This window comes from Pseudarthrobacter sp. S6 (genome assembly GCF_050156575.1).
In the GTDB taxonomy this organism is placed as follows: domain Bacteria; phylum Actinomycetota; class Actinomycetes; order Actinomycetales; family Micrococcaceae; genus Arthrobacter.
The window spans coordinates 1,811,185-2,041,870 of record NZ_CP189581.1; the positions used below are offsets into that span (position 1 = coordinate 1,811,185).

General features: G+C 64.9%; 198 protein-coding genes, 8 tRNA genes, 1 pseudogene and 1 riboswitch (2 of these 208 running past the window's edge). Of the genes and pseudogenes, 137 read left to right on the plus strand and 70 right to left on the minus strand.

Going from position 1 to position 230,686, the window contains the following annotated elements:
• The 7 genes from ACQCS0_RS08790 to ACQCS0_RS08820 all read left to right on the plus strand — a co-directional run.
• Positions 1-700, plus strand: partial view of a TlyA family RNA methyltransferase gene (locus ACQCS0_RS08790; protein WP_354154408.1) — the 3' portion only. 113 nt of this gene lie to the left of the window's left edge; 700 of the gene's 813 nt are visible here — the last part of the coding sequence; its start codon lies off the left edge, out of view; its stop codon occupies positions 698-700.
• A 13-nt stretch (positions 701-713) separates the two neighbouring features.
• Positions 714-1,739, plus strand: a complete 1,026-nt coding sequence (locus ACQCS0_RS08795; protein WP_354154407.1) for an NAD kinase — start codon at positions 714-716, stop codon at positions 1,737-1,739.
• Between the two features lie 3 nt (positions 1,740-1,742).
• Complete coding sequence (gene recN / locus ACQCS0_RS08800; RefSeq protein WP_354154406.1) at positions 1,743-3,482, plus strand: DNA repair protein RecN; 1,740 nt, start codon at positions 1,743-1,745, stop codon at positions 3,480-3,482.
• Between the two features lie 88 nt (positions 3,483-3,570).
• Positions 3,571-5,316 (plus strand): CTP synthase, encoded by a 1,746-nt coding sequence (locus ACQCS0_RS08805; protein WP_282330558.1) that lies wholly within the window; start codon positions 3,571-3,573, stop codon positions 5,314-5,316.
• 25 nt (positions 5,317-5,341) lie between these two features.
• Positions 5,342-6,004 (plus strand): NUDIX hydrolase, encoded by a 663-nt coding sequence (locus ACQCS0_RS08810; protein ID WP_354154405.1) that lies wholly within the window; start codon positions 5,342-5,344, stop codon positions 6,002-6,004.
• Entirely contained in the window at positions 6,004-6,987 is a 984-nt protein-coding gene (gene xerD, locus ACQCS0_RS08815; RefSeq protein WP_354154404.1) for a site-specific tyrosine recombinase XerD, read from the plus strand. The genes ACQCS0_RS08810 and xerD overlap by 1 nt, the downstream gene beginning before the upstream one ends.
• A gap of 30 nt (positions 6,988-7,017) precedes the next feature.
• Positions 7,018-7,503 carry an 8-oxo-dGTP diphosphatase gene (locus ACQCS0_RS08820; RefSeq protein ID WP_354154403.1) on the plus strand — a complete coding sequence of 162 codons (486 nt, stop codon included), beginning with the start codon at positions 7,018-7,020 and terminating at the stop codon, positions 7,501-7,503.
• 97 nt (positions 7,504-7,600) lie between these two features.
• Here the strand turns inward: ACQCS0_RS08820 and ACQCS0_RS08825 are convergent, their stop codons facing one another.
• From ACQCS0_RS08825 to ACQCS0_RS08840, 4 genes and pseudogenes are all read right to left on the minus strand, one after another.
• Positions 7,601-8,740, minus strand: coding sequence for a bifunctional 2-methylcitrate synthase/citrate synthase (locus tag ACQCS0_RS08825; RefSeq protein ID WP_354154402.1), 1,140 nt, complete (start codon positions 8,738-8,740; stop codon positions 7,601-7,603).
• Positions 8,741-8,814: 74 nt separating this feature from the next.
• Positions 8,815-9,720 carry a methylisocitrate lyase gene (gene prpB, locus ACQCS0_RS08830; RefSeq protein ID WP_354154401.1) on the minus strand — a complete coding sequence of 302 codons (906 nt, stop codon included), beginning with the start codon at positions 9,718-9,720 and terminating at the stop codon, positions 8,815-8,817.
• A gap of 33 nt (positions 9,721-9,753) precedes the next feature.
• A complete protein-coding gene (locus tag ACQCS0_RS08835) occupies positions 9,754-11,274 on the minus strand; it encodes an MmgE/PrpD family protein (protein ID WP_354154400.1) in 1,521 nt (506 codons plus the stop codon).
• Positions 11,267-11,927 (minus strand): annotated as a pseudogene (locus tag ACQCS0_RS08840) (GntR family transcriptional regulator). The gene ACQCS0_RS08835 and the pseudogene ACQCS0_RS08840 overlap by 8 nt, the downstream one beginning before the upstream one ends.
• 173 nt (positions 11,928-12,100) lie before the next feature.
• Between ACQCS0_RS08840 and ACQCS0_RS08845 the strand changes: the two are divergent.
• Both ACQCS0_RS08845 and ACQCS0_RS08850 read left to right on the plus strand, forming a co-directional pair.
• Complete coding sequence (locus ACQCS0_RS08845) at positions 12,101-13,999, plus strand: AMP-binding protein (RefSeq protein ID WP_354154421.1); 1,899 nt, start codon at positions 12,101-12,103, stop codon at positions 13,997-13,999.
• 128 nt (positions 14,000-14,127) lie between these two features.
• Positions 14,128-15,225: an alanine--glyoxylate aminotransferase family protein gene (locus ACQCS0_RS08850; protein WP_354154399.1), complete on the plus strand. Its 1,098-nt coding sequence runs from the start codon at positions 14,128-14,130 to the stop codon at positions 15,223-15,225.
• Between the two features lie 32 nt (positions 15,226-15,257).
• Here the strand turns inward: ACQCS0_RS08850 and ACQCS0_RS08855 are convergent, their stop codons facing one another.
• Both ACQCS0_RS08855 and ACQCS0_RS08860 read right to left on the minus strand, forming a co-directional pair.
• The gene (locus tag ACQCS0_RS08855; protein WP_354154398.1) at positions 15,258-15,971 is read right to left on the minus strand and encodes a response regulator; all 714 of its coding nucleotides are present in this window, start codon (positions 15,969-15,971) and stop codon (positions 15,258-15,260) included.
• On the minus strand, positions 15,968-17,608 hold the full coding sequence (locus ACQCS0_RS08860) for an ATP-binding protein (RefSeq protein WP_354154397.1): 1,641 nt from the start codon (positions 17,606-17,608) through the stop codon (positions 15,968-15,970). Before ACQCS0_RS08860 ends, ACQCS0_RS08855 begins: the two co-directional genes overlap by 4 nt.
• A gap of 146 nt (positions 17,609-17,754) precedes the next feature.
• Here ACQCS0_RS08860 and ACQCS0_RS08865 point away from each other — a divergent pair, with 146 nt between their 5' ends.
• The 10 genes from ACQCS0_RS08865 to ACQCS0_RS08910 all read left to right on the plus strand — a co-directional run bounded on the left by ACQCS0_RS08865 (position 17,755) and on the right by ACQCS0_RS08910 (position 27,433).
• Positions 17,755-19,098, plus strand: coding sequence for a cation:dicarboxylate symporter family transporter (locus ACQCS0_RS08865; protein WP_354160084.1), 1,344 nt, complete (start codon positions 17,755-17,757; stop codon positions 19,096-19,098).
• A 242-nt stretch (positions 19,099-19,340) separates the two neighbouring features.
• The gene (locus tag ACQCS0_RS08870) at positions 19,341-20,240 is read left to right on the plus strand and encodes an AAA family ATPase (RefSeq protein ID WP_354160082.1); all 900 of its coding nucleotides are present in this window, start codon (positions 19,341-19,343) and stop codon (positions 20,238-20,240) included.
• Positions 20,241-20,247: 7 nt separating this feature from the next.
• A complete protein-coding gene (locus ACQCS0_RS08875) occupies positions 20,248-21,060 on the plus strand; it encodes a ScpA family protein (RefSeq protein ID WP_354166298.1) in 813 nt (270 codons plus the stop codon).
• A complete protein-coding gene (gene scpB, locus ACQCS0_RS08880; RefSeq protein ID WP_354166295.1) occupies positions 21,057-21,707 on the plus strand; it encodes an SMC-Scp complex subunit ScpB in 651 nt (216 codons plus the stop codon). Before ACQCS0_RS08875 ends, scpB begins: the two co-directional genes overlap by 4 nt.
• A gap of 110 nt (positions 21,708-21,817) precedes the next feature.
• Positions 21,818-23,110: a pseudouridine synthase gene (locus ACQCS0_RS08885; protein WP_354160076.1), complete on the plus strand. Its 1,293-nt coding sequence runs from the start codon at positions 21,818-21,820 to the stop codon at positions 23,108-23,110.
• A 3-nt stretch (positions 23,111-23,113) separates the two neighbouring features.
• Positions 23,114-24,223 (plus strand): prephenate dehydrogenase, encoded by a 1,110-nt coding sequence (locus tag ACQCS0_RS08890; protein WP_354160074.1) that lies wholly within the window; start codon positions 23,114-23,116, stop codon positions 24,221-24,223.
• Positions 24,223-24,936 (plus strand): (d)CMP kinase, encoded by a 714-nt coding sequence (gene cmk, locus ACQCS0_RS08895; RefSeq protein WP_282330574.1) that lies wholly within the window; start codon positions 24,223-24,225, stop codon positions 24,934-24,936. Before ACQCS0_RS08890 ends, cmk begins: the two co-directional genes overlap by 1 nt.
• Positions 24,937-24,967: 31 nt before the next feature.
• Entirely contained in the window at positions 24,968-25,648 is a 681-nt protein-coding gene (locus tag ACQCS0_RS08900) for a lysophospholipid acyltransferase family protein (RefSeq protein ID WP_354160109.1), read from the plus strand.
• Positions 25,649-25,658: 10 nt separating this feature from the next.
• Positions 25,659-27,209: a ribosome biogenesis GTPase Der gene (gene der / locus ACQCS0_RS08905; RefSeq protein WP_193340025.1), complete on the plus strand. Its 1,551-nt coding sequence runs from the start codon at positions 25,659-25,661 to the stop codon at positions 27,207-27,209.
• Positions 27,210-27,356: 147 nt separating this feature from the next.
• Positions 27,357-27,433: transfer RNA gene (locus tag ACQCS0_RS08910), tRNA-Pro, on the plus strand.
• 77 nt (positions 27,434-27,510) lie between these two features.
• Here the strand turns inward: ACQCS0_RS08910 and ACQCS0_RS08915 are convergent.
• Together ACQCS0_RS08915 and ACQCS0_RS08920 are read right to left on the minus strand one after the other, a co-directional pair.
• Positions 27,511-28,380, minus strand: a complete 870-nt coding sequence (locus ACQCS0_RS08915; RefSeq protein ID WP_354160072.1) for a DNA-formamidopyrimidine glycosylase family protein — start codon at positions 28,378-28,380, stop codon at positions 27,511-27,513.
• A gap of 4 nt (positions 28,381-28,384) precedes the next feature.
• Positions 28,385-29,002 carry a hypothetical protein gene (locus ACQCS0_RS08920; protein ID WP_426940187.1) on the minus strand — a complete coding sequence of 206 codons (618 nt, stop codon included), beginning with the start codon at positions 29,000-29,002 and terminating at the stop codon, positions 28,385-28,387.
• 118 nt (positions 29,003-29,120) lie between these two features.
• Between ACQCS0_RS08920 and gcvH the strand changes: the two genes are divergently transcribed.
• The 5 genes from gcvH to ACQCS0_RS08945 all read left to right on the plus strand — a co-directional run bounded on the left by gcvH (position 29,121) and on the right by ACQCS0_RS08945 (position 32,208).
• Positions 29,121-29,507 (plus strand): glycine cleavage system protein GcvH, encoded by a 387-nt coding sequence (gene gcvH, locus ACQCS0_RS08925; protein ID WP_354154388.1) that lies wholly within the window; start codon positions 29,121-29,123, stop codon positions 29,505-29,507.
• Positions 29,508-29,652: 145 nt separating this feature from the next.
• On the plus strand, positions 29,653-30,129 hold the full coding sequence (locus tag ACQCS0_RS08930; RefSeq protein WP_354154387.1) for an FHA domain-containing protein: 477 nt from the start codon (positions 29,653-29,655) through the stop codon (positions 30,127-30,129).
• A 23-nt stretch (positions 30,130-30,152) separates the two neighbouring features.
• Positions 30,153-30,869: a MerR family transcriptional regulator gene (locus tag ACQCS0_RS08935; protein ID WP_354154386.1), complete on the plus strand. Its 717-nt coding sequence runs from the start codon at positions 30,153-30,155 to the stop codon at positions 30,867-30,869.
• On the plus strand, positions 30,869-31,372 hold the full coding sequence (locus ACQCS0_RS08940; protein WP_282330579.1) for a bifunctional nuclease family protein: 504 nt from the start codon (positions 30,869-30,871) through the stop codon (positions 31,370-31,372). Before ACQCS0_RS08935 ends, ACQCS0_RS08940 begins: the two co-directional genes overlap by 1 nt.
• A gap of 239 nt (positions 31,373-31,611) precedes the next feature.
• Positions 31,612-32,208 carry a MerR family transcriptional regulator gene (locus ACQCS0_RS08945; RefSeq protein WP_354154385.1) on the plus strand — a complete coding sequence of 199 codons (597 nt, stop codon included), beginning with the start codon at positions 31,612-31,614 and terminating at the stop codon, positions 32,206-32,208.
• A 106-nt stretch (positions 32,209-32,314) separates the two neighbouring features.
• On the opposite strand, the gene ACQCS0_RS08950 is transcribed toward ACQCS0_RS08945, so the two are convergent.
• Positions 32,315-33,136 (minus strand): ParA family protein, encoded by an 822-nt coding sequence (locus tag ACQCS0_RS08950; protein ID WP_354154384.1) that lies wholly within the window; start codon positions 33,134-33,136, stop codon positions 32,315-32,317.
• A 301-nt stretch (positions 33,137-33,437) separates the two neighbouring features.
• Between ACQCS0_RS08950 and ACQCS0_RS08955 the strand changes: the two genes are divergently transcribed.
• Positions 33,438-36,839 (plus strand): pyruvate carboxylase, encoded by a 3,402-nt coding sequence (locus ACQCS0_RS08955; protein WP_354154383.1) that lies wholly within the window; start codon positions 33,438-33,440, stop codon positions 36,837-36,839.
• Positions 36,840-36,921: 82 nt separating this feature from the next.
• Here the strand turns inward: ACQCS0_RS08955 and ACQCS0_RS08960 are convergent, their stop codons facing one another.
• A complete protein-coding gene (locus tag ACQCS0_RS08960) occupies positions 36,922-38,730 on the minus strand; it encodes an AMP-dependent synthetase/ligase (protein ID WP_354154382.1) in 1,809 nt (602 codons plus the stop codon).
• A gap of 179 nt (positions 38,731-38,909) precedes the next feature.
• Here ACQCS0_RS08960 and ACQCS0_RS08965 point away from each other — a divergent pair, with 179 nt between their 5' ends.
• A complete protein-coding gene (locus ACQCS0_RS08965) occupies positions 38,910-39,998 on the plus strand; it encodes an ROK family glucokinase (protein WP_354154381.1) in 1,089 nt (362 codons plus the stop codon).
• Between the two features lie 10 nt (positions 39,999-40,008).
• Here the strand turns inward: ACQCS0_RS08965 and ACQCS0_RS08970 are convergent, their stop codons facing one another.
• From ACQCS0_RS08970 to ACQCS0_RS08980, 3 genes are read right to left on the minus strand one after another with little or no spacing between them, the layout of a single operon-like run.
• On the minus strand, positions 40,009-40,662 hold the full coding sequence (locus ACQCS0_RS08970; protein ID WP_354154380.1) for a hypothetical protein: 654 nt from the start codon (positions 40,660-40,662) through the stop codon (positions 40,009-40,011).
• Positions 40,655-41,449, minus strand: a complete 795-nt coding sequence (locus ACQCS0_RS08975; protein ID WP_354154379.1) for an alpha/beta fold hydrolase — start codon at positions 41,447-41,449, stop codon at positions 40,655-40,657. Before ACQCS0_RS08975 ends, ACQCS0_RS08970 begins: the two co-directional genes overlap by 8 nt.
• A complete protein-coding gene (locus tag ACQCS0_RS08980; protein WP_354154378.1) occupies positions 41,446-42,267 on the minus strand; it encodes an alpha/beta fold hydrolase in 822 nt (273 codons plus the stop codon). The genes ACQCS0_RS08975 and ACQCS0_RS08980 overlap by 4 nt, the downstream gene beginning before the upstream one ends.
• Before the next feature lie 112 nt (positions 42,268-42,379).
• Between ACQCS0_RS08980 and ACQCS0_RS08985 the strand changes: the two genes are divergently transcribed.
• The gene (locus ACQCS0_RS08985; protein ID WP_354154377.1) at positions 42,380-43,159 is read left to right on the plus strand and encodes a lysophospholipid acyltransferase family protein; all 780 of its coding nucleotides are present in this window, start codon (positions 42,380-42,382) and stop codon (positions 43,157-43,159) included.
• 71 nt (positions 43,160-43,230) lie between these two features.
• Positions 43,231-44,622: a class II 3-deoxy-7-phosphoheptulonate synthase gene (locus tag ACQCS0_RS08990; protein ID WP_426939467.1), complete on the plus strand. Its 1,392-nt coding sequence runs from the start codon at positions 43,231-43,233 to the stop codon at positions 44,620-44,622.
• Between the two features lie 52 nt (positions 44,623-44,674).
• Here ACQCS0_RS08990 and pknB read toward each other — a convergent pair whose 3' ends face one another.
• Together pknB and ACQCS0_RS09000 are read right to left on the minus strand one after the other, a co-directional pair.
• Positions 44,675-46,747 (minus strand): Stk1 family PASTA domain-containing Ser/Thr kinase, encoded by a 2,073-nt coding sequence (gene pknB, locus ACQCS0_RS08995; RefSeq protein ID WP_426939468.1) that lies wholly within the window; start codon positions 46,745-46,747, stop codon positions 44,675-44,677.
• Between the two features lie 113 nt (positions 46,748-46,860).
• Positions 46,861-48,255: a LysM peptidoglycan-binding domain-containing protein gene (locus tag ACQCS0_RS09000; protein WP_354154375.1), complete on the minus strand. Its 1,395-nt coding sequence runs from the start codon at positions 48,253-48,255 to the stop codon at positions 46,861-46,863.
• A 240-nt stretch (positions 48,256-48,495) separates the two neighbouring features.
• Between ACQCS0_RS09000 and ACQCS0_RS09005 the strand changes: the two genes are divergently transcribed.
• Positions 48,496-48,849 (plus strand): Rv2175c family DNA-binding protein, encoded by a 354-nt coding sequence (locus ACQCS0_RS09005; RefSeq protein WP_185263214.1) that lies wholly within the window; start codon positions 48,496-48,498, stop codon positions 48,847-48,849.
• Between the two features lie 60 nt (positions 48,850-48,909).
• Here the strand turns inward: ACQCS0_RS09005 and ACQCS0_RS09010 are convergent, their stop codons facing one another.
• Positions 48,910-50,004: a polyprenyl synthetase family protein gene (locus tag ACQCS0_RS09010; protein WP_354154374.1), complete on the minus strand. Its 1,095-nt coding sequence runs from the start codon at positions 50,002-50,004 to the stop codon at positions 48,910-48,912.
• Entirely contained in the window at positions 50,001-50,519 is a 519-nt protein-coding gene (locus tag ACQCS0_RS09015) for a hypothetical protein (protein ID WP_426939546.1), read from the minus strand. Before ACQCS0_RS09015 ends, ACQCS0_RS09010 begins: the two co-directional genes overlap by 4 nt.
• Positions 50,520-50,668: 149 nt before the next feature.
• On the opposite strand from ACQCS0_RS09015, the gene dinB reads away from it, so the two are divergent.
• The 23 genes from dinB (at position 50,669) to dnaE (ending at position 77,649) form a co-directional block, all read left to right on the plus strand.
• Entirely contained in the window at positions 50,669-51,826 is a 1,158-nt protein-coding gene (gene dinB, locus ACQCS0_RS09020; protein ID WP_426939547.1) for a DNA polymerase IV, read from the plus strand.
• 264 nt (positions 51,827-52,090) lie between these two features.
• A complete protein-coding gene (locus ACQCS0_RS09025; protein WP_354154371.1) occupies positions 52,091-52,465 on the plus strand; it encodes a DUF3040 domain-containing protein in 375 nt (124 codons plus the stop codon).
• A 457-nt stretch (positions 52,466-52,922) separates the two neighbouring features.
• Positions 52,923-53,351, plus strand: a complete 429-nt coding sequence (mraZ, locus tag ACQCS0_RS09030) for a division/cell wall cluster transcriptional repressor MraZ (RefSeq protein WP_354154370.1) — start codon at positions 52,923-52,925, stop codon at positions 53,349-53,351.
• 170 nt (positions 53,352-53,521) lie between these two features.
• Complete coding sequence (gene rsmH, locus ACQCS0_RS09035) at positions 53,522-54,514, plus strand: 16S rRNA (cytosine(1402)-N(4))-methyltransferase RsmH (RefSeq protein WP_282330597.1); 993 nt, start codon at positions 53,522-53,524, stop codon at positions 54,512-54,514.
• A complete protein-coding gene (locus ACQCS0_RS09040; RefSeq protein ID WP_354154369.1) occupies positions 54,511-55,164 on the plus strand; it encodes a hypothetical protein in 654 nt (217 codons plus the stop codon). The genes rsmH and ACQCS0_RS09040 overlap by 4 nt, the downstream gene beginning before the upstream one ends.
• Before the next feature lie 70 nt (positions 55,165-55,234).
• Positions 55,235-57,031 (plus strand): penicillin-binding protein 2, encoded by a 1,797-nt coding sequence (locus ACQCS0_RS09045; RefSeq protein ID WP_354154418.1) that lies wholly within the window; start codon positions 55,235-55,237, stop codon positions 57,029-57,031.
• Between the two features lie 89 nt (positions 57,032-57,120).
• A complete protein-coding gene (locus ACQCS0_RS09050; protein WP_354154368.1) occupies positions 57,121-58,761 on the plus strand; it encodes a UDP-N-acetylmuramoyl-L-alanyl-D-glutamate--2,6-diaminopimelate ligase in 1,641 nt (546 codons plus the stop codon).
• Between the two features lie 6 nt (positions 58,762-58,767).
• A complete protein-coding gene (locus ACQCS0_RS09055) occupies positions 58,768-60,234 on the plus strand; it encodes a UDP-N-acetylmuramoyl-tripeptide--D-alanyl-D-alanine ligase (protein WP_354154367.1) in 1,467 nt (488 codons plus the stop codon).
• On the plus strand, positions 60,231-61,340 hold the full coding sequence (gene mraY / locus ACQCS0_RS09060; protein ID WP_354154366.1) for a phospho-N-acetylmuramoyl-pentapeptide-transferase: 1,110 nt from the start codon (positions 60,231-60,233) through the stop codon (positions 61,338-61,340). The genes ACQCS0_RS09055 and mraY overlap by 4 nt, the downstream gene beginning before the upstream one ends.
• The gene (gene murD / locus ACQCS0_RS09065) at positions 61,322-62,899 is read left to right on the plus strand and encodes a UDP-N-acetylmuramoyl-L-alanine--D-glutamate ligase (protein ID WP_354154365.1); all 1,578 of its coding nucleotides are present in this window, start codon (positions 61,322-61,324) and stop codon (positions 62,897-62,899) included. The genes mraY and murD overlap by 19 nt, the downstream gene beginning before the upstream one ends.
• 2 nt (positions 62,900-62,901) lie before the next feature.
• On the plus strand, positions 62,902-64,302 hold the full coding sequence (gene ftsW, locus ACQCS0_RS09070) for a putative lipid II flippase FtsW (RefSeq protein WP_354154364.1): 1,401 nt from the start codon (positions 62,902-62,904) through the stop codon (positions 64,300-64,302).
• Positions 64,299-65,399, plus strand: a complete 1,101-nt coding sequence (gene murG, locus ACQCS0_RS09075; protein WP_354154363.1) for an undecaprenyldiphospho-muramoylpentapeptide beta-N-acetylglucosaminyltransferase — start codon at positions 64,299-64,301, stop codon at positions 65,397-65,399. Before ftsW ends, murG begins: the two co-directional genes overlap by 4 nt.
• A complete protein-coding gene (murC, locus tag ACQCS0_RS09080; protein ID WP_354154362.1) occupies positions 65,396-66,772 on the plus strand; it encodes a UDP-N-acetylmuramate--L-alanine ligase in 1,377 nt (458 codons plus the stop codon). Before murG ends, murC begins: the two co-directional genes overlap by 4 nt.
• A complete protein-coding gene (locus tag ACQCS0_RS09085; RefSeq protein WP_354154361.1) occupies positions 66,765-67,694 on the plus strand; it encodes a cell division protein FtsQ/DivIB in 930 nt (309 codons plus the stop codon). The genes murC and ACQCS0_RS09085 overlap by 8 nt, the downstream gene beginning before the upstream one ends.
• A 186-nt stretch (positions 67,695-67,880) precedes the next feature.
• Positions 67,881-69,113, plus strand: a complete 1,233-nt coding sequence (gene ftsZ, locus ACQCS0_RS09090; protein WP_354154360.1) for a cell division protein FtsZ — start codon at positions 67,881-67,883, stop codon at positions 69,111-69,113.
• An 8-nt stretch (positions 69,114-69,121) separates the two neighbouring features.
• A complete protein-coding gene (locus ACQCS0_RS09095) occupies positions 69,122-69,811 on the plus strand; it encodes a polyphenol oxidase family protein (RefSeq protein ID WP_354154359.1) in 690 nt (229 codons plus the stop codon).
• Positions 69,804-70,544, plus strand: coding sequence for a YggS family pyridoxal phosphate-dependent enzyme (locus tag ACQCS0_RS09100; RefSeq protein ID WP_354154358.1), 741 nt, complete (start codon positions 69,804-69,806; stop codon positions 70,542-70,544). The genes ACQCS0_RS09095 and ACQCS0_RS09100 overlap by 8 nt, the downstream gene beginning before the upstream one ends.
• Before the next feature lie 88 nt (positions 70,545-70,632).
• Positions 70,633-71,163, plus strand: coding sequence for a cell division protein SepF (locus ACQCS0_RS09105; protein ID WP_354154357.1), 531 nt, complete (start codon positions 70,633-70,635; stop codon positions 71,161-71,163).
• 120 nt (positions 71,164-71,283) lie between these two features.
• Positions 71,284-71,571, plus strand: a complete 288-nt coding sequence (locus ACQCS0_RS09110) for a YggT family protein (protein ID WP_426940188.1) — start codon at positions 71,284-71,286, stop codon at positions 71,569-71,571.
• A gap of 177 nt (positions 71,572-71,748) precedes the next feature.
• The gene (locus tag ACQCS0_RS09115) at positions 71,749-72,438 is read left to right on the plus strand and encodes a DivIVA domain-containing protein (protein WP_354154356.1); all 690 of its coding nucleotides are present in this window, start codon (positions 71,749-71,751) and stop codon (positions 72,436-72,438) included.
• A gap of 93 nt (positions 72,439-72,531) precedes the next feature.
• A complete protein-coding gene (gene lspA / locus ACQCS0_RS09120; protein WP_354154355.1) occupies positions 72,532-73,122 on the plus strand; it encodes a signal peptidase II in 591 nt (196 codons plus the stop codon).
• Complete coding sequence (locus tag ACQCS0_RS09125) at positions 73,115-74,041, plus strand: RluA family pseudouridine synthase (RefSeq protein ID WP_354154354.1); 927 nt, start codon at positions 73,115-73,117, stop codon at positions 74,039-74,041. Before lspA ends, ACQCS0_RS09125 begins: the two co-directional genes overlap by 8 nt.
• A 50-nt stretch (positions 74,042-74,091) precedes the next feature.
• A complete protein-coding gene (dnaE, locus tag ACQCS0_RS09130) occupies positions 74,092-77,649 on the plus strand; it encodes a DNA polymerase III subunit alpha (protein WP_354154353.1) in 3,558 nt (1,185 codons plus the stop codon).
• A 14-nt stretch (positions 77,650-77,663) separates the two neighbouring features.
• Here dnaE and ACQCS0_RS09135 read toward each other — a convergent pair whose 3' ends face one another.
• A complete protein-coding gene (locus ACQCS0_RS09135; protein ID WP_354154352.1) occupies positions 77,664-78,161 on the minus strand; it encodes a flavin reductase family protein in 498 nt (165 codons plus the stop codon).
• Positions 78,162-78,319: 158 nt separating this feature from the next.
• Here ACQCS0_RS09135 and ACQCS0_RS09140 point away from each other — a divergent pair, with 158 nt between their 5' ends.
• The 3 genes from ACQCS0_RS09140 to nrdR all read left to right on the plus strand — a co-directional run bounded on the left by ACQCS0_RS09140 (position 78,320) and on the right by nrdR (position 80,897).
• Positions 78,320-78,853, plus strand: coding sequence for a hypothetical protein (locus tag ACQCS0_RS09140; protein WP_354154351.1), 534 nt, complete (start codon positions 78,320-78,322; stop codon positions 78,851-78,853).
• Between the two features lie 9 nt (positions 78,854-78,862).
• A complete protein-coding gene (hisD, locus tag ACQCS0_RS09145; RefSeq protein ID WP_354154350.1) occupies positions 78,863-80,239 on the plus strand; it encodes a histidinol dehydrogenase in 1,377 nt (458 codons plus the stop codon).
• A gap of 151 nt (positions 80,240-80,390) precedes the next feature.
• A complete protein-coding gene (gene nrdR, locus ACQCS0_RS09150; protein WP_354154349.1) occupies positions 80,391-80,897 on the plus strand; it encodes a transcriptional regulator NrdR in 507 nt (168 codons plus the stop codon).
• A gap of 77 nt (positions 80,898-80,974) precedes the next feature.
• On the opposite strand, the gene ppgK is transcribed toward nrdR, so the two are convergent.
• The gene (gene ppgK / locus ACQCS0_RS09155) at positions 80,975-81,778 is read right to left on the minus strand and encodes a polyphosphate--glucose phosphotransferase (protein WP_185263238.1); all 804 of its coding nucleotides are present in this window, start codon (positions 81,776-81,778) and stop codon (positions 80,975-80,977) included.
• A gap of 57 nt (positions 81,779-81,835) precedes the next feature.
• Entirely contained in the window at positions 81,836-82,714 is an 879-nt protein-coding gene (gene map, locus ACQCS0_RS09160) for a type I methionyl aminopeptidase (protein WP_354154348.1), read from the minus strand.
• A 120-nt stretch (positions 82,715-82,834) separates the two neighbouring features.
• Between map and ACQCS0_RS09165 the strand changes: the two genes are divergently transcribed.
• Positions 82,835-82,999 (plus strand): SPOR domain-containing protein, encoded by a 165-nt coding sequence (locus ACQCS0_RS09165; RefSeq protein WP_185263240.1) that lies wholly within the window; start codon positions 82,835-82,837, stop codon positions 82,997-82,999.
• Between the two features lie 63 nt (positions 83,000-83,062).
• Here the strand turns inward: ACQCS0_RS09165 and panB are convergent, their stop codons facing one another.
• Complete coding sequence (gene panB / locus ACQCS0_RS09170; RefSeq protein WP_354154347.1) at positions 83,063-83,968, minus strand: 3-methyl-2-oxobutanoate hydroxymethyltransferase; 906 nt, start codon at positions 83,966-83,968, stop codon at positions 83,063-83,065.
• A 263-nt stretch (positions 83,969-84,231) separates the two neighbouring features.
• Here panB and glnA (ACQCS0_RS09175) point away from each other — a divergent pair, with 263 nt between their 5' ends.
• From glnA (ACQCS0_RS09175) to ACQCS0_RS09190, 4 genes are all read left to right on the plus strand, one after another.
• Complete coding sequence (glnA, locus tag ACQCS0_RS09175; RefSeq protein WP_282330620.1) at positions 84,232-85,572, plus strand: type I glutamate--ammonia ligase; 1,341 nt, start codon at positions 84,232-84,234, stop codon at positions 85,570-85,572.
• A gap of 6 nt (positions 85,573-85,578) precedes the next feature.
• Complete coding sequence (locus ACQCS0_RS09180; protein WP_354154346.1) at positions 85,579-88,590, plus strand: bifunctional [glutamine synthetase] adenylyltransferase/[glutamine synthetase]-adenylyl-L-tyrosine phosphorylase; 3,012 nt, start codon at positions 85,579-85,581, stop codon at positions 88,588-88,590.
• Positions 88,591-88,656: 66 nt separating this feature from the next.
• Positions 88,657-89,100: a VOC family protein gene (locus ACQCS0_RS09185; RefSeq protein ID WP_354154345.1), complete on the plus strand. Its 444-nt coding sequence runs from the start codon at positions 88,657-88,659 to the stop codon at positions 89,098-89,100.
• Positions 89,079-89,624: a GNAT family N-acetyltransferase gene (locus ACQCS0_RS09190; RefSeq protein ID WP_426940219.1), complete on the plus strand. Its 546-nt coding sequence runs from the start codon at positions 89,079-89,081 to the stop codon at positions 89,622-89,624. The genes ACQCS0_RS09185 and ACQCS0_RS09190 overlap by 22 nt, the downstream gene beginning before the upstream one ends.
• A 262-nt stretch (positions 89,625-89,886) precedes the next feature.
• On the opposite strand, the gene glnA (ACQCS0_RS09195) is transcribed toward ACQCS0_RS09190, so the two are convergent.
• Positions 89,887-91,311, minus strand: coding sequence for a type I glutamate--ammonia ligase (glnA, locus tag ACQCS0_RS09195; RefSeq protein WP_354154344.1), 1,425 nt, complete (start codon positions 91,309-91,311; stop codon positions 89,887-89,889).
• A 284-nt stretch (positions 91,312-91,595) separates the two neighbouring features.
• On the opposite strand from glnA (ACQCS0_RS09195), the gene ACQCS0_RS09200 reads away from it, so the two are divergent.
• On the plus strand, positions 91,596-92,033 hold the full coding sequence (locus ACQCS0_RS09200; RefSeq protein WP_354154342.1) for an RDD family protein: 438 nt from the start codon (positions 91,596-91,598) through the stop codon (positions 92,031-92,033).
• Positions 92,034-92,103: 70 nt separating this feature from the next.
• On the opposite strand, the gene ACQCS0_RS09205 is transcribed toward ACQCS0_RS09200, so the two are convergent.
• The 4 genes from ACQCS0_RS09205 to lipB all read right to left on the minus strand — a co-directional run bounded on the left by ACQCS0_RS09205 (position 92,104) and on the right by lipB (position 95,072).
• Positions 92,104-92,454, minus strand: coding sequence for a DUF3817 domain-containing protein (locus ACQCS0_RS09205; protein WP_426939549.1), 351 nt, complete (start codon positions 92,452-92,454; stop codon positions 92,104-92,106).
• A 106-nt stretch (positions 92,455-92,560) separates the two neighbouring features.
• Positions 92,561-93,313, minus strand: coding sequence for a DUF4191 domain-containing protein (locus ACQCS0_RS09210; RefSeq protein WP_354154340.1), 753 nt, complete (start codon positions 93,311-93,313; stop codon positions 92,561-92,563).
• A gap of 86 nt (positions 93,314-93,399) precedes the next feature.
• Positions 93,400-94,407 carry a lipoyl synthase gene (gene lipA / locus ACQCS0_RS09215; protein ID WP_354154339.1) on the minus strand — a complete coding sequence of 336 codons (1,008 nt, stop codon included), beginning with the start codon at positions 94,405-94,407 and terminating at the stop codon, positions 93,400-93,402.
• Entirely contained in the window at positions 94,404-95,072 is a 669-nt protein-coding gene (gene lipB, locus ACQCS0_RS09220) for a lipoyl(octanoyl) transferase LipB (protein ID WP_354154338.1), read from the minus strand. The genes lipA and lipB overlap by 4 nt, the downstream gene beginning before the upstream one ends.
• 148 nt (positions 95,073-95,220) lie before the next feature.
• On the opposite strand from lipB, the gene ACQCS0_RS09225 reads away from it, so the two are divergent.
• The 3 genes from ACQCS0_RS09225 to ACQCS0_RS09235 all read left to right on the plus strand — a co-directional run bounded on the left by ACQCS0_RS09225 (position 95,221) and on the right by ACQCS0_RS09235 (position 99,462).
• A complete protein-coding gene (locus tag ACQCS0_RS09225) occupies positions 95,221-97,092 on the plus strand; it encodes a serine/threonine-protein kinase (protein ID WP_354154337.1) in 1,872 nt (623 codons plus the stop codon).
• Between the two features lie 317 nt (positions 97,093-97,409).
• Positions 97,410-98,786, plus strand: a complete 1,377-nt coding sequence (locus ACQCS0_RS09230) for a histidine kinase (protein WP_354154336.1) — start codon at positions 97,410-97,412, stop codon at positions 98,784-98,786.
• Positions 98,779-99,462 (plus strand): response regulator transcription factor, encoded by a 684-nt coding sequence (locus ACQCS0_RS09235; RefSeq protein ID WP_354159065.1) that lies wholly within the window; start codon positions 98,779-98,781, stop codon positions 99,460-99,462. Before ACQCS0_RS09230 ends, ACQCS0_RS09235 begins: the two co-directional genes overlap by 8 nt.
• Before the next feature lie 222 nt (positions 99,463-99,684).
• On the opposite strand, the gene ACQCS0_RS09240 is transcribed toward ACQCS0_RS09235, so the two are convergent.
• Complete coding sequence (locus ACQCS0_RS09240) at positions 99,685-100,428, minus strand: SDR family NAD(P)-dependent oxidoreductase (RefSeq protein WP_426940189.1); 744 nt, start codon at positions 100,426-100,428, stop codon at positions 99,685-99,687.
• A gap of 57 nt (positions 100,429-100,485) precedes the next feature.
• Entirely contained in the window at positions 100,486-101,430 is a 945-nt protein-coding gene (locus tag ACQCS0_RS09245) for an FUSC family protein (protein ID WP_354222890.1), read from the minus strand.
• Positions 101,431-102,192: 762 nt separating this feature from the next.
• Here ACQCS0_RS09245 and ACQCS0_RS09250 point away from each other — a divergent pair.
• Positions 102,193-102,336 (plus strand): hypothetical protein, encoded by a 144-nt coding sequence (locus tag ACQCS0_RS09250; protein ID WP_354222892.1) that lies wholly within the window; start codon positions 102,193-102,195, stop codon positions 102,334-102,336.
• Between the two features lie 141 nt (positions 102,337-102,477).
• Here ACQCS0_RS09250 and ACQCS0_RS09255 read toward each other — a convergent pair whose 3' ends face one another.
• Positions 102,478-103,371, minus strand: a complete 894-nt coding sequence (locus ACQCS0_RS09255) for a TIGR01777 family oxidoreductase (RefSeq protein ID WP_354222919.1) — start codon at positions 103,369-103,371, stop codon at positions 102,478-102,480.
• 101 nt (positions 103,372-103,472) lie between these two features.
• On the opposite strand from ACQCS0_RS09255, the gene ACQCS0_RS09260 reads away from it, so the two are divergent.
• Positions 103,473-106,967: a S41 family peptidase gene (locus ACQCS0_RS09260; protein ID WP_426939479.1), complete on the plus strand. Its 3,495-nt coding sequence runs from the start codon at positions 103,473-103,475 to the stop codon at positions 106,965-106,967.
• Positions 106,968-107,090: 123 nt separating this feature from the next.
• Here the strand turns inward: ACQCS0_RS09260 and ACQCS0_RS09265 are convergent, their stop codons facing one another.
• The 5 genes from ACQCS0_RS09265 to ACQCS0_RS09285 form a co-directional block, all read right to left on the minus strand.
• Positions 107,091-107,519, minus strand: a complete 429-nt coding sequence (locus ACQCS0_RS09265; RefSeq protein ID WP_282330444.1) for an OsmC family protein — start codon at positions 107,517-107,519, stop codon at positions 107,091-107,093.
• Positions 107,520-107,753: 234 nt separating this feature from the next.
• On the minus strand, positions 107,754-108,104 hold the full coding sequence (locus tag ACQCS0_RS09270) for a hypothetical protein (RefSeq protein ID WP_354154329.1): 351 nt from the start codon (positions 108,102-108,104) through the stop codon (positions 107,754-107,756).
• 166 nt (positions 108,105-108,270) lie between these two features.
• Positions 108,271-110,013, minus strand: a complete 1,743-nt coding sequence (gene sucB, locus ACQCS0_RS09275) for a 2-oxoglutarate dehydrogenase, E2 component, dihydrolipoamide succinyltransferase (RefSeq protein WP_426939480.1) — start codon at positions 110,011-110,013, stop codon at positions 108,271-108,273.
• A gap of 126 nt (positions 110,014-110,139) precedes the next feature.
• Positions 110,140-111,525: a dihydrolipoyl dehydrogenase gene (lpdA, locus tag ACQCS0_RS09280; RefSeq protein ID WP_282330441.1), complete on the minus strand. Its 1,386-nt coding sequence runs from the start codon at positions 111,523-111,525 to the stop codon at positions 110,140-110,142.
• Positions 111,526-111,777: 252 nt separating this feature from the next.
• Entirely contained in the window at positions 111,778-113,304 is a 1,527-nt protein-coding gene (locus ACQCS0_RS09285) for a leucyl aminopeptidase (protein ID WP_354222898.1), read from the minus strand.
• 257 nt (positions 113,305-113,561) lie between these two features.
• Between ACQCS0_RS09285 and ACQCS0_RS09290 the strand changes: the two genes are divergently transcribed.
• From ACQCS0_RS09290 to ACQCS0_RS09305, 4 genes are all read left to right on the plus strand, one after another.
• On the plus strand, positions 113,562-114,500 hold the full coding sequence (locus ACQCS0_RS09290; RefSeq protein ID WP_354154324.1) for a PAC2 family protein: 939 nt from the start codon (positions 113,562-113,564) through the stop codon (positions 114,498-114,500).
• A 68-nt stretch (positions 114,501-114,568) separates the two neighbouring features.
• Entirely contained in the window at positions 114,569-115,918 is a 1,350-nt protein-coding gene (locus tag ACQCS0_RS09295; protein WP_354154323.1) for an MFS transporter, read from the plus strand.
• Positions 115,919-116,002: 84 nt separating this feature from the next.
• Positions 116,003-117,238, plus strand: a complete 1,236-nt coding sequence (locus ACQCS0_RS09300; protein WP_354222900.1) for a DUF4192 domain-containing protein — start codon at positions 116,003-116,005, stop codon at positions 117,236-117,238.
• 271 nt (positions 117,239-117,509) lie between these two features.
• Positions 117,510-118,811, plus strand: a complete 1,302-nt coding sequence (locus ACQCS0_RS09305; RefSeq protein WP_282330436.1) for an RNA polymerase sigma factor — start codon at positions 117,510-117,512, stop codon at positions 118,809-118,811.
• 197 nt (positions 118,812-119,008) lie between these two features.
• On the opposite strand, the gene ACQCS0_RS09310 is transcribed toward ACQCS0_RS09305, so the two are convergent.
• On the minus strand, positions 119,009-119,230 hold the full coding sequence (locus ACQCS0_RS09310; RefSeq protein WP_160670061.1) for a DUF7455 domain-containing protein: 222 nt from the start codon (positions 119,228-119,230) through the stop codon (positions 119,009-119,011).
• A gap of 256 nt (positions 119,231-119,486) precedes the next feature.
• On the opposite strand from ACQCS0_RS09310, the gene ACQCS0_RS09315 reads away from it, so the two are divergent.
• The gene (locus ACQCS0_RS09315) at positions 119,487-121,595 is read left to right on the plus strand and encodes a DNA topoisomerase IV subunit B (protein WP_354154321.1); all 2,109 of its coding nucleotides are present in this window, start codon (positions 119,487-119,489) and stop codon (positions 121,593-121,595) included.
• Between the two features lie 96 nt (positions 121,596-121,691).
• Here the strand turns inward: ACQCS0_RS09315 and ACQCS0_RS09320 are convergent, their stop codons facing one another.
• Both ACQCS0_RS09320 and ACQCS0_RS09325 read right to left on the minus strand, forming a co-directional pair.
• Complete coding sequence (locus tag ACQCS0_RS09320) at positions 121,692-122,705, minus strand: M56 family metallopeptidase (protein WP_354154320.1); 1,014 nt, start codon at positions 122,703-122,705, stop codon at positions 121,692-121,694.
• 6 nt (positions 122,706-122,711) lie between these two features.
• Positions 122,712-123,098 carry a BlaI/MecI/CopY family transcriptional regulator gene (locus ACQCS0_RS09325; RefSeq protein ID WP_354154319.1) on the minus strand — a complete coding sequence of 129 codons (387 nt, stop codon included), beginning with the start codon at positions 123,096-123,098 and terminating at the stop codon, positions 122,712-122,714.
• Positions 123,099-123,359: 261 nt separating this feature from the next.
• Between ACQCS0_RS09325 and ACQCS0_RS09330 the strand changes: the two genes are divergently transcribed.
• Genes ACQCS0_RS09330 through cydD form a run of 3 tightly spaced genes read left to right on the plus strand, consistent with a single transcriptional unit; the run spans position 123,360 to position 129,522 of the window.
• Positions 123,360-124,952, plus strand: a complete 1,593-nt coding sequence (locus ACQCS0_RS09330) for a cytochrome ubiquinol oxidase subunit I (RefSeq protein WP_354154318.1) — start codon at positions 123,360-123,362, stop codon at positions 124,950-124,952.
• 22 nt (positions 124,953-124,974) lie between these two features.
• On the plus strand, positions 124,975-126,024 hold the full coding sequence (cydB, locus tag ACQCS0_RS09335; RefSeq protein ID WP_354154317.1) for a cytochrome d ubiquinol oxidase subunit II: 1,050 nt from the start codon (positions 124,975-124,977) through the stop codon (positions 126,022-126,024).
• Between the two features lie 6 nt (positions 126,025-126,030).
• Entirely contained in the window at positions 126,031-129,522 is a 3,492-nt protein-coding gene (gene cydD, locus ACQCS0_RS09340) for a thiol reductant ABC exporter subunit CydD (protein ID WP_354154316.1), read from the plus strand.
• A 98-nt stretch (positions 129,523-129,620) separates the two neighbouring features.
• Here the strand turns inward: cydD and ACQCS0_RS09345 are convergent, their stop codons facing one another.
• Together ACQCS0_RS09345 and ACQCS0_RS09350 are read right to left on the minus strand one after the other, a co-directional pair.
• Complete coding sequence (locus ACQCS0_RS09345) at positions 129,621-130,139, minus strand: DinB family protein (RefSeq protein ID WP_354154315.1); 519 nt, start codon at positions 130,137-130,139, stop codon at positions 129,621-129,623.
• 9 nt (positions 130,140-130,148) lie between these two features.
• Positions 130,149-132,659 (minus strand): DNA topoisomerase IV subunit A, encoded by a 2,511-nt coding sequence (locus ACQCS0_RS09350; RefSeq protein ID WP_354154314.1) that lies wholly within the window; start codon positions 132,657-132,659, stop codon positions 130,149-130,151.
• Between the two features lie 112 nt (positions 132,660-132,771).
• Between ACQCS0_RS09350 and ACQCS0_RS09355 the strand changes: the two genes are divergently transcribed.
• The 3 genes from ACQCS0_RS09355 to ACQCS0_RS09365 are packed head-to-tail and all read left to right on the plus strand — an operon-like array spanning position 132,772 to position 137,491.
• A complete protein-coding gene (locus ACQCS0_RS09355) occupies positions 132,772-135,456 on the plus strand; it encodes a GNAT family N-acetyltransferase (protein ID WP_354154313.1) in 2,685 nt (894 codons plus the stop codon).
• A gap of 42 nt (positions 135,457-135,498) precedes the next feature.
• The gene (locus ACQCS0_RS09360; RefSeq protein WP_282330427.1) at positions 135,499-136,245 is read left to right on the plus strand and encodes a DUF5998 family protein; all 747 of its coding nucleotides are present in this window, start codon (positions 135,499-135,501) and stop codon (positions 136,243-136,245) included.
• A gap of 1 nt (position 136,246) precedes the next feature.
• Positions 136,247-137,491 (plus strand): nucleotide pyrophosphatase/phosphodiesterase family protein, encoded by a 1,245-nt coding sequence (locus tag ACQCS0_RS09365; RefSeq protein ID WP_354159034.1) that lies wholly within the window; start codon positions 136,247-136,249, stop codon positions 137,489-137,491.
• Positions 137,492-137,495: 4 nt separating this feature from the next.
• Here ACQCS0_RS09365 and sepH read toward each other — a convergent pair whose 3' ends face one another.
• Positions 137,496-138,878, minus strand: coding sequence for a septation protein SepH (gene sepH / locus ACQCS0_RS09370; protein WP_426939481.1), 1,383 nt, complete (start codon positions 138,876-138,878; stop codon positions 137,496-137,498).
• Between the two features lie 253 nt (positions 138,879-139,131).
• Positions 139,132-139,620, minus strand: coding sequence for a DUF3093 domain-containing protein (locus tag ACQCS0_RS09375; protein ID WP_354159030.1), 489 nt, complete (start codon positions 139,618-139,620; stop codon positions 139,132-139,134).
• Positions 139,621-139,733: 113 nt separating this feature from the next.
• On the opposite strand from ACQCS0_RS09375, the gene dut reads away from it, so the two are divergent.
• The 4 genes from dut to ACQCS0_RS09395 all read left to right on the plus strand — a co-directional run bounded on the left by dut (position 139,734) and on the right by ACQCS0_RS09395 (position 142,223).
• A complete protein-coding gene (gene dut, locus ACQCS0_RS09380) occupies positions 139,734-140,276 on the plus strand; it encodes a dUTP diphosphatase (protein ID WP_354159028.1) in 543 nt (180 codons plus the stop codon).
• A gap of 105 nt (positions 140,277-140,381) precedes the next feature.
• On the plus strand, positions 140,382-141,119 hold the full coding sequence (locus ACQCS0_RS09385; protein WP_354154307.1) for a DUF3710 domain-containing protein: 738 nt from the start codon (positions 140,382-140,384) through the stop codon (positions 141,117-141,119).
• A 109-nt stretch (positions 141,120-141,228) separates the two neighbouring features.
• On the plus strand, positions 141,229-141,474 hold the full coding sequence (locus tag ACQCS0_RS09390) for a hypothetical protein (RefSeq protein WP_354154306.1): 246 nt from the start codon (positions 141,229-141,231) through the stop codon (positions 141,472-141,474).
• Complete coding sequence (locus ACQCS0_RS09395; protein ID WP_426939482.1) at positions 141,471-142,223, plus strand: DUF3159 domain-containing protein; 753 nt, start codon at positions 141,471-141,473, stop codon at positions 142,221-142,223. The genes ACQCS0_RS09390 and ACQCS0_RS09395 overlap by 4 nt, the downstream gene beginning before the upstream one ends.
• Here ACQCS0_RS09395 and ACQCS0_RS09400 read toward each other — a convergent pair.
• Together ACQCS0_RS09400 and ACQCS0_RS09405 are read right to left on the minus strand one after the other, a co-directional pair.
• A complete protein-coding gene (locus ACQCS0_RS09400; protein WP_354154304.1) occupies positions 142,190-142,936 on the minus strand; it encodes a TrkA family potassium uptake protein in 747 nt (248 codons plus the stop codon). The genes ACQCS0_RS09395 and ACQCS0_RS09400 overlap by 34 nt on opposite strands.
• Positions 142,936-143,607: a potassium channel family protein gene (locus tag ACQCS0_RS09405; RefSeq protein ID WP_282330419.1), complete on the minus strand. Its 672-nt coding sequence runs from the start codon at positions 143,605-143,607 to the stop codon at positions 142,936-142,938. Before ACQCS0_RS09405 ends, ACQCS0_RS09400 begins: the two co-directional genes overlap by 1 nt.
• Positions 143,608-143,725: 118 nt before the next feature.
• Between ACQCS0_RS09405 and ACQCS0_RS09410 the strand changes: the two genes are divergently transcribed.
• The 8 genes from ACQCS0_RS09410 to ACQCS0_RS09445 all read left to right on the plus strand — a co-directional run bounded on the left by ACQCS0_RS09410 (position 143,726) and on the right by ACQCS0_RS09445 (position 155,377).
• Positions 143,726-145,702, plus strand: coding sequence for an APC family permease (locus ACQCS0_RS09410; protein WP_354154303.1), 1,977 nt, complete (start codon positions 143,726-143,728; stop codon positions 145,700-145,702).
• Positions 145,699-147,114 (plus strand): class I SAM-dependent RNA methyltransferase, encoded by a 1,416-nt coding sequence (locus ACQCS0_RS09415; RefSeq protein ID WP_426939483.1) that lies wholly within the window; start codon positions 145,699-145,701, stop codon positions 147,112-147,114. The genes ACQCS0_RS09410 and ACQCS0_RS09415 overlap by 4 nt, the downstream gene beginning before the upstream one ends.
• A 152-nt stretch (positions 147,115-147,266) precedes the next feature.
• Positions 147,267-150,077: an aconitate hydratase AcnA gene (gene acnA / locus ACQCS0_RS09420; RefSeq protein ID WP_426939484.1), complete on the plus strand. Its 2,811-nt coding sequence runs from the start codon at positions 147,267-147,269 to the stop codon at positions 150,075-150,077.
• Positions 150,078-150,205: 128 nt separating this feature from the next.
• Positions 150,206-152,179 carry a 1-deoxy-D-xylulose-5-phosphate synthase gene (dxs, locus tag ACQCS0_RS09425; protein ID WP_426939485.1) on the plus strand — a complete coding sequence of 658 codons (1,974 nt, stop codon included), beginning with the start codon at positions 150,206-150,208 and terminating at the stop codon, positions 152,177-152,179.
• Positions 152,176-152,793 carry a DUF402 domain-containing protein gene (locus tag ACQCS0_RS09430; protein WP_354154299.1) on the plus strand — a complete coding sequence of 206 codons (618 nt, stop codon included), beginning with the start codon at positions 152,176-152,178 and terminating at the stop codon, positions 152,791-152,793. Before dxs ends, ACQCS0_RS09430 begins: the two co-directional genes overlap by 4 nt.
• Complete coding sequence (locus ACQCS0_RS09435) at positions 152,790-153,350, plus strand: hypothetical protein (RefSeq protein WP_354154298.1); 561 nt, start codon at positions 152,790-152,792, stop codon at positions 153,348-153,350. The genes ACQCS0_RS09430 and ACQCS0_RS09435 overlap by 4 nt, the downstream gene beginning before the upstream one ends.
• Positions 153,351-153,361: 11 nt before the next feature.
• On the plus strand, positions 153,362-154,339 hold the full coding sequence (locus ACQCS0_RS09440) for an aldo/keto reductase (RefSeq protein ID WP_354154297.1): 978 nt from the start codon (positions 153,362-153,364) through the stop codon (positions 154,337-154,339).
• A 12-nt stretch (positions 154,340-154,351) separates the two neighbouring features.
• The gene (locus ACQCS0_RS09445; RefSeq protein ID WP_354154296.1) at positions 154,352-155,377 is read left to right on the plus strand and encodes a nucleoside hydrolase; all 1,026 of its coding nucleotides are present in this window, start codon (positions 154,352-154,354) and stop codon (positions 155,375-155,377) included.
• 9 nt (positions 155,378-155,386) lie between these two features.
• On the opposite strand, the gene ACQCS0_RS09450 is transcribed toward ACQCS0_RS09445, so the two are convergent.
• Positions 155,387-156,811 (minus strand): mycothione reductase, encoded by a 1,425-nt coding sequence (locus ACQCS0_RS09450; RefSeq protein ID WP_426940190.1) that lies wholly within the window; start codon positions 156,809-156,811, stop codon positions 155,387-155,389.
• 459 nt (positions 156,812-157,270) lie between these two features.
• Here ACQCS0_RS09450 and ACQCS0_RS09455 point away from each other — a divergent pair, with 459 nt between their 5' ends.
• Genes ACQCS0_RS09455 through ACQCS0_RS09465 form a run of 3 tightly spaced genes read left to right on the plus strand, consistent with a single transcriptional unit; the run spans position 157,271 to position 160,390 of the window.
• The gene (locus tag ACQCS0_RS09455) at positions 157,271-158,107 is read left to right on the plus strand and encodes an ECF transporter S component (RefSeq protein ID WP_354154294.1); all 837 of its coding nucleotides are present in this window, start codon (positions 157,271-157,273) and stop codon (positions 158,105-158,107) included.
• 10 nt (positions 158,108-158,117) lie between these two features.
• Positions 158,118-158,861, plus strand: a complete 744-nt coding sequence (locus tag ACQCS0_RS09460) for an energy-coupling factor transporter transmembrane component T (protein ID WP_354154293.1) — start codon at positions 158,118-158,120, stop codon at positions 158,859-158,861.
• 2 nt (positions 158,862-158,863) lie between these two features.
• Positions 158,864-160,390, plus strand: coding sequence for an ATP-binding cassette domain-containing protein (locus ACQCS0_RS09465; RefSeq protein ID WP_354154292.1), 1,527 nt, complete (start codon positions 158,864-158,866; stop codon positions 160,388-160,390).
• Between the two features lie 94 nt (positions 160,391-160,484).
• Here the strand turns inward: ACQCS0_RS09465 and ACQCS0_RS09470 are convergent, their stop codons facing one another.
• From ACQCS0_RS09470 to ACQCS0_RS09510, 9 genes are all read right to left on the minus strand, one after another.
• The gene (locus ACQCS0_RS09470) at positions 160,485-162,662 is read right to left on the minus strand and encodes a 3-hydroxyacyl-CoA dehydrogenase NAD-binding domain-containing protein (protein WP_354154291.1); all 2,178 of its coding nucleotides are present in this window, start codon (positions 162,660-162,662) and stop codon (positions 160,485-160,487) included.
• The gene (locus ACQCS0_RS09475; protein ID WP_354154290.1) at positions 162,659-163,945 is read right to left on the minus strand and encodes a thiolase family protein; all 1,287 of its coding nucleotides are present in this window, start codon (positions 163,943-163,945) and stop codon (positions 162,659-162,661) included. The genes ACQCS0_RS09470 and ACQCS0_RS09475 overlap by 4 nt, the downstream gene beginning before the upstream one ends.
• Before the next feature lie 121 nt (positions 163,946-164,066).
• Complete coding sequence (locus ACQCS0_RS09480; RefSeq protein WP_354154289.1) at positions 164,067-165,395, minus strand: HRDC domain-containing protein; 1,329 nt, start codon at positions 165,393-165,395, stop codon at positions 164,067-164,069.
• Between the two features lie 31 nt (positions 165,396-165,426).
• Positions 165,427-166,077 (minus strand): DUF3000 domain-containing protein, encoded by a 651-nt coding sequence (locus ACQCS0_RS09485; RefSeq protein ID WP_354154288.1) that lies wholly within the window; start codon positions 166,075-166,077, stop codon positions 165,427-165,429.
• A gap of 61 nt (positions 166,078-166,138) precedes the next feature.
• Positions 166,139-167,254 carry a low specificity L-threonine aldolase gene (locus ACQCS0_RS09490; RefSeq protein ID WP_354154416.1) on the minus strand — a complete coding sequence of 372 codons (1,116 nt, stop codon included), beginning with the start codon at positions 167,252-167,254 and terminating at the stop codon, positions 166,139-166,141.
• 90 nt (positions 167,255-167,344) lie between these two features.
• Positions 167,345-168,106 (minus strand): SDR family oxidoreductase, encoded by a 762-nt coding sequence (locus ACQCS0_RS09495; protein WP_354154287.1) that lies wholly within the window; start codon positions 168,104-168,106, stop codon positions 167,345-167,347.
• Positions 168,103-169,470: a DUF6421 family protein gene (locus ACQCS0_RS09500; protein WP_354154286.1), complete on the minus strand. Its 1,368-nt coding sequence runs from the start codon at positions 169,468-169,470 to the stop codon at positions 168,103-168,105. Before ACQCS0_RS09500 ends, ACQCS0_RS09495 begins: the two co-directional genes overlap by 4 nt.
• A gap of 153 nt (positions 169,471-169,623) precedes the next feature.
• The gene (gene msrB, locus ACQCS0_RS09505; protein ID WP_354154285.1) at positions 169,624-170,133 is read right to left on the minus strand and encodes a peptide-methionine (R)-S-oxide reductase MsrB; all 510 of its coding nucleotides are present in this window, start codon (positions 170,131-170,133) and stop codon (positions 169,624-169,626) included.
• A 14-nt stretch (positions 170,134-170,147) separates the two neighbouring features.
• A complete protein-coding gene (locus ACQCS0_RS09510; protein WP_354154284.1) occupies positions 170,148-170,639 on the minus strand; it encodes a hypothetical protein in 492 nt (163 codons plus the stop codon).
• A 157-nt stretch (positions 170,640-170,796) separates the two neighbouring features.
• On the opposite strand from ACQCS0_RS09510, the gene ACQCS0_RS09515 reads away from it, so the two are divergent.
• A complete protein-coding gene (locus ACQCS0_RS09515) occupies positions 170,797-172,062 on the plus strand; it encodes an alpha/beta fold hydrolase (RefSeq protein WP_354154283.1) in 1,266 nt (421 codons plus the stop codon).
• Here ACQCS0_RS09515 and ybaK read toward each other — a convergent pair.
• From ybaK to ACQCS0_RS09530, 3 genes are read right to left on the minus strand one after another with little or no spacing between them, the layout of a single operon-like run.
• Positions 172,059-172,556, minus strand: coding sequence for a Cys-tRNA(Pro) deacylase (ybaK, locus tag ACQCS0_RS09520; RefSeq protein ID WP_354154282.1), 498 nt, complete (start codon positions 172,554-172,556; stop codon positions 172,059-172,061). The genes ACQCS0_RS09515 and ybaK overlap by 4 nt on opposite strands.
• 24 nt (positions 172,557-172,580) lie before the next feature.
• Positions 172,581-173,042 (minus strand): SufE family protein, encoded by a 462-nt coding sequence (locus ACQCS0_RS09525; protein WP_354154281.1) that lies wholly within the window; start codon positions 173,040-173,042, stop codon positions 172,581-172,583.
• Positions 173,043-173,052: 10 nt separating this feature from the next.
• Positions 173,053-173,964 (minus strand): sulfurtransferase, encoded by a 912-nt coding sequence (locus ACQCS0_RS09530; RefSeq protein WP_354154280.1) that lies wholly within the window; start codon positions 173,962-173,964, stop codon positions 173,053-173,055.
• Between the two features lie 217 nt (positions 173,965-174,181).
• Here ACQCS0_RS09530 and zapE point away from each other — a divergent pair, with 217 nt between their 5' ends.
• Entirely contained in the window at positions 174,182-175,219 is a 1,038-nt protein-coding gene (gene zapE / locus ACQCS0_RS09535) for a cell division protein ZapE (RefSeq protein ID WP_354154279.1), read from the plus strand.
• 113 nt (positions 175,220-175,332) lie between these two features.
• Here the strand turns inward: zapE and ACQCS0_RS09540 are convergent, their stop codons facing one another.
• From ACQCS0_RS09540 to ACQCS0_RS09565, 6 genes are all read right to left on the minus strand, one after another.
• Complete coding sequence (locus tag ACQCS0_RS09540) at positions 175,333-175,590, minus strand: antitoxin (RefSeq protein WP_354154278.1); 258 nt, start codon at positions 175,588-175,590, stop codon at positions 175,333-175,335.
• Positions 175,591-175,743: 153 nt separating this feature from the next.
• Positions 175,744-175,815, minus strand: a tRNA-Val gene (locus tag ACQCS0_RS09545).
• Between the two features lie 44 nt (positions 175,816-175,859).
• A tRNA-Gly gene (locus ACQCS0_RS09550) sits at positions 175,860-175,932 on the minus strand.
• A gap of 58 nt (positions 175,933-175,990) precedes the next feature.
• Positions 175,991-176,065: transfer RNA gene (locus tag ACQCS0_RS09555), tRNA-Val, on the minus strand.
• 39 nt (positions 176,066-176,104) lie between these two features.
• Positions 176,105-176,175 (minus strand) — tRNA-Cys (locus ACQCS0_RS09560).
• Positions 176,176-176,222: 47 nt separating this feature from the next.
• A tRNA-Gly gene (locus ACQCS0_RS09565) sits at positions 176,223-176,295 on the minus strand.
• A gap of 228 nt (positions 176,296-176,523) precedes the next feature.
• On the opposite strand from ACQCS0_RS09565, the gene ACQCS0_RS09570 reads away from it, so the two are divergent.
• The 14 genes from ACQCS0_RS09570 (at position 176,524) to hisF (ending at position 187,663) form a co-directional block, all read left to right on the plus strand.
• Positions 176,524-176,595, plus strand: a tRNA-Val gene (locus ACQCS0_RS09570).
• A 94-nt stretch (positions 176,596-176,689) separates the two neighbouring features.
• Positions 176,690-177,550, plus strand: coding sequence for a cytochrome (locus tag ACQCS0_RS09575; RefSeq protein ID WP_354154277.1), 861 nt, complete (start codon positions 176,690-176,692; stop codon positions 177,548-177,550).
• A gap of 108 nt (positions 177,551-177,658) precedes the next feature.
• Complete coding sequence (def, locus tag ACQCS0_RS09580) at positions 177,659-178,237, plus strand: peptide deformylase (protein ID WP_354154276.1); 579 nt, start codon at positions 177,659-177,661, stop codon at positions 178,235-178,237.
• Entirely contained in the window at positions 178,234-179,154 is a 921-nt protein-coding gene (fmt, locus tag ACQCS0_RS09585; protein WP_354154275.1) for a methionyl-tRNA formyltransferase, read from the plus strand. The genes def and fmt overlap by 4 nt, the downstream gene beginning before the upstream one ends.
• Positions 179,151-180,716: a transcription antitermination factor NusB gene (locus ACQCS0_RS09590; RefSeq protein WP_354154274.1), complete on the plus strand. Its 1,566-nt coding sequence runs from the start codon at positions 179,151-179,153 to the stop codon at positions 180,714-180,716. Before fmt ends, ACQCS0_RS09590 begins: the two co-directional genes overlap by 4 nt.
• Positions 180,717-180,734: 18 nt before the next feature.
• Complete coding sequence (gene rpe / locus ACQCS0_RS09595) at positions 180,735-181,415, plus strand: ribulose-phosphate 3-epimerase (RefSeq protein ID WP_354154415.1); 681 nt, start codon at positions 180,735-180,737, stop codon at positions 181,413-181,415.
• A gap of 40 nt (positions 181,416-181,455) precedes the next feature.
• Positions 181,456-181,609: riboswitch (FMN riboswitch) on the plus strand.
• Between the two features lie 195 nt (positions 181,610-181,804).
• A complete protein-coding gene (ribD, locus tag ACQCS0_RS09600; protein ID WP_354154414.1) occupies positions 181,805-182,902 on the plus strand; it encodes a bifunctional diaminohydroxyphosphoribosylaminopyrimidine deaminase/5-amino-6-(5-phosphoribosylamino)uracil reductase RibD in 1,098 nt (365 codons plus the stop codon).
• Entirely contained in the window at positions 182,902-183,537 is a 636-nt protein-coding gene (locus ACQCS0_RS09605; RefSeq protein WP_354154273.1) for a riboflavin synthase, read from the plus strand. The genes ribD and ACQCS0_RS09605 overlap by 1 nt, the downstream gene beginning before the upstream one ends.
• The gene (gene ribB, locus ACQCS0_RS09610) at positions 183,534-184,253 is read left to right on the plus strand and encodes a 3,4-dihydroxy-2-butanone-4-phosphate synthase (protein WP_354154272.1); all 720 of its coding nucleotides are present in this window, start codon (positions 183,534-183,536) and stop codon (positions 184,251-184,253) included. Before ACQCS0_RS09605 ends, ribB begins: the two co-directional genes overlap by 4 nt.
• A 10-nt stretch (positions 184,254-184,263) precedes the next feature.
• Positions 184,264-184,995 carry a GTP cyclohydrolase II gene (ribA, locus tag ACQCS0_RS09615; protein WP_354154271.1) on the plus strand — a complete coding sequence of 244 codons (732 nt, stop codon included), beginning with the start codon at positions 184,264-184,266 and terminating at the stop codon, positions 184,993-184,995.
• 17 nt (positions 184,996-185,012) lie between these two features.
• Positions 185,013-185,498 carry a 6,7-dimethyl-8-ribityllumazine synthase gene (gene ribH / locus ACQCS0_RS09620; RefSeq protein WP_354154270.1) on the plus strand — a complete coding sequence of 162 codons (486 nt, stop codon included), beginning with the start codon at positions 185,013-185,015 and terminating at the stop codon, positions 185,496-185,498.
• Positions 185,499-185,611: 113 nt separating this feature from the next.
• Complete coding sequence (locus ACQCS0_RS09625; RefSeq protein ID WP_028270786.1) at positions 185,612-185,875, plus strand: phosphoribosyl-ATP diphosphatase; 264 nt, start codon at positions 185,612-185,614, stop codon at positions 185,873-185,875.
• Between the two features lie 92 nt (positions 185,876-185,967).
• Positions 185,968-186,828, plus strand: coding sequence for an ATP phosphoribosyltransferase (gene hisG / locus ACQCS0_RS09630; RefSeq protein ID WP_104061999.1), 861 nt, complete (start codon positions 185,968-185,970; stop codon positions 186,826-186,828).
• 58 nt (positions 186,829-186,886) lie between these two features.
• A complete protein-coding gene (hisF, locus tag ACQCS0_RS09635) occupies positions 186,887-187,663 on the plus strand; it encodes an imidazole glycerol phosphate synthase subunit HisF (RefSeq protein WP_354154269.1) in 777 nt (258 codons plus the stop codon).
• A 102-nt stretch (positions 187,664-187,765) separates the two neighbouring features.
• Here hisF and ACQCS0_RS09640 read toward each other — a convergent pair whose 3' ends face one another.
• Positions 187,766-188,410, minus strand: a complete 645-nt coding sequence (locus ACQCS0_RS09640) for a TIGR03085 family metal-binding protein (RefSeq protein WP_354154413.1) — start codon at positions 188,408-188,410, stop codon at positions 187,766-187,768.
• A gap of 136 nt (positions 188,411-188,546) precedes the next feature.
• On the opposite strand from ACQCS0_RS09640, the gene hisI reads away from it, so the two are divergent.
• The 11 genes from hisI (at position 188,547) to pyk (ending at position 203,860) form a co-directional block, all read left to right on the plus strand.
• Positions 188,547-188,954: a phosphoribosyl-AMP cyclohydrolase gene (hisI, locus tag ACQCS0_RS09645; protein ID WP_354154268.1), complete on the plus strand. Its 408-nt coding sequence runs from the start codon at positions 188,547-188,549 to the stop codon at positions 188,952-188,954.
• A gap of 148 nt (positions 188,955-189,102) precedes the next feature.
• Positions 189,103-190,707, plus strand: coding sequence for an anthranilate synthase component I (locus ACQCS0_RS09650; protein ID WP_354154267.1), 1,605 nt, complete (start codon positions 189,103-189,105; stop codon positions 190,705-190,707).
• Positions 190,704-191,306 carry a Trp biosynthesis-associated membrane protein gene (locus tag ACQCS0_RS09655; protein ID WP_354154266.1) on the plus strand — a complete coding sequence of 201 codons (603 nt, stop codon included), beginning with the start codon at positions 190,704-190,706 and terminating at the stop codon, positions 191,304-191,306. Before ACQCS0_RS09650 ends, ACQCS0_RS09655 begins: the two co-directional genes overlap by 4 nt.
• 117 nt (positions 191,307-191,423) lie before the next feature.
• Complete coding sequence (locus tag ACQCS0_RS09660) at positions 191,424-191,711, plus strand: HGxxPAAW family protein (protein WP_056345635.1); 288 nt, start codon at positions 191,424-191,426, stop codon at positions 191,709-191,711.
• Positions 191,711-192,532 carry an indole-3-glycerol phosphate synthase TrpC gene (gene trpC / locus ACQCS0_RS09665; protein WP_354154265.1) on the plus strand — a complete coding sequence of 274 codons (822 nt, stop codon included), beginning with the start codon at positions 191,711-191,713 and terminating at the stop codon, positions 192,530-192,532. Before ACQCS0_RS09660 ends, trpC begins: the two co-directional genes overlap by 1 nt.
• A gap of 75 nt (positions 192,533-192,607) precedes the next feature.
• Positions 192,608-194,014: a tryptophan synthase subunit beta gene (gene trpB, locus ACQCS0_RS09670; protein ID WP_354154264.1), complete on the plus strand. Its 1,407-nt coding sequence runs from the start codon at positions 192,608-192,610 to the stop codon at positions 194,012-194,014.
• Positions 194,014-194,820 carry a tryptophan synthase subunit alpha gene (gene trpA / locus ACQCS0_RS09675; RefSeq protein WP_354154263.1) on the plus strand — a complete coding sequence of 269 codons (807 nt, stop codon included), beginning with the start codon at positions 194,014-194,016 and terminating at the stop codon, positions 194,818-194,820. Before trpB ends, trpA begins: the two co-directional genes overlap by 1 nt.
• A 5-nt stretch (positions 194,821-194,825) precedes the next feature.
• Positions 194,826-195,980 carry a prolipoprotein diacylglyceryl transferase gene (lgt, locus tag ACQCS0_RS09680; RefSeq protein ID WP_354154262.1) on the plus strand — a complete coding sequence of 385 codons (1,155 nt, stop codon included), beginning with the start codon at positions 194,826-194,828 and terminating at the stop codon, positions 195,978-195,980.
• A gap of 263 nt (positions 195,981-196,243) precedes the next feature.
• Positions 196,244-200,857 carry a glutamate synthase large subunit gene (gltB, locus tag ACQCS0_RS09685; protein ID WP_426940191.1) on the plus strand — a complete coding sequence of 1,538 codons (4,614 nt, stop codon included), beginning with the start codon at positions 196,244-196,246 and terminating at the stop codon, positions 200,855-200,857.
• Positions 200,850-202,307, plus strand: coding sequence for a glutamate synthase subunit beta (locus ACQCS0_RS09690; RefSeq protein ID WP_354154260.1), 1,458 nt, complete (start codon positions 200,850-200,852; stop codon positions 202,305-202,307). Before gltB ends, ACQCS0_RS09690 begins: the two co-directional genes overlap by 8 nt.
• Positions 202,308-202,378: 71 nt before the next feature.
• Complete coding sequence (gene pyk / locus ACQCS0_RS09695; RefSeq protein ID WP_354154259.1) at positions 202,379-203,860, plus strand: pyruvate kinase; 1,482 nt, start codon at positions 202,379-202,381, stop codon at positions 203,858-203,860.
• 62 nt (positions 203,861-203,922) lie between these two features.
• On the opposite strand, the gene ACQCS0_RS09700 is transcribed toward pyk, so the two are convergent.
• Positions 203,923-204,528, minus strand: coding sequence for a response regulator (locus ACQCS0_RS09700; protein WP_354154258.1), 606 nt, complete (start codon positions 204,526-204,528; stop codon positions 203,923-203,925).
• Positions 204,529-204,732: 204 nt separating this feature from the next.
• Here ACQCS0_RS09700 and ACQCS0_RS09705 point away from each other — a divergent pair.
• Together ACQCS0_RS09705 and ACQCS0_RS09710 are read left to right on the plus strand one after the other, a co-directional pair.
• Positions 204,733-204,814, plus strand: a tRNA-Leu gene (locus ACQCS0_RS09705).
• An 88-nt stretch (positions 204,815-204,902) separates the two neighbouring features.
• Positions 204,903-206,033 (plus strand): tyrosine-type recombinase/integrase, encoded by a 1,131-nt coding sequence (locus ACQCS0_RS09710; protein WP_426940192.1) that lies wholly within the window; start codon positions 204,903-204,905, stop codon positions 206,031-206,033.
• 20 nt (positions 206,034-206,053) lie between these two features.
• On the opposite strand, the gene ACQCS0_RS09715 is transcribed toward ACQCS0_RS09710, so the two are convergent.
• Positions 206,054-206,299: a hypothetical protein gene (locus tag ACQCS0_RS09715; protein WP_426940193.1), complete on the minus strand. Its 246-nt coding sequence runs from the start codon at positions 206,297-206,299 to the stop codon at positions 206,054-206,056.
• Positions 206,300-206,377: 78 nt separating this feature from the next.
• Positions 206,378-206,617 carry a winged helix-turn-helix domain-containing protein gene (locus tag ACQCS0_RS09720; RefSeq protein WP_426940194.1) on the minus strand — a complete coding sequence of 80 codons (240 nt, stop codon included), beginning with the start codon at positions 206,615-206,617 and terminating at the stop codon, positions 206,378-206,380.
• A 267-nt stretch (positions 206,618-206,884) separates the two neighbouring features.
• Here ACQCS0_RS09720 and ACQCS0_RS09725 point away from each other — a divergent pair, with 267 nt between their 5' ends.
• Positions 206,885-207,358, plus strand: coding sequence for a hypothetical protein (locus ACQCS0_RS09725; protein ID WP_426940195.1), 474 nt, complete (start codon positions 206,885-206,887; stop codon positions 207,356-207,358).
• Here ACQCS0_RS09725 and ACQCS0_RS09730 read toward each other — a convergent pair.
• On the minus strand, positions 207,312-207,635 hold the full coding sequence (locus tag ACQCS0_RS09730; protein WP_226758981.1) for an ArsR/SmtB family transcription factor: 324 nt from the start codon (positions 207,633-207,635) through the stop codon (positions 207,312-207,314). The genes ACQCS0_RS09725 and ACQCS0_RS09730 overlap by 47 nt on opposite strands.
• 182 nt (positions 207,636-207,817) lie before the next feature.
• Here ACQCS0_RS09730 and ACQCS0_RS09735 point away from each other — a divergent pair, with 182 nt between their 5' ends.
• The 3 genes from ACQCS0_RS09735 to ACQCS0_RS09745 all read left to right on the plus strand — a co-directional run bounded on the left by ACQCS0_RS09735 (position 207,818) and on the right by ACQCS0_RS09745 (position 210,622).
• Positions 207,818-208,732, plus strand: a complete 915-nt coding sequence (locus tag ACQCS0_RS09735) for a hypothetical protein (protein ID WP_426940196.1) — start codon at positions 207,818-207,820, stop codon at positions 208,730-208,732.
• A 268-nt stretch (positions 208,733-209,000) separates the two neighbouring features.
• Positions 209,001-209,510: a hypothetical protein gene (locus tag ACQCS0_RS09740; RefSeq protein ID WP_426940197.1), complete on the plus strand. Its 510-nt coding sequence runs from the start codon at positions 209,001-209,003 to the stop codon at positions 209,508-209,510.
• Positions 209,510-210,622, plus strand: coding sequence for a C40 family peptidase (locus ACQCS0_RS09745; RefSeq protein ID WP_426940198.1), 1,113 nt, complete (start codon positions 209,510-209,512; stop codon positions 210,620-210,622). The genes ACQCS0_RS09740 and ACQCS0_RS09745 overlap by 1 nt, the downstream gene beginning before the upstream one ends.
• Before the next feature lie 350 nt (positions 210,623-210,972).
• On the opposite strand, the gene ACQCS0_RS09750 is transcribed toward ACQCS0_RS09745, so the two are convergent.
• The 3 genes from ACQCS0_RS09750 to ACQCS0_RS09760 all read right to left on the minus strand — a co-directional run bounded on the left by ACQCS0_RS09750 (position 210,973) and on the right by ACQCS0_RS09760 (position 217,158).
• Entirely contained in the window at positions 210,973-215,229 is a 4,257-nt protein-coding gene (locus ACQCS0_RS09750; protein ID WP_426940199.1) for a sacsin N-terminal ATP-binding-like domain-containing protein, read from the minus strand.
• A gap of 151 nt (positions 215,230-215,380) precedes the next feature.
• The gene (locus ACQCS0_RS09755; RefSeq protein ID WP_426940200.1) at positions 215,381-216,679 is read right to left on the minus strand and encodes a Y-family DNA polymerase; all 1,299 of its coding nucleotides are present in this window, start codon (positions 216,677-216,679) and stop codon (positions 215,381-215,383) included.
• A 47-nt stretch (positions 216,680-216,726) separates the two neighbouring features.
• The gene (locus ACQCS0_RS09760) at positions 216,727-217,158 is read right to left on the minus strand and encodes a LexA family protein (protein WP_426940201.1); all 432 of its coding nucleotides are present in this window, start codon (positions 217,156-217,158) and stop codon (positions 216,727-216,729) included.
• Between the two features lie 218 nt (positions 217,159-217,376).
• Here ACQCS0_RS09760 and ACQCS0_RS09765 point away from each other — a divergent pair, with 218 nt between their 5' ends.
• From ACQCS0_RS09765 to ACQCS0_RS09820, 12 genes are all read left to right on the plus strand, one after another.
• A complete protein-coding gene (locus tag ACQCS0_RS09765) occupies positions 217,377-217,664 on the plus strand; it encodes a hypothetical protein (protein ID WP_282360914.1) in 288 nt (95 codons plus the stop codon).
• A 12-nt stretch (positions 217,665-217,676) separates the two neighbouring features.
• Entirely contained in the window at positions 217,677-219,116 is a 1,440-nt protein-coding gene (locus ACQCS0_RS09770) for a type IV secretion system protein (RefSeq protein ID WP_426940202.1), read from the plus strand.
• Positions 219,109-220,614 carry an SCO6880 family protein gene (locus tag ACQCS0_RS09775; protein WP_426940203.1) on the plus strand — a complete coding sequence of 502 codons (1,506 nt, stop codon included), beginning with the start codon at positions 219,109-219,111 and terminating at the stop codon, positions 220,612-220,614. Before ACQCS0_RS09770 ends, ACQCS0_RS09775 begins: the two co-directional genes overlap by 8 nt.
• A 185-nt stretch (positions 220,615-220,799) precedes the next feature.
• Positions 220,800-222,071, plus strand: a complete 1,272-nt coding sequence (locus ACQCS0_RS09780; RefSeq protein WP_426940204.1) for an ATP-binding protein — start codon at positions 220,800-220,802, stop codon at positions 222,069-222,071.
• Positions 222,072-222,111: 40 nt separating this feature from the next.
• Positions 222,112-223,896, plus strand: coding sequence for a type IV secretory system conjugative DNA transfer family protein (locus tag ACQCS0_RS09785; RefSeq protein ID WP_426940205.1), 1,785 nt, complete (start codon positions 222,112-222,114; stop codon positions 223,894-223,896).
• Positions 223,880-224,389 carry a hypothetical protein gene (locus ACQCS0_RS09790; RefSeq protein ID WP_426940206.1) on the plus strand — a complete coding sequence of 170 codons (510 nt, stop codon included), beginning with the start codon at positions 223,880-223,882 and terminating at the stop codon, positions 224,387-224,389. Before ACQCS0_RS09785 ends, ACQCS0_RS09790 begins: the two co-directional genes overlap by 17 nt.
• 88 nt (positions 224,390-224,477) lie before the next feature.
• The gene (locus ACQCS0_RS09795; protein WP_426940207.1) at positions 224,478-225,641 is read left to right on the plus strand and encodes an ArdC-like ssDNA-binding domain-containing protein; all 1,164 of its coding nucleotides are present in this window, start codon (positions 224,478-224,480) and stop codon (positions 225,639-225,641) included.
• Between the two features lie 63 nt (positions 225,642-225,704).
• On the plus strand, positions 225,705-226,217 hold the full coding sequence (locus ACQCS0_RS09800) for a single-stranded DNA-binding protein (protein WP_426940208.1): 513 nt from the start codon (positions 225,705-225,707) through the stop codon (positions 226,215-226,217).
• Between the two features lie 204 nt (positions 226,218-226,421).
• Complete coding sequence (locus tag ACQCS0_RS09805) at positions 226,422-226,901, plus strand: hypothetical protein (RefSeq protein ID WP_426939739.1); 480 nt, start codon at positions 226,422-226,424, stop codon at positions 226,899-226,901.
• Between the two features lie 130 nt (positions 226,902-227,031).
• Positions 227,032-227,790, plus strand: a complete 759-nt coding sequence (locus tag ACQCS0_RS09810; protein ID WP_426939740.1) for a toll/interleukin-1 receptor domain-containing protein — start codon at positions 227,032-227,034, stop codon at positions 227,788-227,790.
• A gap of 409 nt (positions 227,791-228,199) precedes the next feature.
• Positions 228,200-229,696: a type I restriction-modification system subunit M gene (locus tag ACQCS0_RS09815; protein ID WP_426939741.1), complete on the plus strand. Its 1,497-nt coding sequence runs from the start codon at positions 228,200-228,202 to the stop codon at positions 229,694-229,696.
• A protein-coding gene (locus ACQCS0_RS09820) for a restriction endonuclease subunit S (protein ID WP_426939742.1) crosses the window boundary here: on the plus strand, positions 229,693-230,686 show its 5' portion. Its footprint extends 182 nt past the window's final position; only the first 994 of its 1,176 coding nucleotides appear in the window; its start codon is at positions 229,693-229,695; its stop codon lies off the right edge, out of view. The genes ACQCS0_RS09815 and ACQCS0_RS09820 overlap by 4 nt, the downstream gene beginning before the upstream one ends.

The window sequence follows — 230,686 nt, forward strand, 5'->3', positions numbered from 1 at the left end:
GGCGTCACTCCAGGTCGACGACGGCAAGGACCTGTCGGTCGAGCACACGGAAGCGGACAGCTACGTCAGCCGGGCCGGGCACAAGCTGGCGGGCGCTCTGGACGTCTTCCCGGAGATTACGGTTGCGGGCAAAAGGTGCCTGGACGCCGGGGCCTCCACCGGCGGCTTCACCGAGGTGCTGCTGCGGCGCGGTGCGGCACACGTGGTGGCGGTCGACGTCGGCCATGACCAGCTGGTCGCGCAGCTCCGCGCCGATGACCGGGTAGCCGTTCATGAGGGCCTCAACGTACGGTACATGGCGCCAGCGGACATCGGCGGACAGGCCGAACTCACGGTGGCCGACCTCTCGTTCATCTCGCTGACCCTTGTTGTCCTGCCCCTGGCGCTGTGCACGCAGCCGGGCGGTGACCTGGTGCTGATGGTGAAGCCCCAGTTCGAGATCGGCAAGGACCGGCTGGGCCGCACCGGCGTGGTCACCTCCGAGCGCGAACGCCGGATGGCCGTGGAAAAAGTGGCCAATGCAGCGCTCGACGCCGGACTGGACTTACGCGGCTTAGCGGCCAGCCCCCTGCCGGGCCAGGACGGAAACGTCGAATACTTCCTGTGGATAAAGCGCAGGATGGCCCAAGAACTGCCTAAGATCGAAGAGCGCCCCGCAGCCATTGACGGTTTGCTGGGCCGAATCTGGCCGAACCACTAGAAAGCGGAACCCGATGAGCAGGCGAGTACTTGTCCTTGCCCACACTGGCCGCGAGGAATCACTGAAGGCCGCTTGGGAAGCCTGCGCCCAACTGCATGACTCCGGCATTGTCCCGGTCATGCAGGAGTCTGAACTTCGTGACATGGAAAGATTCTTCGGGCAACTTACCCAGCCGGTGGAGATCCTGCACGACCACGTACAGTTGCCGGACGTTGAGCTGGTAATGGTCCTGGGCGGTGACGGCACCATCCTGCGCGCCGCAGAGCTGGTGCGCGAGGTGGACGTTCCCTTGCTGGGCGTCAACCTTGGCCACGTCGGCTTCCTGGCCGAAAGCGAGCGGGCGGACCTGGCGCAAACGGTGGAATGGATTGCCCGCCGCGACTATACGGTGGAAGAACGCATGACCATCGACGTCCAGGTCTGGGTCCGCGGCCAGAAAATCTGGCACACCTGGGCCCTGAATGAGGCCGCGATCGAAAAAGGCAACCGCGAACGCATGATCGAAGTGGTGACCGAAGTGGACGAGCGTCCGCTGACTTCCTTCGGCTGCGACGGTGTGGTGGTGGCCACCCCCACAGGATCCACCGCGTACGCGTTCTCCGCCGGCGGGCCCGTCGTCTGGCCGGAGGTGGAGGCCCTGGTGATCGTGCCCATCAGCGCCCACGCGCTCTTCGCCAAACCGCTGGTGGTATCGCCTCGGTCCCGGCTGGCCGTGGAAGTCCTCACCCGCACCGGTGCCCAGGGCGTGCTCTGGTGTGATGGCCGGCGTTCCGTGGATTTGCCGCCCGGCGCCCGCATTGAAGTGACCAAGTCCGCCACGCCGGTCCGGCTGGCCAGGACGCACCAGACGCCCTTTTCAGCGCGGCTGGTCCGCAAATTTGAACTTCCCATCCATGGCTGGCGCGGGCCCGTGCCGCAGTCGGAGACCATCCACACCGGACCCATTCCGATCGTCCGGACGCCGCGGCCCATGCCGCCGCTCCAGCTTGCCTCCGGCGACCAGCCGGAGGACGAAACCGATTCCGCGACCGCAAAGTGAACCATGCTTGAAGAACTGAGAATCCGCGATCTGGGCGTCATCACCGATGCCACGCTGCCGCTGGGCCCCGGGCTGAGCGTCGTTACCGGCGAAACCGGTGCCGGCAAAACGATGGTGGTCACCGCCGTCGGCCTCCTGCTCGGGGCGCGGTCCGATGCCGGGGCGGTCCGGAGCGGCGCGAAGAGCGCCACTGCGGAGGCTGTCCTCAAGCTTGACGCCGGGCATCCGGCGATTGCCCGGGCCGTGGAAGCGGGTGCCGACGTGGAGGAGTTCGACGGCGGCGCCGAGCTCATCCTTGCGCGTCGCCTCGGTGCCGACGGGCGCAGCCGGGCCTTCCTGGGCGGGCGGGCAGCCCCGGTGGGCGTCCTGGCGGAGATTGGAGAAACCCTCGTGGTGGTCCACGGCCAGTCGGACCAGATCAGGCTGAAAGGCGCAGCCGCACAGCGCGGCGCGCTGGACAAATTTGCCGGCGATGCGCTGGCGGGCCCAATGACCTCCTACCAGTCGCTCTACAGCCATTGGAAGGCCAGCCAGGCGGAGCTGGAAACTCTGCGCAGCGCCGCCCGCGACAGGCTCCGCGAGGCCGAATCGCTGGAAGTTGCCCTGGCCGAAATCAGCACCGTGGATCCGCAGCCGGGGGAGGACGAGTCCCTCAAAGCCGAGGCCGTGAAACTGGCCAACGTCGAAGAGCTCAGGATTGCCGCGAACACGGCGCACCAGGCGCTTATCGCGGAGGATTACGGTGACTCAGGTGATGCCACCACCCTCGTGGACGTGGCGAAAAGAACCCTGGAGTACGTGGCCGAGCACGACGCCGAGCTGGGGTCCGCCGCAACGCGGTTGGCCGAAGTGGGCTTTCTACTCAACGACATCGCTACGGAGCTGGCCAGCTACCAGGCCGGCCTGGACTCGGAGGGCCCCGAACGCCTGGCCGAGATCGAGGACCGGCGGTCCGCCCTGGCCACCCTGGTCCGCAAGTATGCCCCCAGCATCGACGAAGTCCTGGTGTGGGCGGAAAATGCCCGGGTCCGTTTCGACGAGCTGCAGGACGACTCCACCAGGATCGAAGCCCTGGATGCCGACGTACTCCGGACCGAAGCGGAACTGCAGAAGCAGGCAGCCGCCGTCAGCAAAATCCGGGCCAAAGCTGCCAAGGACCTGTCCGCCCGGGTCAGCGGGGAGCTGAAGGCACTCGCCATGGCCGACGCCACCCTGCTCATCACCCGTGACGCGGCCGGTCAGTTGACACAGCATGGAGCGGACGAGATTACGTTCCTCCTCCAGCCGCACTCCGGAGCCCCGGCCCGTCCGCTGGGCAAGGGCGCCTCCGGCGGCGAACTGTCCCGCGTGATGCTGGCCATCGAAGTGGTGCTGGCCGCAGTGGATCCGGTGCCCACTTTTGTGTTCGATGAGGTGGACGCCGGCGTCGGCGGGCGCGCCGCCGTCGAGATCGGACGCCGGCTGGCCATGCTGGCACAGCACGTTCAGGTCCTGGTGGTCACGCACCTGCCGCAGGTGGCAGCTTTCGCGGACCAGCACATCACCGTCACCAAGACATCCGTCAGAGGGTCCGACGGCGGTACCGCCACCGGCTTCACGTCCAGTGATGTTCGCCTCCTCGACGGTCCCGAGCGCGTGCGGGAACTCGCCCGGATGCTGGCCGGCCAGGAGGATTCAGAATCGGCCCAGGCGCACGCCCAGGAGCTGCTGGACGACGCAAAAATGCTGCCGCAGCGGGCCTGACCGCGGCTGCCCCTTGATCGGAGGGCGCCTTGCCCTGCACACTGGATCATTTGGGGAGACAGTTCCTGATCGGGGAAAGGCTCAATTGATGATAGGCTCGAATTCCGTGGTGCAGCGATCAAATTCCCGTGTAAATTCCCGGTTCCCGGGCTCGTCCAAGACGACCAAACACATCTTCGTAACCGGTGGTGTGGCGTCCTCGCTCGGTAAGGGACTGACGGCTTCGAGCCTCGGTCACCTCCTGCGAGCACGCGGCCTGTCTGTAACTATGCAGAAGCTCGATCCTTACCTGAACGTGGATCCGGGCACGATGAACCCCTTCCAGCACGGCGAGGTCTTCGTCACTGACGACGGCGCCGAGACGGACCTGGACATCGGGCACTACGAGCGGTTCCTCGACGAAAACCTCGAGGGTTCAGCCAACGTGACCACCGGCCAGGTCTACTCCACGGTGATCGCCAAGGAACGCCGCGGCGAATACCTCGGCGACACCGTCCAGGTCATCCCGCACATTACCGATGAGATCAAGCGGCGGATGCGGCTTCCGGCCGAAGGCAAAAACGCGCCGGACGTCATCATCACCGAAATCGGCGGCACCGTCGGCGACATCGAGTCGCAGCCCTTCCTCGAGTCAGCCCGCCAGGTCCGCCAGGACATCGGCCGCGGCAACGTCTTCTTCGTCCACGTCTCCCTGGTGCCCTACATCGGGCCCTCCCAGGAACTGAAGACCAAACCGACGCAGCACTCCGTGGCGGCCCTGCGCTCTATCGGCATCCAGCCTGAGGCAATCGTGATCCGCTCGGACCGCGAAGTACCCGAACCGATGCGCGCCAAGATCGGCCGCATGTGCGATGTCGATATCGAGGCCGTCATCGGATGCCCGGATGCCCCCAGCATCTACGACATCCCCAAGACCCTGCACACCCAGGGACTGGACTCCTACATCGTCCGAGCCCTGGACCTGCCGTTCAAGGACGTTGACTGGACCAGTTGGGACAAGCTGCTCGAAGCAGTCCACAACCCCAAGCACCACGTGGAAATCGCGCTGGTGGGCAAGTACATCGACCTGCCGGACGCTTACCTGTCCGTGACCGAGGCCCTGCGTGCCGGCGGCTTCGCCAACGACACCAAGGTCAAGATCCGCTGGGTACCGTCAGATGAGTGCGAAACCCATGAAGGCGCCGTGGCGTCCCTGGACGGCGTGGACGCCATCTGCGTTCCCGGCGGCTTCGGCATCCGCGGCCTCGAAGGCAAGCTGGGCGCCCTGAAGTACGCCCGTGAAACCAGGCTGCCGGTCCTGGGCCTGTGCCTGGGCCTGCAGTGCATGGTGATCGAATATGCACGCAACGTGGTGGGCCTGGAAGGCGCGTCCTCGAGCGAGTTCGAACCGGATTCGAAGTACCCGGTGATCGCCACCATGGAAGAGCAGCTGGACATCGTGGACGGCAAGGGCGATCTTGGCGGCACCATGCGCCTGGGCCTGTACGAAGCCAAGCTCGACGACGGCTCGGTGATCGCAGAGACCTACGGCAAGACCACGGTCAGCGAACGGCACCGGCACCGCTACGAGGTCAACAACAAGTACCGCGACCAGATCGCCGCCGAGGGCCTCGTGTTCTCCGGAACGTCGCCGGACGGCAAGCTCGTGGAATTCGTTGAGCTGCCCCGCGAGGTCCACCCGTTCTACGTGGCAACCCAGGCGCACCCCGAACTGAGCTCGCGGCCCACGCGGCCGCACCCGCTCTTCGCCGGGCTCATTAAGGCCGCCCTGGACCACCAGAACGCACAGGACGCGCCGGCAGCCAAGCCGTTGCGTACGGTTGCCGCGAAATAGAACCGACTAAGCAGAGGACGGCGCGATGCCCGGCACACCTGAAACCCCCCTAGCTGCATGGCAGGTTTCGGATGCACCGAGCCCGCGCCGTCTTCTGTCTACGGAGAAGGTCTATAAAGGCCGGATCTGGGATGTGGTCAGCGACAGCTTCCAGCTGAGCGAGACGGGGGAGTCCCTGACGCGCGACTACATCGACCATCCTGGCGCCGTGGCCGTCCTGCCCATGAACGACGCTGGTGAGGTTCTGCTGATCAGGCAGTACCGGCACCCCGTGGGTATGGACCTGTGGGAAATTCCTGCCGGCCTTCTGGACGTGGAAGGCGAGGATTTTGTGGCCGGGGCTGCCCGCGAACTCGCCGAGGAGGCGGACCTTGCGGCCGGCGAATGGAATGTCCTGGTGGACTTCTTCAATTCGCCCGGCTCCTCCAGCGAGGCCATCCGCATCTACCTCGCCCGCGGCCTCACTGAGGTGCCTCACCACGAACGCCACGAGCGGACCGATGAGGAAGCCGAAATTGAATTCCACTGGATCGCTTTGGACGACGCCGTGGCCGCGGTCCTGGAAGGCAGGCTGCACAACCCGTCCGCCGTCGTCGGAATCCTGGCAGCCGCCGCGGCGAAGGCTGACGGCTTTGCGGGGCTGCGTCCCGCGGATGCATCCTGGCCTGCGCACCCCAGCCAGCGGTGATGACGCCGACTGCTGAGGCAGAAGCCCCGGCACCGCCCGTGCGGCCACAGACGGCCATCGACGGCGCCATCACCGAGTATCTGCAGCATATGGGCGTGGAACGCGGCCTGGCCGCCAACACACTCTCCGCCTACCGCCGTGACGTGGCGCGGTACTCCCGCTACGTGACCTCGGAGGGTTGCCACAGCCCCGGCCAGATCACCCGCCACCACGTGACGGGGTTCGTCATGGCCCTCAACGACGGATCCGACGGCGGCACAGCCCTGGGCGTCAGGTCTGCCGCCAGGACCGTGGTGGCGGTCCGGGGGCTCCACAAGTTCTGGGCCCTGGAGGGGATCACCACGACGGACCCCGCCAGCGACGTCCACCCGCCGATGCCGGGCAAGCGGCTGCCCAAGGCCATCAGCGTGGACGAAGTCACCCGGATCCTTGAAGCCGCAGGCGAGGACACCGCCACAGGGCTCAGGGACCGCGCCCTGCTCGAATTTCTCTATTCCACCGGGGCACGGATCAGCGAGGCCGTGGGCCTGGACGTAGATGACATTGCCCTGCAGGACGCCGAAGCCGGTCCCGCCGTGGTCCGCCTGTTCGGCAAGGGATCCAAGGAACGGCTGGTGCCGCTGGGATCCTATGGGGCAAGGGCTGTGGACGCCTACCTGGTCCGCGGACGTCCGTTGCTGGCGGCGAAGGGCAAGGGGACTCCCGCCCTGTTCCTGAACGCCCGCGGCGGAAGGATCAGCCGGCAAAGCGCCTGGACCATCCTGAAGGCGGCCGCGGATAAAGCCAACATCACGAAGGATGTCTCCCCGCACACACTGCGGCACTCCTTCGCGACGCACCTGCTCGAAGGCGGCGCGGATGTCCGCGTGGTGCAGGAGCTGCTGGGGCACGCCTCGGTCACCACAACGCAGGTTTACACCCTGGTCACCGCTGACACGCTCAGGGAAATTTACGCAGCAGCCCACCCCCGGGCGCTGGGCTGACGTCTGGGGTCAGGCTATAAGGTTGTGGGCATGACGTTTACCCCTGTCACGTTGTGCTTCCTCACCCGTGAGTCCGCCGGTGTGCCACAGGTCCTGCTTGGCCTGAAGAAGACCGGCTTCGGCCGCGGCAAGGTGGTGGGGCTCGGCGGGCATGTTGAGCCGGGGGAGACGGATGAAGAGGCTGCCTGCCGTGAAGTCCACGAGGAAGCCGGCATTGTGGTCCGGCAGGAGGATCTGCGCGACGCCGGTGTAGTGGCCTTCGATTTCCCGTTCAGCCCGGAATGGAACATGAGCACCCGGCTCTTTGTCGCCGCGCGTTGGACCGGGCAGCCGGCCGAAAGTGCCGAGATCCGGCCGGAATGGTTCGACGTCGGCGCCTTGCCGGTTGACCGGATGTGGCAGGACGCAGCGCACTGGCTGCCGCTGGTCCTTGGCGGCTCCAGGCTGCGCCTCACCATAGTCCTTAATCCGGACAACGAAACCGTCCGCGAAGTGCTGGACTCCTCGAGCCGCTGAGTTTTTGTCCACTTATCGCCGTTTTAGGGCCCGGTTGGGCCCACGCCGGCGAGGGACCCGAGCCGAGCTTGCGAGGTTTGGGAGCCGGTGGGGAGGATCAGGGTACGTGCCGTTCTTCCGGTCCGTTGTACTCGCTCAGCGGGCGGATCAGGGAGTTGCTGGCTGCCTGTTCCATGATGTGGGCGGTCCACCCGGTGATGCGGCTGGCCACAAACAGGGGAGTGAACGTGGCAGTGTCGAAGCCCATCAGGTGGTAGGTGGGGCCGGCCGGGTAGTCGAGGTTCGGTTTGATGGCCTTAGCCTCGTCCATGGCCTGCTCGAGGCCGTTGTACAGCCCCAGCAGTTCAGGGCGGCCGTAGTGGGCGATCATCTTGTCCAGCGCGGCCTTCATGGTGGGGACGCGGGAGTCCCCGTGCTTGTAGACGCGGTGGCCGAAGCCCATGACCTTTTTCTTTTGGGCCAGGGCGTCCTTCATCCAGGCCTTGGCCCGGGTGGCGGCTTCGTCCAGTGATTCCTCGGCCCGGATGCCGATCTCGTCGAAGGTGTGCATCACGGCCTCGTTGGCGCCGCCGTGCAGTGGGCCCTTGAGTGCGCCGATCGCACCGGTCACTGCCGAGTGCAGGTCGGACAGGCTGGAGGTGATGACCCGGGCGGTGAAGGTGGAGGCGTTGAAGGAGTGCTCGGCGTACAGGATCATCGAGACGTTGAAGGCGTCCACAACTTCCGGGACCTGGTCTTCGCCGAACGCCATCCACAGGAAGTTTTCCGAGTAGCCCAGGTCGTCGCGGGGCTCAACGACTTCCTGGCCGCGCCGGCGTCGCTGGTCGTAGGCTACAACGGCGGGCATGGCGGCGAAGAGATCCACGGCCTTGGCCATGTTGGCCTCGGGTGAGGAGTCTTCGGCCAGAGGGTGCCGGGCGCCCATGACAGAGGCCGCGGTCCGGCAGACATCCATCGGGTGGGCGCTGGTGGGAATTGTGTCGACGATCTGCTTTACCACGGGATCAAGGGCTCTGCCGGCGCGCTCGCGGGCAGAGAACGCGGAGAGCTCATCGGGGGTGGGCAGTTCGCCGTTCCACAAGAGGAATGCCACTTCCTCGAAGCTGCATTTGGCGGCGAGCTCCTGGACGGGATAGCCGCGGTACAGTAGCGAATTGGTGTCCGGGTTGACCTTCGAAACCGCGGTGTAGTCCACCACGACGCCGGCCAGGCCCTTCTTGATATCAACAGCTTCCATGCTGTCCTCCTTCGTTCATTGGGCAAGCCCGGGTGTGCCGGAATGCTTGCAGTCTCATCGGTGGCTCCCGGGTCCTAGCGGACGCCGGGAACGTGGAAGTTGAAAACGCCGGTATCGAAGTGGTTGTAGGCCTCATAGTCCACAAGCTCATAAAGCCGCGCACGGGTGAGCATGTTCTCCACCTGTGCTTCCTGCGACCCTGTTGCCTTGATCGATTCCAGAGTACGCTCTGCTGCGCCCATGGCAATGCGTAGCAGCGTGACAGGATAAATGACCATGTTGACGCCGACTCCCTGCAGCTCGTCCACGGTGAACAGGTCGCTCTTGCCGAACTCGGTCATGTTGGCCAGGATGGGCACGTCCACGGCGTCGCGGATGGCCTGGAACTCGGACAGGTCCTTCATCGCTTCCGGGAAGATGGCGTCCGCTCCGGCATCAACCAGGGCCCGTGCCCTGTCCGTGGCGGCTTCGATCCCGTCCATGGCCCTGATGTCGGTCCGGGCCATAATGAGGAAGTTCGGATCCCGGCGGGCATCAGCCGCGGCACGGATGCGCTTGGTTGCCGTTTCCAGGTCCACCACGTTTTTACCGTCCAGGTGCCCGCAGCGTTTGGGGTTGAACTGGTCTTCGATGTGGCAGCCGGCCAGGCCGGCGTTCTCCAGTTCCTGGATGCTGCGGGCTACGTTCATGGGCTCGCCGAAGCCGGTGTCCGCGTCCACCAGCGTGGGTAGATTGGTCATGCGGGCGATCTGACCGGCACGGGTGGCCACCTCGGTGAGGGTGGTCAGCCCGATGTCCGGCAGGCCAAGGTCATTGGCCAGCACGGCACCGGAGACGTAGACACCGGCGAAGCCCTTTTCCTCGATCAGCCGCGCCGAGAGCGGGTTGAACGCGCCCGGGAACTGCTGGATGGTGCCGGACGCGAGCATGTCGCGCAGCGCGATCCTCTTCTGTTCCGGGGTTGTCGTGGAATACAGCATCTGATTCTCCTGTACGGGGTGGGTAGGCAGAGCTTAGAAAAGGCCAGCGGGTGCGTTGCTGAGGTCGATGACGCCCGGGGCGGCCGTGATGTTCAGCTGGTCCAGTTCGCCCGGGCCCAGGTCCGGGAGGCATTCGGCGGCGGCGAGGAAACGCTCTATTTCCGCCTCGGCGACCAGGCCTGCTGCCAGGGTGCGGAACTTATTGATGTACTGCTGGCGGGCGAACGGCCGGGCGCCGAGTGGGTGGGCGTCGGCTACGGCGATCTCATCGGTGATGACGGTGCCATCGTTCAGGGTGATCTCCACGGAACCGCCGAAGGCCTTCTCGGCGATGTCCAGCGAGTGGTAGCGGCGGGTCCATTCGGGGTCTTCCACGGTACTGACCTTGTTCCATAGCTCCACGGTGTCGGCGCGGCCGGCACGTTCGGAGCTGTACGAGTCCGCGTGGTGCCAGGAGCCGTCCTGGAGTGCCACGGTGAAGATGTACGGAATGGAGTGGTCCAGGGTTTCCCGGCTTGCCGTGGGGCTGTACTTCTGGGGATCGTTGGCACCGGAACCGATTACGTAGTGCGTGTGGTGGCTGGTCTTGATCAGGACTGAGGCCACGTTGGCCGGGTCGGTGGCCTCCGGGTGCTCGGTGTGCAGCTTGCGGGCGAGGTCGATCCAGGCCTGGGCCTGGTATTCGGCAGAGTGTTCCTTGGTATACGTGTCCATGATGGCGCGCTTGGCTTCGCCGGCCTCTGGCAGCGGGACCTCGTAGGAGGCGTCCGGACCGTCCAGCATCCAGGCGATCACACCGTCTTCGCCCTCGTAGATCGGCACGGGGGAAGTTTGGCCGCGCATGGAGCGGTCCACGGCTTCGACGGCCATCTTGCCTGCAAACGCGGGTGCGTGGGCCTTCCAGGTGGAGATTTCGCCTTTGCGGGACTGGCGGGTGGCAGTGGTGGTGTGCAGGGCCTGGCCCACCGACTGGAAGATGGTTTCGACGTCGAGTCCCAGGAGTGTGCCGATGCCGGCAGCGGCGGACGGGCCGAGGTGGGCCACGTGGTCGATCTTGTGCTGGTGCAGGCAGATCGCTTTGACCAGATTGACCTGGATCTCGTAGCCGGTGGCGATGCCGCGGATCAGGTCTTTCCCGCTGGATCCAACGTGCTGGGCAACGGCGAGAATCGGCGGGATGTTGTCGCCCGGATGGGAATATTCCGCGGCCAGGAACGTGTCATGGTAATCGAGCTCGCGGACGGCCACGCCGTTCGCCCAGGCTGCCCACTCGGGGGAGACCCGGTCCGTGATGCCGAAGACGCCGGAGCCCTTGCCGTTGGTGGTCGGTGCGTGGGTCAGTGCCTGGGCCCGGGCAGCGACAATCGGTGCACGGTTCAGGGAGGCGATGGCTACGGAAGCATTGTCGATGACACGGTTGATGACCATCTCGGTGACCTCGGGCGTGACCTCGACGGAGTCAGCGGCAACGACGGCGATCTTGTGCGCCAACTGGTCTTCACGGGCGAGGTTCTCTTCGCTCTTGTAGACGCGAACGTGGTTGAGCTTAACCATGGTGCTCCTTCTTAGTGCTGTGGGTGGGTAGCTTTGACGTGGGAAAGGCTGCGGTGCAGGTGCAGGGTGGTGGCTGCTTCGGCGAGCCTGGCGTTGCCTGCGGCGATGGCCTCGGCAATGGCCGCGTGTTCGACGGCGGCCGCGTTCAGTCGCGGTGCGTCATCGGCCGCGAGGCGGCGGACCCGGACCAGATGGACCCGCAGGCTGCGCATCGCCTGCGCGAGGTAGGAGTTTGAGATGGCAGCGTCGATCGCCTCATCCAGCCGGCCCACCAGGGCGTAGTACTCATGGCGGGCAGGATCGGTGTCGCTGATCAGCTCCTGCGCCCGCAGGAGATCGGCGTGGAGCTTCGCAAAGACAGCGCGCTCGCCGCGTTCGGCAGCGAGGGCAGCAGCCTTGCCTTCCAGGGTTTCGCGGAGCTCGAACATCTCATCGATGTCCTCCAGCGAGATATCGGTGACGACGACGCCGCGGCCGCCCGCCGCCGTCGTCAGCCCTTCTGCGCTGAGCCGGCTCAGCGCCTCCCGGACCGGAGTGCGTGAGACGCCCAGCCGCTCTGACTGCTCCACTTCGGCGAGGACCGTTCCGGGCGTCAGGCGCCATTCGATAATGTCTTCGCGAAGCGTTGCATAGGCTTTGTCGCTGGCCCGCACAGTCCCTCCCGTCAATCTGCTCATAGGCCCCAGTGTATACAAAATTTGCTAAATAGCCCAGTAAAAGCCGGTTAGTGGGGGAAATTATCGCACGTATGTATACATAGGTCTTGTATGGGGAGGGTTGCCCGCATAGCATGGTGGCAACACAGCGACGTGAACGGGAGCCCATGATGGTCAGCGGAAATTACCGGGAAGCATATTCGCGCAGCATCGAACAGAAGGACGCCTTCTGGCTCGAGGCAGCAGGCGGCGTGACCTGGTCCAGGACTCCGGAAACGGCGCTTGATGGATCGGCCGCCCCGCTGTTCCGCTGGTTTCCCGATGGCATACTCAATACGAGCTACAACGCCCTGGACCGCCACGTTGAGGCCGGCCGCGGGGACCAGGCTGCCCTCATCTACGATTCCGCGATGCTGGGGATCAAGCGCACGTACAGTTACGCCGAACTGACAGACCTCGTGGCACGGTTCGCGGGTGTGCTGCGCTCGCAGGGAGTCCGCAAAGGGGACAGGGTAGTCATCTACATGCCCATGATTCCCGAGGCCGCCATCGCGATGCTGGCGACGGCCCGGCTCGGGGCCGTGCATTCGGTGGTCTTCGGCGGGTTCGCGCCCAAGGAACTCGCCGCCCGCATCAAGGATGCTGGTCCGGCAGCGATTGTGACGGCATCGGGAGGGATTGAGCCCTCACGAAGGGTGGAGTATCTTCCGGCGGTTGCCGAAGCGCTCGAACTCGCCGGTGCCGGGCAGACGCCCGTCATCGTCAAGGGCCGGGAAGGCTTTGCGCACCACGCCTCCGAGTATCCGGACTGGCTGGACTGGGGCCGGTGCATTAAGGCTGCCGCCCCGGCGGCAGCAGTGGACGTCGCAGCAACCGATCCCCTGTACATCCTGTACACCTCGGGCACCACCGGCACGCCGAAGGGGGTGGTGCGGGACAACGGTGGCCATGCTGTCGCGCTCAGCTGGACCATGGCAAACATCTACGACGTCGGTCCGGGTGACGTGATGTGGACCGCGTCCGACGTCGGCTGGGTGGTGGGGCATTCCTACATTGTCTACGGCCCGCTGTTGTCCGGTGCCACCACTGTCCTCTTCGAGGGCAAGCCCGTGGGGACCCCTGATGCGGGAGCATTCTGGCGCGTCGTGCAGGACCACAAAGTCAACGTCCTGTTCACTGCGCCCACTGCCCTCCGCGCGATCCGTAAGGCAGACCCACATGCTGCGGAACTGGCCCACTACGACATTGAAACCCTTCGATCGCTGTTTGCCGCCGGCGAGCGGCTGGACACGGACACCTACCGCTGGGCAGGTGAGGTCCTGGGTGTTCCGGTGGTGGACCACTGGTGGCAGACCGAAACTGGCTGGGCCATCTGCGCCAACCCGCGCGGGCTGGAGGACCTTCCCTTCAAGCCCGGGTCACCGACAGTGCCCATGCCCGGCTTCGAACTGAAGATTGTGGACGGCTCCGGAGCTGCGGTGCAGCCGGGGGAGGAGGGCAACATTGTCCTGCAGCTTCCCTTGCCTCCCGGCACCCTGACCACCCTCTGGCAGAACGACGACCGTTATGTATCCTCGTACCTTGCGGCCTTTGAAGGCAGCTACGCCACAGGCGACAGCGGCTACCAGGATGCCGACGGCTACGTCTTTGTGATGGGCCGGACCGACGACATCATCAACGTGGCTGGCCACCGGCTGTCCACCGGCGCGATTGAGCAGGTCATTGCCAGCCACCCCGCAGTCGCCGAATGCGCCGTGATCGGTGTGGCGGATCCCCTCAAGGGTCAGCACGCCAGCGGCTACGTGGTACTCAAGGCAGGCGTGACCGCCAACGGGAACGAGGTGGTCCGCGAGCTGATCGCCCTTGTCAGGAAGGACATCGGGCCGGTGGCCGACTTCAAGCACGCCGCGGTGGTCGAAGCACTCCCCAAGACCAGGTCAGGCAAGATCCTGCGCAAGACCATGCGCCAGATTGCCGACGGCGACGACTACATTGTGCCCTCAACGATTGAGGATCCGGAGGTGATCGGGCAGTTGCTGGGCGTGCTCCGGCCGGAAAGCGCCGTCTAATACCCGCTGTAATACCCCAAGACCCAAAGAAGTCTAGGCTGTGAGCCCCCGGCAATGTTCTTCTTCGCCGCCATTGTGGTTGTGATCGGCCCGACAGGGGCAAAGCGTCCCCCAACGAAGGAGTTCCAATGCCACAGGCTTTGACGTCGCGGTTCCTGTTCGGTCCGGGACCGAGCAACTGCTACCCGGAAGTGACCGCCGCGTTGGCGCATCCGGTGATTGGGCACCTGGATCCCGTCTTCATTGAACGGCTCGACAACACCTGCGAGGGCCTCCGCACGGTCTGGGGGACTCGGAATGCCCGCACTCTGCCTTTGAGCGTCACCGGTTCCGGTGGTATGGAAGCGGCTTTTGTGAACACCGTGGATGACGGTGACGTGGCAGTGATCGCCGTCAACGGGCTCTTCGGTGAACGCATGTGTGAGGTGGCCCGCCGCTGCGGCGCGACTGTGGTGCGCGTTGACCACGAATGGGGTACGCCCATCGACGTCGAGCGCGTTCTGACCGTTCACCCACAGCCGAAGGTGATTGCGGCAGTCCACGCCGAAACGTCAACGGGCGTCCTGTCCGACGTCGCTTCGCTCGGGCAGAACAAGGGTGATGCGCTGTTGATTGTTGACGCCGTCACATCCATCGGCGGGCTGGAGCTGCGCGCCGACGACTGGGGAATCGACGTCGGCTATGCCGGCACCCAGAAATGCCTCGGTGTGCCGCCGGGACTCTCGCCCTTCACAATGTCGGGCAGGGCCTTCGAGCGAAGAATCAAGGATCCCCGCTCCTGGTACCTGGACGTCGGCCTGCTGGGCGGTTACGCCGGGGCCGCCACCGGCAGCGGACGAACGTACCATCACACGCCACCGGTGACAATGATCGCCGGATTGGAGGCGGGATTGCAAAGAATTCTGGCCGAGGGACTGGACACGGTCCAGGCGCGCCACCGCGCGGCAGGGGCCGCGTTGCAGGCGGGGCTCCAGGAGATGGGACTTGAGCTGTTCGCGGCCGAGGGCCACCGGCTGCCCAGCCTTACCACTGTCAAGGTCCCGGACGGCGTCAACTCCGCGGCCGTACGCCATTATCTTCTGGAGCATTTCAGCATCGAGATTGGCTCAGGGGCGGGCAAGTACGCTTCCAGCATCTGGCGGATCGGCCTGATGGGCCCCAACGCAAACGCCGCGTCGGTGACCCTGGTGCTGGGGGCTCTGAAGGAAGCCATCTCCGCTGCCTAGCCTGGGGCTCCAGGGAAAACATGCCTGTAGTATCAGGGCCGCTTCCAGGCGTACTCGTTTTCCGGCCGGCCGGGCGTGCCGTAGCGGGGCGCCCGGGAGGCGATGCCGGCGTCGGCGAGGTATTCGAGGTAGCGGCGGGCCGTCACCCGGGACATTCCAAGCGCCACCATGACCTCTGTGGCCGAAACGGATCCCGAGTTGTGTTTCAGGTAGTCCCGGACCGAGCCCAGCGTGGAGACGGAAAGGCCCTTCGGGAGGGGCATTTCAGATGGCGCCCGGAGGCTTGCGAAGGCCTGGTCAACCTCGCTCTGGGATGCGCCGGTCCTCCCGGCTCCGGACCCAGGGGTTGCCAGCTGCTGCCGGAACAACCGGTAGCTCGAGAGTTTGTCTTCGAACGTGGCAAAGGTGAAGGGCTTGATCAGGTACTGCACAACACCGATGGCCACCGCGCTCCGGACAATCGCCACTTCCCGAACCGCGGTGATCGCAATAATGTCCGCGAGGATTCCTGCCGCACGCATCCGCCGGGCGATGTCCAGGCCGTGCAGGTCCGGCAGGTTCATGTCGAGCAGGACCAGTTCCACCGGCTCGCCGGCAGCGGCGAGCTCGCCCAGCAGCCTGAGGGCGGACTGGCCGTCAGGGGCCGTTCCGGCCAGCATAAATCCTGTCATCCTGCCCACGTAGGCTGCGTGCGCGGCCGACGCCACCGGCTCGTCTTCCACAACGAGGACGCGGATATCGGTCACTGGAACTGCTCCTCTTTGTCGGTTCCGGCGGCCATGGCCGGCAGGAAGACCTGGAAGCGTGCGCCATCCGTGCCTGTGATGCTCATGGTACCGTCCAGTCGCTGCACGGCCTGGCGGACGAGGGCCAGGCCAATGCCGCGTCCGAAGGGGCCGGATGCCTTGGTGCTGAAGCCGTGCCGGAAAATATCCTCCACGGCTGCGGGGTCCACGCCCGATCCGGAATCCTCCACGGTGATGTCCAGCCCCTCGGCGTCTGACTCAACGGTCAGTTCCACAGTCCTGGGGGCCGCGCCGTCCGCGGCGGCGTCGATCGCGTTGTCCAGGAGGTTTCCCAGGATGGTGACGAGGTCCTGGACCGCGAGGCCCGCGACGGACGCGGACCCGTCGGTGGAGAGCGTCAGCTTCACCCCGCGCTCGTTCGCTTCCGCAGCTTTGCCCATGATCAGGGCGCTCAGGACGGGTTCGTCCACGGAGCTCACCATCTCGTCAGTCAGTTGCTGGCTCAGTTCGAGATCCTTGGTGGCGAATTCCAGGGCCTCCCGGGTCCGCCCCAGCTCCAGCAGGGAAACCATGGTGTGCAGCCGGTTGGCGTGCTCATGGGTCTGGGCCCGGAGGGCGTCGGACAGCGTCCGCATCGTTTCCAGCTCGCTGCCCAGTGATTCGATCTCTGTCCGGTCGCGGATGGTGGCCACGGTGCCGAACACCGGCGCCCGGCGGAGGCCGCGGGAGTCGGGCCCGACGGCCGGGCCCTGGTTCACCACCACAATCCGCGGGCCTGTCAGGTGAATTTCATCGTGGGCTGCACGGCCGGATTCGAAGAGTTCTTTCAGGCTGGGGGCCAGCGGAAGGTTCGTCAGGAAGGGCGGCCGCGACGGGTCGTCTGCCGAATCGCGGGGCTGCAGTCCCAGCAGCTCGGCTGCCTGGTCGTTGTACATCACCACCCGGCCTTTGGTGTCGATCAGGATCAGACCCTCACGCACGGAATGCAGGACCGATTCGTAGTAGGCGAACAGCTGCGCCAGCTGCTCCGGACCCCACCCCCTGGTCACCCGGCGCAGGTAGTGGCCCAGCAGCCAGGAAGCCAGGGATCCGCCTACCAGCAGGGCCAGGCCGAGACCCAGCAGGGCGGGCAGCCGGCCGGAGAGCGCCACGTCCACAGTCCGGACCGTAACGCCGGCAGCGACGAGTGCCTTGACGTTGCCCGCCGCATCCTTAACCGGAACAACCGTGCGTACCGACGGGCCAAGCGTTCCTGCTGTGACCTCGGTGAACACCTCCCCGCGCAGGGAAGCCTCAATCGAGCCGATGTACGGCCTGCCCAGCTCCTCGTTCCGGGGATGCGTCCAGCGCGTCCTGTCCGGCGCCATGATGGTGAGGAAGTCCACCCCGGACCCGGCCATAACGTCCAGGGCGTAGGGCTGGAGCAACGCTGACGGATCCGTCTGGTCTGCGGCCTGGCGGACCAGCGGATTAGCGGCGACGGCGGCAGCAACACCCGTCATCCGCCGGCCGGCTTCCTCATAGCTCCGGTCCCTGGCATCTACGAACGCAACGGTGCCCGCAATCGCAATGAAGGCCAGCACAATGAGCAGATTCGCCACAAACAGCCGGCGCGCGATACTCCAGCGGTGGATCATTAAGCACCTCCCATGACCAATATGAACGCAACCGTGAGCTAAGTCACGGTATGGCCAATGATGGATATCACACCGGACCGACGCGAAGAGCCCAGAGAATGCGCCGCAGCGTCTACCAGATTATCCATATATCAAGGAGACACATCATGGCTTCTCAACGAGGAGAGTCGCTCGGCACCGTGAAAACGCGTCGCAAGGGCCTGGACAAATCCCATTACCTATACATTGCCGTTATTGCCGCCGTTATCCTGGGCGCCGTCGTCGGCCTGCTGTTTCCCGAGGTTGGCAAATCACTGAAGCCGCTCGGCGACGGCTTTATCAAGCTCATTAAAATGATGATTGCACCGATCATCTTCTGCACCATCGTCCTGGGCATCGGCTCCATCGCCAAAGCCGCGACGGTCGGCAAGGTGGGCGGCCTGGCGCTGGGCTACTTCTTGCTGATGTCCACGTTCGCGCTCGGCATCGGCCTGGTAGTGGGCAATCTGATCCACCCGGGTGAGGGCCTCAAGCTCACGCCCTACGACCCCGCCAAGAAGGCTGCTACGGACAGCACTGTGGACTTCCTGCTGGGAATCATCCCTTCCGACATCCCGGTCCTGCCGACGCTGTTCGCAGCGATCCTGGTCGGCTTTGCGCTCCAGAAGATGGGCGCGCAGGGCGCCCCGATCCTCAAGGCCATCGGCCACGGCCAGGTGCTGGTGTTCCGCATCCTCATCATGATCATGTGGCTCGCCCCCGTGGGTGCCTTCGGCGCCATCGCCGCCGTGGTCGGTGCGACTGGCTTCCAGGCGATCGTCAGCATGTTCACCCTGATGATGGCCTTCTACATCACCTGCGCCCTGTTCATCGTCGTCATCCTCGGCGGACTCCTGCGGCTGGTTGCCGGTGTCAACATCTTCAAGCTCATGAAGTACCTGGCCCGCGAGTATCTGCTGATCTTCTCGACTTCCTCTTCGGAAGCAGCCCTGCCGCGCCTGATCGCCAAGATGGAACACCTGGGCGTCTCCAAGCCCGTTGTCGGCGTCACCGTCCCCACCGGCTACTCGTTCAACCTGGACGGCACGGCCATCTACCTGACCATGGCCGCCCTGTTCGTAGCCAACGCGATGGGCACCCCGCTGGATTTGGGCGCCCAGATTTCCCTGCTGGTCTTTATGATCATCGCCTCCAAGGGCGCTGCCGGCGTCACCGGTGCCGGCCTGGCCACCCTTGCTGCAGGCCTCCAGGCGCACGCGCCGCAGCTGCTGGGCGGCGTCGGCATGATCGTGGGCATCGACAGGTTCATGTCCGAGGCACGTGCGTTGACCAACTTCACCGGCAACGCCGTCGCCACCGTACTGATCGGCACCTGGGTCAAGGAAATCGACAACCAGCAGGTCGGCAAAGTCCTCTCGGGCCAGGCCCCCTTCGACGAGCAGACCATGATCGCAGGACACGGCGAGCCGTTGTCCGATTCCCCCAAGGCGCCGGCGCTGGCCAACGCCTAAGCGGCCTTCGGCACCGAATCATGAACACGCAGGAATGCCCGCACAGCCCCGGCTTGCGCGGGCATTTTCTGCATCCGGCGGCCTAACCTTCGACCTCTAGTAGAAGGTAAAGGCTCAGATTCCCGCTAAAGTCAAGTTCCCTCGAATACCGTGTCGGGGCCTGTAGCCTAGGTTGAAAGCAGGATCAGCGCTGGAGCTCCAGCGGCAGGAAAATCACCGTCATCGAAAGTGTGGATAGATACGTGAGCAGCGAACAGGGTTCGGTAACTCTGGAAGGCACGGAACTCGATCTGGAAGACGCCGTAATGGGCCCCACCGGGCGCCCCCACCGCGAATTTCCGGAACCCGCCCCGCTGTCGTCCCACGGTCCCGCGCGCGTGATCGCAATGGTGAACCAAAAGGGCGGCGTTGGTAAGACCACGTCCACCATCAACCTGGCAGCGGCCCTCGCCGAATACGGCCGCAAGGTACTGCTGGTTGACTTCGATCCGCAGGGTGCGCTGTCCGCGGGCCTCGGCATCAACCCGCACGAACTGGACCTGACGGTGTACAACGTCCTCATGGATCGCAAGGTGGACATCCGCGACGCCATCCACCGGACAGGCGTTGAAAACGTGGACCTGCTGCCGGCCAACATCGACCTTTCCGCCGCAGAAGTGCAGCTGGTCAACGAAGTGGCCCGTGAACAGGTCCTGGACAGGGCGCTGAAAAAAGTCGAAGACGATTATGACGTTGTTCTGATTGACTGCCAGCCCTCCCTCGGCCTGCTGACTGTCAACGCCCTGACCGCCGCCCACGGCGTGATCATTCCGCTGATCTGCGAGTTTTTCGCCCTCCGGGCGGTAGCCCTGCTGGTGGAAACCATCGACAAGGTACAGGACCGGCTGAATCCGGGCCTGCAGGTTGACGGTGTCCTCGCCACGATGTACGACGCCCGTACGCTCCACAGCCGGGAAGTCATCACCCGCCTGGTGGAAGCCTTCGGTGACAAAGTCTTCGAGACTGTCATCAAACGTTCCATCAAGTTCGCGGACGCCACCGTCGCGGCCGAGCCGATCACCAGCTACGCCGGCAGCCACATCGGTGCCGATGCCTACCGCCGCCTGGCCAAAGAGCTGATTTCGCGCGGCGGAGCGCCCTAGCCAGGCCGTGGCCGAGTCCAAACCCGGCTTTGAGGTGCGGCTGGCCAACTTCACCGGCCCGTTCGACCTCTTGCTGGGCCTGATCGCCAAGCACCAGCTGGATATTACCGAGGTGGCCATTGCCACCGTCACTGATGAGTTCATCAAGTACATCAGGAAGCTGCAGAAGCTCGGCGAGGAATGGGCACTGGACGAAGCCAGTGAATTCCTGGTCATCGCCGCCACCCTCCTGGACCTCAAGGCGGCGCGGCTCCTGCCCGCCGGCGAGGTGGAGGACGATGAAGACATCGCACTGCTGGAAGCGCGGGACCTCCTTTTTGCGAGGCTTCTCCAATACAAGGCATTCAAACAGGTGGCGGCCCTGATGGCTGGAACCCTTGAATGGGAAGCCGGCCGGTTCCCGCGTCAGGTGGCCTTGGAGGAGCACTTTGCCGCCATGCTCCCGGAACTGGTGTGGAAGCACTCGCCGGAACAGTTCGCCCGCCTGGCCGAGTCCGCCCTGAAGCCCAAGGCGCCGCGGCCCACCGAGGTGGGCCTTTCCCACCTGCATGGCAGTGCCGTCAGCGTGAAGGAACAGGCCGAGATCCTCGGGCTCCGGCTCCAGCTGGGAAAGCCCCTCTCTTTCCGCGCGCTGATCGCCGACGCCGCTTCCACGATGATAGTGGTGGCCAGGTTCCTGGCCTTGCTGGAGATGTTCCGGGACAGGGCAGTGTCCTTTGTCCAGGTGTCGCCGCTTGGCGATCTCACCGTGCACTGGACAGTGGATGGCCGGGAATGGTCAACAGAAAACCTAAGCGAAGAATACGAGGAACTGCCGTGAGCCAAGAACTTCCGGATCCGGGCGTCGACGTCCGGGATCTTCCCGGCGGCGCCAGGGCTGCACTCGAGGCGGTCCTGATGGTCCTGGACCAGCCGGCCACCGCCATCGAACTGGCCGCCGGCCTGAATCTGACCGTCGCCGTCGTCGAGCAGTTGCTGGCGGAACTGCAGCGGGAGTATAGCGGCTATACTGTTAAAGCCCCGGACATGGACGATGCCAGCGATGCTGGTTTCAGCGCCAGCCCCCGGGGTTTCGAATTGCGGAACATCGCCGGTGGCTGGCGGATTTACTCCCGCGCAGACTTCGCCGAGATCGTCGGACGGTTTGTGCTTGAGGGTCAGACTGCCAGGCTCACACAGGCAGCTTTGGAAACACTGGCCGTCATCGCGTACCGCCAGCCTGTCTCCAGGGCCAGGGTGTCTGCAATTCGAGGAGTCAATGTCGATTCTGTCGTACGGACATTGACCCAGCGCGGGCTGATCGAAGATTCAGGACATGACCCTGAGTCGGGTGCCATCCTCTACCGGACCACGTCGTATTTCCTGGAACGGATGGGAATCGGCTCCGCAGCGGAACTGCCTCAGCTTTCACCCCATCTTCCGGGGCTTGAGGGCATCGCGGAGTTCTACGACGCCGACAGAATGTAGGCGGGAAATCCCGCGTGCGCACACGAATATTCATAAGGGCAGATAATTTCTGCATGGCTGGCTAGGGTTGTTCTTGGACAACCAGCCGGCCAAATAACGAAGGACGGGTCATGACACAGGCGGGACGCCAGGGTTCACCACGTAACAGTTCGGGACGCAACAGTTCAGAACGCAATGCCGGACAGGGCGGCGCGAGCCGCAATCCAGCGGCCAGCCGTAACCCTGCACAGGGCGGCGCCAGCCGTAACCCTGCACAGGGGGGCAGCGGCCGCCCCAGCGCGGCGGGCGGCGGATTCCGCGCCGGCGCCGGCAAGCGCAATGCTGGATTCGGCGGCGGCGGAGACCGCCCGCACAAGGCCCCGAGGCCGCGCGAGGAGCCATTTGTCGATCCCGGCGATGCTCCGGCGTCGCCGCCGGCCGGCCGCGGTGCCTCCGACTGGAAGCCCGCCGGCAGCACATCAGCGCGCAAGCCTGCCGCCCGCAAGCCGGGCGCCAACAAGGCTCCCGGCACTCCGGGCGCACTCAAGCCCAAGCCACGCACCGGCCGGCCCGGAGCCGCGGCCTCCCGCGCCTTTGGCAGCGAACGTTTCGGCCAGAACCTTGGTCCCGTGCGCAAGCCTGCCCGCCAGCGCGGACCCCGCGGCTCGGTTCCGCAGTCTGAAATGCACGACGCCGATGGCACCCGCCTGCAGAAGGTCATGGCACAGGCCGGCGTGGCGTCGCGCCGCGTCTGTGAAGAGATGATCTCCGAAGGCCGGGTGGAAGTCGACGGCCAGGTGGTCACTGAGCTTGGTGTCCGCGTTGACCCCAAGACAGCCGTCATCCACGTTGATGGCCTGCGCATCCAGCTGGATGAAAACCTCGTCTACATGGTCTTCAACAAGCCCAAGGGCGTGGTGTCCACCATGGAGGACCCCGATGGCCGTCCCTGCATCAGCGATTTTGTGCGGAAGACCCACCTGGGCGAACGCCTGTTCCACGTGGGCCGGCTGGACGTTGCCACGGAAGGGCTGCTGCTGCTGACCAACGACGGCGAACTGGCCAACCGGCTGACCCACCCGTCCTATGAGGTCCCCAAGACCTACTTGGTCCAGGTCCGTGGTCCGTTCCCGCAGGGAGTCGGCGCCCAGCTCAGGGAAGGTGTGGAACTTGAGGATGGCTTTGCCTCCGTTGACTCCTTCAAGCTGGTGGACTCCACTCCGGGCCACGTGCTGATCGAAGTGGTCCTGCACTCGGGCAAGAACCGGATTGTCCGGCGTTTGTTCGACGCCGTCGGATTCCCGGTCCTGCGCCTGGTGCGCGTCAAGGTGGGCCCCATCGGCCTGGGTGACCAGCGCCAGGGCAGCATCCGCAACCTTGGCAAGCAGGAAGTCGGCCACCTGCTGGCATCCGTAGGACTCTGAGGCATGTCCGCATTTCGCTCCCACGGGCGGGGACACCTCAACGGACCGGTCGTGGTGATTGGCACCGGCCTGCTCGGTGCCAGCATCGGGCTTGGCCTGCGTGGACGCGGCGTGCCCGTGTTCCTGTCTGACCCGTCGCCCACCAACCAGGCGGTGGCCGTCGATATCGGTGCCGGCCAGCCCCTGGACCAGCTCGGGGACGCGGCGCCGGAGCTTGTGGTGGTGGCGGCACCGCCGGACGTGACCGCCGACGTCGTGGCGCGGGCTCTTGCCGACTACCCGGATTCCGTGGTGGTGGACATCTCCAGCGTCAAAGCCGCCATCCTGGCGGAGCTGGGCGGCCGCGGCGGGGACCTCAGCCGCTATGTGGGCACCCATCCGATGGCCGGGCGCGAAAAGTCCGGTCCGGTTGCGGCCCGCGGCGAGCTCTTCACGTCCATGCCGTGGGTGGTTTGCCCGGGCCCGGAGTCATCCGCAGCGGCCGTGCAGACCGCGCGTTCCCTGGCGACCGACCTGGGCGCTGTGGTTTCCCAGTTCACTGCCGACGAACACGACGAAGCCGTGGCCCTGGTGTCGCACCTGCCCCAGATCATGTCCTCCCTGCTGGCCAGCCGGCTGCAGGGGACGCCGCTGCATGCGCTGTCCCTCGCGGGCAACGGGCTGCGGGACGTCACGCGGATCGCCGCGAGCGATCCCACGCTGTGGGTCCAGATCCTGGGCGGTAACGCGGGGAAGGTCGTGGAGATCCTTTACGGGGTCCGCGCGGACCTGAACCGGCTCATCGGCACGCTCGAGGAACCGTTGGCGCCGGGCGCCAGGCTTGACCTGGCCCAGCTGATCAGCGAAGGCAATGCCGGGCAGGCCCGTATCCCGGGCAAGCACGGTGGCCCGCCGCAGGCCTACTCCTGGCTCACGGTCCTGGTTGATGACCGGCCGGGACAGATCGCGCAGCTCCTCACCGAAATCGGTGAGATCGGCGTGAACGTGGAAGACCTGCGGCTGGACCATTCCTCGGGCCAGAACGTGGGCATGGTGGAACTGTCCGTGCTGCCGAACAAGCATGACCATCTGATCGAAGCACTCAACGACCGCGGATGGCGGGTATTGCAGTAATGACACAAGAACTTCTTGACACCCTTCCGGCCTTGCGCGTCGGCAGACCCCTGGTGGTGGCCATCGACGGGCCGTCAGGCTCCGGCAAGTCCAGCGTGAGCAAGGAAGTGGCCCGCCGGCTGCACCTTGCTTACCTGGACACGGGCGCCATGTACCGGGCCCTGACCTGGTTCTGCGTCACCACCGGAATCGACCTCAGCGACGCCGCTGCCGTGGAGCAGGCTTCCCGGGACCTGGTCCTGGAACTGAGCACCACACCGCGGGAGGACTACGTCCGCGTGGATGGGGCAGATGTTACGGACGCCATCCGCGAACCGGCAATTTCTTCAGCGGTCAGTACGGTGGCCACCACCCTTGGTGCCCGGACCGAACTGATCCGCCGGCAGCGTGGGCTTATTGAAAAGCACCACCGCCGCATCGTGGTGGAGGGCCGGGACATTACCACCGTCGTCGCGCCCGGCGCTGAAGTCCGCATGCTGCTTACGGCCAGTGAGGAAGCCCGGCTTCGCCGCCGCGGCATCCAGCTGGGCGGCACGCAGAATGCGGAGCAGCTCACCGCCCAGGTCACCCAGCGCGACGCCAAGGATTCCACGGTGGTGAACTTCACCCAGGCTGCCGACGGTGTTGTCACCCTTGATTCGTCCGATCTGGACTTCGCCGAGACCGTGGATGCGGCGCTCGTGATCGTCACGAAGGTGCTCAACCGTGACTGACGGCGGCGTGCGTCTTCCCTCCGGCTGGACCATGACCTGGAGCCGGCCCGTCGGCTGGCTGCTTGATCATGTGGTGTACCGGACGTCCGTCACTGGCCGGGACAACGTGCCGACAGGCGGGCCGGTGATTTTTGCCGGCAACCACATCAGTTTCCTGGACGGGCCGGTGATGTTCGGTGCGTCGCCGCGCCCCATGCACATTCTGGTTAAGAAGGAGATGTTCAAGGGAGTGCTGGGACGGGTCCTTCGGGCCTCAGGCCAGCTGCCGGTGGACCGCTCCGGGGACCGGGCAGCGCTGCTGCTGGGCAAAAACATGCTCGACGCCGGCCGTTGCATCGGGATTCTTCCGGAAGGTACCAGGGGGAGCGGCCAGGCAACGGACATCAACAAGGGGGTGGCCTGGCTGGCCCTGAACTCCGGCGCCCCGGTGGTTCCCGTGGCGATCCTCGGCACCCGGACTGGCAACGAACACCTCGACACAGTACCCAGGCCGGGGCGGCGGTTCCACGTCAGCTTCGGCGACGCGCTGACCCTCAGCCGAAACCCCGGCGAAACGGGCCGTGCTTCAATGGACAGGGCGGGAATGGAAATCCGCGCTGCGCTTTCGGGGCACGTCCAGGAGACCATCCAACACAGTGGGCAGCCTTTGCCCCACGCGGATTTCCGCACGAACTTCACAGCAGTAGCCGGGACGCCGGCAGATGACCACTAAGGAAAGTGCAATGAGCGACACGACTCAAACCTCCGGCCACTCCGGCGCCGGCGAAGACGAATACACGCCCACCGGCACGGACCAGGTGGCCGAGCGGCTGGCTGCCCTGGACGACGACGAAGCGGAGCTGCGTGCCGCGTCGCTCCGCGCCGGCCTGGCCGACTACGAACTCGACGACGAAGACGCCGCCCTTCTGAGCGGGGAATTCGACGACGAGGACTTTGACGGACCGGTCAAGCTCGATCCCGTGCTGGCCATCATCGGCCGTCCCAACGTGGGCAAATCCACTCTCGTGAACCGTATCCTGGGCCGACGCGAAGCCGTGGTCGAGGATACTCCCGGGGTGACGCGTGACCGGGTGATGTACTCGGCACACTGGAACGGACGCAACTTCACGGTCGTGGACACCGGCGGCTGGGAGCACGATGCCCGCGGCATCCACGCCCGGGTGGCCGAACAGGCGGAAATGGCCGTGGAAATGGCCGACGCCGTGCTCTTCGTCGTCGACTCTGCGGTGGGCGCCACCGCGACGGACGAGGGCGTCATGAAGATGCTCCGCCGCAGCAAGAAGCCGGTCATCATGGTGGCCAACAAGGTGGACGACTTCGCCCAGGAAGCGGACTCCGCCACCCTGTGGGGCCTCGGCTTCGGCGAGCCTTACCCCGTTTCCGCCCTGCACGGACGCGGCGTCGCCGACCTCCTGGACCACGTGATGGACACCCTGCCGGAGTTCTCCACGATTGAGGGCCTGGAACGCTCGGGCGGCCCGCGCCGCATCGCGCTGATCGGCCGCCCGAACGTGGGCAAGTCATCGCTGCTGAACAAGCTGGCAGGGTCCGAACGTGTAGTCGTGGACAACACCGCCGGTACCACCCGTGATCCGGTGGATGAGTTCATTGAACTCGGCGACCGTACCTGGCGCTTTGTGGACACGGCGGGCATCCGGCGCCGCCAGCACATGGCTCAGGGCGCCGACTACTACGCCTCGCTCCGGACGCAGGCCGCGCTCGAGAAGGCGGAGGTCGCCGTCGTTCTTCTCGCCGTTGACGAGGTGCTCAGCGAGCAGGACGTCCGCATCCTGCAGCTGGCCATCGAGTCGGGCCGTGCCCTGGTGCTGGCCTTCAACAAATGGGACCTGCTCGACGACGAACGCCGCACCTATCTGGAGCGCGAAATCGAGCAGGACCTGGCCCACGTAGCCTGGGCGCCGCGGGTCAATATATCCGCGCTGACCGGCTGGCACAAGGACCGCCTGGTTCCCGCCCTGGACCTGGCGTTGGAGAACTGGGACCGGCGCATCCCCACCGGCAAGCTCAATGCCTTCCTCGGCGAGCTTGTGGCGGCGCACCCGCACCCGGTGCGCGGCGGAAAGCAGCCGCGCATCCTCTACGGCACGCAGGCGTCCAGCCGGCCGCCGAAGTTTGTGCTGTTCACAACCGGGTTCCTGGACCCGGGCTACCGCCGTTTCATCACCCGCAGGCTCCGCGAAACATTCGGTTTCGAGGGCACGCCCATCGAGGTCAACATGCGCGTCCGCGAAAAGCGTGGCAAGAAGCGTTAATTAGGACACGCGGGGGGCGTGCAGGCGGCAAAGTGTCACTTGCACCCTCCGGAATCGTGTAAGCTTTTCAAGGTGGTTCGGCCGGACTGCTGAGTTGAAATCCTGGCTAACATCAGGAGTAAACGCAGCGGAGAACGGCGGAACTAACGGGCTGTAGCGCAGCTTGGTAGCGCACTTGACTGGGGGTCAAGGGGTCGCAGGTTCAAATCCTGTCAGCCCGACCAAAACAGAAGCGTCCCGGAGAATTTTCTCCGGGACGCTTCTGTTTTGTGCCGTCCTTTTGCATGTCTCGTCACCTGGCCTATTTCAGGAACTTCGATGTCCTGCGGTCCGCCAGGAGTTTTCCCTTGGTCTGGCACGTTGGACAGTACTGCAGGGACGTATCGGCGAAAGACACCTCCCGGACTGTGTCACCGCACACCGGGCAAGCCTCGCCGGTCCGGGCATGGACGCGCATATGGCCGCGTTTGAGGTCCTTTAGCTCGCTGGGTGGTTTCCCCTTGGCTTCAGCCAGGGCGGTTCCGAGCACGCTGTGGATGGCGTCGTACAGCGACTGCACCGTGTCGCGGTCCAAAGACTTGGCGGTAGCAAAAGGGGAGATCCTTGCAGCATGCAGGATCTCGTCGCTGTAGGCGTTTCCGATCCCCGCGATCACGCCCTGGCTCCGCAGGACTCCCTTGATCTGCTGGGACGTTGAGCCAAGAATTTCCGCCAGCATGTCGGCGTCGAACGCTGCGCTGAAGGGGTCCGGCCCGAGGGCCGCGATGCCCGGCACATCCTGGGGATCGCGCACCACGTACACGGCCAGGCTCTTTTTGGTCCCCGCCTCCGTGAGATCCATGCCATGGGCACCGTCCGGCCCGCTGAACGCCAGCCGGGCAGCGATGTAGCCCTTTCCCATCCGGAGCTGGGTGCCGGTGGGTGAGTCCGTGAAACGTACCCATCCTGCCCGGGCGAGGTGGAAGACGAACGAAGGTCCGTCGGTGTCAAGGCTGAGAAACTTTCCGAACCGGCGGACGCCGCTGATGGTGCACTCCTCCAACGCGGTGAAGGGCGGATCCGCTGTCTTCAGCACCGCAAAGGATACGATCTGGATCTTCCGCACCACCGCTCCGCGCAAGTGCTTGTCCAGGAAACCGGCCAGGCCTGCAACCTCGGGTAGCTCCGGCACGGCTTTACCTGCGGTCAGCCTGGCTGTTGGTGGCGGCCGGTGCCTCAGGAACAGGTGAGCTGGCCGCGGTGTCATTGGCCGTCTTCGCCGCCATGGAGCGCTCGGCATCTGCCTTCCTGAGCGCCCTCATCTTTTTGCCGCGCTGCCGCCAGACCCTCCACAGGACCAGGCCAAGAACAAAGCTGACAGCGGCGGCGATGGCTGAGATTTGCGTCCACATAGCGAACCAAGTGGCCTCGGTGCCAAGGATCCGCTGTCCGTTGTGGGCGGCCTGCGAGCTGCCGAACATGATTCCGGCGGTCAGCAAATTAGGGGACGCGAGGGCCACAGCGGAGACGAGGATGGTCAGTTTCCAGGGCCAGCTCACCGATTTGCGCGTTGCCTGCCAGGCCACCAGAAGGGGGACGAACGTGAAAACAAACCCGTGAAACATTCCCACCAGGATGCCGGCCCCGAGTTTGCCCTGGACCTGGTTGCGGATAACATTCGCCCACCAGACCGGGAGGATAGCCGCAAAGGCAAAGTAGGCGGCTGTAAGGACCACAAGCGCCACCACAACGAGGATGATCCGCGCAGTCCAGTTCGCCTGTTTCGCGGGCGATTCCTGTGAGTGTGTTCTCATGCGTCTCATCATGTCAGAATCCTCCTCGAACGCCCGTGGAGTTGTGCCTATACTTTCAGCGGCGGCTTGTTTTCCAGGCCCCGTTGACATTGGTGATTGACCCGATGAAAGGCCCCTGATGAGCAACATTCCCGAAGACCTGTCCTACACTGCCGAGCACGAGTGGGTATCCGCACCGAGCGCCGACGGCGTGGTCCGGGTGGGCATCACCGACTTCGCGCAGGACGCACTCGGAGATGTTGTCTACGCCCAGCTGCCGGAAGCGGGTACTAAAGTCACCGCTAACGACGTCGTTGGCGAAGTCGAATCCACCAAGAGTGTCAGCGATATCTATGCTCCGGTGAGCGGCGAAGTCGTCGCACGCAACGAATCCCTCGATACCGATTCGGCTTTGATCAACTCCGATCCGTACGGCGACGGCTGGCTGATCGAAATCCGGCTTGCCGAAGCAGACGCTGTGGAATCCTTGCTCAGTGCATCCGAGTACGAACAGCAGGTAGGCTGAAGCTACCGGGTTCATCCGGTCCGGCCAGCGGGCGTCTTCGCACGTCAGTGGCCGGATCGGTGCCCGGCAACGGATCCGCGAGGCGGGTCCGTCAGGGCAAATATTGATTGCAGGCGTGAGAGCTGCAGCGAAAGAGGAGGAATCCATGGTTGGCCACGAACAGGTCCCTGCCGAAGGCGAGCACGGCACAGGTGCAGCCAGGGCTTCGGAGACCACCTCGATTCATCTCACCCCCGTCACGGACGAGCCCACGATCGCCCCCAAGCTGTCCATGGACGAGCATTCGTCCGTGGAGGCACTGCCGGCCGGTTCCGCGCTTCTGGTTGCCCACAGCGGTCCGAACGCGGGTGCCCGCTTCCTGCTTGATACGGACACCACCACGGCCGGCCGTCATCCTGACGCGGACATCTTCCTGGATGACGTCACCGTATCGCGGCGCCACGTCGAGTTCCGCCGCACAGCGCGGAGCTTTGAAGTGGTGGATACCGGCAGCCTCAACGGCACGTACGTTAACCACGACCGCGTGGACAGTGTTGAGCTGAAGTCCGGGAACGAAGTCCAGATCGGCAAATTCCGTCTCACCTTCTACCTGAGCCCTGCCCGCGCAGCAGGCCGCGCCTGATCCCGGGACACTTGCCTGTGGCAATGGCACAACCGGAACGCCGGGGGCCCCAAGTTCTGAACATCGGGGAAGTCCTCGCGCAGCTGAGCGGCGACTTTCCGGGTATGACCGCGTCGAAAATCAGATTCCTGGAGGAAAAAGGCCTGATTAATCCGCGCCGCACTCCGGCCGGATATCGGCAGTACTCGGACGGCGACGTCGAGCGTCTCCGTTTCGTGCTGGCGCTGCAGCGGGACCAATACCTGCCACTGAAAGTCATTAAGGACTACCTTGATGCGATTGACAGGGGAGAACGGCCGGAGAACCTGCCGCCCGGCGTCGTGGTTTCGCCTCGGATCGTTTCGGATGAACTGGCCGTGGAGCTTCAGAACCGCGGCCGGAAATTCAGCGAGGAACAGCTGCGGACTGAATCCGGTGCCAGCATTCCGTTGCTTCATTCCCTGCTGAGCTTCGGACTGATCAACCACAGCAACGGCAAGTTCGACGAGCACGCCCTCCAGGTTGCCCGTGCCTGCGTGCTACTGGAGAGCCACGGCCTTGAACCGCGCCACCTGCGTCCGTTCCAGGCCGCCGCGGAACGTGAATTCGGGCTCGTGGAGCGGGCAGTTGCACCGCTCGCGTCCCGGCGCGATTCCGCGTCGCAGGCGCGGGCTGCGGAAGCCGCCCGCGAAATCAGCGACCTCTGCCTGGTCCTGCACCGGGCTCTGGTCCAGGACCGCATCTCACGTATGGACATCTGATGATCGAAGTGGAGATAGTCGGCGTTCGCATCGAACTGCCGTCCAACCAGCCGCTCGTCCTGCTGCGCGAGATCCACGGCGAACGCCACGTTCCCATCTGGATCGGGACTCCGGAGGCAAGTGCCATCGCCCTGGCCCAGCAAGGGGTGGTGCCTCCGCGCCCGATGACCCACGACCTCCTGGTGGACGTGGTGGAATCCCTGGGCCACTCGGTTGTCAGCGTCAACATTGTGGCCGTTGAGGACAACATTTTTTATGGCCAGCTCCAGTTCGAGAACGGCACCACCGTCAGCTCACGCGCATCGGACGCCCTCGCGGTCGCGTTGCGGGCCAAGTGCCGAATCTGGTGTGCCGACTCCGTGATGGATGAAGCCGGAGTCCGCATCACCGAGCATGACGAGGGTGAGGACACTGACCCGGGCCCCACGGTCGACGAGGAGCGCGAACTGCGGCGGTTCCGTGAGTTCCTGGACGATGTTGAGCCGGAAGACTTCGACGGCTGAGGTCACGTTAAGGTTAAAGTTGAGCCTGAAACTTCCGACACGCCTGCACAAAGAGGCCTGGATCTTTGACCTTGGGGCGCGGCGGGCCTAACGTCGAAGGTATCAAGCTCCCATTGCTTAGAGCAGCCGCGCAAGTCACACTGTAAAAGTACGACCCCCGCGAAATTACATGCATGGACTTCATGCGTGCACCGGCTGATGCAGTGGTCCCCCGGGAGCTTATATGAAGGAGGATCCAGGTGAGTCCCAAAGGCGAAGCAGGCGGGCTGAAACAGCCCACAACGGCTGGTGTGGCTGTGCCCGCGAGCGGTGCCCAGGGCCTCCTGTTTACCGAAGACCTTCCCGTCCTTGATGAGGACGCCGGATACCGCGGCCCCACCGCCTGCAAGGCGGCCGGGATCACGTACCGCCAGCTGGACTACTGGGCACGGACCGGGCTCGTTGAGCCAGCAGTCCGCGGCGCCGCCGGCTCGGGCTCACAGCGGCTCTACGGTTTCCGGGACATTCTCGTCCTCAAGGTAGTCAAACGGCTCCTGGACACCGGTGTTTCCCTCCAGCAGATCCGCACCGCGGTGGAACACCTGCGCGAACGCGGTGTGGAAGACCTGGCGCAGATCACCCTTATGAGCGATGGTGCGAGCGTCTACGAATGTACATCCGCTGACGAGGTCATCGATCTTGTCCAGGGCGGCCAAGGTGTTTTCGGCATCGCCGTGGGCAGGGTCTGGCGCGAAGTCGAAGGCAGTCTGGCTTCCCTGCCGAGCGAACACGCCGTCGAACAGTCCTTTCCCGACGACGAACTGGTCAAGCGGCGCGCCGCCCGCAAGATCGGCTGACACCACAGGCTGACACATAGCAACGAGAAGAGGCCACCCCGACGGGTGGCCTCTTCTCGTTGTCCGCGGAACCGGTGGGTGCAGCGGGACGCTGCAGCCACCGGAGTTACCGCTGGGTGCGGTTCCGCAGGCCGCTTCCGGTCGCCAGGATGTTGGCAAGGAGCGCGTCGAACAGTGCAGCTGAAGACTTCGCGGATTCGCCGGGCCAGTGGTGCACGGGGTGGGCCGCGCCCTGGATCTGCTGCCAGTTCGCCTGTTCGGGGATGCGCGGGCTCAACAGGAGGTCACCGAACATCGATTCCATTTCCGCGAGCCGGTAGGTGTGTTCGGAGGAGCCCGTGCGCACGCGGTTGGCCACGATGCCGGCGGGGGACAGGTTCGGCGCAAATTCCTGCTTGAACAGCTGGATGGCGCGCATGGTCCGCTCCGTTCCCGCCACGGAGAAAAGTCCGGGCTCGGCCACCAAGGCCACCTTGTCACTCGCGGACCAGGCCATCCGTGTCAGCCCGTTCAGCGACGGCGGGCAGTCTATGAGGACCAGCTCGTAGCGGTCGGCGCCGGCCAGGACTGCGGAAAGCCTGCGGAGGTCGCGGCGGCCAAGGTCGGGACGGTCGTAGATGCCGGTGTAGGCCGAACCCACAGCGACGTCCAGTACGGCCGGTCCGGACACGTTGGCGTGCGCCCGTGCAGTCCAGGAGCTGCCTGCGACGTTGTCTGCCAGTTTGGCGCGGCGGGGGCTCTTGAGCATCCTGCCGATGTCCAGCTGATCGCCGGCCAGGACGCCCAGCGCAGTGGTGGCGTCCGCATGCGGATCGAGGTCCACCACCAGTGTGGGGATTCCTGCGGCAAGCGCCGCAGACGCCAATCCTGTGGTGACGGAAGTCTTCCCGACTCCGCCCTTGAGGCTGCTGATGCTGACTACTTGCACGTGTGAGACCAAAACCTAACGCCGGCTGCCGTGTTGGGGGTAATGTTTGCTCCGGCAGTGCCGAAGCCGGCGGCTTGAGCCGCCTTACTCATCATATGTGGCTGCGCCTGTGAATCCCGCCTTATGGGGACGCGGCATGGCACGGCGATGGTGTGGGTGGCAGGTTCTGCCAGCCTCCGTTGATGTACGCGGGACATGACGGAGGTTTCTGTCACTGTGGCCACAGTGATTTGTATTTCTAAGCGCGGGTCTTAGACACTGTGACCACTTACCGATACACCCGCAAAGATGCAGGAGAATTATGTTTTCCAAGATTCTGGTGGCCAACCGCGGCGAAATCGCGATCCGGGCCTTCCGTGCCAGCTACGAGCTCGGCGCCAAGACCGTTGCTGTCTTCCCCAATGAGGACCGAAACTCGATCCACCGCCAGAAGGCCGATGAGGCATATCTGATCGGCGAAGTGGGGCATCCCGTCCGGGCCTACCTCGATGTTGCCGAAGTGGTACGCGTCGCCAAGGAATCCGGCGCCGACGCGATCTACCCCGGCTACGGCTTCCTCTCGGAAAACCCGGACCTCGCCCGCGCGGCCGAGGAAGCGGGCATCACCTTTGTAGGCCCGCCGGCTGAGGTGCTTGAGCTGGCGGGCAATAAGGTTGCAGCACTGAAGGCTGCCCGTGAGGCCGGTGTGCCGGTCTTGAAATCGAGTGAACCCTCCAAGGACATGGATGAGCTGATCGCCGCGGCCGATGAGATCGGGTTCCCCATCTTCGCGAAGGCCGTCGCCGGCGGCGGGGGACGTGGCATGCGCCGCGTTGACACCCGGGAGGGCCTTCCTGAGGCCCTGCAGGCCGCCATGCGTGAGGCCGATGCCGCCTTCGGTGACCCCACCATGTTCCTCGAGCAGGCAGTGCTCCGCCCGCGCCACATCGAGGTCCAGATCCTGGCCGACGCCGAGGGCAACGTCATCCACCTCTTCGAACGTGACTGCTCCATCCAGCGCCGGCACCAGAAGGTCATCGAAATTGCCCCGGCACCCAACCTGGACGAAGGCATCCGCCAGGCGCTTTACCGTGACGCGGTGAAGTTCGCCAAGGCCCTGAACTACGTCAACGCCGGAACCGTGGAGTTCCTGGTGGACACCGTCGGCGAACGCGCCGGCCAGCACGTCTTCATCGAAATGAATCCCCGCATCCAGGTGGAGCACACCGTTACTGAGGAAGTGACGGACGTTGACCTGGTGCAGGCACAGCTTCGGATCGCCTCCGGCGAGACGCTCGCGGACCTCGGCCTCTCCCAGGAGACGGTCCAGCTCAAGGGTGCAGCGCTGCAGTGCCGCATCACCACCGAGGACCCGGCCAACGGGTTCCGGCCCGACGTCGGGAAGATCACCGGCTACCGCTCCGCCGGCGGTGCGGGTGTAAGGCTCGACGGCGGCACCGTCTACTCGGGTGCCGAGATCAGTCCCCACTTTGACTCAATGCTCGTGAAGCTGAGCTGCCGCGGCCGTGACTACCCTGCCGCCGTGGCCCGCGCCCGCCGGGCCCTCGCAGAGTTCCGCATCCGAGGTGTGTCGACCAACATTTCCTTCCTCCAGGCCGTCCTCGATGATGCCGACTTCATTGCCGGAAACGTTGCCACGAACTTCATCGACGAGCGTCCCCAGCTGCTGCAGGCCCGGGTCTCCGCCGACCGCGGCACCAAGCTCCTGACCTGGCTGGCCGAAGTCACCGTCAACAAGCCCAACGGCGAGCTGAAGGTGCACTCGGATCCGGCTGCCAAACTCCCCGCCGTTGGCGATCGGCAGGCCGCACCCGGATCACGCCAGCGCCTGCTGGAGCTAGGCCCCGAAGGATTCGCCAAGGCCCTGCGTGAGCAGACCGCCGTGGCCGTCACCGACACCACCTTCCGCGACGCCCACCAGTCCCTGCTGGCCACCCGCGTACGTACCCGGGACCTCGTGGCCGCCGGACCCGCGGTCACGGCCCTCCTTCCGGAACTCCTGTCCGTTGAGGCCTGGGGCGGCGCAACCTATGACGTTGCGCTGCGCTTCCTCGGCGAGGACCCCTGGGACCGCCTGGCCGCCCTGCGGAAGGCGCTGCCCAACGTCTGCCTTCAGATGCTGCTGCGCGGCCGGAACACGGTGGGCTACACACCGTACCCGGAGGAGGTTACGGTGGCTTTCGTCAACGAGGCCGCCGCCACCGGTATCGACATTTTCCGCATCTTCGATGCCCTGAACGACGTGAACCAGATGGCACCCGCCATCCGCGCTGTCCGGGCCACCGGCACCGCTGTAGCCGAAGTAGCACTGTGCTACACCGGCGACATGCTGAACCCGGACGAGAAGCTGTACACGCTGGACTACTACCTGGAACTGGCCCAGCGGATTGTGGACGCCGGCGCGCACATCCTTGCCATCAAGGACATGGCCGGGCTGCTCCGCCCGGCAGCGGCCGCCAAACTGGTCGCCGCACTGCGCGAACGCTTCGACCTCCCGGTCCACCTCCACACCCATGACACGGCCGGCGGTCAGCTGGCTACCCTGCTGGCGGCAGTCGACGCCGGCGTCGATGCTGTTGACGTTGCCTCCGCCTCGCTGGCCGGGACCACCAGCCAGCCGTCCGCCTCCGCCCTCGTGGCGGCGCTGGCGCACACCCCGCGGGACACCGGCTTGAGCCTTGACGCAGTCAGCTCCCTTGAGCCGTACTGGGAAGCCGTGCGCCGCGTCTACGCGCCGTTCGAGTCAGGCCTTCCGGGCCCCACCGGCCGTGTCTACCAGCACGAAATACCGGGTGGCCAGCTCTCCAACCTTCGCCAGCAGGCCATGGCTCTGGGTCTGGGGGAGCGCTTCGAAGCGATCGAGGACATGTACACCGCGGCGGACCGGATCCTGGGCCGCCTGGTGAAGGTCACGCCGTCGTCCAAGGTGGTGGGCGACCTCGCCCTGCACCTCGTGGGCCTCAACGCAGATCCGGCGGACTTCAACGAAAATCCGCAGAACTACGACATCCCCGACTCCGTCATCGGCTTCCTGTCCGGCGAACTTGGTGACCCGCCGGGAGGATGGCCGGAGCCCTTCCGTACGAAGGCTCTCAAGGGCCGCAGCATCAAGGTCCGCGATGCCGACCTCAGCCCCGAGGACAGCACCGCGCTCCAGGGTGATTCCAAGACCCGCCAGAACACGCTGAACCGCCTGCTCTTCGAGGGCCCCACCAAGGATTACCTCAAGAGCGTGGAGACCTACGGCAACATTTCCGTCCTCGACACCCGCGATTACCTTTACGGCCTTCAGCGCGGCGCCGAGCACGAGATCCAGTTGGAGAAGGGTGTCCGGCTGATCGCCTCGCTGGAAGCCGTTTCCGAGCCCGACGAGAAGGGCATGCGCACGGTGATGTGCACGCTCAACGGCCAGTCCCGCCCCGTTGTGGTCCGTGACCGCTCCGTGGTGAGCAACGTCAAAGCCGCCGAGAAGGCAGACCCGGCCCAGCCCGGCCACGTTGCCGCGCCGTTCGCCGGCGCCGTCACCGTGACCGTCAAGGCCGGCGACACGGTCAATGCCGGCGACACGGTGGCCACCATCGAAGCGATGAAGATGGAAGCCTCCATTACGACGCCGGTGGCAGGCAAAGTCGCGCGGCTCGCCATCTCCGCCGTGGAGCAGGTCCAGGGCGGGGACCTCCTCCTGGCCGTAGAGCAGGGCTAAGGAATCCAGGCTTAAAGGCAGGGGGCCCTCCCGGCGGAAGTTTCCACTTCCGCCGGGAGGGCCCCTCGTTTTGCAGTGCCGCTTAGACGCGCGGTGCGCCGTACATTTCCTCGATGACCGACTCGAAGTCCTTCATCACCTGCGCCCGCTTCACCTTCATGGACGGTGTCAGATGGCCTGACGCTTCCGTGAAGTCCGAAGCGACGATCCGGAATGACTTGATGGCCTCCGCCTGCGACACCGAGGCGTTGGCCTGCGTGATGAGGTCCTGCACGGCGGCCTTGACCACCGGGCTCTCGACCGCCAAGTCAGGCGTGGTGGTGGCGGGCAGCCCGTGCCGCTGGAGCCAGCCCGGCAGAGCTTCCGGGTCCAGAGTCACCAGGGCGCCGATGAACGGCCGGTTGTCGCCCACCACCAGGACCTGGGAGACCAGCGCATCCGCCCGGATCTGATCCTCCAGCAGGGCCGGAACCACGTTCTTGCCGCCTGCCGTGACTATGATTTCCTTCTTACGGCCGGTGATCCACAGGAAGCCGTTCTCGTCGAGCCTTCCGATGTCGCCGGTGCGGAACCAGTCATCGGCAAACGTATCGGCCATGAGGTCTTCGCGCTGGTAGTAGCCGCGCATCACGCAGACACCCTTGGCCAGGATCTCGCCGTCTTCGGCGATCTTGACTGAGTTGCCCGGCAGCGGCTTGCCGACGGAACCGATCTTGATCAGGGCGGGGGTGTTGACCGAAATGGGGGCGGTGGTCTCGGTAAGGCCATACCCTTCAAGGATCTGCAGGCCGATGCCCTGGAAGAAGTGACCCAGCCGTTCCCCGAGCGGGCCGCCGCCGGAGACGGCATGGGCCACGTTGCCGCCCATGGCCGCGCGCAGCTTGCCGTAGACGAGTTTGTCGAACACCGTGTGCTTGAGTTTCAGCCCCAGGCCAACGTGCCCGGCCTGGCGGGCTTTGGAGAACGCGATGGCGGTCTCCGTGGCTTTGTGGAAGATGGCACCCTTGCCGCCGTCCTCTGCCCTTGTCAGGGCCGAGTTGTAGACCTTCTCGAAGACGCGCGGCACGGCCAGGATGAACGTGGGCTGATAGCTCTGCAGGTCGGCCAGCAGGTTCTTGATGTCCGGGGTGTGCGCCACCGTGGCGCCGGCGGCCACTGCCAGGACCGAAATGAACCGTGCAAAGACATGGGCCAACGGCAGGAACATGATGGTTTTGGCCTGCTCGTTCACCACGTCGCCAAGCAGCGCCAGGGCGTTGTCGGACAGTTCAACGAAGTTGCCGTGGGTCAGCTCGCAGCCCTTCGGCGGGCCGGTGGTGCCCGAGGTGTAGATGAGGGTGGCCACGTCGCTGAGCTGTGCCGTTGAGCGGCGGGCCTCCAGGTCGGCGTCGCTGACGTCCTGGCCCGCCTCACGGACGGCGTCCAGTCCGCTGCCTTCGAGCTGCCAGACGTGCTGCAGGGCGGTGAGGCCTTCGGACGTGGCCGCCTGCCGGATGATGTCCTCATGGTGGGCGGCCTCGCCGAATGCGGCAACCGCCCCGGAGTCACCGAGGTTCCAGGCAACCTGCGAAGGCGATGAGGTCTCATAGATGGGCACCGAGACGGCGCCGGCGAACCAAATGGCGAAGTCGAGGAGCGCCCACTCGTAGCGTGTGCGGGACATGATGCCCACCCGGTCGCCGGCTCCCACGCCACTGGCCATCAGGCCCTTTGCAAGGGCTTGGACGTCCGCCAGGAAATCCGTAGCCGAAACGTCCCGCCAGGCGCCTGCGGAGTCCAGCCGCGAGAAGAGTGCGGGGTTGCTGGGCTTGGCTGCCTGCCGAAGCACAAGATCGGTGATGTTGGTTTCCGGTGGGACAACAACCAGGGGCGGAACACTGAATTCGCGCACTATAGCTCCTTTGATATCCATAGACCCGCACAGGGTATGCCTAAAGACTAATACGCCCTGTAACTTGGCCGTGCAGAAACAAACCTACTGGCCAGTAACATAGGAGTCAAAGAGGAGTGCGAAGGCCACAGGCCCGGCCTCCGGTGCGGCCCGCCCGGGGCGCCCTAGAATGAAGCACTATGTACGCAATGCCCCCCGGCGAGCCCACCGATCAGCTCCGACGTCCAGCCCCCTGGCGGCGGCGGCCGCTGGGATTGAGGGCCCGGCCCAGGCAGGTGGAAACGTTCCGCGAGCACCTGCGTCTCGGGCGCAAGGGACTGGCGATCGGCATCGATATCGGCGGCACCAAGGTCGCCGCCGGCGTGGTGGACGCCGACGGAAGGATTCTGAGCGAGGCCCGGCGGTCCACCCCAGGCAGCGACCCGCGCGCTGTGGAGCAGGTCATCGTCGAGCTCGTGGACGAATTGGGAGCAGGCCACAGGGTCTGGTCGGTGGGCATCGGTGCGGCCGGTTGGATGGATCTGGAGGGCGGAACAGTGCTTTTCAGTCCGCACCTCGCCTGGCGCAACGAGCCGTTGCGTGCCAACCTTGAGCGCCTCCTGCGACGCCCTGTGCTGCTGACGAACGACGCCGACGCCGCGGCCTGGGCGGAATGGCGCTTTGGTGCAGGGCAGGGGGAGGACCGGCTGGTGTGCATCACCCTCGGTACCGGTATCGGCGGCGCCATGGTGATGGACGGGCGGGTGGAGCGCGGCCGGTTTGGTGTAGCGGGCGAATTCGGCCACCAGATCATCATGCCCGGCGGGCAGCGTTGCGAGTGCGGGAACCGGGGCTGCTGGGAGCAGTACGCTTCGGGCAACGCCCTCGGCCGGGAAGCGAGGATCCTGGCGCGTGCCAACTCGCCGGTTGCCCAGGAACTGCTGGCCACCGTCGGCGGTGACGCGGAGCAGATCACCGGGTCGATTGTCACCGAACTGGCACTCGCCGGTGACGCGGCCTGCCGCGAACTCCTTGATGAAGTGGGCGAATGGCTGGGCCTGGGACTGGCGAACCTGGCAGCATCGTTGGATCCCGGACTGTTTGTGATCGGCGGGGGACTCTGCTCGGCGGGCGACCTGCTGGTGGAGCCCGCCCGTAAAGCCTTCGCCCGGAACCTCACCGGCCGAGGCTTCCGTCCGGCGGCCGGCATCGAGCTGGCAGCGCTCGGGCCAAACGCAGGGCTCATCGGAGCGGCCGATCTGTCCCGAGTCAGCAGCCGCATGCGGTGACGGACGCTTCTTAGACGCGCGCGCCGTCGTCGTTCTCGTCTTTTTCCTGGGGCAGCTTCATGATCAGGTAAACAACGGCGAGGATGAACACCGCCACCATGCCCACAATCGCCAGCAGTGGAGCGGACCGCCAGAACATGGCGGACAGGAGCAAGGCAAGGGGCGCACCAATGGCGCCGAGCCAGGCCAGCATGGTCAGGGGATCCGTCCCGGCAAGGCTTGGCGGTTCTTCCGGCACGAAGTCCCCCGCGTCGTCCTCCACGGCATAGTCACGCTGGCCGAAGCCCTCGCTGGCACCCTGGCCGTAACCAGCGGTACCTTCGCCGGCCTTCGCACCGTCACCGGCGCCGGACGTTGCCGCCTGCCGTTCGGCTGCGGACAGTTCGGTAGGGGCTGTGCCCGCCAGGCCCAGGGGATCAAAGTCGCGGAACGTCGCGGACCTGCCAGACCCGGCCGCGGCTTCCGGGCCTGCTAAATCAGGAGTTTTGGTGTCATTACAAGTGGCGTCAGGGCCCGGGGCAATCGGGCCGGGGGTGGTGGCACTCGCAGGGACTGTGCCGGAAGGGGCTCCGGGCTTTTCTTCGAGCCGGGCCACCAGGTCCAGCCACACTGCATCGTCCTGGTTTGCGCTTTGGTCCTGTGAGCCGGAGTCGGGCCTATTCATGGGCGGTACCCTCCTGGACCTGGGCTGCTGCCGTGCCGGCAACCACCGCCCGGACGAAGTCGGCGGATCCTCGGAAAATCTCCTCAGCGTCGTTATCAAGCGTTGCCACGTGGTAGCTGTTCTCCAGCGTGGTCAGTGTCAGTGGTGCGTTTGCCAGGCCGCGGCGCAGCGCTGCCACACTCGTGTCCGATACGACGTGGTCCACGGTGGAGCGGAAGACCCGGACGGGCGCGGTGACGCGAGGGAGCAACCGGATGGTGTCCTTGAACATCTTGTTCAGCTCATGGGCCGCAGCTACGGGCGTCCGGGGGTAGGCGCCCTCGTCCATCCCGGGTTTCAGGATGTCGTTGGCGATGGCCGGAGTACTCTTCAGGACCAGTTTCAGGATGCCGGCCAAGGGCGCTCGGGGATCATCGATAACGAGGCCGGGGTTCACCAAGATCACCCCGGCCACGGGCCGGCTGGCCGCGATTCTCAGGGCCAGGGCGCCGCCCATGCTCAGCCCGGCGACAAAGACGTGGTCGCAGTGCGAGTCAAGCTCCAGGTAGGCGTCGTCCAGTGCGCCGTGCCACTGCGGCCACCGCGTGCGCGCCAGGGCCTGCCAGCTGGTGCCGTGCCCGGGCAGCAGCGGCATGCGTACGGCGAACCCGGCGTCGGCGAACGACTGCGCCCACGCGCGCAGCCCGTGCGGACTGCCCGTAAATCCGTGGGAGAGGACCACCCCGATGCGGGCTCCGTCGCCGTTGAAGGTGCTGCTGAAAGGGCTGTGGTCCGGTGCGCCGGTCATGAGGTCTCCGAGGTGGTGTGAGGTGTGGCCGCGGTTCGGGCTGGCGGGGCAGCGGCGGGTGCATGGGCAAGGAAGAAGGAGCTGGAACGGGCAAATATCTCTGGCGCATCAACATCCAGCGTGGCCACATGTCCGCTGTTGTGCAGGTCCACTACTTCCACCAGCCGTGGGCCCAGACCTTGCCGCAGCGTCAGGAGCGAGGTGGCCGGCACGACGACGTCCGACTGGGACTTGAAGACCTGCACCGGGGCGCTGACCTGGTGCAGCCCCCGCGTGGCTGCGCCGAAAAGCTTCTTGAGCTCATGGACGGCTGCCAACGGCGTCCGCGAATAATCGCCGTTATTGGTGACTCCCGCCGTCGGCTGTTCCTCCTGGATGGGCAAGGTAGTGCGCTGGAAATACTTGAGCACTCCGATGACACGCACGCGGCGGTCATAAAAGCTAAGGCCAGGATTCACCAGAGAGACGCCAGCCGCAGGATGCCTGGCGGCCGTCAGCAACGCAATGGCGCCGCCCATCGAGAGGCCGGCCACAAAACACTGCTCCGTCCGGGCGCTCAGTTCCAGGTACGCCGATTCGAAAGTCCCGTACCAGTCGCGCCAATTTGAGCGCGCAAGCTGACGCCAATCTGTCCCATGGCCGGGAAGAAGCGGTACCGACACCGCGAATCCCTGGGCGGCGAGGTGCTCTGCCCAGGGCAGGACGCTCAGGGGGCTGCCGGTGAAGCCGTGGCAGATGGCAATCCCGGTGGTGGCATTGGGTCCGTGGCCGGGGTAGCTGAAAGCGGCAGGCCGGGGCGCGATGCTGCTTTCTGTCATGACACCATCGTGTCATTGTTCGGGACAAATCTCACTAGAGTAGGGTTGCATTGAAGTGCCCGCCCGGCCCGACGAAGGGGCTGGCCGGCCGGCTTCCGGAGAGGTTCATCACGTGTTCTATTGGGTCATGAAGAGGATCTTCCTGGGGCCGGTGCTACGGCTTCTTTTCCGTCCCTGGGTCAAAGGCCTGGACAATGTTCCGGCGCACGGGGCGGCCATTATCGCCTCGAACCATCTGTCTTTCTCCGATTCCATCTTCATGCCGCTGATGGTTCGAAGGCCGGTGGTTTTCCTGGCCAAGTCCGAGTACTTCACCGGCACGGGCCTCAAGGGCAGGCTGACGGCCCTCTTCTTCAGGCTCACCAACCAGTTGCCCATGGACAGGTCCGGCGGCGCGGCATCGGCCGTATCGCTCAACGCCGGCATGGATGTCCTGACAAGCGGGGGACTGCTGGCCATCTACCCTGAAGGCACCCGCAGCCCCGACGCACGCCTCTACCGGGGCAAAGTGGGCGTCGCCAAGCTGGCGCTGGAAGCTGGTGTGCCAGTGATCCCCGTGGCAATGATCGGCACGGACAAGGTTCAGCCCATCGGCAAGCGGATGCCGAATATCCGGCGGATCGGCATGATTTTCGGTGCCCCGCTGGATTTCAGCCAACACTCCGACCAGGCGGAGGACCGGCTGGTCCAGCGCAAGGTCACCGACGAGATCATGTTCGAGCTGATGCGCCTCTCCGGCCAGGAGTACGTGGACGAGTACGCTGCCGTGGTTAAGCTCCGCCTTGCGGGAGCAGCGGCGGGCGAGGCTGGCGATCCCTCCGCGAAACGGGCTGAATCTGACGGCGGTGCTGAGGGCACTGAGACCGAGGGCAAGGACCCGGCAGCCGGCTGACTGTGACGCCGCACCCGGGACGCGTGACGGACAGGTGTCCTGAAGCCAGCCGCGCACATTAGTCTTAGATAGTGACTGAGCTATCTGCAAAACCTGTCTTTTCGCTGTCCAGCACCGCCCAGAGCGGAGCAGCCAACTATCCCGGACTGGATGTGTGGCGTGACCTTCCCGTTTCCCAGCAGCCCAGCTGGCAGGACAAGGACGTTTTCGACGCATCGGTCGGGGAACTTTCCGTGCTGCCGCCGCTGGTTTTCGCCGGCGAAGTGGACGTTCTCCGTGAACGGCTGGCAGCAGCCGCGGAGGGCAAAGCCTTCCTGCTGCAAGGTGGCGACTGTGCTGAGACCTTTGAAGCGGCAACGGCGGATAAGATCAGCGCCCGCGTTAAGACCATCCTGCAGATGGCAGTGGTGCTTACTTACGGCGCAGCGATGCCGGTCATCAAGATGGGCCGGATGGCCGGCCAGTTCGCCAAGCCCCGCTCGTCCAACGATGAGACCCGCGACGGCGTGACCCTGCCGGCGTACCGAGGCGACATCGTCAACGGCTACGAGTTCACTCCCGAGTCCCGTGGCCATGACGCCGCCCGGATGCTCAAGGCCTACCATACGTCCGCCTCCACGCTGAACCTCATCAGGGCCTTCACGCAGGGCGGCTTCGCGGATCTGCGCTCCGTGCACCAGTGGAACAAGGGTTTTACCGAAAACCCGGCGCACGCCCGTTACGAATCCCTCGCCCGAGACATCGACCGCGCCATCAAGTTCATGGCCTCCTGCGGCGCTGATTTCGAAGCACTCAAGCGGGTGGAATTCTTCGCCAGCCACGAGGCCCTGCTGCTGGACTACGAACGTGCACTGACCCGCATCGATTCGCGGACCGGTTTTCCGTATGACACCTCGGCGCATTTCCTGTGGATCGGGGAGCGTACGCGCGAACTTGACCACGCGCACGTTGACTTCCTCTCACGCGTTCGAAATCCCATTGGCGTGAAGCTGGGCCCGTCGACAACCGGCGACGACGCCCTCCGCCTCATCGACAAGCTGGACCCCGAGCGGGAGCCGGGCAGGCTGACGTTCATCACGCGCATGGGAGCGGGCAATATACGCGAGAAGCTTCCTGCCATTGTGGAGAAGGTCACAGCCTCCGGCGCCAAGGTTCTCTGGGTCACCGATCCGATGCACGGCAACACGGTTACGTCGCCGAACGGCTACAAGACCCGCAACTTCGACGACGTCATTGACGAAGTACGCGGCTTCTTCGAAGTGCACCAGGCCCTGGGCACGGTTCCCGGTGGCCTCCATGTGGAGATGACCGGTGACGACGTCGCGGAATGCCTGGGCGGAGCCGATCCGGTGGACCAGGAATCGTTCCTCGACAAGTACGAGTCGGTCTGCGATCCGCGACTGAACCACATGCAGTCCCTTGAAATGGCGTTCCTGGTGGCCGGAGCACTGGCTAAGCACTGACCGCCCGATGCGGAGTCAGGCTTCCACGGTGGTGTGGCCGGCAGACCGCCGGCTACACCACGGTGAGGGTAACGACGGAGCCTTCAGGCACCTTCTTCTTCACCGGGTCTTGATCACGAACCGTGCCGAAGAAGCCGCCGAGGATATTGTTTACCCGTACCTCGAAGCCCAACGCACGCAGCGCTTCTTCGGCTTCTTTGGCTTGTTTGCCGATGAAGCTGGGGACTTCAACCAGCTTTGGTCCGTCGGAAATGGTCAGCGTCACTGCGCCGCCCTTGGTCAGGGTGCCGGTCGCGGGCGACTGCTCGGCAACTGAGCCCTTGGGCACCTTGGGATCGTTGACTTCGCCCTTCGCGACATCGGCCTTGAGGCCGGCAGCTTCGATGGTGTCGACGGCGGCGTTCTTCGCCAGTCCCACGACTGACGGGACCGGGATCGGCTGCGGCCCCTTGGAGACCAGAAGATTGACGGGGGTGCCGTGGCGCGCGGGAGTCGCGGCGGCCGGCTCCTGGGAGAGCACGACGCCGGCGGCAACGGCGTCGTCAAATTGTTCAGTGACGGTGCCGAGCGCCATGTCGGCCTGGTTCAGTGCATTTTTCGCTTCGTCAAGCGTTCCGCCGGTCAGCTTCGGGAGTTCATAGAGTTGCGGGCCCTTGGAAACAAACAAGGACACCGGCTGGTACTTCCGGGTCTCCGCGCCGGCAGTCGGGTCGGAGCCCACCACAAGGCCGGAAGGAACGTCGTCGTCAAAGACATCGTTGGTCCGTGACTGGAACCCCGCCTCGCTCAGCAATTGCTGCGCCTGTGCCACCGACTTGTTGGCGAGCGCCGGAATGGTGCCCGGGGACCCTGGACCCATGCCGAAGAACCAGCCGGCTCCGGTGGCAAGCAACGCGATGATGACCAGGACCACCACCCAGAGGACGCCGCGGCGCCGCGGGTTGCCCTCCCGGAGGCTCCGGACCGGGGTGGCCGCAGCCCGCGCCCTTGCCTTCTCTTCCTCCCTGTCGAGCCTGCGCCGGGCGCGTTTGCTGATGGGGATCGCTGCCGGGACGGCGTCTTGAGCATCTGGCCTGTAGTGCGCTTCCGGCCGGTACTGTTCGCCTGGCCGGAAGTCGGCGTCGGGCGGATACAGGGCATGCGGAGCGTGCGGTGGGTGCTGTGGCTGGGGCCGGGAGAAGGACGACATTACGGCGGTGGGGTTGTTGGTGCGGGCGATGATCTCGGTCTGGTTCTGCTGGCTTTCTTGGGTCGCGGCAGGCGGCCTGAGGTCCAGTTCGGCATCCGTGAGGTTGGTCCGGATGTGGCGGAGTTCCTGCAGCAGGGCGTTGCCGTCGACGGGGCGGTTCTCTGGATCGTTTGCGGTGCACCACTGGACGAGTTCATCCACCTCGGCGGCGAGGCCGGGCACCAAGGCCGAGGGAGGACCGACCGTTTCATTCACGTGCTTGTACGCAACCTGGATGGGGACCTCGCCGTCGTACGGCTGCTGGCCGGTCAGCATCTCATAGAGCATGATGCCCACCGAGTAGATATCACTCCGGGTGTCAGCCTGTTTTCCGAGCACAAGCTCGGGGGAGAGGTAACCCACGGTACCGATGAGTGTCCCGGTGCTCGTGGACGTCGTTACCGCACGGGCCAGTCCAAAGTCGCCGATCTTAATCCGGCCGTCGTCGGCAATCAGGACGTTCTCCGGTTTCACATCCCGGTGGATCAGCCCCGCCGCGTGGGCCGCGCCGAGGCCCTGCACTACCGGATCAATCAGGGCAAGGGCCAGCCGGGGAGGAAGCGCACCTTTGGATCTGATGACGTCCCGGAGGGTGTGGCCCTTGATGTGTTCCATGACCAGATAAGCGGTCTGGCCGTCGTTGCCCTGGTCCAGCACTCCCACAACGTGGGCGTGGGACAGCTTCGCGGCGGCTTTAGCCTCGCGGCCCAGCCGGTCCAGGAACGTCTCGTCGGTGGCGAGGTGGGGATGGAGGACCTTCAGGGCAACATCGCGTTCCAGCCGAAGGTCCGTTGCCAGATACACGGTCGACATGCCGCCGCGCGCGAGTTTAGAGCGGACGGCGTAGCGGTTGTCCACCAGCGTTCCAACGAGACGGTCTGACACTTGTTCCTGCACCCTACGATACTAATCCTGCATGGAAAAGGGTCCGAACCGACGTGCGGTCCGGACCCTTATCGTTATCCCCGGGCTGGCTTCAGCAAGCACGCGGGGCACTTTTATGCGGGGATTTAGCCGAAGTCCTTTTGGTGCGCCTTGATCGCAGCTACGTAGGCCTTGGTGTCGTCGTACATACCGTATTTGCTGACCGAGTACTGGCCCTGGTAGTACCCCGCTATCGCTGTGTCCTCGTCCTTGCTGGTGGAAATAAGCCGCTTGATGATCGCCACGCCGGCCGTTGCGTTGTCGTAGGGATCCAGCAGGTTGAGCTTCCGCCCTACGAGGTCTGACGCCCACTGCCCGGAGGACGGGATGACCTGCATGGTGCCGATCGCGTTGGCCGGTGACACCGCCCGCTGGTCAAAGCCGGACTCCTGCTGTGCGAAGGCCAGAGCCAGGGTGGGGTCCACCCCCAACTGGCGGGCTGTATCGGCCACAATTGTGCGCATCTCAGCCCGGGACGGTACGGGAGCGGCGTTCAGCAAGGCCTTGTTTTCGTTGGCGGAGCTCACAACGGCCGCGGGGTAGGTGAAGCCCAGGAAGGAGCTCGCTATCAGTGGAGCGGCGGGCGCCGCGGGGGCGGCCGGGGTGGAGGAAGCGGGCTGGATGGAGGCGCCCGGAATGACCAGCTTGTTGCCGGGGTAGATGACAGTAGTCATGCTCAGCTTGTTGGCCGCCAGGATGTCCGCGAGCTTGACGCCGTGCCGGGAGGCGATCGCTGACAGGGTGTCGCCGGCCTTGATCGTGTATGAACCGCCGGGAGCCGGTGCGGGAGCCGGCGCTACGGGAGCCGGCGCTGCGGGAGCGGAAGTAGGCTGGACGGCTGCAGCCGGTGCTGCAGCAGCACCCGCGCCCACGTTGATCTTCTGGCCAGGGTAGATGATGGAGCGCATGTTCAGTCCGTTCCAGCTGAAAACATCGGACAGACTGACGTTGTGCTGGGCCGCGATGGCGCCGAGCGTGTCGCCGGACTTTACCGTGTAGCTGCCTCCGGCATTGGCCGGAGCGGCCGCGGTGGGGGCCGCCGGCGCCGGAGCAGGCGCAGCGGGGGAACCCGAGCCGGACAGCTTGATCTTCTGGCCGGGGTAAATGATGGTGTTCGTCTGGAGGTTGTTGAGCTTGAGGACTTCGTACGTGTCCAGTCCGAATTTGCCGGCAATTCCGCTGATGGTGTCGCCGCGGGCGATGGTGTATTCCGCGGGCGCCGCAGGCTGCATGGGCTGGAAGGCAGCCGGAATGGTAGTGGAGACAGAAGCCGCCGGGATCAGGCCGACTTTCGTTTCAGCCGCTTGGGCCTTCATCGCGGCGGCAAGGGTTGCCGGGATTGCGCGGGCAGGTGCCTCTGCCGCAGCAGGCTGGGCGAGGGCCAATGACGACAAGACAACCGCAGGGAGTGCCGCCGTGGTGACAGCAATCATGGGCAGGCTCTGCCTCGGGGGCTGTTTTGGCGAACGGGACGTCGTCATGGAAAGAATCCTCTTCTTCAACTGCCGTGGGCGGGAGATGCAATGTGACTATTGATACTAATGTTACTTAAGTTATTGCTGTTACAAATGTGATCTATGTGAATCTCTCATGAAATGTCCCGTAGCACAAGAATTCCGACCCCGGCGGCATAAAGAGTTTTGTGGAGTGTTGGATAATTCGTGGCAATGGCAGCCAATGCCGACTAGGCGGCAGGGGTCCGGCCGTGGCAACCTTGATCCGTGAGTAACGTAGAAAGCCTTGTGGGCGAGTGGCTGCCCCTGCCGGATGTCGCGCAGATGTTGGACGTTTCGATTACGAGAGTCCATGGCCTTATTGATGAACGCGCCCTGGCGGCCCTGCGGGTCGGGGAACGGCGAATACGGTCAGTTCCAGCCGCGTTTATCCTGGACGGCCAGGTTGTTGACAGCCTCAAGGGGACCATTGTGGTCCTGGCGGACGCCGGCTACTCCGACGAGGACCTGATCGTCTGGCTGTTTACCCCCGACGAGTCGCTCCGGGGCCGGCCAATTGATGCCTTGCGGGAAGGCCGCAAGACGGAAATCAGGCGCCGGGCCCAAACTCTGGCCTGGTAAACAACATAAGGAGCCCGGTCAACGCCGGGCCTGCAGCTGCTGCAAAGACCAGTACGAATGTCAGGACGCGCGGCTGACCGTGGCTTCCGCCAGCTTCCGCAAGGCGGTCTTGGGCAGTTCGTCCAGCGGCAGCTGTTCCAGCGCGTTATAGGCCGCCGCGCCGAATTCGTTGATCAGCACTTCCGTCGCCTGAAGCGCACCCGACTCTTCGATGATCCGCCGGATCTCGGACACGTCAGCGTCGCCCAGGTCCGGGCTGCCCAGCTTGGCGTCGATAAATTCCGATTCTGCCGTTGACGCCTGGCCCAGCGCGAGGGCAATGAGCACTGTCCGCTTACCTTCGCGAAGATCGTCGCCTGCCGGCTTGCCCGTAGTGACAGGGTCCCCGAAGACCCCCAGGACGTCGTCGCGCAGTTGGAACGCCTCGCCCAGCGGCAGCGCGAAGGCCGAGTAGCCCCGGAGCAGGTCGTCCGGAGCGCCCGCCAAGGCGCCGCCAAGCGCCAGCGGGTGCTCAGTGGAGTATTTGGCGGACTTGAACCTGATGATGGACTGTGCCCTCGTCACCGCTCCGGCCCGGTCCCGGACGGGACCTGCCACTTCCTCCAGGATGTCAAGATACTGACCCGCCATAACCTCGGCACGCATGAGGTTGAAGATCAGACGCGCCCTACTGCCTGCAGCCGCCTGTTCGCCGATGTCCGTGAAGGCCTCCTCGCTGAAGGAGAGGCATAGATCCCCGGTGAGGATCGCGGCTGCCTGCCCAAACCGCTCGCTGTCCAGGGCCCAGCCTTGCGCGTGGTGCAGCTGGCTGAAGCGGCGATGCACGCTGGGCCCGCCACGCCGCGTGTCCGAGCGGTCAATGATGTCGTCATGGATCAGGGCAGCTGCCTGGAAAAGTTCCAAGGCCGATCCCGCCGTCACGATTTCCTCGGCCGCCGGATCGCCGCCCGCGCCGCGCCACCCCCAGTAACACATCAGGGCGCGGAGCCTCTTGCCGCCCGTCACCAGGTTGGAAATGGAACCCATGATGGGATCGATATCGGGTGAAATGGCAGCCATGAGCGATTGCCGCGTGGTGAGGAAGTCTGTGAGCTCACCGGCAACAGCGGCGACGAATGCAGTCTGCTCAATCCTTAACTGCTCCGAAACGCTCACTTGGCGGACTCAGCAGCCACGTTCGCGCCGATGGTGAAAGTAGAAAGGCCGGCCGCTTCGACGGCGGCGATGTTGACCGTCTCGGAATCGTTCCGGACGAAGTCTTTGGAAGCGACAGCGCCCACAGCGTCGCCGGGGACGGCTTTGAATCCCTGTGCTTCGAGGTGCTTTGTGTAGAACTCCACGACGGTGGCGGTCGGGGCGTTGATGCTGGCCACGAGGGCCGCCGTGGCGGGCGTTGATGTCTTATCAAAGCTGCTCGAAATCACCGTGGCGCCGGGCATCAGTGGGAGCAGGGTTTCCGGGAATCCCGCGACGATTGTCCCCACGGTGGCGGAAGTTCCCGGCGACGCCGTCGGGCTCGCGGACGCGGTTACGCTGGCGCTGCCAGTCGCTGGCGAGGATGTAACTGAGGAGGATGATGCCGCTCCGGGCTCCGCGGGGCTGCAGGCAGCGAGAGCCAGAAGGGCGCCCGCGGCCAGTGCCGCTAATCCTATTGGCTTAAGACTTTTCATGACGGTCACGGGGACTGTCCTCCTGGTGTTGATGCCGGATTCAGCCTCCAGTTTAGTCAGTACCAGCCGATACAATTGCCGGTGTGGGACCTGAGCGGAACAACCAGTACACCGAAGCGGGTCTTCGTGAGCTCCGGCGCAACTGCATCATGCACGTGGATATGGACGCATTCTTCGTCGCAGTGGAGCTTCGCACCCGGCCGGAACTCCGCGGCAAACCCGTGATCGTTGGCTTCCCTGCGGACCGCTCGGTAGTACTCTCGGCGTCGTATGAAGCCCGGGCCTTCGGAGTGAAGTCCGCCATGCCCATGGTGGTCGCAGCAAGGATGTGCCCCAAAGCCGTCATCATTGAACCGCGCCACAAGCTGTACTACGACGTTTCCGCCCGGCTGATGGAAATCTTCGCGTCCATCACCGATCTGGTGGAGCCGCTGAGCGTCGACGAAGCTTTCCTGGACGTCGGTGGCGCCATCCGGCGGTTGGGGCCCCCGCGCGAAATAGGTGAACTGATCCGGCGCCGGGTGGCTTCCGAACTGGGCATTACAGCCTCCGTGGGCATCGCAGCCAGTAAGTTCGTAGCCAAGATTGCTTCCACGCGTTGCAAGCCTGACGGGTTGTTGCAGATCGGACCCGACGAGACAGTGCCCTACCTCCACAGCCTGCCCGTCGGGGCGCTGTGGGGCATCGGCGCCAAGACCGCGGACGTCCTGGCCCGGATGGGCATCAGGACGGTGGCGGACGTGGCTGCCACTCCGGTGTCCGCACTGAAGAAAATGCTCGGGGCCACCGGTGAACACGTCTACCGCCTGTCGTGGGGGATCGATCCGCGGCCCGTAACCCCCGTGCGGCCTGAGAAGAGCATCGGCGCTGAAGAGACCTTCGCCGTGGATACCGGCGACAACGCCCTGATCGCACGGGAGCTGCTGCGGCTTTCCCACAGGACGGCAGGACGGCTGCGGAGTTCGGGGATGGTGGCGCGGACGGTGGCGTTGAAACTCCGGTATGCCGATTTTTCCACCATCACCAGGAGCCGCACTGTCCACGCACCTGTAGACAGCGCCCAACTGATTTATGCCGTGGCAATTCAACTCCTGGAATCGTTGGGGAGTCGGCCCATGACCGTGCGCCTTGTTGGCATCCGGGCCGAGCAGTTGGAAGACGCCGCCCACACGTCCCTCCAGCTGAGCTTTGACCGCCGGGATGATAACTGGCGGGCAGCAGAACAGGCACTGGACGAGGTCAGCCGGAAGTTCGGAAACAAATCGATTCTCCCCGCCAGCCTGCTGGATTCCGGAAACGGGTCTTAGCCGGACGCCGGCACGTTGCGTGTTTGGTTCAGGGAGGTGATGGCCGTCTTTCAGAACGGCCCCCGACAAACTATCCTTATATATACATAGTTCTCAGTTATTGCCGGACTTCCTGGACATGCTGCAGTTCCGAAGCCCCGCATGCCGGTGTTCGCTTTCCGCCATCGTCGGCGGGGCGGGAACCTCCCGGCCATGCCGGTCGTTATCGAAGCAGTAGTACGGGATGGGACCAGCCCGTACGTTGGCCTACTTAAGGAGGTCGTGATGCCGCTCTCGGAGCACGAACAGAAGCTGCTGGAGCAGCTGGAGAAGCAGCTGCACGAAGACGATCCGAAATTCGCCAATTCCATGGGTTCGGATCCCGGGCGAACGTGGTCCACCCGCCACATCGTGATTGGTGTGCTCTGCACCCTTGCGGGCATCGCCCTGCTCCTGGTCGGCGTCACAGTCCAGAACATCTTTGTCGGTGTCCTGGGCTTCGTAGTTATGGGCGGCGGTGTGTACTTCGCCACAATGCGCAGCGCTGCCGGCGGCAAGCAGCGCTCCGCACCTGGTACAGGTAAGTCCGGAAAACCAAGAAGTTCATTTATGTCCAGCCTGGAAGAGCGCTGGGACGAGCGCCGCCGCGACGAATCCTAAGGCAGCGCCTGTAAGCCGGGTGCCGTGGCCGTAGGTTCCGGCCTGCCCTCCATTTCGCTCCCCGCGGTCAGGATGACCGCAGCAGAAGACCCGCCACGGCGGGTCTTCTGCGTTTAACCGCAGCAGGTAGTAGCCGGTGCCCTTTTGCGCGCTCAAATCGACCCCTGCTGCGGGCCTGGATGGACGGCCGGACGCCCGCGGATACGCCGGCTGGGCCCGTTTTGAGCCTGACGGTGGCAGGGCGCCGCCGTCGGGCACTTATGATTCCAGCCGAAACGGCGACGGACCCTCCACTTCCATCTCCCACGCCATTTGGGGGACAGTGGCCTGAAAAGGGGGGAATATTGGGCTGATGCGCGTTGACTGTGGTGGAAAGTGGAGTAATGTGGAGGACATAAGAGGGTAGTTGCAACACAGGGGATATTGCAGTTCCTGACGGCAGACAGGCGGTGGGCCAGTGTTTCTGGGCACACACTCGCCACGTCTGGACGAAAAGGGCCGAATTATTCTCCCCGCGAAGTTCCGTGAGGAGCTTGCCAGTGGACTTGTTCTCACCAGGGGACAGGAACGTTGCATTTACGTCTTCAGTGAGCAGGAATTTGCACGTGTCCACGAGCAAATGCGGGAGGCGCCCATTTCCTCCAAGCAGGCCCGGGACTACATCCGCGTCTTTCTCTCTGGAGCCTCTGACGAAGTACCTGACAAGCAGGGGCGCATAACCATTCCGGCCACGCTCCGGGAGTACGCAGGCCTCGGCAGGGAACTGGCCGTCATCGGTGCAGGAACCCGGGCCGAGATCTGGGATGCCCAGGCCTGGAACGAGTACCTCGCGGAGAAGGAAACCGCCTTCTCCGAAACCGACGACGCCATTCCGGGAATCCTGTGATCCCCTGAACGGCCCGGCGGAACCGCTTCTTGAACGAGATCTCCAGCCGCCCATCAGAGAGTCAACCTGGCCTCACTTCCCCGGAGCCAGGCCGGCAGGATGATAGGCGCGGATGGGGATCTGGCTCAAGAAGCAGCACACCAACACTCACGGCAAGAAAGGACGAAGGCATGACCGATGACCCGAAGCCAACGTCCGAACGCCATGTGCCGGTCCTCAAGGACCGGTGCATTAATTTGTTGGCGCCCGGCTTCGAAGCTGGCCGCCGCCGAGGTGAAACCCCGATCGCCATTGATGCGACCCTTGGCATGGGCGGCCACGCCGAAGCCATGCTGGAGCGTTTCCCTGATCTGCACCTGATCGGCATCGATCGTGACGAGGAAGCCCTGGTGCTGGCAGGAGAGCGGCTGGGGCGCTTTGCTTCCCGGACGGATCTGGTCCACGCCGTCTACGACGAAATCGACGACGTCCTCGAAGACCTGGGTGTCGCCCAGGTCCACGGCATCCTGATGGACCTGGGTGTGTCGTCGCTGCAGCTGGACGAGCGCGAGCGTGGCTTCGCCTACTCCTTTGACGCTCCCCTGGACATGCGGATGGACACCAGCCGCGGGCAGACCGCAGCGGATGTGGTGAATAACTACAGCGAAGAGGATCTCGTCAGGATCATCCGGAAGTGGGGCGAGGAGAAGTTCGCTGGCCGGATCGCCAACAGGATTGTCGCGGCGAGGACTGCCAAGCCTTTCGCCACCACGGGGGAACTGGTGGAACAGATCCGCTCCGTGGTTCCGGCCGCAGCCGCCAAATCGGGCGGCCATCCCGCCAAACGGACATTCCAGGCACTGCGCATCGAAGTCAATGAGGAACTGGACGTGCTGGAGCGCGCCGTACCGGCAGCCGTGGAAGCAACGGCACTGGGCGGACGCATCGTGGTCATGTCCTACCACTCCCTCGAAGACAAGATCGTCAAGTCATTTTTCCAGGCCGGGTCCAAGTCCTCCGCGCCGCTCGGATTTCCGGTGGAACTTGAGGAACACAAGGCCTTCCTCAAAACCCTGACCAAGGGCACCGAGGTGCCCACCGCCGTCGAGATTGCAGAAAATCCACGCGCGGCCTCCGCCAGGTTGCGGGCCGTGGAACGTATCAGAGCCAGGAGCGAAGCATGAGCACTGCCGCCGTCAAGAACTTTCCGGTCGTCTCCGGCAGCAGCGCCCCGGCGATCAGGTCGCTTCCGTCTGGCACTGGCCGCCGGGAACGCACACCTCTGTCTGTGGTCCGTTCCGCCCCCAAGAAGCGCCGGGCGCCGTTTGTCGTCATGTGTTTCGCCCTGCTCGCCGTTGCGCTCGTCACCGTGCTGGTCCTGAACATCTCAGTCTCTACCTCCCAGTACCAGCTGGTGGAACTGAGGGGTAAGCAGAGCACGCTGACCAAGCAGAACCAGGACCTGACACAGCAGGTCCAAAGCTTCGAGGCTCCCCAGAACCTGGCAGCCAAGGCCTCAGACCTGGGAATGGTCGCTTCGACGGTTAAAGGCCAGATCGATCTCTCCACCCTTGCCGTTACGGGCAAGGCAACTCCGGCTGTGAAGGGTGGCGCGGCTGGAGCGGTCATCCCCGCCCCGGCCGTCGAGGGAATGCTCATTGTGGTTCCCCCGGCAACGTCCGGGGAGCCGCTGGCGAACCGTAAACCTGCTACCGAAGAACCGGCACCTGCCGCGGCAGCCCCGCCGGTTGAAGCACCCGCTCCGCCGGCACCTGCCGTGGAGCTCCACGGCGGTTCGGTACCGGCGCCCGAACAGAAGGCGCCCGGGCTCTAACCGGTAGCCGCTGAAGGACAGCCAGTCAGGCATTAAACAGGCAATAATGGCGAGCAGCAAGGGAATCACGGTGGCGCAGAGGACCGGCAAGGCAAAAAGCGGTATGGCCCCTAACGCCACAAAACGGCTGCGCCTCGGCCTAGGCATTATGCTGACGCTGCTGTTGGTGGTGGGCGGCAAGCTCTTCTTCGTCCAGGGGCTCGACGTCGGCGGGATGGCCGCCGCTGCGCTCGATTACCGGATGCGCGCGACTTCGCTCCCTGCCGAACGCGGCAGCATCCTGGACGCAGCCGGGACGGTCCTAGCAAACAGCGTGATCCGCTACAACATTGTGGTGGACCAGACCACCAACACAAAGACCGATAAGTTCTGGCGCCTGGAGGAAGGCGCCGACAAGCTGGTTGAAGTCAGCCGGGAGCAGGGCATCAGCGAACTCGCGGCTGTCCTGGGCATGGACACTGAAGACCTCAGGAACGCCGTGACGGGTGAATCTAAATACCACATCGTCGCTAAGGACCTGAAACCGGACGTTGAGCTCAGGGTCTCGGATCTTAGTATTCCCGGCATCGTCACCGAGGGCGTCAGTAAACGCGTATACCCCAACGGTTCCGTGGCCGGTGGCATTATCGGCTTCCTCCAGGACGGAAGTACCGGCCAGGCGGGGATCGAACAGACCCAGGATGGGCTGCTGCGGGGCAAGGACGGCAAGCGGCTTTTCGAGATCGGCGCGGACGGTCTTCGGATTCCCGTCGGCGTCGATGAGCTGACACCCCCGGAAAACGGCAAGGACGTCAAGCTCACCCTCAATTCCGATCTCCAGTATTTCGCCCAGCAAGCCATCCAGAGCCAGTCGGACAAGCTCGGTGCCGAGTGGGGTGTCATCATCGTGATGGATGCCAAGACCGGCAACCTGATCGCGATGGCCGACACCAATGCGCCGGACCCGAACGATCCAGGCCGGGTGGCCGCCAAGGACCGCGGTGTGCGCTCCGTGACTGCTGCGTATGAGCCCGGATCGGTCCAGAAGATGATCACCGCGGCCGCCCTGATTGAGGAAGGAAAATCCAGCCCGCTGGACACCTTCACGCTCGGCCCGTCGTACACCGTGGACGGCCAGACGTTCACGGACTCCTTTACCCATGGCACAGAAGAGCGCACGCTCGCGGGCATCCTGGGCTGGTCCATGAACACCGGCACCGTGGCGGCCGGCTCCCGGCTCACCAAGGACCAAAGGCACGACTGGCTGAAGAAATTCGGTATCGGCGAAGCGCCGGACATCGGGCTGCCCGCCACCGCGGCCGGCATTCTTACCCCGGCCGACCAATGGGACGGCCGCCAGGAGTACACAGTGCTTTTCGGCCAGGGCGTGGCGCAGTCGACGCTGCAGACGGTCCGCGCTTTCCAGACGATCGCCAACAATGGTGTGATGCTCCAGCCGCGCCTGATTGATGCGTATGTGTCCCCGGACGGAACAGAAGAGGCGGTTGCCCCGCAGCCTTCCCGCCAGGTGGTGTCTGACGGCACGGCGCAACAGGTCCAGGACATCCTGGAAAGCGCGGTGACCGAAGGTCAGATCAAGGACGCCGCGATCGACGGGTACCGGGTGGGGGCAAAGACCGGAACGTCTGAATCTCCGTGCGACGACGGGAAGTCAGGGTTCTGCGGCTACACCGCTTCCATCGTGGGGATGGCACCGATGGACGACCCGCGGTTTATTGTTGAGGTGGTACTGCAGCGTCCGAAGGGCAGCATCTACGGCATCACGCAGGGGCCGGTGTTCCGTTCGGTCATGAGCCAGGCCCTGCGCACCTACAACGTCCAGCCGTCCACGGGTGAACCGGCCAGGTTGCCGCAGTACGCCAAGTAGCATCAAGCCAGGCAGCAGTTCCCCGAATGCCCGCAGTGGAAGCAGTTTCCCGCGGGCATGATCCACTAGCACCACCATCGGAGATTCCCTTGTCAGACCAGAACGCATCAGCCAACAACGCGGGGCCGGAAGGGGAACCAGCCCCCGCGCGGTTCAGGCCTACGGCCGTTGCTGCGGTCCGCCTGGACGCGATCGGAGACGCGATCGGTGTGCATGTCCCGGGTGCCTCCGCTGCCGTCAGCGTCATGGGAATTTCACTGAACTCGCGAACCGTGGAACCGGGAGACCTCTATGTGGCGCTGCCCGGTGCCGCCCGCCATGGCGCCGACTTCGTTTCGCAGGCGGTCGGCAGGGGAGCGGTGGCAGTCCTGACCGACGCCGCCGGCGCCCGCCTTCTCGCGCTGTCAGGGGACACTGCCGTTCCCGTCCTCGTGGTGGACGGACCGCGCAACGTGGTGGGGCCGCTGTCCGCCATGATCTACCAGAGCCAGCCAACAGCCGGGCGGACGCCGCGCTTGTACGGTGTGACGGGAACCAACGGCAAGACCACTACCACGTACTTCATTAACGCCCTCCTCCGTGCGCTCGGGCAGCAGACCGGCCTGATCGGAACCATCGAAATCCTGGCCGGCGGAGAGCCGGTTCCCAGCCTCCTGACCACACCCGAGTCACCGGATCTTCACGGCTTGCTCGCCCTCATGCGGGAACGGGGGCTGGACGCCGCCTCCATGGAAGTTTCCTCCCACGCCGTATCCTTCCAGCGGGTGGACGGTGTGCTCTTCGACGTTGCCGGTTTTACGAACCTGACGCAGGACCATCTGGACCTGCACGGCACCATGGAGGACTACTTCGCCACGAAGGCGGAACTGTTCACCCGGGGCCGTGCCCGCAGGGCTGTGGTGACGGTCGACGACGAATGGGGCCGCAGGCTTGCCGCCACGGCACCGATCCCGGTCACCACACTCTCGATGGCACCCGGCGCAGCTCCCACCGACTGGACGGTCACCGCCACTGCCGCGCGGGGGTTGGGTACCGACTTCAGCCTTGAGGGACCCGAGGGCGTCACCCTGAATGTACACACCGGCCTGCCCGGCGCTTTCAACGTCGCGAACGCCGCGCTGGCCACGGTAATGGTCATCGCCAGCGGAATGGACGCCACCACGGTGCAGGCTGGCCTGGACCACCACGACCCTTTCACCGTGGCCGTTCCGGGACGCATGCAGCTCGTCTCCGAGGAACCGGCGGCTGTAGTGGACTTCGCCCACAACACTGATGCCCTGGCACGCGCACTGGAAGCAGTCAGGTCACCGCTTCCCGGCTCCCGGGTGATTGTGGTTTTCGGAGCCACAGGACAGCGCGACCAGGGCAAGCGACCAGCCATGGGCGCCGTCGCCGCGAAGATGGCCGACATCGTCATCGTCACGGATGACGACCCCCACGATGAGGACCCTGCGGCCATCAGGGCAGATGTGCTGGCGGGCGCACGGCCAGCCCGCGAACAGGAATCACCAGGGTGTGTCATCGAAGAGGTTTATCCCCGCGACGCCGCCATCCGACGGGCCGTTGAACTGGCAGGTCCAAGCGACACCATTCTGGTGGCAGGCCGGGGGCACGAGGTCTGGCAGGAAGTCAAGGGCGTCAACCTGGCGCTCGACGACCGGGTGGAACTGCGGAACGCCTTGACAGCCAGGGGATTCACCGTTCTTCGAGACGACCGGATAGAGTCCTAGACCGAGATGATTGCACTTACTGCGGCGGAAATCGCCGAAATCACACACGGCCGCCTGGACGCCGATCCGGGGATTACACCCCTGTCAGTGGTCACTGATTCGCGGGAGGCTGCCCCTGGGTCCTTGTACGTGGCGAAACCCGGCGAGCACGCCGACGGCCACGACTTCGTTGCCGCGGCCGTCAGCCGCGGCGCGGTGCTGGTTCTGGCTGAGCGCCCCGTGACAGGGCCGGATGGCGTTAACTATCCGGCCGTCCTGGTCGATGATGTCGTGCTGGCCATGGGCGCACTGGCATCCGAAGCGGTACGTCGGATCCGGCTGGCCCGGTCTGCTGCAAGCGATGCCCTGACCGTCATTGGGATCACCGGTTCCGCCGGTAAAACCACCACTAAGGACCTCCTCGCCGGCATCCTCACAGAGCAGGGCGCCACCGTTGCCCCGCAAGGGTCCTACAACGGCGAGGTGGGCGTGCCCCTGACGGTCTTCCGGGCCGACACCCAAACGCGGTATCTGGTGATCGAGATGGGCGCCACGGGCATCGGGCACATCCGCTACCTGGCCAACATGGTGAAGCCTGACATCGGCGTCGTCCTAGGCATCGGCACTGCCCACGCCGGAGAGTTCGGCGGCGTGGACAACATTGCCCGGGCCAAGGGCGAGCTGGTGGAGGCCCTCGCGGCCGGCAGCACTGCCATCATCAACCTCGACGACGACCGCGTCGCTGCCATGCGCAGCCGCACCGGCGCCAGCGTGCTGGGCTTCTCGGCCGAAGGGCGCCCTGACGCGACCGTTCGGGCCCTGAATCCGGATACTAACGCCCAGGGCAACCCGGAATTCGAGCTCGTCCTGCCCGGCGGTGAAACAGGCGTGCACGTCAGCAGCCGCCTCATTGGCGCCCACCACACAGGCAACCTCCTCGCCGCAGCAGCTGCCGCGCACGCGGCCGGAGTTCCCGGCAAGGACATCGCCGCATCGCTGAGCGCACAGTCAGCGGCAAGCCGTTGGCGGATGGAACGCACGGAACGTGCTGACGGGGTGACCGTAATCAACGACGCCTACAACGCGAACCCGGAGTCCATGCGGGCGGCCCTGCGCACCCTGGCCGACCTGGGCCGCGGACGCCGCACCTGGGCGGTCCTGGGCGCCATGCTGGAACTGGGACCTGATTCAATCCGTGAACACACCGTTGTGGGCACCCAGGTGGTCCGCCTGAACATTTCCCGGCTGGTCGTCGTCGGCCGCGAAGCCCGCGCACTTTACGTTTCCGCCGTCCAGGAGGGTTCCTGGGGCGACGAATGCGTATTTGCCGAAACCGCCGAGGACGCCTACGCGCTTCTGAACGCTGAGCTTCAACCCGGCGACCTGGTGCTTTTCAAGTCGTCCAACAGCGTTGGACTGCGGCACCTTGGCGATCGGATAGCATTACCCCCACAATCCACCGAACCCACCGATGAAGGGAGCGAACTGCTGTGATTGCACTCTTGATCGGCGCAGGACTTGCCCTGCTGTTTGCCTTGGTGGGAACGCCGCTGTTTATCCGCTTGCTTGTCCGCAAGAGCTACGGCCAATTCATTCGTGATGACGGACCCACCTCCCACCACACTAAACGCGGTACTCCCACCATGGGCGGCACCGTGGTGGTGGGCGCGGTCCTGCTCAGCTATGGCCTGACCCACCTGATTATGTGGATGATTAACCCGGATTCAGGAGGCCCCTCCGCCTCGGCCCTGATCCTGTTGTTCCTGATGGTCGGCATGGGGCTGGTGGGCTTCCTGGACGATTTCATCAAGATCTCGCGGCAGCGGAGCCTTGGCCTCGACGCGAAGGCCAAGCTCATCCTCCAGGCCGCCGTGGGCATAGCCTTCGCTATCCTGGCACTGAACTTTCCCGATCCGGACGGCCTGACGCCGGCCTCGACCAAAATTTCCCTGGTCCGTGACATTCCCTGGCTGGACCTGGCCTTCGCCGGCACGGTAGTCGGTGCAATCCTCTTTGTGTTGTGGTCCAACCTGATTGTCACCGCTGCGACCAACGGCGTGAACCTCACTGACGGACTGGACGGGCTAGCGGCCGGTGCGTCGGTCATGGTATTCGGTGCCTACACGCTGATGGGAATCTGGCAGAACAACCAGGGCTGCGGGTCACCGCGCGAGACCGGCAGCGGCTGCTACTCCGTCCGGGACCCCCTGGACCTGGCGCTCCTGGCCGCTATCCTTAGCGCAGCCTTAGTGGGGTTCCTCTGGTGGAACACGTCCCCGGCGAAGATCTTTATGGGCGACACCGGGTCATTGGCCATCGGCGGCGCGATCGCCGGCTTTGCCATCTTGTCCCGCACGGAACTGTTGCTGGGAATCATCGGCGGCCTGTTCGTCCTGATCACGCTGTCCGTGATTATCCAGGTGGGCTACTTCAAGGCCACCGGCGGGAAACGCGTCTTCAAGATGGCTCCGCTGCAGCACCACTTCGAGCTCAAGGGCTGGGCAGAAGTCACGGTGGTGGTCCGGTTCTGGATCCTGGGCGGGCTCTTTGTGGCCGTGGGCCTGGGTGTCTTCTACGCTGAATGGGTTGTGCTCCTGTGACTGTTTCTCCCCGCCTGCAAAACCTGGTCAGTTGGGATTCGGATTGGGCAGGGCTGCGCGTTGCAGTGACCGGCATCGGAGTGTCCGGGTTCGCTGCTGCAGATACCCTCATCGAACTCGGGGCCCGGGTGGTGGTGGTTGATGCCGCCACCAGCGATACAGCCAGGGCACAGGCCGACACCCTGAAGATCGTCGGTGCCGTGGACGTGCTACTGGGCGAGGAGGCCGTAAACCGGATCCCCAAAATCGATGGAGGCTTCCCCGAACTCATCGTGACCTCCCCGGGCTGGCGTCCCGACCAGGCGCTCCTGGCAGCCGCGGCACGCGCGCACATTCCGGTCTGGGGCGACGTCGAGCTTGCCTGGCGCCTGCGCGTCCGGGCCGGGCACAAAACCGCTGACTGGCTGACCATCACCGGCACCAACGGCAAAACCACCACGGTGGGCCTGACCGCGTCGATGTTGCAGGCTGCCGGACTTAAGGCCATCGCGGTCGGCAACGTGGGCACCCCTATCCTGGATGCCCTTCGCGACCCCGTGGAGTACGACGCCTTCGCCGTTGAACTTTCCAGTTTCCAGCTGCACTGGGCTGAATCGCTGTCGCCGGTGGCCAGCGTCTGCCTGAATGTTGCCGAGGACCACGTTGACTGGCATGGATCCTACAATTCTTACCTCGCGGACAAAGCAAAGGTCTACGCGCGGACCCAGAAGGCGTGCATCTTCAACGCGGAGCAGATCGAGACCGAACGGATGGTTGAAGACGCCGACGTCATCGAGGGCTGCCGTGCGGTCGGGGTCACGACGCTCACCCCGGCCATCAGCATGCTCGGCGTGGTTGAGGGCCTGCTGGTGGACCGTGCGTTTATCGAGGAACGCAAGGACAGCGCAGCCGAGCTGGCCTCGATGAGCGACTTGGGCCAGTTTGCGCCCCGGCACATGGTGGCCAACGCCCTTGCGGCGGCGGCCTTGGTCCGGGCCTACGGTGTGGATGCGAAGGCAGTGCGCCAGGGAATCCAGGACTACGTGCCCGGCAACCATCGCATCCAGCCTGTCGCCAAGCAGAACGGCGTGCTCTGGGTCAACGATTCCAAGGCCACCAACCCACACGCAGCGGCAGCTTCACTGGCCACCTTTGAGAACGTCATCTGGATCGCGGGCGGCCTGTCCAAGGGCGTCAGCTACGACCATCTCGTCCGGGACAATGCGGCCCGGCTCAAGGCCGTGGTGCTCATCGGCACGGATACCGCCGCCCTGGCGGACGCCTTGCAGCGACACGCGCCCGATGTCCCCGTGATCACGACGCCGGCGGGCGACACTGAAAATATGCAGACTGCCGCAACGGGCGGGGCCATCACAGGCAGCTCGCCGGATTCCGGTGCAGCCGTGATGTCCCGGGCCGTTGCGTCAGCGGCGCAGCTGGCTGCATCAGGCGACACCGTGCTGATGGCCCCGGCAGCTGCTTCCATGGATCAGTTCTCTTCCTATGCTCACCGCGGCGACGCCTTTATTGACGCTGTCCGCGAGCTGGTGGAAGGGCAGGCCCAGACCGGCGAGGAGTAACAATGGTCAGCACGCCCACCCGGTCGCCGGACTCCCGGCCGCACTCCGGGAAACCCGCTTCGCCCATAAAGTCCACCATCACCCTGCCGGACCGGATCCGGGGCATGTACCGGGCCTTCTGGTCAATGCTGGAAGGAACCGGTACTTCCAAGAACGGCTCAACGTACTACCTGATCCTCGGTTCCACGCTGGCCCTGACCGCAATCGGCATCATGATGGTGCTGTCGGCCTCAAGCGTCGAATCCATCGCTGCCGGAAAATCGCCGTACGGCGACGCCCTCAAGCAGGGTATGTTCGCGGCCATCGGCATTTTCACCATGTTTGTCCTCTCGCGGATCAACGTGGTCTGGCTGAAGCGCCTGGCTTGGCCCGGCCTGGGCGTGGCCCTTCTCCTCCTGGTCCTGGTGCAGCTGATCGGTGACGAAGTCAACGGAAACAAGAACTGGATCGACCTCGGCGGCATCACCTTCCAGCCGTCCGAGGCGTCCAAGCTGACACTGGCTCTGTGGATGGCCACAGTCCTGGCCAGGAAAGGGAAGCTGCTGCGGCGCTGGCTCCACGTGCTGATCCCGGCCGTGCCGCTGGCGGGTGCGGTGATCGCCCTGGTCCTGCTGGGCAATGACCTGGGGACAGCCATGATCATCATGATGATCACCGCCGCCGCCCTCTTCTTCGCCGGCGTACCGCTGTACCTGTTCGGATTCGCTGCCCTGGCGGCCGCAGCAGGCACAGCTGTCATGGCCATCACCAGTTCAAACCGCATGTGCCGCATCACCTCGTGGTGGACCGGCCAGTCCTGTGCCGACGGCATTGACGCCAATTACCAGGCCACCAACGGGCTCTACGGGCTCGCTTCCGGAGGCTGGTTCGGCGTCGGCCTCGGCCAGAGCCGGCAGAAGTACAGCTGGATCCCGGAAGCCCACAACGACTTCATTTTCGCCATTATCGGCGAGGAACTCGGCCTCGTGGGCACCGTCGTCGTGCTTGTCCTCTTTGCAATCCTCGGGGCTGCCATCTACCGCGTCGTGGTGGCTCAGGAAGATATGTTCCACCGGGTGCTGGCGGGCACCATCATGGTGTGGCTGCTGGGGCAGGCCACGGTCAACATGGCCGTGGTGACAGGGCTGATGCCTGTGATCGGCGTGCCGCTGCCGTTCATTTCCTACGGCGGTTCGGCACTTCTGATGTCGCTCTGCGCCGTGGGAGTGGTGTTGTCGCTCGCCCGCGCTCAGATGGCGCTGGCCCTCCGGCCGAAGAAACTGCTCAATTTCGGCGCCCGGAAGGCCGGCGGAGCCCCTGGCCGAACAGTTGCCGGCCGCAAAACAACTGGCACCAACACGGCCGGCCGCAATAAAACCGCCGGCGCCAAACAACAGCAAGAAAGCGTTCGTAGCTCCAGATGACTTCCCAGAACCTGTCCATTGTCCTGGCGGGCGGCGGAACCGCCGGCCACATCAGCCCACTGCTCGCTATCGCGGCCGCCCTGCGTGCGGCTGCGCCCGGTGTTAGGCTGCTCGCCGTGGGCACACCTGCCGGCATGGAAAACCGGCTGGTGCCCGCCGCCGGCCTGGAACTGGCCACCATCGACCGGGTGCCGTTTCCGCGGAAACCTTCCGTTGATTTGCTCAGGCTGCCTGCACGGCTGGCCGGGGCGGTCAGGCAGTCCGGACGTATCCTCGATGAAGCCTCGGCCGACGTCCTGGTGGGTGTCGGCGGCTACGTCTGCACACCGCTGTACCTCGCTGCCCGGCGCCGGGGAATCCCCATCGTGATCCACGAAGGCAATACCAGGCCAGGCCTGGCCAACCGGGTGGGATCGTTCCTGACACGTCACGTGGCCACCGCGTTCGTCACCACGCGCCTGCGCCACGCCCGCCATGTGGGCATGCCCATGCGGACCGAAATCTCCAGCCTGGACCGGGACGCTGCCCGGGCCGCCGCCCGCGTAGCCCTGGGCCTGGATCCCACCATGCCCACCCTGATTGTGACCGGCGGTTCCTCCGGGGCCCAAAGCATCAACCGTGGGGTGGCCGCCGCCGTCCAGGACCTTGGCGCGGCAGGAATCCAGACCTTCCACATCACCGGCCGCGGCAAGCCGGTTTTGGGGCCGGACGGCGCGCCCCTCGCTGTACCGGGCTACCGGCAGGTGGAATACGTGGACGGCATGGAACAGGTGTACGCCGCCGCGGACGTGCTGCTTGCGCGGTCCGGCGCAGCCACCGTCTGCGAAGTGGCCGCCGTCGGAGTTCCTGCGGTCTTTGTCCCGCTGCCAATCGGCAACGGCGAACAGGCACTCAACGCGGAGGGGCTCGTGAACGCCGGCGGCGCACTTCTGGTCCCGGATAAGGACTTCACCGCGAAGTGGGTGGCGAGCCATCTGATCCCCCTGGTCACCGACCCCGGACGCCTTGCCACCATGGCCGCAAGCTCGCGACGCCTTGGCATCAGAAACGCCGATCAGCGCATGGCTGATCTTGTCCTGGAAGCGGTATCCGCATGAACCCCGCAAGCATCCGCAGCCAGGAGTCCCTGGGCCGCGTCCATTTCATCGGCATCGGCGGGGTGGGAATGTCCGCTGTGGCCCGCATTATGGTCGCCCGCGGGGTCGCCGTCAGCGGATCGGACGCGAAGGACCTTCCGGTCATGGCGGAGCTGGCAGCTGCCGGCGCGAGGATCGCGGTGGGATACGCCGCAGCCAACCTGGGCGATGCCCAGACCGTGGTGGCCGGCTCGGCGATCCGTGCGGACAACCCCGAACTCGTGGCCGCGCGGGCGGCTGGCCTGCCGGTGCTGCACCGTTCGGAGGCGCTGGCGGCCACCATGGGGGACGACCTCGTGGTGACTGTGGCAGGTACTCATGGAAAGTCCACCACCACCTCCATGATCACCGTCCTGCTCCAGGGTGCCGGGGTGGATCCGTCGTTTGCCATTGGCGCCAACGTGCCTGCGCTCGGCGTCAATGCCGCCCACGGCACCTCAGCGGTCTTTGTGGCCGAAGCGGACGAATCCGACGGGTCCTTCCTGAACTACAGGCCCAGGATTGCCGTGGTTACCAATGTCGAGCCCGACCATCTGGACCACTACGGCACTGCCGAGGCCGTCTACGAGTCCTTCGACCGCTTTACGGCGCTGCTCCCGGCCGACGGGGTCCTGATTGCCTGCGCCGATGACGCGGGCGCAGCGGCCCTCGCAGAGCGAACGCTCGCGCGCGGCAATACCCGGGTGGTGTTGTACGGCACCTCGGGCGGGTCGGATCTGGTACTGCACGACGGCGGCCCGGGGGATGTGGCGGTCTCCTCACCCGCCGGACGGTTCGCCCTAAACCTGCAGGTCCCGGGCCGTCACAACGCGCTGAACGCCGCCGCCGCCGTAGCCGTTGCGCTGGAGCTGGGGGTCGACGCCGAAGCTGCCGCAGGTGCCCTGGCGCACTTCTCGGGCGCTTCCCGGCGCTTTGAACTGAAAGGGGAGGTGCGCGGCGTGCGCGTCTATGACGACTATGCCCACCATCCCACCGAGGTCCGGGCCGCCCTGACGGCTGCCCGGTCCGTGGCAGGCGGGCACCGCGTCCATGTCCTGTTCCAGCCGCACCTGTTCTCCCGCACCAGGGCGTTTGCCACGGAGTTCGCGGCAGCGTTGAACCTTGCGGATACCGCTCTGGTCCTGGACATCTACCCCGCGCGCGAAGATCCCATCCCGGGCGTCACCAGCCAGCTCATCGTCGAACATCTGGCCGCCGGCGGACGGCTGGTGGAGTCGGGCAAAGCGGTCGCTGCCCTTACGGACGTGGCCGGTCCCGGCGACATCATCCTGACCGTCGGGGCAGGGGACGTGACGGCTTTCGGGCCGCAGGTAGTGCAGGCACTCGGTGGGTAGTCCGCGCCGGCCCACCTACGCTTCACCGGGCAGGCGGCAGCCACCCGCGCCAGCGGAACCGGAGGTCATCTCGGCGTCCAAAAGCGCCCCGGAAGCGGATACGCCCTCTTCGCCTGGCCGCATAAGAGTGCAGGCCGCTGGCCGCAAGCGGTCAGCGGAAGAGGTGCCAGCGGGCCCTGAGAAGGCACCGGCAGGCGCTGACAATGTGCTGGTATTCCCGGAGCCGCCCGGAAAACGCCGCAAACGGAACATCCTGGTGACGCTGGGCGTTGTCCTGGCGCTGGTCTGCGCGCTGCTGGCCGCCGCAATCTTCTCGCCGGTCCTTGCCGTAGGCACTGTATCGGTGTCCGGGACGCAGCTCGTCACGACGGCGCAGGTCCAGGCCGCACTGGAACCGCTGAAGGGCAAGCCCCTGCCCCAGATCAGCGATGAGGAGGTCAGCCGCCTCCTGGCGCCCCTCGTTCAGATTAAATCCGTCTCAACCCAGGCGCGGCCGCCGTCAGGATTGGTGGTCCGGGTGCTGGAGCGGGTTCCGGTGGCACTTGTCAAGCAGGGGGAGCAGTACCAGCTGGTGGATGTGGACGGCGTGGTGCTGGCCAGCCCCGCGGCCCCGGCCGGGGTTGCCTTGCCCGTGATCGACGGCGGCGCCGGAGCGATCGGCAAGGACCTTTTTCAGGCCACTGCAGCGGTCCTCGGTGCACTCCCCCTGGACGTGCTGTCGAGACTGTCCAACGCGTCCGCGCAGTCGGTGGATGCCGTGGAGCTCAAATTGGTGGACGGCCAGACCATTATTTGGGGGAATGCGGGGGAGAAGGAGCTCAAAGCCAAGGTGCTCGAAGCCCTGCTCAAGGTTCCCGCGGACCCGAAGAACCCCGTCCGTGTGTACGATGTGAGCGCGCCCCGGCATCCGGTGACGCGCTGACCGCTTTATTTACCGGGTATTCGCGCGACACGCGGCTCCGGTTATTGAATGTCTGAACCATAGGAAATAGCGTTCCAGACATGAGTTACTTGACATAACTATAACCTTCAACTCGAAGGTTAAGGTTCGAGCTTCAAGCCCGACTCCACAGTTTTCGCAATAGGACACGAACAAGGGACACGTAACGTGGCAGCTCCGCAGAACTACTTGGCCGTCATCAAGGTCGTCGGCATCGGCGGCGGTGGCGTGAACGCAGTCAACCGCATGATCGAGGTCGGCCTCCGGGGTGTTGAATTCATCGCCATCAATACAGATGCCCAGGCTCTGCTCATGAGCGACGCCGATGTCAAACTCGACGTCGGACGCGAACTGACACGCGGACTCGGTGCAGGCGCCAACCCCGAGGTGGGCAAGCAGGCTGCGGAGGACCACGCCGACGAAATCGAAGAGGTCATCCGCGGCGCGGACATGGTCTTCGTCACCGCCGGTGAAGGCGGTGGTACCGGAACCGGAGGCGCCCCCGTCGTTGCGCGCATCGCGCGCTCCTTGGGTGCGCTGACCATCGGCGTTGTTACCCGTCCGTTCACTTTCGAAGGCCGCCGCCGTGCGGGCTCCGCCGAGGCCGGCATCGACGCCCTGCGCGACGAAGTCGACACCCTGATCGTGATCCCGAACGACCGCCTCCTGTCCATCAGCGACCGCAACGTCTCCGTCCTGGACGCTTTCCGCTCCGCTGACCAGGTGCTCCTCTCCGGTGTCCAGGGCATCACGGACCTCATTACCACTCCCGGCCTGATCAACCTTGACTTCGCGGACGTCAAGTCGGTCATGCAGGGTGCCGGCTCCGCACTCATGGGCATCGGCTCCGCCCGCGGCGAAGACCGCGCGGTGAAGGCCGCGGAACTGGCTATCGCGTCCCCGTTGCTGGAAGCCTCCATCGACGGCGCCCACGGTGTCTTGCTCTCCATCCAGGGCGGTTCCGACCTCGGCTTGTTCGAAATCAACGAAGCTGCCCGCCTGGTCCAGGAAGTGGCCCACCCGGAAGCCAACATCATCTTCGGTGCCGTGATCGACGACGCACTCGGTGACGAGGCCCGCGTCACGGTCATCGCCGCTGGTTTTGACGACGTCAAGGCCACCTCTCCTTCGATGGACCAGTCGCAGCCGCAGGTTGCTCCGCAGCGGCCCGCAGCGGTCCCCGCTCCGGCCCAGGCGCCCACGTCGGGTGGCAGCCACCAGCATAACGTCCAGCCGGTTCACGCAGGCGTTGGTGCGTCAGGCCTCAGCAACTGGGGCCAGCAGCGCCCGTCGGCGGTCCCCGCCGATTCAGGCTTCGACGTCGACCTGCCCTCAGTTGTGGAGCCGGACCTCTCGGGGAACCGCGCCGATGACCTGGATGTCCCCGACTTCCTGAAGTAGGGCCCGGGTTGTTCTATTGGCGGGCCGAAGTCTCTGCTGGCGTAAGCGTGGCGTTTACAGACACCCAGGCCGGCAATCTTGCCCTGCACGTCGGCGACAATGCCGGCCGCGTTCTCCTGCGCCGCGAGGCGTTGGAGAACGCGGCCGGCATAACCCGTGGGTCCCTCCGGTTCATGGAACAGGTCCACGGCACGTCCGTTGAAATGATGGAGCCGGCCACGCCGCCGCCGACCGCCGACGCCATGGTGTCGCGGGGACTGCCGCTGGCGGTCATGGTGGCTGACTGCATCCCCGCGGTGCTGGTGGGTCAGGGGCCGGGCGGTCCGGTGCTCGCCGCCGTTCACGCAGGCCGGCCGGGGATAGAAAACGGAATTCTCCCGGCGGCAGCGACGCGTATGCGCTCAGCCGGGGCCACCGGTATCCGCGCCTGGCTGGGCCCGTCAATCTGCGGACGTTGCTATGAAGTGCCGGCCGACCTGCGCGGCCACGTGGCAGAGCAGGTACCCGCAACGTGGGCCGCCACATCCTGGGGCACACCGGCCCTTGATCTCCCGGCGGGGGCGAAAAGCCAGCTTGAAGCAGCCGGGGTTTTCATTGAATATGCGGGCCCGTGCACGCTCGAGTCCGACGAACTCTTCTCCTACCGCAGGTCCCACAGCACCGGGCGCTTTGCCGGACTGGTGTGGTCGCATGAATGAGGATGTGGTGGATGACAATCCAGCGCGGATGGCTGATCTGGCGGAACGCCTCGGCGCCGTGCAGCGTCGTATTGAAGCCGCCCTCCAGGATTCAGGCCGGGCAGGGGATCGGCCCACGCTGATTGTGGTCACCAAGTTCCACCCGGCCGCGGATATCAGGCTTCTCGCCGCGCTGGGCGTCCGCGACGTCGGCGAGAACCGGGATCAGGAAGCCTCTTCGAAGGCGGTCGAACTGGCGGGCCTCGGCCTCAACTGGCACTTCGTCGGGCAGTTGCAGAGCAAAAAAGCGAAATCCGTGGCCAAATATGCCCACGCGCTCCATTCGGTGGACCGGCTAACCCTGGTGGATGGCCTGGAGCGCGCCATTGCGGCGGAACAGGAGCGGACGGGCCGGGGAGCCCTGGAATGCTTCATCCAAGTCAGCCTCGACGACGACGCCGGCGCCCACCGCGGCGGCGCGGCTGCGGCGGAGGTGCCGCTCTTGGCGGAGCGGTTGGCGGCCGCGGCAGGACTGGAACTGGCGGGTGTTATGGCCGTCGCCCCGTTGGGTACCGGCCCGGCGGCAGCCTTCGAAAAGCTGGCAGCCATCTCGGCGCGCTTGGTGGCCGAGCATCCCGGCGCAACGGCCATCTCGGCCGGCATGAGCCAGGACCTGGAAGCGGCTATCCGTTTCGGTGCGACACACCTGCGGATCGGTTCCGATATTCTCGGATCGCGTCCTGACGTGGGGTAGCGTCGAACCCATAGGAAGTGAGTGGCGGGGGATTCAAGGCTGTCAAGTCATTGGGCGGCCCGCCTACGGACACGATTAGGAGTCGACCATGGCCGGCGCTCTGCGCAAGACAATGATCTATCTTGGGCTCGCCGATGGCGATGAACACTACGAGTCCGAGCACACCACAACACGTAAGGACGAGGACGATCCGATGGAAGTTGACCGCGAGGAGCGCCGTGCACCGGTACCCGTCCGCGATGTCAGCCGCGAGTCATCTCACGCCCCCGAAGAGGAATACCGCGCACCAGTGACCCCCATCAAGCGTGCGGCCTCGAGCCGCGAAGAACCGTCCGGGCTTCGGCAGATCACCACGATCCACCCACGGTCCTACAATGACGCCAAGCTCATCGGTGAGAGTTTCCGGGACGGTATTCCTGTCATCATGAACGTGACCGACATGGGCGAAGCGGACGCGAAGCGACTCGTCGATTTCTCGGCCGGTCTGGTTTTCGGCCTCCGGGGCAGCATCGAACGCGTCACCAACAAGGTTTTCCTGCTGTCGCCGTCCTACATTGAAGTCATTGGCGATGACAAAAAGGTCAGCGAGACTCAGGCCAGCTTCTTCAATCAAAGTTAGCCCTGAGCTTATTCCGGATGCCAGACAGGTACACCTGTCTGGCATCTGTGCTGAAATAGACAAGAAACATTGGCAAGGCGCCGCGGTATCGGGAATGGACATGGAGATATGAGTTAAGTCATGGGAATTATTTTCGGACTTGTCTATATCGCCCTTTTGCTGTTCTTCGTGGCGTTGATCATCCGGCTGGTTTTCGACTGGGTCCAGATGTTTGCCAAGGGATGGCGTCCGCGTGGTATTGCCCTTGTGGTGGCCCACAATGTGTATTCGATCACCGATCCGCCGCTGAAGGGGCTCCGTAGGCTGATCCCGCCGTTGAGGCTCGGAGGGGTGACCTTGGACCTCGGGTTTCTGGTCCTGTTCATCGGCGTGAGCATCGCGATGGCGGTCACCAGGGGTTTCGCGTAATCTTCGACAAGACCTAGCAGAGCAGGCGGAGTTCCTGGAATTGGAACTCCCTCTGAGCTGCGAAGAAATCTCCGGTTTGACACTCAGTGTTGAATTAGAGGAACCAGACAATATTTAGGTACCGTAGTTTTGACGGCCGGAAGGCCTACTGACTAACTAGACCAATGAGGTGACCAGATGGCTTTGACGCCAGAAGACGTTGTCAACAAGCGCTTTCAGCCGACCAAGTTCCGCGAAGGCTACGACCAGGATGAAGTTGATGACTTCCTGGACGAGATCGTTGTGGAACTCAGGCGCCTGAACCAGGAGAACGACGAGCTCCGCAAGAAGCTTGCAGAATCAGGTTCCGGCGTGCCGGCCAGCTCGGCTGCGTCCGCCCCCGTGGTCGAGAAGGTTCCCGCCCCCGTCAAGGCTGACAAAGTTGAGTCTCCGGCGAAGGCTGGAGTTGAGACTAAAACTCCCGACGCTGCCAAGAAGAAGGAAGCCGAGCCGGCCGCACCTGTTGCAGTCGTTCCGGCTGCGGCGCCCGCCGCCGGGAGCTCGGTTTCGGCCGAGTCCGCTGCAGGACTGCTCGCCATGGCGCAGCAGATGCATGACCGTCACGTCGCCGACGGTCAGTCCCAGAAGGACAAGATCATCGCCGAGGCCCAGATCGAGGCCAGCAGCCTTGTCAACGATGCCCAGGAGAAGTCCCGGAAGATCCTCGGCGCCCTTGAGCAGCAGCGCTCCGTCCTGGAACGCAAGGTAGAGCAGCTCCGTGGCTTCGAACGCGACTACCGCTCACGCCTGAAGGCCTACATTGAAGGCCAGCTTCGCGACCTTGACGCCCGCGGTTCCGTAGCGGCCCCGGAGGTTGAAGCGAACTAGTTCGCCAAGCACGTATTCTGAGAACCGGTGGCTGAGGATTCCTCGGCTGTCGGTTTTTGGGATCTAACATCGGTTTCACAAAATGAAAGCACCATGACTGACCACATCGCCGCTGACGCCGCAAACCCTTCTCCCTCATCGGCCCGACCCCGGCGGGCACTCCTGCTCTCGCTCTTCGCTGGCTTTGCGGTCTTTGCGTACGTCCTGGACCAGCTGACAAAACTGTGGGTGACGTCCTCGATGGTGGAGGGTGAACGTATCCCGGTGCTGCCGCCGCTCCTGCACTGGTACTTCATCCGAAATTCCGGAGCCGCATTTTCGATCGGTGAAAATGTCACCTGGGTGTTCTCCATCATCATGGCCGGCGTCGCCATCGCCATCCTGTTCCAGGTGCGTAAGCTGGGCTCGGCCTGGTGGTCGCTGGCACTGGGCCTTCTCCTGGGCGGTGCCCTGGGCAACCTGACGGACAGGCTCTTCCGGGAGCCCTCGTTCGGCATGGGGCATGTGGTGGACTTCATCCAACTGCCGAATTTTGCGATCTTCAACATCGCCGATTCCGCCGTGGTTTCAGCAGTAGTCATCATCTGCATCCTGACGTTGCGGGGGATCGCCCTTGATGGCTCACGGCACGACGCGGCACCACGGAACGAGGCGGCCCAGCCGAAGGACACGGACGGTGTCTGAGCGTGTGGTGGTCGCCGACGAAGTCGGTGGAACACGGGCGGACGCCGGGCTCGCCAAGCTGATGGGGATTTCCCGGTCGATGGCCGCGACCCTCATCGCCGAGGGCAACGTGGTGAGCCGCGGCAAGAAGCTCGGCAAGTCCGCGCGGTTGGTTACCGGCGATGTCCTGGAAGTGACGGTGCCTGAACGACGGGACCCGCTCGAAGTGGTGGAGGAAGTTGTGGAAGGCCTGAATATCCTGCTGGACGACGACGAATTTGTTGTTGTGGACAAGCCAGTGGGCGTTGCCGCCCATCCATCCCCCGGCTGGGTAGGCCCCACCGTGGTTGGCGGGCTCGCCGGAGCCGGATTCCGGATCTCGACGTCGGGTTCCCCCGAGCGGGTGGGGATCGTGCACCGGCTCGACGTCGGCACGTCCGGGGTAATGGTGGTGGCCAAAACGGAGCGCGCCTATACGGCCCTGAAGCGGGCCTTCAAGGAGCGCACCGTGGACAAGGTCTACCACGCGGTGGTCCAGGGGCTACCGGACCCGCTGGAGGGCACCATCGACGCGCCAATCGGGCGCCACCCCGGACACGACTGGCGCTTTGCGGTGATCGAAGACGGCAGGCCGTCGATCACGCACTATGAGGTGTTGGAAGCGTTTGGCAAAGCCACCCTGGTGGAGGTGCACCTTGAGACCGGGCGCACACACCAGATCCGTGTCCACTTTTCGGCGCTGCGGCACCCATGCGCGGGAGATCTTACCTACGGGGCGGATCCTCGGCTCGCCGCCACCCTGGGCCTGACCCGGCAATGGCTCCATGCCCGGCAGCTCGGCTTCGACCACCCGGCAACGGGGGAGCGCGTCATCGTGACCAGCGAATACCCGCAGGATCTGGCCTTTGCCCTCGCAGTCCTGGAGTCGGGGGAAGCCTAGCAGCGGCTTCGCTGGGCCTTGGGCGGCCGGCCAGCGCTTAGAATGGTGCGGTGACTTCCAGCAATGCCTCGTTCGTCCATCTCCATAACCACACCGAATACTCCATGTTGGACGGCGCAGCCCGCTTGGGTGAGCTCTTCAACGAGACTGAACGCCTCGGGATGCCGGCACTGGCCACCACCGACCACGGATACCTGTTCGGGGCTTTCGATTTCTGGAAGCGCGCCACGGACCAAGGGATCAAGCCGATTATCGGTGTGGAAGCCTACGTCACCCCCGGTACTGCGCGCACGGACAAAAGCCGTGTCCGCTGGGGCGAGGAACATCAGCGCAAGGACGACATCTCCGGCGGTGGTTCTTACACCCACATGACGCTGTTGAGCTATAACAACGTCGGTATGCGCAACCTCTTCCGGGCTTCGTCCATCGGCTCGCTGGACGCAGTTTTCGGCAAATGGCCGCGTTTGGACCGTGAGCTCCTCAACACATACTCCGAGGGCCTGATCGCCACCACGGGCTGCCCTTCGGGGGAGGTCCAGACCCGGCTGCGGCTGGGCCAATACCGCGAGGCCTTGGAAGCCGCCTCGGAATTCCGCGACATTTTCGGTGCGGAGAACTATTTCTGCGAACTGATGGACCACGGCCTGGACATCGAACGACGGGTCACGGGAGACCTGCTGAGGCTCGCCAAGGATCTGAACCTGCCGCTGGTGGCCACCAACGACCTTCACTACACGCACGAACATGACGCAAAGGCACACGAGGCACTGCTTGCGATCCAGTCAGGTTCCACGCTGCTGGAGCCGTCCTATGACAACGGCGGCTCCCGCTTTGCTTTCTCGGGCAGCGGCTACTACCTTAAGTCCCCGCAGGAGATGCGGGAGCTGTTCAGGGACCACCCGGATGCTTGCGACAACACCCTGCTGATCGCCGAGCGCTGCGATGTCTCGTTCAACACCGGCGCAAACTACATGCCGCGGTTTCCATGCCCGCCGGGCGAGGACGAGACATCCTGGCTGGTCAAGGAAGTTGCCACGGGACTGGAATACCGGTACCCGGGCGGTGTCCCGGACAAAGTCCGCACCCAGGCGGACTACGAGCTCGAAGTTATCACCTCCATGGGCTTCCCGGGATACTTCCTGGTGGTGGCCGACTTCATCAACTGGGCGAAGAAGAACGGCATCCGCGTCGGTCCCGGCCGCGGCTCCGGCGCCGGCTCCATGGTGGCGTACGCCATGCGCATCACGGACCTTGATCCGCTCCATCACGGCCTGATCTTTGAGCGGTTCCTTAACCCTGACCGGGTGTCCATGCCTGACTTTGACGTTGACTTCGATGACCGGCGCCGGTCCGAGGTCATCGACTATGTGACCCGGAAATACGGCGACGAGCGCGTGGCAATGATTGTCACGTACGGCACCATCAAAACCAAGCAGGCGCTGAAGGACTCCTCCCGTGTGCTGGGCTACCCGTTCAGCATGGGGGAGCAGCTGACCAAGGCGCTCCCGCCGGCAGTGATGGCCAAAGACATCCCGCTCGCCGACATCCAGAACAAGGACTCAAAGCGCTACAGCGAGGCCGGTGACTTCCGGCAGCTGATCGCCACCGATCCCGAGGCCGCGAAGGTCTTTGAGACCGCCCTCGGCATTGAGGGGCTGAAGCGCCAGTGGGGCGTGCACGCCGCTGGCGTCATTATGTCCTCGGACCCCATCATCGACGTCATCCCGGTCATGCGCCGTATCCAGGACGGCCAGGTGATCACGCAGTTCGACTACCCCACATGTGAGGGGCTGGGCCTGATCAAGATGGACTTCCTCGGCCTGCGGAACCTGACGATCATTTCCGACGCCCTGGAGAACATCAAACTTAACCGCGGCCTGGACCTGGACCTGGACAGCCTGGCACTGGATGACGTGGCCTCCTATGAACTGCTGGCCCGGGGCGACACCCTGGGTGTTTTCCAGCTTGATGGCGGTCCCATGCGGTCCCTGCTGAAGCTGATGAAGCCTGACAACTTCGAGGACATCTCCGCCGTGCTGGCTCTATACCGGCCCGGTCCGATGGGCGCGAATGCGCACACCGACTACGCGCTGCGCAAAAACGGGATCCAAGAAGTCATCCCCATCCACCCCGAGCTCAAGGAACCGCTTGCTGAAATCCTTGGCGGGACCTACGGACTGATCGTTTATCAGGAGCAGGTGATGGCCGTAGCCCAGAAACTCGCCGGCTATTCGCTCGGGCAGGCAGACATCCTGCGGCGCGCCATGGGCAAAAAGAAGAAATCCGAGCTGGACAAGCAGTTCGCCGGATTCTCCCAGGGAATGCAGGACAACGGCTACTCCATGGCCGCAGTGAAGACCCTGTGGGACATCCTGCTGCCGTTCTCCGACTACGCCTTCAACAAGGCCCACTCGGCCGCGTATGGCGTGATCTCCTACTGGACCGCGTACCTGAAGGCGCACTTTGCGCCGGAGTACATGGCTGCCCTGCTGACGTCTGTCGGGGACGACAAGGACAAATCGGCAATCTATCTCAACGAATGCCGGCGCATGGGAATCACCGTGTTGCCGCCGGACGTGAACGAATCCGCGCTGAACTTCACTCCGGTAGGCACCGACATCCGATTCGGCATGGGCGCCATCCGCAACGTGGGCGTCAACGCCGTCGAAGCGATGGTGGGCGCGCGCGAGAAGGAAGGCGCCTACACGTCCTTCAAGGACTACCTCATGAAGGTTCCCGCGGTGGTCTGCAACAAGCGGACCATTGAATCCCTGATCAAGGCCGGAGCCTTCGATTCCCTCAACCACCACCGGCGTGCGCTGGCGATGATCCATGAGGAGGCCATCGACTCTGTGATCACGCTCAAGCGAAACGAAGCAATCGGCCAGTTCGATCTCTTCGCCGGTTTCGAGGAGGCAGAATCCGAAGCGTCGCTGAGCATCGAGATCCCCGACCTGCCGGAATGGGAGAAGAAGGACAAGCTCTCCTTTGAGCGCGACATGCTTGGCCTGTATGTGTCAGACCACCCGCTGCAGGGCCTGGAAGGACTCCTCAGCCAGCACGCGGACCAGTCCATCACCTCGATCATCGGCGAAGACGGGCCGCACGACGGCGCCATCATCACCATCTCCGGCATGATCACCTCGCTTAGCCGCAGGATCGCCAAGGCGAGTGGCAACGCCTATGCCCGGGCCGAAATCGAAGACCTCGGCGGTTCGATGGAGGTGATGTTCTTCGGCCAGGTCTATGGCCCCATCGCGTCGGTCCTTGCCGAGGACCTGATCGTAGTGGTCAAAGGCCGCCTGCAGCGGCGGGACGACGGTGCCGTGGCACTGAACTGCATGGAACTGTCCGTTCCGGACCTCAGTGAAGGAACCAACGGCCCCGTGCTCATTTCGATGCCCACGCACAAGGCGACCGAGGCTGTTGTCACCGAACTGGGCGATGTCCTTCGGAACCATCGGGGGAACTCGGAGGTCAGGCTGCACCTGCAGGGCGACACCCGGACGGAAGTCATGGGGCTGCCCGTCCATCTCAGGGTCAACCCCAGTCCGTCACTGTTCGGTGACCTGAAGGTGCTCCTGGGCCCAACCTGCCTGGATAACTAGGTTCCGGTGCGCCATCAGATCTGGTAGTCCAGGGGGACCGGCTGGCCATAGCCGCCGGCGTGGTACAGGAGCGGCGAGCCGTCGTCGCCCACTTCGCCGTCCACAACCTCGACAACCACCACGGCATTGTTCTCGAAGGAGAGCCGCATCTGGATCTTGCCGATCAGCCAGCCGGCGACGTCTTTGAGGATCGGGACCTCGTGCGGGCCAAGTTTCCAGTGGTCCCCGTCGAACCTGTCCTTGGTGCGCGCGAAGCGGTCTGCAAGCGCCTGGTTTTCCAGGCCGAGCATGTGGACACCTAGGTGGGTGGCGTTGGCTACGGCCGGCCAGGAACTTGAACTGCGGGCCATATTGAACGTGAACCGCGGCGGCTGCGCGGAAAGTGACGCCACGGACGTGGCGGTGAAGCCGTAGGGCTCGCCCTGGTAGTTCACGGTGATGATGGCGACCCCGGCCGCATGCCGCCGGAACATTTCCTTGAACGTGCCCTCGAACGGCGTTTTGTCTGTCATCGTAAAATTTGCTCCCTGGAAAGCAGGCTGAAATGGTCTCTTCCTTAAGGGTATTAGTCCCCGCCGGACAGGGAGCAATCCCTTGACCCGGCACGTCATCTGTCAAGACTGCCCACGTCATCTGACCGGACACGCCGAGATTTGTTAAGGTTTGTTTCATGAGAGAACACTTCAGCCGCCGGTCCGCCCGGCTGCCGTGGAAATGCTTTGCCGCTGCTGCTGCCGGTGGTGTTCCTGTCGGCCTGTTGTGGTGGCTGCTTGCCCCAGGTGGCTTGAACCTGATCACGCGCGACCCCGCCCTGGCAGCCGGGACCAACCCGGACGTATGGCTGCCCAGGGACCTCACCCTTGCTGGACTTTGTGTGTTCGCAGGGTGCCTGGTTGCCGTGTTCCTGGCGGATAAGGGCGCCCGCGATGAGCAGGCGGTCTTTCTCCTGGGCCTGGCCGGCGGACTGGGCGGGGCGCTGATCGCGTGGCCGACCGGCGTTCTTGCGGGCCAGCTATGGGGCGGACCCGCAGACACGTCGGTCAACGCAAGCGTCGCGTTCACGCTCCGGTCCCTGCCCGTGCTTATTTTGTGGCCAGCCGCGACTGCCGCGTCCGTGTTTGTCCTAAGCCTGGTGAACCTGCTCAAGAGTGGGCCCGGGAGCACGGGCACGCCGGTAGCCGAAGGCAGCGCGCCCGGCGCGTAAAATGGACCGGTGACCATTTCTCCTGAATTTCCAGCCACACCCACTGCCGCCGCTGTCAGCTTCCGGACAGTCGACCTTCGCGGCAGGGGTCTGACCCTCGCCGGTTTGCGCGCCGCTGTTCCCCGGGCGCGGCAGCACACCGTGGCGGACGCGGAACAAAAGGTAGTGGACATCATCAAGGCCGTCCGCACGGACGGCTTCACCGCCCTCAGCGACCTGGCACTCCGTTTCGACGGAGTCCAGCAGGTCCACCCGCGGGTCCCGGCAGCCTCCCTGGCCCGGGCGCTGGCGGGGCTGGATCCGGCGGTCCGCGGCGCGCTGGAAGAATCCATCAGCCGCGCCCGGCGCTTCGCGGACGGGCAGCGGCCGCGTGATCTTGACGTTGAACTCGGCGACGGCGCGCTGGTGAGCCAGAATTGGGTTCCGGTTTCTCGGGTGGGTTTGTACGTGCCCGGTGGCCTTGCCGTATATCCGTCGTCGGTCATCATGAATGTTGTCCCGGCCCTGGCTGCGGGAGTACAGTCCATCGCCCTGGCATCACCGCCGCAGAAAGATTTCGGCGGCCTCCCGCACCCCACCATCCTTGCGGCAGCGGCCCTGCTCGGTATCGACGAGGTCTACGCCATCGGCGGTGCACAGGCAATCGCTGCCTTCGCCTACGGCGTGGAGGCCAACGACTCCGGGCCCGCTTTGGAACCCGTTGATGTAGTCACGGGTCCGGGAAACATTTTTGTGGCGACGGCGAAGCGCCTGGTCAAGGGTGTGGTGGGAATCGATTCCGAGGCCGGAACCACCGAAATCGCCATCCTGGCTGATGCGACGGCGCAACCTGACCTCGTGGCAGCAGACCTGATCAGCCAGGCGGAGCACGATCCCCAGGCGGCTTCCGTGCTCATCACGGACTCGGAGGACCTTGCCGCGGCAGTCCGCACCGAACTGGACCGGCAGGCGGCCGGCACTAAGCACTCCGCGCGCGTACGTGAGGCACTGTCCGGCCCGCAGTCGGGAGTGGTCCTGGTGGAGGACCTGGAACAAGGCATCGCCGCGTGTGACGCCTACGCTGCTGAACACCTTGAAATCATGACCGCGGATGCGCCGGCGGTAGCTGCCCGGATCCGGAACGCCGGCGCGATCTTTGTGGGGGACTATAGTCCTGTCAGCCTGGGCGACTACTGCGCCGGCTCCAACCACGTCCTGCCCACCAGCGGGACGGCGGCGTTTTCCTCCGGACTGAACGTGACCACCTTCCTGCGTGCCATCCAGGTCATCAACTACAGCCGGGCCGCGCTGCAGGAAGTCAGCGGCCACATTGTGAGCCTGTCCGGTGCCGAGGACCTGCCGGCGCACGGTGAAGCTGTCACGGCACGCTTCCGTCATACCCGCTGATGCAGACGGTCTCCGGCGCAGACTACAGTTACCACTACATGTGGTAATGACAGGATTGTTATTCCGCAACATGTAGTCGTAAACTGAGAGGCGGAGAGGTCTGCCGGGGCCGGAAACATCGGCACCGGAAGACATCGAGGGAGGGGACACCATGTACTGTCCATTTTGCCGCAATCCGGACTCCCGCGTTGTGGACAGCCGGATGGCCGATGACGGCTCGGCCATCCGCCGCCGCCGGCAGTGCCCGGAATGCGGCCGCCGGTTTACGACCGTGGAGACCACCAGCCTTTCGGTGATCAAACGCTCCGGAGTGGGTGAACCGTTCAGTCGCAGCAAGGTTATCAACGGCGTGCGTAAGGCATGCCAGGGCAGGCCGGTCAGCGAAGATGACCTGGCGCTCCTGGCCCAGGAGGTGGAGGAGCAGATCCGCGCTTCTGGCGCGGCCGAGATCGACGCCCATGAAGTTGGCCTGATCATCCTTGGTCCGCTGCAGAAGCTTGACCAGGTGGCCTACCTTCGCTTTGCGAGCGTGTACCAGGCGTTCGAATCCCTCGAGGATTTCGAGACCGCCATTGCACTGCTCCGCCATGAATCAGTGGAAGAAGGCACGCAACGCTCGGCGGCGGCCGCCAAGAGCTCCGAAAAGAGCCCCCTTTAAACTCCGGTGGTGGCCGCGGAGGGGAAGCCGCCGCCACCACCGGCACCGGCTGCCCTCGGGCGCCGGTCATTAGCCGGTTATTTTGTGAGTTTGTGTTTCACGGCAATTTCGACGGCGGCGCCGACGATCCCGGCCTCATTCTTGAGTTCGGCCGGCACAATCGGGGTTCGCAGTTTCATGTGCGGCAGGTATTCGTCGGCGCGCTTGGAGATGCCGCCGCCCACGATGAACAGTTCAGGCGAGAAGAGAAATTCCACGTGGGAGAAGTAGCGTTGCAGCAGCACGCTGTATTCCTCCCAGGTCAGTCCGTCCCGTTCACGGGCCACCGCTGAGGCCTTGCTTTCGGCGTCAAAGCCGTCGATCTCCAGGTGCCCCAGTTCCGCGTTGGGGACGAGACGTCCGTCGAAGATGAATGCCGAGCCGATTCCGGTGCCCAGGGTGATGACTAGGACAGTTCCGTCCACGCCTTTGCCCGCGCCGTAACGGGCTTCCGCCAGGCCGGCGGCGTCGGCGTCGTTGATTACCTCCACCGGGCGGCCAAGCCGTGCGGTGAGCAACGCGTCAATATCGGTGTTGAGCCAGCTCTTGTCAACGTTAGCCGCCGAATGGACCACGCCATGCTGGATGATGCCGGGGAAGGTGACGCCCACGGGCGAGTCCGCGGCCGGAGCCTCCGGGCGGCTTGAAAGCTCGGCAACCACCTGCGCCACAACGTCCGCTACGGCGTCAGGGGTGGCGGGCTGGGGCGTAGGCACGCGGAACCGCTCACCCAGGAGCTTGCCCTTTTTCAGGTCGACGATGCCGCCCTTAATTCCCGTGCCGCCGATGTCAATGCCGATCAGCGGGGCGTTCTTGTGCGACTTCTCGTCCTTCTTGGCCAATGTTGTTCCGTTCGTGGCTGGGCGGGCTGGTCGGCCGGGCGGCTGACCGGGGAAATTTCAGGGGAGCGTGAGGATTTCGGCGCCGGACTCTGTCACCAGCAGGGTGTGCTCAAACTGGGCGGTCCGCTTGTGGTCCCGGGTGACAACTGTCCAGTCGTCTTCCCACATGTCCCATTCGATGGTGCCGAGTGTCAGCATGGGTTCGATGGTGAACACCATGCCGGTCTCGATCACAGTGTTGTAGGCCGGAGCCGCATCATAGTGCGGGATGATCAGGCCCGTATGGAACGCTTCGCCGACGCCGTGGCCGGTGAAGTCCCGCACCACGCCGTAGCCGAAACGCTTGGCGAACGACTGGATGGCGCGGCCGATCACGTTGATCTCCCGGCCGGGGGCCACGGCTTTGACGGCGCGGTTGAGGGATTCCCGGGTGCGCTCCACCAGCAGGCGCGATTCGTCGTCCACCTCACCCACCAGGAAGGTGTGGTTCGTGTCGCCGTGCACCCCGTTTATATATGCCGTGATGTCGATATTGAGGATGTCGCCGTCCTGGACCACGGTGCTGTCCGGGATGCCGTGGCAGATCACTTCATTCAACGACGAGCACAGGGACTTCGGGAACCCGCGGTAGCCCAGTGTGGACGGATAGGCCTTGTGGTCCAGCAGGAATTCGTGACCCACCTTGTCCAGCTGGTCGGTGGTCACACCGGGCTTGATGTGGTTGCCCACCTCAACGATGGCCTGTGCGGCGATCCGGCTGGCGATCCGGATTTTCTCTACGGTCTCGGCGGACTTGATCTCGGAGCCGGTGAACTTGGCCGGGCCGGGCTTGCCCACGTATTCCGGTCGCGTGATGGACGCTGGAACGGCGAGCTGCGGGCTCACGGTTCCCCGGGTAAGGGTGCCGGTGGGTGCAGTCGAGGCTAGGGAAGGCATAGATTGATCATATAAGGCACCGCATTAGGCCAAGTAACTGGAAGCCCTAAGCTGTCCGCGTCGACGTTTAAGTTACGTGGATCACGGCCGGGCCTCCGCCAGCCGGAACTAGGAGCACCGATGACTGAGTACTGGTACAACGTAAACACCCACGAGGTGGAAGAAGACGCACTCTCGGACTGGAGCCAGCTGATCGGCCCCTACAAAACGCGGGAAGAGGCCGAACACGCCCTCGAAAAGGTCCGGGCCAGGAATGAGTCGTGGGAAAAGGGCGATGACGACTGAACTGCACTCATCTGCCGCCCGTGACGTGCCAGCGGCCAGAACGGGCCCGCGACCTGCCGGGGCCTAGAAAGAGTGTTCCGGGCCGGGGAACGCACCTGTTCGGACCTCGTCGCCGTACGCCTTCGCCGCGTCGCTGAGGGTAGTGCGCAGGTCAGCGTACTGTTTGACGAACTTCGCCATCCTGCCACCGCGCAACCCGGCCATGTCCTGCCACACCAGCACTTGCCCCGTGGTGGCATTGCCCGCGCCGATCCCGACAGTCGGCACGCTGACCGCTGCGTCAACGGCGGCTGCTGTGGCCGCCGGAACCATTTCCATCAGGACGGCGAACGCCCCCGCCTCAACCAGCGCCGTTGCGTCGTCAATCAGGCGCTGCGCATCTTCCCCGCGGCCCTGGACCCGGTAACCGCCCAGCGCGTGTTCACTCTGCGGGGTGAAGCCGATATGGGCCATGACCGGGACGCCGGCCTGGACCATGGCGCGGACGGTTTCCGCGTAGTATTTTCCGCCCTCGATCTTCACGGCATGGGCCAGCCCTTCCTTGAGGAACCGGACGCCTGTTTCGACACCCTGCTGCGCCGAAACTTCGTAACTGCCGAACGGCAGGTCTGCCACCACCAGGGCGCGCTTGGCGGACCGCGCCACGGCGCGGCAGAGGGGGAGGAGCTCATCCACCGTGACGGGCAGGCTGGTCTCGTTGCCGAAAACGTTGTTGGATGCCGAATCGCCCACCAGGAGGACCTCGATGCCGGCCTGGTCGAAGATCTCCGCGCTGTACTGCTCATAGGCGGTCAGCATGGCGAAGCGTTTACCGTCCCGCTTGGCCTGCTGCAGGTGGTGGATGCGCACCCTGGGTGCGGGCTTCGCATTAAATTCCGACGACGGTGCCTGCTCCGGTGCAGGTCCGGTTCCGTAGGGTGCGTGTACTTCAGCGGACGCGCTTGACTCAGAGCTATTGGTGGAGTCCATGGCAAGAGCGTAATGCGGCACCGGCAGTCCTAGCCACCGCAGACGGGCCAGCGGACCGTGATCCGTGTCATATTCAGGTGCCCGTCGGGGCATATTTGCCACCCGTGGGCGCGGCCGGCCGTGGTTGCCGTGTTAACGCTGTGTTACGCGCGGTGCGGTCGCCCGCATTGGAGCCGATTGCTTAGTAAAGTAATGGTGAACTGCTGCCGGCCGCCGCTTCCGCGGGCCCGGGGCATGAACGATTGACCGGAGAAGAGGCCATCATGGACCGCCAGCAAGAGTTTGTCCTGCGCACAATCGAGGAACGCGACGTACGGTTCGTACGTTTGTGGTTCACCGACGTCGTAGGTTCACTCAAATCGGTGGCACTTGCCCCGGCCGAGGTCGAAGGGGCCTTTGAGGAGGGACTCGGTTTCGACGGTTCAGCCATCGAAGGCTTGGCGCGCGTGTTCGAATCGGACATGCTGGCACAACCGGATCCGTCCACCTTCCAGATCCTGCCGTGGCGTGGCGAGACGGAACAGACGTCGAGGATGTTCTGCGACATCCTGACTCCGGACGGCGAACCGTCGGCCGCGGATCCCCGCAATGTCCTCAAGCGCACGCTGGCCAAGGCCGCGGACATGGGCTTTACGTGCTACACCCACCCGGAGATCGAGTTCTACCTCCTCAAGTCCCAGCAGCCCGGGCCCGACGGCGCGCCCATACCCGTTGACGAGGGCGGCTATTTCGACCACGTGCCCGGCGGCGTGGCGCAGGACTTCCGCCGCACGGCCGTGACCATGCTGGAATCCGTGGGTATTTCGGTGGAGTTCAGCCACCATGAAGCCGGTCCCGGCCAGAACGAGATCGACCTGCGCTACGCGGACGCCCTGCAGACCGCGGACAACATCATGACCTTCCGCACGGTGATCAAGGAAGTGGCCCTCCAGCAGGGCACTTACGCCACGTTTATGCCCAAGCCCTTCACCGACCACCCCGGCTCCGGGATGCACACGCACTTCTCGCTGTTCGAAGGTGACGCTAACGCTTTTTATGAGGCCGGCGCCGAATTCCAGCTCTCCAAAACCGCCCGCCAATTCATCGCAGGCATCCTGAAGCACGCCCCCGAATTCACCGCTGTGACCAACCAGTTTGTGAACTCCTACAAGCGGCTCTGGGGTGGCGGCGAAGCACCGAGCTACCTCAGCTGGGGGCACAACAACCGTTCGGCCCTGGTCCGGGTCCCGCTGTACAAGCCCGGCAAGGGCCAGTCGGCCCGCATCGAATACCGCGGCATTGATTCAGCAGCGAACCCCTACCTTGCCTATGCTGTCCTGCTGGGGGCCGGACTGAAGGGGATCGAAGAAGGCTACGAGCTGCCCGCCGCAGCAGAGGACGACGTCTGGTCGCTGAGCTCCGCCGAGCGTCGCGCCATGGGCCACGACCCCCTGCCCGCCAGCCTTCACGATGCCATCAGGTCCATGGAGGACTCCGAGCTGATGCCGCAGATCCTCGGTGAGCAGGTCTTCGAGCACTTCCTGCGCAACAAGCGTGCCGAATGGCAGGACTACCGGCTCCAGGTGACGCCTTACGAACTGCAGCGCAACCTCGGCATTCTTTAGGCGGCGGTGAGCCTCGCACGCCGCCTCATCTCAGCCGGCTTCAGTGACCTGGAGAAGGGTGAGCGCTTCCTTGCTGCCCCGGAGCTGATTGGCCTTGACCCGGACAGGATTTTCGCCGGCCTGCAGCTGGCCGCCAACCCCGACACCGCCCTGCAGTCACTAGTGCGGCTGATTGAAAAGCACCCGGGTCTCCGGGAGCTGGCGGCGGCCGATCCGGAGACCAGCGAGCCGCTCTACAGGGTGCTCGGGGCCTCCGAAGCACTCGGGGAATTCCTTATCCGGCACCCGGAACACCTCGATGCCTTCGAAGTCACCGCCAGTCCCGAGCCACTGCAGGCAGATCCGGAGCAACTCCGCTCTGTGCTCCTGAAATCTGTCCGTGCGGAACCCTCGTCAGCCCGGCCCGTGGCAGGAGTGACCGGAACCGAAGCTTATGCGGCGCTGCGGTCGGCGTATCGCCGCGGGGTGGTGGACCTGGCGGTCAAGGACATGTGCGCCGCTGACCCGCTGGACTTTATGCCCGCCGTCGGGGCTGAGCTCGCTGATCTGGCGGGGGCCGCGATCGAAGCTGCGCTGGCAGTTTCCCGTGCCGAGGCTGCTGAGCAGTTCAGCGCCAGGGAAGTGGCCGCCGTCGGTCTGGCCGTCATCGGGATGGGCAAATGCGGAGCGCGGGAACTGAACTATATTTCCGACGTCGACGTCATCTACGTGATCGACGCCGGCGACCTCGATGACGCCCGTGCCAACACCATCGGCACAGCCTTGGCCGCCGGCATTTCCCGGGCCATCTCGTCGGTGGCACGTGAGCCCGGTCTCTGGGAAGTGGACGCCAACCTGCGGCCGGAGGGCAAGTCCGGCCCCCTGGTCCGAACCCTCGCGTCGCACGAAAGTTACTACGCGCGCTGGGCGGAAAGCTGGGAATTCCAGGCACTCCTGAAGGCCCGGACCATCGCCGGCGACAGGGACCTGGGGGAGCGCTACGAAAAGGCCGTGACTCCACTGATCTGGAGCTCCGCGGGCCGTGAAGGGTTTGTGGAGTCCGTGCAGGCGATGCGCCGCAGGGTCACAGAGCATATCCCGGCGGCGGAGGAACAGCGGCAGATCAAGCTTGGCCGGGGCGGCCTCCGGGACGTCGAGTTCACCGTGCAGCTGCTCCAACTGGTGCACGGAAAATCCGACGAAACCCTCCGCCGCAGGGATACCACCGCAGCCATTGCGGCCTTGTCCGCCGGGGGCTACATCGGCAGGACCGACGCCGCCGCTTTCGACCACGCCTACCGATACCTGCGGGTCCTGGAGCACCGCATCCAGCTGTTCCAGCTCCGGCGGACGCACCTGATGCCCGTGGGCGAGGCGGCACAGCGAGCCCTTGCAAAGGCAGTCCTTAGCCCTTTCTCCAATGACAGGCCACCGCCGGCTTCGCTGCTGGCCACCTGGCAGAAGACCAAACGCTCTGTCCGTGAACTGCACGAGCGTATTTTCTACCGGCCGCTGCTGAACACGGCAGCCAAACTCAGCACCGAAGACGCCAGGCTGACGCCTGAGGCCGCCCAGGGCCGCCTTGCCGCACTGGGCTATCGCGATCCGAGGGGAGCCATGCGGCACATTGAGGCGCTGACCGCAGGTGTCAGCCGGCGCGCGGCGTTGCAACGCCAGCTGCTGCCCATCCTGCTGGACTGGCTCGCCAGCGGCGTTGATCCCGACGCCGGGCTGCTCGCGTTCCGGCGCGTCAGTGAGGCCCTTGGCACTACCCACTGGTACCTGGGCATGCTCCGCGATTCCACCGCCGCGGCCGAACGGTTATGCAACGTTCTCGCCAACTCACGGCTGATCGCTGACCTGTTGGAGGTGTCGCCGGAATCGGTGGCATGGCTGGGCACCAACAAGGACCTTGCGCCATTGAACTTCGAAGCCCAGTGGCAGGAAATCACGGCCAAAATGTCGCGGCACTCGGACCCGGAAAACGCCATCAGGCTAATCCGGCTGATCAGGCGCAGGGAGATCCTGCGGATCGCGATCGCCGATTCTGCCGGGCTGCTCAACCAGGACCAGGTGGGCGCGGCGCTGGCGGACACCGACCGGGCAGCGGTGCTGGGCGCCCTGCGTGTGGCCGAAGGAATCATCACCGCTGAGGGACCGCTGAAGACCGCGATGCTGGTGGTGGCCATGGGCCGGCAGGGCGGCCGCGAGATCGGCTACGGCTCCGACGCCGACGTGATGTACGTGCACCGCGCGTTGCCGGGCTATACCGACGAGGAGGCGCAGGATCAGGCGGCCCGGATTGTGGCCAAGGTCTCCAGCCTGCTCACACAGCCACTTAAACCGGCCATTATGGCCGAGCGTGTACTGCAGATGGACGCGGATCTTCGGCCCGAAGGCAAGAACGGCGCCATGGTCCGCTCCCTCGATTCGTTTGCCGAATATTACCGCCGCTGGTCGTTGATCTGGGAAGCGCAGGCGCTGTTGCGGGCCCGGCCCATGGCGGGCGACGACGCCCTGGCCGAGGACTTCCTGTCGCTCATCGACCCGATCCGGTACCCGGCGTCGATTTCGGAGCAGGATGTCCGGGAGGTGCGCAGGGTCAAGGCGCGGGTGGAATCGGAGCGGTTGCCGCGCGGGGCGGACCCCGCACGCCACTTGAAGCTTGGCCGCGGGGGGCTGAGCGACGTTGAGTGGCTGGTACAGCTGCTCCAGCTCCAGCACGCTGCCAAGCACCCGGAACTGCGGACAACGTCCACGGTGGAGGCCCTTGAAGCCGCGGCTTCACTGAACCTGCTCACGGCTGCCGACGCAAAGCTGCTGGCCGAGGCGTGGCGGCTCGCCAGCAGGATCCGGTCCGCCAACGTCATTTGGAGCGGCAGGGCTTCGGACCTGCTGCCATCTGCGCGGGGGGACCTGGAGGCGGTGGCCCGCTGGTGCGGCTACGCACCAGGCCACGCGGCCGCCCTGGAAGAGGACTACCTCCGGCTGAGCCGGCGTGCCCGGGGTGTGTTCGAGAAAGCCTTCTACGGCCATTAGCCGCTGTTTGGGTCCTCCCCGGAGGGCTGCAGACAGTCGCGGAGGCTCGGTGCTAGGTTGGGGGCCATGGCAACGCAAATTTATGTGAACCTGGCCGTTAAGGACCTGAAGCGGTCCGTCGATTTCTTCACCGCCCTGGGCTTCTCGTTCAACCCGGACTACACCGACGAAAACGCGACCTGCATGATCATCAACGACAACGCCTTTGTTATGCTCCTGGTAGAGGGATTCTTCAAGACCTTCACCTCCAGGGACGTGGCCGACGCCACCAGTTCCACCGAAGCCATCATGGCCTTTTCGGTAGACAGCAAGGAAGACGTCGACGCAACCATACGCAAGGCGTTGGCCGCTGGCGGCACCCCGTCGCAGGAGGTCCAGGACTACGGCTTTATGTACAACCACAGTTTCCAGGACCTGGACGGGCACCTGTGGGAGGTACTTTGGATGGACCCTGCCGGTCCACCTGCCGACGACGGAACCCCCGCCGGATCAGACGGACAGCCCACCTGAAAACCCGGGTTGATTCTGTCTGGCTCATCGCCCTGGATGACCTCGACGGTGATGCCCTTGCCATCCAGCTGGGTGAGGTAGCCAACCTTGAACTGGGCCCAGGACAAAGCATCTTCGTGGGTGACCCGCTCCGCATGGTCCTGGCGGGACTGGAGGAGGATTCGCGGTTCCCGTATGTCGTGGAGGCTGCGGGCTACGCAGTCGGCGTGCTGACCCTCCAGGCCGGTGCCGCGCGCCTGGCCGGCTGGCCGGACGAGGATTCTGCGTGGCTGCTCCGCGGTTTCCTGATCGACAGGCGCCACCAGGGGCAGGGCCTCGGACAGCTGGCGGCCACGTCCGCAGTGGACGCCGCCGCGAAACTGACCGCCAGGCGCGGAACCCACGAGGCCGGCGTCGTGCTTTCCGTCAACGAAACCAACCCGGCCGGGCTGGCCGCATACCGGACCGCCGGCTTTGTGGACCAGGGGCAGTACCTGGGCGGCAGTTCCGGACCGCAACGGACCATGTACCGGAGCTTCACATAATAGTCTTCGGCGGTTTGCATTGCCTCCGGCTCAACATTGACGGATCATGTGGATTGGCGGTGTTCTTCAAACCTTGTTGGGGGGAAGGCTTGAAAAGTCTTCGTCTCGGGGAGCACATGTCAGGGGGCTGGCTCCTGGTCTCAGCACGTCTGGAGGCAGCCCCCACCTAAAGAGACAAAAAAGTCCGCCCGGGCTGCAGCATTGATGCTGGCAGCCCGGGCGGACTTTTTGGCGGCCTGAACGTGTTCAGCCGCCGATCGTGCTAGACGCCGTAGTAGAGTTCGAACTCGTATGGGTTCGGGCGCAGGGACAGCGGGCGGATCTCGTACTCGTACTTGTACTCGATCCAGGTGTCGATCAGGTCCTGGGTGAACACGCCACCGGCCTGCAAGAACTCGTTGTCCTCGCGCAGGGCCTCCAGCGCCTCTTCCAGCGAACCCGGAGCCTTCGGGATGTCCTTGGCTTCCTCGGCAGGCAGCTCGTAGAGGTCCTTGTCGATTGGAGCCGGCGGTTCGATGCGGTTGCGGATGCCGTCAATCCCGGCCATCAGCTGGGCAGCGAAGGCCAGGTACGGGTTGGACGAGGGGTCCGGAGCGCGGAACTCGATGCGCTTGGCCTTGGGGTTGGAGCCCGTGATGGGGATACGGATCCCGGCGGAGCGGTTGCCCTGCGAGTACACCATGTTGACCGGAGCTTCGAAGCCCTTGACCAGGCGGCGGTAGGAGTTCACCGTCGGGTTGGTGAAGGCGAGGACGGCGGAGGAGTGCTTCAGCAGGCCGCCGATGTACCAGCGGGCCATGTCGGACAGGCCGGCGTAGCCCTTTTCGTCGTAAAACAGCGGCTCGCCGTTGGTCCACAGCGACTGGTGGCAGTGCATGCCCGAACCGTTGTCGCCAAAGACCGGCTTCGGCATGAAGGTCACGGACTTGCCCCAGGCATCGGCCGTGTTCTTGATGACGTACTTGAACTTCTGCAGGTCGTCCGCGGCGTGGGTCAGGGTGGTGAACTTGTAGTTGATTTCAGCCTGGCCGGCGGAGCCTACCTCGTGGTGGCTGCGCTCGACCTCGAGGCCTGCCTCATCCAGGGCGATACACATGGCGTCGCGGAGGTCAGCCTGCTTGTCGGTGGGGGAAACCGGGAAGTAGCCGCCCTTGATGGGGGTCTTGTAGCCGAGGTTTCCGCCCTCTTCTTCGCGGCCGGTGTTCCAGTGTGCTTCTTCGGAGTCGATCTTGTAGAAGCTGCCCTCGGGGGAGGACTGGTACTGGACGTTGTCGAAGACGAAGAATTCGGCCTCCGGAGCGAAGAACGCGGTGTCGGCGATGCCCGTGGAGGCGAGGTAGGCCTCAGCCTTTTCGGCTACGCCGCGGGGATCGCGGTGATACGGGTCTCCGGTGCGGGGGTTCACGATCGAGAAGTTCAGCGCAAGAGTCTTTTCCATGCGGAACGTGTCCAGGAATGCGGTGGTAACGTCCGGGATCAGCTGCATGTCGGATTCGGCGATGCCCTGGAAGCCGCGGATGGAGGAACCGTCGAAGAGCTGGCCGTTGATGAAGAAGTCCGCGTCGACGCTCTTGGCCGGCACGTTGAAGTGCTGCTGCACACCCGGGAGGTCGGTGAAGCGGATATCGACGAATTTAATATCTTCGTCCTTGATGAACTTGAGGACTTCGTCCGCAGTCTTGAACATCTATGCTCCTTACGCATATGTAATATCTGGCTGGCAAGCCAACTGATCCAGCGCAATCCGAAGGGCAGGGAAACCTGGTTTCCCTGCTTGGGAGGTATTGCTTGAAACTGTTATCAGCCTATGGACACGTCATTTCCCGTCAGTGTCCACATTGTTTCGGGCAGGTTACAGAATGCCCTGTTCAGGTTACAGAATTGTCCTGAACAGGTAACGCTATCCGGTGTCCAAAGTGTGGTCCAACAGTTTCCACTCTGTGGTCGGCGGTGAGTCGGTAAGCTTGGACGGTGGTAGATCGCAATGATATTGGTTCCTGGCTCAGCGGACCGGACACGTCCGGCATCTCAAGGTACCCGGGGGAGCGGTTGGGAATGCCCGAATCCGGTTCCGGCTCCATGGCCAGGGCAGGCAGGCGCTTCCTCGCCATCGCCCTTGACTGGGGGATTGCCCTGCTGATCAGTAATTTTGCCTTTGGCGGTGACTCCTGGGCCACGTTGGCGGTATTTGCCGCGGAACAGATGCTGCTCGTGGGCACCCTTGGTTACAGCATCGGCCACCGCGTGGCCGGGATCCACGTGCTGCGCCTGGGCGGCGGACCCGCTGGTCCGATGGCCGCCGTGGTGAGGTCAGTGTTGCTGTGCCTAGTGATTCCTGCCGTAATTTTCGATCCGGACCAGCGGGGACTGCACGACAAGGCGATGGATACTGTCCTCGTCAGACGCTAGCAGGGTCCATGCGCTTGGCGAAGGCCATGTGCCGGCACCCCGCGGCTTGGGAATACAGTGCCGTGCCGGGTCAGACCCCCGCCGTTTCCTTCGTCCCGGCAGCGACGGCCGTGCGTGGCGTCAGGTAGCCGTGCTTTCCGGCCCAGCGTTCGAACGCCACCGTGGCGAACGGGAACACTGCCGACAGCCCCGCGAACAGGGCCACCACGAAGGGCCACCGCTGGAGGCGCCACAGGGCGAGGGCAGCGATGCCGTAGCCCACAAACAGCGCACCATGGATAGGACCGGCGATCTCCACGCCCAGTTCGGTGGTCTTGGCGACCCATTTGAAGTACATGCCCGCCAGGAGCGCAGCCCAGCTGCAGCATTCGGCAACCGCCAGGACGCGGAAGGTCCGGATGACGAGGGTTCTAGCGGGAATCGTCATGTAGCTGCTTCCAATCAATGTACCCGCCCGGGTGGCCGGCGTCGGCAGACAAAATCTGCCCGGGTTCCGGCTTGGCCGGAACCCGGGCAGTTCAAGAGTCTTAGCGTCCGCGGTTGGGACGCGCTTTGTAAGGGTCGATTCCCTTGGGGATCGGGAGTCGGTTGCCCAGCGAGGAAATGCGTTTGGATACGGCATTCACCTCAAGCTTGGTCAGCTCCTTCTTGAGCTTGCCCATCTTCTTGGCTACCTGGCTGATTGGGACCTGGCCTTCGCCGCGGCCGCTTTCGATCATGTGGACCGTGACGTTTGGGAGGATGCGCGCGAGGCGCTTACGCTCAGCGTCGAGCATCGGCTTGACGCGGATGGTGGGGCCTTCGCTGACGAGGACGACGCCGGGACGGCCGACGGCGCGGAACACGGCGTCCTGCGTGCGTGGGTTTACGGCGACCGGCTGGTCCTCGGTGATCCAGCCGCGCTTCAGCGTGCCCAGTGCGGCGCCTGAGGCTCCGGGCTGGTTCTCGATCTGGGCGAAGGCGGCGCGTTCGGCGCGACGCGAGAGGATCAGGGTGGCGCCGAGGAGGCCCAGCGGAATGCCGATGAGCAGGCCAGTGATCCAATTTTCCAGCCAATAACCCACCAGGAAGCCGACAGCCACAACACCCAGAAATACCAGCAGCATCAGCCACGGGACCATGGGATCATGGCGGCGGGTCATGTTAAAGACTTCGCCGATCTGCTTGAGCCGGCTGGGCTTCTTGACCTTTGCTTGTTTTGGCTTGCGCGAGAAGAGGCCACGTTTCGAGGCGTCAGGGGCCGCCGGAGTGCTGTTACTGGAATCAGGGGTGTTCGCCATAGTTCCTCAATTCTACGTGATTTATGCCTGCGGGCCGGACACCGGAGAATGTCCGGTGCCGGCCCGCAGGGATACCAAACTACGGCTTAGGAACGGGCTGCCAGCAGTGTGCTGGCTTCCTGGCGGGTGCTGCCGGAAGACTCGATGTGGGCGAGCTGGGCGGGGATTTCCCAGCCCTTCTTCCGCATCGCGGTGGCCCAGAGCCGGCCGGCCCGGTAGGAGGAACGGACCAGGGGTCCACTCATGACGCCGAGGAAGCCGATCTCCTTGGCCTCGTCCTGGAGGTCCACGAACTCCTGCGGCTTGACCCAGCGGTCCACCGGCAGGTGCCGCTCGGACGGTCGAAGGTACTGGGTGATGGTGATCAGGTCACAGCCGGCCTCGTGCAGGTCCCGCAGCGCCTCGGAGATCTCCTCGCGGGTCTCGCCCATACCCAGGATCAGGTTGGATTTGGTCACCATGCCCAGGTTCCGGCCCTGGGTGATGACATCCAGGGACCTCTCGTACCGGAACGCGGGCCGGATCCGCTTGAAAATCCGGGGCACGGTTTCAACGTTGTGCGCGAAGACCTCCGGCTTCGAAGCGCAGATCGCCTCGATGTGCTCGGGCTTGCCGGAAAAGTCAGGGATCAACAGTTCAACGCCGGTGCCCGGGTTCAGCTCGTGGATCTTCCGCACCGTCTCGGCATACAGCCACACACCCTCATCGGCCAGATCATCTCGGGCCACCCCGGTGACGGTGGCGTAGCGCAGCTGCATGGCCAGGACCGAGCGGGCCACCTTCGTGGGCTCAAACACGTCCACCGGGGACGGCTTACCCGTATCGATCTGGCAGAAATCACAACGCCGGGTGCATTCGGAGCCACCAATCAGGAACGTCGCTTCCTTATCTTCCCAGCACTCAAAAATGTTCGGGCAGCCGGCCTCCTCACACACCGTGTGCAGGCCTTCCTTCTTAACCAGGTTCTTGAGCTGGACATACTCCGGACCCATCTGGACCTTCGCCTTGATCCACTCCGGCTTCCGCTCCACAGGTACTGCAGAGTTACGCTGCTCAACGCGCAGCAGCTTCCGGCCTTCTGGTGCCAGTGTCACAGGAGTGCTCCCTCAGGGATTGAAACGAGTGCTTCTTCGTGCTTGCGAAATTCTTCCACGAACCGGTCCGCGATATCGCCGGGGGCGATGTTCCTGCCGGTTTCGATGGACATTGTGGTGACGCTGGCGTCGGTGATGCCACAGGCGATGATCTGGGCATAGGGCGCCAGATCATTGTTGCAGTTAATGGCAACGCCGTGCATTGTGACCCCGTCCAGGACGCGGATGCCGATCGCTGCAATCTTCCGGTCCGGGCCTTTGCTGTCAGCGGTGATCCACACGCCGGCCCGTCCCTTTATGCGCTCAGCGTTGATGCCGTAGTCGGCCATAACGGCGATCATGACCGCTTCAAGCCGCTCAACATAGTCTCGGATGCCTGACCGGTTCTTCAGCCTGAGAATCGGATACACGATCAGCTGGCCGGGGCCGTGCCAGGTCAGCTTGCCGCCGCGGTCCACCGCAACGACGGGCGTGCCGTCCAACGGGCGCTCGTGCTCTTCCGTGAGCTTGCCCGCTGTATAGACAGCGGCATGTTCAAGGATGAGGACAGTGCTGGGCGCCTCGGCTGTGACGACCTTGCTGTGGATCCCGCGCTGCAGATCCCAGCCGCGCGTGTAGTCAACGAAGTCCGGGGCGAGACCCACCTGTGAAAACTCAAGAGTCATGCCGTCAAGCTTAGACCCCGATCCGCGAGGGGTCCGGTTATAGTGTCGGACCTCTCATGCACTGACTCATGCGCTGGCGGATCCGGTGGATGCCCATGGCCTGTGGATAACTTCTGCAGGCATTCCCGGATTCCGCTAGACATGGGTCATGGATGATTTCACTGCCCCCGTAGTTCCCGGGTTCCTGGTGGGCCGCGTGTTGGGCCGCGGCGGAAGTTCGACGGTGTGGCTGGTTACGGAAGAAGGGTCCGGGCGCGAGTTTGCGCTGAAATGCCTCGGTGCCGGGCACCGCGTCGCGACAGGCCTCGGCGAAGGCAGGGAAACCGGGGCCGACGCCGAGGAGGCCATCCGCCGTGAAATCCGTATTCTTTCTGTCCTTGACCACCAGCACCTCATCAAAGCCCACGATGCCCTCCGTCTTCGCGAGCCGGCCGGATCAGCAGTGACGGCCGGAGGGACAATAGGGCTGCTGCTGGATTACGCGCCCGGCGGTTCCCTCGGAGAGCTGGTCGGAAGCAGGGCGAAGCTCACCATCGGGGAGACGGTCACCGTGCTCACCCCTATTGCCCAGGTACTTGGCTACCTGCACGGCCAGGGGTTCACCCACGGTGACGTATCGCCCGGGAACGTCCTCTTTACAGGCCATGGCAAGCCAATGCTCTCCGACGTTGGCATTGCACGGATGGTGGGTGATGTTTCAGCGGTGCCTGACCACGGAACCGCTGGGTTTATGGATCCGGCACCCGTGGACGCCGTAAGGGCCGGGCTGCAGCCGGAACGCGACGTTTACTCGGTGGCGGCGCTGGGGTGGTACTGCCTTACGGGCCAGCCGCCACGCCGTACCGCCGACCGTCCGCCTCTTTCCCTCCTGCTCCCTGACGTTCCAGTCGAGCTGGCCGCAGCCCTGGAGGCGGGACTAAATGAGGACAGGCGGCTGCGACCCACAGCCGTTGAGCTGGCGACGGCGGTCTACCGCAGCGCCCCGCCGCAGCCGGTGGACCTCTCGTCCTCGGTCCACGCCACGGTCATTCCGCAGCTGCTGACACGGCGCCGCGTCCCGGAACGTCCCGGTGGCGCGCTCCGCCGTAATCTTCAGGCCTGGCGGCGCCGGATTTCGACGTCGCGCTGGTCCGGGCTGGTCGGGGCGCGGCAGACCCTTCCGTTCCCGGCCGCAGACGAAAGGGAGATGCTGGCGGTTCCCGGGCCAACGCTCCGCGAATCAGTGGCCAGGGCACCCGGGGCCGGCAGCCTGGCGGCACCGGTCCAGGCCGCCGACGTCGACAATCCGGGACCGCGCGGCAGGCATGCTGTGGAACCCGGCACGCACGATCACGAACCCAACGCCGGTTCGAGGCGTCGGACGGTGGCGTCGCCGAAATCGGTGGACCCCGGCCCGTCCCGGCGCCGTGGGCGCTCAGGGACGGCCGGGCACAATCGGGGCACCGTGCTGTTGGCAGTGGGAGCGGGTGCGATCCTGGCAGGCACTATCTGGGCCGCCGGCGTCTTTGGGCCGGATGGGCCGTGGGGGGCGCCAGCTTGGCCAGAGGCGGTGGCGGAGAGTGCGGATGCCGGAGGGGTGGACCCAGTGCTCGCCGCCACAGGAGTCCCGGCAGCCGCCGCGGCGCAGCTGGCCTCGGCGGACCCGCTTCAAGCAGTCCAGGGACTGGCTGCGGTGAGGTCCGTGGCCTTCAGCTCCGGCCGGCTGGAGCTGCTGGATCTGGTGAATGCCCCGGGATCTGCTGCCGCTGCCGCGGATGCAGGTCTCAAGGCCGGGCTCCAGAAGTCCGGCCACGTCCTGGCCGGATTCACCAGTTCCGTATCGAACCTGCAGGTCCAGCCTGGCAGTCCACCCGGCCAGGTGGTTGTTGCTGTCACGTCAGCCACGTCGCCGTATGAGGAGAAAGACGCGTCCGGGGCAGTCGTGGCGGCGGGCACACCGGTGGCTGCCCGGAACCTCCGGCTGGTGCTGGTCTCCGTTGACGGCCAGTGGCGGATTACGGACGTCCTGCCTGGGGCCTGACTATTTGTCTCAGTACGCTGCCTCAGCGGTGATTTTCCGAAGTCGGCTTCACGGAATGTCCAAAGTCGTCTGCACCAACTCACGCCTGGTCTTAGTGAGTCCCATTTGGGGAACCCTCTACGGGAAAGATTGAGAATTGTTCTCGGGTGAAGGCGACTATCGGTCCCGAATCGCTCGCGGAGCATGCCGTGATTCGGAGTCAGCACGGGCCGCAGGGTGCCTAAAAGCTGGCTCAAAGGATGAATCATCTGGCTTTTGGGTTGAGATTGCACCGATATGGCGAGAAGGGTGTGATTGCCGTGGATATGGTGACTGGCATGGAACCAGTTCTGAAATTTGTACGGCGTTGGGGCGCCCCCGTGGCGGCCGTCATCTTCTTCTCCCTGTGGTGTGTGGCCGAGGCAGGCAGAATGGGAGGGTCCTGGTTCTCGTGGTCAGGGAACTGGCCGCTGGCCTTGATGACATTGGCTGTTGCCACGGCGTCCTGGAAACCCCTGGTGTCTCTTGGGTTCACGGTTGCGCTCCTTGCCGGACAGTTGAGTCATGCCCTGCCGCCTATGTATTCCAATCACTGGGCCATCTACTTGGGTTCCTTTGTCGCTCTTGGCTTCATCATGTGGACCGCTCCACCGCGGCTGCGGTTCATCGCTGGGGGCGCGAACGTGGTCGCCGCTGCTGTCATGGCGTTCCTGATGCTCTCGTGGAGATACGGCGACGGTGTCGGCTGGTATCCGCCGGCGTACGCCGGAGACCGGTGGATGCTGCAGGACTATGGCTGGCAGCTGTTAGCCCTCCTCCTGGTGATCGCCGGGGCCTGCGCCGCCGTCGGACTTCTACTCGCTCTATATCAGGAACGGGGCAGTCTATTCCGGGCCCGGGAGCTTGCGCAGAGCAGCATGAAGGAAACCGAGATCGACCTCATCGTGGAGCAGGAACGGACACGCATCGCCCGCGATCTGCACGATGTCCTCGCCCATTCCCTCGCAGTCATCGCCGCCCAGGCCGACGGGACCCGCTATCTGAGCAAGGACCAGCCCAAGGTCGTCCTCAATGCCCTGGGCACCATCGCCCGGTCCGCCCGCAGCGCCCTTGTGGATGCCCAGCGCGTGATCGAAGGAGTACGCGATGACGGCATGGTGACGCCCCAGCCGCGGCTGAGCGACATCCCGGCACTAATCGAAGGGATGCAGCGCGGCAGTTTGAAGATCCACCCCAGCGAGTCCGGGTCGCCCGTGGAACTCTCCACCGGACAGGAAATGGCGGTCTTCAGGATCGTTCAGGAGTGCCTGACCAATGCCCTCAAACATGGCGGGCGCGGCACGGATGTGCGGCTCCACTTTGACTGGAGCGGGCCGGGCCTGACTCTGCACGTGGCCTCGGCCGTTGACCCGGCCGAACAAGACGGCGCTACGAATCCGGCCACCGCCCGGGTCGGGAGGGGACTTCCGGGCATGCGCGAACGCGCCCATCTGGCCGGCGGCTGGCTGACGGCCGGACCGGACGGCGAACACTTCCGGGTGACAGTCTTCATCCCCTACGGAACCCGGGAAACGAGGGCAGCGGACGATACAGCCGGCGCCGAAGCCGGGGGAACTTTCGTTGAAATTTCAGGTGCGGAAGCCCCGCCGGCACTGGCCGCAACAGGCCTCCCCCTGCCGACAGGGGCCGCACGGGAAGCAGGCGACCGTGGCTGATGCCGGTGCGCGCATCACCGTGGCCCTGGTGGACGACCAGCCCTTGTTCCGGGCGGGTATCCGCATGCTGATAGAGAGCCAGAAGGACTTGGAACTCTCGGGAGAGGCCGGTAACGGGGAAGAGGCGGTGACCCTGGCAATCGACCGGCGCCCGGACGTCATGCTGATGGACCTGCGGATGCCGATCATGGATGGCGTCGAAGCCACCCGGCGGATCGTGCAGCACGCCGCGGCGGCCGGAACCGACAAGCCAAAGATCATTGCGCTGACGACCTTCAACAGAGATCAGGCCGTGGTCCAGGCCGTGCAGGCCGGGGCGAGCGGGTATCTGCTCAAGAGCGCGGAACCGGAATTCCTGCTGGCAGCGATCCGGACCGTCCACTCCGGATACTCCGTCATCGCGCCAGGATCCATCCACTCTCTCTTCGAGCATGCTGCCCGCAACGTTCCCGCTGTGGGTCCGGACTTGTCCGTACTTAACGTCCTGTCCGTGCGGGAGCGGGACGTCTTTCTACTCGCGGCCAAAGGCCTCAGCAATGGTGAAATGGCGGAGAGTCTGTTCGTCTCTGAAGCCACCATCAAAACTCACCTGCGCAGTGTGTTGGACAAACTGGAACTCCGCACCCGGCTCCAGCTGGTCGCATTCGCCCACGAACGCCGCCTACTGGGCACCTGAACAGACCACCAGAGGGATCCGCAACGGGTCATTAGCCGAACAAGAGCGCTGCTGTCCTGGGAGCTCTAGCCTTCCAACACCTGATCGTTGATGGGGGTTCCCGAATATCCGACCGGTCGGCGCCGCGGGCCGCTGGGCACCGACGCTGTTTATGATGGTGCAACTCCTGTGGCCTATTGGGGACCTGGAACCAGGGCGCCGGCTGCGCGGCTGATTCCACGTTCAGGCCTCGGTTCCGCCGTCCACGCGCAGCACGACGCCGGTGATGTAGGAGGCCTGATCCGAAAGGAGGAAAGCGGTTGCGTTGGCAATGTCTTCGGGTTGGCCCAGGTGCTTCATCGGGATCTCAGCGGCGTAGGCGGCCTTGGACTCGGTAGGCAGGGAAGCCAACGCCGCGGTTTCAATGGCACCGGGGGCCACGGCGTTAACGCGGATGCCTTGTTCGGCGGTTTCCTTGGCGACGCTGCGGGTCAAGGAAACCACGCCGTGCTTTGCGGCACCATAGGGGGTCAAATGCGGGGTGGCGCTGATGCCTGCCAGCGAGGCGATATTCACGATCGAACCACATCCCTGTTCCAGAAAGTGTGCGACCTGGGACTGCATGGCCAAGAAGGTACCCCGCAGGGTGACGTTGATGGTGCGGTCCCAGTCCGCGGCGGTGATCTCCTGCACGGGCGTGGGCATGGCTCCTACCCCGGCGTTGTTCACTGCCATGTCCAAACGGCCGAAGGACTCGATGGCGAAGGGAACCAGCGCATTGACCTCCTCGGCGTTGGAGACATTGGCATGCTTGTAGGCCGCTCGACCGCCGGTGGCCTCAATGAGCGCCACGGTCTCGGCACCGGCTTCGTCGTTGACGTCAGAGACGATGATCGAGGCACCGTCTGCGGCCAGTCGCAGGGCAATGGCACGTCCGATTCCGGCTCCGGCTGCCGTGACGAGGGCTACTTGGTTTTCCAAAAACATGTGAACACTCTCCTCCTTGGGGAAAATTGCTGGCGCAATAGGGGTGGTGTTGGATTTTTATCCGGATGCGGCCTCGCGCCGTGATTCCCAGCGTCGCAGCAACAAGGCGACCAAGACTGCTGCGGCAATTCCAATGACCGTGAAAATGACTCGCTCAATGGTCAGTTCGAATCCGCGCTCGACATCGCCAAGAGAAGCGAAGATCAACAGCATCGGTGTCAAGGCCAGTGCCTGCATGAGGTAGGCCCCGCCCATGGAATACCAGACCAGGAAGAACAAGCACAGTACAGCCACAATGACGGCGCCCCAGACGGGCAGGAACAACACGGCCAGCAAAGCGATAATGGCCCCCAGGAAGGTGCCGATGAGGCGTCCGTTGAGGGTCTCGCGCCGCTGATTGGCTAGTGGTCGCAGGGCCATCAGTACGGTCACCGCGACCCAGTAACCATGGGGGATGTTGTTGGCCAGCGCCCAGTACATGATCGCAGCACACAATAGGCCTACCGCGATGCCGTGCTCCCACGCGGTGCGTTTTTCCACCGGAAGTGTAGGAGCCTGGAACTTGAGCAGGCGGGTGATCAGGGCGCCGGCCAACCCTCCGGCAAGGATCCACAGCACCGCGGACCACCAGGGGAGGTTGATGGGACCGGGGCCAAAGAGGATCACCATGACCGGAGTCAGCGAGAGCAGTCCGGCGGAGCGCTGGTTGGTGGCTGCAAAGAGGATCGCAGAGACGAACATAAGCACGGCGATGGCCCAGGGCGTTGAACCTGCCAAGGACGCCAAGCCGCCAAGTGCGGCACCGACGATCACCAGCAGTGCTGCCTGGCGCGGCTTGCTGACGGGAGTGACCGCCATGCCCAATCCCATGGCCAGCCCGAATCCCATGCTGGCCGAGGTCCCTCCGAACACGCTCACGATGACAGAGGGAATCATGATGGTCACGAGGAGCTTGAGCGCTATCGGTAGGGTCCCCGATTGGGGACGGCTAAAAATCACCATGGTGTCATTGCCTTTGCATGGATTGGCGGGCAGCACGAGTACCAGCCCTCCGCGGACGGATGGGCTGAAAAGATCGGCATAAATACCCACGATATCGTCGCGAATCCACCCCGCACGCATGATGGGGAATCATTATTCCCATGGCAGGAATCGCCCCGCAGATCCGCGGAGTCTGCTACACCCGAAAGATGCGCGGGAGGTTGCCTGGGCTGTTGGCCACGCTTGTCCGCACCGTCGCACGTGGTCTGGACACGCCGTTTCCATCGAGGCCAACAAACAAATCCCGCCTAAATACTCAGGGAAGTTCGGCCACCAATCCCAGGGCTGCATCGAAATCCTCGTACCGTTCCTGGGTCATTGCGAACACGTGACACAACCATCTACCCGATTGGGCACCGGTTCAATGGCAGCGGCCTCGGGTTGGTCCCTGACCATCGATGTTGGAAGCCGACGGCGGTCTTCGCATCGATGTCTCTAGTGGTGTCCTCCGTTCGACGACCACACAGAGCCAAGCCCTTGCCGAACCTTCCACTGGCAAGGCCTCCCGGGCCGATACCGCTGTCCAGCATGAACAACGCCAAAACACCGAAGCCACAATCCGCCGGTCTACTACGCATCCCAAAGTTTGGGTGCGACATTTATCGCTGCAAGAAATGCGACATTTAGCGCCGAAAAACCACACGTTTCCGCAGCCGGACCATTCCCGTATACCCCGCCCGCAAAAATGCCCGGTGAAGGGAAGGCAAACGGGACATCAAGACCATGACCGGATTCCTCATCGGATACGCCCGAGTATCCACGAACGCCCAAGTCCTCAATGGTCGCGAAGTCAAGCTCAGCATGGGAGGCTCCGTCCACGATCATCCCGTCTACCGAGCCATCAACCGCTCAGGCGACGCCGCATGACCTCCTAGCCTGAAATTTCCGTACCGATTCTCCTCGGACCCCGAACGCACGCGGCTCCGAGACTTGTGCAGAGGACTCCGGATATTCGCTACAGACGCGTCTTCGGAAAATGACACCAGCAGGCTGCCTCAGCCGGTTGACTCAGTGCTTGCCCGCCACCCATGCAGCGGCCTCGGCCAGTGACGGATGCTGCCACTGGAAGCCGGCGGCCTCCAGAACTGCCGGTTCCATCCGCTGGCTGGGCAGGATCAGTTCGTCGGCCAACTGACCCAGGACCAGGCGCAGGGCCGGCGACGGTACCCGGAAAAACGCCGGGCGGTGGAGCGCGGATGCCAGGGCGCCGACCAATGCGTTGACGTCAGCGCTCTCGCGGGCGCAGACGTTGACCGGTCCGTGGAGCCCGGAGTCTGCGAGGAACAGAAATGCTGCGGCGACGTCCGGAAGCGTGATCCACGGCCAGTACTGCCTGCCGTGTCCCAGTGGACCGCCCAGCCCGAGGCGAAGCAGCGGCAGCATCGGACCCAGAGCGCCACCTGCAGGGCTGAGGACGACTCCGGTGCGTGGGGTGATCACGCGGACACCTGCCGGCGCCTGATGCGCGGCGGCCTCCCACTCGACGCAGATTCGGGACAAAATGCCCGAACCCGGCGACGCATCCTCCCGGAGCTGGGCGGACCCCGAATCGCCGTAGTACCCTGACGCCGACTGGCTGATAAACGTCCGCGGCGGGTGGTCAAGCGTGGCCATGGCGGCGGTCAGTGTGTTGGTGGCAGCCAACCGCGACGTCAACAGCTCGTCGATCCGGCGTCTGGTCCAGCGCCTGTCCCCGATCCCGGCGCCGGAGAGGTTGATCACGGTGTCCGCGCCCGCCAAGGCTTGGGGATCGAGCCGCTGCACTGCCGGGTCCCAGCGGATTTCGGCCGCAGACGTGGGCTCGCGTCGAACGAGGGTGGTCACGTTATGGCCAGCCTCTCGCAGCGTTGCGGACAGGTGGGTCCCGATCATTCCTGAGGCTCCGGCAATAAGGATGTGCATGATCCATCTCACCACGGCCCGCACGCCGCCTGCACCTCCCACGGCCCGCACGCCGCCGGCACCTCCCTCGGACCGTACCGGGAGTTGACTATGATCGAACGATGACTTCTTCGAGCTACTTCCGGTTTCCGCATGTCCACGGCGAGCTGGTCACGTTTGTGGCAGAGGACGACGTATGGATCGCACCGCTCAGCGGCGGCCGTGCATGGCGCGTGTCATCACTGCAGCTGCCCGCCCGCAATCCGCGGTTTACGCCTGACGGCAAGCGGCTGGTCTGGACTGTTGTCCAGGGAACCGCCCCGGAAGTTGTCTCGGCGGAGGTGGACGGCGGTGGCTACCGGCAACTGACGTATTTCGGCCACGCCACAACCAAGGTCAAAGGCTTCACCGCCGCCGGCGACGTAGTGGTGACCAGCGCGTTCCGCCAGGCCGAAAGCCGGCATACCTACGCTTACAGCGTCCCGGTCGACGGCGGGTCGGCTGAGGAGCTCCCCTTTGGGCCGGTCGAATCCGTGGCCTTCGGTCCCGAAGTGGGGGACGAGCGGCCCGTAGTCCTGGCCAGCGTGCTCTCCCGTGAACCGGCCTGGTGGAAGCGGTACCGCGGCGGTACCGCCGGCAAGCTCTGGATTGACACCGACGGAAACGGCGAGTTCGAGCGACTGGTTCCCCAGCTCGACGGAAACCTCGCAGATCCGCTGTGGGTGGACGGGCGCATCGCATTCCTGTCAGACCACGAGGGTTACGGAAACCTGTACTCGGTGCTGCCCGGCGGCGGCGATCTCCGACGACACACCGATCACGAGGACTTCTACGTCCGGCATGCATCCACTGACGGGGAGCGGGTCATCTTCGAATCGGCCGGTGAACTCTGGATCCTGCACGATCTGTCCTCTGCCGCGGTACGGCTGGACCTTTCGCTGGGCTCGGCATCTCAATCGCGCCGCCCGGGCCTGCTGAAAACCTCCAAACACCTGGGCGCGGTGGCGCCGGATGACAGCGGCTCCGCCAGCGTCGTGGAGGCCCATGGCACGCTTCACTGGCTCCGCCACAAGGACGGCCCGTCGCGTATCGTAGAGGCCACCCCGGGTGTCCGCGCGAGGCTCCCCAGGCCGCTCGACGGCGGCCGCCTCGCCTACGTCGCAGATCACGACGGCGTGGAGGCGATCTACATCAAGGAGATTGCCGCGCCGGTGCCCGACACCCTGGTTCCTGCCGTTACGGCAGCCCCCGTCGCCGCACCCGCGGCAGTGGATCGGGACCAACCGGAAGCACCGCTGCCCCGGCCGGTTCCCGCGGCGGCATCATCCGCAACTGTGGCTGCCGACGTCGTTGTCCCGGTGCCGGATGACTCCCCGTCTAGCAAATCCCCGGCCGACGTGCCCCCCAGCCCGGCAGAAGCTGTGGTCAACTCGGGACCGTCAGTCCTGACCCGCGTCGCCTTCCCCAAGCCCTCACGCGCCAGCGCCCTGGAAGCGAGCCCCGATGGCCGGTGGATTGCCGTGGGAACCTCCTTCGGCGACATTTATGTGGCGGACACAGCCACCGGGGACCTATCCCTGGTCACCAGCATCGGCGAGGGAAGCATCGCGGAAATCGCGTGGTCCCCGGACTCCCAGTGGCTTGCCTGGTCCGAACCCGTCACCTCGTTCGGCTCCCGGAGCCGGCTCCGGCTCGCCAACGCCACGGATCTGGTGGGCGGCATCGTCGAGGTCACGGACGGCCGTTTCTGCGACCTGTCCCCAAGTTTCACGCCGGACGGAAAGTTCCTGGCCTTCCTGTCCAACCGCAGCTTTGACCCGGTCTACGACGGGCACTCGTTTGACCTGTCTTTCCCCAGCCCCATCAAGCCGTATCTGGTGGCACTGGCGGCCACAACGCCGTCGCCGTTTGGCCCTGCCGTTGACCTGGCCCCTGCCGCAAGCGCGGACAGCACGGATGCAGACGCGGCGGCAGGCGCTGCACCAGTGAGTGCGGTCCGTGTGGATCCGGCCGGCTTGGCGCACCGTGTTATTGGCGTTCCCGTTCCCCAGGGCAACTACACGTCACTGACCTCAACGGAGGGCGCGCTGCTGTGGCTGGACTGGGCCCTGGCCGGGGTCACTGGCGACGGCAAAGCCAGCCAGGACGACAAGGACGCCCGCCCCAGCCTGGTCCGGTTCGACCTGGCCCGCCGGAAGTCAGCCACGCTGGTGGAAGCCCTGGACAGCTACCGGCTCTCCGGCGACGGAAAAAAGGTGGTGCTCATCCACGACAAACAGGTCAGCGTGGTTCCCTCTGCCGCCAAGGCAGATGAGGAATCCGGCCAGCTGGTCAAGGTGGATCTGGGCCGGATCCGCGTGATGATGGATCCCCTCAGCGTCTGGGGCCAGGCGTTCGATGAAGCCTGGCGCCTGCAGCGCGACTTCTTCTGGGCCGAAGACATGGCAGGACAGGATTGGGAATCCATCCACAAACGCTACCGTCCGGTCGTTGACCGGCTGGGGTCCCACGACGACCTGGTGGACCTGCTCTGGGAGCTGCACGGGGAACTGGGCACCTCGCATGCCTACGTCCGGCCCGCGGCGGTCACGGAAAACGGAAGCAACGGTCAGGGACGCCTCGGCGCAGATTTCGCGTTCACAGCGACAGGCTGGGAGATCACCCGCATCCTTGCCGGCGAGTCCTCTGACCCGCTGGCCACTTCGCCGCTGACCCGGCCCGGTGCCGCCGCGATTGCCGGGGACGTAGTACTGGCCGTCGACGGAGTGCCGCTGTCCGCCACGGTGAGCCCCGCGATGCAGTTGGTGGGCGCTGCCGGACGGGCCGTGGAGCTGACACTGCGCAACGGAACCGGTCATGGCGCAGAGGCAGGGGCGCAGCGGCGGATCGCCGTGATCCCGGTCAGGGACGAGGAGCGGCTGCGCTACCAGGAGTGGGTGGCCGCGAACCGCGGGATCGTCCGGGAGGCCTCCGGCGGCCGCTACGGGTACCTGCACATCCCGGACATGATGGCGAACGGCTGGGCGCAGCTGCACCGCGACCTGGACACCGAAACTGCCCTCGACGGCCTCATCGTGGACGTCCGCCGGAACCGTGGCGGCCACACGTCCCAGCTGGTGGCGGAACTGATTGGCCGGAAGGTCACCGGCTGGAGCATGCCCCGCGGCGAACGTCCGCGGACCTACCCGCACCACGCACCGCGGGGTCCGGTGATCATCCTCGCCGATGAATTTGCCGGCTCCGACGGCGACATCATCACCCAGGTCTCCAAGCTGCGGGGGATCGGCCCGGTGATCGGCACGCGCACCTGGGGCGGCGTGGTGGGGATCGATAACAGGTTCGCCCTGGCCGACGGCACCGGCGTGACCCAGCCGCGGTACGCCACCTGGTTTGGTGGCGGTGTGGGCTGGTCGGTGGAAAACTACGGCGTGGATCCCGACATCGAAGTGCTCTACCCGCCGCACGCTTATGCAGCCGGCAGGGACCCCCAGCTGGAATACGGGATCGGTGCGCTCAGGGAAATGATCCAGGAGCTGCCGACCGACAAGCCCCCGGTCCGCGAAGGCTACCGCCGCCTGAAGCCCGCGCCGCTTCCGGCCCGCCGGCATGGCGGCTAAGACCGTGCGGCGACAATAGACCAAAGAAGGCCCTGCCCCTCCCGGAAGTCCGGACGGGGCAGGGCCTTCTCCGTTTCAGGAGCAGCCAGCGTCACTAGCGAACGCGGCTGCCGCCTGGGTGGATCAGGATTCCAGGGATGCGTCCAAGGTGATCTCGATGCTGGCCAGCGCGCCGGAGACCGGGCAGCCGGTCTTGGCCTCGCCGGCGATCCGCTGGAACTCCTCTTCGGAGATGCCGGGGATCTTGGCGGACATCGTCAGGTGGCTCCCCGTGATGCCGGTGCCGGGAACGAACGTCACATCGGCTTTGGTGTTGACTTCTTCCGGAGCATGTCCGGCCTGGGCGAGCATGTTGCTGAATGCCATCGAGAAGCAGCTCGCGTGCGCTGCCGCGATGAGTTCTTCCGGGCTGGTCTTGCCCCCTGCCGCTTCGGTGCGTGCCTTCCAGGTAACCTCAAATGTGCCCAGGCCGGAGCTGTCCAGCGTGGTCTGACCCGACCCTGTCATCAGGTCGCCGTTCCATACTGTGTGCGCGGTGCGTATTGCTGCCATGTCCACTCCTCAAATCGGTTCGAACCGGGACCGGCCGTTCCCTGGCCCCGCCACTTCCAATCCTAGGGATTGAGCGGGGGCCGTGCACAGGGTGTCCGCTCTCAGTGGATTGTGACTGTGCGCGTGGCCGGCAGCCGACGAAGGCCCGGCGGTTAGTCCGCGTGGCCGTTAAACTGCGACGGCGCCGCTCCCGGATGAGGGGAGCAGCGCCGTCGGGGGCGGTTCGGCCAGCGATCAGTTCCAGAGCGTGGCGATTGCCACGTTGAGAAGCGCAAGTCCGCCAACTCCGTGGGCCAGGCCTTTGCTGATGGCCTCTCCCTTTTTGTATTTGCGGCGGCCGATGAAAGCCAGCACGCCGACGGCCAGGGCGATCGCGAACTTGATGCCCAACTTGAAGTAGTTCGCGTCCATATCCAGGGCCGGGATCAGGCCCATCAGCACAATGCCGGTGACGAGCTGAAGGGCTGCGCCATCGAACTGCCGGGGATGGACCGTGGGGGTCTTCATGTTCCCGATCCAGATGCCGACGATCATGGCGGCGCCGACGATGTGCAGGAAGACCACGATGTTGTACACGATAATCATGCGACCAGTCTACGCAGGGCTTCTACACCATGTAGTAAGGCGGACCGCAGGGTTCTGGTGTGTCGGCGGAGACACTGGCTCCTTGGCTTAAAGCGCGACGGCGGTGCACGGGTTCCGGTGGTTTCCCACCGCTGCGTGCACCGCCGTCGTCCGGTCTTGCTCGGGGCTAGAGTCCCAGATCGGCCTCGAAGGCGCCTTCTTCGAGGCGGGCCTTCAGGGTCTGGAGGAAGCGTCCTGCGTCCGCTCCGTCCACCAGGCGGTGGTCGTACGTGAGGGACAGGTACATCATGGAGCGGATGGCGATCGAGTCGTCACCGTTCTCATCGGCCACCACCACGGGGCGCTTGACGATAGCGCCCGTGCCCAGGATGCCCACCTGCGGCTGGTTGATGATCGGGGTGTCGAACAGTGCGCCGACCGAACCGATGTTGGTGATGCTGAACGTTCCACCGGACAGTTCGTCCGGGCCGATCTTGCCGTCGCGGGTGCGGCCGGCAACGTCTGCGATCTTGCCGGCCAGCCCGGCCAGGTTCAGGTTGCCGGCATCGGTGACGACCGGAACCAGCAGGCCCTTGTCCGTGTCCACCGCAATCGCCAGGTGCTCGGCGTTGTGGTAGGTGATCTCCTGCTTGTCCTCGTCGTACGCAGCGTTGAGCTTGGGGTGCTGCTTGAGGGCCTCGGCCACGGCCTTGGCGATGAACGGCAGGAAGGTGAGCTTGACGCCGTTCTGGGCCAGGAACGAGTTCTTGGCCTTCAGGCGCAGCTTGGCCACCTTGGTCATGTCCACTTCATGCACCTGCGTAAGCTGCGTGGAGATTTCAAGGGATTCGCGCATGCGGCGGGCAATGACCTGGCGGATGCGGGGAGCCTTCTGCGTGGTACCGCGCAGAGAGGAGGCTGCCGGACCCGCCGGAGCGGCGGACGGCTTGGCCGGTGCAGCTGCGGGGGGAGCAGCCTTGGCTTCTGCCGCCGCGAGGACGTCCTGCTTGCGGATGCGCCCACCAACGCCGGTGCCGGACAGTGATCCGACGTCCACGCCGTGCTGGTTGGCCAGCTTCCGGACCAAGGGCGTCACGTAGCCGGATTCGCCACCCGCAGCAGGCTCGGCCGCGGGTGCCGGGGCTGAAACTGGAGCCGGTGTTGCCGCCGCGGCCGGTGCCGCCGGAGCGGCCTCTGCCTTGGGTGCAGCGGGAGCCGGTGCCGCGGCGGGCGCTGGTGCCGCAGGCTCAGCGGCGGGCGCCGGAGCTGCTGCCGGTGCCGGAGCGGAGGCTGCGGGGGCAGTCGCGCCGGAGCCGATGACAGCGAGGACTGCGCCAACTTCGGCCGTTTCGTCTTCGTTGACCCGGATTTCCTGCAGCGTTCCCGCGACGGGCGACGGGATTTCGGTGTCAACCTTGTCCGTGGAAACCTCGAGGAGCGGCTCATCCACTGCAACGGTGTCGCCCACGGCCTTCAGCCAGCGGGTGACGGTTCCTTCAGTGACGCTTTCGCCCAATGCCGGGAGGGTGACGTCGTGGGTTTCGCCGTCCGACGCGGCGGGTGCTGCCGCTGCGGGAGATTCTGCAGCCGGTGCTTCGGCGGCCGGAGCCTCCTCTGCGGGTGCCTGCCCAGCTGGTGCGGCGGGGGCTTCCTCGGCCGGTGCTGCGGCTTCGGCGGCCGCGCCGCCGCCGGAGCCGTCGCCGATGCGGACCAAGGGAGCGCCTACTTCGGCGGTCTCGTCTTCGGCAACGAGGATTTCCTCGATGATGCCGGCAACCGGAGAGGGGATTTCGGTGTCTACTTTGTCGGTGGAAACCTCGAGCAGCGGTTCGTCCACCTCTACCCGGTCACCTACCTGCTTGAGCCAGCGGGTGACGGTTCCTTCGGTGACGCTCTCACCGAGGGCGGGCAAGTTAACGGATTCAGACATGTCGTCCCCGTTCTCCTTATTGATCTTTTGTGCGGATGATGGCTGGCTTGTTCGAGCTTAGTGAACCCGGCGGATCACGCCGGGGGCACTAAGCCCTGTTGTCTTGCGGTGGTGCGGGCGGAACTGCTAGCCATGCAGGGGCTTGCCGGCTAGGGCCAAGTGGGCCTCGCCCAGGGACTCGTTCTGAGTCGGGTGTGCGTGGACCAGTTGGGCCACGTCCTCCGGGTAGGCTTCCCAGTTCACGATCAGCTGGGCCTCGCCGATCTGCTCGCCCATGCGGGCGCCGATCATGTGGACGCCGACCACGGGGCCGTCCTTCTGGCGGACCAGCTTGACGAGGCCGCCGGTGCCCAGGATGGAGCTTTTGCCGTTGCCGGCGAGGTTGTATTCCTGGGTCTGGATCTGGTCGTCACCGAACTTGGCCTTGGCGGCCTTTTCCGTGTAGCCCACCGTGGCGATTTCGGGCTCGGAGTAGGTGACCTTGGGGATGTTGACGTCTTCGACGACGACGGGCTTCAGGCCGGCGATTTCCTCGGCGACGAAGATGCCCTGCTGGTAGCCGCGGTGTGCCAGCTGGACGCCGGGGACGATGTCGCCGACGGCATAGACGTTGCCGACACCGGTGTGCAGACGCTCGTTGGTGATGACGAAGCCGCGGTCGATGGTCAGACCGGCCTCTTCGTAGCCGAGGTTGGCCGTGACCGGGCCGCGGCCGACGGCCACAAGCATCAGGTCGGCTTCGAAGGTCTTGCCGTCCACGAGGGTGACCTTCACGCCGTCGGCGTTCTGCTCAACGCCCTGGAAGAACGTGCCGGTGGAGAACTTGATGCCGCGCTTCTTGAAGGCGCGCTCGAAGGCCTTGACGATTGTCGCGTCCTCGTTCGGGACCAGCGAAGGCAGGCCCTCGATGATGGTGACGTCGACGCCGAAGGACTTCCAAACCGAAGCGAACTCGACGCCGATCACGCCGCCGCCCAGGATGATCGCGCTCTTGGGGATGAAATCCATGGTGAGGGCTTCGTCGGAGGTAATGACCTTGCCGCCGATTTCCAGGCCCGGCAGCGACCGGGAGTAGGAGCCGGTCGCGAGGACAATGTTCTTGCCCTTGTACGCGGTACCGTTCACGACTACGGTATCGGTGCCCTGGAGCTTGCCTTCGCCTTCGATGACGGTGATGCCTTTTTTGCCCTTGATGAGACCCTGCAGGCCTTTGAACTTGCCGGCGATGATCCCGTCTTTGTAAGCGTTGACAGCGGTGATGTCGATGCTGTCAAGAGTGACGTTGACGCCGTACTTTGCCGAGTCGCGGGCGTGGTCGGCCAGTTCAGCGGAGTGCAGCAGGGCCTTGGTGGGGATACAGCCGTTGTGCAGGCAGGTGCCGCCGAGCTTGCCCTTTTCGATCAGGCCAACGGTGAGGCCAAGCTGAACGGCACGCAGGGCAGTTGCGTAACCGCCGCTGCCGCCGCCGAGTACCAGGATGTCGAATTCTTGCGCAGTTGCCTGATCGGCCACTAAAACGCTCCCTCGCGTGAACGATGACACGAGAGTACGCATCATCTGGTCTTGAAACTTCCCTGCCGTGATTATGCCAGCAGGACAGTTCCCTTTCATTTGTGACTACCGGAGTTCACCTTAGCGAACCACTAATACATGCTCCACCTTGCCGTCGGGTTTGTGGGGCGCTTGTGGTGAGAGTCACGCGGCTTTGTGTCCAAGGATTCACGGAGGTGTCACAAAGCCGCGTGACACTTCAAAAGCCGCCGGTCAGGCGGCAGCTGCCAGGATGTCCTCCACGTAAGCCACCAGTGTGCGGACGGTGCAGCCTGTGCCCTGCTTGTGCGTGTAGCCGTAAGGGCTTCCGTTGTTGAAGGACGGGCCGGCGATGTCGATGTGCGCCCAGGGAATCTGTTCCCCGTCCTTGCCCTTGCCCACAAACTCGCGCAGGAAGACAGCCGCGGTCATCATGCCGCCGTGGCGTTCGCCGATGTTGGCGAGGTCGGCCACCTGGGAGTCGATGCTCGGGCGCAGTTCCTCCGGCAGCGGCATGGGCCACACCAGTTCGCCCGCGCGGTCTGCGGCGGCCTTGATCGGTCCGGTGACGCTGTCAGAGCCCATGACGCCCGCAGTCCTGTTGCCGAGGGCGATGAGCTGCGCGCCCGTGAGGGTGGCGACGTCGATGATGGCGTCAGGGTATTCACGGCTCGCCGCGACGATGCCGTCTGCCATCACCAGGCGGCCCTCGGCGTCGGTGTTCAGCACTTCCACGGTCTTGCCGCCGAACATGGTGAGCACATCAGCAGGCCGTGAAGCTGCACCGGAGGGCATGTTTTCAGCGATGCAGAGCCAGGCGGTCGCCTTCACCGGCAGACCCAGTCCTGCGATCGCCAGCACGGTGTTAAGGACGACGGCGGCGCCCGCCATGTCGCTCTTCATGTCACCCATGCCAAGGGCCGGTTTAATGGAAATGCCGCCGGTGTCGAACGTTATGCCCTTGCCGACGAGGGCGATTTTTGCGGTTGCCTTTGCGGGCGCGTATTCGACCTTCACCAGGCGGGGCTGGCGGGTGGAGCCCTTGCCGACGCCCATGATGCCGCCGAAGCCTTCCTTTTCGAGGCGCTTTTCGTCCCAGACAGTCACCTTGACCGGCAGGCCCTTGGCCAGTTCCTTGGCGGCCTCGGCGAAGGATTCGGGGTACAGGTGGCTGGGCGGCTGGTTGACCAGGGAGCGCGTGGCGTTGACTGCTTGACCGATCAGGCCGGCACGCGTCAGCGCGGCGCGAAGCGCATCGTTGGGGGCAACGTCCGTGTAGATCAACGCGTTGCGGACCGGTTCCTTCAGTCCGTCCTTGGACGACCGGTACTCGGTGAAGGAATAGGCGCCCAGGGCCGCACCCTCGGCGACCGCAGCGACGTCGGCGACTGCCGCCGTCGGGAGCGCGAGGACAACAGTGGGCAGGCCGCCGAGCTGGCGGACGGCGGAACCCGCGGCACGCCGCAGGGACTCTTCGGTGAGCGGACGGCCAGCGGCCACCTTGCCGACACCGGCGAGAACCAGAACACCGGTACCCGTTTCCGGGAGGCCGGGCAGCCGGACGATCTGGTCAGCGGCGCCGGTGACACCCAGAACCTTGAGGGAATCGGTCAGTGCTTCCGCCGATTTTGCGGTCAGCGGGTTCGCAAGCAGGATAGGGCCGTCCGATCCCTGTCCCACGCCGATGACGACGGCGTCACTGGGGGTCCTCTTCAGGTCCTTGGCGAGGGTACTAAGGTTGATTTCAGTATTCTTGACCACGGGGTAAGTCCTCAATTCTCGAAAAGGCTGTTCGCGCTGGTATGGATGTCAGGCGTTCGGCCATGGAAATCCGGGGGCCGTCCGATCGGGACGCCGGGGTGCCGGTAATCCCGTCCGGCGGGCCATTCACGATCGTAGCCGCTGCGGGCATCGGCCGCGGAATCCCCTGAGACCTGCGCCACACCGACTGGCGGAATTCCGGGGTGCCTGAACGTGTTGTACAAGATATTCACCCGACTCCTTGAAAGGACGACGCCGTGCTTGAACGGATTTCCGGTTCGCTGCTGGACCCCGATGCGCTCTATGCGAGCAACATCGAGCTGTTCCACAGCCCGGCGCTCAGCGGGCTGAACCTGGTGATGGGCTTCACCGGCTTTGCCGATGCCGGCCACGTGGTGAGGCAGATCAATGCGGAGCTCCTGGACACCCTCGACGCCGAGCCGGTGGCTGTGTTCGACGCTGACCAGCTCATCGACTACCGTTCGCGGCGGCCCCACATCTCCTTCGTGGAGGATCATCTGCAGGACTACCAGCAGCCGAAGCTGGCGCTGTACAAGCTGACGGACGGGCTCGGCAGCCCCTTCCTGCTGCTGGCCGGTTTTGAACCCGACCTTCAATGGGAGCGGTTCGCACGCGCCGTCGTCGGCATTGTGGAAAAGCTGGACGTGAACCTGGTGACCTGGATCCACTCCATTCCCATGCCTGTGCCGCACACGCGCCCGGTGGGCGTGACCGTCCACGGCAACCGTCCGGAACTGATCGAGGGCATTTCCGTCTGGAAGCCCACCGTCGACGTTCCGGCTGCCGTGGGGCACATTCTGGAGCTGCGGCTGATGGAGGCTGAGCGCAATGTTGCCGGCTACGTGATCCACGTTCCGCACTACCTTGCCGACGCGGAATACCCGCCGGCCGCAGTAGCCGGACTTGAATTCCTCGGTGCCGCGACGTCCCTGATGCTGCCGGCGGACCGGCTGCGCGAGGCGGGCCGGGAAGTGGGCCGCCAGATCGCTGAACAGGTCGCAGCCTCGGAAGATGTGCAGCAGGTTGTCGCCCGGCTGGAAGAGCGGTACGACGAGAAGGCCGAGGGTACCGTTCGGCGCTCGCTCCTGGCCGATGAAAATGACGAACTTCCGAACGGGGACGAGCTGGGCGCGGCAGTAGAGGCCTACCTGGCCCGCGAGAACCCTCACCCGTAGCCGGCCCACGGAGTCCGCTTGGCAGACGCCTGCCCGGGGCGGAGCAGCAGCCCGGGCATAATGAGGGGGTGACTGCACCCCGAGCCTGGCTGATCTGGAGCATCGGCATCTTCGCCTACCTTGTGGCCGTCTCCCAGCGCACCTCATTCGGTGTGGTGGGGCTGGAAGCCACCGAGCGGTTCCATGCCGGCGCGTCCGCCATCTCCTTCTTCACGGTGCTGCAGCTGCTGGTCTACGCAGGCCTGCAGATCCCCGTCGGCCTCTTGGTGGACAGGTTCGGCTCGCGCATCATGATCGCCGGCGGGGCCGTCCTCATGGGACTTGGGCAGCTCCAGCTGGCCTTCGCCGACACCGTCCCGGGCGGTGTGGCAGGGCGGGTTCTTGTGGGCGCCGGCGACGCCATGACCTTTATTTCCGTGATCCGGCTCATTCCCCTGTGGTTCGCGCCTTCCCGGGTTCCCCTGGTCACGCAGCTGACGGGCATGTCGGGCCAGTTGGGGCAGCTGTTCAGTGTGCTGCCGTTCGCCTTCGTCCTGCATTCCTTCGGCTGGACTCCCGGCTTCCTGATGCTCGCGGGCATGGCGGGCCTGGCGGTGGTGCTGGTGCTGGTCCTGTTGAAGGACCACCCGCCCGGTGCGCCCGCCCCCCAGCCGCAGCAAGGGTTGAAGGCCACCGGCGCCTCGCTCGCGCGGGCCTGGCGCCAGCCGGGTACCCGGCTGGGGATGTGGAGCCACTTCACCATCCAGTTCAGCGGCACGGTGTTCGCCATGACCTGGGGATATCCGTTCCTGATCTCGGGACAGGGTCTGGATGCCGCAACCGTGGCCGGCCTGATGACCTTGTACGTTGCGGCGGCGATGGCCGTGGGCCCTTTCATCGGGCAGTTCGTTTCCCGCCACCCACTTCGCCGGTCCACCATGGTGCTGCTCATCGCCGGGGCCACGGCCGCTGCCTGGGCCGCCGTGCTGGTGACGCCTGGCCGCTCCCCGCTGTGGTTGCTGGCGTGCCTGGTGGTGGTCCTGGCCATCGGGGGGCCAGGATCGATGATCGGGTTTGATTTCGCGCGGACGTTTAATCCGGCGCACAGGATCGGAACCGCAACGGGCATCGTGAATGTGGGCGGCTTCATCGCGGCCCTCGTGGCGATCTTCCTGGTCGGCCTCGTGCTGGACGTCCTGCTGGCCAGCGGCTATTCCGACGGCGTCCTGTACGGGCTCGAGCCGTTCCGGATCGCACTTAGCGTGCAGTTCCTTTTGCTGGGCTTCGGCGCCGCCATGACGCTGGTCTGCCGGCGCAAAGTACGTCGTCAAATGGCCGCGCAGGGTGTTGTGGTGCCGCCGCTCCTCCGGGCCATGGCGCAGCAGCGGCGGGCCAACCTGGCCCGGCGGCGTCAGCCATCCGAGTACAAGGACCGCTAAGACTCTTCCTCCACATCAGGTCGCTTGTCCACATGGCCCAGGTTTTTTCAGGCGCGCGCCACCGGCTGAACCAAGACTTGAACCATGAAACCTTCAGAACACCTGACCGTCCGAGGCCCCGAAGACATCCTCGGCTTCATCCCGCACTCCCTGGGCTACTGGCCGGCAGACAGCCTGGTTGCGATGACCCTGCACGGGAACCGGCTGGGCGCAACCCTGCGGCTGGATCTTCCAGGTCCGGAAACCCTCTCAGACCCGAGGGGCTACGCCCACACGGTACTCGGCTATCTCCGGGCTGACGGCGATGCCGACGCCGCCCTGCTGGCCTGCTTCACCAACGACGGCTGGATGGAACCTCCAGGAACCTACCGCGGGCTACTGGACGCACTGCAGTCGGTCTTAGGGGCCGCGGGGATGCCTGTACGGGACGCCTGGTATGTCGGTGACGCCTACTGGCGTGATGCCTATTGCACCGACCCGTCCTGTTGTCCCTCGCCGGGCCGGTCCGTTCAGGTGATCCGGGACAGCATGCTCAACGCCGAGATGGTTTTCCGCGGCAGCAGCGTCGGGCCCGCACCAGAGGACGGTGCGCACCCTCCGCCCACGCTTTCCGGCGAGGACCGGACCGCCATCCTTGCCCACGAGGAAACGTGGGCGGAGCAGCTGGACCTGCGCCGGGGGAGCAGGGACCAGTTCGGCCGGCTGATGGTCCAGTGGGAGGCCCGGCTGGCCAACGTGCCTGGTCAGGTGCTGCCGGTCAACGAGATTGGCTACCTGCGCGCGTCGCTCCGTGTCCCGGCCTGGCGTGACGCCGTCTTGGTGATGGCCGCCGCCGGCCAGGCGGCTGCCCTGGCGGGAGCAGAGAAATTCGGTATCTTCGATGCCGGCTGCATCCTGGCTCCGGTGGGGCCTGCGCTCCTGGGCTTCGAACCTTCCGGACTAAAGTCCGGAGCCGGAGCGGCAGGATGGGAGCCAGCCGGGCCGTGCTGCCCAGGTATTCCGGGGTATGGCGAAGTCCTGTTGGGGCTGGACCCTGTTGTTCCTGCCTGGCACACCCTTAACAGCCTTGACGCAGTGCTGGAACAGCTGTCGGCGTGCGGCGGTCAGGCCGGTGCGGCTGCACTGACCGGACGTGGGTGGATCGCGTGGTGCAGGGGGCGGGGGTCGTACGCTGCCGCGTACTTCGGCCGTTCCCTTGAGGAGGAACCAGGCTACCGGCTCGCTGAACTGATGCTTGAGCTGGTGCGGCGCGGCACCCTCTGCGGCTGGGCCGCACGGAAGGAAGCCGCATGGCGGAAATTCGAACCGGATGCAGCCTGAGCCGTTGTAGCCTTACCCGTGGGGACCGGGACGGGACCGCCTTGAGGTCGGGTTTGGGAAAACCATGAGACAATGGTTGCCGAGACCCGGTTGGGTCCGTGAATCAAGTGCATGTGATGAAGCCCAGCAGGGAACATTATGGCCGCCCCGGCAGTTCTACTTGTAGACTCTGCCGGCCGTGGTTGCACCTGATATCTATCACGGACTTGACAGGGTCATAGTGGTGTTGCCCGTATGGTGATTCCACAGACCGCCGCTAGAAAGGTTTTCTGTGACCCCGTCTTCCGCGAAGAAGGAACCCGCCGCCCAGGACGATTTGTCCCCTGAGGCGAAGCAGGCTGCAACGAACGCCAAGCGAGCAGCGACGCGGGCAGCCAACAAAGCCATCAAGGATGCCTCCGGTGACGCCGGTTTGGACGGCAAGCCTGAGCCCAAGAAGCGCGGGCCCAAGCCCGGCGCCAAAGCCGCTGCCGAAGCAGCCGGAAAATCCGCGCGCGGCGACGATGATGAGGACGTTGAGGAGGACCTCGACGACATCAACATCGCCGATGACAGCGAGATCAACGCAGCCAAGGCCGCCTCAGCAGCAACGGGCAAGGGGTTTGTCTACTCGGATGCCGATGACGACGATGCCCCTGTCCAGCAGGTGATGTCGGCCGGTGCGACGGCTGACCCCGTCAAGGACTACCTCAAGCAGATCGGTAAGGTGGCGCTGCTCAACGCCGAGCAGGAAGTCGACCTCGCGCTCCGGATCGAAGCCGGACTCTTCGCCGAAGAGAAGATCAACGCCGACGACGGCTCGATGGAACCCAAGTTCAAGCGTGAACTTGAGTTCGTCATCCACGACGGCAAGCGCGCCAAGAACCACCTGCTCGAAGCCAACCTCCGCCTCGTGGTTTCACTGGCCAAGCGCTACACCGGCCGAGGCATGCTGTTTCTGGACCTCATCCAGGAAGGCAACCTGGGTCTGATCCGTGCTGTCGAGAAATTTGACTACACGAAGGGCTTCAAGTTCTCCACGTACGCCACATGGTGGATCCGCCAGGCCATCACCCGTGCCATGGCAGACCAGGCCCGCACCATCCGCATCCCGGTGCATATGGTCGAAGTCATCAACAAGCTGGCCCGCGTGCAGCGCCAGATGCTCCAGGACCTGGGCCGCGAACCCACGCCCGAAGAACTGGCCCTCGAACTGGACATGACTCCTGAAAAGGTCGTCGAGGTCCAGAAGTACGGCCGCGAACCGATCTCCCTTCACACCCCGCTGGGTGAAGACGGTGACTCCGAGTTCGGCGACCTCATCGAGGACTCTGAGGCCGTTGTTCCCGCTGATGCCGTGAGCTTTACGCTCCTGCAGGAACAGTTGCATTCCGTTCTGGACACCCTGTCCGAGCGCGAAGCCGGCGTGGTGGCCATGCGTTTCGGCCTGACCGACGGCCAGCCGAAGACTTTAGACGAGATCGGCAAGGTCTACGGTGTTACGCGTGAGCGTATCCGCCAGATCGAATCCAAGACCATGTCCAAGCTCCGCCACCCGTCACGGTCGCAGGTGCTGCGGGACTACCTGGACTAGATCGGGACTCAGGCAGCGCGGGTCACTTTCCGCCCATCATCTTCGGGTTGAGGGGTGAGGAGGGGACCCGCGTTGTCCGCTTTGGGATTCAACGCGTGGTCTCCACAGCAAAGAAATGCTTGGTCTCCATAAAAAAGAAGAGGACCCCTCCGGCTGGAGGAGTCCTCTTCTTTGGTGTTAAAGGTTGGTGCGCCTAGTCAGTCGACGGCCACGGGAGCCTTCTCGTGAAGCCTGCCCGTCTCGTCGTGCCAGTCGGAGCTCAACGGCCTCAGTGTAGCCTCGATTGCACGGGCATGGTGGCCGCAGAACAGCAACTCACCGCCGGAGGACTCGAGTACAACGCGGACATATGCCTGAGCTCCGCAGCGATCGCACCGGTCCAGTGCGTTGAGTGTGCGGTCTGCCACTGCTGTTGTCATGTCGGCCTCCTTAGTAGATCTGTATGTCTATATAACCAGTATTCGTAGCAATTCCATCGCAAGGACGGGTCAAGTTCGCTGTCCGCGTAGCCACAAGAATTCATCAAGGCGCAGGTTTCCGTCACGGAAGGATAACGAGTGGGCCGGCGCACAGCCTTGGCCACGTGTGGCAGCCACCCGTCTGCTGCCGCGCCGACTAGGCTTGATGCAGCGCCCGCAGCGCCAGCTGTTCCGTCACTGAAGGAGTTCACAACCCGTGGCACCAAGTTCCGATTACACCGCCCGGCATCTTTCTGTCCTGGAGGGCCTCGAAGCCGTCCGCAAGCGCCCCGGCATGTATATCGGTTCCACCGATTCGCGCGGGCTGATGCACTGCCTGTGGGAGATCATCGACAACTCGGTGGACGAAGCGCTTGCCGGTTTTGGCCACGACATCAAGATCATCCTGCACGCGGACAACTCCGTGGAAATTCACGACGACGGCCGCGGCATCCCCGTGGACGTGGAACCGAAGACGGGGCTCACCGGCGTTGAGGTGGTCTTCACCAAACTCCATGCGGGCGGCAAGTTCGGCGGCGGGTCCTACACGGCTTCCGGCGGCCTGCACGGCGTGGGCGCCTCCGTGGTGAACGCCCTGTCTGCCCGCCTGGACGTTGAAGTGGACCGCGGCAGCAAAACCTACAAAATGTCATTCCGGCGCGGCGAGCCGGGGCGCTTCAAGGACCAGGGATCCAAGCTGGACCCGTCGGCAGTGTTCGCGCCGTTTGTGGACGGCTCCGTGCTGGACGTGGTAGGCAAGGCGAAGCGTGGTGTGACCGGGACCCGGATCCGCTACTGGGCCGACCGTCAGATTTTCACGCCGGACGCCAAGTTCTCCTATGACGAACTGGCCGCGCGGGCACGGCAGACTTCCTTCCTGGTGCCGGGGCTCAAGCTCACCGTCCGCGATGAACGCAGGCTGCCAGGGACCCCCGGTGAAGCGGCGGGCCACGAAGAGGTGTTCCATCACGACGGCGGCCTGTCCGAGTTCGTCGAGTTCCTGGCCGCCGATCCCGCCGTCACCGACGTCTGGCGGCTGCACGGTTCAGGCAAATTCAAGGAAACCGTGCCGGTACTGGACGAGCGCGGGCACAGCCAGCTCGCCGAGGTTGAACGCGACTGTGAAGTGGACGTGGCGCTCCGCTGGGGCATCGGCTATGACAGCACTGTCCGCAGCTTCGTCAACATCATCGCCACGCCCAAGGGCGGAACCCACCAGTCAGGCTTCGAGCAGGCGCTGGTCAAGACGTTCCGGAAAGCAGTGGAGGCCAACGCCCGCAAGCTGAAGGCCGGCAACGACAAAATTGAGAAAGACGACATCTTCGCCGGGCTGACGGCTGTGCTGACGGTCCGGTTGGCCGAGCCGCAGTTCGAGGGCCAGACCAAAGAGGTCCTGGGCACCTCCGCGGTCCGCGCCATCGTCGCGAAGGTCGTTGAGCAGGAGATCACCGCGAAGCTGAACTCAGCCAACCGGAATGACAAGGCCCATTCAGCGCTGCTCCTGGAGAAAATCGTCAGCGAGATGAAGTCCCGGATTTCCGCTCGGGTACACAAGGAGACCCAGCGGCGTAAGAACGCCTTGGAGACCTCGTCCATGCCCACCAAGCTCGCCGACTGCCGGACGGACGACGTCGACCGTTCCGAACTGTTCATTGTGGAAGGTGACTCGGCGCTGGGAACTGCCAAGCTGGCGCGGTCCTCGGACTTCCAGGCGCTGCTGCCCATCCGCGGCAAGATCCTGAACGTGCAGAAGGCGTCCGTGGGAGACATGCTGTCCAACGCCGAATGTGCTGCGCTGATCCAGGTGGTGGGCGCAGGTTCGGGCCGCAGCTTCGACATCAACGCGGCCCGGTACGGCAAGGTCATCCTGATGACCGATGCCGACGTGGACGGCGCGCACATTCGGACGCTGCTGCTGACGCTTTTCTTCCGGTACATGCGCCCCATGATCGACGCCGGAAGGGTCTATGCTGCCGTGCCGCCGCTGCACCGGGTGGAGGTCATCAACGCCGGGCAGAAGGCCAATGACATGATCTATACCTACTCGGAGACGGAATTGCACGTGCTCTTGGCCCGGCTGGCCGAGGAAGGCAAGCGCTACAAGGAGCCGATCCAGCGGTACAAGGGCCTGGGCGAGATGGACGCCGGGCAGCTGGCCGAAACTACCATGGATCCGCGGCACCGGACACTGCGCAAAGTGGGCATCGAGAATGCCAAGCACGCGGAGGACACGTTCGACCTGCTGATGGGATCCGATGTGGCCCCCCGTAAAGACTTCATCATCGCAGGCGCCTCCAGCCTGGACCGGGAGCGGATCGACGCCTGACGACCGGTGACGGTCCGGCCCAGGACGGCAAAGCCCACAAGCGGGGATTCAGTCGGTGACGGGATTCAGCCGATGCGGAGGTTCAGTAGCCGCGCTTCAACCCAGCAGGCCAGGCACGATCAGCAGGGCGGTGGGCAGGGCCAGGAGCAGGGCGCAGCCGGCAAGCACCAGCCCGCGGGCGGCGGCAGGAAGCTGCGGCTGAGGGGACAGCAGCCGGCTGACCCGGGACATGGTGGTCCGGGCAGAACCTGAGACGGCGCCGGCGGGCGCCTCAAGCCCATCCAGGGCAAGGCCGGGGTGCGCGGACGGCAGGGCGGCGGCAGCCACACCCGTCGCCGTACCAGCGGCCATACCTCCGGTGGGGCCGCTGGCCACTATGGCGATCGCCTTGATGAGCGTGGCGTTGCTTTCCGTCTTGAGTGCTACGTCGTCAGCCAGCATTTCGATCAGCGAGTTCACCGCCTCCTGCGCGAGGCGGGTGGTGGGCAGCCAGGGGAGCGCCTGGCGCCACGCGGCAAACGCCCAGAGCAGGAGATGGTGGCGCTGGTTGAGGTGGGCATTCTCGTGGCTCAGGACCGCCCTTAATTCGGCCGGCTCCAGAGCCGCCATCAGGCCGTCCGAGAGCACCGTAACGGAGCGGGCCCCGCCCGGCAGGCAATAGGCAACAGGTGAATCGTGGCTGATGACCACTGTTCGGTCTGCGTCAACGGACGGGGCGGCCAACAGGGCCAGGAGCTCCCGGTGCCGACGCCGCTGCCGTTCGATCCTGTAGTACGTCAGCAGGAGGGTGAAGACCAGGTGGGCGGTGAGCAGCGCCGCCGCGGACAGTGCGAAGAGATGCCAGAAGCCCAGTGCCGTGGTGGGCGCGTTGAAGAGGACCATGGCCGCCAGCCCGTGCAGCCCCGAGATGAGGTTGTCTCCGATCGGTTCGAGCCCGTAGACCAGCATGGCGCCGATCATGGACAGTCCGCCCGCGAGTGCTATTGCCTGCCACAGCAGCATGGCAGTGAATGGTGACCGTGCAGGCCAGGAGGCACGGGAAAGCAGGATAGGCACTGGCCACGCCAGGACTATCGCGAGGACCGCCAGCAGGTACGAGGTCCAGAACATGGTCCCCTAGATGTGGCCAAGCAGTTTGCGCAGGGTTTCCGCTTCACTGTCCGTCACGGAGCCGATGAACCGTGCCAGCACGGCTTCGCGGTCGGGCGCCGAGCCCAGGACTTCATGCATCAGTTCCGCCGTGTGGTCTTCCCTGCTCGAAACGGCCTGGTAGCGGTGCGGCCGCGTACCGCGTTCCCGCTCCACCAGGCCCTTCTTCTCGAGCCGCGAGAGGACGGTCAGGACTGTTGTGACGGCAAGCTCCTTGCCCTCATGCCCTGCGGCATCCCCGCTAGCTTCAGTGGTTGTTGCCAGTCTGTCGCGCAGGGTATTCGCTGTGGCTGCTTCGTGGCCCGCCCAGAGCAGATCCATCACTGCCCGTTCCAGTTCGCCAAGACTTGCCATTGCCATACATCCTTCGATTTCCCCGCACCGGGCCGTTCACGGCCGCGGTGACTGCACCAGCGCTACATATACAAGAACAAATTTACCTGTTTTTCGGCTGAGTTTCTACGTACGGTAGAACAGTCGGCGCGCCGCGGCCTTGTGGGCGCCATTTCCTCATGGAACTGTTGGTTTACAGTGCTGGCCGCATTGTTCTACACTCTGTAGAAGTCAAAGTTCTACGAACCGTAGAAAAGTAGCACCGCCAACCGAGGGACTGCTGTGGAAGCTCTGGAAATCGCACGCTGGCAATTCGGCATCACCACCGTCTACCACTTCATGATGGTGCCCCTCACCATCGGACTGGGCCTGGTGGTCGCCGTGATGCAGACGCTCTGGCACCGCACCGGCAAGGAGGAATACCTCCGGATGACCAAGTTCTGGGGCAAGCTCTTCCTGATCAACTTCATCATGGGCGTGGCCACCGGCATTGTGCAGGAGTTCCAGTTCGGCATGGCCTGGAGCGAGTACAGCCGGTTCGTTGGAGACGTCTTCGGGGCGCCGTTGGCGCTGGAGGCGCTGCTGGCCTTCTTCGTTGAGTCCACGTTCCTGGGCCTGTGGATCTTCGGCTGGAAGCAGCTGAAGCCAGCCATCCACCTGGCCTGCCTCTGGGTGGCCGTGGTGGGATCGGTGTTCTCCGCGTACTTCATCATCGTAGCCAACAGCTGGATGCAGCATCCCGTGGGCGCGAAGATTATCGACGGCCGGCCGGTCATGACGGACGCCTGGGCAGTCTTCACCAACAACACTGCACTCGTGGCCTTCCCGCACACCCTGATGGGCGCACTGGCCGTGGCCGGCGGCTTCCTTCTCGGCATTGCCTGGTACCACCTCTGGCGCAGGCGCACCGACGGAGTCGACGCCGTCGGCGCCGACGGGAAGGTGATTCCCGGTGAAGCAGCCATCCCCGGCCGTGACCGGACCGATTACAAAGTCTGGATCCGCTCCCTGCGGATCGGCGCCGTCGTCGCCATGATCTCGTTCGCCGGCACCGCACTGACCGGCGACCTCCAGGGAAAGTTGATGTTTGAGCAGCAACCCATGAAGATGGCCGCGGCCGAAGCCGCCTGCCACGACGGTACGGGCTTCTCCGTGCTGAGCATCGGGAACCTGGGCTCCAAGAACTGCGATGACATCAAGGCCGTGATCGAAGTACCCGGCATCCTGTCCTTCCTCGCCAAGGGCGACTTCACTACCGAGGTCCAGGGCGTCAACAGCCTCCTGGACCAGTACAAGGCCGACTACGGAACCCACCTGCCCGACAACCCGATCTACGGCGAGAGGGCAGGCCAGGAGATCCAGTACGTCCCGGTCATGGAAGTCACGTACTGGGGCTTCCGGATGATGATCGGCTTCGGGGGTATAGCGGCGCTTGCCGCGCTCCTGGCGCTCTGGGTCACAAGAAAGGGCACGGTACCGGCATCGCGCTGGCTGATGCGCCTCGCGGTGTTCGGCATCCTGGCCCCGTTCGGCGCCAACGCGGCCGGATGGATCTTCACCGAGATGGGCCGGCAGCCGTTTGTGGTGGCCCCCAACCCGGACCTGAACGGCATCGACCAGGTGTTTATGTTCACCGCAGCAGCCGTCTCACCCGGAGTGTCGGCCGGTGAACTGCTGACGTCACTGATCGTTCTGACCGCCGTCTATGCCGCGCTGCTTGTGGTTGAGGTCAAACTACTGGTCAAGTTCATCCGGGGCGGTGTGGTATCCGCGATGCCGGAACTGGCCCACACCCCGGCCGACGAAAACGGGGACACCGACAAGGGCCCTGGCGCAGGCAAACCCGCCGGCGACGTCCTGGCATTCGCCTACTAAGAAGAGCAGAGGATACTCGAGCATGGAACTGCTGCCCACCATCTGGTTCATCGTCATCGCGGTGCTTTGGACCGGATACCTCTTCCTTGAAGGATTTGACCTCGGCGTGGGAATGCTGATGAAACTGTTCGCGCGGAACAACACCGAGCGTCGCGTACTGCTGAACACCGTCGGCCCGGTCTGGGACGGCAACGAGGTCTGGCTGATTACCGCCGGGGCCGCAACGTTTGCGGCGTTCCCGCTGTGGTACGCCTCGCTGTTTTCCGCCCTCTACCTCCCCCTCCTGGTAGTGCTGGTAGCCCTCATCTTCCGTGCCGTGGCGTTTGAATACCGAGGCAAGGGTGACACCGACACGTGGCGCGCGCGCTGGGACTGGGCCATCGCGCTGGGCTCCTTCTTTGCCGCGTTCGGTGTCGGCGCCGCACTGGCCCTGACCACCACCGGCCTGCCGCTGAACGCGAACGGTGACCGCGAAGGCGGTGCGTTCGCCTGGTTCAGCGGGTACGCCGTGCTGGGCGGGCTGGCCGTGGTGGGATTCTCCCTGCTCCACGCGCTGGCGTTCCTCGCATTGAAGACCGACGGCGACATCCGCCACCGTGCGCGCCGCTGGTTCGTCCGGCTGCTTCCGGTCCTGCTGCTGCCCCTGGCCGGCTGGGCACTCATCCTCCAGTTCCTGGAGGGCAAGCCGTGGACCTGGGCAGCGGTGATCGTGGCCGTGGTGGCCGCAGCAGCCGCATGGTTCCTGGCCCGGCGCGGATCCGAAGGCAGGGCATTTATGGCGATGGGGGCCTTCCTCCTCCTCGGCAGCACATCCATTTTCGGCGCCGTTTTCCCCGTGGTGCTGCCCTCCACACTGAACCCTGCGTTTGATCTCACCGTCGCCAACGCGTCGTCGTCCGATTACACGCTCGGGCTCATGAGCGTGGTGGCAGCTGTTGGCCTGCCCCTGGTGGTCACCTACCAGGCGTGGACTTACTGGGTGTTCCGGCGCCGAGTCAACGCGTCCCAGATCCCCGTAGCCCACAGCTTCCTGCCGGCCATTGCCGTCAGGGCGTTCACCACGAAGGGCTGACCGGCCGTGCGCCCTGATTTTCCGGCCGGACCGGCTACCCGTTCCGCCATTTACTGGCTTGGCCTGCTGGCAGCGCTGAAGGCGCTGTCGCTGGTTCTGATGGGGCAGGCCGTGGCTGCCATGCTGGCCGGCCTGGCGTTCGGGAGCGGGTCCTGGCCCGAGCAGTTGCCGTGGGGCCTGGCGGGCGTTGTCCTGAGGTCTGCCACCGTGTGGGCCCAGGGCATCGCAGCGCGCCGCGCCGCGTTGGGCATCAAGGAGGAGCTCCGCGCCGAACTGCTGGCCCGGGCCCTGCGGAACGGTGCACGCAGCACCGGCCCGGCCGACGGCGGGCTGGCCGTGCTGGCCACGCGCGGTCTGGATGCTCTGGACAGCTACTACACGCAGTTCCTTCCCGCCCTCGTGAACTGTGCCGCGATTCCGCTGCTGCTCGGGGCGCGCATCCTGTTCGCCGATTGGGTCAGCGCGGTGGTGATTGTCCTGACAGTTCCGCTCGTCCCGCTGTTTATGGTGCTGATTGGCCGGTACACCGAGGACCATGTCAGTGCGGCCCAGGAAAGCCTGACCCGGCTGTCCGCCCACATGCTTGAGCTCGCCAAGGGCCTGCCGGTCCTGGTGGGACTGGGCCGTGCCACCGCACAGCGCAGGGCCCTCGAGGAGATCTCGGAGGATTACCGCGCCAGGACCATGGGGACACTGCGCACCGCGTTCCTGTCCGCACTGGCCCTGGAACTGATCGCTACGATTTCCGTCGCAGTGGTCGCCGTGTTCATCGGTGTCCGCCTGGTGCACGGCGACATGCCACTCGAAGCCGGCCTGCTGGCATTGATCCTCGCCCCCGACTGCTACCTGCCGCTGCGCGAGCTGGGCACGGCCCATCACGCCAGTGATGACGGCCGGGCCGCCCTGGCCGCGACCAGAAAGGTCACTGAAGCACCCGAGCCGCAGCCGCTGCCCGCACCGGGACGCGAAGCTGCCGCGTCCGACGGCGGCAGCCCGGGCTCCGTGCCCGGGTCCGGGGGAGTGAGAGTCACGGGCCTCACCGTCACCTACTCCGGACGCTCCGCTCCCGCCGTCGGGCCCTTAACTTTCACTGCACCGCAAGGGCTGATCACCGCCCTCGACGGCCCCAGCGGCGCCGGCAAAAGCACTGTCCTTGGCGTGCTGGCCGGGACCGTCGGAGACGGCGGCGGAACCATAGTGTCCGGCCGCCTCGCCGGCCTGCAGCGCGACGCCATCGCCTGGGTTCCGCAGCATCCGGTGATGGTGGCGGACTCCGTGCTCGGGGAGGTCGTGCTGTATCTCGGTGGCGGAATGGGACCTGATACTCCGGCGGCAGCCGGGGCGGCACGGGATTGCCTGGCGGCGGCGGCAGCCGGGCACCTCGCCGGCCACCATCCGGCCGAACTGAGCCCGGGCGAGCTGCGGCGCGTTGCGCTGGCTCGTGGCCTGGCCCGCATCAGGTCCGGTGCCACCGTTCTGCTGCTCGACGAGCCCACTGCACACCTTGACGGGGTGTCGGCGGCGCTGGTGCAGGATTCGATCCGTGCGCTCCGGGGCCAGGTCACCGTCATTCTGGTGGCCCACGACCAACAGACCCGCGAGCTGGCTGACCATCTGGTGCCTGTATCGGCCCACGGCATCACCGTTCCCTCCGGCGGAGCCGTGGTGTTGGCCGGGACCCGGCCCACCGGGACAACCGCGGCGCAGGAGCATGTCCTGGAAACTGTCAGGCGTCACCTGGCGGGGACACAGAACCCTGCCGCCGGGGATCCCCGGCCAAGCCGAACTGCCCGCCTCCTGACCGGACTGCTGTCACCGGTGGCCGGCCGGTTCGCCGGTGCCGCGGCAGTGGGCACCTTTGCCGCTATTTTCGCCGTGGCCCTGTCCGGCCTGTCCGGCTGGCTCATCATCAGGGCAAGCGAACAGCCGCCCATCCTGTACCTGCTCACCGCCATCGTCGGTGTGCGGTTCTTCGGTATCGGACGCGCCGTGTTGCGTTACTGGGAACGGCTCCTGCTGCACGACGCCGTCTTCGGCGCCCTCACCCGGCTGCGCGGCCGGCTCTGGGAAGCACTGAGCCGGAAGGCACTCTCGCTCCGGCGGCTCCTGCAGGGCGGGAACGTCCTGGGCACGGTGATTGACGACGTCGACACCGTCCGGGATCTGTTGCCGCGGGTTGTCCTGCCGCCCGTGACGGCCCTTGCCGTGGCCGGTTCGGCGCTGGTGGCAACCGCCCTGGTGGCGCCTGCTGCGCTCCCTGCCGTTGCCTTGGCAGCGGCGCTCAGCCTGTTCCTGGCGCCGGCCGCGGCCCTGTGGGGGGACCGCCGCTCAGCTACAGCGGAGCAGAGTCTGCGGGCACGCGTCCTGCGGCGCACGTCGGCTGCGCTGGATGCCCGGGCAGAGCTGCACGCGAACGGAGTCGCGGGCACCGTCCTGGACGCGCTGCGCGCCGAGGACCGCCTGGCCACCCGGTCATCGCAGCGTTCCGCGTGGGCCGAAGGCCTCGGCCAGGCCATCACAGTCGCTGCCTGCGGAAGCGCCGCCTTGGCCGCTGCCGTGCTGGCCGCACCCCAGGTACTGGCGGGAACCCTGGAGCCCGCCACTGCCGCGGTTGTTGTGCTGCTGCAGCTGGCGCTGGTTGAACCGTACGCAGCGGTGACGACGGCGGTGCGCCAGTACCCGGCCCTGCGCAGCGTTATGCGCCGGATCGGCGACTCTGGCGTGCTGGACGGCGGCGCCACCGAAACTGGGGCCGGCGACGGACTGCATGCTGTCCCCGCCCGTTCCGGCGCCGCCGCTGGCGTTGAACTGGAAAACGTCGGGGCGGCGTGGCCCGGCGGAGAACTGGTGTTCTCCAGGGTCTCCGCAACGGCCGGACCCGGGACCTGGCTGGCGGTCACCGGACCGTCGGGCGCGGGGAAATCCACGTTGCTCGCCGTCCTGCTGGGATTTCTGCCGGCCGCCACCGGCCGCGCAGCGGTGACAGGGACGGCGGCCTGGTGCCCGCAGGAGGCACATCTGTTCGATTCGACGGTGCGGGGCAACCTCATGCTGGGCGTCCCAGCCGCGGACTCGGTGACGGGCGCTTCCGCTGCTCGCAGCGATGGTACGCCTGCCGATGATGCGCCCACGGCAGGTGACGCCGAGCTGGAAGCGGCGCTGGCCGCCGTCGGCCTCAGCGACTTGGTGTCGCGGCTGCCAGCCGGGCTGGACACCCGGATCGGGCCGGGTGGTTCCTTCCTCAGCGGCGGAGAGCGGCAACGGTTGGCCGTGGCGCGGACCCTGCTGACGGGGGCCGAAGTTATCCTGCTCGACGAGCCCACGGCTCATCTGGACGCGCAGGCGGGACGGGAAATGCTGGCAGACCTCCGCGCCGGCCTGAAAGACCGCACGGTGGTCATGGTGACGCACAATCCGGCGGACATCCAGCCTGATGACGCCCGGCTGGAACTCCCGGCAGCTTCCCGGATGGGCGTGGCTGCTTCGCTGGTGGGCTGAGGCCGGTGGCCTGAACGTCGGGCATGCGCAGCCCGGCGTTCCCTGCCCGGCCTGCCCGGCCTGCCCGGTGCAGCGTCCCCGGCTGAGCCGTCTGCTCCTCAGCCGTCCACATCGTGGAGGTGATGGACGACGTCGTGCAGGAAGTACTGGGCAAGCGTCAGGACCGTGAATTCGGAGCCGTTGCTGCGGACGCCCCGCCGGCCCCACTCGGCTTCCCGGACGCCGGCGAAGGACTCCGCGATCTGTTCACCCTCCGCCGTCAGTTCTGCGCTGACCACGGCGGGATCGGCGTTGGCGTAATCCTTTTCGACGGCGGTGACGTCCTGGTCCCAGTTCTCAAATTGGGCGCCGTCGGCGTCAAGCATGAGGTTCAGCCGCTGGTCGAACAGTGTAAAGACGTCACGGACGTGGCAGGCGTATTCGAGGGCCGCCCACGTCCTGTCATCCGGGCGTTCGGCCACCTCAGGCCTGCGGAGAACAGCCCGCCAGCGTGGCAGCATGTTTTCCACGCTGCCCGGTACCGTGGCCGGCGTGACGGTGGACGCGTCGAAGGAGCACTCGGGGCAGGGCCGGGACAGGACCCAGGTCCAGTCCTTTTCATCAGGAATGATAGGCATGGCAGCAGTCTAGGACGGATCGCTCCACGCCATGGCCGGACCCACCGCATCCACTGACTGGGACAGCGGAATCCCCGAACCGTCCCGCCGGCCGTGCTCCTGCGGCAGCGACCTGGCCACGCCGCCCAGCGATGACGCCTTCGCTGGCCCGTGCCCGGCCCACGCCAACAGCAGCATGTCTTCGCCCTTGAGGAACCTGTGGGCGCGGACGCCTGCAGTCGCACGGCCCTTTGCAGGGTATTCGGCGAAGGATGTGACCTTCGCCGCACCCGGCGCGGTGCCCGGCAGGGCTCCGTTGGTGCCGGCAATGGTGACCACCACGGCGGCGTCGTCGGCGGCGGTGACAGCCCCGAAGAACAGCACCTGGTCCCCGGCGGCCAGCTTGATGCCCACCATGCCGCCGGCCGTCCTGCCCTGGGCCCGGACGTTGGCGGCGCTGAAACGCAGCAGTTGCGCCTCACGGGTCAGGAACACCAGATCAGTCTCCTCAGACCCGGCCGGCGCCACACCCACCACTTCATCCTTGTCCTTGAGCGCGATGATTTCCCAGTCCTCGCGGTTCAGGGGGTAGTCGGGCTGGACCCGCTTGACCACGCCGTGGGCCGTGCCGATGGCCAGCACTTCATCGAGCGGGGCGAACGCCACCAGCGTTTCAGCCTTGAGCAGTGTGATGAAGTCCTTGGCCGGGACACCGCCGGCGAGGTTGGGCAGCCCGGACATGGGTGGCAGTACCGGCATGTCCATGACCTGAAGCCGAAGCATCCTGCCTTGTGAGGTGACCGCGGCTATTTCCCCACGGGCCGAGGACTTGACCACGGAACGGAAAACGTCGTGCTTGGCACGCGGCCCGGACTCGGCGAGGGGATCCTGGTTGGATGTCCGCGCGATCTGTCCCGACGCCGTCAGGATGGCCCAGCAGGGATCGTCCGAGATCTCCAGGGCCAGCGGCGCGGCCTTGCCCTTGCCGTTGGGGGCGGCCGCCAAGGCTGCGGCCACGGTGGGGGAAACGGCCTCGGATTCGAGCAGGACGGTGCGCCGCGGCGTACCGTATTTTTCGGCGATTTCGCTGAGCTCGGAGGACACAAGTCCGCGCAGCCGCTCCTCGGAGCCGAGGATGGCTTCGAGCTCCGCGATCTCGCGGCGCAGCTCCTCCTGCTCCTTTTCAAGCTCGATCCGGGAGTACTTGGTCAGCTGCCGCAGCCGCAATTCCAGGATGTAATTGGCCTGGATTTCGGAAAGATCGTAGATGGACATGAGGCGGACCCTGGCGGCCGCCACCTCATCCGAAGAACGGATGATCTGGATGACCTCATCGATGTCCACGATGGCGATCAGCAGGCCCTCCACCAGATGGAGGCGGTCCTTCTTCTTGCCCAGCCGGAAGGCCGTCCGCCGGCGCACCACATCGATCCGGTGTTCCACGTAGACGGAGAGCAGCTTCACCAGGCCGAGGGTCTGCGGCTGGCCATCCACCAGGGTCACGTTGTTGATGCCGAAGGAATCCTCCATCGGGGAGTAGCGGTAGAGCTGTTGGAGGACGGCGTTCGGGTTGAACCCGTTCTTCAGCTCGATGACCAGGCGCAGGCCATGCTGGCGGTCCGTCAGGTCGACGATGTCACTGATCCCGGTCAGCTTTTTGCTGTTGACCGCGTCCTTGATCTTCTCGATCACCTTTTCGGGGCCGACCATGTACGGCAGCTCGGTGACCACCAGGCCGGTGCGCCGGGCCGAGAGCTGCTCGATCTCCACCTTTGCGCGGGTCTTGAAGGAACCGCGTCCGGTGGCGTAGGCGTCCCGGATTCCGTCCAGGCCCACGATCCGGCCCCCCGTGGGCAGGTCCGGTCCGGGCACAAAGCGCATCAGGTCATCGAGGGTCGCGTCCGGGTGGGCGATCAGGTGCCGCGCCGCGGAGATGACCTCAACGAGGTTGTGCGGGGCCATGTTGGTGGCCATTCCCACCGCGATGCCCGTGGCGCCGTTGACCAGCAGGTTGGGGAACGCGGCCGGCAGGACGTCCGGTTGGGTCAGCTGGTTGTCGTAGTTGGGGACAAAGTCCACCACGTCTTCGTCGAGGTGGGCGGTGAGCGTCAGGGCCGCCGCCGCGAGCCTGGCCTCCGTGTACCGGGGTGCCGCGGGACCGTCGTCGAGGGAGCCGAAGTTTCCGTGGCCGTCAATCAGCGGCAGGCGTAGCGAGAAGTCCTGGGCCATCCGGACCATGGCGTCATAGATGGCGGTATCGCCGTGGGGGTGGAGTTTGCCCATGACCTCGCCCACCACTCGCGCGCTCTTGACGTGGCCGCGGTCCGGACGCAGGCCCATCTCGCTCATCATGTACAGGATCCGGCGCTGGACCGGCTTGAGCCCGTCCCGGGCATCAGGCAGGGCCCTGGAGTAAATCACCGAATACGCATACTCCAGGAAGGAGCCTTCCATCTCGGACGTCACATCAATGTCCACGATGTTCTCGACGAAATCCTGGGGAGCGTCCCCGGCAGGGGCTGGGGTTTGGCGGCGGGCCATGGGGCGGGTGGATCCTTCTGCGTGACTGGTGAAGCAGTGGTCTGGGTGCAGGTGTGGAGGATGAGCTCCGGGCACACGGCCTGCGCCGTGAGTTTGTGGTTAGGCTAAGCCTATGGTGGATCAGCCCGGGGACGGCGAATATCCGGAACATTGGGAAGCTGATGTCGTACTCCGTGACGGTGGAACGGCCCATCTGAGGCCCATCCACCCCAGCGATGCGGACGCGGTCCAGGCTTTCCATACGGGACAGTCGCAGAACTCAATCTACATGCGCTTCTTCGCGTTCAAGGCCCGGCTGTCCAGCAAGGAGCTCAAGCGCTTCACCGAAGTGGACTACAAGGATCGGGTTGCCCTGGTGATTACCTTCGGCGGCGAAATCCTGGGAATCGGCCGCTACGACAGGCTGAATGACCCCCTCGAAGCCGAAGTCGCGTTCAACATCGCCGACGCCCACCAGGGCCGGGGTATCGGCTCAATCCTGCTCGAACACCTTGCCACGGCGGCCCACGAAAACGGGATCCGGCGCTTCAGTGCCGAGGTGCTGCCGGAAAACCGCAAAATGCTGATGGTGTTCGCCGATGCCGGCTACGACGTCAAACGCCATTTCGACGACGGCGTGGTCAGCCTGGAGTTCAACATCGACCCCACCGAAAAGTCCCGTGCAGTGATGGAATCACGCGAGCACCGCGCCGAGGCGAGAAGCGTCCGGGACCTGCTGGCGCCGTCGTCCGTTGCCGTCATCGGGGCGAGCCGCAAATGGGGGACCGTGGGCTACCAGCTGCTGGAACACATCATCGAAGGCGGCTACTCCGGGCAGGTCTACGCCATCAACCCGGAGGCGCTGGAGCTCGCCGGAATGTTGTCCTTCGGCAGGATTTCCGAGGTTCCGGAGCCGGTGGGGCTCGCAGTGATCGCCGTTCCGTATGAGGAAGTGGCCACGGTGGTTGATCAGTGCGCCGCGGCGGGGGTCAAGGGTCTGGTGATCGCCTCCGCGGGCTTCGAGGACGACGGCGAACGCGGCCTCGCCAGCCAGCGCAACCTCGTGCGCAAGGCCAGGGCCAACGGTATGCGGGTGATCGGGCCCGCATCCCTGGGGATCGTTAACACCCATCCCGACGTGAGGCTGAACGCCTCCATGGCGCCCTCACTGCCCAGCCGCGGTGGCCTGGGACTGTTCAGCCAGTCGGCGGCGATCGGTGTGTCGCTCTACGCGGCGTCATACCGCCGCCGGCTGGGCGTTTCCACGGTCCTGTCGGCCGGCAACCGCGCGGACGTCTCGGGCAACGACATGATGCAGTTCTGGGAGGACGACGCCGACACTACCGCGGTGGGCCTCTACCTGGAGTCGATCGGGAACCCCCGCAAATTCTCCCGGATCGCCCGGCGGCTTGCCCGCAGCAAGCCCGTGGTGGTGGCGAAATCGGAAACCATGGGCCTGCGGCTGCCGCCTGGCCACGCCGTGCGTACCACCCAGGCGCCCGCCGGTGCACTGGACGCCATGATGCGCCAGGCCGGCGTCATCCGGGTAGAGACCATCGAACAGCTGATGGACATCACCCAGATAGTGTCCGGGCAGCCGCTCCCGGCGGGGCCCGGACTTGCCATCTTCAGCAACTCCCTGGCGCTGGGCAAAGTGGTGGCGGACAGCGCCGAGGCGCACGGCCTGACCGTGAATGGCATCGTCACCGACGTGGATCTCGACGCCGGCATGTCCCTGTCTCTGCCGGCCCTCCGCCGCAGCCTCCGGGACACCCTCGCGTCCGACGCCGTCCATGCCGTGGTGGCCGCGCTGCTGCCGGTGCGCGGCCTTACGGTGGACCATATCGCCGAGGTCCTGGCCGAATGCTCGGCCGCCGCCGGGAAACCGGTCGTCGCTGCCTTCACCGGCATCCTTGACCCCTCCATCTATGTGGAGGGCATGGTGGGGGCCGAACAGCAGACAGTGCCGTGCTTCTCGAACGCCGGTGCGGCTGTGGCTGCGCTCGCCGCCGTGGTGCGCTACGCGGAATGGGTGGCACGGGACCCCGGTCACTTTGTTCAGCCCGAAGGCTGCGATCCGGAGGGCGCACGGATCCTGCTGGATCAGCTTCTGCACGATGTCCACGAGGAGCAACTCAAGGCCCTGGAACCGGCGTCAGCGGCAGAGCTGCTGGCGCACTACGGCATTGCGGTGCTGCCATCTGCCGGGTTTGACTCTGAAGATGAGGCCGTAGCTGCCGCCGGAAGGCTGGGCTGGCCGGTCGCGCTGAAAACCACGGACCCGGCGCTTCGCCACCGCCTCGACCTGGGGGGAGTCCGCCTCGACATCGAGGATCCGGATTCCCTGCGCCGCAACATCGTGCAGATGCGGCGCTCGCTGGCACCTTACGGTTCCCCGGCACTGGAGGTGCAGTCCATGGCTCCTGTGGGGCAGGCGTGCACGTTCCGGGCCATTGAGGATCCACTGTTGGGGCCGGTGGTCTCCTTCGGGCTGGCCGGGGACGCCGTCAATCTGCTGGATGACTGGTCGCACCGCGTGCCTCCACTGTCCGCCGTGGACGTGAAGGACTTCATCCGCGGACCCCGGGCCGCCCGCAAGCTCTTCGGCTACCAGGGTCTTCCCGCCGTGGATATTGCCGCTTTGGAGGAGGTCGCCGGGCGGCTGGCCTGGATGAAGGACAACCATCCGGAGATCGCGTTGGTGGAATTCAACCCGGTTCTCTGCGGGACTCAGGGCGTGTCAATCCTGGCCGCAGATATCCGGATCGGCAACGCGGCCCAGCGCACTGACAGTGCCCGCCGGGCCATGCTCGGCTGAGCGCGGTTAGCATGTCCCCTGCCGATCTGTGAAAATGGGGGAATGAGCTCACAGCCTTCCCCGTCGACGCCTTCCACCTCCGGCAGTGACAACCAGGCAACCCGCCCGCACAGCTCACACAGCCACACGCCCCAGGGCCAGAGCCTGGACGGTGCGCTCCAGAAGGCGGGTTTCTACCCGCGACTAGTGGCCGACGTCGTTGACGACGCCCTGGACGGCCGCGAATGCGTGGCCCACCTGGTCCACCTGGAAACCCACTTCGACCGGGCCGAGGTCCGCCGCCACATCACGGTGCTGGTCCTGACCGCCGACATGCTGGTGATCACCCACGTGGACGACCAGCAGCTCGACGACGCCGGCGAACAGATCGTGGCCCAGATTTCCACCGAATCCGTGCCCGTCGCGCAGATCCGTTCCGTGGTCCTGAGCTATATGTACTCCCAGCCGCAGGACTACAAGCCTTCGGATCCGGTCCGGGAAGTCACCCTCGCCATTGCCTGGTCCGGCGGGCAGAGGCTGGACATGGGGCCCGCGAGCTGCGGAGACCCGCAATGCGAGGCAGACCACGGTTACAGCGGCACCATTGCCCAGGAGGACATCGTCCTGCGGATCAGCGCTGAAGCCGACGGTGCACAGGCCGTCCAGGACGCCAAACTCTTCGCCCGCGCCCTGCGGGCTGTGAACACCGGCTCCACCGCTCCGGTGGCGCACGCCGGCCAAACGCTCCAGCCCCGGCCCCGGACAGGTGTGTTCGGAAACAGGCTCAGCCGCGGGCATCAGCAGCGCTGAGATGCCGGACCAAGGGAAAACAACGGTCTCCTCAGCCGCTTCCGCAGCGGTTTCCCAAGGGTCCGCCGCGCAACTGAGCATGCCGCCCGCGCCCGCCTTTGGCCAGCGGTCCATCGCGGACGTCCTCACCAGCGCAGCCGCAAGCCTCGGAGTAGAAGGTTTCACCAATACCCTGCGCCTTCCGCCGGCGTCTCGCGTCTGCGTGGTCCTGGCCGACGGCCTGGGCCGGAACCTGCTGAAACAGAAGTCCGCCCACACACCGTTCCTGCGCTCCGTTATGCAGTCCGGTCAGGGGGAAGTTCCGGTATGGCTGGACTCCACCTTCCCCTCGACCACGGCCGCTGCCCTTGCCAGCTTCGGCACAGGCCTCCCTCCCGGCCAGCATGGAATGGTGGGCTACGACGTCCTGGACCCGGACCAGGACAAGGTAGTCAACATGCTCGGCAATTGGGATGCCAAGGTGGATCCCGCCGAGTGGCAGCCGTTCCCTACCGTCCTCGAACGGGCCGCCGAATCACTTAATGTGACCACCGTCAGCCTGCCGCAGTTCGGCGACTCGCCCATGACCCAGGCGGCCCTCCGCGGCGGGAATTTCATCCCAGGAGTGACTGCCCACGCCCGCACGGCTGCCGCCGCTGAAGCCATGGACACCGCCGGAAAGTCCCTGATGTACTTCTACGTCAACGACCTGGATAAGGCAGGCCACCGGCACGGCTGCCAGTCTGAACAGTGGGAACACCAGCTCGAAGAACTCGACGCAACCGTCAAACGGCTGCACGCCTCGCTTCCGGCCGGGACCACAGTACTTCTCACGGCGGACCATGGGATGCTCGACGTCCCGGAACAACAGCGGATCGACTTCTCCGCGGACACGTCGCTTGTTGATGGCGTGCGGCATACAGCGGGGGAGCCGCGGATGGTCCACCTCTACCTTGAGGATCCGGCGGATGCCGCAGGCCGGGAGCGCTTGTTGCGTGCGTGGCGTACCCGTTTCGGCGACAGGATCTGGGCTTTTACCAAGGCGGATGCCGTCGCCGCCGGACTGTTCGGCACACTGCGCCCCGCCGTCGGGCCCCGGATTGGCGACATCATGATTGCCGCGCGTGACGCCCTGGCGCTCTACGACACTCGCCGCGGGCGTCCCGCCGCCATGGAAGTGGTGGGCCAGCACGGCTCGCTGACCAAAGCGGAACGCGAAGTACCGCTGCTGTGCTTTGCGGCCGAAGGCAGGCCACGGCGACGCTGAGGCGTTAGTCCCGTTTGGTCCCGAAGACGATCTCGTCCCAACTGGGAACCGTGGAGCGCTTCGGTTTCGCCGGCTGCCGTTCAGGCTGGTCCGCGTCATGATCGTGGTGCTGGCCGGATCCTGCGTCCTCGGGGCCAGAAGTGTAGGCTGCCCTGCGCGGGCTTCCGCCGCCCAGCAGTTCGTCAAGGCCCACGTTCGGCGCAGGACGCCCCGACCCTGATTCTCCGGGGGCACCGTGTCCTGCGGGACGGGGCGGGGACGCCACGATGGTTATTTCCCTCGTGTCGGTGCTGACTCCGTCGTGCAGTTTCAGGACGTCATCATCGTCAGAGTCCCGGTGCTGCGGGATGAGGCTGAGCCGGGACAGCATTGATGGCCGGACGTCCCGCTTGCGGGTGAGAGGATCTGCTGCGACAGCGGGCGCGGCTTCGGCTGGCACGCTGGACTCGGTGGGAGCCGGCTCCGGTGTTTCCGGCTCGCGGTATTTCTGGTCCCTGGATTCCGGTTCCGGGACCACCTCCGAAGGGCGCGGATGGGCAGCCGGCACGCCGTGGGTCAGGAGCAGGGCCAGGGCGTCGTCGGCGTCTTCGTCGACGCCGAGGCGCTGGCCGCGGCGTGAACGGAGCATATCGAGGAGACCGTCGGATTCCCTGGCCGGCGTGACGGCTTGCGGACCGGTCGCATTGCGGGCGGCCGCAGCTTCTGCATCGGTTTCAAAGTCAAACGGCCGGTCCGAGACCGCAGTGAGGCGGCGGGCCGGGACGGGACCGTCCAGCGGCTCGAGCTCACTGAGTTGCTGAGCCCAACGGTTGGCGTTCTGCAGGGACTTGCGGACCGGACTGAACGTCCATTGCGCAGGCGGCTCCTCGCCGATGCCGGAGGTGCCGTCCCTTGGGGTTTCAAAACGAGCCACCACGGTCCAGTTGCCGTCCTGGCGACGCCAGGAATCCCATTCCACAGTGGAAGGCTCAACCCCGTGGGCTGAAAGCCGGTGGTTGACCATGTCCTGGAGGGACGCCGGGTTGTCGCCAAAAACGGAGCGGTAGGTGTCGTGGCCGGGGGAGGGCGAGGCGACTTCCACCTTCCGCGCCTGCTGCGCTACATACTCCCGTTCGGCAAGGACTGGGCCCTCATACCGCTCGACTTTTGCGAGGGGCAGCCCGGAAAGCTCAGCTACGTCCGCTGCGGTGGCGCCGCTGCGGATCCGTGACTGGATGTCCCGAGGGGACATGGCAGTGGGCGCGGCCGCGGAAGCGGTCTTCGCCGAAGACCGGCTGGCCGTCCGCAGTGCTTCATCGATCGGCAGCTGGAACATCTCGCCGCCGGCACCGCTTAACAGGAGATGCTCCCCGTCGTCGTGTACGCCTACAAGCCGTAGATCCTGCATACAAATCCTCCACCCTGGCATTACTATCAATCGAAACTCTGCCACTCACCGGCACTTATTTGGGTTAGGAGCGAGGGCGCGCCGCGATATTCCGGCACTTTCGGACGCCGTTGCGGCAAACGGCAAGAGGCAAGCGGCACGCGTTTCAGGAGTCCTGGCCGTCCGGACCCGCGCAGAAGTCCGGGTATTGGAACCTGTCCGGCGAGAGTTGCGCCCGCGCAGCGGCACCCGGGCGCCCCTTTCCTCCGGGCTGCTATTTCCGCGAAAGCGCGGCTGTGAGTTCCTCGGGCCGCTTGGACGACGTCAGCCAATAGGGGGTCCGGTCTGACGGGTCCGTAATTTCGATCCGAACCACCGGGTCGATCCAGCCACGGATGCACAGGTAGGCGAGGCCATTGAGCAGGGTCCCCCGCTGGGACGTGGCGTCCTTGCCGCGGAACGCAGCCACTTCGCCAACATAGCGGCGCTCGATCGTGGCACGACCTACCGTCAACGCGTCACTGGTGACAATGATGGTTGGGGTTGACAGCACCAGCAGGACAGCCATGATCGTGAACAGAACGCCGGCGGCCGTGTAGCCTGCAGCCATGCTGATCGGCGCGAAAACGAGGATCCCGGCGCCGGAGATTCCCGCCGTGATCACCCAGATCCAGACGTTCGGCCACAGCCTCTCCCGGAAAACAGCCGGGGTGCCGGCAGTGGGGGTGTCAGGTACGGGTGCGGTGGAGCTGGATTCGGGCATGTCACCAGCTTTCCACCTTTGGCTGGCTATTTCATCTTGGGCTCACACTGCCCTGGCCGGGCGTCCCATCGAATCTAGGACGGAACTGCGGCTGGGCGTTAGAGTGAGTGACTGTGACTGACGAACTTGCCACTGTTGAATCCGTTCCTGACGATGAGCTGTCCGGTTCTGCGCTGGATACAGCCGCAGCCTATGGGGCCCCGACGCTGCAGGTGCAGCTGAAAATGCTCGACGCCGGGCTGGAGGCACCGTCGTATGCCCACCCGGGCGATGCGGGGGCGGACCTGCGGGCCCGCGAAGATCTGGTCCTGGCGCCCGGAGAGCGGAAGCTGGTGGCTACCGGTGTTTCCATCGCGTTGCCGGCCGGCTTCGTTGCCCTGATCCACCCGCGCTCCGGGCTGGCCACGAAGCACGGGCTGACCATCGTTAACGCGCCGGGCACCGTGGATGCCGGTTATCGGGGGGAGATTTCGGTGACTCTCCTCAACACCGATTCCAGGAACGCCATCGAGCTCCGGCGCGGCGATAGAATTGCACAGATGGTGATCCAGCGGGTGGAATATGCCCAGTTTGTCGCCGTCAACGAATTGAGTGAATCGGTACGGGGAGCCGGCGGATTCGGATCCACCGGCGGATTCACCCCGCCGAACGCCTGACACCCGCCGGTGGCGGCAACCAGCGGTGGTTGCCCGCGGCAGCTAAGACTTCCGACGGGACCTCCGGGCCGGCGAGTCACTTTCACAACTAAGGAGACAAACCCCATGGTTTTTGGGCTCGGCAGGAAATCCAAGAAGGACCATTCAGCCGACCCGGCTGAATCCCAGGCCTCGGGGGAATCAAGGGATTCCGCTGACGTGGCTTCGGCGGTCGCCGGGCGTCGGGACGAAGGCCCCTTTGATGTTTCCGAGGTCTCCAGCCGCGACGGCTACGTTGACCTCGGTGCACTGTTGATCGCCCCGAGCGAAGGGCTCCAGCTCCGGCTCGAAGTTGAGGAAGCCACGCAGCGCGTGGTCGCGGTGACCATGGACCTGGACGGCTCCAGCCTTCAGCTGCAGGCGTTCGCAGCGCCCAAGACCGAGGGACTGTGGGACGAAATCCGCGAACAGATCGGCCAGTCCGTGGGAAGCCAGGGCGGTCAGGTTGAAGAAGTCGAGGGTGGCTTCGGAACTGAACTGATCGCCAAACTGCCCGCCGGTACGCCGGACGGCAGCCAAGGTTACCGGGTGGCGCGTTTCATCGGCATCGACGGTCCTCGGTGGTTCTTGCGTGGCGTCCTGGGCGGCCCGGCAGCGATGGAGCGCGAGGCTGCCGCACCGCTTGAGTCACTGTTCCGCCAGATTGTGGTCATCCGGGGCGACAGCCCCATGCCGCCCCGGGACCTGCTGCAGCTGCGCCTGCCCAAGGACGCCAGCGCCAGCCCGGCGCCTGGTGCCCCGGAATTCAATGCCCCCGAAATTAAAGGCCCCGAACGTGGTCCGGAAACCACACAGATTGGCTGATTCCCGCCAGGACCGCCTGGAATCGTCCCCGCACGCTGGAATGCCGGTCAGCCGACTGCCCGAACGAGGGAGGGTGGTGTGCCAAGGGCACATCGAATCGGTCACCTATATGCCCGCAAACCAGAACGCGGCCTTCACTGCCATCGTCTCGGACCCAGACATTCGCGAGTCCGGTGCCAAGCGGGTCCAGGGGAAGGGCGGCCGCCTTCGCGTGGTCTGGCTGGGACGGCGCAGGGTGCCGGGCATCGCCGCCGGAACCGAACTACGCCTCGAGGGCATGCTGTCCCAAAGCCACGGACTGCCCACCATGTTCAATCCACGCTATGAAATCCTTTCCCGCCAGGAGAACGAATGACCTCGCCCCAGCAGCCTGAGCCGTCCGAGCAGCCCGAGCCGTCCGCAGTGCAGGGTTTTGCGGAGGGCTACGCAGCCAAGGCCGGCCTGCACCGCACGCATGACGGCCGGATCGATGTCCTGAAGAGCGCCGGTGGAATCCAGGGCCTCGCCGAGAGCATTGTGCCGGGCATGGTCTTCCTGATCGCCTTTACTATCAGCCGGGACCTGACGCAGTCGCTGGTGGCGGCGCTGGCCTCCGCCGCGGTCTTTACGGTGGTCCGCCTCGTCCAGCGGCGTCCGCTGACCCAGGCCCTCGCCGGCGTTGTGGGGGTGGGCATCTCGGCCTGGCTCGCCAACACCACGGGCAAGGCCGAGGATTTCTACCTCCCGGGCTTCTTCACCAACACCGCGTACATCCTCGCCATGGTGATTTCCATCGCGATCAAGTGGCCGGTGGCCGGCCTGCTGTTCGGGATCCTCCGCACCGAGGGCCTGGACTGGCGAAAAGACCCCGCGCGGCTCAAGGCGTACCGCCTGGGCACGTGGATCATCGTGGCGGTCCTGGTACTTCGGCTGGTCGTCCAGGTTCCCCTGTACCTGATGGGCTCGGACGGACTGGCCGCCTTGGCCACGACCCGCCTGATCATGGGTGCGCCGCTCTATATCCTGGGCGTCTGGATCGCATGGCTGGTCACCCGGCCGGTACCGGCCGCCGCCGATGCGCGGACGTCGGATCAGCCGTCGAAGCCGTCGTCCTCCGGCGCCTGAGTTTCGGCAGGCTGCACGCCTTCGTGCTCGTGGGAGCCCTCCGGCTCGTCTGCTGATTCGGGGGACAGCAGCGCACGCAACTGGTCCTCGGCCGCGATGGTGGTGACGAAGAACAGTTCGTCCCCGCCATCAATGACGTCGTCACGGCTGGGAGTGATGGGCGCGTGGTCCCGGAGGATCGCCACCAGAGTGGCGTCCTCGGGCCACTGGATGCCGCCCACCGTCAGGCCAATGACGTGGGAATCGTGCGGCACCGTGAACTCCACCAGCGAAGCGACGCCGGTCTGCAGCGTCAGCAGCCGGACCAGGTCACCGATCTCCACCGCTTCCTCCACCAGCGCGGTCATCAGCTGCGGGGTGTTGACGGCGACGTCCACGCCCCAGGAGTCGTTGAACATCCAGTCGTTCTTGGGGTTGTTGACCCGCCCCACTGTGCGGCCCACCCCGAATTCGGTTTTGGCCAGGAGCGAGACCACCAGGTTCACCTTGTCATCGCCCGTCGCTGAAACAACGACGTCGGCATCCTCCACTTTCGCTCCCTGCAGGGTGCTGAGCTCGCAGGCGTCGCCCACCAGCCAGTGCGCACCGCGCAGCCCGCTGCGCCCGATGACCTCAGGTTTGAGGTCGATCAGCAGGATTTCGTGCTTGTGGGCCAGCAGTTCCCGGGCGATCGAAGACCCGACGCTGCCGGCACCGACGATAACAACTTTCACTACAACTCCTTGGCAGGTGCTTTGGCCAGGATCTGGGCGACCTGGGAACTGCGGTCCACCGGCAGCATGGCATGGACGGTGTCGCCGTCCTGGTAGGAAGTCCCGGTTTCGGGAAGCATGCCCTCGCCAAACCGGGTGAGATATGCCACCCGGATGTTGGCAGCCTTTTCGACCGCGCTGATCCGGTGGCCGATCCAGCCGGCGTCCAGGTCCACTTCAGCGAGGACCAGACGGCCGGAAGGCTCGCGGAAATCGCCGGCGAGATGCTGTTCGGGCAGGATGCGGCGCAAGACCTGGTCTGCGCTCCACCGGACGGCGGCAACGGTTGGGATGCCGAGCCGTTGGTAGATTTCGGCCCGGCCGGGGTCGTAGATCCTGGCCACCACGTGGGGGACGTGGAAGGTCTCGCGCGCCACGCGGGTGGCGAGGATGTTGGAGTTGTCACCGCTTGAAACGGCCGCGAAGGCGTACGCCTCGGCCACGCCAGCCTGCTGGAGCGTGTCCCGGTCGAAGCCCACACCGGTGACTTTCCGGCCGGTGAAGCCCTGCCGAAGCCGGCGGAACGCGCGGTCGTCCTGGTCGATGATGGCGACGGAATGACCGGCGTCCTCCAGCGTATGCGCCAGAGTGGCCCCTACCCGGCCACATCCCATGATCACGAAATGCGCCAACGTATCTCCTCAACTTCCGTAGCCTGTTGCTGCTGCTAGAACTCTACCGGCAGCGCGCGTACTGCATCCGCACGGACGCCGTCATGACATGGGCGGCGAATCAGACTAGCTTTGTGGAGTGCTGACAATATTGAATGCCGTGAAACGGGTGCTGGTGGGCAGGCCCTTCAGGAATGACAGGCTCGCCCATACCTTGCTCCCCAAACGGATAGCACTCCCGGTTTTCGCTTCGGACGCACTGTCATCGGTGGCCTACGCGCCCGATGAAATCCTGCTCACCCTGGCCCTGGCCGGCGTGAGCGCTGTGGCTTTTTCGCCGTGGGTGGGCCTGGCCGTCATGGTTGTCCTCCTCACGGTGGTCGCTTCATACCGGCAGAACGTCCACGCGTACCCTTCCGGCGGCGGAGACTACGAGATCGCCAACGAAAACCTGGGCAAGTTTTCCGGGCTGACCGTGGCCTCAGCCCTCCTGGTGGACTACGTCCTGACGGTGGCCGTCTCGATGTCCTCGGCGGCCACCTACCTCACCACGGCCGTGCCTTCCCTGCATGGGCAACAGGCCCTGTTCGCCACGATCGGCGTCGTAATCCTGGCCCTTGTCAACCTCCGCGGCATTAAGGAAGCCGGCAGCGTTTTCGCTGTCCCCACGTACATTTTTATGGCGGCGATCCTCGGCATGACAGGGGTAGGCGTCTTCCAGGCCGCGACAGGCCAGCTGGGCGAAGCACCGTCGGCGGCCTTCGAGATTGTGCCGGCTCCCGGTTTCGACGAAGGGCTGGTGGGCCTGGCCGGCGCCTTCCTCCTGCTCCGGGCGTTCTCCTCCGGCGCCGCCGCGCTGACCGGCATTGAGGCCATCAGCAACGGTGTGCCGAACTTCCAGAAACCGAAGAGCAAAAACGCGGCCACCACGCTGTTGCTGCTCGGCGTCATCGCCTCGTCCATGCTGGCCGGCATCATCTTCCTGGCCAACGCCACGAAGGTGCACATCGTGCTGGATCCGGCAACGGAATTCCTGATGAACGGCCTGCCGTTGCCGGAGGATTACATCCAGAGTCCTGCCATCAGCCAGATCGCCCAGACCATCTTCGGCCCGGGTTCAATCCTGTTCTTCATCGTGGTCGCCGCCACGGGTGTGATCCTGGTGTTCGCCTCGAACACCGCGTTCAACGGGTTCCCGGTACTTGGCTCCATCCTGGCCCAGGACGGCTACCTGCCGCGCCAGTTGCGGACCAGGGGAGACCGCCTGGCGTTCAGCAACGGTGTCCTTGCCCTGGCCGCCGGAGCGCTGGTGCTGATCATCGCGTTCAACGGCGACGTCACCAAGCTGATCCAGCTCTACATCGTGGGCGTCTTTATCTCCTTTACCCTCAGCCAACTGGGCATGATCCGGCATTGGGGGAGGCACCTCAAGCTCGCCAAGGACAAAGCCACCCGACGCCGGATGGTGAAGTCCCGCACCATCAACAGCATCGGGTTCGGCATGACGTCACTGGTGCTGGTGATCGTGCTGATCACCAAGTTCCAGCAAGGCGCGTGGATCGCGCTGCTGGCCATGTTCATCCTGTTCCTGATCATGTGGAGCATCCGGGCACACTATGACAACGTGGCCAAGGAACTGGCCGTGGACGAGGACTCCTCGCCGCGTGCCCTGCCATCCAGGGTCCACGCGGTACTGCTGGTGTCCCACGTGCGCAAGCCGGTGTTGCGTGCCCTGGCCTACGCCCGGGCGTCGAGGCCGTCGCGGCTGGACGCCATCACGGTGGACATCAACGCAGAAGAAACCGCGCACACGGTTGCCGATTGGGAAAAGCTGGAGATCCCCGTGCCGCTGACCGTCCTCGCCAGCCCGTACCGGGAAACCATCACGCCCATTATGGAATACGTCAAGAACATGCGCCGTGATTCCCCCCGCGACCTGATCGTGGTCTACATCCCCGAATACGTGGTCGGCAAATGGTGGGAACAGTTGGTTCACAACCAGACGGCGCTGCGCATCAAAACCCGGCTGCACTTTGAACCTGGCGTGATGGTGGCCAGTGTCCCGTGGCAGTTGAAATCGTCCGAAGAAGCCAAAAACATGCAGGATATCCGATGAACCCCCAGACCCAGACCCACTCCTCAGCTGCCCCGGCAGCCCCCACCGAACTGGTTCTCGACGTCGGCCCGGTGGCCCACGGCGGCCACTGTGTGGCCCGGCACGAGGGCAGGGTGATCTTTGTCCGGCACGGCATCCCCGGCGAAAAGGTACGCGTCCGCCTCACCGACGCGGGGGAGTCGGCCAAGTTCTGGCGCGCCGACGTTGTTGAGGTGCTGGAGGCCTCCCCGGACCGGGTGGAGCATTTCTGGCGCCCGGCGGACTCCCTCCGCGCCTGGGGCCACGGGCATCCGCCGGTGGGCGGGGCCGAATTCGGCCACATCTCGCTGGCCCGCCAGCGCGCGCTCAAGTCGGCGGTACTGGCCGAGCAGCTTCAGCGGCTCGCCGCGGTCGAACACCTGCCCGACGGGCTGGACCTCGGAAACGTAGTTGAGGCCGTGGCCGCGGGCGGGGCGGATTCAGGCGAGGAGACGGTGCCAACGTCCGACGCCGGTACTGGCCTGGGCTGGCGGACGCGCGCCAGCTTCTCGGTGACCCCGGGCGGCAAACTTGGCATGCACGCGCACCGATCCGAGCACATCATTGCTGTCCGGGAGATGCCGCTCGCATCGGAGGGCATCAACCGGCTGCGTTTGTGGGACCTCGACCTGACAGGCATCGAACGCGTGGAGGTGGCGGCGCCGTCGAACGGTTCACGCCCCTTGGTGCTGCTGGCTCCGGCTCCCGGCACCAAGCCCAAACGGCTCAGCGCCATCGCGGTACAGCTTCCGGACGACGTTTCGGTGGCCACTTTCGACCCCCTGACCGGGGACGTTGCGCAGCTTCGGGGCCGGACCTGGGTCCAGGAGACCGCGGCCGGCCACAACTACAGGGTCACCGGCGCAGGTTTCTGGCAGATCCACCGCGACGCGCCCGGGACGCTTGTGGGGGCCATCACAGAATTCCTCCACGCCGGCGGATTCCTTGAACCGGGTGCCGTAGTGGCAGACCTCTACGCCGGCGCCGGGCTGTTCACCGCTCCGCTGGCTGACGCGGTGGGGGAGACCGGGTCCGTTCTCTCGGTCGAAAGTGCACAGGGAACCAGCCGGGACGCCCGGAAGAACCTTCACGGTGCGCCGCAGGTGGAGATCGAGGTCGGACGCGTGGAACGTGTCCTCCGCCAAAAGCCGCGGAATTTCGACGCCATCGTGCTGGATCCGCCCCGGGCCGGCGCCGGGAAGCCCGTGGTCAGCCAACTGATCGCTGCTGGTCCGCGCGCCATCGCCTACGTATCCTGTGATCCGGCATCGTTTGCCCGGGACGTGGGGTACTTCCAGCAGGCAGGCTGGTCCCTGGCGGGCTTGCGGGCGTTCGATCTCTATCCGCACACCCACCACCTGGAGACGGTGGCGTTGCTGACGCCGGGTCCGTGATGCTACTAGGATGGCGGTAGTAATCCCACGTCGCGCCCCGTATTCACGGCTGACCTCCTGCAATTTTTGTGGCCAGCACTAATTAGGCCTGCCTAACTAGAAAGCGGTCTACCGCGCGACAAAGATGAAACTGTTGCGAGAGGAGTCCTGCGATGAGCACTGTGGACAGCTTCGGTTCAAAAGGCAAACTTAATGTAGCCGGAACCGAATACGAAATTTTCCGGTTGAACTCCGTTGAAGGTGCAGAAAACCTTCCGTTCAGCCTCAAGGTATTGCTTGAAAACCTGTTGAGGACCGAGGACGGCGCGAACATCACGGCCGATCACGTGCGAGCCTTGGCTGGCTGGGATCCTAATGCCCAGCCCGATACAGAAATCCAGTTCACGCCTGCCCGCGTGATCATGCAGGACTTCACCGGCGTCCCCTGTGTGGTGGACCTGGCGACAATGCGTGAAGCGGTCAAGGAACTCGGCGGCGACCCCAAGCGGGTCAACCCCCTCGCTCCGGCGGAAATGGTCATTGACCACTCCGTGCAGATCGACGCCTTCGGTAACTCCGGGGCGCTGGAGCGCAACATGGAGATCGAATACCAGCGCAACGGTGAGCGTTACCAGTTCCTGCGTTGGGGCCAGACCGCATTCGATGACTTCAAGGTTGTTCCCCCGGGAACCGGCATTGTGCACCAGGTCAACATCGAGTACCTGGCGCGCACTGTCATGACCCGCGAAATCGACGGCGTTCTCCGGGCCTACCCGGACACCTGCGTCGGCACCGACTCGCACACCACCATGGTCAACGGCCTGGGTGTCCTGGGCTGGGGCGTTGGCGGCATCGAAGCCGAAGCGGCCATGCTGGGACAGCCTGTCTCGATGCTCATCCCGCGTGTTGTGGGCTTCAAACTGACCGGGTCCATTCCGGCCGGCGCCACCGCCACGGACGTGGTGCTGACCATCACCGAGCAGCTGCGCAAGCACGGTGTTGTGGGCAAGTTCGTCGAATTCTACGGTGAAGGTGTCGCGGCCGTGCCGCTGGCCAACCGCGCCACCATCGGCAATATGAGCCCTGAATTTGGCTCCACCGCGGCAATGTTCCCCATCGATGACGTCACTTTGGACTACCTGCGCCTCACCGGCCGCTCGGACGAAAATGTGGCGCTCGTGGAGTCCTACGCCAAGGAGCAGGGCCTCTGGCACGACGCTTCCCGCGAGATCAAGTTCTCCGAGTACCTCGAGCTGGACCTGTCTACGGTTGTTCCCTCCATCTCCGGCCCCAAGCGTCCCCAGGACCGCATTGAGCTGACGGATGCCAAGGAACAGTTCCGCAAAGATATCCATAACTACGTCGCCATCGAAGACGGCAGCGTGGACGAGTCCCTGGACGAGTCCTTCCCCGCATCGGACGCCCCGTCATTCACGCACGCCGACTCGCACACCACCGAGACAAGCCGTGTTGTGTCCGCAGCGAACGGCGCCCACGGGCGTCCGTCCAACCCGGTGCACATCAAAACCGAAGACGGCCGCGAGTTCGAGCTGGACCACGGCGCGGTATCCATCGCCTCGATCACGTCCTGCACCAACACGTCCAACCCTTCGGTGATGCTGGCGGCAGCCCTGCTGGCCCGCAACGCCGTCGACAAGGGCCTGACCTCGAAGCCGTGGGTCAAGACCTCCGTGGCCCCCGGGTCCAAGGTTGTCACCGACTACTACAACAAGTCTGGCCTGACCCCGTACCTTGAGAAGCTTGGCTTCTACATCGTGGGTTACGGCTGCGCCACCTGCATCGGTAACTCCGGACCGCTGGACGCCGAGATCTCCGAGGCCATCCAGGCCAACGACCTCTCCGTTACCGCGGTGCTTTCCGGTAACCGCAACTTCGAAGGCCGGATCAATCCGGACGTGAAGATGAACTACCTGGCCTCCCCGCCGCTGGTCATCGCGTACGCCCTGGCCGGTTCCATGGACTTCGACTTCGACACCGATTCCCTGGGCAAGGACGAAGCAGGCAACGACGTCTTCCTCAAGGACATCTGGCCCAACCCGGTAGAGGTCCAGCAGGTCATCGATTCCTCGATCGACAAGGACATGTTCGCCCGCGGCTACGAAGGCGTCTTTGACGGCGACGAGCGCTGGAAGGCGCTCGACACCCCGGCCGGCGATACCTTCGCCTGGGATCCGAACTCCACCTACGTCCGGAAGCCCCCGTACTTCGATGGCATCAAGGCGCAGCCGGAACCCGTCCAGGACATCTCCGGCGCACGCGTGCTGCTGAAGCTGGGCGATTCGGTCACCACCGACCACATCTCCCCGGCCGGTTCCTTCAAGTCGGACACCCCCGCCGGCCAGTACCTGCTGGCCAACGGTGTTGAGCGCAAGGACTTCAACTCCTACGGCTCACGCCGTGGCAACCACGAAGTCATGATCCGCGGCACCTTCGCGAACATCCGCATCAAGAACCAGATCCTGGACGGCGTCGAAGGTGGCTTCACCCGCGACTTCACCCAGGCTGACGGCCCGAAGGCATATGTCTACGACGCCGCGCAGAACTACCAGGCAGCCGGCACCCCGCTGGTGGTACTGGCGGGCAAGGAATACGGTTCCGGATCCTCGCGTGACTGGGCAGCGAAGGGCACCGCCCTGCTGGGCGTCAAGGCCGTCGTCGCCGAGAGCTACGAGCGTATCCACCGCTCCAACCTGATCGGCATGGGCGTCCTGCCCTTGCAGTTCCCGGCTGGAGAATCCGCAGCCACCCTGGGCTTGACCGGCACGGAAACCTTCGCGGTTGAGGGCGTCATTGCCCTGAACGAAGGAACCACGCCCAAGACCCTCAAGGTCACCGCCACAGCAGAAGACGGCTCCGCCAAGTCATTCGATGCAGTGCTCCGCATCGACACTCCGGGCGAAGCCGACTACTACCGAAACGGCGGCATCCTGCAGTACGTCCTGCGCCAGATCTCCGCCAACTAGCCGGAACCTGAACCCACGCAGCACCCCTTCGAAGCCCCGGCCGGTCACCGACCAGCCGGGGCTTCGGCTTTGCATTTCCGCGAGGCGTTAGAGTTAACAGGCACGTCTACCACCCGAAGGAGGGGTCATTGGGAATCTTGGACACCATCCGGAATCCGCAGGACCTGAACCAGCTGTCTGACAAGCAGCTCGAAGAGCTGGCCGCTGAGGTCAGGACTTTCCTGATCACCAACGTCTCCCAGACAGGTGGACACCTCGGGCCCAACCTCGGCGTCGTGGAACTGACCCTTGCTGTGCACCGCATCTTCGATTCGCCCCGGGACAGCATCGTGTTCGACACGGGCCACCAGTCCTATGTGCACAAGCTCCTCACCGGCCGCCAGGACTTCAGTACCCTGCGCCAGCAGGGCGGCATGTCCGGCTACCCGTCCCGCGCCGAGTCCGAGCATGACATTGTGGAAAGCTCCCATGCGTCGTCTTCCCTCTCCTGGGCGGACGGCATCTCCCGGGCACGGCAGCTGACCGGGGAAGGCGACCGATACACCGTCGCGGTTGTGGGTGACGGCGCCCTGACCGGCGGCATGGCGTGGGAAGCCATCAACAACATTGCGGCAGACAAGCGCCGCCGCGTGGTGATCGTCGTCAACGACAACGGCCGCTCCTATGCCCCCACGGTGGGCGGCTTCGCGGACTACCTCGCCTCACTGCGCCCAACCATCGACTCGTTCCGCGCAGCCCCTGCCTATGAGGGCACTCTGGACTGGTGGAAGAAGAAGCTCCAGAACAGCGGCCCCGTAGGCCAGTTCACTTACAAGAGCCTGCACGCCATGAAAAAGGGCATCAAGGACTGGTGGGCGCCGCAGGGCATGTTCGAAGACCTCGGCATGAAGTACATCGGCCCGGTCGACGGCCACAACCTGCAGGCCATGGAGCACGCACTATCCACGGCCAGGAACTACGCCGGCCCGGTGATTGTCCACGCCATGACCGAAAAAGGGCACGGCTACGCCCCGGCCCGGGCCCATGAAGCGGACCAGTTCCACGCCGTCGGTATTATCGATCCGGAAACTGGCGAACCGACGGGACATTCCGGGGCACAGTCCTGGACATCTGTTTTTGCCGACGAGATCGCGAAGATCGCAGATGAACGCCCCGACATTGTGGGCATCACCGGGGCCATGCTCATTCCCGTGGGCCTGCACAAGTTTGCGGCCAAGCACCCGGACCGGGTGATCGACGTCGGCATCGCCGAGCAGCATGCGCTGACGTCCGCCGCCGGCATGGCTTTCGGCGGGCTCCACCCCGTGGTGGCCATATATGCCACCTTCCTGAACCGCGCCTTTGACCAACTCCTGATGGACGTGGCACTGCACAAAGCCGGCGTCACCATCGTCCTGGACCGCGCCGGCGTCACCGGCCCGGACGGGGCCAGCCATCACGGCATGTGGGACATGGCCATGGTCCAAATCGTGCCCGGACTCCACCTGGCCGCGCCCCGCGACGCCTCCCGGCTGCGGGAAGAACTCCGCGAAGCCGTGGCTATCAGTGACGCCCCCACCGTGGTCCGCTTCTCCAAGGGCACCGTGGGCGCAGAAGTGGAAGCCATCGAACGGCTGGGCGACGGCGTTGACGTGCTGGCACGCCGCCCCGCCGGGTCCACCGAAAACGATGTCCTGATCGTCAGCGTCGGAGCCATGTCCGAACTCGCCCTCGACGTTTCCAACCGCCTGGGCGCCCAAGGCATCAGCACCACCGTAGTGGACCCGCGCTGGGTGCTGCCCGTGCGGCGTTCCATCATTGCGCTGGCCTCCCACCACCGGCTGGTCATCTGCATCGAGGACGGTGTCAGGGCAGGCGGCGTGGGATCGCGGATCCGCCAGGAAATGCGGGCAGCCGGCGTTGACACCGCGCTGAACGAGGTTGGGCTCCCTGCGGAGTTCCTGGACCACGGCACGCGGAGCCAGGTGCTGGAGCGCGTCGGGCTGACGGCCCAGCAGATCACGCACGACGTCGTCGCCCAGGTTTTGGGCACAAAGGTCCCCTTCGCTCGCCCACTGCCGGGCCAGGAGCACCCCACCACCGGCAGCCTGCCCATCCTGTGAGGGAAGAAGACGCACTGAAGTATCCGGCCGGCGTCGGGGATTCACATCCGGCGAGGCACACCAGCACCACCCGCGTCCCCGCGGGGCTGCAGCCGGGCCAGCTGGTGGTGGCCCGGAACCGGAAATGGAACGGTAAAGCCCACTGGGTGGTCCCGGGGCGCTACCTCGGCGAAGACCGGCACGGCTGGTGGATCTTCCAGGGAACCAACGAATTCTGTTCGCGCCCGGGTGCTGCCTTCTACACCGCGTCCGACGCCGTGCTCCTGGTACCGCGGTCCGGAGACTGGGTTGCCACGTTCTATGACGACGACCATCCCAGCGGAGTCAGGGTCTACGTTGACCTCGCCGTCGCCCACGAGTGGACGGACATCCGGCCCGCGGTCACCGAGTTCCACGTGATCGACATGGACCTGGACGTGATCCGCATGGCCGGCCGTGGCGTCTTCATCGATGACCAGGACGAGTTCGCCGAGCACCGTATTGCCATGAATTACCCGGACCGGCTAGTGGATGCCATCCAGGCCGCCGCGGATGAGCTTTATCAGGCCGTCAAGGCAGAGCACGCACCATTCGACGGAACAGACGTCGAATGGTTCACGAAAGGACGGTCATGAGCGGAATCATCAGGGTCTACAAACGGGACGATGAAGGAACATTGCACTTCCGTGAAGGCTGGTTCGACGAGGACTACAGCCAGTTTGTGATGAACTACGGCGTGGTTGGGCACCAGAGCAAAACCGAAGAGACCGATGTGGCTGACGCCGCTGCGGTGGAGGGCCTCATGGATGCCTTTGCCGTGCAGTGCGCGGAGGACGGCTTCGCCGAAATCCCCGACGAGGACCAGTTCTGGGTGGTGGCTCAGTTCGCCCTGAAAACCAAGGAGGGTACCGACCGTGACCGCTACCTTGAGGAAAAGGCGAAAGACGCCCTCATCAGCCACCTGGCCTGGCGCGGCCTGGGAACCGTGGAACGCTCAGAGTTTAGCGATTACAAGCTGAACATCTTCTGCCTCTGCCCCGACGTGAACAAGGCCGTCAGCGCTATCAAGGTCTGCAGCCGCGGCGAAGACCTCGATTTTACCAAGCTGAGCATCGGGGCAGCCACCTACGGCGAACCGGTCAACTTCAAACTCAAGCACTCCGCGAAGCCTGCCAACACCTTCAGCCTCTAGAGGAGAAAAACATGCCTGACTACCGACGCCTGGGAAACTCCGGGCTGACGGTCTCCGTGGTGGGACTGGGCTGCAACAACCTGGGCCGCGCCAACACGGTGACCGAATCGCAGGCCGGGACTGACGCCGTCGTCCACGCCGCACTGGATGCCGGCGTGACGCTTTTCGACGTCGCCGACAACTACGGGCGCGAGCCCGGACTCAGCGAGACGATGCTGGGCAAGGCCCTGGCCGGCAGGCGTGATGACGTGCTGGTAGCCACCAAGTTCGGCATGGACGTAAGGGGCGCCAACGGCAACGACTTTGGCGCCCGGGGGTCCCGGCGCTACATTGTCCGTGCCGTGGAGGCCTCGCTGCGGCGGCTGGGCACAGACTGGATCGACCTTTACCAGTTCCACACCCCCGACCCCCTGACTCCGATTGATGAGACGCTGAGTGCCCTCGATGACCTGGTCACCGGTGGCAAGGTCCGCTACATCGGACACTCCAACCGCGCCGGCTGGCAGATTGCAGAGGCAGAATTTGTGGCGCGTGCCGCCGGCGGCACGCGGTTCATCTCCACCCAGAACCACTACAATCTCCTGGACCGACGCGCCGAGCAGGAGGTCACGCCCGCGGCAGAAGCCTACGGCCTGGGCGTCCTGCCGTACTTCCCGCTGGCCAACGGACTGTTGACGGGCAAATACTCGCCGGGCACGGCTCCCGCCGGCTCGAGGTTGAGCCATACACGCACCAACATGGTGCACGATGCCGACTGGGACCAGCTCCAGCGCTTCAGTTCCTTCGCCGCAGAACGCGACCTGACCGAGATCCAGGTGGCCTTCTCCTGGCTCGCGGCCCAGCCTGCCGTCAGCAGCGTGATCGCCGGAGCCACCACGTCGGAGCAGATCCGCGAAAATGCGGCCGCTGTCGCCTGGGTGCCGTCACGGGCGGAGCTCGCGGAACTGGATGCGATCTTCCCGAAGGTCCCCCAAGTAGCTCTCTTTTAGGAAACCCCGCCGATGACCAGGCTGCTGCTGGACGTGGATACCGGGATCGACGACGCCCTGGCGCTGGCCTATCTGGCGTCCTTGCCGGACGTGGAATTCCTGGCTGTGACGGCGTCCCCGGGAAACGTGGATGCCCACCAGGTGGCAAGCAACACCATCGCGCTGCTGGAGCTGTGCGGCAGGCCCAACGTGGAGGTCGCCGTCGGCGCCCTGACCCCACTGGGCATCCCGCTGGTGACAACGCCGGAAACCCACGGCCCCCAGGGGTTGGGATACGCAGTCCTGCCCCCGCCGGCGGGCACGGTGTCTCCACGGCACGCCGCCGACGTCTGGGTGGAGGCCGCTCGTGCCCATCCTGGGGAGCTGACAGCCCTGATCACCGCGCCGCTGACCAATTTCGCCCTCGCCATCCGGCGCGAACCCCGGCTGCCCGAACTGCTGGGACGCGTGGTGATCATGGGAGGAAGCTTCTACCACCAGGGGAACACCACACCCACGGCAGAGTGGAACACGCACGTTGATCCGCATGCGGCCAAGGAAGTCTATGCCGCCTACCGGGGCTTGCCGGCCGACCGGCTGCCCATCGTCTGCTCCCTGGACACCACGGAGCGGATGGAGATGCGCCCGGAGCATGTGCGGCGGCTGGCCGCGGCGGCAGGCTGTGCTGTGGAGGAACTTGTGCTGCCGGAACAGGCCGAAGGGCTCAGAAGCACGTCCGGGAACTCGCTGGTGCGGCACCTGTCCGATGCGCTGCGCTTCTACTTCGAATTCCACCGTCACTATGACCAGGGCTACCTGGCGCACGTCCACGACTATTTCGCCGCCGGCGTGGCAGCCGGCACCCTGGAATACAGCACCCGGCCTGCCACGGTGGACGTGGAGGTTGAGTCGGCCATGCTGATGGGGACCACGGTGGCGGACTACCGGAACCTGTGGAACCGGCCGCACAATGCCCGGGTCGTCTCCGACAACAACCCAGCGCAGGCTTTCGACGAACTGGTGGGTTCCCTGGGGCGCCTTGCCCGCAGGGTCGGCTGAAGACCAGCCCTACAATGGCGCGTCTTCGGGCACCTCAACGTCCAAGGCAAGCAGGGCGTTCTCCACCACTTCCGTCAGGGCCGGGTGGATCCAGTACGGGCCCCGTGCGAGCTGGTGGACAGATACGTCAGTGGCCATCGCCTGGACCAGCGGCTGGATCAGGAGCGAGGCCTCGTGGCCCATGATGTGCGCGCCGAGCAGCCGGCCGGTGGAACGTTCCGCCACCAGCTTGACCACACCTTCTTCGTCCTCCATGGCCCAGCCGTACGCGGTGGAGCCGTAATCCTGGACTGCGGTGACAATGTCCGACCCTGCTGCGGCCTGCTCCCGGGCATCATCCTCAGTCAGGCCTACGGAGGCCACCTGCGGATTGCTGAACACGGCAAACGGCACCGCGGTGTAGTCGATGGTCCGGAGCCGGTCCGGGTGTTCCAGGTTGTGCGCCACTACCCGGGCCTCCCGGTTGGCGACGTGCTTGAGCTGGTAGCTGTTGGCGATGTCGCCCAAAGCGTAAACACCGTCAACGGGCGTGCCGCCGGCGAGGACCCTAAGGCTCGCGTCCACGGACAGTGTATGGTCCTCGTCCACGTCAAAGCCGGCGGCGTCCACACCCAGCCGGTCCGTATTCGGCACCCGCCCGGTGGCCATCAGGACGATGTCCGCTGCGACCCGCAGCCATTTGCCGTCGTTGTCCGCAAAAAATACGGTGACGCTGCCGTCGCCGTTGTCCTCCACCGCCTGGAGCGAGTAGCCAAGCTTGAGCTTCCAGCGGCCGGCCGCGGCCGCGGCGAAGCGCCCGGCGATTTCGGCGTCGTTCCCGCGCAGCAGCCGCTGCGAACGGTTCACCTGGGTCACTTTGGCCCCGAAACCGTGGAACACGGCAGCGAACTCGGCGGCGATGTACCCGCCGCCAACCACCACCACCCGTTCGGGCGGACCATCGATGCGCATCACGGTGTCCGAGGTGTGCACCTGTGGAAGGCCAATGCCGGGCACATCGGGGAGCACAGCCCGGGAGCCCGCGGCAACCACTACCCGGTCCGCGGTGAGCTCCACGCCGGAATCAGTGCTGAGCGTCCGGGGACCGGTGAACCGGACGTGCTCCTGGTACAGGTCCACATGGGCCAGTTCATCGGCCCGGTACCGCCGGCCGGACTCGGAAATCGCGTCGATCCGGCCAAAGATCCTGTCCCGCACCTCATTCCAGCGGACCTTGTCCAGGCTCAGATCTACCCCCAGCCGGGCGGCTTCTTTGGGAGCAGCGGCCAAGGACGCTGGGTAGACAAACATCTTCGTGGGGATGCAGCCGACGTTCAGGCACGTGCCGCCGAACACGCCGTCGTCGATCATGGCCACCTTCCTGTCGTCCCAGAACGGGGTGATCAGAGAATTGCCGGATCCGGATCCTATGATGGCCAGGTCGTAGTGGGGCATTTGTGCCTTTCGGAAGGACAGCAGGGCGGGCAGCGGCTTGCGCGCCTACTCCCCATCGTACGGCCGGTTTACGGCGCGGGTGGCTCCGTGCAGCTGGCCTTCGCCATAGTCCAATCCGGTGGGGCGATGCCCTCTGAGCGACAAACACGAAGAAGACCTGCGGGACGGGAGGGCCGCATCAGCACGCGCATGCAGCAGCGCCAACCACCCAGCTGATGCGAACTGTCGTGCTGCGGCTGCGGGCAGCGGAGGAGTAGCTGGAACACCACCTCAAGGAAGCACGCCACAAAGGTGAACACGACACCACCCGCCGGGAAGAGGCTACGGGAGACGGACGGTAGACTGATGCCGGACCCGGGCCGGCGCAGACGCCCCCGGTTGCCGCCGAGGTGACATAGGCGGCGTTCCGCACCGCCCGGGCATCCGGGCGCCACAGCCTGCACCCCCAGAAGGAACGCCATGTCATCGCTCACGCTGCCGCCGCAAACGCCGGCCACCGCCCGCAACCGCCGACTGCTGGAAGTCCTCGGAGCGGTAGCCATCGCCGGCACGTACATCTACCTGGTCCTGAACCAGCCCGCGGACATCACCGGCGGCCCGGGCAGCGCCTCGGCCCTGATCGCCCTGTCCGGCTTCCTCGTGGGCGCCGTGCTCCTGATCATCGGCGTGCTGCCCACGCTGCCGGTCTCCACGCTGGTGCTGATTCCGGTGGCCCTGGTGCTGAACATTGTCCTGGGACAATTCGTCGGCAGCACCCTGGTCCCGTTCTACCTTGATGCCATCGGCACCGTCCTGATCGCCGTTCTCGCCGGACCCGCCGCCGGGGCCGCTACGGGTGCCCTCAGCAGCATTATCTGGTCCTTTTTCAACCCGACCGTCCTGCCCTTCGCCGCCGGTGCGGCCTTGATCGGCTGCCTGGCCGGCCTCGCCGCGCGCTATGGCCTGTTCCGGCGCTTCTATCTGGCCCCGGTGGCGGGTTTTCTGACCGGTGTCATTGGCGGTGTGGTCTCAGCTCCCGTTGCCGCTTTCGTCTTCGGCGGCACCTCCGGCCTCGCCACCGGCGCCATTGTAAGCGCCTTCCGCTCCATGGGGGACAGCCTGCTCGCCGCCATCACCAAGCAGGCCCTGATCTCGGACCCCATGGACAAGGCCATCGTCTTTACCCTCGTCGCCGTCCTGGTCTACTCCCTCCCTCGCCGCACGCGACTCCAGTTCCCCTTTGTCCGGCAGTACCGCGTACTGGCCGGCACAGCCGCCAATCACCCCGGCGACCAGCCCACCGGCCAGGACGCCTGACGCACCCCTGATGCGACTTCACCCCCTGACATCGCTGGCGGCTGCCGGCAGCACGGCAGTGATAACGACGGCGGCTGCCAGCTGGCCGATGTCCCTCACCGTGATCGCGGCGGCCGTGGGTTTATCGGTCGCGCAGGGAGCGGCGCGCCGGATGCTGCCGGCGGCGGCGGTCATTCTGGTCCCGCTGGTGCTGTCGCTGCTGGCCCTGCACGGACTGTTCTTTCCTGAGGGCACCACCGTGCTGGCGCAGTGGGGACCGGCGCGTGTCACAGCACAAGGCCTGCAGTTTGCGCTTGAGCGGGCAGCGCAGCTTTCCGCGGCCGTGCTTGTGCTGCTGCTGGGTTCCTTCACCGTCAGCGTTCCGGACTTGGTGGCTGTCCTGTCCACCCGCGGTGTCAACGCCCGGTTCGCGTTTGTGCTCGCCTCCACGTTGACGCTGCTGCCGGCCATCAGTTCACGGCTGGAGCGGATCAGGCAGGCCCAGGAAGCGCGTGGCCTGGTGATCAGGCCTGGAATTCCCGGGCGGACTGCCGCGTTCCGGTGGCAGGCGGTTCCCCTGCTGCTGTCCCTCGTGGAGGAAGCAGGCACCCGCGCTGCGGCCCTGCAGGCCCGCGGTTTCGGTAGTGCCGGTCCAATCACCAGTTACCGTCAGGTGCTGGATCCTCCGGTCCAGCGGTGGGCGCGCTTGGTTCTGCTGCTCGCGGCGCTGGCGGCCATCGCCTTCCGCCTCTGGCAGCCGACGGCGGGTGCTTAGCAATGGTGCAGACCCCACCGCCGGCCTTGGCTGCCGGCATCGAGAAATTCGTCTTCCCCGGCGAAACGGAACCCGTCCTGGCGGGCATAAGCCTGACCTTGGCCCCAGGATCGCTGACAGCGGTCCTTGGCGGTTCCGGCAGCGGCAAATCAACATTGGGACGCGTCCTCGCCGGCTGGTTGCTGCCCGGCGACTGCGGGACACTCACGGGTTTTTTTGAGCTCGCCGGCACGTCCGCCAGGTTCACCGGAGCAGCTGCCGATCCGCAGATCGATCCCGGCCGCTGGGGCCGCCAGGTGGGCTTTGTGCCGCAGGATCCGGCCGGCGCTTTGTCCACGGTCCGGGTCACGGTGGCCGAAGAGCTGGCCTTCGGCCTGGAAAACGCGGGGGTTGACCGTGCGAGTATGGTCGGCGCCGTCCGGGACACAGCAGCCCTGACCGGCCTGGCCCACCTGCTGGACCGGGATCCCGCCACGCTTTCCGGCGGTCAGCTCCGCCGCCTGGCCATCGGCTGCGCGGTCATTCAGCGCCCCGCAGTTCTCGTGATGGACGAGCCCTTCGCCTCCCTCGACACGGACGGAGCCGAAGTTATCGCTGCCCTGGTGCGGAACCTGGCACAAGACGGCACCGCCGTCGTGATCATGAGCCAGCGTGCCGAGGCCTTCCTGCACACCGCCGATACGTGGCTGGTCCTCACCGGTGGTACCGTAGCGGCGACTGGCACGCCGGCAGAAATCGTGGCCGCCGGGGCGCTGGAACTGGCGGGCGTGGTTTGCCCCCGCCCGCATGCAGGTCCCCGGCCGCTGGCAGGAGCCGAGTATCAATCCGCCGTCGACGGTCCGCCGGCTTTGGAGCTGCGTGACGTCTCGTTCTCGTACGGGGGGACGCAGCGCCGAGGCTGGTTCAGTTCACAACCGGGCCCGCCGGCTGACGCGGTCCTGCACGGACTGAGCCTGACCGTCAGTGCGGGCGAGATCCTGGCGGTGACAGGTCCCAACGGCGCCGGAAAGTCCACGCTGCTGAGGCACCTCAACGGCTTGCTCCAACCAACGGCAGGCAGCGTGCTGGTCAAGGGGCGGGACATCGGCGGGCACCCGGCGGGACAGGTGTCCCGCGACGTTGGGCTCCTCTTCCAGCAGCCCCGGGACCAGCTGTTTGAGCGGACCGTGGAACGGGAAGTACGCTTCGGACTCGGACGCGACGGGCTCGCGGCAGACCAGGCGGTGCAGCGCGCCCTTGCCGCAGTCGGCCTGGATCACCTTGCCGGGCGGCACCCGGCGGAACTGCCGGCGTCCCAGCAGCGCCTGCTGGCCCTGGCGACGGTACTGGCCCGATGTCCCTCAGTGCTTGCACTCGATGAGCCAACCGTTTCCCTGGATGGCCCCGGGCTGGACCGGCTGGACCGGGTGGTGCGCAGCACGACGGCCGATGGCACCGCCGTCGTGCTGGTCACCCACGACCTGGACTACGCCCGGTCCATCGCGCACCGGCTGGTGTGCCTCGAGGCCGGCCGCCTGCGGGGTATTTGAGGGCCAGTGACAAACGCTGGAGTTTTTGGTCAGATAACGCGGATTTAAGGACCTTCAGGGGACGTTATCTGACCAAAAACTCTTCAGGCGCGGGTCAGGCTGGGACCGGGGACACCGACGCGGCGGACGCGACTCCGGGAGTCAGGAACCGCTTGCCATTGACCCGCTCTGAGGCGCCCACCCGGTCCAGGTACGGTGTGATGCCGCCCAGGAACATTGGCCAGCCCGCGCCGAGGATCATGCAGAGGTCGATGTCTTCAGGACCGGCCACCACGCCCTCATCCAGCATCAGCCCGATCTCCTCGGCCAGGGCATCCTGGACACGGCGCAGCACATCATCCCCGCTGGACGCTGACGTGCCGAAGGACATCAGCGACAGGGTGGACTCCGGGATCTCCTGGGAGCCGTCGGCCGCCGGGACCCAGAGAGATTTCACGCCGTTCTCGATCAGTTTCTGCAGGTTCGTGGACACGGCGAAGCGGTCTCCGAAGGCGGCGTTCAGGGACTCCTGGACATGCTGGGCCACCGGCAGGCCCACCATGGCACCGAGCGTAAACGGGGTCATCGGCAGGCCCATGGGGCGCAGCGAGGTGTCGGCAACGTCGGCAGGGGTTCCCTCGTCGAAGGCAGCCGTCACTTCGCCCATAAGCCGCAGCAGGATCCTGTTGACCACAAAGGCCGGCGCATCCTTGACCAGGACCGCGCTTTTCTTCAGGCCCTTGGCGAGCTCAAAAGCGGTGGCCAGCACGGCGTCGTCAGTCTTGGGCGCGCGTACGATTTCGAGCAGCGGCATCACGGCCACCGGGTTGAAGAAGTGGAAGCCCACCAGCCGTTCCGGGTGCGCGAGGTCTTCGGCCATGGCCGTGACGGACAGCGAGGACGTGTTGGTGGCGAGGATGCAGTCCGGCGAGACAATTGCCTCCACCTCGGCGAAGACCTGCTTCTTGACGTTCAGCTCTTCGAAGACAGCCTCGATAACAAAGTCGGCGTCCGCGAAGGCCTCCTTGGAGACCGATCCGGTGACCAGCGCCTTGGTGCGGTTGGCTGCGTCCTGGCTGATCCGGCTTTTGCCCAGGAGCTTGTCCACCTCGGCATGGACGTATCCCACGCCCTTGTCCACGCGGGCCTGGTCGATGTCCGTCATCACCACGGGGACCTTGAGTTGGCGGGCGAACAGAAGGGCGAGTTGGCTGGCCATGAGGCCCGCCCCCACAACGCCGACCTTGGTGACCGGCCGTGCCAGCTTCCGGTCCGGTGCGCCGGCGGGCCGCTTGGAACGCTTCTGGACCAAATCCAGGAACGCGTAAACCGTGGCGCGGAACTCGTCTGTCTGCATCAGGCCGGCAAGGGTTTCGCACTCAAGGGCGGCGGATTCTGCCTGGGACATGGTCCGGTTGGCTTCGAGGATGTCCAGAACCTTGGCCGGTGCAGGGGAGGCGTTGGAGGTCTTGGCCTCCACGAAGGTCCGGCCGGCGCCGACGGCTGCGGACCAGCGCCCGGCAACAGCGGGGTCAGCCGGGTCCACAGCATTGGCCCGCTCCGGGACCGTCTCGCCGGTGATCACCGTGGCCGCCCAGGCGAGCGACTGTTCCAGGAAGTCTGCCGGTTCGAACAGGGCGTCGGCGATGCCGAGCTGTAAGGCCTGCGGACCGTTGAGCGTCCGGTTGTTGCTGAGCGGGTTCTCGATCATCACCTTGACGGCGTTCTCGGGACCGATCAGCCGCGGCAGGATGTAGACCCCGCCCCAGCCGGGGACCAGGCCGATGAAGGCCTCGGGCAGCGCCAGTGCGCCGGCGCCGGTGGACACCGTGCGGTACGTGGACTGCAGGGCGATCTCCAGGCCGCCGCCCAGGGCAACGCCGTTGATGAAGGCGAAGCTGGGGACGCCGAGGTTGGCCAGCGTGGCATAAACGTCATGCCCGAGCTGCGCCATCCACAAGCCATGATCGCGGTTCTCCAGCGACTTCACCGCCGACAGGTCGGCGCCGGCCACGAGGAAGTAGGGCTTGCCGGTCACCCCTACACCCACGATCTCGCCGCGGGCCGCACGTTCCTTCAGGCCTTCGAGGACCGTGCCCAGTTTTACGAGGGTATTGGGTCCCAGCGTGGTGGGCTTGGAATGGTCCAGGCCGTTGTCCAGGGTGATCAGCGCGAACACCCCGGGGCTCTGCTGGCCGGCGGCCGCCGGCAGCCTGATGTCCTGGACGTACGAGTGGGTCACGGTTTCGTCGGGGAAAAGCTCGGCAAGCTTGGTGAAATCGGCGGCGCTCATGCGGCTCCTTCGGTGGTGGCTGCTGTGACTGCTTCGTGGCCGTCTGCTGCGACGGCACCGCTGTAATGGGGGTGGTGCGGGTTTTCCCAGATGACGGTGGCGCCCATGCCCAAGCCTATGCACATGGTGGTGATCCCGTACCGGACGGAGGGGTCATCTTCGAACTGCCGGGCAAGCTGGTTCATCAGCCTGACCCCGGAGGAGGCGAGAGGGTGGCCCACGGCGATGGCGCCGCCGTAGCGGTTGACCCGGGGGTCGTCGTCGGAAATTCCAAAGTGGTCCAGGAAACTCAAAACCTGCACGGCAAACGCTTCATTGATCTCGAAAAGTCCGATGTCCTCAATGCTGAGGCCGGCGTTCTTCAGAGCCTTTTCGGTGGCGGGTACGGGGCCGATGCCCATGACCTCCGGTTCGACGCCGGCGTAGGCGTAGCTGACCAGCCGCATCTTGACTGGCAGACCCAGTTCCGCGGCCGCTTCCGAGGAAGCGAGGACAGCGGCCGTGGCGCCGTCGTTCAGGCCGGCCGCGTTACCTGCCGTCACGCGGCCGTGGGCGCGGAAGGGAGTCCGCAGGGCCGCCAGGTCCTCGAGCGTGGTGCCCGGGCGGGGCGGCTCATCAATGCTGTTCACCGTCCAGCCCTGTCCCGGCTTCAGGGTAGCGACCGGAACGAGGTCGGGCTGGATCTGGCCCTGTGCGTAGGCGGCTGCCAGTTTGTCCTGCGAGGCAACGGCGTAGGCGTCCGAGCGTTCCTTCGTGATGGCGGGAAAACGGTCGTGCAGGTTTTCGGCCGTGTTGCCCATGTTCAGGTCGGCGGGGTCAACCAGCCGCTCGGACATAAAACGCGGGTTTGGATCGGCGCCGGAGCCCATCGGGTGGTTGCCCATGTGCTCTACACCGCCGGCGATGACGACGTCGTAGGCGCCGAAGCCGATGCCGCTCGCCGTTGTGGTCACTGCGGTCATGGCGCCGGCGCACATGCGGTCGATGGCGAAGCCGGGGACGGTGCGGGGGAGCCCTGCCAGAAGGGCGGCCGTGCGGCCGAGGGTCAGTCCCTGGTCGCCGGTCTGGGTGGTGGCGGCAACAGCGACTTCGTCGATCCGGGCCGGGGGCAGGGTGGGGTTGCGGCGCAGAAGTTCGCGGATGCACTTCACCATCAGGTCATCGGCGCGGGTTCCGGCGTAGATGCCTTTCTCGCCGGCCCGGCCGAAGGGTGTGCGGACGCCGTCAACAAAAACGACGTCGCGGACAGTTCGCGGGGATCCGCTGCTTCCGTGGTGGCTCACGTTTACTCCTCATCGAGACGTTGGCGCCGTCCGGAGGCCAACGGGCAGCGCTCGGCAGGACGGCAGTGCACACCATGTTACTCGTCAGTAATATGGTGTGCAAGGCTCCGTGAAGGGGCGTTTACTCCGGCGCCGCCGTTTCCCTGGCTTCCTTGAACGGTCGCGGTTGCGGGTTGAGGAACGCGTCAGTAAGAAGCGGTGCTACCACGCCGACCTGCCATTCGCGGGCACCGAGGGTGCGCAGGTCAGCGGAGACCGCTTCTTCGGTAATGTCCGACGGCGGACGCCACGCCACGCGGCGCAGGTAGTCCGGCGTCAGCAGGTTCTCCACCGGAAGGTTCAGTTCCTCCGCTTTCGCCTGCAGGAGGGGGCGGGCGGTGGACAGGCGTGCCGCGGCCTCGGGGTCGCGATCCGACCACACCCGCGGCGGGGGCGGTGCGTTCGTGGGCAGGTGCAGCGGCGGGAGGTCCTCAAGATCGCGGGCAGCGGCTATGCACCGGAGCCACCGGGGTGCCTCACGCTGAGCCGCACGGCCATGGAAGCCCTTGGTACCAAGCAGCTGAGGAACGGTGGACGGCATGGCTTTGGCGGCGGACACCAAGGCGGAATCAGGAATCAGCCGGCCCGGCGCCACATCGCGTTTCTGTGCCAGGGAATCGCGCTCCAGCCACATCTCGCGGACCGCGGCCAGCTGGCGCCGGTCGCGGATCTGGTGCAGGCCCGACGTCTTGCGCCAGGGGTCAACCCGGGGCGGGGCCACTCCGGCGGCAAGGATCGCGGCAAATTCCTGCTCCGCGTAGTCCAGCTTGCCGTCGTCCTGCAGCAGCTCGATGAGTTCTTCGCGCAGTTCGGTCAGGACTTCAACGTCCAGGGCGGCGTAGCGCAGCCATGGCTCGGGGAGGGGCCGGGTGGACCAGTCGGCGGCCGAATGTTCCTTCGCCAGGCCAAAGCCGAGCAGTTGTTCGATAACGGCGGCCAGGCCAACTCGGGGCAGTCCGGCCAGCCGGGCAGCGAGTTCCGTGTCAAAGAGCCTGTCCGGCCACATGCCCAGCTCGAGCAGGCAGGGCAGGTCCTGGCTGGCTGCGTGCAGGATCCATTCCACCCCCTGGAGCGCATCGTTGATGATGGACAGGTTCTCGAACGGTTCAGGATCGATCAGCCAGGTGCCGGAGCCTTCGCGCCGGATCTGCACCAGGAACGCGCGCTGGCCGTACCGGAATCCCGAGGCCCGTTCTGCGTCAACCCCTGCGGGACCTGTTCCGGCGGCGATGGCTGCCGCACACCGCTCCAGCCCGGACTGCGATTCAATAACCAGCGGCACGCCGTCGCGCGGTGCATCGAGGTCAATGACTACGGGGACCTGGCTATCGAAGCCTTCCACCGTGATGTGGGGAGTGGTATCAGCAGCCGGAGCGCCGGCCGTGGTGTTTTCGGGAATATGAGGGGTCATGATGCCTTCAGTTTACCGACAAGGGACATCCCTAGTTCCGGCGCCGGCGCGGAAGGGCCGCGACGCCGTCGGGCAGAGGGGGGAGGCCGGCGAACGTGCAGACCATGTCGGACCATGCCTCCAGATGGGCAGTGACGTCCGAAGACGCCGGAGTCCAGGAGGCGCGCAGCTCGATATCGATCGACCCGGGCCGGTCGGAAAGTGTTCCAAAGCTCTCCGACAGGACCCGCGTGGCGGTCCCGCCGGCCGCCCGGTAGGGGGCCTTGTGATTCTCCAGGGCCTCCACCAGCCAGGTCCAGGCGACCGTGCCCAGCATTTCGTCGTTGCCCATTTCGGGCTCGAGCTGGGCCCGGATGTAGGTGACAATCCGGAATTCGCCGTCCCAGACTGCTGAGCCGTCGGGGTCGTGCAGCAGGATGAATCGGCCCGTGGCCAGCTCGGTGTCGTCGTCGTCCGCGGTGCCGGACGCCGCGGCCAGGGCCATGGCGGCGGGCCCGTGGACGGGCGTGGTGCCGCTGCCCGGTCCGGACGCCATGACTTCGGCCCCGAGTGCCACTGCGAACGGTGCCAGGCGCGCCGGGGCGGGAATTTCCGCCAGGCGCAGCTCACTCCGGCATTGGGCCTTCCTGAGGGATCCCAAGGCGTGGACAAATTCCGGGGGAACCTGGGCTAGTGCGTTCACCTTCGCAGATTACGCAACAGCAGAGGGCTCCCAGTGCAGGCTCGCCGTCGGCCGGTCCATGCTATCCGGCTTCCGTGTCCGCGTGGTGGGCCGCAAGTTCCCGTCGGATCGCGGCCACAAAGGCGTCGACATCATCTTCGCTGGTGTCGAAGGAGCACATCCACCGGACCTCGCGGGCGGCTTCATCCCAGTCGTAGAACCGGAAGGACTCCCGCAGCCGGTCAGCTATGCCGGCAGGCAGGACGGCAAACACGCCGTTGGACTCCGTCTCCTGCGTGGGCTCCACGCCCTCGATTGTGTCCACCGCGGCGCGGAGGCGGGCGGCCATGGCGTTGGCGTGCGACGCCGAACGGAGCCACAGGTCGCCTTCCAGCAGGGCGATGAACTGGGCGGACAGGAAGCGCATTTTGGAGGCAAGCTGCATGTTCATCTTGCGCAGGAATATCAGGCCGTGGGCCGCTTCGGGGTTCAGAGCAACCACCACTTCGCCGTACAGCAGTCCGTTCTTGGTGCCACCGAAGGAGAGGATGTCCACCCCGGCGTCGCGCGTGAAAGCCCGCAGCGGCACGTTCAGGTGCGCGGCGGCGTTGGCCAGCCGGGCGCCGTCCATGTGGAGTTTCATGCCTTTGGCGTGTGCATGATCGGCGATGGCCCGGACTTCATCCGGGGTGTAGCACGTGCCGAGCTCGGTGGTCTGGGTGATGGACACGGCCAGCGGCTGCGCCCGGTGTTCATCCCCCCAGCCCCACGCCTCGCGGTCAATCAGCTCCGGTGTCAGCTTGCCGTCGGGGGTGGGGACATGCAGGAGTTTGATCCCGCCGATCCGTTCCGGAGCACCGTTTTCGTCCATGTTGATGTGCGCCGTCGAAGCGCACACCACAGCACCCCAGCGCGGGAGCAACGACTGCAGGGACAACACGTTGGCCCCTGTACCGTTGAACACAGGAAAACATTCGATGCCGGGGCCGAAATGCTCCTCCATGAGACCCTTCAGCCGCGCCGTGTAGTCGTCTTCGCCGTAGGAGACCTGGTGGCCCTCGTTGGCGGCCGCGAGAGCGGCCAGGACCTCGGGGTGCACACCGGAGTAGTTGTCCGATGCGAAACCGCGGACGGACGCGTCATGCAGCCGGGCTGAGGGATTTTCAAGCCGGGGGGCGGCATCTGCCGTTGTTGTCATTGGTTTGCTCACGTTCTCAGTTTAGGGAGGTCGGGTCCGGCCGGTCAGGGGGCAGTCCGTCAGAGGCGTTGCGGCTAGGGGATGTTGCGGTCACGGGGCAAGGAGCAGGCGCCGGCCGTTCAGTTCGCCTGCCGGGCGGCTGAACAGTCCGACGACGGCGGCGGCCAGGTCCTCGACGTCGGTGGCACCGGGGAACGTCCGTTCCGGGTGCGCCGTCCGGAGTTCCGCGTCCACCAGCGCTTTCACCACCAGGACGACGGCGGCGCCGCGCAAGGCGGTGCCGTTATCCGCGGCCTCGCGGGCCAGTCCCTCCGCCATCGCAAGCGTCCAGGTCTCGGCGGCGGCCTTCGCCGCCACGTAGCTGGCCGTCATTGCGGTGGGCTTGTCCACCGCCGTGGAGGACACCATGGCAAACCGTCCGGTTCCGGCGGCGGCCAGGTCGGCGTAGAAGGCCCGGGAGACGTTCCGGAGCGTGGTGATGGCACCGCGCTCCAGGAAGTCCCAGTCGGCGTCGCTCTGGTCCGTGATGCCCGAGGCACCACGCCAGCCGCCCACAAGGTGGATGACTCCGTCCATCGCTCCGGCGGTGCCCGCCAGGGCCGTCCGGAGAACCTGGACGTCAGCGGGATCCTCGAGATCGCACACCAGGGGAGTGACGCCGTCGCCCGCTTTTGTTGCGGCGGCATCGATGCGCGTCCTGTCCGAGCCGACCGTGAAGACCCGGAACCCCGCCTGGCGCAGGGCCCGGGCCACCGCGATCCCGGAGGGTCCGCTACCGCCGGTGACCAGGACATTCAGCCCTGGGGCACGGTCCGGAGCAGGGACAACGCGCGGGCCGCCGGATACGCTCACAGCGCGGACGCTCCGGTAATGCCGGCGGTGGAGTCGATGACGGCTCGCATTTTCTTCTCCAAGGCTTCATAGAACATGGACAGCGGAAATTCGTCATCCAGCACCTGGTCCGTCAGGCCGCGCGGCGGACCGGCAACCGGAAGTGCGTCGGGGCCCTTCGCCCAGGTTGATGCCGGGTTGGGCGTGACTGTGGCGGAGATCAGCTGGTACGCGGCAAGCCAGTGGGCCATCTTCGGCCGGTCAATGGAGCGCCAGTAGAGCTCGTCGATCGAGGCGCCGAGGGCGATCACCGCGTCCGGCACCTGGTCCCAGTCGATGCTGAGCCGGCTGTCGGTCCAGTGCAGGGCGTGGTGCTGGTGCAGCCAGGCGAAGAGCAGCTGCCCGCCGAGGCCGTCGTAGTTGCGCACCCGGTTGCCGGTGATCGCGAAGCGGAAGATCCGGTCGTAGATGATGGCGTACTGCACCAGTTTCGCGTGCCGGCGTGCTTCCGGCCCGGCGTCTTCGTCCTGTTCGATCCGGACAGATTCGCGGAAGGCTGTAAGGTCGCAGCGCAGTTCTTCGAGCGAATACAGGAAGTAGGGCATCCGCTGCTTGATCATGAACGGGTCAAAGGGCAGGTCGCCGCGCATGTGGGTCCGGTCATGGATCAGGTCCCACATCACAAACGTGGCCTCGGTCAGTTCCTGGTCGGCTAGGAGTTCCGCGGCACCGGCGGGCAGGTCCAGGGAGGTGATGTCTGCGGCTGCGCGCAGGACCCTCCGGAAGCGGGCAGCTTCGCGGTCTGCAAAAATGGCGCCCCAGGTGAAGGTGGGTGTTTCCCGGACGGCAACCGTTTCGGGGAACAGCACCGCCGAGTTGGTGTCATAGCCGCGGGTGAAGTCCAGGAACCTGATCGGCACAAACAGCTTGTTGGAATAGTCCCCTGCCTCAAGGCCGGCCACAAAATCGGGCCAGATGACCTCGATCAGCACGGCCTCCACCAGCCGGCTGGTGCTTCCGTTCTGGGTGTACATGGGGAAGATGACAACGTGCGGCAGGCCATCCTGGCGCTGCAGCTGGGGCTGGAACGCCAGCAGTGACGACAGGAAGTCCGGCTCACCGAAGCCCGCTTTGGCCCACGCCTGGAAATCAGCGACGACGGCGTCAAGGTAGGCCGCGTCGTGCGGGAACAGCGGTGCCAGCTCGGTGAGCGACTCTGTGAGCTCGGCAACTTCGGCCGCTGCGGCTGGGTGGTTGCCTGCGTCGGGTACGGAGCCGTCCTTGATCTGCAGCTCCTGCAGGGACTCGGCGGCGCTCCGGAGGCGGAGCCAGGAGGGATTTTCGGCGGTGATCCTTGGTGGGGCGCCGGTCACGGTGACGGTCATGGTTCGACTGCCTTTCTCATTGCTTGGGCATCTACCGTGAGCGTAGCAAGCAACCAGAGTCCCTAACTCAAATAGAGCCTAAGCATAAGAGAATCTCGGGCTCGAGGCGCCCCGTGGGTCCGCCGGACATAGGCGGAACCACGGCTGGCGGACTCAGGACTCCGCGGATTCTTCCCCGGCACCGCCGCGCGGCATCAGTTTCAGGGACACCGAATTAATGCAGAAACGCTGGTCTGTGGGCGTTCCGTAGCCCTCGCCTTCAAACACGTGGCCCAGGTGCGAGTCACAGTTGGCGCACCGGACCTCGACCCGCTTCATGCCGAGCGTCCGGTCGTGGATGTAGCGGACGGTGCCTGTGGCGAGCGGTGCCCAAAAGGACGGCCAGCCGCAATGCGAGTCAAATTTTTCGTTGCTCCTGAAGAGCTCGGTTCCACAGGCGCGGCATTGGTAGACACCCTCCGCATGGGTGTCCACATACTCTCCCGTGAAGGGGCGCTCCGTACCCGCCTGCCGCAGCACGTGATACTCCTCCGGCGTGAGTTCCTGCCGCCACTCGGCGTCGGATTTCCGGTATGCAGGTTCCGCAGCGACGGCGTCGGCGGCCGGATCCGGGACCGAATCCGTGGCCTTCTTGTCGAAAATGTTCTTACCAAAGATGCTCATAGTCAGCTCAACGCTCAGGAGTCGCCGATAAATCCCGAACCGGCGTACAGGTGGAGAACGGGGAGCCCCAGCTGGTCCTGGGCTTTGTTGGCCCAGTCGGTGTGGAACGTATCCGCCACTGCGTGCGGACGGGTGACCACCACTGCCTGGGCTGCGCCAAGCTCTTTGACTTTGGACACAAGGCCGTTGACGGCTCCACCGTCCACCACCTCGCCCGTGACTCCTGCGCCCAGCCCCGCCAGGGCAGTCAGCGAGACGGCCAGCGTCTCCGCGGCCTCGGCCCGTTCAGCGGAGGGGTCCGGGGCGTGGGCGGTCAGTTCGCGGAACGCTTTAGCGACGTCCAGCAGGGAGAGATTCTCGAGAAAATCCACCAGCAGGTGCCGTTCAGTGTTACCTGGAACCAGCACGACAAGGGGCGTGTCCTGCCCGTCCACCAGCCGTTCTATGTTGACGCGGTCGTCCGCGCCCAGGGGTTCTTCGGTCAGGATGACGATTGGATCGCTCATGGCATCAGCCTAGTCGTGCGTACCGGCGCCTGCATCCATTTGGGGCCGCATGGTGGTTGTGGCCTTAGACGCGCGGAGTCCTCGGAGCCGGCAGAATTCCGGCGCCACGGGCCGGACGGAATATGGTCAACCCGCCTGCGGCAGTAAGAATGGTTCCATGGCACCTTCCACGCGCACCCCCACGTTGACGGCGGCAGTTCCGATCCAGGCTGGCGGCCGCATGTCGCTGCGCGCCAAATGGGCGCTAGGCGGCGTCATTGGCGGCGGGGCGCTTGCCGGACTGCTGGCCACAGGGTCCTCCGCGCTGGCCCTCTATTTCGCCAGGCGTGTGATCACTCCCGTCCGGCAGCGGACGGCGGACCAGGAAGTCCTCGCTGTGCTCCGGGAAGGCGGCGGCCGGCAGGTCATCCTGACAGCAACTCCGGAGACCACAGTGGTGGGCGTCTATGGGTTGTTTTTCGACGGCGGCAAGGGGCACGCCCGGATCGGGCGGATTGTGTCCTATTCGCCGGCGGACGGCACGGTCCTGCGCGAAGTGGAAGCCGTCTATGCCGGCGATCTCGACACGGCGCGCCGCGGATGGTGGAGCGGTGCGATTTACCCGGATCCCGCCACCGCCGGCATTGCGGCCGAGGACGTGCTGATTGAGGTCGACGGCGGCACGGCACCGGCATGGCTGGTCCGGGCCGGCGGGACGTCCAGGACCTGGGCAATTATGGTTCATGGCCGGGGGGCCACCCGCCAGGAGGGCCTCCGGGCGGTAGGCCCCGCACTCGAATTGGGGCTCACCAGCCTGCTTGTCTCATACCGGAACGACGGGTTGGCGCCATCAGCCAAGGACGGCCGGTACGGGCTGGGATCCACGGAATGGCATGATGTGGAGGCCGCCATCGAGTTCGCCCTGGCCGGCGGCGCCGAGGAAATTGTCCTCTTTGGCTGGTCCATGGGCGGTGCCATCTGCCTGCAGACGGCCGATCTCTCGCCGCACCGTCACCTGATCCGGGCCATGGTCCTGGACGCGCCCGTCATCAACTGGGTCAATGTGCTGGCCCACCATGCGCAGATAAACCGCATTCCGTCCCTCGTTGGCCGCTACGGGCAGCTGATGCTGGGCCACCCCGTGGGCCGCAGGCTCACCGGCCTGGCCGCACCCGTGGACCTCAAGGCCATGGACTGGGTGGCGCGCGCCGTCGAAGTCCGGACGCCCACCCTGATCATCCACAGCGTTGATGACGAGTACGTTCCCTATGAACCCTCCGCCCTCCTGGCCGAGCGGAATCCGGACATGGTCACGTTCGAGACGTTCAATCACGCCAGGCACACGAAGGAATGGAACGTCGATCCCGGGCGCTGGGAGAACCTGATCAAGGCGTGGCTTCGGCCTCAGTTGGCTCCGCGGCTTAATCCCGGGCAGAACCGCTAAGGCGTGCGGGTGCCGATGGCGGCTGTCACAGCGGACGTCAGCCGGATGAGGTCCGCCGGCGCAAGCTCGACGTCCAGGCCACGCTTACCACCGGAAACCAGCATCGTCCCCAGATCAAGGGCGCTGCTATCCACCACTGTGGGCGATGACTGCCGCTGGCCAAGAGGCGAGATCCCGCCGAGGACGTAGCCGCTGCGGCGTTCCGCAACTGCGGGGTCTGCCATCGAAGCCTTCTTGGCACCCAGGGCGGCAGCGAATGCCTTGAGGTCAAGGTTTCCGCTGACCGGCACGACTCCGACAGCCAGCCGGCCCTCCACATCGACCATGAGGGTTTTGAAGACCTTTTCGGGTGCAATGCCCAGGGCCTCGGCGGCTTCCGTGCCGTAGCTGGCGGCGGAAGGATCGTGGGCATACGGATGCAGTACGCAGGAAACGCCGGCTGCAGCCAGTGCGGCGGTGGCCGGCGTTCCGTTTGAAGAACTCTTGCGTGCCAAAGCGTTCAGTTCCCTGTCAGGGGATCAGGATGTGGGCCGGGAATTAGCAGCGACCTTGCGCTTGATCCGTCCCAGCATGGCGGTCATGCCGCGCATCCGCAGGGGCGTGATGGCCCTTGTCAGGCCCAGCAGCTCCGGCATGTCGTCCGGCACACCCAGGATTTCGGCGGCGCTGAGTCCGTCGAGTCCCTCATGGAGCACACCGGCGAACCCCCGCGTGGTGGGGGCTTCCGGTGGCGCCTTGAAGTAGAGCCGAATGGCGCCGGCCGGGCCGGCGTCGTTCTTTTCCGTCTCAATGGCAAGGAACAGCGGCGACTGGCATTCCACCACCTGCTCCAGGAGTTCGGGGTGGTCCTTCAGCCGGTCCGGCAGCTCCGGCAGTTCGCGCGAGAACTCCAGCAGCAACTGAAGCCGGTCAGGTTCGCTCAGGGCCTGGAAGTCGTCAACGATTTCCGCCAAAGCGGCGGGCAGGTCATGTGTAGTCATCTGTTCCAGTTTACGCCGGGACCGTGCCGCGTTCGGTGCCCTTCGCGATCGGAACCCGTACGGCGTTGCCCCACTCGGTCCAGGAACCGTCGTAGTTCCGGACAGTTTCAAAACCCAGCAAGTACTTGAGCGCGAACCAGGTGTGGCTGGAACGTTCGCCGATGCGGCAGTACGCCACCACGTCGTCGCCGGCGGTCAGGCCGGCCTCGCCCAGGTATAGGGCTTCGAGCTCTTCCCGGCTGCGGTACGTTCCGTCCGGCGCGGCGGCGCGTGCCCAGGGAATGGATGCTGCCGTGGGAATGTGGCCGCCGCGGAGCGCGCCTTCTTCCGGATAGGCCGGCATGTGGGTCCGCTGGCCGGTGTATTCCTCGGAGGAGCGTACGTCGATCAGAGGCTTGCCGAAGTGTGCCAGTACATCGTCCTTGAACGCGCGGATGGGGGCGTCGTTGCGCTCCACCACCGGGTAGTCGCCGGACGCCGGGACAGTCCGGTCCGTGGTCAGGTCGCGGCCCTCGGCGCTCCACTTGTCCCGGCCGCCGTCGAGCAGCCGGACGTCCTCGTGCCCGAACAGGGTAAAGACCCAGAGGGCATAGGCCGCCCACCAGTTGGACTTGTCCCCGTAGATGACCACCGTGGTGTCGCGCGAGATGCCCTTGGCAGCGGCCAGGGCCGCGAAGGCCTCGCCGTTCACGTAATCGCGTGTCACTTCATCGTTAAGGTCCGTGTGCCAGTCGATTTTCACGGATCCGGGGATGTGGCCGGTCTCGTAAAGGAGGACGTCCTCGTCGGACTCGACCACCACAAGCTTTCCATCTGCAAGGGCGCCAGACTCAAGTGCGGCGGCAAGCCACTCGGTGGATACCAGACGCTCCGGGTTGGCGTAGGCGGCGAACTTCTCGTTTTGTTCAACTGCGTAGGACATTGTGTTGGCCTTTCACTGAGACACAGGGCGGATCTGCTGAAGAAGGAAAACCTGACTCCCACCCTAGCCACGGCTTGCCGCCCTGTCCGTCACCTTGTTAACAGTGGGAAATATGGCCTTCGTCACGCCATGGCCCCGTGCCGGCCGGATGGCGGGGGAGGCCCGGGCCGTTGCCGGTATTCTTTCTGGGGACAACCCACCAGCAGAACGGACCACCTTGGTACAGATCGAACAGCTTGCCGCCCGCACTCCGGCGGTTTCGGTGGATGAGCTCCTCAAAGGGTTTTATCCGTCCCCACGGTTTGGCCAGGTCTCCTTTGCCAGCTACCGGCCGGACCCGAACCAGCCGTCCCAGGCGGCGGCGGTCAAGGCCCTGGAAGCGTTCGCCGGGGGAGTTGGAGCCGGTGACGGCGACGGCCTGTTCAAGAAGCTCTTCACCAAGAAGGTCGCAACCCGTGCGGGGATCTACCTCGACGGCGGATTCGGCGTCGGCAAAACCCACCTACTGGCTTCGCTGTGGCATGCCGCGCCGGGCCCCAAAGCCTTTGGCACGTTTGTGGAATACACCAACCTCGTGGGGGCACTGTCCTTCCGCAAGACGGTTGAAGCCCTGAGCCACTTCAAGCTGGTGTGCATTGACGAATTCGAGCTGGATGATCCGGGCGACACAGTGCTGATGTCCCGTTTGATGCGTGAGCTGGCCGACGCCGGCGTTAAGCTTGCTGCGACGTCCAACACCCTGCCGGGTTCGCTGGGTGACGGCCGCTTTGCCGCCGTCGACTTTGCCCGTGAAATCCAGGTTCTGGCGGACCAGTTCGACGTCATCAGGATTGACGGTGAGGACTTCCGCCACCGTGGATTGCCCGCCGCGCCGGCACCGCTGAAGAACAGCCAGCTCGCTGCGCAGATGAAGGCCGAGTTCGACGGAAAGACCGTGGCGGAGGACGAATTCAGTTCTCTGATCGGCCACCTTGCCGGTGTCCACCCAAGCCGTTACCGGCAACTCATCGACGGCATCGACGGCGTCGTGTGGCGCAACGTGGCGACCATCACCGAGCAGGCCGTGGCGCTTCGGTTCGTAGTGTTGGCGGACCGGCTGTACGACAAGGATGTACCGATCCTGGCCAGCGGCGTCCCCTTCGACAAGCTCTTCACGGACGAGATGATGCACGGCGGGTACACCAAGAAGTATTTCCGTGCGGTGTCCCGCCTGACCGCACTGGCCCGCGAGGGCCAGAACCACGAGCCGTCCTAGGCATCGGCCGGGGAAGCCGGGCCTTCAGTTAAACGCCAAAGGCGCGGGTGCCGCCTCCCGGCGGGACCCGCGCCCCCTTGACGTGCTAGGGCAGAGCCCAGGCCAAATCCTTGTTACGGAGCCTTGTCAACCGGCGGAACCGGGGTGACTGGCGGAGCCTGCTCGGTGGCAGGTGCATCGCCGGGTGTTCCGTCATTTGCGTCAACGAATTTGGAAGCGCCCTCCTGGACTTTGTCCACGTGACCGGCATACTTGCCGCCAGTCTTTGAGTCGACGAAATCGCCGGCTTTCGTGATGCCGTCCCTGATGGCCTGCTCGTTGCCGTGGATGAGACCCTGAGCCTTGCCCTTAAGATCGTCAATCAGTCCCACGAGCACCTCCCTTCAATCGCGGAGCCAGTTCGCTCCTCCGCAATCGATCCTAGACCTGTCTGCAGGGGGTGCCAAGCGCTGTGACAAATGTTGTAAAGGTGAGGCTGGCCTTTTCGGGCAACAAAAAAGCAGCTCACGGGGAGCTGCTGTGTGTGGGCGATACTGGGATCGAACCAGTGACCTCTTCCGTGTCAGGGAAGCGCGCTACCGCTGCGCCAATCGCCCGGAACCGGGAATCCGCCCATTTCGGATTTATTACTGGGGTGGAGAGCGGACGACGAGATTCGAACTCGCGACATCCACCTTGGCAAGGTGGTGCTCTACCAGCTGAGCTACGTCCGCGTATGAAGTACAGCCCGGCGGATGGCCTGGCCTACTGCATGAAGCAAGTTTCCTTGCTTGGTGGGCGATACTGGGATCGAACCAGTGACCTCTTCCGTGTCAGGGAAGCGCGCTACCGCTGCGCCAATCGCCCATTTCGTCCGGCCTGAACCGGAATCCATGGTTTTCACCGAGGTGGGTACGGGATTCGAACCCGTGTGAACGGCTTTGCAGGCCGCTGCCTCGCCTCTCGGCCAACCCACCGTGTTGGCTCTGATTCCGAAAAACCTTTGCCGTGACAGTGTCCTGCGAGCGGACGACGAGATTCGAACTCGCGACATCCACCTTGGCAAGGTGGTGCTCTACCAGCTGAGCTACGTCCGCATTTGGGCCGCAGAATCCGTGCCGTTTCGGGCATTTCCTCGCGTTCCAACGAGTAAGAACTCTATAGGAGGTTCGAGGATTCTCCAAATCGAACGTGCCGCAACGGCGGCAATGCCCCTGGATCCCTGCAATCTAGGGGAACTTGCTAATTACAGGCGTGTAATTCAAGGCCGGTCCCGGCTCGATTTCCTTAAACCCCGCCGGGTCGGCTAGCATTCAAAGGCATCGGGGCGATTGGCGCAGTGGTAGCGCGCTTCGCTCACACCGAAGAGGTCACTGGTTCGAACCCAGTATCGCCCACCGAGGAATCTGGTCCGTTTCCGCTCAGCCGAGCGGAAACGGACCTTTTTTGTGTGTCCGCCATTCTGTCAGCCCCCTGTGAAAGAGTCTTTGTATGACTGATCCACTCCTTGCCCACGCCACGGAATACGGCCGGATGTATGCGCGGTCCACCTCCGAGCAGTTTTCCGTTCCGTCCATCACCACCGTGATCGGCCAGCAGCCGCACGGACTGGACGGCTGGTTCGGTTTCATGGGGGCGAGCAGCCTAGCGAAGGATCCGCTGCTGGCCGATTGCCTGGGCAGTCCGGCGAAAATCCGGCAGGCCGTCAACCGGGCCTCCAAGGCCGCGGAAAAATACCGCGACGAGGCAGCCAAGCGCGGTGACCGCGTCCATAACTACTGCGAGCAGGTTGCGCTCCGTGCCTTGGGCCGTCCCCACGCCATGAGGGAGACGCGCGAGGCCCTGGCAGCCAACGGCGAGGAAGGCTTTGCCCTGCGGTTCGATGAATGGTGGGAGCTCTACGGGGTGGAGCCCATCGCCCCGGAGATCACCGTCTGGAACAAGTCAGTGGGCTACGCGGGGACGCTGGACCTCGTGGCCAAAATCAACGGCCGGATCTGCGTTATTGACTACAAGACCAAGGGCACCACGCGGGACGGCACCGTCAAGCCGCTGGACGACAAAGTGGTCATGCAACTGGTGGCGGGCATGAAGGCCGAAGAAAGCCTGGTGGATGCCGTGGCCGGGGAATGGGAGCCTTGGAAGTACGGCGAGAACCCGCTGCTGCTGGCTGTGGCCATCGGGGAGACGGAAGTCCGTCCGGTCCGCGCCAACCCCGACGTCCTCAAGCATCACTGGTGGAAGTTCTGCGCCCTGCGACGGGTCTGGGAACTGTCGGCCGATACGCTCGCCGCCGGTTCCGCGCTTCTTCCGGTTGCGCCGCCCGTCTCCGCGCAGGCCCGCAGCGCCTAGCAGGGCACGCGTGTCCCCAGTCCGCCTGTCCCCAGTCCCGCGGCTGGTGCCCCTGCACCTAAACTGGATAGGTTCGCCATTAACGCCCACCGTGAGGAAAGACAGCACATGGCCATTCTGAATATCCGCATCATTGGTGATCCTGTGCTCCGCACAGTGGCCGATCCCGTGACAGAATTCGGTCCTGAGCTCGCCAAACTGGTTGCGGACATGATGGAAACCATGGAGGACGTTGACGGCGCCGGCCTCGCTGCCCCGCAGATTGGCGTCAGCCAGCGGGTCTTCACCTACCGGATCGACGGCGTGGAGGGCCACATCATCAATCCGGTCCTGGAAAACAGCGAGGACTTCCAGGCGGACCAGGTTGAAGGTTGCCTGTCGATTCCTGGCCTAGCGTTCCCGGTCCGGCGTTTCCGCGCCACCCGCGCCACTGGCGTCGACCTCAACGGGAATCCTGTCGCTGTAGAGGGGGAGGGCATGCTGGCCCGTTGCTTCCAGCACGAGACGGACCACCTGGACGGCATCCTGTTCACCGACAGGCTGGAAGGCGTGGACCGGAAGACGGCGCTGCGCTCCATCCGCAATGCAAACTATGACGCCATCACGGAACGCACGACGACGAAGCGCGCCAAGACGGTCGGGTCCAGTTTCGGGGGCGCCAGCTTCGGCGGCGGCACCACCACATGAGGGTAGTCTTTGCCGGCACCCCAACCGTGGCGGTCCCCTCCCTCGATTCCCTGATTGCGGCCGGCTTTGAAATCGTTGCGGTCCTGACCCGTCCGGACGCACCGATAGGGCGCAAACGGGTGCTGACGCCGTCGCCCGTTGCAGCCCGCGCTGCCGAGCTGGGAATCGATATCATCCACGCCGCCCGCGTGGACGAGGCCGTGACGGCGAAGATCGCCACAGCCAAGCCGGACGTGGCTGCCATCGTTGCCTACGGCGGACTGATTCCGCGCGCCGCCCTGGATGTTCCCCCGCACGGTTGGATTAACCTGCACTTTTCCCTGCTTCCCGCCTGGCGTGGCGCTGCCCCCGTGCAGCGGGCCGTAATGGCAGGCGACGACGTTACCGGTGCAGTCACCTTCCTATTGGAGGAAGGATTGGACACCGGCCCGGTCTTCGGAACGCTGACCGAAGGCGTTGGCCCTGAAGACACCGCCGGAGCACTGCTGGAGCGGCTGTCCCACAGCGGGGCCGTGCTTCTTGCCCAGACACTGTCCGCCGTCGAGGCCGGGAGGGCAGCTGCGCAGCTGCAGGTCGGCGACGTTTCGCTGGCCCCCAAACTGACCATCGATGACGGCCGGCTTGACTGGAAGCAGCCCGCCCTGGCGATCGGCAGGCGCGCCCGCGGCGTAACCCCCGAGCCAGGTGCCTGGACCACCATGGACGGACAGCGCGTCAAACTCGAACCCGTCCGGCTCCGGCCCGGTGACACTGACCTGCAGCCCGGCGCAGTATTCCTCGACGGGAAAAGCGTCCTGGTGGGCACCGGATCCCATGCTGTGGAGCTGACGAGGATCCAGCCTTCGGGCAAAAAGATGATGGCCGCCGCCGATTGGGCGCGTGGCATGGCAACACTGGAAAGCGTGGTCTTCGAATGAGCGAATCCGGCGGTAATGCAGGCAGCGGAAGCGGCGCCCCCGGTGGCGGACGGGGCAACAGCGGGCGGGGCAAGGGCGGGCCGCGGGACTCCAGCCAGCGCAACGCCCAGGGCCGCGAACGCAACCGCCCCTCCCAGCGGAGCTTCACCGAAAACGCCCCGGCGCAGCGGACCCGCCGGGCTGACCCGGCGAGGCTGGTGGCTTTTGAAGTCCTGCGCGCGGTAGCTGCCGAGGACGCCTACGCCAACCTGGTGCTCCCGTCCCGCATCCGCCATCACGGACTGGACAAGCGCGACGCCGGCTTCGCCACCGAGCTCAGCTACGGGGCCTTGCGTGGCCAGGGCACCTACGATGCCATCCTGGCCCGCTGCGTTGACCGGCCGCTGGACCAGCTTGACCCGGCCATTCTCGACGCCCTGCGGATCGGCACCCATCAGCTGCTGGCCATGCGCGTCCCGGCCCACGCCGCCCTGGATCAGACCGTTGGTCTGGCCCGCGCCGTCATCGGCGCCGGACCCTCCGCCCTGATCAATGCGGTGCTGCGGAAAGTCACGGCGCACACGCTGGAGGAATGGCTTGAGGTCCTCGTCGCCGGTGAAAGCGACGAAACCACCATCGCGTCCCTTCGCTACGCCCACCCCGAATGGATTGTCCGGGCCATGCGCCAGTCCTTGGTGGCCCACGGGCGGTCAGCCACCGAAATCAACGACCTGCTGGAAGCCGATAACGCAGCTCCGGTGGTCAACCTCGTTGCACTGCCAGGCCTGGGCAGCCTGGATGAAGCGCTGGAAGGAGGGGCCACACTGGGTGAACTTGTTGAAGGCTCGGCGCTCTCCAGCGGCGGCGACCTGGGCCGGCTCGCCTCCATTAGGGAGGGCAGCACGCGCGTCCAGGATGTCGGCTCCCAGCTGGTGGCCCGCGCAATGGCCGCCGTCGACCTTGGTACCGGCAACGACGGGGCAGGCGAACGCTGGCTCGATCTCTGCGCCGGTCCCGGCGGCAAAGCCGCGCTGCTCGGCGCCCTGGCCCGACAGCAGGGCGCGACCCTGCTGGCTAACGAGCCCGCACCGCACCGCGCCAAGCTGGTCAGGCAGGCTTTGGCCGCAGTTCCGCACGAGATCTGGCATGTCCGCACCGGCGACGGCCGCGAGGTCGGCACGGAGATGGCGGAGAGCTTTGACCGTGTCCTCGTCGACGCGCCCTGCACCGGGCTCGGCGCCCTGCGCCGCCGCCCCGAGTCGCGCTGGCGGCGCACCCCCAAGGACCTGACGGACCTCGGACCGCTGCAGCGCCAACTGCTCAAGTCCGCACTTGCTGCTGTCAAACCCGGCGGCGTCGTGGCCTATGTGACGTGCTCACCGCACCCCGCCGAGACCACCGCCGTCGTCAGTGATGCGCTGCGCAAGCGCGAGGACCTAGAACTGATCGACGCCGGCGCTGTGCTGGACGGCGTCAGCCTGACCGGCCACCTGGACGCCGGGCACGAACACACCGCGCAGCTCTGGCCGCACATCCACAGCACCGATGCCATGTTCCTGGCCCTCATCCGGAAGAAAGCCTGACCCGTGAAAGGTTCCCCCATGCCACAATGCTGCATCAACCCCAGCATGCTGTCCGCCGACTTCGTCAACCTCGAAGCCGAACTGCAGCGCATCAGCAACGCTGACGCCGTGCACGTGGATGTTATGGACAACCACTTTGTCCCCAACCTCACCTTGGGCCTGCCCGTGGTCCAACGGATCCAGGAGGTCAGCCCCGTCCCGCTGGACGCACACCTGATGATCTCCGACGCCGACCGCTGGGCGCCGGGGTTCGCCGACGCCGGGCTGGCCTCCGTGACCTTCCACGCTGAGGCCTCCATTGCACCGGTCAAACTGGCCCGCGAACTGAGGGCCCGCGGCGCTAAGGCCGGCATGGCACTGCGCCCTGCCACAGCCGTGGAACCCTACCTGGACATGCTCGAGGAACTGGACATGCTCCTGATCATGACCGTGGAGCCGGGGTTCGGCGGCCAGGCGTTCCTGGACTTCACCCTACCCAAGATCCGGAGGGCCCGGGCAGCCATTGACGGCTCCGGAATCAATGTCGCCATCCAGGTGGACGGCGGCATTACCGAGGAAACCATTCTGCGGGCGGCCGAAGCAGGCGCGAACGTCTTTGTCGCGGGTTCGGCTGTTTACGGCGCGGAAGACCCGGCTGCAGCCATCGGACGGCTCCGCGAAGCCGGCAGCATAAAGTTACGTGCTGCGACCGCGGAATAGTCTGGGCCACCTTGTGGTTATGGCACAATAGCAACACACAATACGTGCTCCGGGGTCGGTGTAAGTCCGAACCGGCGGTGATAGTCCGCGACCCGCGAGTCGGCGCTTTCCCCTTCAGGGAAGGAACCGGCGGACGGTTGAACTGGTGAAATTCCGGTACCGACAGTTAAAGTCTGGATGAGAGAAGCACGTACAGCTGTATCTGCGGCGCCCTTTGGCGCTGCGGTCTTCTGCTGTCGTATACCCCCGGAGCCATCGCGGTTTTAGAGGGAAGGAACGACAACACACATGAACCCCTTGCGATGGCTCTTTGAAGCCAGGATTTCCCATGGTCCGGGAACCAAAGCCGCCGAACCGGTGGCTGCCCCGTGACCCGGATCGAAAACGTCATGGCGTTCAGCGCCGCCGAAACCGCCGCCATGGAGGCAGCGCTCGAAGCAGCCCTGCAGGGTCCGCGCGGAGCGAATCCGCTGGTGGGCGCCGTCGTCATCGATGCTGCCGGCCACCAGCTGGTGACCGGCTATCACCGCGGCGCCGGCACGCCCCACGCGGAAGCGGACGCCATCACCCAGGCAGAGGCCGCCGGGCTGGACCTGAGCGGCTGCACAATGGTGATCACGCTGGAACCCTGTGACCACAGCGGCCGCACGGGGCCCTGCACCCAGGCGATCATTCGTGCCGGAATCACGGACGTGGTCTACGCCGTCGACGATCCGCATGACCCTGCGGCGGGCGGCGCGGCCACCCTCCGGAATGCCGGGGTGCAGGTCCGCAGCGGGCTCGCTGCCGGCGAGTCGTTCGAGTTGAACCGTCAGTGGTTCCTGGGAGTGGCCGCACAACGCCCGTTTGTGACGCTGCATATCGCCCAGACGCTGGACGGCCGGATCGCCGCCGAGGACGGCACGAGCCAGTGGATCTCCTCGCCGGAGTCGCTCGCTGACAACCACGGGCTCCGGCGGCGAATTGACGCCATCCTCGTGGGGAGCCAGACCGTTGTGGTGGACAACCCCCGGCTGTCAGCCCGGGACGAGTCCGGAGCGGCATCGGGCAAGCAGCCGCTGCGTGCCGTGATGGGCCTGCGCGACATTCCGGCCGACGCCGCCGTCCGCGGTGATGACGATAATGTGCTCCACCTCGCCACGCGGGATCCCCGGGAGGCGCTCTCGCTTCTTTACGCAGTGGGAGTCCGCCACGTCATGGTGGAAGGCGGCTCACGCATCCTCAGTTCATTCCTGGCTGCCGGACTTGTGGACGAACTCATTGTCTACGTTGCCCCCACCCTGCTGGGCTCCGGAACTCCCGCCCTCAACGGACTCGGAATCACCACCCTCGCGGATGCCCGGCACTGGGACTGGGACCCTTCCGACGGCGGCTCCGTCCTCACCCTGGGCCGGGACCTGAGACTGCACCTCCGACCAGAACCAACCGAAGCTTTTGAACCACAACTAGCCCGCACTGCCGCGGAACCAGCCATGGGAGGCTACTGATGTTTACCGGAATTATTGCCGAGCAGGGACAGATTCTGTCCGTGGAGCGGGACGGGGATGCCAGCGCAACGCTCCGCCTTCGCGCGCCCGGCAGCACCGAAGGTCTCGGGCTGGGTGGCTCCATCGCTGTCAACGGAGTCTGCCTGACGGCCACCGCAATCGACGGCAAAGAATTCAGTGTTGACGTGATGGGCGAAACCCTCGTCCGCAGTACCATCGGCGAACTTACCACCGGTGACTCGGTGAACCTTGAGCGTTGTGTCCCCGCCGGCGGCCGGCTGGACGGCCACGTCGTCCAGGGCCACGTCGACGGCGTCGGGCAGCTGCTGGAGCGCGAGCCGTTCGGCAACTGGGAGCGACTCCGCTTCGGTGTGCCAGCCAACCTCGCGCGCTATATCGCGGAGAAGGGCTCCATCGCGATAGACGGCGTCTCGCTCACCGTCACGGCAGTCAGCCCGGCCGTGGAGCCGCAGCCCTGGTTCGAAGTGGGGCTGATCCCCACCACGCTGGCGGAGACCGGCCTGGGGGCCAAGAACACCGGCAGCAGGGTCAACCTTGAAGTCGACGTGCTGGCCAAATACACCGAACGGTTACTGGCATTCAGCACCGTCGCAACCACCGGGGGCGAACGATGAACGCCACCGTCCGGCTGGAACCGGCCGCGGACGCCGGCCCGGTGCCGACGAGCGCAACCTTCGGACTTGATCCCGTGGAAGATGCCATCCGCGCCATGGCCGCCGGCCGGCCCGTGCTTGTGGTGGACAACGAGGACCGCGAAAACGAAGGCGACATCATCTTCGCCGCACAGCATGCGACCCCCGCCCTCATGGGATGGACCATCCGCTACAGCTCCGGCGTCATCTGCGTCCCCCTGCCCGGGGAGCGAGCCGACGCCCTGGCACTGCCGCCAATGGTGGCCGTGAACCAGGACGCGAAGGGTACCGCGTACACCGTTTCCTGCGACGCGGCGGTGGGTGTCAGCACCGGAATCTCCGCCACTGACCGGGCCCTCACGGCCCGCGTCCTCGCAGACCCCGGCGCCGGGCCGTCGGCCGTGACCCGGCCCGGGCATATTTTCCCGCTCCGGGCAGTTAACGGAGGAGTGCGGGAACGCCCTGGCCATACCGAAGCGGCCGTGGACCTCTGCCGGCTCGCCGGATTGGAGCCCGTGGGCGTGATCGCCGAGGTTGTGTACGACGACGGTGAAATGATGCGGCTCGACGGGCTGCGCGGATTTGCCGCTGAACATGGGTGCCCCCTGATCTCGATTGAGGATCTGGTGGCCTACCTTGAATCAGGGGCCGGGTCTTCCGCCGACAGTGACACCGGGCCGGACGCCCGGGCGGAGTAGAGGAGTAATGATGACGGCTTCCGGAGTTTCGGACGACAGCCACCAGAACGGCCACCATCAGGGGGCGGCCGGCAATGGCCGGACCCACCACCCCGTGAGCGGCGGTCCGATTGTGCAGCTGCCCACGGCCTTTGGCGATTTCATCACCCAAGCGTGGACAGACCTGGTCACGGGCGTCGAGCACCTGGCGGTGAGCTCGCCCAACCCGCCCAAGGATGGCGTTGCTCCGCTGGTCAGGCTGCATTCCGAGTGCCTGACCGGCGATGTCTTCGGCTCCTACCGTTGTGACTGCGGCGAACAGCTGGCCTATGCCCTGGAGCTGATCAACGAGTTCGGCGGCACGCTGCTGTACCTGCGCGGGCAGGAAGGCCGGGGGATAGGCCTGGCCAACAAAATCAAGGCCTACGCCCTCCAGGAAGCGGGCTTTGACACCGTGGAGGCCAACGAACAGCTGGGGCTGCCGGTGGACGCCCGCTGCTACAAGGCGGCCGCCCAGATCCTGGCCGAGATGGGCCTCCACGAGATCCGGCTCCTGAGCAACAACCCGGACAAAAAGAACAGGCTCGCCAAAGCCGGCGTGAAGGTGGTGGAAATGGTGCCCACAGAGGTGCCGTCCCGTGACCAGAACATCCGCTACCTGCAGACTAAAAAGGACCGCATGGAGCACCGGCTGACGCTGGACACACACATTGTCACGGTGCCAAGCGGCGCCGCCGACGATTTCGACCACGACCAAAACTGAACGGACCAGATTCACGCATGAGCGGACAAGGCGCACCAGATATTGACCTCACCACCCTCAACCCTGCGGAAACGTCGCAGCTGCGGTTGGCCATTGTGGCAGCCAGCTGGCACACCCAGATCATGGACGGACTGCTGGACGGTGCCCTGCGCGCCGCCAAAGATGCAGGCATCAGCGAACCCACCGTACTGCGCGTTCCCGGTGCCTTCGAGCTTCCCGTCGCCGCCGCGCGGCTGGCACCGCACTTTGACGCAGTGGTGGCCCTCGGCGTCGTGATACGGGGCGGTACGCCGCACTTTGAATACGTCTGCCAGGCGGCGACGTCGGGACTGACCGATGTCAGTGTCTCCACCGGCGTGCCGGTGGGCTTCGGCGTGCTGACCTGCGATACGGAACAGCAGGGACTGGACCGTGCCGGCCTGCCGGGCTCCAGCGAGGACAAGGGCCACGAGGCAGTGACGGCGGCCCTGGCCACCGCAGTGCTCCTCAAGCAGTACAAGTAGCAGCCGGTTGTTGTCAGCATGCGGACGGATGCGGTGTGTGTTCGCTCACATCGCGCCCGTCATGCAGCGGCCCGAAAGGCGCCCCCGGGCCGGCAGCAAGTAGGCTGTAGGGCGTGAAGAATTTCGAGACGCTGTTCGCTGAACTGAGTGAGAAGGCAGCCACCCGCCCGGCAGGCTCCCGCACCGTCGCTGAATTGGAGTCCGGAGTCCACGGCATTGGCAAGAAAGTCGTGGAGGAAGCAGCCGAAGTCTGGATGGCCGCTGAGTACGAATCCGATGAGGCCGCGGCTGAGGAAATCTCCCAGCTGCTCTACCACCTGCAGGTTCTGATGCTCGCTAAAGGACTGACCCTGGAAGACGTCTACAAGCATCTGTAGCCACTGCGGCGCCCGGCGGCCGAGAGCTGCCTGCCGGTGCCCTGCGTGGCCCGTTTGCCCGATCCATAGACCTCCCAACCAAGAAAGACCCCATGCTGCGAGTAGCCGTACCCAATAAGGGCTCCCTGTCCGAAGCCGCCTCCGCCATGTTGTCCGAAGCAGGCTACCGCCAGCGCCGCGACACCCGCGAGCTGGTCATGATGGACCCTGACAACGACATTGAGTTCTTCTTCCTCCGCCCGCGCGACATCGCCGTGTACGTCGGACGCGGTACCCTCGACGTCGGCATCACCGGCCGCGACCTGCTGCTTGACGCCGAGGTGGAGGCCGAGGAACTGCTGCCCCTGGGCTTCGCTGCGTCCACATTCCGCTTCGCCGGACCCGTGGGCGATTTCGCCGCCGCTGAAGAGTTGGAAGGCAAGCGCCTCGCCACCAGCTACGACGGGCTGCTCCGCGGCTACCTCGCCGAGCGGGGCATCAACGCCAAGGTAGTCCGGCTTGACGGCGCCGTGGAGTCCTCCGTGCGCCTCGGCGTAGCGGACGCCATCGCCGACGTCGTGGAAACGGGCAACACCCTCAAGGCCGCCGGGATGGAAATCTTCGGCGAGCCGATCCTTAAGTCAGAAGCTGTCCTGATCCGCCGCACCGGCGATGGTGGCGCCGCGAACGGCACCGTCAAGGAGATTGAAGTCCTGATCCGCCGCCTGCAGGGCGTCCTCGTGGCGCGCCAGTACGTGCTGATGGACTACGATATCCGCAAGGAACTCGTGGAACAGGCCGCCGCACTGACTCCCGGCCTGGAATCGCCCACCGTCTCGCCACTGCGCGACTCCGACTGGGTGGCTGTTCGGTCCATGGTTCCGAAGAAGGAAACCAATCGGATCATGGATGAGCTCTATGACCTCGGCGCCCGCGCCATCCTGGTCAGCAGCATCCACGCCTGCCGTATCTGAGCGTGCTTCCCGGTTCACGCCGCGCCGCAGAATCCACCCGAGAATTCCAGGAGTCCCCATGGCTGTAGCTGTACGAGTCATTCCCTGCCTCGATGTCGACGCCGGGCGCGTTGTGAAGGGCATCAACTTCGAGGGGCTCCGCGACGCGGGCGACCCGGTGGGGCTGGCCCACCGCTACGACAATGCGGGCGCCGACGAACTGACGTTCCTGGACGTCACAGCATCCTCGGGGAACCGTGAAACCACCTTCGATGTGGTCCGCCGCACGGCCGAGGAAGTCTTCATCCCCCTGACCGTGGGCGGCGGTGTCCGCGGCGTCGCCGAGGTGGACAAGCTCCTGCGTTTCGGCGCGGACAAGGCCTCCATCAACACAGCCGCCGTTGCCCGGCCGGACGTCATCAACGAAATCAGCCGGCACTTCGGTTCGCAGGTGCTGGTCCTGTCAGTGGACGCCCGCCGGACCCGCCCGGGGTCCCGGCCCACGCCATCGGGGTTTGAAGTGACCACCCATGGTGGGCGTACGGGTACCGGGATCGACGCCATCGAGTGGGCCAGGGAGGCCGCCGACCGCGGCGTCGGCGAAATCCTGCTCAACTCCATCGATGCCGACGGCACCAAGGACGGCTTTGACCTGGAACTGATCCGTATGGTCCGGGCAGCGGTGAAAGTGCCGATCATTGCCTCAGGCGGCGCCGGGGAACCGGCGCACTTCCCGCCTGCCGTTGCCGCCGGAGCTGACGCCGTCCTGGCTGCGTCGATTTTCCACTGGGGACCGGACAACATGATGTCCCAGGTCAAGCAGGCCATCCGCGAGGCGGGCTTCGACGTCCGTTAGTTCGCACCTGCTCCCTGCGGACGTGGGCCCAACAAACGCGGGGTCACTTAGCGCCCGTAATCCCTTCCGGGATGGGCGCTAAGTGACCCCGCGTTGCTTTAGTTAGAGGCCGACTTCTGCTGACTGCAGCAGGGCGACGGCGTCTGGCTGGCCTTCGAAGGTGACCAAGGCGTGGCGGGTCCGTCCGTGGGCGTGCATCAGCAGTTCGCCCGGCTCACCAACGATCGCCACCGAAACGGGTGCCCGCTTGGCGACGTGCCGCGGCCCGGATGGGCGCACCAGCACAATTCCCAGGTCCACGCCGCGGTAAAGAATGGCTGCCCGTTTGATCAGCTCGTCCCAGAGGGCGTCCGAATAGGCCTCGTCGAGGGCGCGCGGCGCCCAGCGGTCCACGGCCCGGCGGATGTCCTCGGTGTGGACGAAATATTCGATCAGGTTGGAGCTCTCGTCCAATGCCTTGATGTTCATGGGAGAGAGCGCCGGCGGGCCGCCGCGGAAGGTGTTCACCAGGCCGGTGTAGTCGGCACCTGTTGTCAGCTTCGCCGCGAGCCTGGCTGTGGCTTTATCAGAAGCCTTGGACAGGCTTTTGATGATGAGGCCCAGGCCCACGGCCGCCTTGCGTTCGCGCAGGTAAAGGTGCGCGGCAAGGTCCCTGGTGCGCCAGCCTCGGCAGAGGGTGGGGGCATCAGGGCCGGCCGCCAGCAGGGTTTCGGCCAGGACTTCTCGGGACGGTTCGACGAAATGCATCACTTGTGAAACTAGCACGAGAGCAGCGAAGTTGGGCAGCGGAAACGTCAGCCGGGGGGTGCCCTTGTTCACACTCTGGTTGCATGCCCGCTTGTGCATATTCGGTGGCCGTTGATCAGGCACTAGACTTGGTCTGATGTCTGAGCAGCCCGCCTCCGCCCCCGTAATTGTCCCGGCCCCCGCCACAAGCCCGCTTCCACCCGCCATCGCGGACGCGCTTAAGCGTGACGGCGCCGGGCTCGTGGCCGCCGTCGTGCAGCAGTTCGATACGAACGAGGTGCTGATGCTGGGCTGGATGGACGACGAAGCACTGCACCGCACCATGACCAGCGGCCGGGTCACGTTCTATTCCCGCTCCCGCCAGGAGTATTGGCGCAAGGGCGACACCTCCGGCCACGTCCAGTGGGTCAAATCCGTTGCCGTGGACTGCGACGGCGATGCCCTCCTGATCCGCGTGGACCAGGTCGGCGCGGCATGCCACACCGGCACCCGGACCTGCTTCGACGGCAGGGACCTGGACGTCCAGACCGGCGAGGCGCTCTGATCCACGGCCCATGGGCAGATGACCGCCCCGTGGGCACACACTTATTGGCAGCAATGACTGGCGCGGTTCCCTCCCCCCCCCCCCCCCCCCCCCCCCCCCCGGCGGCAGTCACCAGTCGACACACAAGAACAGGCGGCGAAGAATAGCCATGCAGGACCTTGGAATCATCAGCCCGGGCCTCGAGGAGTTCCGCGAACTCGCCGGCAACAGCCGGGTCATCCCCGTCACGCTTAAAGTGCTGGCGGACGCGGAAACGCCTATCGGCCTCTACCGGAAGCTGGCGCAAGGCCAGCCCGGCACGTTCCTGATGGAGTCCGCGGCGGTGGGTGGCACGTGGTCGCGGTATTCCTTCATCGGCGCGAAGTCCCGGGCAACCCTGACCACCAAGAGCGGCCAGGCGCACTGGCTGGGCCAGCCACCTGCGGGCGTGCCCCTGGACGGCAACCCCGTGGACGCCATCCGCGACACCATCGAAGCCCTGCGGACCAACAGGTTTGACGGGCTGCCGCCTTTCACTTCCGGACTCGTCGGCTTCCTGGGCTGGGAGACCGTCCGCCATTGGGAACGGCTGACCAGCCCGCCGGAGGATGACCTCCACCTGCCCGAGATGGCGCTGAACCTGGTCACCGACATGGCAGTGCACGACAACCATGACGGCACCGTGCTGTTGATCGCCAACGCCATCAACTTCGATGGCAGCTCCGACCGTGTGGACGAGGCCTGGGAAGATGCCGTAGCACGGGTCAAGGCCCTCCTCACCCGGATCAGCACGCCCGTGGCCCAGCCGGTCTCCGTACTGGAACCCGCCGCCCTGGATTTCGCTGCCAGCGTCGAAGAACGGTGGGACGAACCCTCGTACCTGGCCGCCCTTGACCGTGGCAAGGAAGCCATTGTGGACGGCGAAGTGTTCCAGGTGGTGATTTCACGCCGCTTCGAGATGGAATGCGGGGCCTCGCCGCTTGACGTGTACCGGGTCCTGCGGAACACCAACCCCAGCCCGTACATGTACATCTTCAGCCTCGAGGACGCCGACGGGCGGGAGTACTCGATCGTGGGGTCCTCGCCCGAGGCTCTGGTGACGGTGACCGGCGAGGAAGTCATCACCCACCCGATCGCCGGTTCACGGCCCCGCGGCAAAACCGTGGAGGCAGACAAAGCCCTCGCGGAGGAACTGCTGGCCGACCAGAAGGAACGCGCCGAACACCTGATGCTCGTGGACCTGTCCCGCAACGATCTGTCCAAGGTCTGCCTCGCGGGAACCGTGGACGTCACCCAGTTTATGGAGGTGGAGCGCTTCAGCCACATCATGCACCTGGTCTCCACCGTGGTGGGAAAGCTGTCCCCGGCCGCCAACGCCTACGACGTCCTGAAAGCGACCTTCCCCGCGGGCACCCTGTCCGGTGCCCCGAAGCCCCGGGCTCTGCGCCTGCTGGACGAGCTTGAACCGCACCGCCGCGGCATCTACGGCGGGGTGGTGGGCTACCTCGACTTCGCCGGCGACATGGATATGGCCATTGCCATCCGCTCGGCCCTTCTCCGCGAAGGACGCGCCTATGTCCAGGCCGGCGGCGGCATCGTGGCGGACTCGGTGAACCCCACAGAAGCGCTGGAGACCGTGAACAAGGCCGCCGCTCCGCTCCGGGCCGTGCACACCGCCGGATCGCTGCATAACATTGCGGCGGAATCGCTCCCCGGCACCTCTCAGACCAGCGACGCCGGCACCTCCGCCGGTGAAAGCCAGGGCGCCGTATGACGCCGGCCTGGGCCAGGAAATCCACGCTGGTACTGCTGATTGCCGTCCTTGCCCTGGCCGTGTTCGGAGCCACCACCCAGACCTGGATCACTGTCAGCCTGGACGCCAACCAGGTGGGCCAGGTCGCGGGGGACCAGAACACCCTTCCGGTCCAGGGCAGCAAAGCCGCTACCGCGGTGACGGCCCTGGCCGTCGTTGCCCTGGCAGGCGGACTGGCAGCCTCCATCGCCGGAAAGTTCGCTCGGTGGGTCATCATCGCCCTCATCGTGCTTGCCTCCGTAGGCATCATCGCCGCGGCCGCCACCGTGCTGGCTGACCCGCTGGGCGCCGCGCAGGGTTCGATCGCCGCTGCCACAGGGGTCACCGGCGGCCACGCGGAAGTGGCTGTTACCGCCTTCCCTGTCCTCGCCGTCGCCGCCGCCACCCTGCTGGCGCTGGCCGCCCTGCTGATCATCCCCGCTGGCCGGCACTGGAAATCGCGGACCAAATATGACGCGGCCACCTATGGGGCGCCCGCCGGCAGCGCGGCCGCCGCCACTGGTCCTGTGGACGAGATCGACGGCTGGGACCGGCTCTCGCGCGGCGACGACCCCACCTGAACCCCGCTCTCAGCCATAGCCATGCAGCCCGCTAAAACCTGAGCCCGGTCTGCCGATGGTCAGGTCGCGGCCAAAAAATGGCAGAATGTAAGCAGTATTCATCCCGAGGAGATTCACATGAGCAAAGCACCCGCTTCCGTATCGAAATCAGGCACCCGGACCGTTGCCCCCGGCGTCGTTGACCACAGCCAGGAACTTGGCCACGGCAACAGCCCCGCGGCCTGGACCTGCGTGATCGTTATGCTGGTCGGCGCCCTCATCGCGTCCATCGCCTTTGTCATTGCCAACACCCCCATCTTCATCGCGGGCGCGGCCGTGATGGTCCTCGGCCTCATCCTTGGCTACATCATGCGCAAGGCCGGCTACGGTGTCGAAGGCAGCAAGCTGAAGAGCTCCGGCCACTGATGGCGACTGTTCTCGATGACATCAATGCCGGTGTCAGGGAGGATATGGAGGCCAGGCAGCGTCTCGTTCCGCTCGCGGAACTGAAGGACATGGCTGCGGCCGCGGCACCCGCCCGCGACGCCTGGGCGGCCCTCGGTGGCACCTCCGTGCAGCGGGACCAGCTGAAGGTCATCGCGGAAATCAAGCGGCGCAGCCCGTCCAAGGGTGACCTCGCCACAATTGTGGATCCGGCATCGCTGGCAGAGCAGTACGCCGACGGCGGCGCAGCCGTGATCAGCGTCCTCACCGAACAGCGGCGCTTCAACGGTTCCCTTGCGGACCTGGACGCCGTGCGTGCCCGCGTCGACATTCCGCTGCTCCGCAAGGACTTCACGCTCGTCGAGTACCAGGTCTGGGAGGCCCGCGCCCACGGCGCGGACCTGATCCTGCTCATCGTGGCGTCGCTCTCCGACAGCGAGCTCCGGGACTTCAGCGCGCTCAGCCGCGAACTCGGCATGAATGTGCTCGTGGAAACGCACACGGAAGCGGAAATCGAACGGGCAGTGGCGGCTGAGGCGCGCATCATCGGCGTGAACGTGCGCAACCTGAAGACGCTCGACGTCGACCGTTCAGTTTTCGCCTCCCTCGCCGGACTGATTCCGGCTGAAGCGCTGGTCATCGCCGAATCCGGTGTGCGCGGCGTGGACGACGTGACGCACTACGCCGCCAAGGGTGCCAACGCCATCCTGGTGGGCGAGGCCCTGGTCAGCGACGCCACGCCGCGTGACCGGATCGCCGAATTCGCGGCAGCCGGCGCTGCCGCCATCGCAGCCCGGGCCTAGTCCGGGCAGCCGCTGGCCCTGGGGCCGGCGGCACAATACTTCCGAACGATCAACTGGAACAGGACGGTGAGACTGATGGTTGACGCACCCTCAGAAAACGCTGACAACAACACTGCGGACGCTTTCCTGCAGGGCGGCTCGCTGAAGCACGCCCCGGGGCCATACTTCGGCGGCTACGGCGGGCGCTGGATGCCGGAATCTCTCATCGCCGCCTTGGACGAGCTCGAAGACACCTTTGAAAAGGCCAAGGCAGATCCCGAATTCCTGGCCCAGCTCGCCGACCTGAACAAGAACTACTCCGGCCGCCCGTCGCTGCTTACCGAAGCCAAGCGATTTTCCGAGCACGCCGGCGGCGCACGGATCTTCCTCAAGCGGGAAGACCTCAACCACACCGGATCCCACAAGATCAACAACGTCCTGGGCCAGGCCCTGCTGGCCAAGCGCATGGGCAAGACCCGCGTCATCGCCGAGACCGGTGCCGGACAGCACGGTGTTGCCAGCGCCACCGCCGCCGCGCTCCTTGGCCTGGAATGCGTTGTGTACATGGGCGCCGAGGACTGCCGCCGGCAGGCGCTGAATGTCGCCCGGATGCAGCTGCTGGGCGCCACCGTGGTGCCCGTGGTGAACGGTTCGCAGACCCTTAAGGACGCCATCAACGATGCCCTCCGGGACTGGGTCAGCAACGTGGACAACACCCACTACCTGCTGGGTACCGCCGCGGGGGCGCACCCGTTCCCGGCCATGGTCCGTTTTTTCCACGAGGTCATCGGCGAGGAAGCCCGCGCCCAGATCCTGGAGCAGACCGGCAAACTGCCGGACGCCGTCTGCGCCTGTATCGGCGGCGGTTCCAACGCAATCGGCATCTTCCACGGATTCCTGGATGATCCGTCCGTTAAGATCTACGGCTTTGAAGCCGGCGGCGACGGCGTGGATACCGGCCGGCATGCAGCCACCATCACCCTTGGCAAGCCCGGTGTCCTGCACGGCGCACGCTCCTACCTCATGCAGGACGACGACGGCCAAACCATCGAGTCGCACTCGATTTCGGCAGGCCTGGACTACCCGGGTGTTGGCCCGGAGCACGCCTACCTGGCCGATATTGGACGCGTCAGTTATGAGCCCATCACCGACAGCGAAGCAATGGATGCGTTCAAGCTGCTGTGCCGGACGGAGGGCATCATTCCCGCCATCGAGTCCTCACACGCCCTCTCGGGTGCCATCAAGGTTGGCAAGCGCCTCACCGAAGGCACTGCCAACCCGTCCGAAACGGTGATTATTGTGAACCTTTCCGGCCGTGGCGACAAGGACGTTGAGACCGCCGCGGAATGGTTTGACATGCTCGATGAGGAGGGCAAGGTCAAGGGCACCAACCTGTCTACCCGTAAGCCCAAGGGGCCTGCCGACCGGGCAGAGACTGAAGCCGTTCCCGCTACAGCTGCTCTTGCCAGCAGCGCCGCGGACAATAACGAGGACCAGAACTGATGACTGAACAGACGGCCAGCAAGTCCGCCGCCGCCATCGACCGAGCACGGGACGCCGGACGCTCAGCGCTCGTCTGCTACCTTCCTGCCGGGTACCCGGACGTCCAGGCCACCATCGACGCCGGCATTGCCATGGCGAAGAACGGTGCCGACCTGATCGAAATCGGTATTCCCTACTCGGATCCGGTCATGGACGGCCCTGTCATCCAGGCTGCCACCACCGAAGCGATAGCCAACGGATTCCGGGTCGAAAGCGTCTTTGACGTGGTAGCCGGCATTACGGCGGCCACAGACGTCGCCGTGCTGGTGATGACCTACTGGAACCCCGTGGTCCGGTTGGGTGTGGACGAGTTCTCCCGCCGGCTGGCCGAGGCCGGGGGAGCCGGGCTCATCACGCCCGACCTCATCCCGGACGAAGCATCGGAATGGTTCGCTGCGTCGGACAAGTACGGACTGGACCGCGTATTCCTCGTAGCGCCGTCCTCCACCCCCGAACGCTTGGCCATGACGGTCAAGGCAAGCAGGGGCTTCGTGTACGCCGTCTCCATCATGGGCGTGACGGGTACGCGCCAGGCTGTCAGCAGCAGCGCAGAGAGGCTCGTCGCCGACACGCACGCCGCCGGTGCCGAACGCGTGTGCGTGGGACTCGGTGTCTCCAACGCCAGCCACGTCCGCGAGATCGCAGCCTACGCGGACGGTGTCATCGTTGGCACAGCGCTCGTGGCCGCCATCCGTGACGGGGGAGTCGCCGCCGTCGCGGACCTCACCCGGGACCTGAGCGCGGGACTCGTTAGGGAAGAAGCCTAACCACAATGCAGATTCTCCTTCAGGCCGCAGCCCTGGTGCCGGCCAGCATCCCCAGCCCGGACTGGTCCGGCTTCGACATCCCGCTGCCGTGGGGGACTCTGCGGATCCACGCTTATGCCCTGTGCATCCTCGCCGGGATCATCGCGGGCCTGTGGCTTACGTCCGTCAGGTGGGCCCGCCGCGGTGCGCCCGAAGGCAGCGTCTGGGACATCGTCATCTGGGCGATTCCCTTTGGCATCATCGGCGGCCGCCTCTATCACGTGGTTTCCTCTCCGGACGCCTACTTCGGGCCCGGCTTCGACGGGACCGGGGATCTGTGGCTCATCCCGCAGATCCAGCGTGGCGGACTCGGAATCTGGGGCGCCGTGGTTCTGGGCGTCCTGGGCGCCTGGATCGGGTGCCGCCGGACAGGCGTGAAACTCACCGCCTTCCTGGACGCCGCTGCGCCCGGACTGCTGCTGGCCCAGGCCATTGGGAGATGGGGTAACTACTTTAACCAGGAACTTTTCGGCGGGCCCACCACCCTGCCGTGGGCCCTGCAGATTGATGCGGACAACGCCAACTTTCCGGCCGGCATGCCGGTTGGTACCCTCTTCCACCCCACGTTCCTGTATGAGTCGCTCTGGAACGTCGCCGGCGTGCTCATCCTGCTGGCACTGGACCGCCGATTCGACTTCCGCCGTGCCCGGCTCTTCTGGCTCTACGCCATGTACTACACCCTGGGCCGGGTCTGGATCGAAGCGATGCGGATCGACGACGCCGAACAGATCAACCTCTTCGGCATCACCACCAGGCTCAACGTCTGCACCAGCATCTTTGTCTTTGTGGCAGCACTCATCGTGTTTGTCCTCGTGGGACTGAAAGGCCGCCCGGAACCGGACACACCGTTCCTGGCCGGCCGCGCACCGGCAGCAGACGACGTCATTGACGCTGCGGGAGAAGAAAAGGATTCCGTCCGCGATGCGGACTTTCCTGTCTCAGATAGTGAATCGCGTGATAATCTCCCAGATAACCAAAATGGTGCCCGGATCCCTTCCGCCCCAACGGAGGAGGACCCGGCATCCGGGGACGGCGACCAGCCAACTCCGGAGTCGCCGGTATCCGGAAGTTCCGGCCACAAGGCAACGGAATCCGCGCCGGAGGCTGGCACAAGCAAGTAGGACGCCAGCACGGCAGGGTAGCAGAGTCAACACTCGGAGCGCCCACACACCACAGCGTCGTGGCAACAGGGCCCATCCGTTCAGCAGACAGCAGCTGGCCGGTCAAGCCCGGGCCGGGGGCCTGCGTAACTGTTCATTCAGCAGGCCGGTCTGGCCTACAATTTCCTGTAAATAACACTTTGTTGTGCCCATCACGGAGGCGCTGACGAGTGGGGCCAACGGTGTCCCTTCCATACGCACGATCAGGAGGAAGGACGTCTCCCATGAGTCAAACTCTTCACACTCCCAGCTGGTCCGAACCGGACCAGCCTGAGGCTGCCATGTCGCCGTTCAAGCGCTTCGCCGCGCTGCCCGAGGCCCGGGGTCTATACAACCCAGAGAACGAAAAAGACGCCTGTGGCCTGGCGATCATAGCCACGCTCCGCGGCGAGCCCGGCTACGACATTGTCGACGCCGCCCTGACCGCGCTCCGCAACCTGGAGCACCGTGGAGCTGTGGGTGCCGACGAGGGAACAGGTGACGGCGCCGGCCTGCTGATGCAGATCCCGGACGAGTTCTTCCGTGCCGTCACAGAATTCGAACTCCCCGCACCGGGACAGTTCGTGGCCGGTACCGCCTTCCTCCCTGCCGAGCAGCGCGAAGCTGACGCCGCCAAGGCCGGCATTGAGGGCCTTGCCTCCGATGAAGGCCTGACCGTGCTCGGCTGGCGCGAAGTGCCCATCGTCGCTGACCTCGTGGGCGCCATGGCCCGCGCCTGCATGCCCTACTTCTCACAGCCCTTCCTGGCCTCGGCAACCGGCGAGGACCTGGACCCCAACGAGCTGGACTCACGCGCCTGGCGGATCCGCAAGCGCGCCCAGAACAAGTTCGGCGTGTACTTCCCGTCGCTGTCCTCGCGGACCATCGTCTACAAGGGCATGCTCACTACGGCCCAGCTGGAGCCGTTCTACCCGGACCTTTCAGACAAACGTTTCAAGACCAAGCTGGCGATCGTCCACTCGCGTTTCTCCACCAATACGTTCCCGTCGTGGCCGCTGGCCCAGCCGTTCCGGACGATCGCCCACAACGGTGAAATCAACACCGTCAAGGGCAATCGGAACTGGATGCGCGCCCGCCAGTCGCAGCTCGCGAACCCGCTGCTCGGGGAGTCCCCGGAAGAGCTGTACCCCATCTGCACCCCTGGTGCGTCAGACTCCGCGTCCTTCGACGAAGTCGCCGAGCTGCTCTGGCTCTCCGGCCGCCCCATCACGCACTCAATCATGATGATGATCCCCGAGGCCTGGGAAAACCACGCCACCATGGATCCGGCGCGGCGGGCGTTTTACGAATACCACTCCCTGCTGATGGAGCCGTGGGACGGCCCCGCGGCCGTCTCCTTCACCGACGGCAACCTCGTCGGTGCCACCCTGGACCGCAACGGCCTGCGCCCCGGACGTTACTGGATCACCGAAGACGGGCTGATCATCTTCGCCTCCGAGGTGGGCGTGATCGACGTCGAACCTTCCAAGGTGGTCAAAAAGGGCAGGGTTTCCCCGGGCAAGATGTTCCTGGTGGACACCGAAGCCGGCCGCATCATCGATGACGAAGAGGTCAAGGCCGAGGTCGCTGCCGCTAACCCGTGGTCCGAGTGGGTCAAGGACAACCTGATTGACCTTAAGGACCTCCCCGAGCGCGAGCACGTGGTCCACACCGCAGCGTCCGTCAACATCCGCCAGCGGACCTTCGGGTACACCACCGAAGAGCTCAAGATCCTGCTCGGCCCGATGGCCCGCACCGGCGCCGAGCCGCTGGGTGCCATGGGTTCGGACACCCCGATTGCGGTGCTGTCCAAGCGTCCCCGGCTGCTGTTCGACTACTTTGTGCAGTCCTTCGCGCAGGTCACCAACCCACCGCTGGATGCCATCCGGGAAGAGCTGGTCACGTCGCTGACGTGCGCCATCGGCCCGAACGGCAACCTGCTGGACACCAAGCAGGTCCGCCAGCCGCAGGTCATGTTGCCGTTCCCCGTGATCAACAACGACCAGCTCGCTAAGATCGCCAACATCGAAACGCCCGACGGCGACCGGGTAGCCATGAAGGTCCGCGGCCTTTACCGCTCCGAAGGCGGCGAGAACGCGCTGCGTGCCCGGCTCACCGAGATCTGCGAGCAGGTGTCAGGCGCGATCAACCGCGGCGTGCAGTACGTTGTGCTGTCCGACCGTGACTCGAACGCGCAGTGGGCCCCGATTCCTTCGCTGCTGCTGGTCAGCGCCGTGCACCACCACCTGCTGCGCAGCGCCAACCGCACGAAGACCGCACTGGTGGTCGAGGCCGGCGACGTCCGCGAGACGCACCACGTAGCTGTCCTGATCGGCTACGGCGCCTCTGCCGTGAACCCGTACCTGGCAATGGAGTCAGTGGAGCAGCTCATCACCGCCGGTGACGTTGTTGGGGTCACGCCGCGGGACGGCGTCTACAACCTGATCAAGGGCCTCGGTAAGGGCGTCCTGAAGATCATGTCCAAAATGGGCATCTCCACGGTTGCGTCCTACACCGGCGCGCAGACGTTCGAGGCCTTGGGCCTCGGACAGGAACTGGTGGACGAGTTCTTCGCCGGCACGCATTCCCAGCTGGGCGGCGTGGGCCTGGATGTCATCGCCGCCGAGGTTTCAGCGCGTCACCAGATGGCCTACCCCGAAGGCGGCATCGAAATGCCGCACCGCCCGCTCCTGGGCGGCGGCGAATACCAGTGGCGCCGCGACGGCGAGCCGCACCTGTTCAACCCGGAGACCGTCTTCCGGCTCCAGCACGCCACGCGTGAGCGCCGCTATGACATTTTCAAGGCCTACACCAAGGGCGTGGATGACCAGTCCGAGAACCTGATGACCCTGCGCGGGCTGCTCAAGTTCAAGAACGACCGTCCTGCGGTTCCATTGGAGGAAGTGGAGCCCGTCTCCAGCGTTGTGAAGCGCTTCTCCACCGGCGCCATGAGCTACGGGTCCATCTCCAAGGAAGCCCACGAGACCCTCGCGATCGCCATGAACCAGTTGGGCGGCAAGTCCAACACCGGTGAAGGCGGCGAGGACGTGGATCGCTTGCTCGACCCGAAGCGCCGCTCTGCCGTCAAGCAGATCGCGTCGGGCCGGTTCGGCGTCACCAGCCTGTACCTGACCAACGCTGATGACATCCAGATCAAGATGGCCCAGGGTGCCAAGCCCGGCGAAGGCGGCCAGCTGATGGCGCAGAAGGTGTACCCCTGGGTTGCCCGGACACGCCACTCGACACCCGGCGTCGGACTGATTTCGCCGCCGCCACACCACGACATCTACTCGATCGAGGACCTCGCGCAGCTCATCTACGATGCGAAGCGCGCCAACCCCTCGGCCCGTGTGCACGTCAAGCTCGTCTCCGAAGTGGGGATCGGCACTGTGGCATCGGGTGTCACCAAAGCGAAGGCCGACGTCGTACTCGTCTCCGGCCACGACGGCGGAACCGGCGCGTCCCCACTGAACTCGCTCAAGCACGCGGGTGTGCCGTGGGAGCTCGGACTCGCAGAGACGCAGCAGACGCTGATGCTCAACGGGCTGCGCGACCGCGTGGTGGTCCAGGTGGACGGACAGCTCAAGACAGGCCGCGACGTTGTGATCGCCGCGCTGCTCGGCGGCGAGGAATTCGGTTTCGCCACCGCCCCGCTGGTGGTGGAAGGCTGCATCATGATGCGCGTCTGCCACCTGGACACCTGCCCGGTGGGCGTCGCAACACAGAACCCCGAGTTGCGGGCCCGCTTCACGGGCAAGCCCGAATTTGTGGTCAACTTCTTCGAATTCCTGGCCGAGGAAGTCCGTGAGATCCTCGCGGAACTCGGCTTCCGGAGCATCGAGGAGGCGATCGGCCACGCCGAGGTGCTGGACGCCCGCGAAGCGGTCAACCACTGGAAGGCCGACGGCCTGGACCTGGACCCGATCCTGCACGGGCTCGAGTTCGACGACGACGCTCCGCTGCGGAACATGACCTCTCAGAACCACGAGCTGGACAAGCACTTTGACCAGCGGCTGATCACCATGGCTACGGAGGCGCTGACCGACCGCAGCCCGGTGAAGATCGCGGTGGACGTGATCAACACGGACCGCTCGGTAGGCACCATGCTGGGCCACACCGTGACCAAGACGTTCAGCACGGACGTGCTGGCGACGGACACCATCGACATCACCCTGACCGGTACCGCGGGACAGTCGCTGGGTGCCTTCCTGCCCGCTGGCATCACGCTGCGTCTCTTCGGTGACTCGAACGACTACGTGGGCAAGGGCCTTTCCGGCGGACGGATCATCGTCCGGCCGGACCGCACCAACGTGTTCAAGGCCGAAAGCAACGTCATTGCCGGTAACGTGATCGGCTACGGCGCCACCAGCGGCGAGATGTTCCTGCGCGGCCAGGTGGGCGAACGTTTCCTGGTCCGCAACTCCGGAGCCACCGCGGTTGTTGAAGGCATCGGCGACCACGGCTGCGAGTACATGACAGGCGGGCAGACGCTGATCATCGGCCGCACCGGCCGCAACTTCGGCGCCGGCATGTCCGGCGGCACGGCCTATGTGCTGGACCTGCAGACCACTCAGGTCAACAAGGACGCGCTGCAGTCCGGCGAACTCCAGCTCGTTGAACTCGACGCCGAAGACCGGGACATTGTCCACGGCCTGCTGGTGAAGCATGTCGAGGAAACGGAATCGCTCCACGCGGCACGGTTGCTGGAGAACTTCGACGACACGGCTGCCCGCATTACCAAAGTGCTGCCGCGCGATTACGCGGCAGTCCAGCAAACCCGACTGGACGCCATCGAAGAGGGCCTTGACCCCGATGGCGAAGAAGTATGGGCTCGAATCCTGGAGGTAACCGGTGGCTGATCCACGCGGATTTCTTAAAGTACGCCAGCGTGAAACCCAGCCGCGTCGCCCCGTTCCGGTCCGCATCATGGACTGGAAGGAAGTCTACGAGGCGCAGGAAAAGGGTGTCCTGAAGGCCCAGGCCGGACGCTGCATGGACTGCGGCGTGCCGTTCTGCCACCAGGGCTGCCCGCTGGGCAACCTGATCCCCGAGTGGAACGACCTCACCTGGCGGGACAAGGGCGAGGAAGCGATTGAGCGGCTGCACGCCACCAACAACTTCCCCGAGTGGACCGGCCGGCTTTGCCCTGCACCGTGTGAGGCGTCCTGCGTGCTGGGGATCAACCAGCCTGCGGTGACCATCAAGCAGGTTGAAGTCTCCATCATCGACGAAGCGTTCGAAAACGGCTGGGTCAACCCGCTGCCTCCGACGCGCCTGACCGGAAAGACCGTTGCCGTCGTCGGCTCCGGCCCTGCCGGCCTGGCCGTGGCGCAGCAGTTGACCCGGGTGGGGCACACCGTTGCGGTGTACGAGCGTGACGACAAGATCGGCGGCCTCCTCCGCTACGGAATCCCCGACTTCAAGATGGAAAAGGAGCAGGTGGACCGCCGCGTTGAGCAGATGAAGGCCGAAGGGACGCGCTTCCGCACCGGCGTCGCTGTAGGCACCGACGTGACGTGGGAGCAGCTGCGACGCCGCTACGACGCCGTCGTGGTTGCCACTGGCGCTACCGTCCCGCGGGACCTGCCCATCCCCGGCCGTGACTATGAAGGCGTTCACTTCGCCATGGATTACCTGGTGCCGGCCAACCGTGTTGTCGCGGGGGAGACGGTGGAGAACCAGATCCACGCGAAGGGCAAGCACGTGGTGATCCTGGGCGGTGGCGATACCGGTGCTGACTGCCTCGGTACTGCGCACCGCCATGGAGCCGCATCAGTGACCACCTTGGCCATCGGCAAGCAGCCACCGGCGGATCGTGCCGGGCACCAGCCCTGGCCCACGTTCCCCACCCTGTTCGAAATGGCCAGCGCCCACGAGGAAGGCGGCGAACGAACGTACCTCGCCTCCACCGTGGAGTTTGTCGGAGAGAACGGCAAGCTCACCGGCGTCAAGGTTGCAGAAACGGAATTCGTTGACGGCAAGCGGCTCCCCAAAGGCGGCACCGAACGAATCATCCCGGCGGACCTGGTGTTCCTGTCGCTGGGCTTCACCGGAGCGGAGCCTGCGGGCATCACCGAACAGGTCAGCGCCGAGTTCGACGGGCGCGGCAACGTGACCCGCGACGGCTACTACATGACCAACACGGAGGGCATCTTCGTGGCCGGTGACGCCGGCCGCGGGCAGTCGCTCATTGTGTGGGCCATTGCCGAAGGCCGGGCCTGTGCCGCCGCCGTGGACAAGTTCCTCATGGGCAGCACCATCCTGCCAGCGCCGGTGGCTCCGGCGGACAGGGCCATCACGGTTCTCTGATACCAGTCAGTTCGCCGGGGATTCACCTCCACAACAACTTAACCAATGCAGGACACTACTAGGGTAGGTATATGAGACGCGCTAAGATTGTGGCCACTTTTGGCCCGGCAATTGCCAGCTTTGAGAACACGCTCGCGGTGTTGGAAGCCGGTGTGGATGTTGCCCGGATGAACATGAGTCACGGTGACTACGCCGTGCACGACAACACGTACGAGAATGTCCGGAAGGCAGCAGCCCAGCTGAGCAAGCCTGTGGCAATCATGGCTGACCTCCAGGGCCCGAAGATTCGTCTTGGGCGCTTTGTGGACGGCCCCCATGCCCTGGCCGAGGGTGACATCTTCACCATCACCACCGAAGACGTTCCTGGCACCAAGGACATCTGCTCCACCACGCTGAAGAGCCTCACCGAGGACGTCAACGTGGGGGATGCGCTGCTGATCGACGATGGCAAGGTGGCCCTGCGGGCGACCGAGGTCGACGCCGTCAAGGTTGTCACCGTCGTTACGGTCGGCGGAATGGTGTCCAACAACAAGGGCATTAACCTTCCCGGCGTTGCAGTCAACGTGCCGGCACTGAGCGAAAAGGACGAGGACGATCTCCGCTGGGCCATGCGCCGCGGTGTTGACCTGATTGCCTTGTCGTTCGTCCGTGACGCCTCGGACATCGTCCGCGTGCACGAGATCATGGACGAAGAAGGCCGGCGTGTGCCGGTCATCGCCAAGATCGAAAAGCCGCAGGCAGTGGAGCAGCTGCATGAGATCATCGACGCCTTTGACGCCATCATGGTGGCCCGTGGCGACCTCGGAGTGGAACTTCCGCTGGAGGAAGTGCCGATCGTGCAGAAGCGCGCCATCGAACTGGCTCGCCGCTGGGCGAAGCCGGTCATCGTGGCCACGCAGGTCCTCGAATCGATGATCGACAACCCGCGCCCCACCCGCGCAGAAGCTTCGGACTGCGCCAACGCCGTGCTCGACGGTGCAGATGCCGTCATGCTGTCTGGCGAGACCAGCGTGGGCAAGTACCCGATCGAAACCGTCAAGGTCATGGCCAGGATCATTGAATCCACCGAGGTGCACGGCCTGGAACGCGTTCCGCCGCTTGGCACCAAGCCAAAGACCCGTGGTGGTGCCATCACGCGGGCCGCCGTCGAAATCGCCGATCAGCTGGAAGCAAAGTACATCTGTACTTTTACCCAGTCCGGTGATTCCGCACGCCGCCTCTCACGCCTGCGTCCTATCCGGCCGGTGTTCGCTTTCACTCCGGTGGAGCACGTGTGGAACCAGCTGGCACTGACCTGGGGCATCCAGCCGGTGCTGGTCCCCATGGTGGGCCACACCGACGAGATGACCGCGCAGGTTGACCGCAGCCTGCTCGAAATGAAGCTCGTCGAGGACGGTGACCTGGTGATCATTGCCGCCGGGTCCCCTCCCGGAAAGGCTGGTTCCACCAACTCGCTGAAGGCGCACAGGGTGGGTGACTTGGCCGACTCTTCGCGTCTCGGCGGCGAGGCTGGCGCACCCAGGGAGAAGCTCGGGCCCTGGCCGACGGCATAGCAGCCTAAAAGGAAGGACCCCTGCCGGCTGGCAGGGGTCCTTCCTTTTGTGTGCTTAGTGGCTTAGTTCACCTGGTTGATGATGGTCTCGGCAACCTCGCGCATGCTGAGGCGGCGGTCCATGGAGGTCTTCTGGATCCAGCGGAATGCTTCCGGCTCCGTCAGGCCCATCTTGGTGGTCAGCAGGCTCTTGGCGCGCTCGACGAGCTTGCGAGTGGCGAACTGCTCCTGCAGGTCCGACACTTCGCTTTCGAGGGCCTTGATTTCCTCGTGGCGGGAGAGCGCGATTTCCAAAGCAGGGATGAGGTCTGCCGGGGTGAAGGGCTTGACCACGTAGGCCATGGCGCCAGCGTCGCGGGCGCGCTCCACGAGTTCCTTCTGGCTGAAAGCAGTCAACAGCACTACGGGGGCGATACGGGCCTTGACGATCTTCTCGGCCGCGGTGATGCCATCCATGATGGGCATCTTGACGTCCATCAGGACGAGGTCCGGCTTTAGTTCCTCGGCCAGTTGCACGGCCTTCTCGCCGTTGTCGGCTTCGCCCACCACGTCATAGCCTTCGCCGCGCAGGATCTCGATGATGTCGAGTCGAATGAGGGTCTCATCCTCGGCCACAATGACGCGGCGCGCCGGCTGGGACGTGGATTTTGACTCCGTTTGTTCAGTCACGGGATCTCCTTGGGAATATACGTCGAGGACATCACCATCTTAGGTGCGCCCTTGGCCGTACTTTGATCTGCATGGTCTATTGCGGCGTCAGCGGCGCGATTCTGGAATTCAGCCTATCTGCATGTAGAGTAATTCCGCGTACGTGAAGCGATCGCGTTGCTCACAATCAGCTGTGGGCGTACCGGTTTGCACAACGTATTCCGCGCCCGAGTGGCGGAATTGGCAGACGCGCCGCACTCAAAATGCGGTATCGAAAGGTGTGTGGGTTCGAGTCCCACCTCGGGCACAGTGTTTCCGCAGGTCAGCAGGGTTTCAGGGTCCTGAGTGTGCACAAAAACTCGTTTTCTGTGCACACGAAGCCTAGAATTTTGGGTATGGCCAGCATTTGGGAACGGAAAAAATCGGACGGATCCACGTCGTTCACGGTCCGCTGGCGGAACCCCGAAACGCGAAAGCAAGAGGGGATTACCCTAGCGACGTCGGCCGAGGCCCAGACGCTGAAGCGCCTCCTTGATGCCAACAACCAATCCTTTGAGATTGCCCAGCATGCGATGGTCGCGAACCAGACCAAAGCACCCACCGTCGCGGCTGTGATCCAAGAGCACATCGACTTTCTGGTCCGGCCTTCAGTTGGCACAGTGCACACGTATCAGACCATGCTGAAGCTGCACATCGCCGACGTCATCGGGCACATTCCCGTGGACAAGCTTGATTACCGGCACCTGACGTATTGGATCAAGGCGATGCAGACCAAGGGCCGGTCGGCCAAGACCATCAAGAACAACCATGGCCTGATCTTCTCGGCAATGGAGACGGCCGTCATGCTCGGCTACCGGAAGGACAATCCGTGCCGGGGCGTGCAGCTCCCGTCAGGCGAAAAGGCAGAGGATGAGGCCAGGTTCCTGACGCACGCTGAATTCGGCCTGATTCTGGAGGGTATGGGGGAGCGGTACAAGGCGTTCACTCAATTCTTGGTCATGACGGGAACGCGGTTCGGCGAAGCGACTGCGGTAACTGTGGCGGACCTGGACCTGATGTCGAAGCCGGCAACGATGCGGATCAACAAGGCATGGAAACGCGGTACCGATTCCGAGTATTACGTCGGAGCGACCAAGACCGGTGCCGGCAAGAGGACGGTTTCGCTGAATCCCCATTTGGTGGAAGTGTTGATTCCGCTGGTGGCCAGCCGCCCTGGCTCGGAACTCTTGTTCACCACCCCCAAGGGCGAGCGCATTGTTCACAAGCTGTATTGGCACCACTACTGGACTCCCGCCGTTAAAGCGGCCCAGGCGCGTGGCCTGAAGAAGTCACCCCGGATCCACGATCTGCGCCATACCCATGCGTCTTGGCTGATTCAGGATGGCGTTTCGCTGTTCACGATCTCTAGGCGACTCGGGCACGCATCTACGCGAACGACCGAGCAGGTCTATGGTCACTTGATGCCGCAGGCGCTCCAGGATGCCGCCGACGCCGTCGAGCGTTCCGCCGATGTGTGGCGTGGATAGCGTCTGGGTGGAGGGTTTACCTAAGAGAACTTCTGGCGAGCCTGTGCTCGCGTCCCGATCATGCGGACGGTCGGCGCAGTAGCGCCACCGGATCGGACTTCGCGTAGCTCTGCAATCTCCCTGAGGTGGACCGACGTGAAGACGATCTTCCCCTTGCCCCAGACGGCGTGCGGGAACTCACCCTTGGCAGCCCCGTCCCTAAGCCATGCCTCTGAACACTTGAGGACGGTGGCAGCCTCGGCTGGTTCGAAGAATTCAAGTTTCATGCCCCTGTCCGATCCCTTCGTGGATATGCGGCGAGGACGGCTTGCGCGAGTCCTTTCCCCGTTCATGTAAGCCGGAAATCACGGCGGCATGACGGTGACCTGGAAACTCGCTTCGAGGGCCGCAGTATGGAGCTGCACCTGCTCGGCGGAGGCACTGAACTGAGTCGATGAGCGCTGCACCAGCCCGGCATCGGTGAGCAAGCCGAGTTGCCTGCGGATGGTCGAGCGCGAGGCGCTGAGTTCCCTGCCGATCTGGCCACAGGTCGAGGGCCCGTTCCTGAGCAGGAATCGGATAATTCGGCTTCGTGTTCGGTTCATCAAAATGCACGACATGTGGACCACAACCAGGGGAATGGTGAAGGGCTACTGTAGACGGGTCTACAGCAGCAGGTTACTCCGGTTGAAGTCATGTTGGATAGACCAGAGTGAGCAAATGAATCCTCAACTGGTTGACGCGGTTGATTGCCGCGCCGGACGACTCGGGTAATACTGGGCGAAAGGGGATCGTAGCGCCTGACCGGGCTGCCGGTCTCGCATCAGATCGAGGGGTGGGCAGCGCGGATGGTCGAGGCAGGTGGCGGTGACATGTTGTCTCCCCAGGCCCAGCTGGCTCGTCGTCTGAATCTGCTGCTCGACGTCGTGGTTGCCGAACGTGGGAAGCCCGTAACGTTTCGCGAGGTCCAGGCCGAACTCGAGGCTAGGGGCATCAAGTTGTCCCGCGCGCGCTGGTTCTATATGAAAGAGGGGACCGGTCGTCTGGTCAGCGATACGGCGCTATTGGCCGAGCTCTGCAACATCTTCAACGTTGACCCCTCGTACCTGATCGGCGACAACGCCGACTTGCCCGAGCGGATCGATTCGCAACTCGAGTTTGTGAAGTCGCTTCGTGCGGCCAGGGTGAAGACCTTCGCGGCGCGGACGCTGGGTGACGTTTCTCCGGAGACGCTAAGGGCCATCTCTGAATTCCTCAACAAGGACATTGATCGCCATCCTGGAGCGGAAGAGGCAGCCGCTAATCCTCCAGAAGATACTGAAGATGAGCCGCCAGCAACTCCTTGATCCGAGCAGGGTTGGCTGAATAGCGCGGAGAGCGGCCATGGCGCCGGCCCGGCTCAAGGTCCACCGCGATGGCACCGGTCTCCTCAAGTGCAAGCAGGTGCTTGGCTACGCTCGGCTCACCGGCGCTTACTGCTGCCACGATGTCACCGCGGGTCGCCGGACCGTGCGCGGAAAGGTAGCGGAGGATCTCGTTCCGTGATCTGTTGCCAAATGTCGCGACAGCGGCCTCGACGTCGTTGGACCAGGCTTCGTCGTGAGGCTGCGTGATCCTGGGCATGGAACCATTCTCACCGACCGAGGTCCTAAAAGTAAGACCCGCAGTCTTGACGATACTTTAATTATCTTTGAAAATAGTTTGTATAGCTTTCCTGTCGTAGTGGTCGACCTTGGCTGTCGCTGCCACTCTTTGAGCGCTGGCCGTGTCGGCGCCGGACTTATTGGAATCGTTTAGTTGAAGCGGTGAAGACCATGCGAGTCGAAGCCAGGTTGAATCGGGCCCCTCAAGATCATCCCAATGTAGGAAGCATCGACATCTCCCTGCGCGGCGCGCCGGAGCCCGCCGCGGTTGCCGTTCCGGTAGATCAAATCATGATCGCCGTCGACGGCGTTCAGCGGTACGTGGTTTCGCATCTCTCGCGGATCGGCCGGGCCTGCGACGTGGACGACGTTATGCAGGACATCCGGGTCGCGGTGTGGGATGGCGTGACCCGGGGGCATTATCGCCAGCTCCCCGGTATTCCCTTCGGTGCTTGGGTTCAAGGCGTGTGCGCGAACGTTTGCGCCGCGCACGTCCGTCGGGAGCTGAGCCATCATACGCTTCCGTTGATCGTGGAACCGGGGAATGCCGACGGGCCGACGTCGTTCGTTGCTCTGGCGGTGCTGGGCATGGACCGGAGCGGAGGTCAAAGTGCCGAGAAGATTATTGACCAGCAATGGGCACTAACGATCATTGAACTGACCCGGGCCAGCGTGCCAGCAGGAGTTTGGGATCTTGCCCTCGACAGTCTCACCGGGCCTCGACACTACGGTCCGCCGTCGCCACAGGACCGCCGGCGCTGGCACGCAGTGACCGTGGTGCGCCAGACGGCGAAAACCGTTCGAAATGCCCTGGACGTTGAGCAGACGGCCCTTTGCAACATCGGAGACGTATGCCAGCGCGCAGCAGAGTGCCTGCCCACACCGGTACTCCGCAGAACAGCTGAAAGTATCGTTCGCCCCGGACTACGAGGACCCGAACGGAAGAGGGCTCTGGAAGCATTGGCGGTCCATTTGGGCGTCACCGAGCGCTATGTGGCCGTCCAGATCGGCTTCGCGCGCCGGCTGTATCAAACGGCATGGAGGATTCTCCAGGCCGGGACGCGGACTGCGTACTGAGTCATGTTGTGGGCCTGTCGTCTCGCTATGAACAGGCGAGAAGGAGGCCCGAATGTCCAAACTGCAAAGAAGCTCGCTGCCTGGCACAAACTACCGGCGTCGATGGGGTATCGCAGCAATCGCGCTCTTGAGCGTGGTCACGGCGCTTTTCGCTCTCACGCGGCCGTCGCCCACGCCCGCAGCGGCTCCGGTTCCACCGCCGTCGACGATGCCCATCCCTCAGAGCACGGCGAACGCTTCTCCCGGGACGCCGGCACAAGCTCCGACGGTGACTCCTGATGTTGGGATTGCCGATGCGGAGGGCGTACCCCGCATTGCTGATTTCCGCGAGCTCGCCGCCGCGGCGGCGACGGCGATCTACACCTGGGACACGCGAACGTCGTCCTACTCGGAGGTCTACTCACGGCTCCGTGAGTGGTGGGACGTGCTACCGGACGGGTCCAATCCCCTGGGCGTGTTGGTGCAGGAGTTCGAAGCGACCGGGGTCAACGCGGGAAGCTACGCAACTCTGGCTGACCAGCAGGCGCACCGTTCGGCCGCGGTCGAATCCCTGCACTGCGACAGCGAGCTGGCCAAGGTTCGGGAGCGGCCGGCGCCATGGGAGGGACTGCATGTGTGCACAGCCTCCGTCAGCGTTCTGGATCAATCAATTTCTGCCCGCAACACCTACACGGCACCTGTCAGCGTCATGGTGAACTGTCCGCCGGCTGTTACTGCCCCGACGGACCACTGCGTCATGGTCGGCTTTTATGCCGCACCGAGCAGGATCGTCTATTGATGCCGGCCGCCATGGTGTTCGCTGGGCTGGTCAAGCGCCGGGCCCTTCTGCGGGTTTCGCTGGCCGCGGCCTCAATCTTGATCCTGGTGGGTCCCATTGCGTTTAGCGCAGCCGTGGCGGTGCTCGGCGCGAGCGCGGCCGACACCCAGTCCGTCTGCTCGCAAGAAGGCGTGGTCGGCCAGCCAGCCAGCGTATCCGGCCCCCTGAGCATCCGCACAAACAGCCGGGCCCCGGTCATTGTGACCGACAGGCAAATGGCCGTCGCGGGGGACTACGTTTCCATTGGCCAGCAATTGGGGGTCCCGCGAGAGGGCCAGATCATCGCAATAATGATGGCTCTGCAGGAATCCAGCCTCAGAGTCCTCGCCAACACGAACGTACCCGCGTCGCTCAGCTACCCACACGACGGAATCGGCAATGATCACGATTCCCTCGGCACTGCCCAGCAACGTCCAGCCGCCGGTTGGGGGACCGTTGAACAGTTGATGGAACCCAAATACAACGTGCGAGCCTTTTACGGCGGACCCGCTGGCCCCAACCGTGGCAGCCCGCCCGGATTGTTGGATATCCGAGGTTGGCAATCCATGAACAAAGGCCAAGCTGCGCAAGCCGTTCAGGTGTCGGCGTTTCCGGAGTTGTATGCGCGGTGGGAGGCTGAAGCAACGGCCATTGTTGAGGCGCTCGTCGGCGGGATGTCACCGGCCAGGTGCTCCGATGCGCTTCATTCCTCGACGGACACGGTTGTTCCCACAGATCTGAGCCAGATCCGCAAGGACATCCTGCGGTTTACCCAGGAAGGACTCGGCGGCGCCTACGTATGGGGCGGCACGGCGTTCAAGGCGTGGGACTGTTCGGGATACGTCCAATGGATCTACAGGCAGGCCGGAGTCAATCTGCCGCGAGTGGATCAATGGAGGGTCGGTACGCTGACCGACAATCCGCAGCCGGGGGACCTGGTGGTCCAGAACGCAGAGGGGCCGAACAACTGGGGACACGTTGGCATTTATGCGGGGGACGGGATGATGTGGAGTGCACTCAACCCTGCGGTTGGGACGCTGCTGCATCCGATAGCCTGGAATTCGGACACGGCGTATTTTGATTTGTTGACATGAAATCTAGTCGTGGCGCCCGAAAAGGAAGCGTTGACAGGGTTGGTGCACACCCAGCTTGGCGTCAGTCATGATCCTCCAGTTCGCGGAATTCGAGCGTGTCCCCATCAGTGAACGCAAACGCGTGGGGATCGCCTGGGCCTAAAGACACGGTGCCCGGCGCCTACCGAGGACGCACGAATGGCCCCTCAGCGGTTCAGCCGACCACGCCGAGCGGGCCTCCCTGACGAAGAAAGCTTTGCGAACAATGCCGCCACGGGTGTCCGGCCCGACGCTGGAGCGAAGGCGTCGGAGCATGCCGCGGCGGTGCAGATGCTCGCTGGCTTCATCGGGTAACCTCTGCGTCACCTCCCCTAGGCGTCATCCGCCAGCGTGAGAGCCATGTGCGCCTTCGCGAGCAGCAGATGACCTTTGCCGTCATTGATCAATCCAAGAGGATCTCCCCATCTCGTGATCGTTGGTACTGAGGCGTCGACGTCAGTTACCCGGTAGATGTAGTACCGACTACGGCGAACCGTGGCCTCAATCAGCTCGCCGCGCGAGATGTAGAACGCCTCGGTGGGATCGGTCCCCTTCGTCGCCTTGACCTCGATGTAGATTACCTGGTCGTCTTCATCAACGCTGGTCATGTCGTACGGCGATAGCTCGTCGAGCTTAGACACCCAGCGAACCGAGTCGGGGTTCTTTCTGATTGTCTTGAGTCGATGACGTTCGGCGTGGTACGCGACTTCTTCGCCACGCTTGCCGATGCGCCGGTTCTCTTGCTCGGTGTGAATGCTCGGCGCAGTGCTGTGGCCACCTCTAACCCCACCTCGGTAACCATTTTGCTTCGTAGCGCCGGAGTCCCCGGAGTTGCCCGCTACGCCATCAACGATGCTGACAGCCGAGAAGTCGACCGGCGGTGGGGGAGCCTTCAGTGATGGCTCGTTCGCCGCCGCCGGTGCGTCCTCAGCCGGCTCATTGCCGATCGGGTCGTTCGCGTTGCTATTGGTGTCCGGGACCTGCTCCGAAATTCCCCCCGCCCGATTTGTTGCCAGCGCAGCCATACCGGGCGAAACATCCTTGTCCTCGTCGTCTTCGCTTGGCTCGAGCAGGAGCGAATCGAGGACGTTGGTGAGTTCCTCCTCGTCCTCTGGCGCCAGGTTGAGCAGTTGGCGGGCCTCCGTGACGTCATGTGGCTGGATTTGGCGGTCGGCCATCATTCGCTGGCGGTCGTCGGGTGAGGCCGTCAGCAGCATGGTGAACGCATCGGCTAGGGTCGGCACGATCAAGTATTGGGCCAGTTGGCGTCCGAGTGGGAACCAGTGCGGCTGGCCGGATGCCGGGTCCAGTTCAAGGTAGGCGGTGCCGACGTTGACCGTGCGGCCGCCTCGTTTCTCGGAACGGCTCGCGATGTAGCAGACAGCCTCCTCGCGGAAGACCTCTGTACCGTCGTACTCATACGTTAGGCCCAGCCGTTCGCAGACGACGAGTTCTAGCCTCTGGAGCGCTGAGCGGACGCGGTTCTCGGCGCTTGAGTTCTCGGCGCGCACCAGCGCAAATAGGTACGGCTTGATGCTGTTGATGCGTCGCCCAACGTGGTCATAGGCCGCGCCGTGATCCTCCCCGAAAGGAAGTGCCGAGGTGGTGACGGCGTCGTCGAGCCTAGTGAGCGCGAGGTAGCGGGTCAGCTTCGTCAGTCCGGCCTCGGCTGAGAGAAGCGGACGCTGCTTCTCGAAGGTGTCCCGAAGCAGTGGATCGTCGGCATAAGGCGGCTGCGCCACGAACCGGATGACACCGTCTTGGCTAGCCAGTAGCCGCACAATTTCTGGTTCAGGGTGGGTTTCTGTCTCGTCCCGCAGCACATCGTGCAAGGTGCGTTGGACCCAGCGTGCTGCCTGGTACAGCTCACGGTTCGTGTGTCCGGCCGCGTCGGCCTCATTGGCGATGCTCTCCAGCAACACCAGCAGGTCAGCGACACGCGGACGGCCAGCGTCCGTCAGATGCAACGCTGCGGCCAGGCCAGCGCCGCCATGGGCTTGGAACATGGCCTCGCTGATACGCGGGATGCGCTCCTGAATTCGGCGCGGCGTTTGCGCAGCCTCGATCCACGCCTCCGATGGGCGGACGAGCTCTGTCATGTTGCCTCGGTCGACCGGCACCCACGGGCGCGACCGCAGCGTGTAAGCAAATAGTGAAGCGGCGGGACGTCCACGATCGCCGACATGGCTGCCGTGGAGGCAGTAGAAGAGAGTCTCAAGGCCGCCCTCGTAGACCGAGCCCCATCGTCGGGCTAGCTGGTTCCAGAGCGCCATGAGCCGAACTGGTTCCTTGGACGCCATGACTTCTTCCAGGCGGTCAAGACGGTAAGACTCTCGCAGTTGCTGCGACTGGGTATGGCCCTGTGGGCACTGCGATGCTACCTTGACCTCGGGCAGCCCGATCCACTCTCGGAACAACCCGCCGCGGTGGGGATGTCTACCGCTATTTACTACCATGTAGCCGTACGTCTCAGCTGGCTTGGCAACATCGAGGCGTGGATATGCAACCACGCCGAGCATGCGATAGAAGTCAAAGTCATCTTGGCGACCTTCTGACTCCACGGGCGGCTCGATGTCGAGGAACTCTACGTCGCCGAAGGGACCGTAAATGACTTCCAACTCATCGGAATCAGACCATGGTGCACTGAAGTAGATCTCGGCTGCCGGACGCAGCTCGTGGACGGCGCCGTCTGCCGTTCGGGCGGGAAGGAGCACTCGCCCGAGCACGGGATCAATGTCTTCGTTGCCCTGAAGCCGTACCTGCCGATAGGCCCGCAGACCGGCCATTGCGCCAGCCCGTGCATGGGGATCGGCTTCGGGATCGCTCAGAATCTTGATCAGGAACTCGCGGATGAGTTCGCGCCACTCGAATGGCTTGATCCCTAGATCTCGGAGAAGCTTCTGCGCGTCTTCGGCGTCTGGGACAAACGCGATGGGAACCGGCAGCTCTTCCGGAATGGTGACTTCACTGCGTTCCCGCGGGAAGAAGATGGTTTCCATGGTTGGCGTTAGCATCTGGCCCCCGGTACCCAGGACTATTGGAGCCTTCTTTAGTTCGTTGACGATCGTAGTCCCGGCTGCTTCGCGCCACTCCGCCAGGAAGCGGTAGTAATCTTCCGCGGTTTCTCGTGTCGGCGCCAAAAGTAGTGCGATGAACTCACCAATCCCCATTTCCCCGGTGTCAGGCGTGCCAGTGAGGAAGGTTTTGATCGCAATGAGCCGCTCGACGTCCGGCCGCAGCGTGTGGCCTGGGTCGAGGTTGGTCAACCCATGCGCGTTGGCGGGATCCGGCAGGCTTCGCGGCAGGAGACGAATATCTGCGGGACGCCGCAAAGAACCGTCGGCAGCGGGAAGGAAAGGTGAATCGAGCAGCGCCTCGGTCCAGTGCTTGCGAATGGCGGTTCCGCCTGCGCCGGCTGGGGGGTTGGTCGCTGGAACCAGTGCCTCGATTGCGGCAGAACTCGCCTGAGTCCGCCGGACCAGATCTGGAGCGACTGTCGACCTGAGATGATCCGCCATGGCTCGGACCAGCATGCGGTTGAACGGCCCCGCTTCAGGCGTCGTCGCGATCTGGCGTCGGTCCATGCTCAGCATCCACTCGGCGTGGACGGCCATATGGAGCCCTGGCTGTTCGTCTGTCGGGAAGTAGACGTGCAGTGGGAATGTCTCATCCACGCGCGGCTGGCCATCTCCGTCCACCGGCACGGCGATGGCGAAGCGAACCTCGTCTATATCCTTCCACGATTCCCCGAGCGGTTCGAGCACTACAGGGTCAGGGGCTACAGACCCTCGATAGATGAACCATTCTTCGGCGTGGCTGTTGGTTTCGAGCAGTACGTGCTCGGCGTCTCCGTCCGGGTTGCGGACGATCTCAGACGAGAAGTCGCCGTATGTGCCTTCCAGCTCCAAATGATCAACGTGCGGCAGAAAGAGCAGCAGCCGAGACGCGAGGTTCTCAAGAAGATCGGCTTCAACCGTCGACCGTTCGACGCTGTCTCGGAAGGGGAGACGGATGACCGTCGTAAAGCCGCTCGCGCGCAGCGTATCGATCGCGGCAGCATCGGGTCCGAGGTCCGCCTGTTCAACGCCGAACGGGAAGGCGTAGATCGGAAGCTTCTGACGCGCCGGCAACGAGCCGAGAAGCTCGCTGATTGCAGCGCTCACCCGCTCGCCATTGAACTGGAATGAAGACAGCGCCGAGACGATCTGCGGATGATCGGTGATCTCCCCAACGGACTTGAAGCCGAGCCCCTTGTGACCGACCGATTCGCCCGGGCCCTTGGAAGATCTTCCCAGCGAGCAGATGGCTTCGACCTGTGGATCCCCAAACCCGGAACCGTTGTCGGCCACGATTAAAGCGGTGTCGGTCAAAAGAAAGTGCGCGCGACCGCGTGTGCCGGTGTCACGTGCTGCGTCGTTGGCATTCTGCAGCAGTTCGAAGGGGTATCGGCCGGTGTACTGCTGTCGGACCAGCTCCTGTGCGCCACCACGCTCATCCAGACTCTTGAGCGCGCTCTCCCGCAAAGCGTGGTCGACCTGGACGCGGATTGACGCCAGCTCCTGTTCGCGAAGTCTAGTTGTGACGTCCACTTTGCCCTTTCGTATGAGTAACAGCTCAATAGAAGCATGCTGGTTTGGTCCGACACGATGCTCGGCGTGCGACGCCACCACACTCAGTGCCTCGGTGGCCCCTACCAAGCTGGTGCTGACGTGCCACTACAGTCGGTCCGTCCGTTCCTGTTTAGGCGGCTTTGACGAGGGGGAGTTCGTCCCAGTGGGTGGTGTAGCGGGGGGAGAGCATGTCCCGTTTCATGGTCCAGTCCGGCCCGCCGCGGATGCCGCCGTGGCCCAGGCCGATGGAGCCGCGCCCGTACCGGCGGGTGATGTCTTCGAGGAGGGTGCCGACGTGGCGTTCCTCGTGCGGGTTCTCGAACAGGGCAAGGGGTGCCTGGTTGCCGGAGGGCCGCAGGTCGGTGACCATGATCCCGGCCCTGGCGTACCGGATGCCCTCGCAGATGCGTGGCAGGAGCGCGTGGGCGGCCTTGGTCAGGATCACCGGGTCCGCGGTCGGCATCGGCAACGGCACGCAGACCGAGGGGTAGGAGGTGTCTTTCGGGTTGAAGTGTGAGGTGCCGGCGAACGCCGTGAGGACTTTGGCCTGGAGTCCGTGTTTGGCCAAACGCGCCGAGGCCTGCTGACCGTAGACGCTCATGACCTGCCGGATCCCGGCGGCCGTGGTGATGGGGCCGGCGAAGGAGCGGGAGAAGATGAGCTGGTCCCGGCCGATCCGTTCTTCTTCCATGGGGATGCAGGGGGTGCCCTGCAGTTCCAGTACGGTGCGCATCATGACCACGGAGAAGCGGTTCCGGATCATCACCGGGTCGGCCCGAAACAAGTCAAGGATGGAAAGAATACCCAGGGCGTTGAGGCGTTTGGTCAGCCGGGTGGCGACACCCCAGATCTCGATCACGGACAGGCGGCGCATCAGTGATTCCCTGTCGGCCGCGGGCACGGAGTCCCAGTGGCAGACCCCGTCGAAGGCCGGGTTGTTCTTGGCCCATTTATTCGCCAGTTTCGCCAGGGTTTTCGTGGGCGCGATTCCGACGCAGACCGGAACGCCGACGTTGCGCCGCAAGGTGGCTTTCATGTCCCGGCCCAAAGCCCGGAGCTCCTCCGGGGTGCCTTTGACTCCGAGGAACGCTTCGTCGATGCTGTAGACCTCCAGCCACGCGGAGTAGCGGCCGAGGAGTTCCATGACGCGGGCGCTGATGTCGCCGTAGAGCTCGTAGTTGCTGGAGAGGGCAACGAGGCCCCATTCCTTGGCGCGCGGGGCGAGTTTGAACCACGGTTCACCCATGGGGATGCCCAGGGCCTTAGCTTCCGGGGAGCGGGTGACGGCGCAGCCATCGTTGTTGGAGAGGACGATGACGGGCCTGCCCTCCAGTGACGGGTCGAACGCCCGCTCGGCCGAGGCGTAGAAGCAGTTCACATCCACATGCGCGATCTGCGGCATATGCCGCATCACGGCCGGCTTAGACATGGCGTGCCCCGTGCCGGCAAAGTTCCCGTTTAACGCAAGAGCGCGCCTTAAACATGGTGAAGGCACCGGGTGGCGACGCCCCAGATGACCAGGTCCGACAGCGAAGGCACTCGGATGTCCGGGTAGGCCGGGTTCTCTGCCTGCAGCACCACCCCGGTTCCGGTGATCCGCAGCCGTTTGATGGTCAGTTCCCCGTCCAGGACCGCGACGACGACGGATCCGTCCACCGGTTCCAGTGCCCGGTTGACGATCAGCTCGTCGCCGTCGCTGATGCCGGCGCCTTCCATCGATTCCCCGGAAACCCGCACGACGTAGGTGCTGGTGATGTCTTTGATCAGGTGCTCGTTCAGGTCGATCCGGCCATCAAAGTAGTCCTGCGCGGGCGAGGGATACCCGGCCGCGACGGGGACCGGGGAGATGAGCACCGACAACAACGACATGCCCGCATCTATCACACGGGGACCAACTACAACGCCCACAACACACCCTTTATTCGAATATATGTTCGATACATTCAGTGTAGCTCCGGGTGCCGACATTGAGCATTCCCCACCATGTTGCATCTGATGCGGGATGCCCAAGGAGGTACAAACCCTCCCGAAAATCATCAGCAGTCATGTAGCCCCGCCCCGCAACCTCTATGAAGTCGTGAGCCCAAAACCCTCATTCCATTCAAAGACGACAGATGGAGCGCCCGATGTTGCTGGCAGCTGTAGATCCCGGAATCACCCCGAACGCCAACTTTCCCTTTCTCGAATCGCTGAAACAGATCGGCGGAGGCATCCTGGTCGGTGCCTTCATCGTGATCGCCATTGTCGCGATCCTCGGCGCCGCGATGCTGTTGGCAGGCAAGTTGAGCCAATCGTCCCGCTTGGCCTCCGGTGGGGGCATGATCCTGCTCTGGACTGGCCCGGTGGCAGCGATCCTGGGCGGCATTAACGGCTACATCCTTTGGTCCCAATCGGCGTTTAATCTCGGATTCTAGGGCCGGCTCATCATGCCGGTTGACTGTGATCTCAACGGATGGTGGCCGCCCGGGTGCGGTCTTGTCTCCCAAGCGAACGACGGCATCCAGGGTTCAATCACCTCGCTTTTCGCGAACATTCTCCAAAATATCGCCTCCTGGATCTGGTCCTTCATCACTGGCGCGTTCAGCTTCTCAGACGTGGATGATTCGCAGTGGACCGCCGTCGAAGGGCTCACAAGTTGGTGGGTCGTCGTCATGATGACACCCCTTGTAGTTGCCATGACCCTCCAGCTGCTGTCCGGGTTGATCAGCCAACAACCCCGCCGTCTTGTGCGGGCCCTGGTAGGCGGGGCTGCCGCTGTCCCCATGGTGGCAGGGGCGGTGTACTTGGTCCGCCAGCTCACCAAAGTCAGTGATTTGGCGTCCGCGGCGCTTCTTGGCTCTCTGGGAACAGATCCATACGTGCTGTTCATGAGGCTCTTCGGCTTCGAAAAAGCTCCGGCCGACGCCGGCAGAGACTGGAACGTCATCTCTTTGGCTCCCGGGTCCAGTGGAGGCGCGGCCGGGGCGGTTGTCGTCACCGCCATGGCAGTCATCGTTGTCTGGGTTCTGGCGTTCGTCCTGATGTGTTCGATGATCTTTCGATCCTTTGCGCTCATCGTGCTCGCCGCAGTCGCCCCGGTCGCTCTCATGCTCATGCCGTGGGAGAAGACGCAAACGTGGGCTCGGCGGTGGTGCGAGATCGTCATCGCGTTGCTTCTCGCCAAGCCGTTGGCCGCGACCGTGCTGGCCGTGGCCATCAAGCTCTTTGCCGAGTCCAAGTCATTCGCCGGACTGGCAGCCGGCGTAGTCGGCATGGCCTTGGCTTGTGGTGCTCCGCTGATGGCATTACGCCTGGTTAGTTTCGCCGGTGGTGAGCTTGCAGCAGCCGCGCAAACTGCGGGAGGCGGTCACGTACTTTCTCGAAGCTCTGGCTTTGCCGCCCGGCAGATCAGCCGACAGACCGGCGGTCGCTTTACGCTCGCGGGCCTGGCGTCGCACTCATCTGCGACCCGTCCGATCCAGTCGAGCCGGCCGCAGTTTCCCACTCGCGTGCTGCCACCCCGGGCACCACTGCCGCAGACGCAGACCGGCACGACGTCGGCCCAGACACCCGGGGGCAGTGGCACTGCATTGACGCTCGACGCCGGCGCCAAGGCTTCCGAGCGACCGTCACCCCGGGCGCATGGAGGCCGGCGTGGGCCGAATGCGAATCCTGGCGCACCGCTCGAGGGCCCGGGTACGCGCGCAATCGGCGAGCAGCCACCGCCGCCGAGACAGCCGGCTGATCAGGCGGCGTCTCGAACGGCACCGCCCCAGGCCTCCCCGCCTGCCTCCCCACAGGGGCCTCCGTTGGCAACACCGGGCCGCCCGCCCATCCGACAGCAAGCAGTCGTCCAGCACCAGAATGACGGTGATTCCCATGTCTGAAAATTCGCGAGCCCTAGAGGCCGTGAAATTCCCCCGATACGAGCGTCGCGGCATATTTATGGGCTTGAAGTGGTACCAGTTGCTGCTGCTGGCGGCCGGGGTCCTTGTAGCCAGCACGGCATCGGCACTTCGCGGACCAGTTGGACTCTTCGCATCGGGACCAATGTGGCTGTCACTCATCCTGCTCGGGTTGCTCCAGTATTCGAGGATTCCCTACCCGGTCTGGGCCGGGCATGCTGCCCTGTTCTTTTACCGGTTGGCCGCCAAACAGACCCGCTTCCTGGTCAGGCCGGAGCGCCCGGCCTTGGCGGGGCACCTGGCGCTGCCTGGCGGTCTGGGGAACCTGGAATTGCGTCGGACCTCGACCGGTGAGTCGTTCATCGTGGACGCCCGGGGCAGGGAGGCGATCGCCGTGCTGCGCTGCAGTACCCGATCATTCGCGCTCCTGGACTCTGACGACAAGGCATGGGCGGTTCAAGCCTGGTCCCGCGTGCAGGCAGGCGTGGCCCAGCGCAGCAGCGTCGCCAGAATCGCCGTCCAGGATTACACCGTCCCGTATCCCTCGTCGGCCCTGCGCGACTTCTACGAACGCACTGCCCCAGAGCGGGCGAGCACGCCTAAAGACCTCACCTGGGGTCAGCGCGCTTACGAGGACCTGATCGCTGCGGCCGGATCGGCGATGAGCCACGACCTCTTGCTCGCCCTTGTGGTGGATACCGCCAAGGCCCGACGCCGAATCAAGGAGTCCGGCGGAGGACTCGTCGGCGTCGAACAGGTCCTGCGGTTGGAAGTCGAGGCCATGACCACCGCGCTGGGCACCCACAATGTCAGGGTCGAGGAGTGGCTCCCGGAGGCGGGTCTCCTCGACGTCGTCCGTGGCGCCTTTGATCCGGCCGCCCCGGCAGCCCCGGTCCGGCAATCCGCACTCAGCACGACGGCGCCGGAGCCCCAAAACGTTACAGAATCCAAGGCGCCCTGCGTCGGTGCCGGGCCGATGGCGGTCGAGGAGCACTGGACCTATGTGCGCACTGACTCCGGTTTTCATCAAACGTTCTGGGTCGCCGAATGGCCGCGGCAGAAGGTCTTTCCGGGCTTCCTCCACCCCCTGATCTATGTCGGCGATTTCCGCCACACGGTGACCGAGGTGATCCGGGCCGTGCCAACAACAGAAGCGCTGCGGGACATTCGCTCCGCCCAGGAAGCCCACGAAACGCGTCGGCGGATCAACACGCGCTTCGACAGGCCACTCACCAGGGAGCAACGGGCAGAGGAAGAAGAAGTGACCCAGCGGGAGGAAGAAATCGTCGCCGGTCACGGGGACGTGCGGCCGGCCGCATACGTGACCATCACGGCGGGCACCCTCCAAGACTTGGCTCGACACAGGCAGGAGCTCGAGTCGGCGGCGGCGGGAGCCTTCGTCGAATTGCGGTTGCTGGCCGGGCAGCAGTGGGCGGCCTTCGTCGCCGGTGCGCTCCCGTTTGGGCGGGGACTGCGGTGAGGGGGGCAAACCAATCGGTTCACTACGTACCGGCAGGGGGGAATCGCCAGGAGCGGAAGGAACGACGTCGGCAGGACGCCGACACTCACAGCCAACCGTGGGAGTCCGCGCTCCGCAGCTTGGGAGACACGGTCGGCGCCCGGCTTGACAGAAACGAGCAAGGCGGCGACTGGGGGAGCCGTGACGTGAATTCTCTGCGCGGCCCGCACCGCCTGCGCCCGGCCCCGCACCGGGCGTCCACCATGACCTTCGCCGCTGCATACCCGTTTATCACCGAATCGGGCCTGGGCCACGAGGGGACGTACATCGGCACGGACGTGTTCGGCTCCGGTGCCTTCTCCTACGATCCATGGATTCTCTACGACAAAGGCGTCATCAGCGGTCCGTCGATCGTCGTTATTGGCACCGTCGGGACAGGGAAATCCATGTGCGGGAAATCCCTGGTGACCAGGTCGATCACGCTGGGTCGGAAGGCCGCCGTCGCCTCTGACCCTAAGGGCGAGTGGGTCGCCGTGGCGAACGCCGTCGGCGGGAAGGTTATTTCTGTGGGCCCTGGCCGGGCTGCCCGGGTCAATCCGCTCGACGCCGGTCCGCGGTCCAGCGCCCTGAGCGAGGCGCAGTGGCAGGCCGTGGTCCGTCAACGACGCCGCTACCTACTGGTAGCGCTGGTGTCCCTTATGCGGCAGGGGATGCCGCTGCATCCGGTCGAGCACACAGCCCTGGACATGGCGCTCATGGAAACCGTGGCCCAGAACTCGAATCCCACGCTGCCGATGGTCCTGGACCACCTGCTGAACCCGTCAAGGGAAACCATCGGGCTGGTCGGCAAGGACGGAGGACAGGCCGTCAGCCACTCCCTGCGGCGTACCGTATCCGGCGACCTGGAAGGCATGTTTGATGCACCCTCCACCGTCTCCTTCGACGCTGATGCGCCCATGATGGTGATGGACACGTCCGCGCTGATCGGCGCCTCGGAGCAGGCACTGTCCCTCGCCGCGGCGTGCGGCGCCACCTGGCTGGAAGCGGCCGTGACAAACCCCGACGGGGGCAAACGGCTGGTGGTCTACGACGAAGGCTGGCGCATGTTGGCGGACCCCTACATGCTCGCCAAAATGAGCGAACAATGGCGGCTGGCCCGTACCTACGGCATCGCGAATCTGCTCATCATGCACAAGGTCGCCGATCTCAACGAAATCGGCGACAGCACCAGCGGCCACCGCCAGAAGGCACTGGGCCTGCTCACCGAGGCCGACACCCGGATCATCTACCGGCAGAAGCACGATGCCATGCGCCTGACCAAGGAAGCGCTGGGGCTGTCAGAGGCCGAATGCGAGCACGTGGAGAACCTCCCCAAGGGCGTCGGGCTCTGGAAAGTCGGGAACCGTTCCTTCATCGTCGCCAACCGGGTCACCACCGATGAACTGGCAGTCTTCGGCACCGACGACCGGATGGTCTGAAGCCACCATGAACGGGCGGGCGGGAGATAGCGCTCCACTCGTGACGGCCGGGCTTATCGCAACGGCCGGCTACCTTTGCCTGTGCGTCCTCATCCAGAGCGCAGCACATCTCTTGATGCTCTGGCGCTGCGGTGGCAGTCCACCACCGCAATTCAACCCGGCCGCCGCCGTCGGGCTCCTAATAGGCCGGATTGATTGGATCGTCCGTCATCAACCACAAGGATGCGACGTCGGCACCGGCGCAGTGTGGTGGGTGGTCGACCCGGTGCTATTCCTGGTGGCCGCGCTCGCCGTTGGGACCGTCCTGGCATGGCGGAGGTGGAAGCAATCAGGTGCGTGGCTGCGCCAGGACATCCTGAACCGTGAGGGTATCGCCCGGCGCTCCGAAATCCTCCACGACTTCGGAGCCAGAGCCGTCCGAAGGCGAGGGAAGTTCACACGGCCGGGCTTGGCCAAACCCCGGATCGAGGACGTGGCCTGGACGCTGGGCCGTTCCCGCGGCGTCACGATCCACGTCTCCACCGAGGAATCCATGGTCATCCAAGGCGCGCCGCGCTCGGGTAAAGGCCTCTACGTTGTCATTAACGCGATCCTCGACGCGCCGGGTGCCGTAGTCACCACGTCCACCCGCGCCGACAACCTGGTGGTGACCATGAAGGCACGCGCCACGGGGAGCAGACCGGTAACAGTGTTCGATCCGCAGGGCATGTCCGGGCTACCTTCAACGCTTCGCTGGTCTCCCGTCCGCGGCTGCGAGGACCCGGACATCGCCACCCGCCGCGCACTCGTCATCACCGCCGACACCGAAATGAAAGGCGAAAACGCGGCCTGGCAAAAGCGCTCGCTGATCATCCTGCAATGCCTCCTGCACGCTGCGGCATTGTCCGGGGAAGGCGTCCGCGCGTTTCGCCGCTGGTCCTCCAGCCCTGTCCTGGCGCGTGAGGCGTTGGAGGTACTCAGCCAGCCCGATGCGGCGCTGGGATGGCAGGCCGATCTCATGGGCATCCTTGAGGATGACCCCAGGAATACGTCCAACTCCTGGATCGGTGTCTCGGCGGCGGTTGCGCCGCTGTCATCGCCGAAAGTACTGGCCGCCTTGGATCCCTTGGACGAATCCGAGGAATTTGATCCCAAACAATTTATCCGCGACTGCGGCACCCTGTATCTGATCGGGACCCGCGCCGGAGCCGCCGCCGCTGGTCCGTACCTTTCGGCCCTGATCGACGACATCGACAATGCCGCCCGCGAGATGGCCTTCATCGCCCCTGGAGGGAGGTTGGATCCGCCCCTTTCCCTGATCCTGGACGAGATTGCGAACCTGGCGCCGTGGCCAGGCTTGCCCATCGCCCTCTCGGACGGCGGCGGCATCGGCATTTCCACTCTTGTGGTCCTGCAGTCCCTGTCCCAGGCGCGGACGGGGTGGTCGATCGATGAAGCCGCAACCATTTGGGACTCTGCCATCATCAAAGTGATCTTCGGCGGCGGCTCTGACGAGCGTGACCTCCGTTCGCTCGCCGGGCTGCTGGGGGAGAGGAGTCTGATCCTGAACACCCGTTCCTGGTCTGCGCAGGGCCGCCAGGACGGCGAGCAGATCAGGGAGAGCCCAGTCTTGGCCTTGCATGAGATCCGGCGCCTGCCCACCGGCACAGCCCTCATGCTCGGGCGGCGAACCCGCCCCATCCTTTTGGACCTGCGCGAATGGCACAAGCGCAAGGACGCGGCCGAACTGGGCCGGTCGAAGCTGGAGCTGGAACAAACCCTGGCAGACGGGCACCGCCTGCGGCAGCAAACAACCGTGGAGGTGAACGATGGCGAGCCAGGATGACACCGAACGCTTTGAGATCCCCTCATCAGGAGGAGAGGACGACGACCTGACGGCAGAGCTTTTCCGATCCGCATTCCGGCCGCCCGGGAGGGTGACCGGAGTGACGTACCGTTGGCGGGAACTGACGTCTGCACAGGCCCGGACCGCGTGGAGCGACTTGGCGGTGTGGGTCAGATGGCTTGTCGTCACGTATCAGTTGACGACGTCGGTGGTTCCGGATTGCTGGTGGCGCCACACCGAGATCGTTGCCGAGCTATACGCGCTGCTCCGGGCGGAACTGGCCTCCTACGCCAGCGACGACCCCGGTTTCGGACCGCTCGCCTTCCACGAGCGGCTGCCACACGCCGTCGAGCGACTGCGGACCCATACCCGGACGGCCGGCTGTGTGGGCCTTCAGACGCACAAGGAGCCCACGTTGAGAATCCTTCGGCTGGACGCAGCGGACTTCGTTGAGTGGCAGGCGGCTTCCCACCAGGCCAGTGACCCATTCTGAAGTCATGCTGTTCGCGTCTCTCACGACATGAATGGGTATCCGCAGGGTGCTCCCGGCGGGAACCCGAGAAGCATGGAGGGCGGCTGTCGTGGCCCCTGAAGCTGAATACACTTCCATCGATGTGGCGGCAGATGCCGCGTTCAGCGCAAGCGACCGCGGCAATGCGCGCATGACACCAGAAGAACGCATCGCTGCCTTAACGGATGGTCTCCACCAGAGCCTGGAACTGGCCGTTGAATCTCCGTCGCACTGGCAGGTGCTGCTGGACGCTTCGGCAACATTGTGGCGATACTCGGGCGGCAACGTTGCCCTGCTCATGATGCAGATGGCCCAACGCGGCACCGAAGAACCCACCCTGGTGGCCGGCTACAAGGAATGGGCCCGCCACGGCCGCACCGTGTCGCGGGGCGAGCATGCACTCTGGGTGATCGCGCCCCGTACAGCCCGGGTTCAGCAGGTGACACTTCCTGACGGTACCCGGCAGCGCATCCCCGTGGGCGAGAAGTTGCCGCACGGCGGCGTCGACGATGGAAAGAAAACCGTCATCACAGGTTGGCGCGGGCAGGCAGTCTTTGACGTTTCACAGACGCACGGGACACCGCTATTGGTGCCCCGTGGGGGTGCCGGCGAGGTTGCGGATGCAGGTGAGCTGTGGCAATCCCTTGCGGCCGTCGCCGGCAGACTCGGGTTCGACGTCGATGTGACGGACGCCCAGTACGGGCTGACAAGCGGCTTTACGGACTTCGCCGGCCACCGGGTCCAGGTTGGTGCCTGGCTGAGCCCGGAAGAGCGCACCGCGGTTCTTGCCCACGAGCTGGGGCATGTGCTGCTCCATGGTCCGGACGACGAGATCGGCCGGCTCTACGGCAGCAGCGCGGACCACCGGGGGCTGGCTGAAGTCGAAGCTGAATCCGTCGCTTATACCGTGCTCAGGGCCCACGGGATCGACCGCGGCCCGCAATCCGCCACCTATCTGGCCGAGTGGGCTGACGCCGTCATTGAGGTAGAGAACGATGCGATGGCCCACGACGCCGGCGGCAACCCACCGGGGTCCCGTGCGGGCATAGCCAAGTCAGTGCTGGGCCGCGTCACTGCTGCCAGCAAGGGAATTCTCGAAATCACACATCCGCCGGGATTCGGCGGCAAGATCTCCGCAGTTGACGCGGACCCTCGCGTGAACCCAGCAGCGTCCTACATGGGCGTGGAACGGCCCGTGCGGTCTGTGGACGGGCCCGTAATGGCCGGGCCGTAACAGCCGGTCATACCAAATCTTGCCGGCGGGAGAGTCCCGCCGGCAACTGAAAGGACAACAGCAATGAGCACCAAGATCCCGGTCAGCATCGCAGGCAATCTCGTCGCCGATCCCGAACTGAGCATCGGCGAAAGCGGCGTGGCCCACGCCAAGCTGCGCGTCGCCGTCAACCAGCGAAGCCAGGGGGCAGACGGCACCTGGCACGATGGAGAACCCGTCTTCCACAATGTCTCCGCCTTCCGCGCATTGGCAGAAAACGCGGCGACGTCGCTGAAGAAGGGCGACCCGGTCACTGTCGCGGGAGAGCTGGAATTCCGCTCGTACGAGAAGGACGGCGAACGCCGCGAAGCCCGGCGTATCGTCGCCGATACCATCGGGCCCGACCTGCGCTTCGGGACCTCTATCTACCAGCGCACGTCGCATGCGCCCGTTGCAGCGCCGGAACCTGCAGTGCGAGTAAGCCTTGAGGCGTCCGTCGCGGCGGACGCGGCCACGCCGTCATACACCGTCAGTTCGAAGAGTCCGGTGGTGGTGCACCCTTTCGGGGGCGTGGCGGGGAATGAGATGAGCTACTGAAGATCTGAAGCGTCCGTCCGGGTCGCGGGAGTGAATGCTGCCTAATCGGGTTGGTGAGCACTCCAACCCGCTTTCCCATGCGGCATTCGACGGAGTGCCATGGCCACATCGTTTGAGAAAGTTCACTCTAGCAGCGCGATCGTTGTCGTCGCCGGGGGCACGTGCACGCCAACTCCACCGACGATGGGACACGTTGCAAAATGCGTGTACTTTCTCGACGACCGAGGCGTCGAACCCATCGTGGCAGCGGCCGGCCAGCACCGCCTCGCCGGCGGATCCCTCTGGTTGGACATGTGGCACTACGAGCAGCGCGTCACCGTCCTCGAACTCAGCCGTGTCGACCAGCCTGATCTGCCGGCGTTCGAGGATGCTCTCATCCAGGCACAGGCCGCCGCGAAGAACACCTTCAACGACAACCACTGGGACCGCCTCGCCGGCGGATCCCTCTGGTTGGACATGTGGCACTACGAGCAGCGCGTCACCGGCCGTGTCGACCAGCCTGATCTGCCGGCGTTCGAGGATGCTCTCATCCAGGCACAGGCCGCCGCGAAGAACACCTTCAACGACAACCACTGGGAGGCCGGGAAGTTCGGCAAGTTGCCGTTCGAGGAACGCGAGAAGCCGGAGAACGAACCGCCGCAGATGCCGTGGATGGCGATCGACCCTCTCAAAACTGCGCCGTGATCAGAAATCCAGCTGCGGCCCGGGGGGTATAAATTCCACGCCGTAGGCCCGCAAAGTCACTGGGGCGCGGCGAAGTCCCCTGGGTTGGATATTCTGGGACCTACGTCTTAGCTTAGGGAAGCTGGGGAAGATGGAAAAGGCCACGAAGCTCACCACGGTGCGGTTTGTTCGCGACGAGCTGCAAAAATTGGAATGGGAAGATCAGTCCCTGCATCTGGAGACCTTCGGTTTTCCGTCGCCGGATCGTGAAATGAGTATCCAGGACTGTTTACTTGCGGGTGATGAGTCGGGGCTTCAGGAGCTGGCCTCTTACTTAAGAGGTGAGCTGAGTTTTTCAGATGCGTCGACGTCAAGTGGTGGACAGGCACCGGGGAGGCTCAGGGTTTTCGCGTCGCACCTCACTAAGAGCAAGATCTTTGTAGCCGATTTCGGTAAGCAGCTCAAGGCACTTGGGATCGACCTCTTCGTCGCGCACGAGTCGATCGTCGCGACAAAACAGTGGGCTGACGAAATCGAAGCCAACCTACGCACGTGCCACGCTGGGATTGTCTTCATAGAAGTCGACTCGATCCAGAGCCAATGGTGCGACCAGGAGGTCGGCTGGCTGCTGGGTCGCGGTGTTCCGGTACCAACGCTCAAGCTCGACGGGACCGACCCCTACAGTCCTCTGGGTCAGCGTCAGGCGATACAGGGCGTGGGCAAGTACCCGTCGGTCCTCGTTGACCAGGTTGGATGTTTTTTGCGCCGAAGCTTCTCTTTCGTCATACATGACCGAGTCCCTGACCCAGGCTTTGCTGAACTCTTTTTCCTGGGACAACACACGACGCGTTTGGAGGTTCCTGCAGCACTATCGCGAGCTTACGTCGGAGCAGATTCAGCGCATCGATAAGGCGATTCCTGAAAACGGCCAGTTACAAGCGGCCGCGATCCGCGACGAGACAGGGGCGTGGACCCCGTTCCCGGAGGTTTTCGCCGAGTTCAAGAAGCAGCAGGCCTCCTATGTCGAGTTGTTGGATGCACCTTTCTAGCCGTCGTGCCGAACAGGCGCTACGCGTCGTGCTGTTCAACGTGGGCTAGAGGTCGCCCCTGAACACGGGTTCGAACACGCTTGGTTGGAGCTTCAAATATTGGCATATGGGCCGGTATCCCCTCCACGCACTATGCGGATTTTTACAGTTGTGGGGCGTATGCAGCGCTCGGCTCGTGGCTAGAAGTTGGGACTGATGGGCTCCGCCGCTCACGGCGACAGCCCCGATGCTTGGTCGAGGCCGTGTCTGAGTCTCCAATAAGATGGGCCGGTGATAACGGGCGAAATCAAATCTCAGATAGACAAGGTCTGGAACGCGTTCTGGACAGGCGGCATCTCGAACCCACTGGAAGTGATCGAGCAGATCACGTATCTGCTCTTCCTCAAGCGGCTCGACGAGAATCAGACACGGGCCGAGAAGAAGGCCAACCGCATTGGCAAGCCTGTCGAAAATCTGGTCTTCCCGTCCGGGCTGGACGGGAAAGGCCGCTCGTACCAGGACTTCCGCTGGAGTAAGTTCAAGAACTTCTCCCGCGACGAGATGTACACCGTGTTCGCCGATCACATTTTCCCGTTCCTGCGCACCGAGCTGGTCCAACTGGCAAACGGTGAGGAATCCTCCTACGCACAACACATGAGAGACGCCCGCTTCACCATCCCCAACGCTGGGTTGCTTGAAAAAGTCGTCGATATCATCGATGAAATCCCAATGGATGAGCGCGACACCAAGGGCGACCTCTACGAATACATGCTCGGCAAGATCGCCTCTGCCGGCACCAACGGCCAGTTCCGCACACCCCGCCACATCATCGACCTCATGGTAAACATGACGGCGCCGCAGCCGATGGAAGCGATCTGCGACCCGGCCGCGGGCACCGCAGGGTTCCTGGTCCAATCCGGCGAATACCTCCGACAGCGCAATCCCAACCTGCTCACGAACACAGAGCAGAGCAAGTTTTTCCACCACAGCCAGTTCCACGGCTACGACTTCGACAGCACCATGCTGCGCATCGGGTCCATGAACATGCTCCTGCACGGAGTCGAAAGCCCGGACATCACGTACCGGGATTCCTTGGCCGACCTGCACAGCTCCGAGGAAGAAAAATACGATGTCATCCTCGCCAACCCGCCGTTTGCGGGGAGCCTCGACTACGAGAACGTCGCCAAGGACCTACTCTCACTGGTGAAGACAAGAAAGACCGAGTTACTCTTCCTGGCACTCTTCCTCCGCCTGCTCAAACCCGGCGGCCGTGCTGCAGTGATCGTTCCGGACGGCGTGTTGTTTGGCTCGTCTACAGCCCATCGGGCGCTACGCAAGATTATCGTCGAGGACCATAGGCTTGATGGTGTGGTCAAGCTACCGTCTGGGGTCTTCAAGCCTTATACAGGGGTTTCGACCGCTATCCTGTTCTTCACTAAGACCAATTCGGGCGGCACTGACGACGTGTGGTTTTACGATGTGAAGTCGGACGGCTTCAGCCTGGATGACAAGCGGGCACCGCTGGGGTCCTCGGACCTCGACGACCTCCTCCAGCGCTGGCAGCGGCGGACTGAAGAACGGGAAGACAGGCCTCGGACCGAGCAGTCGTTTCTAGTTTCCAGGGCGGAAATCGCCGAAAATGACTACGACCTGTCACTCAACCGGTACAAAATGATTGCGCACAAAGACATCGCTCACGCCGAACCTGCGGACATCATTGCAGAGCTCCAAATTCTCGAAATCGAAATGGCAAATGGTCTGGCAAAGCTGAAAGAATTAATGAAGTGAAAGCCACGATTCCCGTAGGACAGATGCTATATGAGTTCAAGGAGAAGCTGGGCGATAATACGGAGCCTGAGGTACTGACCCTCACGGAACGCAACGGTTTCGTCGCACAATCAACCAAGTTCAAGAAGCGGTTGGCGGTCACTGATACGAAGTCATACAAGGTCATTCGTCGGGGTGACATAGCGTTCAATCCGTATCTATTGTGGGCCGGCGCTGTCGCGCATAACACAGATTGGGAGACGGGACTAATATCCCCCCTCTATCCAACCTTTCGAGTTCGGGAAGGCTACGACTCTACGTTTGTCAGCCGGCTCTTGCTGACAGGGAACATGATCGAGCGCTACGACACGATTGCATTCGGTTCGATTCCACGAAAAAGGCGCTCCTCGGTGCAAGACTTTCTTGCACTCGAGATCCCCGAGCCGCCGTCCCTGCGCCAGCAGCGACGAATTGCTGCCATCCTGGACAGCGTTGACGAGCTCCGCGCTCAACGCCGCCAATTCATCGCCCATTTGGATGCTTTGACCCAGTCAATCTTTCGCTCCATGTTTGGGGATCCAGCCACCAACTCCGCACACCTGCCGCTCGTCTCTCTGGGGTCGATTGGCCGGTGGCAGAGCGGGGGTACACCCCTGCGGAGCGTAGATTCGTTCTTTGAAGGAGACATTCCCTGGTACACGTCCGGCGAGTTGGATCGCAAATACCTCGCACAAACCAAGGAGATGATCACGGAAGACGCCGTCAGTCAATCCTCCGCTAAGTTCTTCCCTGCTGGCGCGCTTCTCTTGGGTATGTACGACACGGCCGCACTCAAGTCGGGTATTTCAACGACTCGCGGCACATGCAATCAGGCAATCGCGTTCGGGCTACTCGATCCGAATCTGGCCCAGAACGACTACGTCTATGAGTGCATCCAGATTGCGAAAGACCATTATCGGCGACTGCGGCGGGGTGTCCGTCAAAAGAATCTGAACCTCTCAATGATTCGCG

Excerpts from the sequence above, each read along its gene's own strand:
- ACQCS0_RS09640 (WP_354154413.1), bottom strand. The coding sequence starts at position 188,410 with ATGCATTTCGTCGAACCGTCCCGAGAAGTCCTGGCCGAAACCCTGCTG.
- ACQCS0_RS09655 (WP_354154266.1), top strand. The coding sequence starts at position 190,704 with ATGACGCCGGCCTGGGCCAGGAAATCCACGCTGGTACTGCTGATTGCC.
- rpe (WP_354154415.1), top strand. The coding sequence starts at position 180,735 with ATGCCACAATGCTGCATCAACCCCAGCATGCTGTCCGCCGACTTCGTC.
- ACQCS0_RS08825 (WP_354154402.1), bottom strand. The coding sequence starts at position 8,740 with ATGGAAGCTGTTGATATCAAGAAGGGCCTGGCCGGCGTCGTGGTGGAC.
- gltB (WP_426940191.1), top strand. The coding sequence starts at position 196,244 with ATGAGTCAAACTCTTCACACTCCCAGCTGGTCCGAACCGGACCAGCCT.
- ACQCS0_RS09710 (WP_426940192.1), top strand. The coding sequence starts at position 204,903 with ATGGCCAGCATTTGGGAACGGAAAAAATCGGACGGATCCACGTCGTTC.
- ACQCS0_RS09775 (WP_426940203.1), top strand. The coding sequence starts at position 219,109 with ATGTCTGAAAATTCGCGAGCCCTAGAGGCCGTGAAATTCCCCCGATAC.
- ACQCS0_RS08920 (WP_426940187.1), bottom strand. The coding sequence starts at position 29,002 with ATGAGAACACACTCACAGGAATCGCCCGCGAAACAGGCGAACTGGACT.
- ACQCS0_RS08810 (WP_354154405.1), top strand. The coding sequence starts at position 5,342 with ATGCCCGGCACACCTGAAACCCCCCTAGCTGCATGGCAGGTTTCGGAT.
- ACQCS0_RS09140 (WP_354154351.1), top strand. The coding sequence starts at position 78,320 with ATGAGAGAACACTTCAGCCGCCGGTCCGCCCGGCTGCCGTGGAAATGC.
- lgt (WP_354154262.1), top strand. The coding sequence starts at position 194,826 with ATGCAGATTCTCCTTCAGGCCGCAGCCCTGGTGCCGGCCAGCATCCCC.
- gcvH (WP_354154388.1), top strand. The coding sequence starts at position 29,121 with ATGAGCAACATTCCCGAAGACCTGTCCTACACTGCCGAGCACGAGTGG.
- ACQCS0_RS08820 (WP_354154403.1), top strand. The coding sequence starts at position 7,018 with ATGACGTTTACCCCTGTCACGTTGTGCTTCCTCACCCGTGAGTCCGCC.
- ACQCS0_RS09525 (WP_354154281.1), bottom strand. The coding sequence starts at position 173,042 with ATGACTACACATGACCTGCCCGCCGCTTTGGCGGAAATCGTTGACGAC.
- hisI (WP_354154268.1), top strand. The coding sequence starts at position 188,547 with ATGTCTGAGCAGCCCGCCTCCGCCCCCGTAATTGTCCCGGCCCCCGCC.
- msrB (WP_354154285.1), bottom strand. The coding sequence starts at position 170,133 with ATGAGCATCTTTGGTAAGAACATTTTCGACAAGAAGGCCACGGATTCG.
- ACQCS0_RS08965 (WP_354154381.1), top strand. The coding sequence starts at position 38,910 with ATGTACGCAATGCCCCCCGGCGAGCCCACCGATCAGCTCCGACGTCCA.
- ACQCS0_RS09660 (WP_056345635.1), top strand. The coding sequence starts at position 191,424 with ATGAGCAAAGCACCCGCTTCCGTATCGAAATCAGGCACCCGGACCGTT.
- ACQCS0_RS09450 (WP_426940190.1), bottom strand. The coding sequence starts at position 156,811 with ATGCCCCACTACGACCTGGCCATCATAGGATCCGGATCCGGCAATTCT.
- ACQCS0_RS08795 (WP_354154407.1), top strand. The coding sequence starts at position 714 with ATGAGCAGGCGAGTACTTGTCCTTGCCCACACTGGCCGCGAGGAATCA.
- ACQCS0_RS09435 (WP_354154298.1), top strand. The coding sequence starts at position 152,790 with ATGAGCGGAATCATCAGGGTCTACAAACGGGACGATGAAGGAACATTG.
- lipB (WP_354154338.1), bottom strand. The coding sequence starts at position 95,072 with ATGACTCTTGAGTTTTCACAGGTGGGTCTCGCCCCGGACTTCGTTGAC.
- ACQCS0_RS09055 (WP_354154367.1), top strand. The coding sequence starts at position 58,768 with ATGATTGCACTTACTGCGGCGGAAATCGCCGAAATCACACACGGCCGC.
- ACQCS0_RS09415 (WP_426939483.1), top strand. The coding sequence starts at position 145,699 with ATGAACCCCCAGACCCAGACCCACTCCTCAGCTGCCCCGGCAGCCCCC.
- ACQCS0_RS09770 (WP_426940202.1), top strand. The coding sequence starts at position 217,677 with ATGCCGGTTGACTGTGATCTCAACGGATGGTGGCCGCCCGGGTGCGGT.
- glnA (WP_354154344.1), bottom strand. The coding sequence starts at position 91,311 with ATGTTCAAGACTGCGGACGAAGTCCTCAAGTTCATCAAGGACGAAGAT.
- ACQCS0_RS09725 (WP_426940195.1), top strand. The coding sequence starts at position 206,885 with ATGTTGTCTCCCCAGGCCCAGCTGGCTCGTCGTCTGAATCTGCTGCTC.
- murC (WP_354154362.1), top strand. The coding sequence starts at position 65,396 with ATGAACCCCGCAAGCATCCGCAGCCAGGAGTCCCTGGGCCGCGTCCAT.
- ACQCS0_RS08890 (WP_354160074.1), top strand. The coding sequence starts at position 23,114 with ATGTCCGCATTTCGCTCCCACGGGCGGGGACACCTCAACGGACCGGTC.
- ACQCS0_RS09300 (WP_354222900.1), top strand. The coding sequence starts at position 116,003 with ATGAAACCTTCAGAACACCTGACCGTCCGAGGCCCCGAAGACATCCTC.
- ACQCS0_RS09105 (WP_354154357.1), top strand. The coding sequence starts at position 70,633 with ATGGCCGGCGCTCTGCGCAAGACAATGATCTATCTTGGGCTCGCCGAT.
- ACQCS0_RS09165 (WP_185263240.1), top strand. The coding sequence starts at position 82,835 with ATGACTGAGTACTGGTACAACGTAAACACCCACGAGGTGGAAGAAGAC.
- ACQCS0_RS09345 (WP_354154315.1), bottom strand. The coding sequence starts at position 130,139 with ATGCCTATCATTCCTGATGAAAAGGACTGGACCTGGGTCCTGTCCCGG.
- ACQCS0_RS09240 (WP_426940189.1), bottom strand. The coding sequence starts at position 100,428 with ATGTTTTTGGAAAACCAAGTAGCCCTCGTCACGGCAGCCGGAGCCGGA.
- ACQCS0_RS09135 (WP_354154352.1), bottom strand. The coding sequence starts at position 78,161 with ATGACAGACAAAACGCCGTTCGAGGGCACGTTCAAGGAAATGTTCCGG.
- ACQCS0_RS09745 (WP_426940198.1), top strand. The coding sequence starts at position 209,510 with ATGCCGGCCGCCATGGTGTTCGCTGGGCTGGTCAAGCGCCGGGCCCTT.
- ACQCS0_RS09590 (WP_354154274.1), top strand. The coding sequence starts at position 179,151 with ATGAGCGAATCCGGCGGTAATGCAGGCAGCGGAAGCGGCGCCCCCGGT.
- der (WP_193340025.1), top strand. The coding sequence starts at position 25,659 with ATGAGCGACACGACTCAAACCTCCGGCCACTCCGGCGCCGGCGAAGAC.
- ACQCS0_RS08900 (WP_354160109.1), top strand. The coding sequence starts at position 24,968 with ATGACCTGGAGCCGGCCCGTCGGCTGGCTGCTTGATCATGTGGTGTAC.
- ACQCS0_RS09440 (WP_354154297.1), top strand. The coding sequence starts at position 153,362 with ATGCCTGACTACCGACGCCTGGGAAACTCCGGGCTGACGGTCTCCGTG.
- ACQCS0_RS08860 (WP_354154397.1), bottom strand. The coding sequence starts at position 17,608 with ATGATCCACCGCTGGAGTATCGCGCGCCGGCTGTTTGTGGCGAATCTG.
- pyk (WP_354154259.1), top strand. The coding sequence starts at position 202,379 with ATGAGACGCGCTAAGATTGTGGCCACTTTTGGCCCGGCAATTGCCAGC.
- ACQCS0_RS09230 (WP_354154336.1), top strand. The coding sequence starts at position 97,410 with ATGGAACCAGTTCTGAAATTTGTACGGCGTTGGGGCGCCCCCGTGGCG.
- ACQCS0_RS09575 (WP_354154277.1), top strand. The coding sequence starts at position 176,690 with ATGACTGATCCACTCCTTGCCCACGCCACGGAATACGGCCGGATGTAT.
- ACQCS0_RS09265 (WP_282330444.1), bottom strand. The coding sequence starts at position 107,519 with ATGGCAGCAATACGCACCGCGCACACAGTATGGAACGGCGACCTGATG.
- ribH (WP_354154270.1), top strand. The coding sequence starts at position 185,013 with ATGAGCGGACAAGGCGCACCAGATATTGACCTCACCACCCTCAACCCT.
- ACQCS0_RS09365 (WP_354159034.1), top strand. The coding sequence starts at position 136,247 with ATGCCGGACCAAGGGAAAACAACGGTCTCCTCAGCCGCTTCCGCAGCG.
- ACQCS0_RS09650 (WP_354154267.1), top strand. The coding sequence starts at position 189,103 with ATGCAGGACCTTGGAATCATCAGCCCGGGCCTCGAGGAGTTCCGCGAA.
- ACQCS0_RS09385 (WP_354154307.1), top strand. The coding sequence starts at position 140,382 with ATGGTTTTTGGGCTCGGCAGGAAATCCAAGAAGGACCATTCAGCCGAC.
- panB (WP_354154347.1), bottom strand. The coding sequence starts at position 83,968 with ATGGACTCCACCAATAGCTCTGAGTCAAGCGCGTCCGCTGAAGTACAC.
- glnA (WP_282330620.1), top strand. The coding sequence starts at position 84,232 with ATGGACCGCCAGCAAGAGTTTGTCCTGCGCACAATCGAGGAACGCGAC.
- ACQCS0_RS09510 (WP_354154284.1), bottom strand. The coding sequence starts at position 170,639 with ATGAGCGATCCAATCGTCATCCTGACCGAAGAACCCCTGGGCGCGGAC.
- ACQCS0_RS09250 (WP_354222892.1), top strand. The coding sequence starts at position 102,193 with ATGACCGGATTCCTCATCGGATACGCCCGAGTATCCACGAACGCCCAA.
- ACQCS0_RS08980 (WP_354154378.1), bottom strand. The coding sequence starts at position 42,267 with ATGACAGAAAGCAGCATCGCGCCCCGGCCTGCCGCTTTCAGCTACCCC.
- ACQCS0_RS08835 (WP_354154400.1), bottom strand. The coding sequence starts at position 11,274 with ATGGTTAAGCTCAACCACGTTCGCGTCTACAAGAGCGAAGAGAACCTC.
- ACQCS0_RS09245 (WP_354222890.1), bottom strand. The coding sequence starts at position 101,430 with ATGGTGATTTTTAGCCGTCCCCAATCGGGGACCCTACCGATAGCGCTC.
- ACQCS0_RS09515 (WP_354154283.1), top strand. The coding sequence starts at position 170,797 with ATGGCACCTTCCACGCGCACCCCCACGTTGACGGCGGCAGTTCCGATC.
- cydB (WP_354154317.1), top strand. The coding sequence starts at position 124,975 with ATGGAACTGCTGCCCACCATCTGGTTCATCGTCATCGCGGTGCTTTGG.
- trpA (WP_354154263.1), top strand. The coding sequence starts at position 194,014 with ATGACTGAACAGACGGCCAGCAAGTCCGCCGCCGCCATCGACCGAGCA.
- ACQCS0_RS09320 (WP_354154320.1), bottom strand. The coding sequence starts at position 122,705 with ATGTTCTGGACCTCGTACCTGCTGGCGGTCCTCGCGATAGTCCTGGCG.
- ACQCS0_RS09470 (WP_354154291.1), bottom strand. The coding sequence starts at position 162,662 with ATGAGCGCCGCCGATTTCACCAAGCTTGCCGAGCTTTTCCCCGACGAA.
- ACQCS0_RS08970 (WP_354154380.1), bottom strand. The coding sequence starts at position 40,662 with ATGAATAGGCCCGACTCCGGCTCACAGGACCAAAGCGCAAACCAGGAC.
- murG (WP_354154363.1), top strand. The coding sequence starts at position 64,299 with ATGACTTCCCAGAACCTGTCCATTGTCCTGGCGGGCGGCGGAACCGCC.
- ACQCS0_RS08845 (WP_354154421.1), top strand. The coding sequence starts at position 12,101 with ATGGTCAGCGGAAATTACCGGGAAGCATATTCGCGCAGCATCGAACAG.
- lspA (WP_354154355.1), top strand. The coding sequence starts at position 72,532 with ATGACTGACCACATCGCCGCTGACGCCGCAAACCCTTCTCCCTCATCG.
- ACQCS0_RS08930 (WP_354154387.1), top strand. The coding sequence starts at position 29,653 with ATGGTTGGCCACGAACAGGTCCCTGCCGAAGGCGAGCACGGCACAGGT.
- ACQCS0_RS08940 (WP_282330579.1), top strand. The coding sequence starts at position 30,869 with ATGATCGAAGTGGAGATAGTCGGCGTTCGCATCGAACTGCCGTCCAAC.
- ACQCS0_RS09455 (WP_354154294.1), top strand. The coding sequence starts at position 157,271 with ATGTCATCGCTCACGCTGCCGCCGCAAACGCCGGCCACCGCCCGCAAC.
- nrdR (WP_354154349.1), top strand. The coding sequence starts at position 80,391 with ATGTACTGTCCATTTTGCCGCAATCCGGACTCCCGCGTTGTGGACAGC.
- ACQCS0_RS09355 (WP_354154313.1), top strand. The coding sequence starts at position 132,772 with ATGGTGGATCAGCCCGGGGACGGCGAATATCCGGAACATTGGGAAGCT.
- dinB (WP_426939547.1), top strand. The coding sequence starts at position 50,669 with ATGCACGTGGATATGGACGCATTCTTCGTCGCAGTGGAGCTTCGCACC.
- ACQCS0_RS08955 (WP_354154383.1), top strand. The coding sequence starts at position 33,438 with ATGTTTTCCAAGATTCTGGTGGCCAACCGCGGCGAAATCGCGATCCGG.
- xerD (WP_354154404.1), top strand. The coding sequence starts at position 6,004 with ATGACGCCGACTGCTGAGGCAGAAGCCCCGGCACCGCCCGTGCGGCCA.
- ACQCS0_RS09460 (WP_354154293.1), top strand. The coding sequence starts at position 158,118 with ATGCGACTTCACCCCCTGACATCGCTGGCGGCTGCCGGCAGCACGGCA.
- ACQCS0_RS09040 (WP_354154369.1), top strand. The coding sequence starts at position 54,511 with ATGAGCACTGCCGCCGTCAAGAACTTTCCGGTCGTCTCCGGCAGCAGC.
- ACQCS0_RS09100 (WP_354154358.1), top strand. The coding sequence starts at position 69,804 with ATGAATGAGGATGTGGTGGATGACAATCCAGCGCGGATGGCTGATCTG.
- ACQCS0_RS09390 (WP_354154306.1), top strand. The coding sequence starts at position 141,229 with ATGCCCGCAAACCAGAACGCGGCCTTCACTGCCATCGTCTCGGACCCA.
- fmt (WP_354154275.1), top strand. The coding sequence starts at position 178,234 with ATGAGGGTAGTCTTTGCCGGCACCCCAACCGTGGCGGTCCCCTCCCTC.
- ACQCS0_RS09310 (WP_160670061.1), bottom strand. The coding sequence starts at position 119,230 with ATGACAACAGCAGTGGCAGACCGCACACTCAACGCACTGGACCGGTGC.
- ftsW (WP_354154364.1), top strand. The coding sequence starts at position 62,902 with ATGGTCAGCACGCCCACCCGGTCGCCGGACTCCCGGCCGCACTCCGGG.
- ACQCS0_RS09480 (WP_354154289.1), bottom strand. The coding sequence starts at position 165,395 with ATGACCCCTCATATTCCCGAAAACACCACGGCCGGCGCTCCGGCTGCT.
- ACQCS0_RS09500 (WP_354154286.1), bottom strand. The coding sequence starts at position 169,470 with ATGACCGTCACCGTGACCGGCGCCCCACCAAGGATCACCGCCGAAAAT.
- sucB (WP_426939480.1), bottom strand. The coding sequence starts at position 110,013 with ATGTCTGAATCCGTTAACTTGCCCGCCCTCGGTGAGAGCGTCACCGAA.
- ACQCS0_RS09605 (WP_354154273.1), top strand. The coding sequence starts at position 182,902 with ATGTTTACCGGAATTATTGCCGAGCAGGGACAGATTCTGTCCGTGGAG.
- ACQCS0_RS09490 (WP_354154416.1), bottom strand. The coding sequence starts at position 167,254 with ATGACAACAACGGCAGATGCCGCCCCCCGGCTTGAAAATCCCTCAGCC.
- prpB (WP_354154401.1), bottom strand. The coding sequence starts at position 9,720 with ATGCTGTATTCCACGACAACCCCGGAACAGAAGAGGATCGCGCTGCGC.
- ACQCS0_RS09000 (WP_354154375.1), bottom strand. The coding sequence starts at position 48,255 with ATGACGACGTCCCGTTCGCCAAAACAGCCCCCGAGGCAGAGCCTGCCC.
- ACQCS0_RS09465 (WP_354154292.1), top strand. The coding sequence starts at position 158,864 with ATGGTGCAGACCCCACCGCCGGCCTTGGCTGCCGGCATCGAGAAATTC.
- ACQCS0_RS09730 (WP_226758981.1), bottom strand. The coding sequence starts at position 207,635 with ATGCCCAGGATCACGCAGCCTCACGACGAAGCCTGGTCCAACGACGTC.
- hisG (WP_104061999.1), top strand. The coding sequence starts at position 185,968 with ATGCTGCGAGTAGCCGTACCCAATAAGGGCTCCCTGTCCGAAGCCGCC.
- ACQCS0_RS09395 (WP_426939482.1), top strand. The coding sequence starts at position 141,471 with ATGACCTCGCCCCAGCAGCCTGAGCCGTCCGAGCAGCCCGAGCCGTCC.
- ribA (WP_354154271.1), top strand. The coding sequence starts at position 184,264 with ATGACGGCTTCCGGAGTTTCGGACGACAGCCACCAGAACGGCCACCAT.
- trpB (WP_354154264.1), top strand. The coding sequence starts at position 192,608 with ATGGTTGACGCACCCTCAGAAAACGCTGACAACAACACTGCGGACGCT.
- ACQCS0_RS09715 (WP_426940193.1), bottom strand. The coding sequence starts at position 206,299 with ATGAAACTTGAATTCTTCGAACCAGCCGAGGCTGCCACCGTCCTCAAG.
- rsmH (WP_282330597.1), top strand. The coding sequence starts at position 53,522 with ATGACCGATGACCCGAAGCCAACGTCCGAACGCCATGTGCCGGTCCTC.
- ACQCS0_RS09115 (WP_354154356.1), top strand. The coding sequence starts at position 71,749 with ATGGCTTTGACGCCAGAAGACGTTGTCAACAAGCGCTTTCAGCCGACC.
- ACQCS0_RS09445 (WP_354154296.1), top strand. The coding sequence starts at position 154,352 with ATGACCAGGCTGCTGCTGGACGTGGATACCGGGATCGACGACGCCCTG.
- ACQCS0_RS09015 (WP_426939546.1), bottom strand. The coding sequence starts at position 50,519 with ATGAAAAGTCTTAAGCCAATAGGATTAGCGGCACTGGCCGCGGGCGCC.
- ACQCS0_RS09755 (WP_426940200.1), bottom strand. The coding sequence starts at position 216,679 with ATGTCTAAGCCGGCCGTGATGCGGCATATGCCGCAGATCGCGCATGTG.
- ACQCS0_RS08885 (WP_354160076.1), top strand. The coding sequence starts at position 21,818 with ATGACACAGGCGGGACGCCAGGGTTCACCACGTAACAGTTCGGGACGC.
- ACQCS0_RS08805 (WP_282330558.1), top strand. The coding sequence starts at position 3,571 with ATGATAGGCTCGAATTCCGTGGTGCAGCGATCAAATTCCCGTGTAAAT.
- ACQCS0_RS09255 (WP_354222919.1), bottom strand. The coding sequence starts at position 103,371 with ATGCACATCCTTATTGCCGGAGCCTCAGGAATGATCGGGACCCACCTG.
- ACQCS0_RS09270 (WP_354154329.1), bottom strand. The coding sequence starts at position 108,104 with ATGATTATCGTGTACAACATCGTGGTCTTCCTGCACATCGTCGGCGCC.
- ACQCS0_RS09790 (WP_426940206.1), top strand. The coding sequence starts at position 223,880 with ATGGCGAGCCAGGATGACACCGAACGCTTTGAGATCCCCTCATCAGGA.
- ACQCS0_RS08865 (WP_354160084.1), top strand. The coding sequence starts at position 17,755 with ATGGCTTCTCAACGAGGAGAGTCGCTCGGCACCGTGAAAACGCGTCGC.
- ACQCS0_RS08935 (WP_354154386.1), top strand. The coding sequence starts at position 30,153 with ATGGCACAACCGGAACGCCGGGGGCCCCAAGTTCTGAACATCGGGGAA.
- ACQCS0_RS08850 (WP_354154399.1), top strand. The coding sequence starts at position 14,128 with ATGCCACAGGCTTTGACGTCGCGGTTCCTGTTCGGTCCGGGACCGAGC.
- ACQCS0_RS08975 (WP_354154379.1), bottom strand. The coding sequence starts at position 41,449 with ATGACCGGCGCACCGGACCACAGCCCTTTCAGCAGCACCTTCAACGGC.
- murD (WP_354154365.1), top strand. The coding sequence starts at position 61,322 with ATGGGTTGTGCTCCTGTGACTGTTTCTCCCCGCCTGCAAAACCTGGTC.
- ACQCS0_RS09185 (WP_354154345.1), top strand. The coding sequence starts at position 88,657 with ATGGCAACGCAAATTTATGTGAACCTGGCCGTTAAGGACCTGAAGCGG.
- def (WP_354154276.1), top strand. The coding sequence starts at position 177,659 with ATGGCCATTCTGAATATCCGCATCATTGGTGATCCTGTGCTCCGCACA.
- ribB (WP_354154272.1), top strand. The coding sequence starts at position 183,534 with ATGAACGCCACCGTCCGGCTGGAACCGGCCGCGGACGCCGGCCCGGTG.
- trpC (WP_354154265.1), top strand. The coding sequence starts at position 191,711 with ATGGCGACTGTTCTCGATGACATCAATGCCGGTGTCAGGGAGGATATG.
- sepH (WP_426939481.1), bottom strand. The coding sequence starts at position 138,878 with ATGCAGGATCTACGGCTTGTAGGCGTACACGACGACGGGGAGCATCTC.
- ACQCS0_RS09110 (WP_426940188.1), top strand. The coding sequence starts at position 71,284 with ATGGGAATTATTTTCGGACTTGTCTATATCGCCCTTTTGCTGTTCTTC.
- hisF (WP_354154269.1), top strand. The coding sequence starts at position 186,887 with ATGGCTGTAGCTGTACGAGTCATTCCCTGCCTCGATGTCGACGCCGGG.
- ACQCS0_RS09360 (WP_282330427.1), top strand. The coding sequence starts at position 135,499 with ATGAGCTCACAGCCTTCCCCGTCGACGCCTTCCACCTCCGGCAGTGAC.
- cmk (WP_282330574.1), top strand. The coding sequence starts at position 24,223 with ATGACACAAGAACTTCTTGACACCCTTCCGGCCTTGCGCGTCGGCAGA.
- ribD (WP_354154414.1), top strand. The coding sequence starts at position 181,805 with ATGGCGTTCAGCGCCGCCGAAACCGCCGCCATGGAGGCAGCGCTCGAA.
- recN (WP_354154406.1), top strand. The coding sequence starts at position 1,743 with ATGCTTGAAGAACTGAGAATCCGCGATCTGGGCGTCATCACCGATGCC.
- ACQCS0_RS09765 (WP_282360914.1), top strand. The coding sequence starts at position 217,377 with ATGTTGCTGGCAGCTGTAGATCCCGGAATCACCCCGAACGCCAACTTT.
- ACQCS0_RS09375 (WP_354159030.1), bottom strand. The coding sequence starts at position 139,620 with ATGCCCGAATCCAGCTCCACCGCACCCGTACCTGACACCCCCACTGCC.
- ACQCS0_RS09350 (WP_354154314.1), bottom strand. The coding sequence starts at position 132,659 with ATGGCCCGCCGCCAAACCCCAGCCCCTGCCGGGGACGCTCCCCAGGAT.
- ACQCS0_RS09260 (WP_426939479.1), top strand. The coding sequence starts at position 103,473 with ATGACTTCTTCGAGCTACTTCCGGTTTCCGCATGTCCACGGCGAGCTG.
- ACQCS0_RS09810 (WP_426939740.1), top strand. The coding sequence starts at position 227,032 with ATGGAAAAGGCCACGAAGCTCACCACGGTGCGGTTTGTTCGCGACGAG.
- ACQCS0_RS09720 (WP_426940194.1), bottom strand. The coding sequence starts at position 206,617 with ATGAACCGAACACGAAGCCGAATTATCCGATTCCTGCTCAGGAACGGG.
- ACQCS0_RS09530 (WP_354154280.1), bottom strand. The coding sequence starts at position 173,964 with ATGTCCTACGCAGTTGAACAAAACGAGAAGTTCGCCGCCTACGCCAAC.
- ACQCS0_RS09325 (WP_354154319.1), bottom strand. The coding sequence starts at position 123,098 with ATGGCAAGTCTTGGCGAACTGGAACGGGCAGTGATGGATCTGCTCTGG.
- ACQCS0_RS09025 (WP_354154371.1), top strand. The coding sequence starts at position 52,091 with ATGCCGCTCTCGGAGCACGAACAGAAGCTGCTGGAGCAGCTGGAGAAG.
- ACQCS0_RS09225 (WP_354154337.1), top strand. The coding sequence starts at position 95,221 with ATGGATGATTTCACTGCCCCCGTAGTTCCCGGGTTCCTGGTGGGCCGC.
- acnA (WP_426939484.1), top strand. The coding sequence starts at position 147,267 with ATGAGCACTGTGGACAGCTTCGGTTCAAAAGGCAAACTTAATGTAGCC.
- ACQCS0_RS09210 (WP_354154340.1), bottom strand. The coding sequence starts at position 93,313 with ATGGCGAACACCCCTGATTCCAGTAACAGCACTCCGGCGGCCCCTGAC.
- map (WP_354154348.1), bottom strand. The coding sequence starts at position 82,714 with ATGCCTTCCCTAGCCTCGACTGCACCCACCGGCACCCTTACCCGGGGA.
- ACQCS0_RS09800 (WP_426940208.1), top strand. The coding sequence starts at position 225,705 with ATGAGCACCAAGATCCCGGTCAGCATCGCAGGCAATCTCGTCGCCGAT.